Here is a 230,686-nt window from a genome sequence, read left to right on the forward strand (position 1 = left end):
TATACTTTCAATTTTGCTTGTGCTGTGCTTTTCTCCGCATAAATAAAAAAAAGCAGCAGTGCCATGCGTTCGGCACTGCTGCTTTCAGAGGGTTGATGTTGTGAAAGGATGTATAAAAAGAAAAGGGGTATTATGTATCAGTCAGTGGGATTGCTAACTGATGAGCTTATTATAAGGCGAACTGACTGATTAGTCAATGGATAATCTGTGAACTTTGCATCGTTTTGATGAACTCTAAAAAATCATCGTACCGCTGCCATCAGCGCGTAAAAAATCGGCGGTACAATAAGCGCCGGCAGCATATTCAGCGTTTTGCAGTCACGCAGCTGTAAAATTCCCAGGCCGCTGCTCATCAGAAAAATGCCGCCCAAAACAGAAATTTCTCCCATCAGCGCCGGTGTCATATAAGGCGCAATCACGCCGGCGAAAAGATAAATGCTCCCCTGCCACAAAAGCAGCACCAAGGCTGCAGCTGCAATGCCGATGCCATAGGCCGAGCCAAGAATAATCGACGAAACAAAATCAAGCGTCGCGTTGGTATACAGATAAGTATTGTTGCCGTTGAGCCTACTTTCAATCGGTCCTAAAATAGAAAGTGTGCCGATGCAGAACAGCAAAATAGCGGTTGAAAGTCCTTCCGCCAGCTTGCTGCCACCCTTGGCGCTTGCCAAAAGCCTGTGAAAGCGTCCGTCGATATCCAGCCACGTTCCTATAACAGTACCAATGGCGATGCTGGCGATGAATAATACCGGATAAGTTGTTTTCGGCATATTGCTGACAAAGGCGTTCGCTCCCAGGCCCACGGTTGCCAGGCCAAGGCCGTCGAAAAGCGCTGTCTTATAGCGTTCGTTAACACCTCTGCTGAGAAAGCTGCCGATTACAGAGCCGGTTAAAATTGCACTTACATTAACGATTGTTCCTAACATTTTCAATATCCCCTCAAGTTTACAAATACTTCCTGCGCAGGCTACAAAGATTTTACACTTCCCCCGCTCAGGCATCTTTACAGATACCCTTTTATTTTATACTATTATAGTACCAAATACAATTCCTACAAAGGAGGCTAATACGAATGAAAAAAATTCTTCTCACGTTATTTTTAGCAATGGCAGTAGCAGCGGGTGCGTCGGCCGCACAGCAAACAGAAGTCGACAAAGGCGACCGCTTTGACTATAAATATCCTGTTTTCACGCAGGAAAATCCGCAGGCAGCAGAGCGCATGAACCGCGATATCCAAAAAATGGTCAGCAAATCGCGCAAGGATTTGCGCCATCCGGATATGCGTGCTGTCGGCAGCAATTATGAGGTGATTTACGAAAACGACCAGTTTGTCTGCCTCACCTTCAACACCTGGTACTATTATGACAAGGCTGCTCATGGTATGTACTATACACACGGCATTGTTTATGACAAGGCTACCGGCAAGCGTGTTCCCTACACCCGCTTCATTGAAAAGCTGGACGCCGAGCAGCTGAAGCAGGATATCAAGGCCAAGAAGCTGCCTGTTTACGGTGCAGATTTAAAGACTGTCAGCGAAGCGCCGTTTATTGATAACATCGACAACTTCAAAGTAAGTAAGGATTATATCATCACCGAGGACGGTCATCTTTATCTGATGTACCAGCCCTACGAGCTTGACTGCTATGCCGCAGGCGTTACCTATGTCAAAGTAAAATAACAGCAACAAAATTAAAGCACTGCTCTGCATCTCCCGTAAGGAAATGTGAGCAGTGCTTTTTTAATCCGCCTGCTGAAACATAAGCGGCAATTCCAGATTGCATGCTTCCAACAGCTCCTGATTACGCAATACATCCTTCACTGCGCCGTCAGCAGCAATTTGGCCGTCGTGCAGCAAAATTACTCTGTCGCAGGCTGCATAGATAAAATCCAGATCGTGCGAAGCAATAAGCTGTGCGCAGGGCAGGCTGCGCAAAATATTTATCAGATTGCGGCGGTTTTTGGGATCCAAAGCAGCGGAAGGCTCGTCCATAAGCACCAGCTGCGGTGTAAGCGTTAAAATACCGGCAATCGCCGCCAGCTTTTTCTGACCTCCGCTCAGGCGATAAATCTGACGCTTGGCCAAATTCTCCAAATGCACCTGCGCCAAAGCCTGCGTCACACGTTTCTGCACATCCTGCTCGCTATAACCGCAATTACGCGCCGCAAAGGCAACATCACTGTAAATATCTGCCATGAAAAGCTGGCTGTCCGAATCCTGAAAGACATAGCCTATACGCCTGCGCAGCTCGCGCAGGTTCTTTTTGTTTAAATCAAGACCGCAAAGCCTTACTTTGCCGATATCTTCTGCCTCCAAAAGACCGACAAAAATTTTCAGCAGTGTTGATTTGCCTACGCCGTTGGCACCGATTAAGCCTATGCGTTCACCTGCCTTGGCGCTGAAGCTGATGTTCTGCAGCACCACAGCGTCCTTATGCTCATGCTTTTTAGCATAAGCAAAGTGCAGATTTTCTATTTCAATAATATTTTCTTCCATCGTCTGTCCAACGCTCCCTTACAGCAAGCTGCCTAAAATCGCAAACACCGGCAACAAGCGGAACACAAGGCAAAAGCCAAGGCTCAGCAGCACAAATGCCAACGCCCCCTTACCGTCCGCCGCACGCTGCAGATAAAACGTACCGTCAAAGCCACGCAGTGCCATGCTTTCGTACACTGTCTGCGCTCTGTCTATGCTGCGCAAAAGCAGCTGTCCCACCAGCGTACCCCAAGCGTTGAAGGCAATCCCCTTACTGTGCGGCGCACGCAGAGCGTAGGCAGCACTCATACGGCTGCCCTCCTGCAAAAGTAAAATCAGATAGCGATAGGTCAGCAGCAGCACAACACTCATCACCTTAGGCAGATGCAAAAGCTGCAAAGCGTAACAAATTTGCTCCATCCCGGTTGTCGCAATGAGAAAGTACACTGCCAAAAAACTCCACAAGCCCTTGAGCAGCAAAACAAACAGCGACACCCAGCCACCGCTGACAGCAATGCCGCCTATATTGAGCAACACTGCCGTATCAAAATAGACATTGGCCAAGCCTAAACCTATGAGCAGAAAGGCAACTGTCCTAAAGCGCTTAATGCCTTCGCATAAGGATAAATCTGCCAGCTGATATAAAAAGACGGGATAAATGCCCATCGCCACAACACCGCTCAAGGCATACTTATCAAACGAAAGCACTGTGAGAATAAAGCACAGCACAGCGCCAAGCTTCGCCAGAGGATGCAATTTGTTAACGAGCGTATTTCTACCTGCCAGCTCATCTAAAACGTGAATAGCTGAGATGGCACGCTCAAGCCTGTTCATGGTTGCCCCGGAAGCTCTTTAATACTTTGCCGCCGGCCAGAATCAGCAGCATAACGATTACCGCACCCACAACACCGGCAAAGGAAGTGCCTGCGGCACTTTCGCTGCCGGCAAAATTGTAATCCGGCAGCAGCGCCGTCACGCTTTGCACCGCTTCGCTCAAAGCGTAAACGCTGCTGTCAGCGCTTTCCAGCTCCGTACTGCCTGTCATGCGCTCCAAGGACCACTCCAGGCCATCCGGCAGCTCGGAAGCAAGCAGGGAAAGACCACCGGCCAGAACAACTGCCGCTGCTCCCATAATCGTCAGCACATTTTTCAAAGATACACTGCTTGCAGACTCACTTTCCTCCGCACACCACAAAAGTGAGGGACGGGCAGCAAACAAAAATACCAAAACCGCTGCGGTAATTGCACCCTCAACCAAGCCGATTGCCAGATGAATAGGCTGCATAAACAGCAGAAAAGCAGCAAAGGGTAATTGCGTAATTCCCGACAGCAGCGTTTCAACCGAAACAGAAAAAGCACCCAGCTGCAAGGAAAGTACACTGCCAAGAACCGATGCGATGATAATTTTGGTGCGTGTCATACCGCTGCGCATCGCCAACGCCCAAATTACGCCACCGCCGACAAAGCAGCCGTAAAACGCCATATTCCAAATGTTAGCGCCCAGCGCCAGCAGACCGCCGTCCGCAAACAGCAGGCATTGAATCAGCAGCACGCCGATCATCGTCAAAAAAGCAGCGTAAGGACCGACAACAGCCGCCAACAGCATACCGCCGCACAAATGGCCCGATGAGCCTGTTCCCGGTATGGTAAAGTTAAGCATCTGTACCGCAAAAACGAATGCTCCCATCACGCCCATCACAGGTAAAATTTTGTCATTGCGCTCCTGTTGCACCTTGCGCAACGCGTAGCCTGCAGCAACTAAGGAGCAGGCGTACATGCCGCCGGCAACAGCGGACGAAAGCAAAGCATCTGCCATATGCATAAATATCACTCCGTTTTCTGAAATTTATCTTGTTGACTAATTATATCATTGGAGCTTGCTCCAAAGTCAAGCAAAAAAAGAGGACTGCCGAGAGACAGTCCTCCAAAGCTTGTAAAAAATTACTTCTTATCCAGCACGCAGATTTCAATTCCCGACGCAGCCATCATATCCTCCGCCAGCTTATCCGGATAAGGATTAGCATAAACAATGCGCTTAATGCCTGCGTTAATCAAAATCTTGGTGCAGACCACACATGGCTGATGCGTACAGTACAGCGTACCGCCGTTGACAGACACACCATGATAGGCAGCCTGAACAACAGCATTCTGCTCCGCATGAATACCGCGGCAAAGCTCGTGCATCTGCCCCGAAGGCACATGCAGCTGCTCGCGCAGGCAGCCCGTAACCTCACAGTGAGGCAAATCCTTAGGCGTACCGTTATAGCCTGTCGCTACAATCTGTTTATTTTTGACGATTACCGCGCCGACACTGCGGCGCATACAGGTTGAACGGCTGCTGACTACTCTGGCAATCTCCATAAAGTAATCATCCCAGCCGGGTCTTGTTTTGCGTTCCATAATTTTTTATACCGTACCAAAAATTCTGTCGCCTGCATCGCCCAAGCCCGGCACGATGTAGCCATGCTCATTAAGATGATCATCAAGCACAACAGTGTAGATAGGCACATCAGGATGTGCTGCATTCAGTTTTTCTACACCTTCGGGAGCAGCAACGAGGCACATGAAGCGCAGGTTTTTCATACCACGCTTTTTGAGCTGGTCAATAGCAGCAATAGCACTGCCGCCGGTTGCCAGCATCGGGTCAACAACAATAGTATAAGCGTCCATATCCGCAGGCAGCTTGCAGTAATACTCCATCGGCAGCAGAGTTTCTTCGTTACGGCTCATGCCGATATGACCAACATTGGCTTCGGGAATAACACTGAGTACGCCCTCCATAAAGCCCAGGCCTGCACGCAGGATAGGCACAACAGTGACACTGCCTTTAATACGACAGCCGGTGGTTTCGCACAGCGGAGTGGTAACCTTTACTTCTTCCACAGGTAAATCTCTGGTAGTTTCAAAGGTCAGCAGCGCTGCAACCTCACTGATGATGTGGCGGAAGGTTACGCTCTTGGTATCCTTGTCACGCAGGATAGTCATTTTTGCTTGCAGCAAAGGATGGTTTACTACATTGATTTGCATTGGATATATCGCTCCTTTTCTTATTAAGACAAAGCGGATAAAGCTTTATCGGTCGTCTTAATTATAAATTAGTATATAACGGATACTTAGCGCACAGTGCAGCAACACGTTTTGCAGCCTCTGCATGCTTATCAGTATCTTCAGGGTTATTGAGCACCAGGCCCATAATATAAGCAACCTCTTTGAAGTCCTCTTCTTTGAAGCCGCGGGTAGTAGCAGCCGGAGTACCCAAACGGATGCCGCTGGTTACAAACGGGCTGGCAGGATCAAACGGAATAGTGTTTTTATTGCAGGTAATGCCAATATTATCCAGCAGCTTTTCTGCTTCCTTACCGGTCAGGTTTTTGTTGCGTACATCAACCAGAATCAGATGGTTGTCGGTACCGCCGGAAACCAGACGGAAGCCTTCAGCCTTCAGACCTTCGGCAAAAGCCTTGGCATTCTTGACAATGTTTTCTGCGTACTCTCTAAATTCAGGCTTCAGAGCTTCGCCGAAAGCAACAGCCTTAGCAGCAATAACGTGCATCAGCGGGCCACCCTGGATGCCGGGGAAAATAGCCTTGTTGATTTTCTTGGCATATTCCTCATTGTTGGTCAGAATCAGACCGCCGCGAGGACCGCGCAGAGTTTTGTGGGTGGTAGTGGTTACGATATCAGCATACGGAACCGGAGACGGATGCAGACCTGCTGCAACCAAGCCGGCGATGTGTGCCATATCAACCAGCAGCAGAGCGCCGTTAGCATGAGCAATATCAGCGATGCGTTTGAAATCGATAATCCGCGGATAAGCGCTGGCACCGGCAACAATCAGTTTCGGATGATGTTCTTTAGCCAGCTTGTCCATAGCATCATAATCAATCAGCTCGGTTTCCGGATTAACGCCATAATGAACAACGTTAAAATAGGTACCGGAAATATTTACCGGGGATCCATGGCTAAGATGACCGCCTTGGGACAGGTCCATACCCATGATGGTATCGCCGGGTTTCAGGAAAGCAAAGTACACGGTCATATTGGTGCTGGCACCGCAGTGAGCCTGTACGTTAGCATATTCGGCATGGAATAATTTTTTGGCACGTTCAATAGCCAAAGTTTCAACCTTATCAACATATTCACAGCCGCCATAATAACGATGACCGGGATAGCCTTCAGCATACTTATTGGTCAGTACGCTGCCCATAGCCTCCATTACTGCGGGAGTAACGATGTTTTCGGATGCAATCAGTTCGATTTTGTCACGTTGGCGGTTCAGCTCCGCATCAATGTAACCTTTCAGCTCAGGATCAACTACGCTAAGTTTTTCCAGATTCATTTTAAGTCCCTCCTAAAAATAAAACATTAAATATCAACCATTTTTATCCACAGGCTGCGGATAAGCGCTCAGAAAATCTGCTCTACTAAAAGACGCAGATGATGCCTTATACCATAGGAAAAATACAAATCGTTCATAAGATTTCAGATGCTAGGCGTCACTGCCGACGGCATATTTCTATACGTCGAGGCAGGGATAACGACGCAGATAATGCCTTATGGGCGATTTTCCAGATATTGGGCACGCGGCCCCCCCACCAACGGCGGACGAGTTTTAGCGGCAGTCAGCACTGCTTCGCCAATTTTTTTATATTGCAGGCGTACAGGTACAGCAACTCGTTTGAGATGCATGCCGATGAGCGTCTGGCCAATATCAATACCAAGATGAGCAGAAATCTTTTCTACTACTACAGGTTCAGCAAAATTTTCGTAGGCAGCAGTTGCCATAGCGCCGCCGGCATGAGCCACCGGACGCACGGTAACCTCCTCAAGATTGTAGCGTTCGGCTGTAGCTGCCTCCACTACTAAGGAACGGTTGAGATGCTCGCAGCATTGTACGGCAAGATAAAGCTCGTGTGCATCGCACACTGCCTTCAGCGCCTTGAACATAGCAACAGCTGTTTCACTGCTGCCGCCGGTGCCGATTTTGTTGCCGAGTACTTCGCTGGTGCTGCAGCCAAGCACGAAAATCTGTCCCTTTTTAGGCTTTGCTATACTAATGAGCTCTTCAGCAGCTGCTGCCAGCTCCTTAGCTATTTGCATATTTGTTTCCATTGTTGCTTTACTTCTTTTCTGTTTATTTTCAGAAACGCAAGAATCGTTTAGGCTGCAACGCAAAGACGATTATTTTGCTTCCAAATCCATGATTTTATTTACACGGCGTTCATGACGACCACCGGCAAATTCAGTTTCCAGCCAAGCGTCGGTAATCATTTCTGCCAGACCTACGCCCAGAACACGCTCGCCCATGCAGAGAACGTTGGCATTGTTATGCTCGCGGCTCATTTTAGCGGAGAAAACATCACCGCACAAAGCAGCGCGAATACCCTTGCATTTATTAGCAGCGATAGAAATACCGATACCGGTACCGCAAATCAGGATGCCCTTTTGCGCACCGCTGGCACCGCTGGTAATATCCTCGCACAGCTTAGCAGCATAGTCGGGATAATCTACGGAATCTTCGCTGTAGGTACCATGGTCAACAACCTCGATGCCTTTATCCTCTAAATATTTTTTGATATGCTCCTTCAGATGGAAGCCGCCATGATCACAAGCCATTGCAATTTTCATAAATAATCTTCTCCTCTCCTGTTTTTTAATGCCAGGATTATCTTTAACCTTTATTGTAACATAAATGTCGGTAAATTTACATTATTTTTTAAATGCAGGCTGCCGTTTTCCAGCGTTATAATCTGATAGCCCGCAGCCTTACGCAGGCGGTTCATGATTGCCAGTCCCAGGCCGTCCTCCTCCACGCCTTCGGCGAGAATAACGTCCGGACAGGTACGGTCAAAATCACGCAGCAGGTAGAACAAATCAGCAGCCAGCTGTTCACGGCTGTCACCCCAGCAGGAAAGCTGCAGCTGCTGCTTTTCGACAAGCTCTGCCAGCTCGCTTTCCAGCTGATGTCCGCACAGCACGCCGACGGTTTTGCCTTCAGCCAGAGCCTTGGCAATAACCTGCGGCAAACATTTGCAAGCTTCGCCTTCAAACAGGTAAACAGGTGCCTTCGGCGCATAATGACGGTACTTCATTCCCGGAGCCTTGGGCTTAAAGTTTTTATCTCCCTGCAGGGCAGGGTCAATCTCTACCGCACCCATAACCTCCGTCAGCATTTCATAGGTAATGCCGCCCGGTCGCAGGATAGTGGGAACAGCACTCGTTGTATCCACCACGGTGGATTCCAGCCCGATGCCGCAGTTGCCGCCATCAAGCATACCGGCAATTTTTCCCTGCATATCCTCCAGCACGTCCTGAGCATTCGTCGGGCTCGGACGACCGGAAATATTGGCCGACGGCGCCGCAATAGGGCAACCGCAGGCGCGGATAAAATCCTGGGCGAATTTATTGGATGGGAAGCGTACAGCGACAGTTTCCAGTCCTGCGCTTACAGCGTCAGGCACAATAGCAGATTTATTGACAATCAGCGTCAGCGGTCCCGGCCAAAAATGCTCCATAAGCTTTTTTGCATTAGCGTTCAGGCAGGTAGTCAGCTGCGCAATATCTTCCTTTTTAGCGATATGCAGAATCAACGGATTATCGTTAGGTCTGCCCTTGGCAGCAAAAATCTTGGCTACAGCCTCAGGATTCAGTCCATCCGCACCCAGGCCGTAAACTGTTTCCGTCGGGAATGATACAACCTCACCCGCACGGATTAATGCCGCTGCCTCCTGCATAATCTCTTGATTATCAGAGTTCTTTTGTAATTTCCAGTAGGATGTTTTCATATTTATCCTCACCCTCTTTTTCTTTTAAAGCAAAAATCATGCGCGGTATGCCTGCATAGTCCATACGCACAGCAGTTTTGGCAAAGCCATGCTCCAGACACAGCTTTTGCACCGCTTCGCTTTGGTCAATGCCGATTTCAAACGCCAGCAATCCATCCTCAGCCAGATGCTCCGCAGCCTCGGCACAGATGCGGCGGTAAAAATCAAGTCCGTCCGCACCGCCGTCAAGCGCAGTGCGTGGCTCCTGCTGTACATCCTGCGCCAGCGTTGCAATATCGGCAGCAGGAATATACGGCGGATTCGAAACGATGATGTCAAACTTTTTCTCTACAGGCACGTTGCTGAACAAATCGCTTTGGCGGAAGGCCACACGCTTATCCACGCCGATAGCGGCAGCATTTTCCTTCGCCACCGCCAAGGCCTCGTTGCTGATATCCACGCCCACGCCTACGGCAACAGGCAGATAATCAAGCAGCGAAACGATGATAGCACCGCTGCCGGTACCGATATCCAAAGCCTTTACAGCACCGTCTGCACGCAGCATCGGCGCTGCCTTCACCAGGCTTTCCACCAACAGCTCCGTTTCCGGACGCGGCACCAGGGTAGCAGGCGTAACCTTAAAGTTATTGCGCATAAAGGCACGCTCGCCGATAATGTAGGCCAGCGGCTCATGCTTAGCGCGTCGCTCTACATAAGAGCGCATCTTGTCGCGCTCCTCCTCACTGAGAGGCTTGTCAAACTCGGTATACAGCTTAATGCGTTCACATTTCAAGACAGCACAAAGCAGCACTTCGGCATCAAGGCGTGGATTTTCCACGCCCTTAGCCTCGAAGTGCTGCTTAGTCCAGTTTAAGATTTTCATAATCGTCCAAACCGGCTTATCCATTTTATTTCACCTGCCGTAATTGTTCGCTTTGCTTAGCAGTAATCAGCGCACCCAGCAGCTCGTCCAGATCACCGTTGACAATGCTGTCCAGCTTATGCAAGGTCAGACCGATGCGGTGGTCGGTAACGCGTCCCTGCGGATAGTTGTAGGTACGGATACGCTCGCTGCGGTCGCCTGTTCCTACCTGACTCTTGCGGTCCTCGGCAGTAGCGGCACGCTGCTCCTCCTGCGCCTGCTCCAAAATACGCGCACGCAATACACGCATACATTTTTCACGGTTCTTCAGCTGAGATTTTTCATCCTGACACTGTGCCACAATACCTGTCGGAATGTGGGTAATACGCACTGCAGATTCGGTTTTGTTTACGTACTGGCCGCCGGCACCGCCTGCACGGTAGGTATCGACACGCAGGTCTGCAGGATTGATTTCTACATCAACCTCTTCAGCCTCCGGCAGTACAGCCACTGTAACGGTAGAGGTGTGTACGCGTCCCTGGGATTCTGTTTCCGGCACGCGCTGTACACGATGTACGCCGCTTTCGAATTTCATACGGCTGTAAACACTGTCACCGCTTATTTGGAAAACGACCTCCTTAAAGCCGCCCAGCTCAGTCGGGTTGGAATCCATAACCTCAACGCGCCAGCCACGGGTTTCTGCATAGCGCAGATACATACGGAAGAGAACACCGGCAAAAAGTGCAGCCTCATCACCGCCGGCACCGCCGCGGATTTCCACGATAACGTTTTTATCATCGTTCGGGTCGGAAGGCAGCAAAAGAATCGTGAGCTTTTCCTCATATTCTTCAATCTGCGGTTTGAGCTCCTTCAGCTCTTCTTTTGCCATTTCAACCAGCTCTTCGTCATCGCCTGCTGCGAGCAGCTCCTCTGCCTCATCGCGAGCCTTAATCATATCGCGATATTCACGGTAAGCGGTAACAATCGGTTCCAGCTTGGCATGCGCTTTGGTAGCCTTCAGCCAGTTGGTCTGGTCGGCAATAACCTCGGGGTCACTGATTTTTGCCTCTAAGTCTAAATATCTGTCTTCTAGTGCCTGCAATTTGTCGAGCATTAGAAATTCTCCTCTCAAGTGTTATGTTAGTCTTATAAATTTAATTCAAAGTGATTCGTTAAGAAAACATTCTCTCCTACAAGCGAAGTGTTCAATATAACGTTATTTTAAAGGCAGAATAGTGCAGTCCCCTCTCAGTCGCCCTACGGGCGCCAGCTCTCCCCAAGGAGAGCCTCATAGATCAGCCTGCAAATCTATATAATCACTTTTATTCTATAATTTCTTCAGGCGGCAACACTGCCTTCAGCGAAGCAATCGCCACCTCAATCTGGCTGTCATCAGGCTGACGCGTGGTCAGCTTCTGCAGCAAAAGTCCCGGCATAATTGCCATATGCACCAGCTTATTATCGTTATGCGCACCGGCAAAACGAATAATCTCATAGCTGACGCCCGCAATTACCGGCATCAGCACTACGCGGGAAGCAATACGCTCCAGCAGGCTGGGCCAGCCCAGGAAGGTAAAAATAAACATGCTTATCAGCATGACAATCATCAGAAAGTTAGTGCCGCAGCGCGGGTGCAGTGTGCTGAACGGACGCACATTTTCTACACGCAGAGGCAAGCCTGCCTCATAGGTGTAAATAGTTTTATGCTCCGCACCGTGATACTGAAATACGCGCTGAATATCCTCCATCGAGGAAATCGCTGCAATATAGGCCAGGAAAATAACCATACGCAGCACGCCCTCAGCCAGGTTGAGCATCATCGGATTCTCAGTCAGCTCATGCAGAAAACGCATAGACCAGGTCGGGATAACAATAAACAGACCGACAGCCAGCAATACGGAAGTACCAATAGTCATCGCCATCTCCTTGCCTGTCAGCTGCTCGTCCTCTTCGCCGGAAACCTGTGCCGAATAGGCCAAGGCCTTGATACCGTCATATAATGATTCAAATAAAGCAATAACGCCGCGAAGCAGCGGTTTTTTCAAAATAGGATATTTATCACGGATACTGTTGACAGGATTTACATCCACGGCAATTTCTCCGTCAGGTTGGCGTACGGCAACAGCCACCTTATGTGGTCCGCGCATCATAACGCCCTCAATTACGGCTTGTCCGCCTACAGATAATTTTTTCGTGCTCATAGATATACTCCGTAAAACTAAATAAAGCAGAACCCGCATGTGCAAGCTCTGCCTTATTGTATAGATTATTGTTCTTTGTTGTAACGTTTGTTGAACTTCTCGATACGGCCACGAGCAGCTACGTTACGTTGTTGACCAGTGAAGAATGGATGGCATTTAGAGCAAACATCCACGCGTAATTCTTTCTTAGTGCTACCAGTTACGAAGCTTGCACCACATGCGCAGATAGCAGTAACTTCACCGTAATTCGGATGAATCTTTTCTTTCATTCTTTACACCTCTCTTTGCTAAGAACATTATATTCATAATTTAGAAGCTGCCTTGCTTGGCAAAGCGGCTTGCATTAACACTAGATTAGTGTAACATATCCTACAAGTAAACGCAAGCTATTTTTTACTAAAATCGGCAACACCCTGCAGATAATTAATAAACTGCTGCGCTGTACGCCCGGAAATGCCGCCGTGATGCAGCTCCCACTTACGCGCTTCGGCACAAAGGAAGTCGTCATCAAGCTCCAGTCCCTGCTTTTTAGCCAGCTCGCAGACAATTTTGTAGTACTCCTTCTGCGTAGGCTGTCCATAATAAATCGTGCAGCCGAAGCGATTAACCAGAGAAAGTTTTTCCTGCATCGTATCCGACTTATAGATACCGTCCTCCTGCGTTACATCGTTGCGGTCCTTCCACGTTTCGTTAATCAGATGTCTGCGGTTAGATGTAGCGTAAATCAAAATATTATCCGGACGCACCTCCAGACCGCCTTCGATGATAGCCTTCAGATATTTGTATTCGATTTCAAATTCTTCGAACGACAAATCATCCATATAGATAATGAAGCGGTAGTTACGGTTTTTTATTTGGGCAATAACCTGTGATAAGTCACGGAACTGATGCTTGTAGATTTCAATCATCCGCAGTCCCTGATCATAATATTTGTTGATAAGCGCCTTAATACTGCTGGATTTGCCTGTACCACTGTCACCAAAAAGCAGCACGTTATTTGCCGGGCGGCCTGCTACAAAAGCCTCCGTATTTTCCAACAGGCGCTTCTTCTGGTCCTCATAACCGATGAGATCAGCAAAGATAATCTGCTCCGTATTGGATATTGGCACCAGCTCTGGCGCGCCCTGCTGCGCCTGCGCTATGCGGAAGGCCTTGTTCAGACCAAGCTTGCCCACGCCGTAATCATGATAGAATTTGGTAACGCAGGCGAAAAACTCATCAGCATCGGCAGCACCTTCCAAAGCAGTGCTGAGTGCCTGCACCTTATCGCTGATATTTTTGTTATAGCGACGCTCCTGCTTTACCACAGCCTGATAATTGCTGATTAACGAAAAGCAGTTAATCTCCAGCGCACGCTCCAATTCACTGAAATCGTAGGCAAAAAGCTGCTGAAAAATTTTGAAGTCATGCTTGGCAAACTGATTCACGCTGCCATCACAGGCACCAACCTTTTCACAGGTAATAGCAAAGGGATTTTCACAGCTTACCAGTAAAAAAGCCAGATAATTGTGCCAAAGATTTTTGTCAAAGCCATAAACGGTGCCGATATCAAGCAGCTTATGTACCTGCTCATAAATTTCCGCTGTCAGCTCTTCGCGGTTATAATCACCCGCTGCAAATTCAGCGCAGATAGCTGCCAACGGCTCCAGCAAATTATCCGCCGGCAGATTGCGGTAAACAACTAATTGTGATACAAGTTTATGCATATCTTTCCCCTCAAATATCTCTATTTTATAAATTCAAACTTCTCTGTATCGAACATTCCCATATCCGTAATGCGCAGCTTGGGAATAACCGGCAGCGCCATAAAGCTCAGGCTGATGAACGGGTCGATGCCGTCTAAAACTCCTTGCGCATGCGCCTTGGCCGCAATCTCATCAAGACTGCCGATAAGCTCCTCGGCAGGTGCGCTGCTCATCAGACCACAGATATTCAGCGGCAGCGTATCAACAACCTCGGTACCCTTGACCAATGTATAACCACCCTGTACTCGTACCAGCTCCTTAGCGGCAGCATTCATTGCTTCCGGACTTGTGCCGATAACAATTAGGTTATGTGAATCGTGTGCCACAGTTGTCGCTACTGCGCCGTCCTTTAGGCCGTAGCCACGCAAAAGGCCGAGGCCCACATTGCCGGTGCCATGATGTCTTTCCAATACGGCAATCAGGTACACATCGCCGCTTGCCAAGGCAGCGGCAATATCCTTGCCCATAATGGTACTTTTCTCGGTAAAAATTTCACCGGGAAGCATAGTGATAACCGGATATTCCCTGTCATCCGCAAAATGCGACAGGGAGAAGGTTGTGACATCAAACTCTGCAGGCTTCACGCTGCCCTGCAGGCTGGCATTGGGCGTAACAGGCGTAATCTTTTCGCAAGCCTTGAGCGCATCCACACCCTTATGGAAAACAGCCTGCGGAATAAGGCTTTGCAGATTGTCAAAAACTACCAAATCTGCCTCCCAGCCTGGAGCAACTGCACCCATGCGACGCAGGCCGTAAATACGCGCAGCGTTGATAGTTGCCAAGCGCAAAGCACGCACAGGCTCCATGCCTAATGCTATTGCCATTTGTACGCAGTGGCGGATGGTGCCTTCATGGCGGATATCGGCAAGATGCTTATCATCAGTGCAGAAGGCCAGACTGCTTACATCAATGCCCTCATCAATAACGCCACGCAAAATTGCCGTCAGATTACGCGAAGCACTGCCCTCGCGCACCAGCACTGCCAGACCGTTGCGCAGCTTTTCCTTCGCCTCATCCCAGCTGATGCTCTCGTGGTCGGTATCAATGCCGCTGGCAACGTAGGCGGCCAGCTCCTTGCCACGCACGCAGGGTGCGTGGCCGTCGATTACGCGGCCCAAACTTTGGAACAGGTCCAGCTTTTTCTGTACCTCAGCGGAATTATAAATAACTCCCGGCACGTTCATCATCTCGCCCATGCCCAGTACACCCGGCTCATTGACAAGCTTAATCATATTGCGCGCATCCATCACACAGCCGCTGTGCTCAAAGCGTGTGGCAGGCACGCAGCTAGGCAGGTTCACATAATAGTTCAGCGGCATCTGTCCGCCGGCCTCCAGCATATAGTGAATGCCTGTCGCGCCCGCTACGTTGGCAATCTCGTGCGGGTCGGTAATCAGCGTGGTTACGCCCCAACGCAGCTCCTCGGCACAGTAATGCTCAGGCACAGCCATCGAGCTTTCTACATGGCAATGTGCATTAATCAGACCGGGCGCAACATATGCTCCCTGCAGGTCGATGATTTTTTCTGCCTTGTCATAGCTGCCGACACCGGCAATCATGCCCTCGGCGATAGCAACATCAGCTTCATAAATTGTTTCGGTCAGCACGTCAACAACCCTGCCGTTCTTCAAAAGAATATCAGCAGGGCTGTTACCGAGTGCGACCGCTCTTACACGGTCCATCATATTAATTACCTCAATCCTTTTACACGTAAATATATTTCAGGATAAAGATTACTGCCAGCACATAAACAATCCAGCTGGTTTTTTTGTTTTTGTATTCACCGCTGAGCAGGTTAATTGCCACATAGGAGATAACGCCCATGGAAATACCTTCGGAGATAGAATACATAAAAGGCATTGCTACTGCTGCAACAAAAGCAGGAATAGCCTCAGTCATATCATCAAAGTCTACATTCAGCAGGCTGCTTACCATCAAAAAGCCTACAATTACCAGTGCCGGAGCGGTAGCGAAGGCAGGAATTGCCAGGAAAATCGGTGCAAAGAACAAGCTGAGGAAGAACAGAACAGCTGCAGTAACAGCAGTAAGACCGGTACGGCCGCCGACAGCAACGCCGGCGCTGCTTTCTACGAAGGTAGTAACGGTGGAAGTACCCAGCAACGCACCACCGGTAGTAGCGATGGAGTCAGCCAGCAGAGCGCCTTCAATCTTCGGCAGCTTGCCGTCCTTGTCCAGCATTTTGGCCTTGGAAGCAACACCGATCAAGGTGCCGAGAGTATCAAACAAATCTACAAACATAAAGGAAAGCATGATTGTAATAAAGTTAAAGGTGAAGATAGCACTGAAATCCAGCTGCATAAAGGTCGGTGCCAGACTGGGAACAGAAATGCCGTTAGCAAAGCTGGGCATAACGGAGAACATACCAAGCTTCGGATTCGGTACATAAATACCGGTCAGCTCACAAATCATGCCTAAGCCCCAGGTAACCAGAATACCAACGAGGATACCGCCGGGAACCTTTTTCGTCATCATTACCGCAGTCAGCAGAATACCGATAAGTGCCAGCAAAGCACCGATACCGGTGGACCAGAAGGTGCCGTCTGCCAAAGCAGCCTTAAACGGATACAGGCCGACGAGAGTCGGTCCCGCAACAACGAGCTTGGAATTCTGCAAGCCGATAAAGGTGATGAACAGACCGATACCGCTGGTAACGCCGAACTTAAGCGCAGGCGGAATGGAGTTGAACAACGCTTCGCGCACCTTAGTCAGGGACAGAACAATGAACAGAATACCTTCAACAAAAACTGCTGCCAACGCAACCTGCCAGCTGTAACCCATCTGTCCTACAACAGTATAAGCAAAAAAGGCGTTCAGGCCCATACCCGGAGCAAGAGCAAAAGGATAGTTAGAGAACAGCGCCATGAGCAGAGTACCAAGACAAGCACCCAAAGCAGTAGCGGTAAATACAGCGCCCGCATCCATACCGGCAGCACTTAAAATGCCGGGGTTAACAGCTAAAATATAAGCCATTGTCATAAAGGTGGTGATACCGGCAAGAATTTCTGTGCGGACATCCGTCTGATGTTCCTTCAGGCGGAATGTTTTTTCCAAAAAGTCTGTCATTATTATAGCCTCCTATGCTATCTATTTGCCCAAGCTGCAGGACCCGGGCACAATAATAAAGATTAAGACTGCCTGCACAGCCGTCAAGCCATTAATATGTTAAAATCTCCGGACCGTTTTCTGTAATCAGAATCTGGTGCTCCCATTGAGCGGAAAGACTGCCGTCACAGGTATAAACAGTCCAGTTGTTGGCTTCGTCAACAAAGATATCTCTGTGTCCCATGTTAATCATCGGCTCAATAGTAAAAATCATTCCCGGTACAAGCACCATCCCGGTTTTGCGTTTGCCTACATGGCAGACGAACGGATCCTCATGGAATTCTACACCAACGCCGTGGCCGCCGAATTCTTCGACAACGGAATAGCCGTGCTTATGTGCCAGCTTGGAAACGGCAGCGCCGATATCTCCCAGAAAACCCCAAGGCTGAGCTGCTTCAATACCGCGCAGCAGACATTGCTTGGTGATTGCAACCAAATCTGCAGCCGGCTTAGCAACCTTGCCAATCATAAACATACGGGATGCGTCAGCATAATAACCATTGTAGATAGTAGAAACGTCTACATTAACAATGTCACCGCTGCGCAGCACGTCATGCTCGCTGGGAATGCCATGACAAACCTGGTCATTGATAGAGGTACACACGCTCTTCGGGAAGCCCTCATAACCCAACGGTGCAGGGATAGCGTTATGCGCTACTGTATATTCGTAAACGATTCTGTCGATATCAGCAGTAGTCATACCGGCCTTAATATACTTGGCAACCTCGTCCAATACACCGGTATTGATTTTGCAGGCTGCACGGATACCTGCAATCTGCTCCGGGGTTTTAATCATATCACGGTCAGGAACCTCGCAGCCCTGGGCCTGCAGCAACGCAATTTTGGCATCATTCATTTTGTGGCAATCTGCATATGCTTTACCGCTGCCACACCAACATAATTCTTGGTCCAAAGAAAACACTCCTTATCTAAATAATTGTTAAAACTTGTATATTACAACCTTATAACTTCTATTTTACCACATATTTAAGGGAAAAATCACATTTTCGGCTTAAAATTCTCTTACAACGTTCGGTTTTTTGTGTTAAAATTATTTTATATGACTCAATGTTAAGAAAGGAAATTTTTATGGAAGCATATGCAATGTATTTTATCGATTTAATTCTGCACCTGGACAAGCATCTGCCGGAAATTATGATGGCCTACGGTCATCTGATTTACGCAATCCTGTTCATGGTAGTGTTCTGCGAAACTGGTCTGGTAGTCACCCCGTTTTTACCGGGCGATTCGCTGCTTTTCGCCTGCGGCGCTCTTGCTGCTGCCGCACCAGAAGGCATGGATATCAAAATTATCGTGCCCATCTTTTTAGTTTCGGCTGTGCTGGGCGACGCCTGCAATTATATGATAGGCGAGCATCTCGGTATGCACATGATTAAGAAGAACATCATTAAAAAGGAGCATGTCGACAAGGCCAGCGCATTTTATGACAAGCATGGTCATAAAGCGATTTTCCTGGCCCGCTTTGTGCCGATTGTGCGTACCTTTGCACCCTTCGTTGCCGGCATCGGCAAAATGCACTACCTGACCTTTGCTCATTACAATGTCATCGGTGCCGTAGTGTGGGTATTTCTCTTTGTCGGCGGCGGTTACTTCTTTGGCAACATCCCGGCCATCAAGCATAATTTCACGCTGGTAACTTTGGGCATCATCGTCTTTTCCCTGTTACCTGTGTTATATGAATTTGTAGGCAAGAAAATTTTAGGCAAGAAGTAAGAAGGTCTTGGAATTTTTGTAACAGGTTCTCCTCCGATAGAGCCTTTACACAGTTAAACTCCAAAGTACATATATAAATTTTAAAAATTGAAGGTGATTTAAAATGACTTATCGTTTTAACAGTGACTACACCGAAGGCTGCCATCCTGCAGTCCTTGAAAAACTCGTGCAAACCAACATGGAACAGACTGACGGCTACGGCCTTGATCCCTACTGCGACGAAGCACGCAAATTGATTAGGGAAGCCTTCGCCTGCCCGAACGCTGACGTGCATTTTCTCGTTGGCGGCACCCAAACCAACCTGACGGTTATCTGCGCTGCATTACGTCCGCATCAGGCTGTTTACGGCGCTGTTCCCAGCCATATCAATACGCATGAGGCCGGTGCTATTGAGCATGTAGGCCACCGCGTACTGCCGCTTCCGAGCGAGGACGGCAAGCTCACTGCAGGGCAAATCCGCCACGAATGGAAAATGTACGATACCGATCCCAGCCGCGAGCATTGGGCACAGCCGAAAATGGTTTATATCTCCCAACCGACTGAAATCGGCAGCATGTACAGCAAAAAGGAGCTGCAGGATTTATACCAGGCCTGCAAGGACTGCGGTCTTTACCTCTTTGTTGACGGCGCACGCTTAGGCTATGTTCTTGGCGCTCCCGACAACGATATGACTGCTGCGGATTTGGCAGCTAACTGCGACGTGTTCTATATCGGCGGCACCAAATGCGGCCTGCTCTTCGGCGAAGCAGTTGTTATTTTGAACGACGCACTCAAGCCTGACTTCCGCACTATTGCTAAGCAATGCGGTTCTATCATGGCCAAAGGCCGTCTGCTAGGCGTACAGTTCGGCGCAATTATGAAAGATCACCTTTACAGCAAAATCTGCGGCAAGGGCACACTGCAGGCGCTGAAAATCCGTGATGCACTGTTAGCCAAAGGCTTTAAGTTCGTTACCGAGTCCCCCACCAACCAACAATTTGTTATCATGACTCCGGCACAGTTTGAGAAGCTGAGCGAGGAATTTGCTCTCAGCCATATTGCTTACCTGGAGGACGGCAATTACAGCGTGCGCATCTGCACCAGCTGGGCAACCAAGGACGAAGAGGTTGACAGACTCATCGCTATGATTAATGAGCTGTAAGCTTGACAGAAAACGTAAATTTGCTATAATAAAGACAAAGAGAGACTCTGACAGTGGTGTGTCAGCCCTCTCTGTTGATTGTTGTTATTTGACAAAAGGCTGACATTGACCTCTAATGTCGGTCTTTTGTTATATTGTAAGCAAAATTACTTACGTGTAGACATAATGGTCGCAACAAGCAAACCAAATGTTAACATTATCTGCAACGCTTCGGCTACTGTCATGCTCCCACCTCCTTACGGAGGAACCGACCTGTCAGAATCTCTAGTGTTATTATAACAGCTATCCTATTTATCGACAATATGTTTGTGAAAATAAAAAGGCGGTCGTTCGACCGTCTTTTTTATTTTGCTCTTTTTACTTCAGCTTTTCTACAACGCTCTGCAGCTTTTCCTGCCAGTCGGCGCAATAATCCGCACCGCCCTGCGCGCAGTCGCTCTTGCCGCCGCCACGGCCGCCAAAGGCTTCGTTGAGCAGCTTAATAACACTACGGCAATCGCCTGCAGTATCAGCCCCCAAAGCAACTGCGTAGCTGATGCGCTCAGGCTGCACTGCTAGCAAAAGGCTCAGCGTGTTTTTCAAGGCAGTAACCTTCGGCAGAAAGGCTTTGATATCCTTGGCATCGTGACCTTCCATAGGCAAAGCCAAAACCTTTACTCCATCAGCATTCACCGGTGCAGCAGCATATGTTTCCTGTAGCTTTTCTTCCTCAATCTTCAGCAGCTTGCTCTTGGCAATGTCAAGCTGTGCAAGCAAATCATTTTTCTGTTTACTTACAGCAGCAGGCACCTGCTCAGGCTTCACGGAAAGACTTGCAGCAACGCTAAGCAGAATGCTGTTCTTGGCATCCGCATCCAAAAGCGCTCTGCGGCCGCAAACAAACTCTACGCGACAACCGCCCTTGTGCTTTTCATGGCGGATGACCTTAACGCTGCCCAGCATCCCCGTAAACGGCGGGTGTGTACCACAACAAGTGCAGATATCGGCATCCTCAACCGAAACAATACGCAGCGTACCTGTCAGTTTGCTGTTGAACTTACGCATTTTATCCTTCAGTTTGGCAGCCTCTGTGCTGTCCATATAGCTGATATGTACCGGGCGATTCTCCCAAATAATCTCATTCGTATATAATTCTGCCTGCAGCAGCTCCTCGTCCGTCAGCTCCTTGTCAAGGTCAATGAAAACATCATCCTCATTCATATGAAAGCCGATGTTGTTGGCCTCAAACAGCTTCCAGCAGGCGTAGGACAAAAGATGCTCGCCCAAATGCTGCTGCATTCTGTCCAGACGCACAGACCAGTCCAGCACAGCCTCTACCTCGGCACCAACCTCTAGCGGCTTGTCGCACTCATGGTAGATGTGACCGTCCTTTTCGCTTACATGGCTTACGACCGCATCAGCCAGCTTGCCTCTGTCGCTCAGTTGACCGCCGCCCTCCGGGAAGAAAACAGTCTGGTCCAGCTCAACCAGATACTTGCCATCCTTGGGCGTGCAGGCCGTAACCTTCGCCACGCACTGTTTGAGCAAAGAATTATTTTCAAAAAGCTTAATTGTCATTTTTTATTCCCCCTCATGAAATCTATCTGTCTTTGATAACCATTATTGTATCACTAAATTGCTAAAGTGTGTTATAATCAGTTATACAAGTCCAAAAAAATTCTATTGAAGCGAATAAGGAGCAATAAATGTTTCAAAATTTACTTTTTGATTTAGATGGTACCCTGACAAATTCCGCTGAGGGTATCACCAAATGCGTGCAATACGCCCTGCGCGCTCAAAATATTGAAGAACCCGATTTAAAAAAGCTGGAGGTTTTCATCGGCCCGCCCCTGCGCGACAGCTTTATCAAATATTACGGCATGACCAGAGAGCAGGCTGAAATCGGCGTAGAAAAATATCGTGAACGCTACACCGATATCGGTATCTGGGAGAACAAGGTTTATCCCGGTATCATGGAATTATTGGCTGACCTGCAGCAGGATGGCCGCCGCCTCGGCATGGCTACCGCCAAGCCGGAGGTTTTTGCACTGCGAATTGCCGAACGCTTTGGCTTCAACCCCTATCTGGAAGATATAACAGGCTGCAGCCTGGATGGTAAAACCGATAAGAAAGCTTTAGTAGTTGCCGCCGCTCTGGAAAAATGGCAGCTCACTACATCCGAAGCTAAAAAGACTGTAGCACTTATCGGTGACCGCCGCGAGGACGTTCTCGCCGCTCACGCCAATGGCATCGCCTGCATCGGCGCAGGCTTCGGCTTCGGCAGCTACGAGGAATTGTCGGAGGCAGGTGCCGATTACTATGTTTCTGATGTTCCGGCCTTAGCACGCTTTCTGCTGAGCAAAGCGTAAGAACAAATTTAACACTTACAGGTGATAGTATTATGCATATTTACGCAATAGGCGACCTGCATTTATCAGGTGAACCGGCAAGCAAGCCCATGGAGGTTTTCGGCGAGCATTGGCGCAACCATAAAGAAAAGGTTGCCGCTAATTGGCAAAACACTGTAACCGCACAGGACACCGTTATTGTCTGCGGTGATATTTCCTGGGCCATGACTTTGGAAGAAGCAGCACAGGATTTAGACTGGTTAGCGCGGCTTCCTGGACGCAAGCTGCTGCTGCGCGGCAACCATGATTACTGGTGGAGCAGCCTGAGCAAAATGCAGCAGCGTTACGGTGCTCATTTTGAATTTCTGCAGAACGACTGCATTATGGCAGAGGATATTGCTGTCTGCGGCACCCGCGGATGGCTGCTGCCATCGGCCGAAAGCTTCAGTGAGGCCGACAGAAAAATCTATAACCGCGAGGGAATCCGCCTGGAGCTTTCCCTGCAGCAGGCACATAAAATGCAGGCGCAGCAGATAATTACGGCTTTTCACTATCCACCGCTCTTTGCGCGCACGGAGCACACCTGCTTTACTAATCTGATGCTGCAGTACGGTGTGCAGCACTGTGTCTACGGCCACATTCACGGTGAAAACCACATTCCCGTTTTTGAAGGATTGCGCGAAGGAATCAACTACAAGCTTATTTCCTGCGATACGCAAGGCTTTCAGCTTTACAAGGTAATATAACAGCGTTACTTCGCTGAAAAACAGACAGGCTCCCCTGAACGAATCGTTCAGGGGAGCTTTTTGTATACAAAAACAAGCCCTCGAATTTCTTCGAGAGCTTGCCATTTACGTTCATTTAATTATTTAGGATAGTTGCTGTTGGAGTTTTCTTTCAGCATAACGTCATGTGCGCCGCCTTCAACCAAGCTGGTTGCGGAAACCAGAGTCAGCTTAGCCTTCTCCTGTAGCTCGCGGATGTTCAGAGCACCGCAGTTGCACATGGTGGAACGAACCTTAGCCAAGGTCAGGTTTACGTTATCCTTCAGGCTTCCTGCATACGGAACGTAAGAATCAACGCCTTCTTCGAAGGAGAGCTTTGCTGCGCCGCCCATGTCATAACGCTGCCAGTTACGTGCACGGCTGGAGCCTTCGCCCCAGTATTCCTTCATGTAGGTACCGTTAATGTTAACCTTGTTGGTCGGGCTTTCGTCGAAACGAGCGAAGTAACGGCCCAGCATCATGAAGTCAGCACCCATAGCCAAAGCCAGAGTCATGTGGTAGTCATAAACGATACCACCGTCAGAGCATACAGGAATGTATACGCCGGTTTCTTCGAAGTATTCGTCACGAGCCTTGCAAACGTCAATCAAAGCAGTTGCCTGGCCACGGCCGATACCTTTTTGTTCACGGGTAATGCAGATAGAACCACCGCCGATACCAACTTTAATGAAGTCAGCGCCAGCCTCAGCCAGGAAGCGGAAGCCTTCAGCGTCTACTACGTTGCCTGCGCCAACCTTAACGCTGTCACCGTAGTGCTCACGGATCCAATCCAGGGTGATTTTTTGCCATGCGCTGTAGCCTTCGGAGGAGTCAATGCAGAGTACGTCTACGCCTGCATCAATCAATGCGGGAACACGCTCAGCATAGTCGCGGGTGTTGATACCTGCGCCAACGATGTGGCGTTTCTTGCTGTCCAGCAGCTCCAACGGATATTCCTTATGAGTTGCATAGTCTTTACGGAATACCATGTACAGCATACGGCCGTCGTCATCAACGATAGGCAGAGTGTTGAGTTTTTTCTCCCAGATGATATCGTTAGCCTGTTGCAGGGTGGTATCTTTCGGAGCATAAACCATTTTGTCAATCGGAGTCATGAAGTCACGAACCTTAGCATCCATAGACATACGGCTCGGACGATAGTCACGGCTGGTAACAATGCCTTCCAGCTTGCCGTTAGCGGTACCATCGCTGGTAACAGCAACAGTGGAGTGACCGGTGCGTTCCTTCAGTGCCAGGATGTCAGCCAGAGTGCTGTCCGGACGGATATTGGAGTCGCTGCTTACAAAGCCTGCGCGATAGCCTTTAACGCGAGCAACCATAGCAGCTTCGTCCTCTACGGATTGAGAACCATAGATGAAAGAAACGCCGCCCTCTTTGGAAAGAGCTACAGCCAGCTTTTCGCCGGAAACAGCCTGCATGATAGCAGAAACCATCGGGATGTTCATAGTAATTGCCGGCTCTTCACCTTTTTTGTATTTAACCAGCGGCGTACGCAGATCTACATTGGCGGGGATACATTTTTCGGAGGAATAACCGGGAACTAACAGGTACTCACTAAATGTGTGAGCAGGTTCATCATAATAAAAAGCCATTCTTTCATCATCCTTTTCTTAATAATTTTTTGTTTGCCACAGCCAAAGCAATTGTTAATCATGTAACATAATTACTTGAAAAAATTGCTTTTCTGCGGTCCGAGTAGGTATTTTATCTATTTTACCTCTTTAAGGCTCTCCATGCAATATCTTTTCTGCAAAAAGCGCCATTAAAATTAATTTTTTCTACAGCAGTATATGCACGGTCACGTGCAGCCTTGATATTTGCGTCTACGGCAGTTACACCAAGCACACGTCCGCCGTTGGTAAGAACCTTGGCGCCGTCAGCCTTGGTACCTGCGTGGAATACAACAACGTCTTTATCTGCAGCAGCGTCAGCCAGACCGGTAATTTCCATGCCCTTAGCATAACTTTCGGGATAACCGCCGGAAGCCATTACTACGCATACAGCAGCCTTGTCGTACCAGCCGAAGTCTACCTGAGCAAGAGTGCCGGTAGCGCAGGCCAGCATAATTTCAGCCAAATCGCCGTCAAGCAGAGGCAATACTACCTGAGTTTCTGGGTCACCGAAGCGGCAGTTGAATTCTACAACCTTTACGCTGTCGCCCTTGATCATCAGGCCGGCATAGAGGCAACCCTGATACGGCATTTCTTCTGCTGCCATGGCAGCGATAACGGGCTTCAGAATCAGCTCGGTTGCTTTTAAACGCAGCACGTCGGTCATAACCGGAGCGGGAGCATAGGTGCCCATACCGCCGGTATTAGGACCTTCGTCACCGTCAAATACACGCTTGTGGTCCTGGGAAGCAATCATCGGCACAATGGTTTTGCCGTCGGTAAATGCCAGAAGAGAAGCTTCTTCGCCTTCCATGTATTCTTCCAGAACGAGGCGTGCGCCTGCGTTGCCGAATTTATGGTCAGCCATCATTTCGTCGATAGCGTCAAGTGCTTCCTGTTTAGTCATAGCAACAACAACACCCTTGCCTGCTGCAAGACCGTCAGCCTTAACTACGATAGGCGCACCCTTTTCTTCAACATAAGCCTTGGCAGTTTCGATATCCTCGCAAATTTTGAAGAAAGCGGTAGGAATATTGTATTTTGCCATCAGCTCTTTGGAAAATGCCTTGGAGCCTTCCAGCTGCGCTGCAGCCTTAGAAGGACCGAACACCGGCAGACCGCGGCGTTTGCAAACGTCCGCAAGACCTGCAACAAGCGGTGCTTCCGGACCTACAACAGTCAGGTCAATGCTCTTTTCCTCAGCGTAATCTGCTACGCCCTCCAGATTTTCTACATCCAGAGCAATGCATTCGCATTTAGGCAGCAGTGCCATGCCCGGATTGCCGGGAGCAGCATAAATTTTTTCAACCTTAGGGCTTTGCGCCAGCTTCCACGCTAAAGCGTGTTCGCGGCCGCCGCCACCGATTAATAAAATATTCATGGTTATTTCTCCAGTTGCTTCTTCAGATATTCGCTGATCATTGCATCGTATTCAGCAGTATGAGTGAAGGCTTCCAATGCCAGCTCCTTACGGGTGCGTGCATCAACGTCGCCTTCTTTAGCGAGCATTTCCATTAAGCCGGCATAACGGCTAGGATAGGTTACGATAACAACGTCTTTGAAGTTTTTAGCGCTGGCACGTACCATTGCCGGGCCGCCGATATCAATGTTTTCAATTGCCTCAGCCTCGGTTACGCCGGGTTTGGCAACGGTTTCACGGAAAGGATAGAGGTTAACAACAACCAGGTCAATCGGAGTGATGTCATGCTCAGCCAAAGCCTTCATATGCTCAGGATTGCTGCGTACAGCCAGGATTGCGCCATGAATTTTCGGGTTCAGAGTTTTTACACGGCCGTCCATGATTTCCGGGAAGCCGGTTACATCACTTACATAGGTTACAGGAATGCCTGCTTCCTTAATAACCTTCATGGTGCCGCCGGTAGAAATAATTTCTACACCATTGTCACTCAGGAATTTTGCCAGCTCTACAATGCCGGTTTTATCACTAACGCTTAATAATGCTCTTTTAATTTTCATGCTTTAACCTTTACCTTTCTGCCTTCGATTGTCAGCTTTCCTTCCGCCCAGAGCTTTAAAGCCTCCGGCATTGCGATATGCTCCTGCACCAGAATGCGGTCAGCCAGAGTATCCTCGGTGTCGTCATCCATAACAGGAACAACCTTCTGCAGGATAATCGGGCCGCTGTCAGTGCCTGCATCTACAAAATGAACAGTACAGCCGCTGAATTTTACGCCGTAATCCACAGCCTGCTTCTGTCCGTGCAGACCGGGGAAGCTCGGGAGCAGCGCCGGATGAATGTTAATAATCTTGTGCTGCCATTTATTTACGAAATCAGCGCTCAGAATACGCATGAAGCCTGCGAGAACTACCAGCTCGCAGCCCTCTGCTTCTAAAGCAGCGTTGATTTTTGCTTCAAATTCTTCTTTGGAAGCGCAAGCCTTACGCTCTACGGCAACGGTTTTGATATCGGCCTTTTGCGCACGCTCCAAAGCAAAAGCATCAGGCTTATCGCTGATTACAACCGCGATTTCCAGCGGCAGATAGCCATCAGCGATACGGTCCATAATTGCCTGCAGATTGCTGCCGCGACCGCTTACAAGTACGCCGATTTTATGCACCGAAAACGCCGCCTTTCATAATCGTTTCTTTGTGGCCGGGAACAACCTTGCCCAGCTCATAGAAGGTTTCGCCCTCAGCCTTCAGGTGAGCGCGTACAGCGTCAGCCTCAGACGGGTCAACAACCAATACCATGCCTACGCCCATGTTGAAGGTGCGGTACATTTCAGCCCAGGGCACATTGCCCCATTCCTGCAGCTTTTTGAAGACAACAGGAACTTCCCAAGCCTCGGAATTTACCTCAGCATCGCAGTCTTCGGGCAGAATGCGGGGGATATTATCATAGAAGCCGCCGCCGGTGATGTGCACCATACCGTGCAGGTCGAAGTTTTCAATCAGCGGCAGGCAGGTTTTCGGATACAGACGAGTCGGAGTCAGCAGCTTTTCGCCCAAGGTACAGCCAAATTCCGGAACTTCGGTGTCCATGGTGTAGCCCATAGCCTCAAAGCAGATTTTACGTACGAGGGAGAAGCCGTTGGAATGCACACCGCTGGAAGGCAGGCCCAAAAGCACGTCGCCGGCCTTAACCTTGTCACCGGTAATCATTTTGCTCTTATCAACAACGCCAACGCAGAAGCCTGCGATGTCATATTCGCCTTTGGAGTAGAAGCCGGCCATTTCGGCAGTTTCGCCGCCGATAAGAGCACAGCCGCTTTCCTTGCAGGCATTGGCAACACCCTTAACAATGTTGGCAACCTTTTGGGAATCAACCTTATCTACTGCAATGTAATCCAGGAAGAACAAGGGCTCTGCGCCTTGTACCAGGATATCGTTAACGCACATTGCTACAGCATCCTGACCGATAGTATCATGCTTATCAGCCATGAAAGCCAGCTTCAGTTTAGTACCTACGCCGTCAGTACCGCTGACAAGCACAGGCTCCTTGTATTTGCCGCTGTTTAAAGCAAACAGGCCGCCGAAACCGCCCAGGTCACCGATAACCTCAGGTCTGTAGGTAGCACGTACGCTGTCCTTCATTAATTCTACTGCTTTATTACCAGCATCAATATCTACACCGGCATCAGCATAAGTAAGTTGTTTCTTTTCCTCGCTCATGAGCCTTCCTCCTGTTATTCAATAATGCTTTCAGGTTCTGCTTTGATTACACTATCTGCGTTATCGGGATATTTAGCGCTGAAGCAAGCACAGCACAAACCTTCGGGGTCAATTTTATCAATAGCACGTTTCATGCCATCCATAGAAATATAATGCAGACTGTCTGCCCCAATATAGCGGCAGATTTCATTTTCTGTACAACGTGCCGCAATCAGCTCTTTGCGCTCGGAGGTATCAATACCATAGTAGCAGCTGTCTGTTACCGGGGGAGAAGAAATGCATACATGTACCTCACGTGCGCCTGCCTCCTTCAGCAGTTTAACAATCTTGCCGCTGGTAGTGCCGCGAACGATGGAGTCATCGACCATAACAACGGATTTGCCTTCTACAACGCTGCGAACCGGGTTCAGCTTCAGGCGTACTGCATTAGCACGTTGCTTTTGCGTCGGCTGAATAAAAGTACGGCCTACATAACGGTTTTTGGTAAGGCCTTCCAGGAAGGGAACGCCGGCCTCCATAGCATAGCCGATTGCTGCCGGAGTGCCGCTGTCAGGAACGGAAATAACGATGTCCGGATGGATATCGGGAGTTTCCTTAGCCAGCTCGCGACCCATCTGGATACGTGCATCATATACAGACTGGTTGTCGATGATACTGTCATTACGAGCAAAGTAAACATATTCAAAAATGCAATGCGCAGGCTTTGCCGGTTTGTTTTCAGCCCACATCATGCTGCGAGGTTCGGAGTTATCGCTGTCGATAATAATCATTTCGCCGGGCTTAACATCGCGTACCAGCTCTGCACCAACCAAGTCAAAAGCACAGGATTCGGAAGCAACGCACCAGCCGTTTTCCATTTTGCCGAGAACCAGCGGACGGAAGCCGTAGGGGTCGCGTACAGCGATAATTTTGTTATCAGTCATCAGCAGAATAGCGAAAGCACCTTTAATCTGGTTAACAGCCTCTGCTACACGCTCTTCAATAGTAGGACGCGCACTGTAGGCAATCAAGGTCAATACAACCTCACTGTCAACAGTAGTGTTGAACACAGCGCCTTCCTTAGCCAGGTTAGCACGCAGCTGACCGGCATTAGTCAGGTTACCGTTGTGGCTCAGCGCAAGGTTACCGCCGTCAAAATAAACCTTCAGCGGCTGAATGTTATACGGCATGCTGGCACCGGTTGTGGAATAACGTACGTGGCCGATGGCCGCATAGCCCTGCAAATCAGCAACGCCGTCCTTGAAAACATCGGCAACGAGGCCCATGCCCTTTTTAATTTTCATACGCTCGCCATCAGTTACAACAATACCGGTACTTTCCTGGCCACGATGCTGCAGCGCATACAGGCCCCAATAGGTGTTGAGTGCTACATCTTCATTATGGCTGAAGATACCAAAGACACCGCACTCCTCATGCAGCTTGTCCTCGCTAAAATTTTGCTCCTCGAAAATCTGCTCCACAATTTTTCTCCTTAATTTTAGTTTTTAGTTATCAATTGTCATTTATTAGTGGTTAGTTATAAGTGATCAGTGATCAGTGGTCAGTAATTAGTTATTAATGTTTAGCAGTCAGTTTCTATTCACTATCCACTACTCACTATTCACTATTACAGGTGTAAATCCTTAAACTCCTGCGCAGGAACGCCACGCATGGAAGCCAGCTTTTCACCCTTAGCTCTTACTTCTTCACGCATTGTTGCACGATGCTCTGCCAGCTTTTCTACCAGCTCCGGATATTTTACGGAAAGAATCTGAATTGCGAACAATGCAGCATTCTTAGCACCGTTGATAGCCATCGTTGCAACAGGTACACCGGAAGGCATCTGTACAAAGCTCAGCAGTGCATCCATACCGGCCAACGGTGTTGCATTAATAGGAATACCGATGACAGGAACGGTAGTAAAGGCAGCGATGAAACCACCCAGATGAGCAGCTGCGCCGGCTGCGGCAATAATTACCTCTACGCCACGGTCACGGGCACCCTTAGCAAAGTTCTGTACTACGTCCGGAGTACGGTGAGCGGAAGCAACTACTACTTCAGTTTCAACGCCAAACTCCTTCAGAGTTTTTTCTGCAGCCTCAAGTACAGGCCAGTCAGAATTACTACCCATGATAATTGCAACTTTCATTGAAATCTACCTCCCAAAAATTACTTGTAGAAACAATAAAACCCAAGCAGAAAGCTGTTCAGTTTCGAAATCCTGTGCAAAATCTAACCCGGGTTCTCAATCACTTAAATAATTCACTTTAATTATACCAATCCAACGCGTAAACGTCAAATAAACTGTGAACTTTTTAACAGTTTTTTAGAAAATCGTTCGGAAAACTTCGGGGTAAAGAAAAAAAGCACCTGTCAGACACCAGACAGATGCTAAAAACTCATATACCAAAATGCTTATTCCACTGTTCAATGATTCTCTTTTTGTTCTGAGATACGAAGCGAAGTATTTTCAGCAAATCGGCATCAGGAATTTTGCTTTTATTATGCTCTAAAATAACACGTTCCCCAACCCATATTTTAGTTGCATTTTCAGTAGGCCTGCCTTTACAAACGTGTACGTGAACCGGCTCAACGGCATCACCTGACCAAAAATATATTGTATAACCTAAAAGCTTATACAGCATTGGCAAGATGATCTCCTCCTTCGCGTGCCATCTCCCAAATCAAGGCTGCATTATCAGCAGCAAAATCTTTTAAATCTTCTATTTCATCCTCGCTGTATCCATCAAAAGAAGCTGTATCTAAGTCAGGCAAGGAAATCTGCAAATAGTCAAAGCCGGTATCTACAGGACGTTCAAAATAAACATCAATATGCTCACCGTTCTTATCCTTGCGTATATCATTAAAAGTAACAAGTGTTCCATCAGCGAATTCTACATATGTATATTTCATTTTGCTCACCTCGTTTTATAAACATCATACATTGGCAACTCATTAACTGAATATCTCTTTTAATTGTATCATTTCCCAACCTGCTGAGCAATAATAAGCCTAATATATATATTAGAAAAAGCGCCCTCCGCCGCCGCTTTCACGGCAGCAGAGGGCGCTTAAACCCAAAGCTGTTTTATTTTACGACAACGTTAATTGCATCGTTTACCAATACAACCTCAACCTTATCGCCATTTTTTATTTCACCTGCAACAATCTTCTTGCCCAGGATGTTTTCAACAGTGTGGACAATCAGACGTTTCAACGGACGAGCACCGAAGGCAGGATCAAAGCCGGCCTTTGCCAAGAAAGCGACAGCCTCGTCGGTATAAGTAAGCGTCAGTTCCAGCTGCTTATTCAGACGGTCACCCAGCTCACGCAGTACCAGTTTAACGATTTCCTTAATCTGTTCTGCCTGCAGCGGTTTGAACACAACAATGTCATCAACACGGTTCAGGAATTCCGGACGGAAGAAGTTCATCAGCATCTGCTGAATCTTTTCTCTATCCATAGAGCCCTGCGCTTTCATAATCTCGTTGCTGCCAAGGTTACTGGTCATGATAATCAAGGTATTCTTGAAGTCAACGATACGGCCTTTACCATCAGTCAGACGGCCATCGTCCAGAACCTGCAGCAATACGTTAAAGACATCTGCATGTGCCTTTTCGATTTCGTCCAACAGGATTACGCTGTACGGATGACGGCGTACAGCCTCGGTCAGCTGACCGCCTTCATCATAGCCGACGTATCCCGGAGGCGCACCGATCAGACGAGATACGGTATGCTTCTCCATGTATTCGCTCATATCGATACGCACCATGTTGCGTTCATCATCAAAGAGCACCTCGGCCAAGGTCTTAGCCAGCTCGGTTTTGCCGACACCGGTAGGACCAAGGAAGATAAAGGAACCAATCGGACGATTAGGATCCTTGATACCGGCACGCGCACGGATAACAGCCTCGCTGACAGCCTTTACTGCTTCATCCTGACCGATAACATGCTCGTGCAGGATTTCCTCCAGGTGAACCAGTTTAGCACGTTCACCGGTACCTAAGCGGGCAACAGGAATGCCGGTCCAGGTGCTGACAACCTTAGCGATATCCTCTTCGTCTACCTCTTCCTTGAGCATAACATTGTCATTGCCGTTTTCATCCTTCTTGGACAAAGCAGCCAATTCCTTCTGCAGCTCAGGCAGACGACCGTATTTCAATTCAGCCATTTTATTCAGGTCATAGTCGCGCTCAGCCTGCTCCATCTGGTTTTTCACAGCATCAATTTCCTTCTTTACCTCACGTACACGGGCAATGGAAGCCTTTTCTGCATCCCAGCGTTTAACAAGCTCGTCATTTTCCTTACGCAGTTTTGCCAGCTCCTCGTTCAGCTTAGCCAAACGGTCTTTGGACTGAGCATCCTCCTCTTTGCCCAAAGCCTGAGCTTCGATTTCCAGCTGCAGGATACGACGTTTGCTTTCATCCAGCTCGGTCGGCAGCGAATCAATTTCGGTACGCAGACGGGCAGCAGCCTCATCTACCAGGTCAATAGCCTTATCAGGTAAGAAACGGTCATTAATATAACGGTTAGAAAGCACAGCAGCAGCAACCAGGGCAGCGTCTTTAATGCGCACGCCATGATGTACCTCATAACGTTCACGCAGGCCACGCAGGATGGAAATTGTATCTTCAACGCTCGGCTCCTTAACCATTACCGGCTGAAAACGACGCTCCAGCGCACTGTCCTTTTCAATATACTTACGATATTCGTTCAGTGTAGTTGCACCTATGCAGCGCAGCTCGCCGCGCGCCAGCATCGGCTTCAGGATGTTGCCTGCATCCATAGCGCCTTCGGCAGCACCGGCACCGACAACGGTATGCAGTTCATCAATAAACATGATAATCTGACCGGCGCTTTCGCTGACAGCCTTCAATACTTTTTTCAGACGCTCTTCGAATTCACCACGGTATTTGGCACCGGCAACCAAAGCCGCCAGGTCCAGAGCATACAGGGTTTTATTCTTCAGGCTTTCCGGTACATCGCCGGCAATAATACGTCTTGCCAGACCTTCGACGATGGCAGTTTTACCAACGCCAGGTTCACCGATAAGCACCGGATTATTTTTCTTACGACGCGAAAGGATTTCAATCGTACGACGGATTTCCTCATCACGGCCGATTACCGGGTCCAGCTTGCCGTCTTTAGCTTTAGCTGTCAGATCCTGGCCGTATTTTTCCAGCGTCTTTTTAGTTTCATCATTTGCTTCGCTATTTTGATACTGCATAAATGCCGCCTCAACTTTTTTCTTATCTATACCATATTTACGGAAGAGTGATACAACATCGCTGTCACCGTCACTGGCCATAGCTGCAACCAGCTGACCGATGCCGATTTCTTCCTTACTTTGTCCCAGAATAGCCATTACTCTGGCAAAGCCGGTACCCATCATCAGCTGACGGTCCTGACCTTTAACTCCGGGGATTTTTTGTACTAAAGCCTTAGCATCCTTGCTGAAAGCATTTTCATCAATGTGCAGGCTCTGCAGCAAATATTTAAAGAAGCCGTCGCTGCCGCACAATGCTGCCAGAACATGTGCCGTTGTCAGCTCCTGGTGATAGTTCATAACTGCCTGCTGCTGAGCAGCCTCTAAGATAGCCTTTACCTCTTCACTGTAGCGTTCATTCATCACGCTGCACCTCCTTCTATCAGGTTCAATAGCGGTCAATAACCGAATGGCGTTGACTCTTTGCCATTTTCGGACCACTATTCACTTTCTAATTGCTATTATATCAGTAAAAGTCAAAAAGTCAAATGATTTTCTGTGTTAATTCAGTGAAAAATCACCGTCATTTTGTTGACAGATTGTTAGCTTTGTGGCAATATTAATAGCATGTCGTTCTGTCGGCCAAGTACTCTTAACCCCAAAGACCATCGGCTCACCCCAGCCGTTTTGACCTTTATGCGTACTTCCACCAACAGGTCTATAATAATAGTATTTGTCATGTTTTTATGAGGAGGAAACAACATGTCACCCACCAGCTTATTGCGCGGTATCGCCTTTTTACTGCTTTTGCAATGGGTATCCACGCTCATCATCAACGCCCTCGGCGTACCCTTTCCGCCCGCTCTTTTGGGAATGCTGATTTTAACGGCACTTCTCTGCGGCAACGTTATTCCGGCAAGCTCCATCGAGGGAATCTGCGATATCCTGATTTCCAAAATGGGTATGCTGTTTTTACCGGCAGGCGTCAGCGTTATATTATATGCAGATGTTATCAAAGCTGAGCTGTTGCCCATTACTGTTACCATTGTTGTCTGCAGCATTGTCGTTCTGAGCGTTACAGCCTTCTTTATCGAAGCAATGCTTAAAGGAAAGGAGAGTCAATGATGCTTTTTCCTGACGTTTTACTTAACTCACCGCTCTTTGGCATAGGTCTGACGGTCATCCTGTATGTTATCAGCGAAATCATCATCGACCGCTTCAGCCTGAACATCATTCCGCCCTTCGTTATCGCCTGCCCTCTGGTCATCGCTGTCATCGTTCTGGCGCCAGGCGTAGAGTACAAGCAGTACGAAGCAGGTGCGGAATTCATAAACTTTCTTTTAGGACCGGCAACCATCGCTCTGGCCCTGCCCCTGTACAAGAACCGTGAACTTATCATGGCCAAGGCCGGTGCTATCGCCGGCGGCGTTACGTTGGCAACGCTTTCGGCTATCATAGTCGTTTACTTCTGCGGCAAGGCCATGGGTACCAGCGAGCAGGTTCTGCTTTCGCTCATTCCCAAATCCATTACGACGCCAATCGCCATTGATGTTTCCAAAACAATCGGCGGTATTCCGGCGTTGACTACAGCTGCTGTTATCTTCACCGGCATGCTGGGAGCAACCTTCAATCACAAGCTGCTGCGCCTTTTGGGAATCAAAAACCATTTGGCTGCCGGTCTTGCTATCGGCGCCTCCAGCCACGGCCTCGGCACCAGCGTCTGCGCCAATGTCAGCCCCGTTCAGCTGGCCATCGGCGGTGTAGCGATTGCCCTTACCGGCATCAGCACCTCTATCCTGGCACCGATTTTACTGCCGATTTTAAAAAGCATCTGGTAAGCAGATAAAGCAAAAGCCCAAATTCTCACATACATTTCATGTGGGAATTCGGGCTTTTTTGTTTTTAGAGATGCGGAATAATCCCGCGCAGTTCGGAAAAGATTACTGCCGCCTTATCCGCAGGATATACGCTGCACGGCAGCTTCCGCAAATCCTCGGTGCGCCAGCCTTTGTTTTCCTCCGCCAGCTTGGCCAGCGCTTCTTCCAAATCATGTGCCAGCACAACAGCAATCGCATCAAGATAAAATTCGCTGTTGACGCAGGGCTCGTCAATCATACTGTGGCTGTGATATGTTTTGTTGTGTCGCCAAACGTAAATGTTCATGCAGCATCCCTCCGTTCATGGTGATATTTGTTTAATTCTTGGGAGGGAGCAGTTTTTCCTGCTTAATGACCAAAAAGTCGAAACTCCGTAAAAAAGGACTACCACGCTAAGCATGATAGTCCTCAAATCATCTGTATATAAATTATTTGCCTAAGATTTCGTTGACGTAGTTTACCGCACTGACAGCGTTCGGCGCATAATGCTCGGCACCGATGGTGTCAGCGTATTCCTGCGTGAGCACCGCACCGCCGACAACAACCTGACAGTCACATTCATTATGCAACGCAGCAATAGTTTCTTCCATTGCGCCTACTGTAGTAGTCATCAATGCAGACAAGCCGACAACCTTGGCATCTGTTTTCTTGGCTGCCTCTACAACTGCTTCCACAGGCACGTCCTTGCCCAAGTCAAGCACGCGATAGCCGTAATTTTCCAACAGTACCTTAACGATGTTTTTGCCGATATCGTGGATATCGCCATGGACAGTAGCGATAATTACTGTTTCTCCCTGCGTTTCGCCCACGCCGACAGCCTCGCGGATAACCTCAAAGGCTGCCTTCGCCGCATCCGCGCTCATCAGAAGCTGCGGCAGGAAGAGAGTTTTCTTTTCAAAGCCATGACCGACAAAATCAAGCGCAGGAATCATATATTTGTTAATGATATCCAACGGCTTTTCGCTTTCCAGAGCCTTGGCTGCGGCCTGACGCGCAGGTCCCTGCAGTCCTTTGACAATGGCATCGTAAAGACCCATTTCGCTTACTGTTGTTGCTGCAGCCTTCGGTGCATCTGCATAATGCTGTACATATTCCTTGCAGCCCTCGTCATAGCCTGCCAGCGCACGATACCCGTAATAAGCATCCATCATCGGCTTGCTCTGCGGATTGATGATGCCGCAGGAAAGGCCTGCTGCCATTGCCATGCTGAAGAAGGTGCTGTTGACAGCATCACGTCCGGGAAGACCGAACGAAATGTTGGAAACACCCATAACAGTGTTGATGCCGCGTGCCTTCATCGTGCGGATAACCTCACAGGCAATCGCCGCATTTTCGGCACCGGTGGAAATAGTCAGTGCCAGCGGGTCTACAACTATATTGCGGCTTTCAATGCCGTATTCGGCCGCACGGGCGATAATTTTTTCAGCCACGGCAATACGTCCTGCTGCAGTAGCGGGAATACCGCTGTCGTCAAGACACAGTGCAACCAGCACAGCGCCGTATTTTTTAGCCAGCGGCAGAACATGCTGCAGGCTGTCCTCCTTACCATTGACGGAATTAAGCATAGGCTTGCCGTTATAGAGGCGCAGCGCTCTTTCCATTGCTTCGTAATTAGATGTATCAATCTGCAGCGGCGTATCGGTAATCGCCTGCAGCGCCGGCACAGCCTTCGCAGCCATTGCCGCTTCGTCAATACCCGGCGTGCCTACGTTAACGTCCAGAATCTGTGCGCCCACGCCAATCTGCTCCAGACCAAGACGGCACACATAATCAAGGTCACCGTTTACCAGTGCTTCCTTCAAACGTTTTTTGCCGGTAGGATTGATGCGTTCGCCGATAATTACAGGACCTTCACCCAAATGTACTGCTTTGCCGTAGGAGGATACCGCAGTCAGACGGCAATCACGCGTACCACCCGGCTGCAGAGTTTTGCATTTGGCAATCATCTGCGCAATATGCTCCGGCGTTGTACCGCAGCAGCCGCCTACAATGCTTGCGCCCTTGCCTGCGAGCTCGTACATCAGCTCCGCATATTCCTCCGGTCCGACATCAAAGCAGGTTTTGCCGTCACGCTGCACCGGCAGTCCGGCATTAGGATTGATAATCAGCGGCAGGCTGGTTGCTTCCAGCATTTGCGGGAATAGCTTGCCCACCTGCACCGGTCCCAAACCGCAGTTAAAGCCGATGGCATCTACGCCCAGACCTTCGCACATCAAAGCGGCAGCCTCAACCGTAGCACCGGTCAACAGCTTGCCATCCTCGTCAAAGGTCATGGTCACGCAAATCGGCAAATCACAGTTTTCCTTAGATGCCAGAACCGCAGCCTTGATTTCGTAGGTGTCGCTCATTGTTTCGATAAGAATCAGATCCGCACCGGCAGCAGCGCCGTAGCGTACCATTTCGCCGTAGGCTTCTACTGCCTTTTCAAAGGGCAAATCGCCATAAGGAGCCAACAGCTTCCCTGTCGGTCCCAAATTCAGCGCAACAAATTTATTTTCCCTGCCACCGCAGGCCTTCTTGGCAATCGCCACAGCCGCTTCGATGGTTTCCTTGCAATCCAGTCCGGAGCCTGCCAGCTTCAACGGATTAGCGCCGAAGGTATTGGATTTTACGATATTGGAGCCTACATCAAGATAACTGCGATGCACAGCCTCTACAATATCGGGGTGTGTAAAATTCCAGCTTTCGGGCAGCTCACCCGGCTGCAGACCGCGTGCCTGCAGCTGTGTGCCGGTAGCACCATCAAAGAACAGCATTTGCTTGCCTAACAATTCCTTAAAATTCATAAATTAAATCTTCTCCTCAAACTTTCTTAATATCAGTATCTCTGTAAGGACAGTTTATATTACTGCAGGTCATACATTTATTCTGCACGCAGGCAGCATCTTCCGATAAGCCGATGATTGCCGTTACCGACTTCGACGGAGCCATCATCAGTCCGTCCGTCAGCGTCAGGCCGATGCGTTTGGCACAGTTCAGCACTGCAAACAGCTGACGCTGCTCCTCCAGCGGCCAATCACCATAGCCCGGCGAAAAACGCGGACGCTGCAGCAGACCGCCTGTTTCAGCCTGCGCCTGTACCTCATCGCAATAGCGTTCAATCAGCGCCGCTGCCACGGCCTGAGCCGCCGCGCCTTCAGCAACGCTGATAAGCGCCAGGCGACGAATGGCTGCGTCTACCCTGCTGCCGAGCGTTGCCCCCATAAGCAGCACCGTGTTGCAGCCCTTCAAATGGCGCGCCAGTGCACGCGAATGAAAGCGCACGCCGCAGTCCAGCGTTACGCCTGCTTCATCTGCCGTTATCGCATGCTTTTGCAGGATATAACGCGCCTGCACCTCATTGCGCAGCTTCAGATAAACCGTATCCACTAAAATTTCTGCTGCCTTATCTCCCGGCTTGGCCCGCAGATAGCGCAGCGCTTCCTTTTGCTTAAATTCCATAACAACAACCTTAAATTTTGCGCCGTAGCGCAGGACTATTTATCTACAATCTCTCCGAGATTATTCATAATACCGGCAAAAATTTCCGGCTTGTTCATCGTGTAGATATGTACATTGTCAAAACCATTAGCAATCAAATCAATAATTTGACCGGTAGCATAGGCGATACCTGCCTGCTTCAGTGCCTCCGGCTTATCGGCAAACTTTTCTACCATCGCACGGAACTGCGGCGGCAGCTTAGTACCGCTCAGCTGGCAGATGCGGATAATCTGCTTAGCATTCGTCACCGGCATAATGCCCGGCACCACCGGCACATTGATGCCCGCACGCAGAAGGCGGAACATATAGTTATACAAAATCGTATTATCAAAAAACATCTGTGTCACCAAAAAGTCAACACCTGCATCCACCTTGTACTTGGTGTTTTCTATATCCTTTTCCAGCGAACCCGATTCGGGATGGCCTTCGGGATAAGCAGCACCGCCAACACAGAAATCACCCTGCTGCTTTACAAACCGCATCAGCTCACTGGCATGAGCAAAGCTGCCGATTTCCTCGCCCTGCATATCTGCCGGGATATCGCCGCGCAGCGCCAGAATATTTTTTACGCCAAAGCCCTGCAGCTGTCCAAGTACCTCTGCCAGCTTTGCTTCATCAGCCTTTACACAAGTCAGATGAGCCAGAGCCGGCATGCCGTTATCCTCTACTTTTTTGGCCAGTGCTGCCGAATAGCCTACCGTGCTGCCGCCTGCGCCATAGGTGACGCTCATATAGGACGGCGTGCTGGCTGCAATTTTGTTGACAATCTCCAGACTGTTTTGCAGCTCTGCTCCCTGCTTAGGCGGAAACAGCTCGCACGACAGATGAATTTTACCGTTTTTTAAGATATCAATTATTTTTTCCGATGTCATATTTATCCCCCAAAATCAAAAGCATTCGTATGACATTTTAACAGTTAGCGACATCTTTGGCAAACAAAAAGCAGAAGAATTTAACTAATAAGCGATAAAACCTACTAAAATGATAAATATGTTACACACTAAAAATCCCGCAGCCGGATAAGCTGCGGGATTGAATTTCGTTGGCGGAGACGGTGGGATTCGAACCCACGTGCCGCGCAAACGGCAAACTGATTTCGAGTCAGCCGCGTTATGACCACTTCGCTACGTCTCCATTATTCTGTTATGGCGAAATATTCGCATCAGATTAACATTAATATTATATAAGAAAAATCCTGTCTTGGCAACCGCCTGACGAAATTATTCCTGCGGCGCACCGGCTTCACTCTTGCGCTTCGCCTTGTTTTCCTGACGGCGACGGCGGAAAAAGTCGCGCATTACCTGCGCGCATTCCTCCTCACAGATGCCGCTGATAACTTCAGCGCAGTGATTGAGATTAGGATTCGTAATAATATTGAAAATTGATTCCGCACCGCCGGCCTTCACATCATGACAGCCGTAAACAACGCGGTCGACACGGCCGTTGACAATGGCACCGCTGCACATCGGGCAGGGCTCAACGGTAACGTAAAGCGCACAACCGCTCAGACGCCAGCGCCCCAGGCGCTCGCAGGCCTCGCGGATGACAATGACCTCAGCGTGCGCCGTTGCGTCATGCCACGTTTCACGCATATTGTGCGCGGCGGCGATAACCTCACCTGTTGTCATATCCGCCAGTACCGCGCCGATAGGAATTTCACCAAGCTCTGCGGCCTTGCGTGCCTCAGCCAGTGCCAGCTGCATATACTTTTTATCTTCCATCAGGCATCCTCCGCCGCTTCCATCAGCAGCTCCCATTTTTCCATCAGCTCAGCAATGGTTTGCTCGTATTCCTCATGCTCTGCTGCCATCGCTGCGCTATGCTCTGGACTGGTGTGATTTGCCGGGTCCGCCATCTGCTTTTCCAAAAGGCCCATCATGGCCTCCTGCTCACGAATCTGCAGCTCTACCTTGGGCAACAGTCGTGCAGCCTCGTCCGGACTGTAACGACGTTTTTTATCCTCTTGCTTTTTCTCCTTTACCGGCGCTGCTGCAGTCTGTTGCTGCTTTTTAGCCTGTGCCTCCGCATAGGCTGCAGCCTTTTCCGCTTCCTCCTGTGCCTGCGCCAAAGCAGCAGCCTTTTTCTGTTTTTCTTCGAGGTAGAAATCGTAGTTACCCTTATAGTCCTTAACCTCTAAATCTTCAATTTCCCAGATGCGGTCGGCAACCTCGTTGACAAAGTAACGGTCATGGCTGACTACCAGCACTGTGCCGTCAAAGGATTCCAACGCGGCCTCTACTGCTTCGCGTGCCATAATATCCAGATGGTTTGTCGGTTCGTCAAGCACCAGACAGTTAGCACCGTCCAACACCAGCTTCAGCAGCACCAGGCGTGCCTTCTGACCGCCGCTCAGCTCGCCGATTTTTTTGAACACATCATCACCGTGGAACAGCATGCCGCCAAGCATAGAGCGTGTATACTCTTCCGTAAAGCCGTATTCAACAACAAAGTTTTCCAACAGCGTCTGCTCCGGGTTTAAGCGCTCATAGCTCTGCGAAAAATAACCGATCTGCACTCTGCTGCCAATCTTGGCCTTGCCCTTCAGCGGTGCAATTTCGCCCAAGATAGTACGCAGCAGCGTCGTCTTGCCGGTACCGTTGGCACCCAAAAGCGCTGCCTTTTCACCGCGGCGTAGTGTAAGGTTAATACCTTTGGCCAGTATCTTCTCGCCGTAGCCGATGGTCAGGTCCTCCATAATCAGCACTCTGTCCGCACATTCGGCAGCCGGCGGCAAACGCAGCTCAAACTCCTCATGCTGCACCGGCGCATCAATACGCTCCAGACGGTCGAGCTGTGACTGACGACCACGCGCCATTTTACTCTTGATGCCTGCCTTGAAGCGACGGATATATGCCTCGGTGCGCGCAATATAATCCTGCTGCGCATTATAGGCAGCAGTCAGCGTACTGCTCTGAATCGCCTTCTGCTCCAGATAGCGGGTGTAATTGCCCTTAAAGGATTGCAGCTTGCCGCCCTCCATTTCCATAATGCGCATAGCAACATTATCGAGGAAGGCACGGTCATGGCTGACAACGAGCAGACCGCCCTTAAATTCCTGCAAATACTTTTCCAGCCACTGCGTCATTACAATATCTAAATGGTTCGTCGGTTCGTCCAGAATCATAAAGTCGGGATTACGCACCAGTGCCGCCGCCAGCATCAGACGTGTTTTCTGACCGCCGCTCAGCGTTGCCGCATCATGCTGCCACCAATCCTCGGTATAGCCCAACCCGATAAGCACACGCTTAATGCGGTTTTCGTAATTATAGCCGTCAATAAATTCGTAGCGCTTAAGTACGCGTCCGTACTCCTCCAGGCAGCTGTCCAGCTTTTCGCCCTGCAGCTTGCCGGAATCAGCCTCAAGCTGTGCCAGCTTTTGGCGCAGGCTGCCGATTTCCGGGCAGGCTGTCTGCATAAACTGCCAGATAGTACCTCTGATATCGGTAAAGCCCTGCTGTACATAGCCCACGCTGATACCGGGTTCAAATTTTACCGCACCGCTGTCAACCCATTCAGGCTGCAGCAGGCAACGCAGCAGCGTAGTCTTGCCGCTGCCGTTGACGCCGACAAGGCCAACGTGCTCGCCTTGCTCCACCATGAAGCTGACGTCTTTAAATATTTCATGAATGCCAAATGCTTTGGCGATTTTATCTACTACTAATTGCATAACCATTCTCCTTTTAACAACTATTATAACACCTTCCGGCATTATACTCAAAAGGCTCTGCTATATTCTTATATTTTCGTGCATTACATAAAAAGAGGCTGCCGCATCTGCGGCAACCTCCATATACTTTTAAGATTTATGGGCCATTGCTACCTGAGTTTTAGTCTGGAGTAAACTCTTTTGATGCTTACGCCAACGATAGCACAGCATCGGCACCACCAGCATCGGTACGCCAGCGTACAGCGTCTGGCGTAAATCCGGTGTCAAAGCAATTACTGCCAGGCAGAAAACCTGCGACCAGATACCGAAATGCGTAACATACGGGAAGAACGGTGTTTTATACTTCAGAGTATCCTCCTTGCCTTCGGCAATCAGACGGCGGCGGAATTTATATTGGCTCCAGCAAATGGAAATCCAAGCCATCGCTCCGGTAAAGCCGGATACTGCCAGCAAATAAGTATACAGTGTAGAATCGGGATTAAAGGTGTAGAAAACGATAACTGCCCAGCAGGCACATACAGAAACGATAATGGAATTCTGCGGCATACCGTTTTTATTGAGCTTGCCCAAAAACGCCGGAGCCATATCCATACGAGCCAGTGCATGCAGCGCACGAGCACCGCCATACAGTCCGGAGTTAGCGCAGGAAACACCTGCAACCAGCACTACAAAGGCAATCGCAGAAGCTAAGCCTTCAAAGCCGTATTCCGCCAAAGCAGCGGCAAACACGCTCTCCTTCAGGCTGGCCTTATCCCACGGCATAATGGACAGCAATAATGTAATAGGAATGATATATAAAGCAATGACACGCCAGGAAACATTACGAACCGCAATAGGAATGCTTTTAGCAGGATCCTTGCATTCGCCCGCAGCCAGACCGATGATTTCGGTACCTTGGAAGTTAACCAGAATAATAACCATGGTCAGCACAATCGGCCAATATCCCTGAGGAGCAAAGCCGCCTTGGCCCAGCAGCACCTTAGCACCTAAATAGCCCTGGTCACCAACAAGACCGCAGACTATTAAACCGGCAACGCCGCAGAAACCCACAAGGGCAGCAATTTTGATAATGGAAAGCCAAAATTCGCTTTCACCGAAATTATCAACATGAAAAAGGTTAATTACAGTCACTAGCAGGCCAAAAAGAATTGCCCACCACAGTTGACTGACGGCAGGTACAAAATTATTCATAATGATACCCGCAGCAATCATTTCAGACGGCACGTAAGCCATCCAGTTCAGCCAATAGGCCCAGCCAACGCCACAAGCCCAGGTTGAAGATATATTCTCACGTGCGTAGGTAACAAAGGAACCGGAAATAGGCTTAGCTACAGCCAGCTCCGCCAGGCACAGCATAACGCATAAGACGATTGCACCGCCAAAAAGATAAGAAAGAATAATAGCAGGTCCGGCCTGCTCAATCGCATATCCGGCACCTAAAAAATAACAGCTGCCGATAATGCCACCTAAAGAAATCATCTGTAAGTGTCTGTTCTTTAAACTTCTATTCATGGATTGCTCGTTCATTACCTTAATAACACAACCTTTCTTGAGCATATGTGTGGAACCTTCCGTTCCGCCAAAATTCTTGTGATATGATTTTACTACAAAAAACCGTGTTTGTATAGCAAAAAATGCACTAAAATCAGCGATTTTACAAAAAAAATCTATTTTCCTCTTTTTTCCGCTGTTTTGCATCATTTTCAAGCGTACTTCTTCACAATTCTCTACAAAAATACTCCACCGCCATCCCAACAATGACAAGGGAGTAAACAAAGAAGGCTACTCTAAAGATGATTGAAAAGACTCCAGCAATGCATGCAGATACAGCCAAGCGCACTTACGAGCAGCATGCAGATTATTGAAAGCTTGAGGCCGTTTTTCAGTAAATCATCAGGGTTCAAACCGTAGGTTACACCTACGGCACGTGTGCTGACCGGCAGAATAAAAGCACAGTTAACGGCAACAATCGAGGTCAGGATATAAGGAATGGGGTTCAACCCCAGCTGCTGCGAAATGCTTTGTACTACCGGAATTGAGATAGAAGCCGCCGCAGTATTACTGCTTATTTCCGTCAGGAATGTGGCAAACAGCGTCAGGCTGAACATCGTTTCCCAACCTCCGCTTAACGGCAGCAGCGTAATTACCTTAGCAATCTGCGTTGCCGCACCGGTTTTCGTAATCAGCTGTCCCAACGCCAGACCGCCGGAAAAAAGGAAAATCATCCCCCACATGATGCCCTTTTCAGCCTCACGCCAGGTCAGAAGCAGCTGACCTGTTTCGTTGCGCAACATAAAGGTGAGCATACCGAAGGTGAAGAAAACATACGCAGGCTTCATCAGCGGCAAATACTGCACGTAAAGCGGACGGACGAAGGCCAAACCTGTTGCGAGAATAAAAAGCCACAATCCTAACTTTTCACCGCGGCTCATCGGCCCGAGCTTATCATAGGCAGCACGGAAATATTCCTTGCCGCCGTCAAGACGTTTAACAGGCAGCGGCAGATGCAGCAGATAAGCCATAATCAGCAACATGATGATGAACAGCAGCGGCAGAAAGCGGATAAGCCAATCCACATACATGAATTCATGTCCCGTAAGCTTTTCCAGATAGCTGATTGCTACCAGGTTGGAGCTGCTGCCTAAGGGTGAGCCGAAGCCGCCGAAGCCTGCGCCCCAGACGATAGCCAACAGAATTGGTGTTGCTACGGGATTATCGGTAATCTGCTGCTGTCCCAAAAAGCGCAACATGCTTACAGCTACCGGCAAAAGAATCATAACAACGACGACGTTTGGCAGAAAGATAGACAGCAACGTTGAAGCCACCAGCCAGACGCAAATCTGCTCCCGCATCGATGTTCCCAATCCGCAAAGGCTTTTAATCGCCAGACGCTTATCAAGATGTGTTTTTTCCCACACCAGGCTGATAAGATCACTGCCGACCAGCAGCACGACGATTTCCGAAAAGTATTTGCTGATAATCCCCTCCATCGGCACCATGCCGAAGATAGCGTTCAGCGGAATCGGCAGCAGCGAGGTTACGGCGATATTTACCGGACGCAGCACCCACCAAAGGCCCATCCAGAAAATCGTGGCAATAGCGGCCGCCTGCTTAAATTCAATTATAGGCGCCAATACAAGCAGGACGACAAGAAAAAGTAAGGGACCTGAGATAACATTCAACGAACGGTGTTTTTTCATAAATAACAGCTTCCTCTCCGAGTTCAATAGAAGTTTTCCTTCTATTTTTGCGTTTACTTAATTCTACTCCCGTTCTATAATTAAGTAAAAGACTTTATTTTGATTATTATAATCATATTCTTTGATATTTTAAGGAGATACTGCTATGGATTTTGCTTTTTACAGAAACTTTATCACTGTTGCCGAAACAGGTAATCTCAGCGCCGCAGCGAAACGTCTGGGCATCGTACAGCCGGCGCTCAGCGCGCAGATGAAGGCTATCGAAAGAAACTACGGCGTGCAGCTTTTCAAAATGCAGCGCGGTAAGCGCCACATTGAACTGACGGAAGCAGGCGAAACCTTTTTGCAGCAGGCGCGTCAGCTGTGCAATACGGAAGATGATATCAGTCTGCGTATGCAGGCCTTCGGCAGGCGTGCCGCAGGTACGCTGCGCTTCAGCGTGTCACATGTGCGCACCGACTACTTCCTGCGCAGCTATCTTATTCCCTTTGCCAAGGAAAATCCCGGTATCAGTTATCAGTTTCACGATGCTACGGTAGAGCAGCAGCAGCAGCAGCTGGAGGCAGGCAGCATTGATTTTGCCTTTGCCAATGCGCCGCTGCCTGCAGCGCATAATTTTGCTACTATCAAGGTGCAGCGGGAGAATTTTTATGCTTTCTATAATGCCGGATTTGCGGTTCCGTGGGCAAATAAAAGTATGCTTTCGCCGGAGGATTTGGCAGGTGTGCCCTTGTGCTGTAATTATGGCAGCTATGCGCTTTTGCGCAATGTGTTTAAGGATTATGCTGTTAAGCCTAATGTTGCCTTTATTGCCACTACGGCGGAGAGTGCGCTTACCTTTGCGACAAGCGGACTGGGAGTTGCGGTTGTTGCGGCGTTGGAGGGTGATGCTGTGCCGCAGGAGATGGTGCGACAGCAGCTTGTTGATGAGAAGCTGCATTTTGATCAGACGTTGTATTGGAGTAAGGAGCATAAATTATCGCCTGCAGCGGAGGGGTTTTTGGAGTTTTTCCGAAACTTTAACTAAACGCAAAAAAACGCCCACGTTCTTTCGAACGCGAGCGTTATTTTTTTGCTTTTATTCTTTTGGTGCTTCTTCGTCTGCATTCGCAGCGGATTTCGGTACATCTGCTTCGGCAGCAGGCACTTCAGCATTTACGTCAGCGTCGGCAACGGGAGCAGCAGCTATTTCCTCATCCACAACAGATTGTTGTACTAATTGCAGCTTTTCTTCTGCGGTAAGGATATGACCGTATTTTACCAGCTGGTTGATTTCTTCCTCTTCCAGAGTTTCCTTCTCCATCAGAGCTTTAGCAATCACATGCAGCTTGTCAATATTGTCAGACAGCAGCTTTTCAGTAGCAGCATAGGCATCTTCCATAAAGGATCGTACCTCTTTATCAATTTCGGCTGCCACTTCTTCACTGTAATCCTTGTCGCGGGCAATGTCGCGGCCCAGGAATACCTGATCCTGACGATGACCAAAGGTTACAGGTCCGATGTTTTCGCTCATACCGTATTCGCAAATCATCTGGCGTGCCAGTTGAGTTGCACGCTGCAGATCATTGCTGGCACCGCTGGAGATTTCCTTCAGTACCAGAGCTTCAGCAACACGGCCACCCAACAGCACCTTCAGCTCATCGAGCATTTCGCTGCGGGTTGCATAATACTTATCTTCCTTAGGCAGGCTCAGGGTATAACCACCAGCACGGCCACGCGGAATGATAGTAACCTTATGTACAGGATCAGTATGCTCAAGCAGCATACCAACGATGGTATGACCACCTTCATGGTAAGCAGTCAGGCGTTTTTCCTTATCGCTGATGACACGGCTCTTGCGCTCCGGTCCCATGATAACACGCTCGGCAGCCTCTTCCATTTCCGGCATATTGATAGCCTTCTTGTCCTTACGGGCAGTCAGCAGCGCTGCTTCATTAACCAGGTTGGATAAATCGGCACCGGTAAAGCCGGGTGTACGCTGAGCGATTACGTCCAGATTTACATCCGGTCCCATCGGCTTGCCCTTAACATGTACCTTCAGTATTTCGGTACGTCCCTTGATATCAGGACGGTCTACTACAATTTGGCGGTCGAAACGGCCGGGACGCAGCAGCGCCGGGTCCAGAATATCTGGACGGTTGGTTGCGGCAATCATAATAATGCCTTCGTTAGCACTGAAACCGTCCATCTCAACCAATAATTGGTTCAGAGTCTGCTCACGCTCGTCATGCCCACCGCCAAGACCTGCGCCGCGCTGACGGCCTACGGCATCAATCTCATCGATAAATACGATGCAGGGTGCACTTTTCTTTGCCTGGTCGAACAGGTCGCGTACACGCGAAGCGCCGACACCGACAAACATTTCTACAAAGTCAGAACCGGAAATACTGAAGAACGGAACTCCTGCTTCACCGGCAACTGCCTTCGCCAACAAGGTTTTGCCTGTACCCGGAGGGCCATAGAGCAAAACACCTTTAGGAATCTTAGCTCCCAAGTCATTATACTTCTGCGGATGCTTCAGGAATTCAACAACCTCTTCCAGCTCCTGCTTGGCTTCTTCAGCACCGGCAACATCCTTAAAGGTTATCTTCAGTTTTTCCTCATCGTAGCGACGCGCACGGCTCTTGCCAAAGTTCATCACCTTGCCGCCACCGGCACCGCCCTGATTCATCAGCATGAACCACAGGCCTACGATAATCAGCATCGGCAAAATAGAGCTGAGAATGCTCATCCACCAAGGTGGCTGCGGCGGCAGCTCTGCCTTAATGTCTACTTTCTTTGCTTCCAGCTTTTCTACCAGCTTGCTGTCATTAGGCGCAACGGTAGAAAATTCCTTGCCATCCTTTAATTTACCGCTGATAACATTATCAACAATAGTTACCTGTTTAATTTCGTCCTGCTGTACATGCTGCATAAAGCTGGTATAGCTTATATCGGCAGGCTTAGAATTCTTTTCACCGTAAAGGTCAAACATCCAGATAATTACCATGATAATCAGCAGATAAAAAAGTACGTTCTTAAAAAATTTATTCAAGCACGTAGCCTCCTTCCACTTAGCTCATAATATTTTATTATATTATAGATAGGAAAAACTAGCAACTGTTTTATGCAATTTACAGGCTTTTATTTGCGTGCGTATACAGCAGGCTTCAGGATACCGATAAACGGCAGATTGCGGTAATCGCCTGCATAGTCCAGACCGTAACCGACAACGAATTCGTCAGGAATTTTAAAACCTACATAATCAGCCTCCAGACCGTTTACACGACGCTCGGCCTTGTCGCACAGAGCAGCGGTTTTCAGAGTTGCGGGCTTGTAGTGACGCAGCATATCGGTGATAGAGGCAAAGGTAACGCCGCTGTCAATGATATCATCGATTACCAGCACGTCCTTACCCTTGATATCTTCGCTGACATCCAGCTTAACCTTAACACTACCGCTGGTGCTGGTTCCGTTGCCATAGGAAGAAGCAACCATGAAGTCTACGCGCAGCGGCATATCAATAGCGCGAGTCAGGTCGGTAGCGAACCAGGCAGCACCCTTCAGCAGCACAATGACAACAAGCTCCTTGCCTGCATAATCGGCAGCAATCTGCTTGCCCATTTCCTGTACGCGGGCATCAATTTCTTCTTTAGTCAGCAAAACTGTCTTAATATCGTCATGCATTTTTTCATTCTCCTTATACTTTATATTATTTTAACAAAAATAAGCTGTTTATTTTTGTAGACTACGTTTATTCCCTGCGGCAACTGGATAAACTTGCCGCCGCTGCGCCTAATCAGCAAGGAATCAATAGCCTGACTACGCTCGAAGGACAGCTCCTCACCGCCCAGCTCGAAATACGCGCGTCGCAATACTCTCAGCCTTACGGCACTGTGCAGCGCCGTAAGCTGCGTCACCGGCAAACTGACAGCATTCTCCTGCCTGCGCACCAGCTGCCTGTAAGCATCGTCAGCCATTTGCTCCAGACATTCCGCATCCTGCGCCAACAAGGCGGCAGTACGCGCCAAAGTCGGCACCACATTGTGGTTGAAGCTGCGCTCCAGATACGGCACAAGCTCCAGACGTACACGATTGCGCGTATACGCCGTATCAGCGTTGGTGCTGTCATAGCAGACTGCAATGCCTTCGGCGCTGCAGTATTCCTCCAGCAGGCTTTTCGGCAACGTAAGCAGCGGTCTGATGATATCGTCCTGCTGCGCCCGCATTCCGGCAAGTCCTTGAAGCCCTGCGCCGCGCAACAGCCTTAAGAGCAGCGTTTCAGCCTGATCACCCTCGTGATGCGCCGTAACAATCGCCGCAGCGCCCTGCTGCTCCGCTATGCGCCTAAGCGCCGCATAACGCAGGCGGCGCGCAGCATCTTCGGTAGAAAGCCGGTTCTGTGCCGCATAGGATGCAGCCTGCACATGCTCTGTAAAGCAGGGCAGTCCCCAATCCTTGCAGGCACGCTGCACAGCCTGCATGTCGCGCAGAGCCTCTTCGCCACGAAGTCCGTGCTCAACGTGACAGACGCTGTAGCTTCCCCAGCCTTGCGCTGCCAAGGCAGCACAGGCATGTGCCAAAGCCAGAGAATCGGCACCACCGCTAACAGCCAACAGATAATGAGCCTCGGGCTGCAGCAAATTTTTAATTGTTTTGCGCAGCTTATAGACTGCAGGTGCAATCTGCCTCATAGCATATCTCCTTCAGCAGCGGTTTAAACGTGTCATATCGCATTTTTCTATGCTATAAAAGAAAAGGCACTCTCAGGAGTGCCATTTCATTAATTACCAGCTTGCTTATTTATCACGTCTGGCACCACGACCACCGCGTTTGGACTCAGTATTACGTTTTAAATCCAGCATACGGTCATCGCTGTCTTTCAGGAATTTAGATAATTTATCCTCAAAGGAAACGGGAGCCATAGGTCTTGCGCTTTGCGGGCGCATACCGCCACGGCGTTCACGATTGTCGCCTTGCGGACGCATACCATTATTGTTGCGGCGCTCGCAGTTATCATTTTGCGGACGCTGCGGTCTCGGTTGCGGAGCCGGCGGCGGTGTGAGCTGTTTAATAGACAGACCAATTTTGCCGCGATCATCTACAGATAATACCTTAACCTTAACCTTGTCGTGCTCCTTTAAAAAGTCATGCACGTCTTTTACATAAACATTAGAAACCTCAGAAATGTGAATCAGGCCAACCTTGCCCTCAGGCAGTTGGACAAATGCGCCAAAATTGGTGATACCTGTAACTTCACCCTCTACAATTGCACCTACTTCAAGTGACATCGAGAAAAAAATCCCCCTTAAAATTTCTTAATACTCTTGTATTATACTCTTTAATTTTTCATGGTGTCAATAAAAAAAGCAGAACAAAAGCTATCATTTCTTGTTCTGCCTTATTTTTTCTCATCAACTATAAACAGTGGCACCTCGTCTTTACCCACCATGTTGTAATCCTCACGGGCGAGCTTTTCAATATAACGCGGGTCATCCAGACGTTTACGCTCTGCCTCCAGCTCAGTCTTCTGTTTTTTTAAAGCAGCAATACGTTGCTGTGTAGCAGCCTGCTCCTGTTTAGTCTGATAAATAGAATACTCCTGCTTGCCGATAACGAACAGGCAGGCAACAAACAGCAGCATCATAAAGACATTAAAAGCTTTAGATTTATGTCTTACACGACGTCTAACCATATCATAGCCCCCCAGCATTGAGTATTCCGCAGTATATCTTTAGAAAAGCCCGGCAGCAGCTGCCGGGCCTAAAGCACTAAAACAGCTTATTATTTTACGTTAACAGCATCCTTGAAAGCTTTACCGGCTTTGAAAGCAGGGATGGTTGCAGCAGGAATAACTACCTTCTCACCATTTTGCGGATTTTTACCTTCACGTTCTTTACGAGCACGTGCTTCAAAAGTACCAAAGCCTACTACTTGTACTTTGTCACCCTTAGCAACTACCTCTTTAACGGTTTCCAAGGTAGCGGTGATAGTTTTCTCAACGTCTTTTTTGGTTAAGCCGGCTTTTTCAGCAACAGCAGCGATTAACTCAGTCTTGTTCATCAAAAATTCCTCCTTAATTATGACTTTAGTTATTATTGCAAATGCTTGCGGAGCACGTAACTTCGTAACGTAACTCATATTTAACTAGCAATAGTATTCTACACTCTAAACCGTTTTCCTGCAAGCCTTTTCCGAAAATATTTATAAATTACGGGGAAAATAGCATTATTTTAGTAACTTTATTGCAAATTAACCTTATAAATCGCTCTTGCGCTCCAATTCCTTAGCCTGATTCCAAAATTCATCCAGCTCGTTCAAAGTGAAATCCTGCCATGTTTTACCGCTGCCTTCAACCTGTTCTTCCACGTAATTGAAGCGGGAAGCGAAACGGTTATTCGTGCCATCCAAAGCTACCTCCGGCTCAATGCCGTTATGACGCGCATAATTTACCACGGCAAACAGTACATCGCCAAGCTCACTCTCGGCAGCAGCCTTATCGCCTGCCTGCAAAGCCTCCTGCAGCTCGCCCAGCTCCTCCTGTACCTTAGCCCATACGGATGCGCTGTCCTGCCAGTCAAAGCCGACCTTGGCAGCCTTGCTCTGCAGCTTATAGGAACGCAGCAGCGCCGGCAGTCCCTGAGATACGCCGTCCAATACATGCTTGCGCTCCTGTTTTTCCTGCTTTTTGATAGCCTCCCAATTTACCAGCACATCATCGCTGTTGTCGACATGTGTGTCACCGAAAACATGCGGATGCCGGCGGATAAGCTTATCTACAACCTCGTCGATAACGTCCTGCAGATCAAAGCGGCCTGCCTCCTGTGCCATGCGGGCATGGAAAACAACCTGCATGAGCAAGTCGCCAAGCTCCTCACGCATGCCGTCAACATCGTCAGCATCCACAGCCTCCAGATATTCGTAAACCTCTTCAATCATATTGCTGCGGATAGATTTGTGTGTCTGCTCTCTGTCCCATGGGCAGCCGTCAGGCTCACGCAGGGTGCGCATAACATCAGCCAAGGGCTGGATGTCGAAATCATCAAAGCCTGCTTCCGGCAAAAAGTCTTCCGCATAGCCTTCTTCTTCGCCTTCCTCGGCAAATTCGTCCTCATCCTCGCCAAAGGTAATAATACCGGGAACAGCTTCCGCATCGTCAACATTTTCAAATACAGTATCCTCTGCTCCCTCAGGCATCGGCGGAACGTAAGCGCTCGTAAGATGGTCGATATTCGGCTGTCTGTCCAGCTCGAACAGCTTAATCGGACGGCATTCCTCGTCAGGCAGGCCAAGATTGCGCAGGAAATAAATTTCGTATTCGTCAGGCAGTACATCCATCAGCGCAATTTTCAAATCGCCGGCCACCATCTGGCTGTAAACCTGAGTAATCATCAGCGGATGCTGACCAGCACTTGCAATCTCCGCAAAATCCTGCGCGTCAATAATCTGCAGGCCGGCAATCGGGTCGATGCCCAGCTCAACGTAAGCCAAGTCCAAGAAGCTCATAGACGGCTTAATCACCAGCTTAACGCCCTGCGCCTTAGCAGCTGTGCGCATTAAAACAACGGTTTTTTCCGCAACCAGCGGGCTGCCTGGTACTGCGTAAACAACATCGCCGTTCTGCGCTGCTGCCAGCACACGCTCGACAACGCTATCATATACTTCTTCAAAGGAAGCAGCCTTTTCGTATAAATCGTCACATGAGGTAAATTTTACGTTTTGCTTTTCCAACTCGGCAACGGTGGGATGCACCGCCGTGCGCAGGATAACCTGAGCGCAGTTTTGCAGAAGTCCCATAGTTTCCAACGAAAGATGTCCCACAGCACCGGGGCCTAAGCCGACAATTGTAATTGTTCCCATGATAGTACGCCTTCTTTCTTAATTATTTAAAAAATCGTTTCACTACCGGCAGCTGACGCAGTTCCTGTCTGTTCAGCACGCCTAAAAGCGGCAGCAATATGATATAGCTTATCCCGGCAGCCAGCATAGCGGCGATTGTTGCCAAAGCAGGCGATGCACCGCCAAGCAGCGTATGCGCTTCTACGGCAACAGCGCCCATCACCGCTGCTGCGGCGATGATTTTCGCAATACTGAGCCAGGAAAATCTTATACTTAATTTATACAACGCTATAATATTCAACAGCGCCGTCACGCCAAAGTTTATGTTCGTTGCCCACGCTGCGCCGGCAATACCGTATTCCGCATTCGTCAGCTGACAGACGGCAACCAGCTTGGCTGCAATACCGATAAGCATATTCAGCATCGGCAGATTGGTGTGCCCCATTCCCTGCAGCATACCTGTTGTAACCTGCTGCAGGCCTAAAAGGCAGATGGCAGGCGCCAAATGCATAATAGCAACGCCAGCCTTCGCCGTACCGTACAGCAGACGGCTGATAGGCTCCGCCAATACCCACATGCCTACGGAAGCAGGCACAGTTATCAGGCAGCACAGCTTCATCGCGGTTGCTGCCTTTTGCTCGATAATCTGCCATTTATTCAAAGCAAAGGCTTCGGAAACAGCAGGCACAAGGCTTGTTGCCAGCGACATCGTCGGTATCGTGGCCATTAAGAGCAAGGGCTGTGCCATGCCTGCCAGATAACCGAACTGCGCCGTCGCCTGCTCCACACTAAGACCGCTGTCAATCAATCGGCCTGGAACCAGCAATACGTCAATGCTGCTGGTAACAGGCACCAGGATATTAGCGCAGGACACAGGCAGCGCCAGCAGCAGCAGGCGTTTAATCAGCGCGCTGCTGCGCACAAGCTCGTCAGCAGGTGCCTGCTCCGTGCTTGCTGCAGCCTGCCACTGCTTCCGGTAATAGCGATAAAAGCAGCCCATAACCACAAGACCGGTCAGACTTCCCGGCACAGCGCCGAAGGCAGCGCCGGCAGCAGCGTATTCCAGACCGTAGGGCAGCAGCACATACGCCAGCACTACCATCGTCACTACGCGGATAAACTGTTCCACAATCTGCGACACCGCAGGCGGCGTCATCAGCTGATGTCCCTGAAAATACCCGCGGAAGCTGGCCAGAATCGTAGCAAAGAAAATTGCCGGTGTCAGTGCTATAAGCGAATAATAGGCACGCGCATCGGTAATCACGCCGGCATCAACCAACCAGCCCGCCGCCAACACCAGACAAACCGCCAACACCGCACCCACGCAGGCCATCAGGCGCAGCGAAACGCGAAACACCTGACGCACATTAGCATAGTCCTTCTGCGCCAAAAAGCCTGCGACAATAATCGATATTGCCACCGGAATGCCGGCCGCAGAAATCGCAAGCAGCAAAAGGTATACGGGATAAGCCATCTGGTAAAGACCGATACCCTCGCCGCCCAGCAGACGTGAAAGCAGGATGCGGTTCACAGAACCGATAACCTTTACCATCAGTCCTGCCAATGTCAGAATCATCGCGCCGCGCAAAAATTTATCACTGCTCATTTCCTGCTTTCACCTCCTTTAAATCAATCTTCTAATATCAGAGCAGGCAAAGTCTGCTCCAGCCACGCCAGGGGCTCCTGCTTTGACGTACCCATTCTGTACGTCAGCTGCTGCTCCTGACCGTTTTTCAATGTCATCGTCTTAGGATGCTGCATCAGCAGCTTCAGAACTGCCTCCGGGTTTACCTGTGCCTTCTCGCCGAAGGTCAGGCGGATAATTCCCTGATGCACATTTACGCCACGGATTTTCAGCACTCGGCACAAGCCCTTAAGCGCTGCCAAACGCCAGAGCATTTCCACCTCCGGCGGCGGATTGCCGAAGCGGTCGATAATTTCGTCCAGAAAATCCTCCCGCTGTGAATATTCCAGCTCGCTGAAGCGACGATACAGCTCCATTTTATAACGCGGATCCGGAATATAGCTGTCCGGAATATAGGCCTCTGCCTGAATTTCCAGAACCGGCTCCGGCTCAGGCTCGGCCTCCTTGCCGTTTTTCAGGCGTTCAATGGTTTTTTCCAGCATCTCGCAATAAGCGGCAAAGCCTATGCCGGTAATATGTCCGTGCTGCTGCGGTCCCAGCAGATTGCCGGCACCGCGGATTTCCAGATCGCGCATAGCAATCTTAAAGCCTGCGCCCAGCTCCGTAAAATCACGGATGGCCTGCAGACGCTTTTCGGCAATTTCACTCAGCGCCTTATTAGGCTGATAAACAAAGTAAGCATAAGCAAGACGCGAGCTGCGTCCTACACGGCCACGCATCTGGTAAAGCTGCGAAAGGCCGAAGTTGTCGGCACCGTCGATAATAATCGTATTCGCCAGCGGTACATCCAGCCCGTTTTCCACAATCGTCGTACACAAAAGCACGTCGCAGCCGCCCTCATAGAAGGTAATCATGGCATCCTCTAATGCGTCCTCATTCATCTGCCCGTGGGCAATTTTGATGCTGATGCCCGGTACCAGACGGCGCAGCTTGGCAGCCAACGGCTCCAAAGCGCTGACGCGGTTGCTGATATAGTAAATTCTGCCGCCGCGGCGCAGCTCACGCTCGAGTGCTTCCTTAATCATGCCGTCGTTATATTCGCTGACATAGGTTTCAACAGGCAAGCGGTCCTCCGGCGGCGATTCGATAACGCTCATATCACGGCCGTTGACCAGCGCCATATGCAGAGTACGCGGAATAGGTGTTGCCGAAAGCGACAAGACATCTATACCGAGATGCCATTTCTTAATTTTTTCCTTTTGGGCAACACCGAAGCGCTGCTCCTCATCGATAATCAGCAGGCCGAGGCTGGTAAAATTCACATCCGGCTGCAGCAGACGGTGCGTACCGATAAGAATATCAACCTTACCGTCGGCAACCTCCTGCAGAACAGTGCGCTGCTCCTTCGGCGTACAAAAGCGGTTCAGCAGACGAACCTCTACACCGAAATTGCGCACGCGCTCCTTGAAGGTAATATAATGTTGCTGTGCCAGCACTGTTGTAGGTGCCAATACAGCCACCTGCTTACCGTCAAGCACAGCCTTAAAGGCAGCACGCAAGGCCACCTCGGTTTTTCCGTAACCGACATCACCGCAGAGCAGACGCTCCATAGGCTGCGGCTTTTCCATATCAGCTTTGATTTCGGCAATCGCCTTCAGCTGGTCCGGTGTTTCCTCATAGGGAAAGGCTGCTTCAAAGTCCTTTTGCAGCTGACAGTCTGGTGAAAAGGCATGCCCCGGCATAATCTGCCGCTGTGCATATAAACGCAGCAGCTCCTCCGCCAGCTCCGTAATCGCCTTAGCAGCCTTGGCCGTAGTGCGTTTCCAGTCATTGCCGCCCATTTTCGACAGACGCGGCACACTTCCCTCGCTGCCGACATATTTATGCAGCATGCCGACCTGCTCTACCGGAACATACAGCTTATCATCTCCGGCATAGGCCAAAAGCAGATAATCACGGTGGATGCCGTCAACCTCGACGTTTTCTACGCCTATATAACGGCCGATACCATGAACCTTATGAACAACGTAATCTCCGGCCTTGATATCCGAAAAATACTGCAGCTGTTGGCCCTGGTTTTTGGTATGCAAGCGTTTGCGCTTCTGCATGCCGAAAATATCATTTTCTGTCAGCAGCAGCCATTCTTCATCCCAAAAGCGAAAGCCGTGATCCAAATCGCCGTAGGTTACATTGACGACTCCCGGCTCAAAGCTCTTTTGGGAAAAATGTCCCTTTAATCCGTAGTTGCGCAGATTATCCGCAAAACCACGGGCCTTAATGCTGCCGGAAAGCATAATCAGCGGCGTAATCCCCTCCGCCAGCCAGTTCTGCAAATCCTCCACCAGCAAATTGGTATTCTTATTATACGGCGCAACCGCGCGCACCGGTATATTCAACGAAGGCAGCTGCTGCAGATAGCTGTGTCCCAACGCCGATACCAGCACAGCACCGTTGGCTGCAAGCTGCTCTATAAGCTCCTGTTTCCCGAAAAGCTCGGAGGCATGCTCCTTGTTTTCCTTGTCCAGCTTTTCCAGCATACTGAAAACATGCACCGGCTCATCAACAACTACCATAGTATCCGCAGCGCAATATTCAAAGATATCGGCATCATAGCTGAAGCTTTCATCTACCTTCAGCGGAGCAATTTTGATACTGGTGAGAGTCTGCAGACTGCGCTGAGTGTCAACATCAAAGCTGCGCATAGCATCAAGCTCATTGTCGAACCATTCGATACGCACCGCAGTACTGCTGTTGATTGGGTACACGTCCAGAATATCACCGCGCAAGCAGAACTGTCCCAAAGCATCAACCTGCTCCGTACGCTCATAGCCCAAATCAAGCAACGCGGCAGCTATATTACGCTGTTCGTGCTCTTCGCCGACAGCGAGCTGCAGCGCCTTGCCGGACATACCGCTCGGACGCAGTTGCTTTTGCTGCAGCGCCTCTGCCGTAATGAAAACAATGCCCCGCTCCTCACCGCTCAAAAAGCGTAGTGCGGCCGCACGTCCTGCCTGCAGCTCCAGGCTCTGCGTATCTGCCTGCACATGCGGCAGGCTTACAGGATAAAGCTCCTGCATCGGCAAATCCGGGTACAGATAATTAAGCTCGCGGCGATAAGTACGGATTTCCTCACGCGAAGCAGTAATAAAGGCCATGCTGCCCTTGCCGCCAAGCAGCTTATCTGCGGCAGCAAAAAAGACCGGCTTGCTGCTTCCAGCCAACCCGGTTAAAATACAGGCCTGTTTTTTCTTTTGATATTCGGCCGCCTGCCGTACTTCCTTGACAGCGGCAACCTTATTGACTAATAAATTTTCCATAGGCAATACAAATTGATAAATAGGGCTGTTACAGACGTAACAGCCCTATAATCTGTTTTAAAATCAGAGCTTAACAGCAAGTACTTTGCGGTCCAGGCTGTGAATAGCATCAACAAAACGTACGGTGCCGGTTTTGTAACGGGCAGAAATAGTATGGGTACGTACGCCGTCGCCGAAGTAACGCAGGCCGTTCAGCATGTTGCAGTTGGTAATAGCGGTAGCAGTAAACATGCAGTCATCGCCTTTTACCAGGTCATCCAGAGTCAGCACCTTGTTAACATCGGCAATACCCATCTTCAGGCAGCGTTGAACCTGAGCTTCGTCTTCTGGAACCAGACGAGCTTGCATATCGCCGCCCAGGCATTTAACAGCAGCAGCACCCAGAACGCCTTCCGGAGCGCCACCCTTACCAACGTACATATGCACGCCGCTGCCTTCGATGCAGCATTCAACAATCGGGTTAACGTCGCCGTCGGTAATCAGGGAGATACGAGCGCCGGCTTTACGGATTTCGTCCATCAGGCCGTAATGACGTTCGCGGTCCAGCAGAACTACGTTCAGGTCGCTTACTTTACGGTCCATTGCTTTAGCAACGCGTGCCAAGTTTTCGCTCATCGGAGCATTGATATCGATGCAGCCTTTAGCACGGGGGCCGACAGCGATTTTATCCATATACATATCAGGAGCATGCAGCAGGCAGCCACGTGGAGCGATAGCAATAACTGCGATAGCACCGTTTTGTCCTTTAGCAACCAGGTTGGTACCCTCGATCGGGTCAACAGCGATATCAACCTCAGGGCCGCCGGCACCTACTTCTTCGCCGATATACAGCATCGGTGCTTCATCCATTTCGCCTTCGCCGATAACAACGGTACCTTTAATATTTACGGTATCAAAAGCTGCACGCATAGCATCAACAGCCAGACCGTCAGCACCGTTCTTGTCGCCTCTGCCTACAAGATGACCGCAGGCAATAGCTGCCGCCTCGGTTACACGTACAAATTCCAAAGAAAGCTCTCTGTTCATTCTTCACAACACTCCTTAATATAATTTCATATGGTAATAGCACTGCTTGCGCAGCGCAAGAGAATTAACTCTATGTCCAACCTTTATTATGACACGTTTATTCTGATTAATCAATCTAAATTTTATTTACAGCAAAAGCATCAGGCAAACCTGCCACGGCAAAACAAAGACAATATACAGCAAAAACAGGCTGAATACTACGGTTACACCTGCACGGAAGGCATCTACAAGATACACCGCCTCCAGCGACCGCACCAGAAGATACAGCATCCACAGGCAGCCGATGAGAAACAGCACACCTAAGAGCGGCAAGCCGTTAAAACCCATCCTGCCCGCCAGCAAAGCTCCCGGCGTGAGCAGCAGAAAAGGCAACGTCGTATAGCCCAAAAGGCAGATAAGCCCGACCGGGTCGCCCGCCAGCGCACCGAAGGTTTCCATAATGCCGTGCAGCAAAAAACCGTAAAGCGTTAAAGCTGTTCCCGCAATCAGCACCGTAGCAATAATAATGCCGAAGCGCACATCCAACGGCGAATCCAACAGCCAGCAGTTTGTTGCTACGCCAAAAAAGCTGAAGCTGAGAGTGAAATAAAAAGCACTGCGCCAAAGAGAAGGCTGCTTGGCAATCGCAGCCATGCCTGCACCGGGCTCAAAAAGTACCTCAAAGGTTTTGCGCCTCATAGCTCATCACCTCGTCATACCGCCTGCCGGCGCACCGCTCTGCTGCAGGCTGCCTGTCAGCTGATTTACAAGCTCAGTTTTAATCAGCTCCGCAATATGAGCGCTGAGCAAAAACTCCCACGGCTGCTGTTTTTCCTTAGCCTTCACCGGCGGCAGTCCGTCGGCACCCGGCTTAATCTTGCCTAATTCACCCGCTGCGGCAAGCGCATCGTAATAATCGCCGATTTCATCTACCAGGCCCAGATTCTTAGCCTGCAGACCGGTATAAACACGACCGTCAGCCAAGGATTTTACCTTGCTTTCTTCCATCTTGCGTCCTACGGCAACAGTTGTCACGAACTGCTCGTAGATTTCGTTGACGATGTTCTGCAAAATAGCCTGTTCTTCAGGTGTCATCGGTCTGTCGCTGCTCATAATATCCTTATAGGGACCGCTTTTAATCTTATTGCTGGTGATGCCTATTTTCTTGAACAGCTCCTCCGTATTCATGTACGGCATATACACACCGATACTTCCGGTAAGCGTTGTGGCATTGGCATAAACCTTGTCACTGGCGCAGACTGCAATCCAATAGGCAGCGCTGGCACCGGTATTGCCGATAGTTGCAACTATCGGCTTTTTGGTTTTCTCCTTAAAGCGCTTCAGTTCACGTCCGACCTCTTCCGCAGCCGTAGCACTGCCGCCGCCGCTGTCAATACGCAGGACTAATGCTTTGACGCTGTCATCAGCCGCAGCCTCACGAATCTGCTTCATAATGCTGCCGCTTGTTACACCATTGGTCTGGCTGAAAATATTGTCCTTGCTGTCCGCACCGCTGATAATCGTACCGGAAATATTGATTACGGCCACACGGTCAGGTACAGTAACAGTTTTCTCGGCATTGTTATTCCCCTTGAGCAATGAAACAACAAAGCTCAACACAGCCAGAATCAATACCGCACTGATAAAAATTTTCTTAAGCATTCAATCACTCTCCTCCCTAATCATAGTATAACACAAGCAAAAACTCCCCTCAGGCGTATGCCTTACGGCAATTGCGCCTAAGGTGCCTAAGAGGAGTATTCTTATTTTCCGAAAGCAACGTCGGCTTAAGCTCAGCGCTTTCAGGATAACCTTATTGGTGATGTTTTACCGCCGCACCCACAAACTCTCTGAATAACGGATGCGGATTTGTCGGACGGGATTTAAATTCAGGATGGAATTGCGCACCGAGGAACCACGGATGCTCACTCTCAGGCAATTCAACAATCTCTACCAGACGGCCATTAGGCAGTGTGCCGCCAAGAACTAATCCCTTGCCCACAATTTTCTCACGGAAAGCATTGTTGAACTCATAACGATGACGATGACGTTCGTAAATCAGCTCTGCATTGTAAGCCTTGCTTGTCAGCGTATCGGGATAAACCTTACACGGATACAGTCCCAGACGCATCGTACCGCCCAAATCCTCAACATCAATCTGTTCCGGCATCAGGTCGATAACAGGATGTGTGCTGTTCGGATTGAACTCCGAGCTGTTGGCATCAGCCATACCGCAGACGTGACGGGCAAATTCAATTACTGCGCACTGCATGCCCAGGCAGATACCGAAGAACGGAATCTTGTGCTCACGTGCATATTGAATAGCCTTAATCTTGCCTTCAATACCGCGGTTACCGAAGCCTCCCGGCACCAGAATGCCGTCAACACCGGCCATAACCTTAGCCATATCAGTATCATCTGCTTCGATTTCTTCGGCATTTACCCAATGGATATCCAGCTCTGCTTCATTGGCAACTGCCGCATGACGCAAGGATTCCGTAATAGAAATATAAGCATCCTGCAAAGCAACATATTTGCCGACTACAGCAATAGTTACCTTCTTATCATATTTTTTCAGGATGCGGGCCACCATATCATGCCAGCCCTGCATATCCTTCGGCTTATCTTCCATCTCCAGCTTGCGCAGAACAATGGTATCAAGTCCCTGCTCCTCCATGAGCATCGGTACCTCATAAATGCTTCTTGCGGTAAGGTTTTGGATAACTGCTTCCGGATCAACGTCGCAGAACATAGCCATTTTTTCGCGCATTTCCTTGGAAATAGGCTTTTCGCTGCGGCAAACGATAATATCAGGAGAAATACCGATGCTGCGCAGCTCTTTTACGCTATGCTGAGTCGGTTTGGTTTTCAGCTCACCGGCTGCGGAAATATACGGTACCAGTGTAACGTGAATATAAAGCACATCGTTTTTGCCGACATCCTTTTTTACCTGACGGATGGCTTCCAAAAACGGCAGGCTTTCAATATCACCTACAGTGCCGCCGATTTCTGTAATAACAAAATCGGCATTATCCTGTTGGCCTACGCGGAAAACGCGCTCTTTGATTTCATTTGTGATATGAGGAATAACCTGTACGGTACCGCCAAGATAATCGCCACGGCGTTCTTTATTAATTACACTCTGGTAAATCTTACCTGTGGTCGTATTGGAGTTTTTTGACAGGTTGATATCAATAAAGCGTTCGTAATGTCCCAAATCAAGGTCAGTTTCCGCACCATCGTCCGTTACAAAAACCTCGCCATGCTGATACGGGCTCATTGTGCCCGGGTCAATATTGATATACGGGTCGAACTTCTGGATAGTAACCCTGTAGCCGCGGCTTTTCAGCAAACGGCCTAAAGACGCAGCAGTGATGCCCTTGCCCAAAGAAGACACAACGCCGCCTGTCACAAAAATGTACTTGGTATTAGTAGTCATGATTTTTAACCCCCTCAGATTTCATAAAATGCTACAATACAATAAAAATATTAAATTGTATCTAAACTCACTGCAGGCGGCAAAGCCCAAGGACTCTGCCACCTGCAAAAGAATTTCTTAAATTACATTCTTTCCGGAGCAGAAACGCCCAGAATACCCAAAGCATGACGAATGGTGTGACCAACTGCCTTAACCAAAGCAATGCGGGCTTGCTGTAAGTCTGTATCTACGCCCAGAATACGGCATTGGTTATAGAAGGAGTGGAACAGAGTTGCCAGCTCATAGGTATAGGTTGCCACATGATGTACAGCGCGTTCGCGAGCTGCACGGGCAAGCAGTTCTGGATATTCGCCAAGCTTTTTTACCAGCGCCAGCTCTTCAGGAGCCTGCAGAGTATCCAGCTTCAGCTCGTCTAAAGCTACAGCCTCAATGCCTGCTTCGGCAAGCTGACGGGCAATGCTGCAGATACGCGCATGCGCATATTGGATATAATAAACCGGGTTCTCATTGGATTTTTCAGTAGCCAGAGTCATATCAAAATCCAGCTGGCTGTCTAAGGAGCGCATGCAGAAGAAGTAACGCGCCGCATCAACGCCAACCTCATCCATCAGCTCGCGCAGAGTGATGGTTTCGCCGGTACGCTTAGACAGCTTAACAATATCGCCGTTGCGATACAGACGTACCATTTGCAGCAGCAGCACCTCCAGCTTATCAGCATCAAAGCCCAAAGCATTTACAGCAGCCTTCACGCGGGCAATATAACCGTGGTGGTCAGCGCCCCACAGGTTGATGATGCGGTCGAAGCCACGCTCGAATTTGTTGCGGTGATATGCAATATCGGCAGCAAAGTAGGTGGAAACGCCGTTGTCACGGATAACAACGCGGTCCTTGTCATCGCCGTAAGCGGTGGAATTAAACCATTTTGCGCCGTCCTTTTCATAAACACAGCCTTTTTCCTCAAGGAATTTGCAAGCCTCACGGATTTTATCGGCATCATGCAGGGATTGCTCGCTGAACCATACATCGAAGGTTACGCCGAATGCTTCCAGGTCCTCTTTCAGGCCTGCCAGCTTTTCTTTATAAGCAATTTCCAGGAATTTAGCCAGACGCTCTTTTTCCTCTAAAGCAACGAATTCCTTGCCGTAGATGCGGATAATACGCTGAGCGGTTTCAATGATATCATAACCGTGGTAGCCGTTTTCCGGGAAAGGAATGCCGGTCGGCATTTCATCCAGCTGCTTAACGGTCAGGTCAGCAGGAACGCCGCCCATTTCCTCCAGCTTCAGCAGCTGCAGGTAACGTGCATTGACGGAGCTTGCCAGATTGTTCATCTGGTTGCCGGCATCATTGATATAATATTCGCTTTCAACATCATAGCCTGCAGCACGCAGCAGGTTAACCATAGCACTGCCTACAGCAGCACCGCGGGCATGGCCTACATGCAGCGGGCCGGTGGGGTTAGCACTTACATATTCAACCTGCACGCGGCCTAAGCCGTTAGCAGGCAGATTGCCGTAGTTTTCACCGGCAGCCAGAATACCTGCCAGCAAATCAGCGGTCCAGTTTTGTTTCAGATAGAAATTGATGAAGCCGGGGCCGGCAATTTCCATTTTATCTACGGAAGCACAGTCCAGATTATCAACAACAGCCTGTGCAATCTGACGCGGTGCACAATGCAGGCTGCGGGCAGACTGCATAGCAAAGTTGGTTGCAAAATCGCCGAATTCCTTTTGCGGCGGAACCTCCAGCATAACCTCGGGCAAAGTACCCGGTTTCAAAGTACCGTTATCGATAGCTTTTTGCGCTGCATCTTTAATGGCAGCGGCTAATAAATCCTTTATATCCAAAGCAAAATCTCTCCTTCTCTTTATTTATTGCTTATTTTGTTTCGTAAATAGGGTCATTAGTCAGTTCAACGCCCAGCTTTTTGAATACCTTAAAATCGCCCTCTGTCAGCATAACGGTAGAGTGAGCCTGACAGCCCTTCAGCTCCGGCAGCTTTTCCAGCGCCAGCTTAGCCAGACTGTCCGTTGCGGCACACATGGAAAGCGCTATCAGCACCTCATCCATATGCAGACGCGGATTGCTGCTGCCAAGGTAGTGTGTTTTCAAATTCTGAATCGGGTTAATGTAGGTCGGCGAAATCAGGTGCATTTCATCCGCAATACCGCCCAGTTCCTTAATAGCGTTCAACAGCACGGCACTGGCAGGTCCCAGCAAATCCGTAGTTTTGCCGGTAACAATTCTGCCATCGGCAAGCTCCAGCGCAATAACAGCGCACTTGCGCTCTTCCGCAACCTGCTTGGCTACGGTAACAACGCGGCGGTCATTTACGCTGACCTTAGCCTGCTTCATCAGCAGCTCCAGCGTATAAACCTCCTGCTTGCTGGCCTCATCCAGTGCCAGACGGTTCAGGGACTGATAATAGCGGCGGATAATTTCCTGACGCGATGCCTCGCAGCAGACCTCATCATCACAGATGCAGTTGCCTGCCATATTAACGCCCATATCGGTAGGCGATTTATACGGGCAATAGCCGTAAATACCTTCAAAGATTGCTGCCAGTACAGGATAAATCTCAACATCACGATTGTAATTTACCGTAGTTACGCCATAGGCCTCCAAATGGAAGGGGTCAATCATATTAACGTCCTGCAAATCAGCCGTAGCAGCCTCGTAAGCCATATTTACAGGATGCTTCAAAGGCAGATTCCAGATGGGGAAGGTTTCGAATTTAGCATAACTGGCCTTAATGCCGCGCTTATTTTCATGATACAGCTGCGACAGGCAGGTAGCCATCTTGCCGCTGCCGGGACCGGGAGCAGTAACAACTACCAGCGGACGTGTAGTTTCTACATAGTCGTTCTGGCCATAGCCCGCATCACTGACAATATGCTCCACATTATGCGGATAGCCTTCAATCGGATAATGGTAATAAACCTTGATATCCAAAGCCTCCAGCTTATTCTTGAAGCTTTCGATGGATTTCTGGCCCTTATATTGCGTAATAACAACGCTGCTGACATAAAGTCCCTTGGAACGGTAAACCTTTACCAGACGCAGTACATCCAGATCGTAGGTCAGGCCTAAATCGTGGCGCACCTTATTATTTTCAATATCATCGGCATTGATGGAAATAATCATCTCTGCCTGGTCCGCCAGCTGCAGAAGCATCTGCAGCTTACTGTCCGGAGCAAAGCCCGGCAGTACGCGGGAAGCATGGTAATCATCGAACAGCTTGCCGCCGAATTCCAGATAAAGCTTATCGCCGAATTTACTGATGCGCTCTCTGATATGCTCAGATTGCATGGTCAAATATTTTTGATTATCAAAGCCTATTTTCATATTAAATTTCCTCAACCTCAATTAAAATCTTCATCTCGCCGTAAGGCTTATCATCATGATACAAGGTATATTCCATTTCCAGCTGCCACATGCCGTTACGGAAATGGGTATATACATAACTGGTTTCCGTCGTCAGAGGAATTTTCATATAAGGTGTCTGATAAAGGCTTTTATCTACATATCCACGGCGGAATTCCTGTCTGTGATCTACGCTGCCGCTACGCATGACTATAACGTGCTCATCGTCCCATTTCAGCGTTGTCTTGGTATTATCCAGACCGGACTGTTCATCCTCCTTATAGATTACGTAGTATTTGCCGCCTTTTTCCGTCATCATACCCGTATACTTTTGTTCAGAAGCCTGAGCCTCACTACCCTCATCCTTCGTTGTACTCAAAATACGAATTTTTACCGGCTGCATAGTACTTGCCTCCATAAACAAGATAGAGCCTGCACCGTTTCGCCACACCATTATGATCGAAAGGTCGCAAGCCCTACAAGATTTTTGTCAATCTAATGCCATTAAACTTTTCTGCACTAAAAGACCTCTTATATTCTTCAATATTATATAACAGCTATAAAGTACAGTCAAGAAATTGCATAAGCAAGTGCAGGATTTACCATAACAGCAAGCTAAAAAAATCAACCAAAAACGACAGAGTATACTGCCATAGTATAGCTCTGTCGTCAGCTTTTTAATATAAAATTTATTTTTTAGCTTCTTCCTTAGCTGCTTCTTTCTGCTGCGGCAGCATTACACTGAAATCATTCAGCAAAGGCTTCTCGCCGTTCAGCTTGAAAAGATATACGAAGCGGGCAGCAGGTTTTTTCTCTGCAACAACCTGATACAGCAGCACGTCTGCGCCATTATGCTTTTCAACAACAATCAGTTGATTGGTGGTCAGCTTACCGAAATCCTTAGCAAGCTGTGCGTGCATATTAGTGTATGCCTTTTCATCCCAGTTCTTTTGCATATCCTCGGTCATCATGGAGGTAACTGCCTTATAGTTGCCACCGTTGATAAATTTGTCAACAATAGCTTCCTCTGCATCCAAAACCTTGCCGTTGGATGCGCTGCAAACTGCGCTGACAGCCAGCATCATAATCATTGTAACCAGCATTAATATTTTTTTCACGGAAATTCTCCTCCCTATATGCTTAATATGTGTTTAATTATAGTCTTTCGTGCCAACAAGTGCAAGCGTTACCATAAAAACTTTACAAATCTTTTCCGCTAACGATAAAATTAAGCACAGCATTAAAGATTTTTGTTTTTCCATTCCGTCAGCTGGCTGCTAAAGGCTTCCCACTGCTGCGGCAATGCTTCCAGCGCCGCATCGGCCTTGGCCTGCTCCCAGCCGCTGAACAAGGCTGCTTCATAGCGCAGCTCTTTGATTTTGGGATGTGCCGCCACCAGCTTCTCTACCATCATGGTGTTGATATAATCATCGTGCAGCAGCCCCAGCATATCCTGCAGATACTTCAGGCTACGCAAAAGGCGTGCTTCCGGAGCCAGCTCCGGCACGCTCTGCAGTGCATAACGGAAGCGCTTGAGCTTGATGCGGATGCGGTGCAGCTGCTCCATATTATGCAAATCGGGATATTTTTTCGGCAGCTCCATCAGCTTGTCATACCAGTTACCGAAACGACGCGACAAAAACTCTGCCAATGTCAGCTCCCTTTCAGGCGCAGGCACGCTGTACAGCCACAAAAGCAAACGGGCCAGCTCCAGCGTCAAGCGGTTCAGCCTCAGTCCGCGCAGCGCCTTAGCTGCAGCCGTACCGCGCAGCTGCGTCAGCAAAGCCGTAAGCTGCGGCAGCGCAGCTTCCGCCTGCTCCCGGCTGCGCTGCAGACGCGAGCAAATTTGCAGCGCCACATCGTACTCCCGCACATCACCCAAACGATTGGTGCTCGCCTTCAGCACTCCCTGCCAATGCACCGCCTCCTGCTCAGGCAGCAGCGGCTTGCATAGAGTCAGCAGCGAGCGCAGACGTCTGAGCTTTACACGCAGCTGACGCAGCAGACTGCGTTCCGGGCCACGGCTCAAAACCTCCTGCCACAGCTTGCTTACATAATAAACCTGCCAGGGAAGATGACAATACAGCAGGCTCATAGCGCTGTCGGCATCGTAGGCCGCCAGCTGCTTTTGGTCAAAACAGCCGCGCAACTGGTCCAGTCGCTGCGAAAAATCCGGCTCCTCCAGCACAAATTTTGTTTTGGAGGCCAGCAGCTTCTGCAGCAGGCTGTCGACAGCCTCTGCAGCTTCCGCATTGTGATATTCGAATTCGATAATGATATCCGCTATCGCCAGCAGCTTATCGCTCACAAGCAAAGTGCCCCAGGCACAATACAAGCGCACACCGTCAATATTTTCCGGCGTAAAACGTGTCAGGCGATATTTGTACATATCATTATCGTTAAAATATTTTTCTTTGATTTTTACCTTTACGGTACTGCCAGGCAACAGCCTTTTCGCAAGATTAAGCAGCTGCGCCTGGTTTTTTACTTCCAGTCCATGCAGACACAGCTTGTGTTTCATGTCATCTACCTCCCGGACTTTGACGCTTATTTGTTCTTCGGAACAATTTCCAGCCAATAATTATCGGGGTCGGTAATAAAGTAAATTCCCATAGCAGGATTTTCGTAGCAGATGCAGCCCATTTCCTTATGCTTAGCATGCGCTGCTTCGTAATCATCTACCAAAAATGCCAGATGGAATTCATTTTCGCCTAGATTATAAGCTTCCTTGCGGTCACGCAGCCAGGTAAGCTCCAACAGATGCGGAGTTTTGCCGTCCGTCAGATATACCAGAATAAAGCTGCCGTCCTCGGCCACCTTACGGTGATCATCCTTCAGGCCCAAGGCCTCCTCGTAAAACTTCAGGCTTTTTTCCAAATCCAATACGTTAAAGTTGTTATGTGCGAAAGTAAATTCCATATTGTACACCTCTCATTAAATTATATTACATATTTAAAAAAATACTACCTGCTTCAAGAGCAGAGCAGCTAAAGCAATACCTGCTGCCAGCTTGCCGAGCATTGCAAAAAAGCGCATCTTCGCTGCCGTCCACGCCAACTGCATAGCAGCCGCCGAAACACCCGTATGCGCCAGCTCATAGGCAAACGCAGCCGCAAAGGCACCGGCCATACCGCCGAGCAATGAGCCTAATATCGGAAAAATCAATGTACCGAGCAGAGTGCCGGCAAAGCTTCCCAAGGCAATGAAAATAACAGCGAACCAAGAAACTTTACTGCGTTTGATGCCGAAAAGGCCGACGCAGAACTCCCAAAATTCACCCAAAGCATAAATGAGTACCATAGCAGACAGCAATCTGCCGTTAAAATAAAGTACCTCATCAAAAAAAGCAAACATCAACGATGTCAGTAAAAGCAAAGTATTCCCCGGAAGGTCAAATATTGTCAGTATCGGTCCCGATACAGCTATGAAGATTGCAAATATACGCTCAACCAGCAGTTCCATAACATGCCTCCGTCTATTTATATTGTATTAATTATACCACATCCATAAACATACAAGTTTACTAAAGTGTCACGAGAATTAGAAATAAATGTAAAATCGTTGTGCGGTATTGCAGAAAATGCTAAAATTAGTTAAGCTAAAAATTTCTTAACCAAGGAGGTTCCCTCGTGAACGATATATTGCTTACTCTTAAACCATGGTACCCTTCCATAAGTGCCTTTCTTTTCTTTACCGTTGTCCGCTACATTTATAAAAACTTTTTCATCCGCCTTTTACGCCGTCTGAATAACAAGGTATCCTTCGGCTACGGCGAGTATTTTCTTAACGCCTTTGAGACACCTATCAACATTGCACTCTTTATTATCGCGTTCTATGCGGCAATCAACCTGTCGCCGTTGGCATCAGTACACGATTTCAGCTTTACCGACCGCATTCTGCGAACGATCATTGTCACCAACTTTTTCTGGGGCCTGTATAACCTGATTGATACAACGCACGGCGTTTTCTTCGATTTGCTGGAAAGATTCGGTATCCAGACCGATGAAGCCATCGCTAACATTCTAGCGACTGTTTTCCGTATAATTATCATCATGCTGGGCTTTGTAACCGTAGCCCGGGAATGGAATTATGACATCAGCGCCTTCATCGCCTCCCTAAGCATCGGCTCTTTGGCTGTTGCATTTGCAGCCAAGGATGCGTTGGCCAACGTTTTCGGCAGTATGATAATCCTGCTCGATAAGCCCTTTAAAATCGGCGACTGGATTAAAGCCAACGGCATCGAAGGTATCGTAGAAAGCGTTTCCTTCCGCAGCACCTGTATCCGCACCTTTCCACAGGAGCTTGTTTATATTCCGAACTCCCTCCTCAGCAACACGCCGATTACCAACTATACGCTGCGCGAACGTCGCCGCATCGACTTTACGCTTGGCCTGACCTACGGTACAACGGCTGCCCAAATCGAGGAATTTATCTTCAAGCTGAAAAATTATCTGGAGGATCTCACGCTTATTGATGAAAATGATGTACGCGTTCATTTTGTCACCTATAACAGCAGCAGCCTTGATATACGTGTTGTCTGCTACGCCAAAACAGGCAAGCACCTCGAATACCTCAACATTATGCAGGAAATCAACCTGCATACATTGGAGCTGCTTGAAGAGGTGGGCGTAAGCTGTGCCTTCCCCAGCACCAGTCTTTATTTTGAAACTCCGCTGCGGGAAAATGTTACCGAACAGCCTGCCAAAGCACAATCCGAAGCTGATAAACCAAAAGATAACAGCACCTCTGCCAACTGCTAATTCACTATTATTTTGCAGAAAAATTTTGCAAACTGAGTTATAATAAAATAAAGAATAATTTTCCGTTTTATCTCAGTTTATATTTACAGGAGGCTGCCTATGACTAACAACATTAAGCAAGCTATTATTATCGGCGGCGGTCCCGCCGGAGTAAGTGCTGCTCTTTATCTGGCGCGCGCCGGTCAAAAGGTATGCATCATTGAAAACGGCCCCGGCGCACTGGCCAAGGCACATAAAATCGACAACTATTACGGCATTGCCGCTTCCGGCGCCAAGCTTTATGCAGCAGGACTGGAGCAGGCACGTTCTCTGGGCGTAGAAATTTTGCAGGATGAGGTTCTCGGCGTTGAATACACCGACTGCTTCACGCTCAGTTTAAAAAACACAGCCGTGCAGCTGCAGACAGAAGCTCTTATTTTAGCTACCGGCAGCAAGAATATTACGCTCAATCTTCCCGGACTTATCGAGCTGGAGGGCAAGGGCATAAGCTATTGCGCCGTCTGCGACGGCTTCTTCTTCCGCAAAAAGCGGGTGGCGGTTTTAGGCAACGGTGCCTACGCTCTGCATGAGGCAGCTTATCTTAAACAGCTGGCAGGCAGCGTCACCATCCTGACCAACGGGCAAAGCGGCGACGCAGCCAAGGCTGCAGGCTTTGAGGTAAACACCTCTGTGCTGCAGGCAGTAGAAGGCAACGGCAAGCTCAGCAGCATCCGCTTTACCGACGGCAGCACGCTTGCCGTCGACGGCTTGTTCATCGCTCTTGGCACAGCAGACAGCACCGATATGGCGCGCAAGCTCGGCGCAGAGCTGAACGGACGCTTCATCCGTATCGACGGCGACGGAGCGACTAACATCCCCGGACTTTTCGCTGCCGGCGACTGCACGGGAGGCTTGATGCAGGTGGCTAAGGCAGTACACGAGGGCGCACGCGCAGGCCTGACAGCGTTAAAGTTTTTGCGCCAACATAAGACAGAAGAAAAATAACTAAAATTTTTACCAAAACACTTAAGGAGTGATAATTATGGCATTAGAAATTACTACAGCAAACTTTGAGCAGGAGGTTACCAATTCTACCCAAACAGTTCTCGTTGATTTTTGGGCATCCTGGTGCGGCCCCTGCCGTATGCAAGCTCCGATTCTGGAAGCATTTGCTCAGGAGCACAGCGATATCAAGATTACCAAATGCAACGTTGATGATAATCCGGAGCTGGCAGAAAAATTTGCTATTATGAGCATCCCCAGCCTGCTGGTTTTCAAAAGCGGCAAGCTGGTAAAATCCGCAGTCGGCCTGCACGATAAGGAAGCGTTGGCAGCACTGGTAAAATAAGCCGCTGCTTAATTTCTTGACGAAAAAATCCCGGTTATGGTTTTTGAAGGAACCATGCCGGGATTTTCTTTGTTTTGAAGCATAAAAAGAACTCCCTACGAAGCACTGCATGAGCAGAGCACGTAGAGAGTTCTTTATTTTTTCTTTTTGCCGTGCCGCTTACGCAGCACGGCTTATTTTTTATTAAGCAAGAATTTTATTCCTTGCCTGCCAGCTTTTTGTAGCCGTCCAGACGAGTCATAGCGTCTTTCTCGGTCTTTTCGAACAATGCTTCCGCAGTATCCGGGAACATCTTCTGCAGAGAGCTGAAACGAACTTCGCCCATAAGGAAGTCACGGAAGTTTGCGGTAGGCTCTTTGCTGTCCAGAATGAACGGATTCTTGCCTTGCTCCTTCAGTTCCGGATTGAAGCGGTAGGTTGCCCAGTAACCGCAGTCAACAGCACGTTTTTCTTCGAGCTGGCTGCAGCCCATGCCAACCTTCAGGCCATGGTTGATGCAAGGTGCGTAAGCAATAATCAGGGACGGGCCGTCATAAGCCTCTGCTTCGGCAATAGCCTTCAGAGTCTGGTTCTTGTCGGCGCCCATAGCAACCTGTGCAACATATACATAGCCATAGCTCATAGCCATCATGCCAAGGTCTTTCTTCTTGGTCTTTTTGCCGCTGGCAGCAAATTTAGCGATTGCCGCAGTCGGAGTAGATTTGGAGGATTGACCGCCGGTGTTGGAATATACCTCGGTATCGAATACCATAACATTGACATTCTCGCCGGATGCCAGTACATGGTCCAGACCGCCGTAGCCGATATCATAAGCCCAGCCGTCACCGCCGAAGATCCAGTGGCTGCGTTTAACAAAGAATTGCTTCTCATCATACAGAGCAGCGCATTTATCGCAGTTGTCTTTGTATTTTTCCAGTACAGCAGTCAGCGCTTCGGCACGCTCACGGGTGCCTTCGCTGTCGTCGACATGCTCCAGCCAATCGGTCAGCGCAGCCTTGAGATCCTCAGGCAGCTCGCCTTCCAGCATAGCTTTTACCATGTCTTCTACACGCTCACGGGATTGTTTAACGCCCAGGAACATACCTAAGCCATATTCAGCGTTATCCTCGAACAGGGAGTTTGCCCAGCTCGGACCATGACCTTTGCAGTTTTTGGTGTACGGCATGGACGGAGCGGATGCACCCCAGATAGAGGTACAGCCGGTTGCATTGGCAATCATCATACGGTCGCCAACCAGCTGGGTTACGAGCTTAGCATACGGAGTTTCGCCGCAGCCTGCGCACGCACCGCTGAACTCAAGCAGCGGCTGCTCGAACTGAATACCCTTCATGGTCTTCTTGTTGAGCGGATTTGCCTTTGGAGCAACCTCCTTCTGGCTGTATTCCCATGCAGCAGCTTTATCAAGCTGAGTATCGAGCGGCTTCATAACGAGAGCTTTGGCTTTCGGAGCCGGGCATACCTGAGCGCAGTTGCCGCAGCCGGTGCAATCCAGCGGGGAGATGCTCATGCTGAACATCAGGCCTTTAGCGCCGATAGCCGGCTTGCTCGGCAGAGTTGCCGGAGCCTTGGCAGCTTCTTCCTCGGTCATGAGAACCGGACGGATAGCAGCATGCGGGCAAACGAAGGCGCACTGGTTACATTGGATACAGGTGTCCATCTGCCATTCCGGTACGTCAATAGCGATGCCGCGTTTTTCGTAAGCAGCAGTACCGCTTGGGAAGGTGCCGTCTGCATAATCAGCAAAAGCACTTACCGGCAGCTTATCGCCTTCCAGCTTGTTCATCGGAACGAGCAGCTTGTCAATGAACTCGTTGCCGGTTGCAGCTTGGGCAGCAGTATCGCCGGCCTCAGCCCAGCTTGCGGGAACGTCAACGGCAACAATAGCATCAATGCCTTTGTCGATAGCAGCATTGTTCATGTCGACAATGTTCTGGCCTTTCTTGCCGTAGGAATGCTCAACAGCATCCTTCAGGTATTTAACAGCGTCAGCCAGAGGAATAATATCAGCCAGCTTGAAGAAAGCGGACTGCATAATCATGTTGATGCGGCCGCCCAGACCGATTTCCTGAGCAATCTTAACAGCATCAATGATGTAGAATTTGATATCGTTCTTCGCGATGTAGCGTTTGAGCTGACCGGGCAGCTGTGCGTCGAGCTCCTCAGCGCTCCAGTTGCAGTTCAGCAGGAAGGTGCCGCCTTTTTTCAGGCCTGCGGTTACATCATATTTATGAACATAGGACTGATTGTGTACTGCAACAAAATCGGCAGCATCAATCAGGTACGGTGCCATAATCGGGGTATGACCGAAGCGCAGATGGGAAACGGTTACGCCGCCGGATTTTTTACTGTCGTAGGAGAAGTAGCCTTGAGCGTACATATCGGTGTGGTCACCGATGATTTTGATAGCGCTCTTGTTGGCGCCTACGGTACCATCACTGCCCAAGCCCCAGAATTTGCAGCCCTTAGTGCCTGCAGGAGTTACGTCTACGCCTGCTACGCACGGCAGAGAGGTATTGGTTACATCATCAGTGATGCTGATGGTGAAGTTGTTTTTCGGTTCTGCACTTGCCAGATTATCGAATACAGCTACGATATCGCCGGGCAGCAGATCTTTGGAGCCCAAGCCGTAACGGCCGCCGATAATCATAGGCTTGCGGTCGCTTGCATAGAAGGCAGCACGTACATCAAGATACAGCGGTTCGCCGAAAGCGCCCGGTTCTTTGGTGCGGTCCAATACAGCGATGCGTTTTACGCTTTGCGGAATTGCGCCCATGAAGTGCTCGATGCTGAACGGACGATACAGGTGAACTACGAGTACGCCAACCTTTTTGCCTTCTGCGTTGAGCTTTTCAACAACAGTGCGGACGGTTTCGGAAGCAGAGCCCATGATGATGATGATATCTTCTGCATCCTCAGCGCCGTAATAGTTGAACAGATGATATTCACGGCCGGTCAGCTTACTGATTTCGCCCATGTAATTCTCTACGATTTCCGGCAGAGCATTGTAATAGGTGTTAACAGCCTCGCGAGTCTGGAAGTAAATATCCGGGTTTTGTGCGGTGCCGCGGATAACAGGATTATCCGGGTTCAGGCCGCGTTTACGGAATGCATCTACCGCATCCTTATCCAGCAGCTTTTCAAGATTAGCATAATCCATAACCTCAATCTTCTGGATTTCGTGGGAGGTACGGAAGCCGTCGAAGAAGTTCAGGAACGGTACGCGACCTTTGATAGCACTCAAATGTGCTACGCCTGCCAGATCCATAACCTCTTGTACGCTGCCTTCAGCCAGCAATGCAAAGCCGGTCTGACGGGTAGCCATAACGTCCTGATGGTCACCGAAGATAGACAGAGAGCTTGTTGCCAGTGCACGTGCGGAAACGTGGAAAACTGCGGGCAGCAGCTCGCCGGCCATTTTATACATATTAGGAATCATCAAAAGCAAGCCTTGAGATGCGGTGTAGGTAGTAGTCAGCGCACCTGCCTGCAGGGAGCCGTGAACTGCGCCGGAGGCACCTGCCTCGGACTGCATTTCCATCAGCTTAACGGTTTGCCCGAAAATGTTCTTTTTGCCTTGGGCAGCCCATTCATCGACAACCTCAGCCATCGGTGAGGACGGAGTAATAGGATAAATTGCAGCAACATCGGTAAATGCGTAGGAAATATACGCAGCAGCTGTGTTGCCGTCCATTGTTTTCATTTTTACCATTGGATTCCCTTCTTTCTTGAAATCACAAAATTACTTGACCTTAATTTTTACAGGAAAAACTTTCCGGTTCATATAATTAGTATACACTATTCAGCCTTGTTTGTAAAATATCTGCATAAATGTATACAGCATTTTTGCGTAAATAAAATGTGAAAAAAGATGCCGCCGGTTAAGCAGCATCTTGAAAATATTTATGCTTCCAGATAAATCGCACTGTCAAGTTTTTCGGTCACATAGCCGATAATCTGTGTGCTCGGAGCAACAGCCCGCAGCTCTGCCAGACAGCCTTCTGCCTCCGCCGCGGGAACAGCACACAGCAGGCCTCCGCTCGTCTGCGGGTCGTAAAAAATATCCTGCAGCGCACGCGCGACAGCTCCCACAACACGCACACCTGCTTCGGCAAAATCACGGTTACGATAGGCGCCGGCAGGAATAAAGCCCATATCCGCCATCTCGTATGCTTCCTCGTGATAGGGCACAGCCTGCGCCTTCAGGTGCACGGTAACGCCGCTGCCCTGCGCCATCTCCAGACTGTGCCCCAAAAGCGCAAAGCCTGTCACGTCGGTGCAGGCATGCACACTGTATTTCACAAGCACATCATGCGCATATTTATTGAGCGTACTCATCTGCACATACAGCTTATCGAGCAGCTCCTGCTCTACTAAGCCGGCCTTTGCCGCCGTCGTCAGAATGCCTACGCCCAAGGGCTTTGTCAGCAGCAGTACGTCACCGGGTTGTGCGCCGCTGTTCGTCCACACATTTTCAGGCTTCACAAAGCCTGTCACCGCCAAGCCGTAAATCGGCTCCGCGCCGTGAATGGTGTGGCCGCCGGTGATAATTGCACCTGCTTCATAGGCCTTGGCATAACCGCCGCGCAAAATCTCCTGCACGGGTGCCTTGTCCATTTTCTCGGGAATGCACATGATATTCAGCGCCAGCTTCGGTTCACCGCCCATAGCATAAACATCACTCAGAGCGTTCGTCGCCGCAATCTGTCCGTACATAAACGGATTATCGACAATCGGCGGAAAGAAATCTGTTGTCTGCACAATCGCCAGATCGTCACTCACCCGATAAACACTGGCATCATCGCTTTTATCGTAGCCCACTAAAAGATTAGGATCATAATGCGTCTGAAAGCCTGCCAGCAGATTGCACAGCGTACCGGCACCGACCTTGGCCCCGCAGCCGGCACAGCTCGCCAGCTTCGTCAGCTTTACTTCGTTTTCCATAGCTCAAACCTCCGCTTATTCGGCAGCAGTATACAAAACCTCGTAGCCATTCTCCCGCTCACGCACTATCTGCTCCAGCTCCGGTGTCTGCAAAGACGTTGCATCTTCCAGCACCTCTGTTTTAAAAAATACGCAGGTACCGCAGCTGCTGCTCAGGCTGCGCGGCACAGGACGCACCTGCGCCTGCCAGCCGCGCTCCGTGCACAGATGCTGAAAGCGCACCGCACCGAAGTGCGAAAAGAACGTTGCAATATACTGCATCATTTGCTCAGGGACAGAGTAAATTCGCCGTCCTGTTCCGTTACCGCAACCTTATAGCCCTGATGCTGTGCGTAGCGTGTTACATTTTCCTTGGAGGTATTATTATCCACGATTACCTCATAAGCAGCCTCGCCGCTCATCATCGCCTGACGCGTCAGGATAACAGGTTCGGGACAGGAAAGGCCTCTTGCATCAATAGTTTTCATAGCGTTTCCTCACTTTTTATATGTATTCAGATAAGCAATCACAGTAACAACAACAATACCGATAACAACAGCAATCTGACCGTTGGCAGTAGGACCGTTGCCGCTGGATGCCAAACCGAAGTTATGCGCAAAGGCCGCGCCCACGATAAAGCCCAGCAAAGTTACTGCGCTGTCGGAGTTACCTTCGCCGGACAGCACCAGCTGACGCATCGGGCAACCGCCCAAGAGTACGCAGGCAAAACCCGCCAAGAAAAGTCCCAGCACGTTCCACAGCGCATCGGTGTGCGCAATAGGCTGCGCCGCAAAGCCCACCTTGAAAAAGGCACCGCCTGTTACAGAGGTCAGCACAACATTGCAAGCAGCAGCTGCCGCAACAACAGCCACAAAGCCCCACAGCATTTTAGTTTCTCTAAAGAGAATAAAATCGCGGATACCGGCAATCATGCAGAAGCGTGTGCGCTGCGTAAGATAACCGACTGCTACCGCAGCAATCAGGCTCACAGCAACAGCCGCATGCTTGGCACCGGGGCCGCCGCCTGTCTTAGTAAAGTGTATGAAGGCCGGTGCGGCAACGAGCAGCACCAACAGTACAACGGCAATCACCGACATAATGCTGCCTTCCGCCGCCGTCATCTTATAGGTACGCTTCAGGCTGTAGCCTCGGTTCAGGAAGAAAATTCCGGCATAAATTCCTGCCGCAAAGCCAACCAAGCCGACAACAGCGTTCAAGTCACCGCCGGCAATACGCAACAGCATTCTGAACGGGCAGCCCAAAAACATCAGACAGCCGATCATCGCAAAAAAGCCCAGCACAAAACGTGTCAGCGGAGAGCTGCCACCCTTCGGCGAAAACTCGCCGTGCATATAAGCTGCAGCCAAGGCGCCCAGCACCAGACCGCTGATTTCCGGACGGATGTACTGCACAGCCTTTGCGGCATGCAAGCCCAAGCCACCAGCAATATCACGCAAAAAACAGGCAATACACAGGCCCATGTTGGCCGGATTGCCGAAAAACACCAGCATTGCTGCCACCAGGCCGATAACCGCACCTGTTGCAACAATCGTTACTTGTTCATTTTTCATAAAAAGCCTCCCCAAAATATTTCTTCGACAAAAGTATATCATAGCCCGCATGCTTATACCAATATCATTTATAGATAAAGCTGATTGATTTATTAGCTTTTCAGATAATTATATGATAGAATAGGCGTAACATGAGGAGGTACGGAAAATGCAGCAAATTTATCTCGACAACGCCAGCACCACCTTTCCCAAGCCACAGGCAGTTGCTGACGCAGTTTATCAATATATTACACATGCAGGTACCAACATCAGCCGCGGTACCTGCGCGACCACTACCGAGGACCTTGTTTTTGCCACTCGCGAGCAGCTTTGCCGCTTTTTCGGCGGCGAGGACAGCAAAAATGTTGTCTTTACGAAGAACATTACCGAAAGCCTGAATATCATCATCAAGGGACTGCTGCACAGCGGCGACCATGTGCTTGTTACCGCTATGGAGCACAACGCCGTCATGCGTCCGCTCCAGCAAATCGGCACAGAGCTTACTACTGACAACGCTCCCACCGATGCCATCACCTTCAGCCGCATCCCCTGCGACGCAGATGGTGCACTGCGTTTAGACGCTTTGCCGCAGCTTTTGCGCCCCAACACCAAAGCAATCATCATGACGCACGCCAGCAATGTCTGCGGCACGCTGCAGCCCTTGGCGGCAATCGGCAGCTTCTGCCAAAAGCATAACCTGAAATTCATCGTCGACAGTGCGCAAAGTGCCGGCGTCGTTCCCATCAACATGCAGGAAATGCACATCGACGCTCTCGCCTTTACGGGGCACAAGGGACTTTTGGCACCGCAAGGCATCGGCGGCTTTGTGCTGCTTGAAAGCATGATTGACGAAATAACACCGCTCATCGTCGGCGGCACCGGCAGCCTCAGCCATACGGAGCACCCCCCCCGCTTCATGCCAGATAAATTCGAAGCAGGCACGCTCAACCTTCCGGGCATCGCCGGTCTGCACGCTTCCCTCAGCTGGCTGCAGCAGCAGGGCATTGATAAAATCCGCACGCACGAGCTTACGCTTACGCAGCAGTTTTTAGACGGACTGCAACAATCAGAAGCGCAAAACTTATTGCGCATTGTCGGCAAAAGGAACTGCAGCGAGCGCATAGGTGTTGTTTCTATCAGTACAGATATAACAGATATCGCAGAGCTGGCCTTCATCTTAGCGGACAGATACGCCATCGCCACACGCGTAGGCCTGCACTGCGCCCCCAACGCTCACAAAACGCTCGAAACCTATCCCACGGGTACGCTGCGCTTTTCCTTCGGTTGGCACAATACTGCCGAGGAAGTCAATATTGCTCTGCAAGCATTGAAAGAGGTGCTCGCCCATGGACTTTAAACAGCTGCAAAGCTTTGTCACCGTAGTGCAGGAGGAAAGCTTCACGCAGGCTGCAGGCAGGCTTTTCGTGTCGCAGTCCACAGTCAGCACGCACATCCACCAGCTGGAAAGCGAGCTTAACACCAAGCTGATTCTGCGTACTACCAAAAGCCTGCAGATAACACCCAAGGGACGCGAGCTTTACGAATACGCACTGAATATTCTGGAGTTAAAGGAGCGCATGATTCAGGCCTGCTCCATCGAAAGCCGGCGTATCATCCACCTCGGTGCCTCCACCATCCCCTCAGCTTATATCCTGCCGCAGCTTTTAGCCGACTTCGGCAAGCTGCATCAGGATATTTACTTCATCATTCACCAGAGTGACAGTCAAGGCATCATCAACGGCCTGAAGGACGGACTTTTCAACCTTGGCTTTATCGGCATGAGCTGCGAGGACAGCGACTTCTGCTGCCAGCCTTTCTGCAAGGACCGCATGGTAGTCATAACTCCGGTCAACGAGCATTTTCTGCAGTATAAGCAACAAAAGGAAAATGTGCTGCCGGAGCTTTTACGCGAGCCGCTGATTCTGCGCGAAAAGGGCAGCGGCAGCAAAAAAATGGCAGATAACTTTCTGGCGCACAGCGGTATTTCCGAGGACGAGCTGCAGATTATTGCCCGCGTCAACGATCAGGAAACCATCAAAAACCTTGTCGCCGGCGGTATGGGAATTTCCATTATCTCGGAAAAGGCAGCGCACAACTTTCTGCAGGAAAAACGTTTGCTGGTCTTCGAGCTGCCACAGGTCTTTTCCGAACGCAGCCTCTACCTCATCTACCGCAAAAATTATCTGCTGCCAAGCTACGTCAAGGAATTTCTCGGCTTCATCAGCCAAAGCAAATTATAAGCATAACAAAACGAGTACGCACAGGACGAATCCCGGCGTACTCGTTAATTTTTACATATTTACTTGACGATTGTCACAGGCACATCAGCGTTTTCCACTATGACGCTGCTGACACTATTGCGGAACAAGCCTTCCAAAACTCCCATGCCTCTGCTACCCAGCACGATACCGTCACATTCCTGCTCACCTACAGCACGCAGGATACTTTCGGCAATATCGTTGTCGTTTTCCAGCAAATAGGTACAGTCAATGTTCTTGCCGCTGAGAATCGCATGTGCGGCATCAAGCACTTCATCACCCATCTGAACATACAGGCAATCGCTTCCAAATTCCACAATATGCTGTTTCATTCTGCCGGAAAGCACCGTCATAACCACCAGCGAGCCGCGCGTATAGCTTACAAGCTCACAGGCATATTCCAATGCTCTCCAGGAATGCTCCGTACCGTCAATAGGTACAAGAATGCGTTTCAGCATTTTATTTTACAATCAGCACAGGTACATTTGCATATTGAGCAACCTTAGAGCTTACGCTGCCAAGGAAGAATTCAGCAATACCGGAAAGGCCACGGCTGCCGATTACAATTGCATCTGCGCCGGTCTTTTTAGCCATGGCAATGATGCGTTCGGACGGATGGCCAACCTCCAGGCTGAATTTGGTTTCGCCTTCGTAGGTGCTCAGACGCTCCTGCGCCATTTCGAGAACCTTGTCACCGATTTTCTCCAGCTCACTGTTGCCCTGGCTTACAGTTGCGTGATCCAGAGGCACTGCCAGCAAAGCAGCATTGTTATATGGTTGGATTACATTGATTACATGCAGTTCGCCGCCAAACTTTTTGCCAAGCTCTACAGCAGTATCCAGTGCTCTCCAGGAGCCTTCACTGCCATCTACAGGAACAAGAATCTTTTTAAACATAACAACGCACCTCCATAATAATGCACATGTTGTAATTTATTTATTATATTTTTTACAAGAAGAGGCTTTTTTTCTTCTTACGTTATATATTCTGCTTTAGCGCAAAAAATCCTGCCTGAATTACTCGCGGCCGCGATTTTTTCTTTTTTCGTGGATGCGGGCAGATTTCTTGCTGAACTTTTTCGGTTCGTCAGCCAGCTTTGCCAACTCGGAAGGAGATTGCTCCTTAGCCTCGGCAAAGTTTTCGCCCTTCACAAAGCGGAAATAAATCGCAATGCCGGCAATCAGCACCAGAGGAATGCTGCCGATAATATAACGGTAGCTCTGCGGTGCAGCCATTGTGATAAAGTCATAGATAACGATACATGCAGGCACCAGAATAATCTGTCCCACGCGGGCGAGGAATCCGTCCTTACCCATAAAGCGCACTACCATGCCATAAGCAAAAAAGGCTACCGCAAAGGAAACGAAAGACATAAATACCAAAAACGCAAAAAACTCAAAATTCATCTAAAAAAGCACCTTCCTTAATTCTTCTGTCCGCAGGCACGGGCACCAATGACGCGCGCAGCCCAGACACCGCTGGCACTCGCCTGCGATAATCCGCGTGTAATACCGGCACCGTCGCCTACCGCAAACATATTCGCAACCTTGGTTTCCAGATTACTGTCCAGTTCGAGGCGTGCGCTGTAGAATTTCACCTCTACGCCGTAAAGCAGCGTATCCGCATTTGCCATACCTGGAGCAATCTTATCCAACGCATAAATCATTTCAATAATATCATCAAGATGGCGTTTAGGCAAGACCAAACTTAAATCTCCCGGCGTTGCACTGAGCGTCGGTTTGGTAAAGCTCTTAAGCATACGCTTTTCATTCGTGCGTCTGCCCTTGACCAGATCGCCGAAGCGCTGCACCAGCACTCCGCCTCCCAGCATGTTGGAGAACGAAGCGATGCGCTTGCCGTACTGCAGCGGCTCGTGGAAGGGTTCGGTGAACTTGCTGCTCACCAAAAGCGCAAAGTTGGTGTTCTTGCTGTGCATTTTGGGGTCGCGGTAGCTGTGGCCGTTAACCGTAATAATGCCGTCCGTGTTTTCCGCAACCACATAGCCGTAGGGATTCATACAGAAGGTGCGCACAACGTCATTATAAAGCGAGGTACGGTACAAAATTTTTGCCTCATACACCTCGTCGGTGATATGCTTGAACACCTCTGCCGGCACCTCCACGCGCACGCCGATATCCACCTGATTGTTGATAAAATCAAGGCCCATCTTGGCGCACTGCTCAGTGTACCATTCCGCACCGGCGCGACCGGGAGCGGCAATCAGATACTTGCAGGCAACCTTCTCGCCCTTGTTCAGCTCCAGCACGAAGGTTCCGTCCTCCTGACGGCAAATTTCTTCAACCGCGGTATTGCAGCGGATTTCAATCTTATCCTCCAAAAACTTATGGATGTTTTCCATAATCACGAGGTTGTTTTCCGTACCCAGATGGCGTACCTTGGCGTTCAGCAGATGCAAGTCGTATTTCAACGCCTGCACGCCTATTTTGCTGTTCTTGGTAGAAAAATATTCACCGGGAGCACCATGACGGCAGTTCAGCTCATCAACATAATCAATCAGCTCTATAACCTTGTCCTCCGGCAGATATTCGTTCAGCCAGCCGCCGAATTCCGTCGTAAAATTATATTTGCCGTCCGAAAAAGCACCGGCACCGCCAAAACCGCGCATAATGCTGCAGGGGTTGCAGTTAATGCAGTGGTCAACCTTCTTGGCTGCCAGCGGGCAGAAGCGCTTTTCTATCGTATTGCCGGCCTCCAGCATAATAACCTTCAGTTGCGGATACTTCAGCACAAACTCATAGGCGGCAAAAATTGCGGCAGGACCGCCACCGATAATGGCTACATCATACATAAATTCTCCTCCTCGTCATATCCCATAAAAAAACCGCAGCCTCATTTTTTAACTGCGGTTTATCAGCTTATTGCTGTTGTTCCTGCTGCTTGCGCAGGTAGCTTGGCTGCGGCGAGCCGTTTCTGATATCCTTGTATCCCTCTGCCGCCTTACGCATAAAATCTGTTACCAGATAATCAACCTCACCCATCACCACTAAGGCATGGGTTGCATTCTTTTCCAAGAAAGGCAGAATCTTTTCGAGGTTCTCCTTTTTATCTACCAGCTCCACAACAACCGGGAAATTGGCATTGCCGCTGATAAATGTGCTGACAGCACGGCCGACCCCGCGCACCTTGCTGGCATAGCCTTCAATACCCTTGATAACAGTACCGCCGGCAAGGCCCAAAGAGCGTGCTTCACGCAAAATTGCTTTATAAAGCGGAATATCCTCAAAGAGAACATCCTCGCCTGTATAAATCTTTAAATACGAGGTTTTGTTAAATTCTAAAGCCATGGTTCTACACCTCCAGCCATCATTTCATTTTTGCTTATATTATTATAATTCGGCGCTAAGTAAACAATTCCTGCAATATACAGGCAAAAAATTCTTATCATTGCATTTAGGACTTGTCAGCAGAACGATAATACTTTATGATATAAGCGTATGATTTGATTATTGAAAGAGGGTATAAAGCATGACAAAATTACATACCGGACTTACCGGCACCGCTAACGTAACCGTAACCGAGGCTAATATTGCCGCTACTATGAAAAGCGGCTCCCTGGCTGTTTTTGCAACTCCCGCTATGTGCGCACTTATGGAGGAAGCCGCCTGCGCCGCAGTCAACGCTCATCTGGAGAAAGGCAGCGGCACTGTAGGCATCAGCTTGAATATTACGCATGACCGCGCTACCGCTATGGGCGACAGTGTTACCGCTACCGCTAAGCTGACTGCGGTTGACGGACGCAAGCTGACCTTTGAGGTTAGTGCTGCGGACAGCAAGGGGGTTATCGGTAAGGGTACGCATGAGCGTTTTATTATTGATAATGAAAAGTTTATGGCAAAGGTGAATAGATAATTCGGGGATTTTTAAAGGCGTTCTACCGCAGTTCGGTAGGACGCCTTTTGGTGTTTAATGTGGTGTTACGCGCTCAGCTTGGAGGCCAGCTCACGCACCTCTGCTTCCGAAAGCTTGGAAAGGCGAACTGTTCTTTCGATGCTTTCGCCTTCGCTCAAAAGATCTTTGGCAAACTCCAATCTGCTGGCATACATACCCTTCTTTTCAGCTTTTTTCGCAGCTTCTTTTTCTCTTTTTGCTACAAATTTTTCAAATACATCGCCCATGTTCGTCAACCCCTTTTCTGTTTCCTTAAAATATCTTGCCTTTTCTGCTAATTCCGGATAATACATATCATTCGGATTACTACAGTTGAAATCGTGCATCAGGCGTCCGAGTGGTGTGTTGTCCTTAATTTTATTATTTACATAAATGATATGCGAACCATCCGCAAAAGCTACATTGTTTTCTTCGATTCTTCTGTTGATGTGGTATATTGGCAATCCGCCCTTCAGCACATCATACTGCGTGATAAAGATAACGTAATTATCCGGTAATTTTTGGTATACTTCACCCTTTGGCAAGCTGTGAGCGTCCAGCAGGCTCAAATGATAGCGCGCTCTGCGTGCTGCAGCGCCACTGCTGTGGTTCTGTACTTCTACATTGAAGAGCTTACCGTTTTCTTCCTGCGCCAAAATGTCCAGCTGCAAGTCATGTCCTGACATGTTTTTCAGCTTCTGTTGCGTTACGGCTTTTACCACTTTTATCTTATCATTATTCAGGATAATTCGCAATAACAGCGCTGTACGCTCCGTATCATTTTCAAAGACCTTATTCATAAAAATATCATCCATTAAAGTTAATTTGGCAATGGATTCTCTGGTATCCGCTCTCAGGTTTACCATTCGTTCAACTCCCTCCTTCAAAAAACGCCTTATGTACTACTCAATAATACATAAGGCGTTCTCAATGACGCTGAGACGACTATACTTCGGGCAGGCGTGCAAAATCTTATGGGTTTATATTATCAGAAAATTGCATAAATATCAAGAATGATTTGAAAATTCGGTAATTGTGTTTGAGAAGTAAGGCGTTCTACCGCAGTTTGGTAGAACGCCTTTGGTGTTGGTGGGTGTGACTCTTATACGCTCGATAAACTCATGCTAATACAGACTAAAAGACGATTTAAAACAAGCATGTAGCATTCTGAAAATGTAATTTTATTATATATACGGAGTTGATGATTCTGCAACCATAGCTATATCGTTATAGCCAAAACGACTACCACAATCAAAAGAAGCAACATCATTTACAACACCTATACGGGTACTTTGCATAGAAAGCAATGAGTATACAATAGATGGCAAATACTCTTCAACTCCAAAAGCTTTCATCACTGTCTTCTCAAAAACCATTCTATCTATCGAAGATAACTCTTCGCGTACAGGCTTAATATCTCTGTTCAACAAAGGCTTAAAGGCCTCAATAATTTTGTTTCTATAATTAGGGGAAACTAATTTAGGATTAAACATTCTACATTTAGCAATATTCCTACTATTAATATCTAATGCTCCTAATCCTCTTCCAAAACCAGAAGCTTCAATATAAAACATTGTAAACACAGAATTAAGTAAAGCATGTTCAAGTTCAATATCATCATATCCCTCTTTAGCTTTCAATCCTATAAGTCTTTGGTTTATAAAAGAAGGTTTGTCAAATTTTGCAAAAAACAACCTTTTATCAGGATTCATTGCAGTAAAAATATCTACAATTTCATTATCTTTAAGTTCATACCATTGCATTCCTCTTCTAGCTAGCACTAATGGTAATGGCTTGTTTACACCATTAACTTGATTTTCAAATTGCTGAATCCATCTAATAGCCCCTACAGAACCTTCTAATCGAAGCTCTTCAATGGACTTACTACAGCAAAAAGCATCAGAAGCAGCATTTGCTATAAGTCTACTAACATTCCTAGCACTTATCAAAACCTTGCGTAAATATTTACTTTCAATACCATGTCCTTGTGCAGGATAAAACATAGCATCCCAGCCACGCCTACTCCCTCTCTTAACATCAAAAACTTCACTTATTGGAACAGTTTTATTAGATAAATCCAACAACCAAGTTACATTATGAAATAATGCATTATAAGATAATTCCAGCTTTTTCAAAGAATCAATCTGTTCCGGAGTATATCTTGATAATTTTACTATATCCGCATCAAGTTCTTCTTCAAGTAATGCAGAATGTATTAACTTTTCCTCCCATCTTTCATTAGTTTCAAATTCATTCAAAGATTTTTTCCATAAATAGAATAAAGTATCACTACTATTATCATCACACTTCTTTTCTAATATCATTATAGTAGTTACTACATCTGCATTTTCAAACCATCTTCCTTTACCGCTAATATGTATTTGCTTAATATTAAACAAATTCTTTATTACGTCAATAAAACTATCGCCAGCTATAGTAGCTAACCACGAATTAGATGTTATTATTCCAACATAGCCATTACACTTTAATAAATTAGAAATAGCCAATATAATATAGCTATATAAATCAGATCTACTATTTAAATCATTGCTATATGGAACAGACATCATTAAGGCCCTATCATCTTCTGGTATAATTTCAAAAGGCACAAAAGGAAGATTTGAAACGATAGAACCAAACTCCGGCAACATCAAATCCATTTCATTTCCATTAACAGGATCCGTAATTTTAATAATCTCATCAACTTTTAAATTCAAAGCATTATGTTGAAAAATTCTGTTTGGAATATATATACTATCATGTCCAGCCATACTAATATTAGCAACTTGTAACGGAAACTTATTTTTATCAGAAGCCCAAACTGTAGATATTGCATTTTTAATGTTCATTTTTTCTTTTTTTATTCGAAGTACTTCTCTAGCTATTGTTCCCGTACCACAACATGGATCAATAATATTATCTCTCCAATCCCTTACCGTCAGTAAAACCAATAATTTAGCCAATTCAACTGGTGTAGAATATTGTCCATTAATTTCCCGTTTAGTACTATTAACAGTATTCTCCAAAACATTTTGAAGAACACTTTGGTCTATAAAATCTGTTCCATTATTCTTCAGAAACAAGGATAATTCAACAAAATCTCTCCATGCCATATCTGGAATTAACGTATCAAACTTTATAGACGAAAATATATTAAAAAAGTCACATTTACTTGTTATTTTAACGAATATGATATTAGCATCTTCTGGAGTTGTTGTTTCATTTATATTATCAACTGCACGAGCAGGATTCTGCCACTTTTTTATAATATGCGAAAAAATTATTCTATTAGCCCAGTTTAGAATAATATTTTTAGCATATGCTTTATATTTATCTTCTTCATCATACTTATACTCAACTTTTGTTGTAGACCACCAGTTATCAATATAAGCACCCATACGTGCATCTGAAACAACGCAAGCTTTTAACGATTCAGCAACCACATCTTTATTTCTTCTAATAAGCATAGAAATTACATTAGTAGATAAAGCGTCACCTAAACTAGCTTTTCTTATAGTTCCAGAAACAAATAACTGATTTAACTCAAGTAAAACTACCTTTAATAATTGCTCCCATTTATCTCTATATACTTGTACATCAGCTCTGGTTTTTATAAAACTAGTTTCATTCCATGTTTTTAATAGCCTAAACTCATCAGTATGTTCATCCAAAACGTATAAATGCACATAAGTAAAATTCCACAATACACAACTGTTAAGATTTAAAGCTCTAGCTTTTCTTTGAGCATCGGAAATAAAAGTAGCATCATTTATAGGTACATCAGGCATTTTAGCTTCCCAGCCTTCTAAAATTACTGACTGTTCTGTATTGCCGTATAAAATTACATCTGGAAACATAGTTAGGCCTTCCGATCTAATAGTGTTTTCTCCACCAGACTTTTTGATAGCAAGATTATTAGCTGCCACAAATTCATTAATCTTCGATATCAAATCAATAACCCAACTACGCTCATTGCGTCCGATTTTTGTAGACATAATAAAATCCTCCCATCATTCTATATTCTAAATAGACTCATTTCTAGCAGATAACAAATTAACCAAGGTTAAGCTTTTCTTACTATCTTCATCCAACATAGAAAATGCTTTTTTTATTCTTTTTGAAGCTATTTCTATATAATCAACTTCTTTTTCTTTAAACAAAGCAATATTTTCATTTTTTTCAATACCTATGAAGTTTCTGCCTTCTAACAAAGCTGAAACCAAAAAACTACCACTGCCACAAGTATTATCAAGAACAATATCACCTGGGTTAGTATAAGTTCTAACTAAATATCTACCTAATTCCACAGGCTTTTGAGTAGGATGCCAAACCTCTCCTTCTGATTCTGCCGTCTTAAAATATATAATATCAGTAGGATATCTCAATCCATCACTATGAACGTGAGCCGGTTGAAAATCTCCATAACTATGATATGTACCCCCAATACTGGACACCCAGTATGATATGTACCCCCAATACTGGACACCCAGTATTGGGGGTATTTTAATGAAATACAGCTATAAGTTCAAAAGACAGTGTGTAGAATTATATCGACAAGGTAAATGGCCTGAAACGCCTAAAGATATAACAGAAAAAAATTTCCACAATACAATCCGAGTTTGGGTTCGGATAGAAGATAAATGTGGTCCAGAAGCATTAAGACATAAAAATCAGAGAAAAACTTGGTCAGCAGAAGAGAAATATGAACTTGTAGCCAAAGTATTAGCTGGTGCGTCAAATAAGGAAACAGCTATTTCTGCAGGAATTAACGCTGGACTCTTGTATCAGTGGGTTAGATGCTATAAAATTAAAGGGTATCAGGGATTGGTCGCACAACGAAAAGGACGACCACCCAAGGAGCCTGAAATGAAGAAAAAAATAGAGCCGGCAGAACTTACTCCATCAGAACGAGAAGAAATGATTCTGCTCAGAGCAGAAAATGAGCGCTTGAGAGCGGAGATTGCTATTGTAAAAAAAGAGATTGCCTTGAGAGAAGAGAGATGCGCAGCGCAACTCAAGGCGAAAAAGCTGCGCTCGTCCAAAAACTGCGTGAAGAAGGTTACAAACTGAATTATTTGCTGGATGCGATTGGACTGTCGCGTTCAACGTACTATTACGAGCTTAGCAAGACAGATAAAGTTAGCGAACGAAATGCCGACTTATCATCCGAAATTATTGTTATCTTCAACGAGAACAAAAAGCGATATGGTGTAAGGCGCGTACATAAGGAGCTTCTGAATCGAGGTTTTCGAGTAAATCACAAGCGTGTCCAACGAATCATGAATCAGCTTACCTTGTTTGGAAAATGTCCCAAGGAAAAATACCACTCCTATAAAGGCGATGTTGGCAAAGTTGCTGATAATATCATCAATCGAGATTTCAATACCGAAAAACCTTTGCAAAAGTGGACAACCGATGTATCGCAGTTCAATCTGCCTTGGGGCAAATGTTATCTTTCTCCGATTTTGGATATGAACAGCAATGAAATAATCTCTTACAATCTTTCTCTACATCCAGATATGGCGCAAATAAAGGACATGCTGAAAAAGGCATTTAAAGGTTTTCCTTCTGTAAAAGGTCTTATTATGCACTCAGATCAAGGATGGCAATATCAGCATGCATTTTATAGGAATGAATTGCAAAAGCACGGAATCATTCAATCAATGTCTAGGAAAGGTAACTGCTATGACAACTGTATTATGGAAACTTTCTTTGGCAGATTAAAAAACGAGATGTTCTACGGATTTGAAAAAGATTACCCTTCGTTTGAATCTTTTTCAAACGCTATAGCTGAGTACATCGATTATTATAACAACAAAAGAATTCAAGCTAAAACAAAATGGATGCCTCCCTCTAAATTCAGAGAAGCATCCATGATGTAAATATAATTATTCAAATTTTTAGCGGTGTCCAGAAAACTGGGTACATATCAGTGTTATCTATCTAGTGAAATACCAACGTTTCAAACTGTTGCCCGCTCATCTCTTGCATATACAGCCTTTTTCTGGATTATTGGCATTTTATTTGCAACCATATTTTTTACAAAAGAATATAATACGGGTACAATCAAATTATCTGTTGCATACGGCACTAAACGAACTATTCTCTACTACACCAAAGCGATTACAATATTGGTGGTGTCTCTGATAACGTATCTGATTTTTGTAGCTACATTTTTCGTTATTGAAATCATACAATCCGGTTACATTCCAACTGCGAGTGAAGTAATAAACCTTTTGGGATGGGCTCTTGCTTGCGGAACGGTTTTATTAGCATTAGAAAGCATTTCTATTTTTTTATGTGTCGTTATTCAAAATACAGGGATTGTAACAGGGATTTGCTGCTTATATGTATTTAGTGGAGCGTCTGTTTACTTAATGCTATGGAGTGATATGGAGACGGTTTCAATACCCTTAAAATTTTTTGTATATGGAAATCCTATGTACTATTGGATGAATTTCAGCTCTTGTCGCACAATGGGTATTATTGAGCATTTACCATTCTATTTCATAGGGTGCATTTCTCTTTTGATTGTTGGCGGTCTTATTATGATTAGAAAAGAAATCAAGTAAAAGGGAGGTAGAATATGGGTTGGGCGATTATGTTTCTTGTTCTGATAGCATTGGTCATTATCCTTTCAATTTCTTTAATTAACTGGAAAATACAGATATATAAAGTAATCGTCCAACTAAATGCTATTCTGAATAGAAAAACGAAAAAGTTAGTTACAGTGTCTTTATCTGATAGGCGGTTAGAGCATTTGGTTGAAATCATAAATCAGATTGTATCAAAAGATAATATTTATCTGGGCGAAATTCAAAAAAAGGAGAATGAATTAAAAGAGAATATTTCTTGCCTTTCTCATGATTTACGGACACCACTAACTTCCATTCGCGGATATTTGCAACTTCTATCAAGTGCGCCTGATGAAAAAAGAGCGGAATATATTTCAGCATTATCCGGAAAAGCATTGAGATTAGAACGTCTCATAGATGACTTTTATCAAATCTCTCTTTTAGAAGCAGGACAATATCCATTTTACTATGAAAAGGTTGAGCTATGCTCATTGCTTACTGAAATCCTGCTAGACAATTATTCGATTTTCAGCGTTAATGGAATTGAACCCCAAATAGAAATACCTAATATGGACATCTATCTTAATGCTGACAGAAAGGCGTGTATTCGCATTATACAAAATCTTATATTCAATGCGGTAACATCCACTACAAATAATGTTGTAATTCAACTAATTAATATCGCAGATTCTGTACAACTCTGTATTAAAAATCCTGTTGCATCTATTCCTACAGAAGAATATTCAAAACTGTTGGAACGCTTTTATGTAGCAGATGTTTCAAGAAGTAATGGTACGTCTGGACAAGGACTTTACATTGTGAAAAAGCTATTACTTATGATGAATTGTACAAATCCAATAATTGAAATACATGACCATAATTTTATGATTACGATTGATTTTTCGCCCTTACTCATAAAGAAATAATCTGCCGGACGACGGCAAAAGAAAAAAAGCCGTCGCAAAGCAGAGGTATTTTCACGCGCCATTTCTAAATTACGGCGGCTTTGATTTTCAGAGCCGCCGTTTCTTTTTGCGCGACGACCCATAGCCATATAAAACGGCGGCTTTAGGAGGTAGCCGCCATGAGCGATAAACCATATCGACAATATTCTACTTTCTTTGACTTATCAAAAAAAGCCCGACCATCGCCGGGGACACTTCTACCCTTAGATATGAACTGTCAAATCATCTGAATACCGCTTTCAATTCCCTTGCGCTTGTCTGCGTCTTGCAGACAGGCGCATTTTGCATTTTCGGGAGGTTTTTTCAAAAAAGTTTCGCTTTCATTCGGCGTTTGAAAAAATCGCCTGTATTATCCCGCGAAAAGGGGAGGTACTACCTACCTTTCGGCACGAAAGGAGGTGAGAACATGGAACCTAATCGCGTGGAATTTCAGAAGCAATGTATCTTTCAAAGTTTCTGTAAACGGGTGCTGCACAACGAAGCCTGCAACGCCCATGAGGAAATCCGGCGTCGCAGAGCAAAGGAAGTGTCGTTTTCCGACCTTGCCTTGCATGAGGAGCGGCAGCTTTACACGCTTGACAAGTATTTTCAAGACGAAGAAGCCGAGCCGAGCTATCAGCAGGCGGGAAAGAAAATCACGCCGAAGCTGTTGCTTGAAGCAATCCGCACTTTGCCGGAAGAAAAAAGGAAAGCTATCATGCTGTACTATTTCGAGGGCATGACCGACGTGGAGATTGGAAAGTTATTCAATACGTCGCGCAGCACGATACAGTACAGACGGACAAGCTCTTTTGAAATCTTGAAGAAATATTTGGAGGAACACGCTGATGAATGGGACGAATGGTAAACAATCTGACTTCCCGGACGTTGCCCTTGTTCCCTATCCTGTCATTGTGGCAGCGACAAAGGGCGACCCGGACGCTATGAAAATTGTCTTGCAGCACTTTAGCGGTTACATAGCGAGCCTTTCTATGAGAAAGCTCTGCGACGAGCGCGGAAACGTCTATTTTGGCGTTGACGAGGATATTCGCCAACGGCTGCAAGCAAGGCTAATGAGGGCAATCCTCACATTTAGGGCTGAATAGCTGCACCGATACCGAAACGTCTTAACCCCTTTTTCGTTTCGTATCAATCCGCAGCAGCCCCGTATGTTCCTTGACAAAGAAAGCGACGCAAGATAACGGCGACGCAGTATAGGGCAAACCGGGTACGTCCTTTTTGCGCCGAGCCATACAGAGGGTGCGCCATGACGCTATTCCCCTATCGGGAAAAGCCGAGCGAGAAACACCACGATGGAAAGCAAGTTAGCAGCTTGCGGGCGACGACACGCATTGAGGGGAGATAAGCCTTTACAGCCACAGTCCGAGCGTTCAGAGCGTCGCAGGCAATGGGTAAAGCTGCCTTAAATGAGCAGGGGTGCAATTCCCGCGAGGTTGTGCTAACAGCCGCCCGGTTAAAGCCCACTTTTTGTAACTTGACTTTTTAGCCATTTATGAAAGGGGGTATTTTCCTATGGCAAAAAAGGAAACAACAAGCCCCGCTATCCCTGTATTCCCTATGTTAAAGACCGTTGAGCAAATGAGCAAGCTTAGCGGTATCGGGGAAAATAAGCTGCGCGAGCTTATGGATAGCGGCGAGCTTGAATATATACAGAATGGAAACCGCCGTTTGATAGCTGACGCTGCAATCTGGGACTGGTATCACAGGGCAAAGACGACAGCGAAGCCCCCGGCACGACAGGGAGGTTAAGCTATGGCTATATCAACAAGGCAGGTTAAGAATAAACGCGACAGCAACGGCGTACTGACCGGGCGACCGGGAACAGTTTACGACGTGAATATCAAGTACACCGCCCCGAATGGGGAAAAGAAAACCTATTCCAAAAAGGGCTTTCCGACAAAAAAGGAAGCAACGCAGCATGAAGCAGAGATGAAAGCAAAGCTCCATAATCCGGGGCAGATTGCGTCTATCGCTTCACAGCGGAAACAGACCGTTGCAAGCTATCTGAATGAATGGGTGGAAAGCTATGCAAGAGTGAACTTGCGCCCCTCTACTTACGACGGGTACAAAAAGACGATTGCAAACTATATCAATCCCTATATCGGCGGCGTTGCCCTTAATCAGCTTACCCCCGCTATGGTAGACAAAATGTTTCAGCAGATTATTGACAAAGGCTTGAAACCGTCCACCGCAGCCGGGGCAAAGCGTGTTTTGAGCGTGGCGTTGAGCCATGCCCGGAAATACCGCTATATCGAAACAAACGCAGCAAAGGACACGCTTACGAAGTTTGGAAAGAGCGACAAGACCCCCGACCCTTATACGCCGGAACAGGTAAAAGCCCTTATGCAGCGCGTCGAGGGTACCGTTTGGGAAATGCCCGTTATCTTAGGCGGGCTTTACGGTATGCGCCGTTCTGAAATCCTGGGCTTGCGCTGGCGTAATGTGGATTTGGAAAACAACACCTTTGACGTTTCCGAGCAGCTACCCTTTAAGGTGCCGCCGAAAACAAAAGTCATTGAGGAAATGGCACCGCCGAAATCCAACGGGCGAAAGCTGCCTATCACAGAGCTTGCCCGCCCGTTCTTCCTCAAACAGTTTGCTATGCAGGAAGCGCAGCGCGAACAGGCAGAAAAAGACGGAAAACCATACTATGACAATGACCTTGTTGTAGCGAAGCCGGACGGTTCCCCTATCTCCGCGTCGTGGGTATCTTCCCAGTTTGGAAAACTGCTTGAAGATTTGGATATGCCGCATATCCGCTTTCACGATTTACGCCATACGGCGGCTACGAATATGCACCAACTGACAGGCGACTTCTACACCGTAGGCGAAGTGTTAGGACATACGCTTGCGGGTATCGGCGTATCGCTTGGACTGTCTATGAACTTTGAAGCTGTTACCGCCCGTTATGTGGACGTGCGGCTTGAACGCAAGAAAGAAGTCTTAGACGCTTATCATGGGGCGGTCAAACAGTCTGACCCGGCAAAGGCAGAGAAAGCCGAGCCGAAGAAAGCAAAGAGCGCGGCAAAGAAAAAGAGCAGCGATTTAGAGCTTTAACCGCTGTATCTCTTTACCGCTTCTTATATCGTTTTATAGCCCCGCGTGGGATTTGGGCACCATTTGGGCACCATTTACCGAAAAAGCACCACTAATACAGGCGATAAAAGAAACGCCGAGAACCCGCAAAAACATAGAGTTTATGCGGGTTTCCGGCGTTTTCTAATCCCTCAACCGACCTAAAATCATCTTGCGGCAGAGAGAAAAATTCTACTATTTTTTATTATCTCTCCCTCAATCCTCCCCCTTCCTACTCCACTTCCTCTGCGTCACCCTCGCAAGCTCCTGCAGCAAATACTCCGGACGCATCTCCAAAACAGCAGCAATCCGCAAAAATACAACAAACCTCAAACTCTGCCTGCCGTTTTCAATCTTAGTCATCGTCCTCCGAGAAACCCCTATCATCTTGGCAAACTCCTCCTGATTTATCCCCAACGCCGTTCTGTGCGACCCTATAAGCACACCCAGCTCCACTAATTCCTGTAAATATTCCGCATCCGACAACACTGCTGTATACAAGTCCTTAAGTCTTTTTCTCATCCTGTCACCTCAAAATATCACTATTTTGCTAACAGCGTATTACAAAAAGAGCAGCGAAAACGTATATGTAGCATATCTGATGCATATACGAATCTTTTAAATTTTCCGTGATATAATAACTCCATCAAGAGCTTGATGCAGTACAACACAGAATTCTGCTATACGCGGTCAACGAACCGCCACAGAAAGGAACTGGCGAAAATAACCAATCAACCAAACAAAATCCATAATGCGGAGCGTTATACTCCGAAAGAACTGAAGGAGCTGATCCTTGCTGCACAAGCAGCAGACGAAAAGGCTATCGAATCGCTTTGCGAAACCTTTAAGCCGCTTATACTCAAGGAAAGTCATTACCAAAGCATCTTCGATATTTTAGGCGAGGATGCGGTCAACACTGCCTGGGTTATCTTTTTGCAATTTATAAAAAATATAACGGTAATGATTTTGTACATCTGCCGGGACTTATTCAATGTCATTTGCGCTATGAGCTTATGCATACAGCCTGCAGGCAGAACTATTGCAGTAAAGAAACATCCTTGGAAAAAGCCTTGGAATATCTGGGCTATTCTCCCCTAGATGCACCAACCTTTAACATGGCACTCAAACAGGCTATGACAAGACTTACCGACAAGGAGCAAATTGTTTTACGCTATTGCTACGAAGCCAGACTTACGCAGGAGCAGACAGCAATAAAATTAGGCTGCAGCGAACGCAGTATACGTCGTTATCATGCAAAAGCATTACATAAACTAAAGCAAATATTGGATTAACATCAGAGGCGTTCTACCGCAGTATAGGTAGAGCGCCTTTTGCTTACGCTCTGCTTCTACCGCACTTTACGTCTATCCTTTAGGTAGTATTATTTAGAACAAGGTTACTACTAGCTTACGCTAGTAGTTTTTATCACCGCAGAAGAAATAAAGACCGAAAGAAAAATATTAAAAAGAAAGTGAGAAAAAAGAAGATTCACTTATACAATGGGGCATTTTTGCTCAAAGCGGACAAGCGAACGCAATAATTTTTAAAAACTTTCTCAGCCACTTTTATTGGCACGTAAGAAAATCCCAAGGGCGAAGATTTTTAAAATATTATCAAAAAAATTTTTCTCAGGCTGTCCGCTTTTGTCATTTTAAGCCCATTGTATAAGTTAGAGGCAAAAACAACACACTCCCGCCTCTTGCAGAAAGCAGAATCCGGATATGCAAGTAAGCGCATGGGAGAAAAAATACAAAGGAGCTTTTTAATATATGCTTGTAACAAATCCCCGCAGAATTAATCATGAACAGCTGCGAATCTTGGCTAAAAATGCCAAAGGCGGTATCACCAACATCTATCTGCATTGGACGGCAGGAACCTACGACCAGGTTTTTGATGATTACCACATCAACATCGGCGAGCATGGCGAGCTTTACCTCACCTGCAACATGCTGCGCGAATATAAATCGCATACCTGGCGTCGCAACAGTCGCTCCATTGGCGTCACTCTCTGTTGCGCTAAGGATGCAATCCTCGCCTACAAATGCAATCCTGTGTTTGGCGCATATCCACCGACTGAACTTCAAGTGGAACAGATGGCGATAGTAGTCGCTATCCTGTGTCACGAGCTGGAGCTGGAAATCAATAATGATACAGTTCTGACGCATGCCGAAGCAGCCAGTCGCGACCAATATGGTCCCGGTCAAGGTGATCCCGATATGCGCTGGGATTTGTACATGCTCAAAGGCATGCCGGAAACGAGGGCCCTGCGCCCGGGAGGCGTGCTGCTGCGAAAAAAGGCTCTGGCGTATTTGCACGGTATGCTTAGGGACAAGCTGCTGCAGCCGCATGAAGCGGAAGTGGAGCAGCCTGAGCTGCTGGCGGCGTAAGGGCACAACGCCTAGCGCCGACAAAAAAGCCTCTCCTTGGGGAGAGGTGGCAATCGCGAAGCGATGACGGAGAGGGGTTTAATTGCTAAGCATAATGACAGCAGTCCCCTCTCAGTCGCCTACGGCGACAGCCGCCCCAGGGGAGCCTCTCATCTACCCATTATTTTTTCATCATCGAAAGGAGTTTTAATCTATGGCAGAAATCAATCAGGAAATTTTGAAACGTACTCTGGTAATCAACGTTGAGGATGGCACCGGTGCCGACGGCACTACTAAGTATAAGGCGAAAAACTTCAACGGTGTCAAGACTGACGCTGCACTGGACAAGGTGTACGATGCAGGCACTGCCCTCGGCGGTCTGATGGAGAAGCCTTATAAGGATATTGAGCTGACCGAGAAAAGTGAGCTGGCGGAAGCGTAAGCAGAACGCCAAAGTAAATAAGTAGGAGAGCCTCTCCTTGGGGAGAGGTGCCGAGCTTGTCGAGGCGGAGAGGGGTTCTGCCTAAAGCAACATTGCTTTCAGTCCCCTCTCAGTCACCCTATCGGGTGACAGCTCCCCCCTAGGGGAGCCTCTCTGCTACCCTAAATTCTCACAATAAGCATTTAACTTAAACAATCATCATATAATGTACCCATAGTCATGGACAGTTTGGTAGGTAGTATAGAAAGCGATATGGGCATTAAAGCAACATAGTCTACATGAATTATATTTGCATTTATGACTTAAGTGTCCCTTTAACTTATTGTTTAAATCTGGACACTAAGAGAGAACGAAAAGAGAGTTACTTTGGACAGTTTTCAAGAAAAATACTAGAATTGGACAGCTTTCTTTTGGTCAATCCCTAAAAATGGACACTTTTTTCTTTTCCTTGGTCTTAAATCGTTTTTGAGCGACTTTTTCCCAAACTGTATGTTATACTATGGATAAAAGGCGGAGGTGCTCAAAATGGCTGTAAAGCGCTTTACTGAAGAGGAAATGGAGCTGTTACGTAAGAATCCATACACCTACAGAGTAACTTATAACATGTTATTATTGACGGTAGAGTTTAAGGAGAAATTTTGGAAACTTTACCTTCAAGGTTTTTCACCAGTGTCTATTTTTAAGGAGTTAGGATATGACCCTAATATTTTAGGTGCTTACAGAATAAACAACTTCACTTTTAAGCTAAAGAAGGCAATGGAATCTGGAAAACCTCTCACTCAGGGAGTTGGTGGTGAAGTAAAGCCTCCACCTAAGAATAAAAATTATAGCGATTTGCCATTCGAGGCAGCGATAGCATCTATGCAGTACGAACTCTCATATCTTAGACAGGAGGTAGATTTCTTAAAAAAGCTGTGCTCTTTGGACAAATCAGACTAGCACGTGAAATATCTCTTGGGTTGTCGAATAGAAAATTTCAATTGATTCATGATTTAGTATCTAAGCCAGATAATCAATTGAAAGTGTCCCATTTATGTAAACTCGCTCATGTTACTAGATCTGGATACTATAATTGGTTAAGCAATATGGATTCCCGTAATGAACATGAACAGAAGGATAGAGCAGATTTTAGTAAAATTCTTGAGGCATATAAATTTAAGGGCTATGACAAAGGCATTCGCGGCATCCATATGAGGTTGTTACATTTGGAGAAGCCAGTGCTGATGAATCTTAAAAAGATAAGGCGGCTAATGGTAAAGTACAATTTGAGATGCCCAATTAGAAAGCCAAATCCATACAGGCAAATGGTAAGAGCTTTGAGAACCAATAAGGTTGCTCCTAATCTTTTGAACCGGGAATTTAAAGAACATGGACCTAGAAAAGTATTGTTAACAGATATAACTTACATACCATTAAATGATAAATACTGTTATTTATCTACAATTCTAGACTCCTATACAATGCAAGTATTAGGATATTGTCTGAGTGATTCTCTGGCAATAGATTTTGTGTTGGAAACTGTTAATATGGTACTAGCAAAGCATGGTAATGAAATCTCTAGTGAAACTATAATTCATTCCGACCAGGGTTCACACTATACAAGTTATAAATTTATGCAGTTAGTCCATGATGCTAATCTTAGGCAATCCATGTCAAGAAGAGGAAATTGTTGGGATAACGCACCACAAGAGAGCTTTTATGGACACATGAAGGACGAAATACATATATCTAAATGCAAAGACTTTGAGGCCTTAAGAGCTGAAATAGATAGGTGGATGGATTACTACAATAACGATAGGTACCAGTGGAAGTTAGCCAAGCTATCCCCAAACGAGTATTATGAGTATGTAAAAACAGGCCTTTACCCATTGAGGATATTTTAATAAAAACTAAGAAGCAGCGGTTCCGGCAGGAACTGCTGCTTCTCTCTTTCTCTTAAAAATGTCCTTGACAAAGGGTACGGTTTATCATGACACAAAGGAGCAATCAAACATGGAAAAATCTTTACAACTCGTCTTTAAAAACGCTGCAGGCAGCAGCAAAATCATCACCATCTCCAACCCCAAAGAAAACCTCACCAAAGCCGAAACCGACGCAGCCATGCAAAAAATCGTCGCAGCCAACGTTTTCAACACCATCGGCGGTGACCTGGTACAAGCTGTTGAAGCTCGTGTTGTCAATCGTAACGTCCAAGTTCTGGCGTAAAAAAACTAAGGAGTGATCCTCATGGAATTTGACAGACTTCTCTCCGCTGCTGCGGATTACGGTTTCCCCATGCTCGTCAGCTCGTATCTTCTGGTCCGTATGGAAGGCAGAATTGAAAAGCTGAGTGCCAATATCGACACCTTAACCCGCGTGCTGCAGGAAAGACTTGTGATGCAATTTCCATATGCACAGCAGTAAATAGTATATACAAGCAAAAATATACTAAGAACTAATCATATGGCAAAAGAGGCTGTTATACCCAACAAGTACGGCAGCCTCTTCTTCATTAAAATACTAAAACCGCCCCCAAACCTAGTCTGGGAGCGGCTCTTTCATTTGGTGATCCCGGCCAGAATCGAACTGGCGACCTACCGCTTAGGAGGCGGTTGCTCTATCCTACTGAGCTACGGAACCATAACAACAGCTCAGGCAGAACTCAAGCCTTTCCACCCAAGCTGTATTAAATATTATACCGCAAAAACAAAATACTGGCAATGAGGAAACAGCAAGTTATGCGTCAGCAAGCTTCTCCTCTTTTTCCTTTGCCAAAAACTCCGCCACAGCAGGCAGATTAGCAAAAATAAACTGCTGCGCTGCCTGCGGATAAAGGTTAATATAATAAATCTCTCCGGTGGCTTGTCTTACACGCTTTTCGGTAACAATACCCAACGCAGAACCCTTTTCTGTCGGAATTTTATTGCGCCCATCCTCGGGCAACTGCAGATAACCGGTATTTTCCAACCATCTGCCAAGCTCCACCGTAGTAAGATTATGCATTTCCTTATCTGCAAAGGTATCATTAATATATTTTACAAGCTTTGTGATATTAGTAGCTTCAGTCATAGGCTGCAGCCTGCTCAGGTCATCCTGCTCCACAACAAAGCTGCTTTTAACTGCCTTAGGAGTTTTGGGTGCAACCTTAAAGCTCGTGCTCTGCGACACCAGATTCATAATCTTGCCGTAAACAGCAATAACCTCTGCGGCATCGGCAAGCGCCTCCTGTACCTGCGCGCTCTGCACAACCTCCAGCGACAGCTCCTCTTCGGCAAAAGGATGTCTGTTTTGGCTCATACGGTGAATAACATTGTAAGCATTGCGTAATTTGTTGATATCCAGCATCTGCATTTCTCCTATTCTTCACACAATTTTTATAAACAAAAAGGCAGACTCTGCTAAATCAAGAGTCTGCCCTAAAACAATCAGAAGTTAATGTGCTTCTGCCAACACCTCAGCGGCAATATCGTCAGCCATTCCCGGAGGCATGCTCCATTCAACACGCACGCCGGTTTTACCCCAAAGACGGGTGAGCGCTACCTGAAACGCCTCCTTACTGGAAAGCGGCTCCAGCGTTATCGTAGCAAAATCACGAATAGTATCACCCTGCGGTACATCCAGGCTCAACGGAGTTGCCAGATACTTCTCGACAGCAGCCTTGGCTTCGGCAACAGCCTCCGGCAAGGTTACTACGGCAGTCTTATCCGCTTCGTTATATTCTACATAGCCATAATGGCAATTATAATTCAAAGTTACAGCATAATTACTCATTTTAATCCCCCTCTGCTCTTGTTACTAATTATAACAACTTAAGCACATAATATCAATATAAGGATTTAAGTAAGCAATTAAAATATAAGTCTTTTTTAGCTCGTAATCCTTGATAAATATGATGCGGCACTATTATCTGCGGCTGAATACAGGCTGCAGACGTTTTTCCATCGGCAGCTTGTCGGCAGTCACCGCCAGCTGCGCCATCTCGTACAAGGTGCTTTGTGCGCTCACAGGCTCCAGCTTGTTGCGTACACGGCGATAGGTACCGTTGGACTGCATCATATGCGCACCCACGTTATCGCGCAGATACAAGTCGAGCAGCGCCTTGATGCGATGGATATGCTCCTCTGTTTCTACCGGGAAGAACAGCTCAACGCGGTCATTAAGGTTACGCGGCATCCAGTCGGCACTGGAAAGATAGAGCTGCTCCTCGCCGCCGTTGGCAAACCAGAAGATACGGCTGTGCTCCAGCTGACGGCCTACAATACTGCGGACCGTAATATTATCGCTGATGCCTTCGATGCCTGTGCGCAGACCGCAGATACCGCGCACAATCAAATCAATATGCACGCCTGCAGCCGAAGCCTCGTACAGCTTCTGGATTACGGGCTGGTCAATCAGCGAATTCATCTTGGCGATGATATGGCCCTCACGACCGGCACGCACCATGGCAATTTCATTATCAATCAGCGCGTAAATTTTCTCGCGCAGTCCCAATGGCGCCATAACCAGCTTATTCCAAACCGGTGGCTCGCTGTAGCCGCTAAGCAGATTGAAGAACGCCGAAGCATCGCTGCCGAACTCGTCATTGGCCGTCATCAGGCCAAGGTCGGTATACAGCTTTGCGGTGCTGTCGTTATAGTTGCCTGTACCCAGATGCAGATAACGCCTGATGCCGTTATCCTCCTTGCGCACGATAAGAATAATTTTGGCATGCGTCTTTAAGCCGACTAAACCGTAGATAACGTGGCAGCCGGCTTTTTCCAGACGACGCGCCCAGAGGATATTGTTTTCCTCATCAAAACGCGCCTTCAATTCTACCAGTACGGTTACCTGCTTGCCGTTTTCCGCAGCACGCGCCAGCGCAGCAACAATCGGGCTGTTGCCGCTCACACGGTACAGTGTCTGCTTAATTGCCAGCACCTGCGGATCGTCGGCAGCATCACTCACCAGCTTAACTACCGGGTCAAAGCTTTCATAGGGGTGATGCAGCAAAATATCATTTTCACGGATAGCGGCGAACAAATCGCTGTCATCCGGCAGCTCCAGCGGACGCTGTGGCACAAATGGCTCATACAGCCACGGCCACATGCCCTTCATACCGATAAATTTAAAGAAGCAGGTCGGATCCAAAGGTCCGTTGATTTCATAGACCTCCATCTCTGTAACATCCAGATTTTCCTCGAGGAATTTTTTGATACGATTATTATTCGTTTTGAAGATTTCCAGACGTACAGCAGCTCCGCGCTTACGTTTACGCAGTGATTCCTCAACCTCCTTCATCAGGTCAACGCTGTCATCCTCTTCCAAGTCAAGGTCACTGTCACGCGTTACTCTGAAGGACACCATATCCAGAATATGGCAGCCCTTGAACAAATCGTGGCAATGGCTGGCGATAATATCCTCCAAAAATACGAAGGTACGCTTGCCCTCAGGCTCAACCTCAACAATGCGGTCCAGCACGCTCGGCACCTGAATCAGGCCCATGCTGTGCTCGCCGTCGGCCTTAATCAGCTCAACAGCAAGGTTCAGTGTTTTATTGGCCAAAAACGGGAAGGGACGCGAAGCATCTACCGCCATCGGCGTCAATACCGGGAAAACTACCTCGCGGTAATATTCCTCCAGCCAGTCCTTGCCCAGCTCGCTCAAATCCTTAACGCGGCGGAAATGCAGCTTCACCGCATCCATTTCTGCCATCAGCGCAATCAGCGATTTTGTCTGAGTGCGCACCTGCTCATGCGCTGCCTGCGAAATAGCCACCAGCTGCTCATGCACCGACATGCCGGAAGCATCGCGCTTTTCTACGCCGCTGTCAAAATTGCTCCACAGTCCGGCTACACGCACCATAAAAAATTCATCAAGGTTAGAAGCCGAAATGGCGATAAACTTCAAACGCTCCAGAAGCGGCGTTTCTTTACCCATCGCTTCCTTCAGCACGCGCAGATTAAATTTCAGCCAGCTCAGCTCGCGGTTATAAAAATACTCAGGCTTTGTCAAATCTAATTTTCCCATCACTTATTCACCCGTTCCAAAATCGGTTCAATACCAAAAACTTCCTCAAAGAAAGTTGATTTATCATCAAACGTCCAGATTTCCAACGTCAAATCCTCTTTGCTTGCTGCCAGAACCTTCAGCTTATTATCCTTCAGCGTTACACTGCAGCTGTGGATTTTTTGCATATAGCTGCGGTCTAAGGCATCAGCCAGACGCACAATGGCAGCCAGCTTGGCTACAACCGGCACCAGCTCCTTCTCCACCTGCGGAGCAAGCGTATTGGTCTTGTCAAACAGTCTGTTGGCATGATAATACGAGGCCAGCGCTACGATTTTCTTATCCTTCTCGCTCAGGCCGATAATATCCGTAGACATAATCAGCTGATATGTATAGATAGAGTGACTGCGCATACAGATGTATTTGCCTATATCATGCAAAATGCAGGTTGCACGCAAAAGCAGGCGCTCATGCTCACCCATGCCGTAAGCCTTGGCAATCTTATCGAAAATAATCAACGACAGGCGCTCCACCTGCTGGGCATGCTTCTTGTCATACAGATAACGGCTGCCGATGGTATGGAAAAGGCTGATAAGCTCCTGCTCCAGCTCCTTGCGCATTACAGGATTCGTTTTATTGCCGATATGAAGGAGCTGGATGCCGTCGATAAAGCGGTCTGCCGTAATAATAATTTCCTTGGCGGGAATCAGATGCAGCAGCTGTTCATAAAGCAGCACCGTAGGCAGTACAAGCTCCGCAACATTCTCCGGCAGCTTATATACCTGAATCAGCTGCGTCAGGCTCATCTGACGCATGCTGTCGAAAAAGGCATGGAAATCCGCTGCCTTGATGCGATGCACCTTCTGCTGCTCATCCAGCCCCAGCATACGCAGCAAAAGCTCCGTTTCCGTACCCGAAAGCACCAGATAACGCACCTTGCTGTCACCCAGCTCGTTTCTTACCGGGCCGATTGTGCTGCTGAGAAATTCCGTCAGCGCCTTGTTAAAATGCATGCTTTCACGGCGATTGCGCTCAAAGCTTTCCTTAATACGGATAATACCGATGTGGAAATTGCCCTGATAGCAGATTTTTTCGTCGCGCACCAACGTTACGCCCAAGCCGCCGGAGGAAATATCCATCATCAGCATGCCTTCACGCTCGGTAGAAATTTTTTCTGCCTTCAGCGTATTACGGATGGCCACAAATTTGGTATAAATCTCCTTCGGCATATCAACAACATCGACCACAAGGCCGGTTTTGTTATAAATCTGATCCAGCAGAAAAACCTGATTGCTGGCCTCACGCACGGCCGTTGTCGCCTGCATAACATATTCCTCTACACCGTATTCCTTCATCAGGCGCTTGAAGCCTATCAGAATCTCGCAGATTTCGGAAACAAGCGGAAAAGGAATTATTTTATTTTTAAAAGTTGCCTCACCCAAACGGATGCGTCGATTGCAGCATTCGACAACCTTGTACCTTTCGGTATTATGATATTCGGTAATCTGCATACTGAGCATCTCCGAGCCTAGATGAATCGCAGCAAAGGTTGTATAATTTTTACGCTTCATTAGCTAAGCCTCCAAAACAGTATATTATTGATATAATTCGTTTTTCTTAACAAAAATCCTGCGAAGAAATCGAGATTATACATTAATTTAACAAATTAACACGAATTTTACTTTTTTACGCAGGATTTTTTCCGCTTATGGGTAATATAATAAATATATCGTTAAAATAGAATAATCGGAGTTTAGAGGAACACCCCACAAGGAGAAAAGAAAAATGCAACGAATCGCAATTATCGACATCGGCTCCAACTCGGCCCGGCTTGTTATCAGCCATATTTATAAGAATGGTGCTTATAATATGGTCTATAACCAAAAAGAAGCACTGCGCCTGAGTCAGAAGGTCGACGAAAAAAACATGCTTACAGAAGTAGCCTTCAGCAGCACCATCGAAACCATGAAAAGCTTTGCCTATATGTGCAAAATTTATCAGGCTGACAAAACCATTGCCGTTGCTACTGCAGCCATCCGCAACGCTGCCAACGGTGCGGAGCTTGTCGCACGCGTTGCCGAGGAAACAGGCATCCAGCTGCACATCATCTCCGGCAATACCGAAGCCTATATCAGCTATCTTGGCGTTATCAACACCATCAACGTCAAGGACGGCATCATCTTTGACTTGGGCGGCGGCAGTACCGAGCTGATTCTGTTCAAAAACCGTAAAATTTTGGAAAGCGTATCCCTGCCTATCGGCGCAGTCAATACCACCTCCATGTTCAACACACGCAATGTCATGCCAGCCAATGTCTTTAGCGACGTGAGCTTTTTTATCATTAGCCGTCTGGAAAAGTACCCCTGGCTCAAGCAGAACGGACTGCCTCTCATCGGCGTCGGCGGTACCGCGCGTACGGTAGCTAAAATCATCCAGCGTGAAAAGAAATATCCGGCAACCAAAATCCACAATTATTCCTATACCGCGCAAACATATTGCAGCTTCTTCAACAGATTGCGCAACACAAATCTGGAGCAACGCAAAAAAATTTCCGGCCTCAGCAGTGAACGTAGTGATATCATTTTGGCCGGCATTAGCATTATCAGCTGCCTTTTGGAGGCAACGGGTGCCAAAAAGCTCATCACCTCCGGCTGCGGCCTGCGCGAAGGACTGTTCTTCGATTATTATTCCAAGGAAAACCACGTGCCCATTATAGCGAATGATATCCTTAAAATGAGCAGGGAAAATGTGTTAAACCTATATGAACCCGACCAGCAGCATTCCAGACACATCACCCATTTGGTGTTATCAATGTTTGACGGCTGGAGTGAGCTGCACGGCTTACGCAAAAATTATCGCCGTCTGCTGGAAACCGCTGCACTGCTGCATGACATCGGCATTACGATCAACTTCTACAGTCACGCACGTCATAGTGCCTATATGATTTTAAATGCCAAGCTCTTTGGTCTGACGCACAAAGAGCAGGTCATCACGGCAGCTATCGCCGGCTGGCATAACGGCGTTTCCAAAAACTATTTCAAGGGCCGTTTCTACAAGGAACTGCTTAGCGACGCCAACTGGAAAACAATCAACAAGCTGGCACTGCTGCTGGCATTAGCCGAAAGCCTCGATTATACGGAAACCTCCCAGATTCACGTTATTGAACCTGGCATCAACAAAAAGACTGCTACCTTAAAGCTCTATGCTCAAGGTATTCCCAGTATTGAAATGCATCAGATTCAGGAGCATCTGTCATGGTTCAAAAAAACCTTCGGTGTAGAGCTGAAGGTGCAGCTGGCGACAGCAGAAGAAGAATAAAGCAAAGCAGCCTCAGTATACGCATGCGTATGCCAAGGCTGCTGTTTTTATTTCATTAGTAATATTATTTTTGAGGTTTATAAGAATTTTTCGCTTCTTTAAGCATAGCCTTTATTTCTTCTTTATCATTACGTAAAATTTCATCAACTTCATGTTGTAATTTTTCCTCATTATTAAAATCTATTCTTTTTCTAGCCATTAAAGTAATAGCCTTTATATACACATAAGCTGATACTATTGTAATAGCATATGCAATCCCACTTTCAATAGCAGCACCAACAAAAGAGCCAAATACAGGTATAAATTTTAAAAGCTCGCCAGCACCTAGCAAAACTACATATCCTCCCAAGTTGGCTACTACTCCAGACGCAACAGTTTTTAAAATATTTTTAGAAAATGTCTAAATTGCAATAAGAAGTTGCACACTTTTTGAAAATTAAGATGCATAGATCTTATCCAACTCAAAGTCAAACAGTTCATCTGGAGTTTTATATCCCAGAATCTTCCTTGGAAGTGAATTACACCAATCAGCGATAAACATAATATCTTCGTAGCTATAATTGTCCATCCTCTTTCCTTTTCGGATGAATCTTCTGAGCAAACCATTATGGCGCTCATTACTGCCTCTTTCCCAAGAACTGTAAGGATGTGCGAAGTATATTTTTATAGAAGTGTCATTCTCTATTTGCGAGAGTTCTGCAAACTCGCTTCCATTATCGCTAGTAATTGTCTTAAACACCTGACTGAATTTAGTACCATAGTATTCCTTTAGGTAAGCAATGCCTTCGTTAACAGCAAAGGATGTTTTACTAGTTATTTTCAGTGCGATATACTTGCGTGTTATACGTTCCACAAGAGTCAACACCACGTTGTCACTCTTGCTTTTACTTCCTATAACAGTATCTATTTCCCAATGACCGAATTCATTGCGTTCATCCACATTAGAATCCCTCTCGTCTATGCTGCGACCCATATGCTTCAGATTTTTCTTTATGCTGCGGGTTGTTCTACGTCTTCTTACCTTTAATGGAAGGTCAATGTTGCGCAATCTAAGCAGCATGGAATCTACATAGTTATAGAGAGTCTTTACGCACACAATTTCTTTGAGAGGAAATAGATGATTGTCTAGGGCATAGCCATGGCAGGCATCCAAAGACCAGTGTTCTTGCAATACTTTTCGAACAGTCCAAGTAACAAAATTACTTGTAAGAAATCTTTTAGACTTGCAAATACTGTTGCTATGGCTAGCAATATAGGCACGTTGAGCACGAGCAGCTCCATATCTACCGGTATGAGGATGAGCACCACGCTTGAGTTCATTCCTGATAGTATTTGGAGCACAGTTAAAATACTTTGCCAGCTGACGAAGAGAATACTGTTTAGAGCTGTCAGACAGAATTCCTTGTAATTCCCTGCGGTCTCCTAAAGAAAAGTGTTTACCTTTTTGATGATTTGTGATATCTTTGGTGTAGTCCATTGTGATTACTCCTTAGTTAGTTTTTGTGTAGCAACTTAATCTTAACACAAAGGTATCACAATGGACTATTTTTTATTCAATTTTTCAGGTGTGCAATTTCATTATACAATGAGCCTTTTTAGAAAATGTTATTCCTATGTCAGAATTAATTCTCGCATACATTGCCCAAATATTAGCAACATTAGCTGCCGCACTTGCACCAGGGACAGGTATAAAAGAACTTCCTGCAGCAATAAATGCATGAGTCGTAATATCACCCTGTATTTTTTCCGGTAAGCCACCAATAGTATTTTTTTCAAGTGCCTTAAGGCAATCCATGATTACTTTTACCTCATGAGCTTCGTTACTCATAAAGTCCACACCCTTTCATAAACTTTCGCTACGAGCTGAAAATTTTTAGTCCTTGCGCTCATTATACTACGTCGTCCCCCCCCGTCAACCACATGTACATATAAAAAGAATTTTCTCTTCTATCTGCTTCAAAGTTAGGACAAAAAAAGGTCTGCATACGCATAAGTATACAGGCCTCAAGACAGCATTATAAAATTTTCTATGTTTAGTGGTTTATCATTCCTATATATTTAGTTCAGGATATTTTTCCATAAACATTTTTATAGCTTCTTCGGCAGGAATTACCCTTCCTGCTTTAATATCGCTTAAGCCTTCTAGCAAAGCATTATACAATTCCATGCGAGCTTTTTGTTGTTCATCAGTTTCCATATCCATCAGAATAAACCTCCGCCAAAATAATAGCTTTTTATTTTACCGCAGCCTTCAGAATACCATGTACCATCAGCGCGGAATTGTACAAATCCTCTTCCTTAATGTATTCGTCAACAGTATGCACATTAGCCATACCGGTGCCCAAAATTACGCTGGGCAGTCCGTAAGCATTCAGGAAGTTGGCATCACTGCCGCCGCCGGTAACCGTAATATCCGGAGTAAAGCCATGCATTGCGCAGGCAGCCTTTGCCAGTGCTACAACATCGCTGTTCTCGGCAACAGCAAAGGAATCATACTTGTTATCCACAAAAACCTCTGCCTTAGCGCCATATTTTTCAGCACTGGTTGCAATGGTTTCTACGATTTCCTTGCAGATAGCTTCCAGCTTTTCCTTATTACGGCTGCGCGCATCGCCCTCAATGGTTACCAGATCAGGCACAATATTGGTTGCCTTACCGCCGCCGATAATGCCGATATTACAGGTTGTTTCCTCATCAATACGGCCATAGCGTTTAACATCGGCAAGAGCCTTGGCAGCAATCATAATGGAGTTAATGCCCTTTTCCGGCTCCAGTCCGCCATGCGCGGTTCTGCCGATAATGTCGATTTTATATTTCTTCTGGCCGGGAGCGCCGACAACAATCTCGCCCGGTGCGCCTTCGCCGTCCAGTGCATAGCCAACGTCCGCACGCAGCTTGGAGCGGTCGAGGCAACGGGAGCCGTTAACGCCGCCCTCCTCGCAAACAGTGAAGAGAATCTGGATATCGCCATGCGGAGCGCCTTCCTCCAGCAGCATGCGAATACCCTCTAAAATACCCTCAACGCCGGATTTATCGTCACCGCCGAGAATAGTGGTGCCGTCGCTGTATAAAACGCCGTCCTTTTGGATAACGGTAGTGCCGCCGCAGGGCTCAACACCGTCCATATGTGCAGAAAGCAGCACGCGTACCGCACCTTCAACTCCTGCGCTGGCAGGCAAAAATGCCCACAGATTACCACAGTTGCCACCCAGCTTTTCACCGGCGTCATCCTCTTCCACCGTAAAGCCGAGAGCCTCTAATTTGCCTTTGAGCAGTTCGAATACCGGACGCTCCTGCAGACTGTGACAAGGCAGAGCAACAATTTCCTTAAATTCTGCGAGCATACGCTCCTTATTTACTTGCGTCATGTATATCTTCCTTTCTATGATATAAATTAAGCTCAGCGTGCCTAAAGGGGCAGCAAATCCGCTAAACTTTTATTCCTTAAATTATTCCTGTATGTTCCAGCAAAATTTTGACACCGATAAAAATCAGCACCAAGCCGCCGGCAACATCAGCTCTTTTGCCGGCCATAGCTCCAAGCTTAAAGCCTGCCAGACCGCCAAAGGCTGCGATAGCAAAGGTCACCACACCAATCAGTATGGAAGCGGACCAGATATCGGTATTCAAAAAGGCCAGGCTGATACCTACTGCCAGAGCGTCAATACTGGTGGCAATCGCCAGCACCGCCATCTCCTTCACGCTATAATCTTTTTTGACATGGCAGGCCTCGTTTGCTTCACGAATCATGTTGATTCCCAGATAAAGCAATAAGAAAAAGGCAAGCCAATGGTCATATTCCGTAATATAATCACGAAACGATACAGCGCCGAAATAGCCTATCACAGGCATCAAAAACTGAAATGCTCCGAACCAGCTGCCGAAGCGCAAAGCTCCGCGCAGTCTGTTATCCGGTATCAGCACCATACTGCCGCAAACGGAAACGGCAAAGGCATCCATCGCCAGGCCAACCGCCAACAGCAACAGTTCTGCTAAACCCATATTTTCATTCCCTCACTCACTACAAATAACCTTATTCTTTTTCTTCCTTATGCAACAGCTGCAGCAATCGTTTATGATCCTTGCTTATCTTAATTACACGGAATACGCTTGTCATAAGCATCATCCCCAAGGCAATAGCACTGGCATCCATGCCGGTGGTTATAAGGATGTTCATACCCGTGTCGTAATTATTTTCTATAATCGCTGCCATACCGCGATACATGCCAAGTCCCGGCACAATCGGGATAATACCCGGTATAACAAAAATGGTTACCGGCTGCTTAAACATGCGTGCCGCCAGTTCGCTCAAAAGTGAAAGCGCAACCGTGGCAAAAAACATGGCATAAAAAGAATCATACGCCATATCCTTGCGGATGTAGCAATAAACTACCCAGCCTACAGCACCGATAAAGCCGCTGACAGGCAAACTTTTACGCGGTGCCTGAAACAGAATACCGAAGGCAGCAGTAGCAATAAATGCAAAGCCAAAGGCTGTAAAATAATTTATGCCCACAGCTTCCACCCCCAGTGATACCATACAAGCAGGCTAAATGCCAGGCCAATCGCAATGGATGTAGCGAAAAGCATCGCCTCGGCGATACGCGAATTACCGGAAATCAAATCGCCGGCCATATAATCGCGCAGGCCGTTGGTAAAAGCTACGCCCGGCAGGAACGGCATCAGTGCACCTACGATGATGTTGGTACGTGTACATTCGCCGTCCATCTCACAGCAAAAAATAGCCAAAGCACCGATTGCCGCACCGGAAAGCGCATTCTCCCAAAAGGCACTGGGACGATAACCGCCCAGCTGCTTCAACAGCACCATTGAAAGACCGCCGGTAATAAAGGCCGCAATAAAGTCATGGCCGTTGCCTCCCAACATCGCCGAAAAGGCTGCCGAGCTTATTGCCGAAGCCATGCAGACACGCCATTTGCCGTATGGCGGAGCCTTATGACGCAGCTCATCCAGATACTCCAGCGTTTTTTCATAATTCAGCGGCCAGCGTTTCAGATTATAGGAAAAATCGTTCACCGCGCTGATGACGCTCAAATTGGTGCTGCGATAACGAATACGGCTGATAATCGTCGCACCTTCGCTTTCCTCATCGCCTAAAATAATAACCGTCGGCGTAACAAAAACATGAATATCATGATAGCCGTGCGTATGGCAGAAGCGGGAAATAGTGTCCTCTACTCTGGAGGTTTCCGCACCGTTTTTCAAAAGTGCCTTGCCCATGCCAAGAGCAATATGCAAGGTCTGCTCACGGCTTAAAGGAACAGCTTCCAATTCCATTACATCTCACCGCCTAACAGCTGCGCTACTGCCGCACGGAAGCGGTTGGCACCGCCCATAGACGGATGCGGCACAGCCATACATTCAACGCCGTAACGTGACAGCGTTGTCGCCGCCTTCTGACCGATAGCGACAATCTTCATCCCCGGACGCAGCTCCAGCAGCATCCGCGCGTACTCAATGCCTACATCAAGCTCGCTCGGTGAGGGCGTACGGTTAGTCAGCAGATTGCCTGCTTTATACGGATGAAACGGAAAAATATTCCAAAGAATAACATCAAAGGACGCAAGGCCATGACTGTTCAGCGCATTCCAGACAACAGTATCCGTGGGCTCGTTAAAGCCCTTCAGGCGCTGCGTATTGTTCAGCATTGCGCTGCTTGCGTCACTCGTGCGGCGGTAATCCCATTCGCCCAGCACACTTTTCGGCTCTACATCAGGATGATGCCCCAGCAGAATACGCTCCGAAGTAATAGCAATACCGCTGAAATGACCGCCCTGATAGCCCAAGGCCTCGGCAATAAACAAATAATGTGCATCCGCGCGCAGCTCCAGATAACGGCGCAGATTGGCACTGCGGATAACAGGAGCCTGCGGGCCTATATCACAGCTTGTATCAAAATCACGCCAGGGGTTAAAAACCTGCTCGCTGTGATAGCTCTGTAATTTATCAAGAAAAGTATTAATCTCCATAATTCCCTCCATGCATTATTATACCGCATAGAGGCAAGTCGTAGCAATAAAAATGGATGCGAAGCAAAAGTTCCGCATCCATTTTATACTTTTAAAAATATCAGATTTTAGAACAGCAGCAGAATCATGCCTACAACCAGCGCCAGGGTAATACCCAGAGCATTACGCTTGCAAACCTCCATCGGGTCTACACCGGCAATGCCTGCGCAGATAATAGTAGCGCCGGCAATCGGGGAAATAGTACGGCCGAGAGTACCGCCCAAAGCTGCAATAGAGCCCATGTTCATGGTTTCCAGACCAAACTGTGCCGCATGCGGAGTAACTGCTTCGTTAAACGCAACAGTTGCAGCGTCACCGGAACCGGAAATAAGTGCCAGCACAAACGGGCCGAAGGTAGCAGCAATTTTAACAATACCGGTAGAATTCAGCATCCAGTTAATCAGCGCCTTAATCAGTCCCAAAGCATTCAGGCCTGCTACGAAAACACCTACGGAAATAATAATACCGATGATATTAGCATAAGCATCGCCCATGCCGTCAAAGAAGCTCTTGGTCAGCTCAACAGGATTTTTACGGGTTACTGCCAAAGACAGGATTGCACCGATAACCATAGCGTGGGGTACGCCCATTTTCAGTACAGGCACCAGTTTAGTGCTGCCCAACAGCAGAATGATAACCGGAACCAGCGGCATGATAGCGAAAAGCGGATTGATGCCGAAGTTCTCGTCAACACCGGCTTCACCTTCCGGAACAAAGCCTCTGTTTTCCTTCAGCACAACTGCGAGAACAGTCAGTACAGCTGCAGCAATGATTACGCCGACCACAGTTGCCAGCATATGGTTGGCAATTACATCAGTAACCTGTACGCCTGCCAGCTTAGCGATAACGGCGTTATGTACCAGACCGGGGTTCAGCATACTGCCATAGGTACCGGATTTAACGGCAGCAGCAGCCATTGCCGGATGAATGCCTGCGGACATCATAATCGGAATAAAAATTACACCTACCGCAGCACTGCAGCCTGCAGCACTGGGGATAGCAATATTAACAACAAAGGTTGCCAGCGTAGCGCCGGGAATGAGCAAAAAGCCCATTTTTTTCAAAACCTTACCGATAGCGACAACCAAATGCTTGTCGCAGCCGGTATACTTCATGCACCAGGCAAAGCCCATGCAGGAACAAACAGAAGTAATCAGACCGGCATTAGTCATACTCTTGGCAAAAGCATCAAGAGAAGCCATCGGGTTGCCGGCAATGCAGCACATCAGAATACCAGCGGCAATCAATACCATTCTGGATTCATGTCGTTTCAACAAAAGATAAATTACACCGATAACAACGAGTGCACCTATTATCAGAAACATCTTCATTGATGACGTATAATAAGTTGCGCAAATTCAATTCAAAAAGATAGACATAGAGACTACCTTTGCTTACAATTAAGTTACCACACAAAACATGAAAGAAGGTAGAATCTATGTCTGGTAACATTATACAATTAAACGAGCAATTTATCCACAACGAATTGAAAACTATTGTAAAAAATAGTGTAGAAGAAACTCTCAATGCTCTTTTGGATGCAGAAGCTGACAAACTTGTACAAGCTGAACGCTACGCACGTGAGCAAACAAGAAAAGGTTATCGCGCCGGTCATTACGAAAGATCATTCTCTACTCAAGCTGGTGACGTTACTTTAAAAGTGCCTAAATTAAAAGGTCTTACTTTTGAGTCTGCTATTATTCAGCGCTACCAAAGACGTGAATGCTCCGTAGAAGAAGCCTTGGTAGAAATGTATCTTGCCGGCGTTTCTATGCGTCGTGTTGAAAGTATTACAGAGATTCTCTGGGGACAGAAGGTTTCAGCCGGAACCATTAGCAATCTGAATCAAAAATGCTTTGCTCAAATTGAAGAATGGCGCTCCAGGAAGCTTACAGAAAAGTACCCCTATGTCTTTGTAGACGGTATTTTTCTAAAAAGATGTTGGGGAGGCTCCTTTGAAAACGCCTCTGTATTAGTTGCTATTGGCGTCACAGAAGACGGATACAGAGAAGTTATAGGTACAGCCGAGGGCCTCAAAGAAGATACTGAAAGCTGGAAAAATTTCTTTGTATGGCTGAAAAGCCGTGGCTTAGATGGCGTAAAACTTATAATTGGCGATAAAAATTTAGGCATGGTAGAAAGCATAGGTGAAGTGTTTCCAAATGCCAGATACAAACGCTGCACGGTGCATATGTACCGTAATATATTCTCTGTAGTACCACGTAAAACTGTCAAGGAAGTTGCCAAGATGCTCAAAGCAATTCATGCTCAGGAGAATAAAGCAGCAGCTAAAGAAAAGGCAAAATCAGTAATTTCCAGATTACGTGAGATGAAACTTAACAAGGCTGCAGACAAACTAGAAAATGGTTTAGAGGAAACCTTGACCTATATGGATTTTCCGTCAGAGCATTGGCTACGTATACGTACCAATAACGTTATTGAACGTGTAAACAGAGAAATAAAGCGTCGCACAAGAGTGATTGGCACGTTTCCTGATGGTGAATCAGCATTGATGCTTGTATGTGCAAGATTGCGTTATATAGCCAGCAATGATTGGGGCAAAAAACGTTACTTGAACATGAAACATCTAACAGATATGCTTGCCGAAGAACTGTATTGTGAAGCAAAAATATCTTAAAAACAGCTAACTTAATAAGCAAAGGTATCTAAAGCAGAAGCTAGTTGATATTTAACGGTGAAGTGCACTAACCGTTAAACTTATATAACTAAACTTCTGCTAGGATGTCTGAAGAAATTTGCGCAAAACTATTGACAGTACCTCTTCATTCCCTCCATAAAATTATTTTTTTGCATTAATATTATATGTGATAGAACTGCTTTTGAAAAGTGTATTATCAATTGTATACATAATACTTGCTTTTTTCAGCTAAGTTTATATAGCAAAAGTATAAATACCGTCCCACATCTCTGCGGAACGGTATTTTTTAATAACTTTATTGGTGCCACAAGCCATAATAATGAATAATATAGTTTGTTAAAGCATCCTCATATTCTGTATCCGGTACAGGCTTATCCATCTGATCGACCAAATGACGCTCATCCGACCAGTAGAACGCCTTACCGCCAAAGTAGCCTAAGGCATAGGGAATATCCGTAGGCTGCAGAAGATTGCGGCCCATGAATTTTTCCGGCACGTCGATGCCTAGAAGATATAAAAGCGTCGGTGCCAGATCAATCTGCGAAGCATATTCATTGGTGCGCAGATTATTGAGAGGTGCCATGTTCTTCGACACAAAAATCAGCGGAATCGGTGCAATGCTCTGCTTATCATCAGCCTTGGTAACGAGCTTTGTGTACTCGCCGCCGCTGTGCGGATTATGGTCACTCGTAATGATGAACAGCGTTCTGTCATCCATCAGGCCACGCTTCTGTGCTTCCTTAAAGAAATGCTCCAACGTTTTATCAACCCAATAAACGCCGCGCACTGTAATAAACTGATTGCTGCGCACATTGTCCGGCATTTCGTTCCAGCTGAAGCCTGTATAAGGATAAGGCTGATGCATATCCAGGGTTTTAGTAACCATCACCAGACGGTCATTCTTCGCTTTGGCTTTTTCCAGCAGCTTCAGTGTTTCCTCATACATTACGTCATTATGGAAGCCCCAGCCGCTGGCACCGGTATAGCCCTGTTTTTCCAGATATTCCTTGGCATAGTATTCGTTCATTCCGAACTGCGTCGGATATTCGCGCAGCTCGTTTGCATAATACTGGCTGGAAGCATTCATGAAAATGCCGCGCATTCCCTGCGCCTGTACACTGCGGAACAGCGAGGGCGTATTTTTACCGGGAAGATCCTTATCCATAATCAGATGCGAACGGAATGTAGCATTCAGGCCCTGCGTTGTCGGCACGGCAGAGGAATAATACCTGTTCATATGCGGATAACGGATAACAAGACTATTCAAAAACGGAGTAGCTTCTTCGGGAATATCATGGTTATAGTAGTTGATGTAATCACGGTGCATGGATTCCAGAATCAGCAGAACAACTCTGTCATACTGCGGTTTGATTTTGGCAATCTTTGCTTTAGGCTCATCAATGCCCATTTCCGTCAGACGTGTTTTATCCTTGGCAGTCAGCTCGCGCTGCTCCACATGCTTGCCGCCGGCAATTTTATCCGTATCAAAAATTGCCTTGCTGACAAAGTTCACATTAACAGGAACGGAAAGCATATTGCGATAGTTCATGCGCGTCTTTTCGTTCTCTACCTCAGCGTACATACCGATAACATTTTCCACGCCGTACATGCCGGCATAGCCAAGCAATCTGTCGGTAAGGTTCAAGCCCAAGGTGAACATGGCCACACAAAGCAACGACCAGGCAAAGTTCGGCTTACGCTTTTGCGGTTTCGGTACATAAAACAGCAGTAAAATCACCACAATGCTGATAACGATACCGGCAATCATCGTGTTGCTCATCGTCGCAAAAATACCTTTAACAGCATAGATATTCAGGTTCTGGAAGAGAACGCTCTCCACGTGCATGGAGGTCTGCCAAAAGTAAAAACCGTCAAAGACCAGCGCTAAAGCGGAAAATACATAAACAGCAAAATAAAGGATTTTCATCCCGATGTTGGGCCATTTATGGTAGCACATTGCCATCAGCAGCACTGCAAAAATGTTATTGTTAATACCGGCAAGCACGGACAGGCTTGTCTGCAAACCTTTATCAAGACTAAGCTGGTTTACCATAAAAAAGGCTTCGCCCAGATAAAGAATACCGATAACAATAACGGGAAAATAGCGCTGCAATCTGTCCGGCACACGCTTACGCCGGTAATACAGTACATATGCTATCTCTGCCAAAACGCTGTCACGCAATACATGATCAAAAATCTGAAAGCCAAACTCATTCAGCGGAAAGGGGTGCGTTCCGCCGAAGCTTTGCCAGGCAAAAAATCCTTCTACTATGCAGGCCGCGATAATAAAAATCAGCCAGCCCATTTTTCTGCTTATCCTATTCACCTTACACCATTTCCTTGCTTACGCCAAAAACTTAATCGGCTCGGACTCCATCTCAATTAAAAGCGGAGCAGTTGTTACAGCATCTCCGTCAAGCTCTGCTGCAAAATTCTCTTCATTGCAGCGTATTTCCATTTTTTTCGCTGCACGGATAATAATATCATTATCCAGCGTCAGCGCCTCCATAGCAATGCAGGCCGCATAACGTATAAAATCCCCGCGCTTATCACCGGTAAACAGCGCCGCATGTAAAAGAGGTGACGAAAGCGACGCACCGTTAAAGAGGTTGTAACGTCCGGCATAATAGCGGCTCTTGCCTACAATAACAGAAGTTGCATCATACCACTCGGCTTCATCATCAAAACGCACCTGAAAGCGGTAACGCCAGTTGTTAAACAGAAATTCCTTACGCATAATCTCTGTTCCCTGCCAAACATAAGCAAGCTTGTTGAGCAGCTTTTTCTCCTTTTCGGTCACCTTGTCTACTACAAGGGAATCAAAGCCTATACCGGCAACCGTCAAAAAGACGTTGCCGTTGGCGCGTCCCAGATAAACAGGCACCTCTATACCTTTGGATACTCGTTTAAACCACTTATGCGGGTCCGCCTTCAGCAGCAGCTCCTTAGCCACCAGATTTACCGTACCGGCAGGAAAAACGCTGATGTAAGGCACATACTTGCGATTAGCCAGCTGTTCAATCATCGCTCTGATTGTGCCGTCACCGCCGGCAATTATCACCCAGTCAACCTTTTCCTCAACTATTTCCGCAGCAATCTGCGGTATCTGGTCAAAGAAGCGGATATCTCGCATTTCTGCATTTTTAGGTCCTACTAATTCCTTCACCAGCTTATAGGTTTCATTCACCTTAGCCATCATACTGGCAAAAAGCTGCTTACCGGAATTACGGTTATACAAAAGCACAACCTTTTTAAATTTTTTTACGTCTACATATTCTCCAGGCATATCTAACTCCTAAAAATCCATTTTTTACGTGAGAGATAGTTCCATACAACAACAATACAGCTTGTCAGCACCTTAGACAGCATCGGCTGCCAGTCAAGCAGGCTGACAAAAATATACATCAGCAGCAGGTTAAACGCCAAGCCTATACAGCTTACCAAAAACACCAGGCTAAGCTCCTTGCCGCGTTTGTAACGGCTGCCGCTGTCAAAAACCAAAACATTGCCCAAGAAATAATGATACAGTGTTGCCAAACAAAAGGATAAGGCTGTTGCCAGCATAGTCAGCAAGGTCAGGCTCAGCCCGGTTAAAAGATAGTGGAAGAAAATGTAGAACAAGGCCCACTCCACCAAGGCCGCCGTGCCGCCGACAAACAGATACAGCAAGAGCTTAATCAGCTCGCTGTCCGTATAATCAACACCAAATAATATTTTCCTGCGCATAGCGTACTCCAGTCATAGTATAATAGCTTATTATATCATCTTTAAGCGAAGTTTTCAAAGCTTTCCAGTAGAAGATACCGATGGTGACGTATTTATATATTTAGATAATTGTTGAAAAAAGATACACTGCCCGCTCCTTTTGTATAGCAGCATGACGCAGTAAAAAGCGTAACCATCATCGAATTCAAAGATGGCAAGCAGGCTTACCGTACAACAGTAAAGCCCTGATTCCCCTCTCAATATCGGTCTTCCCAGCCGATTTGTGGAAAAAGTTAGGCTATCATACACTCTAGTGATAGCCTCCACTTTTTATTTCAGATATTTCATATAGAAAGCTTCTATTTTATCAAAGGAACTTACATCAATCTTGCAGTACAAATCCGATGCACAACACCAGAAATAATCACCAGCTCCTTATTGTCTCCTTGTAGCTTTTTAATGGCATCTGAATTTAACTCAAAACCAAGAATAAAGATTGTAAAAATAGAGCGATGCTTTCGCACCGCTCTAAAAAATTTATAAAAATTTATTCTTAAAAGCTGTATTTTACTTCTTTATCCAGCACTACACCAGTTTCCGGATTAACATTCATCTCACCACGCAAACCAGATGCACTGAATTTCACTTCATATTCATATAATCCATGTTCTCTGTCCAATTTCAGTTCATAAATCGACACGTCACCAACTTCTTTGGCAACAATTGCTTTTACATCATCTTTGGACAAGATGACATTAGCGCTACCACCCAACGCTTTTCTTTCCATATTGTATTCTTTGATTTTACCATTTACCTGATATACATCAATTTCATATTTTGTCTGAGTAGCAGTATCAAAAAACTTCACTTCATAATATGGTTGCAGTTTTTGCAGTTCTGCTTCAGTATGCAGGTAAGTACTACCTGTTGGAACTTGCTTTTGCGCAATTGCACGAGCTTCTTCCGCACTAATCAGATTAGCAGCAAATGCTGTAGCAGAAATTGCCAAAACAGTCAGCGCGCCAGTAATAATAGCTGTTAATTTTTTCATGAGATAAACCTCCTTCAATGTGAAAAGTTAAACCATATTTAAAGTATACTAACTTTCTAGGATTTGTATTGTGAAGTCTTTGTGACTTCTTTAGAAGTTCCAACGCACGTCAGCGTGAAAATCCCAGTTCTTATTATACTCGCCGCCGACTGCACGCTCGATGTCAAAGTACGCATAGCTATCTTTGCCAGTTTTTACGCTCAAGCCTGCACCATAATTGACGCTTACGTTTTCTCTAAGTAATAAACTAAGGAAAGCTTAATTTCTTGTATTATCCAAAGAAGCTTTTTCTCTTGCTGGATTTACAGTTACCTTAATTAGTGCTCTATACTAAAATTTACTTTAAAATCGCTTTGCTGCGTACTCAAAATATCTAGTCCCTGTTCAACGTGTCCTAAATAAATCAAATCATCCGTATATCTGAAATCCTTATAAAACACACTTATATTACCCCATGGAACATAAACACACTTATATTACCCCATGGAACATAAACACACACATCTCCGGCCTTCGGAGCATGCCCTCGTGGCGCTCCGTCCCCGGTAAGCTTATTTTTAAAGGCTCTGTCACAACAAATGGTTGATTTTTGACGAGAAATAGCGTATAATAATAGTAAGAAACAGTACCACCGAAGGAGGTAATTGGATATGCCTACTATCAAAGACGCATTAGATATTATCGGTAAGTTGACTGTCGCAGAGCAGGAAAGCCTTAAAACAATGCTTTTAAGTCCTGCCTTTGTAAAGTCTTTGAATATTGAAGATTTCGTAGCAAAGGAACGCTTTGCAAATGGTCGTGTATGCCCTCTTTGTGGCTGTATCCATGTGGTTCGCAATGGTCATCGTAAAGATGGCACACAGCGATATGTATGTAAGGATTGTGGCAAGTCCTTCGTGATTGCTACGAACTCCATTGTGTCTGGTACAAGAAAAGACTTGTCCGTGTGGGAGCAGTACATTGATTGTATGATGAATGGCTTATCCATTCGTAAGACTGCTGTTGCTTGTGGGATTCACAGAAACACCGCATTCCTTTGGAGACACAAGATTTTGGATGCACTTCAGAATATGGCAGACGATGTTACCCTTGACGGCATTATTGAGGCTGACGAAACTTTTTTCGCCATCTCGTACAAGGGCAATCATAGCAAGAGTAAGACATTTGCTATGCCACGCAAGGCTCATAAGCGTGGTCATTCTACACATATCAGAGGCTTGTCCCAAGAAAAGGTATGTGTTCCTTGTGCGGTTAATAGGAATGGCTTGTCTATCTCCAAGATTACGAATACTGGTAGAGTTTCTACAAGAGATTTACATCATATTTATGATGGTAGGATTAAGACCAATTCCACTCTTGTTACGGACAAGATGAACTCCTATGTGAGATTTACAAATGCCAATGGCATTGACCTTGTGCAGTTAAAGACTGGCAAAGCCAAGAAAGGCATTTATAATATCCAACATATCAATAGCTACCATAGCCAGCTAAAGAGGTTTATGCGTGGCTTTAACGGTGTTTCTACCAAGTATCTGAACAACTATCTTGTGTGGAATAACCTTGTAAATTACGCCAAAGAAAGCGACATGGAGAAAAGGAACATCTTCTTAACTTTTGTTTTGGCAACATTGAAAACTGCTAAATGCAGAGATTTATCAAACAGACCAGCAGTTCCTCTGGTCGCCTAATTAGAATTTGTGGAGATGATAAGATGGTCAATATAACAGATGTAAAACAGATTCTTCAATTTGCAATAGATGCGGAGATTAAAGTCTTTCTTGATGGTGGATGGGGTGTAGATGCTCTTCTTGGATATCAGTCAAGAGCCCATAATGATATTGACATTTTTGTAGAAAAGAACGATTATCAGAACTTTATAGAAATAATGAAAGCTAATGGCTTTTATGAGATTAAGATGGAATATACAACATTGAACCATACTGTATGGGAAGATTTGAAAAACAGAATTATTGATTTGCATTGTTTTGAATATACGGACGAAGGTGAAATTCTTTATGATGGGGATTGTTTTCCGGTAGAAACTTTTTCGGGTAAAGGAAGAATTGAGGAAATAGAGGTTTCCTGTATTGAACCATATAGTCAAGTAATGTTCCATCTGGGATACGAGTTTGATGAAAATGATGCACATGATGTGAAGTTATTGTGTGAGACACTTCATATCGAAATTCCAAATGAGTATAGATAACTGCAAATAACAGTTTGTAGGGGAGTTCTGATACTCCCCTATAAAAATGGCTATTTATCAACTGTTTGTTGTGACATAGCCTTTTTAAAATAGCCAATCTTTTCGGTATGATTAAAATCATTCAGGTTTATCCCTGCGGGAAGCATATCAATTAAACGCTTCGCTGCCGCATTATCCGCAAGTACAACAATAATATTTTTACCATCAACCTGCAGCTTCAGCTTGGTTCCTTGCGCTGCAGACTGTGACTGCTGCGTTTTATTTTGAGCAGACTGCACTTTCGGTGCAGGATTCTGAGCTGCTTTACTATCAGGTGCATCCGCACCGGCGCAGCCGCTCATAAGCAATGTTACAGCTAAAGCTGTAGAAGCCAATAATTTTTTCATAGTAAACCTCCTTGCAGACATCATTATGTAAAACAGGATTTACCCTTCACCGATAATTATACTAACAGCCTAAATATGCGTCCAATACCTATAATAATTACCGTTACATGCTTTTTTTGCATAATCAGCAAGGCTGCGTTATAATAATGCCAAAAATTACAAGCATATCGATAGAAAGGAGCCGTCGCTATGAACTTTCGTATTCTCAACTATTTTCTGACTGTCGCACACGAAAAAAATATCACCAAAGCAGCTGAAGTTCTGCACATCACTCAGCCCACGCTCAGCCGTCAGCTCATGCAGCTTGAAGAAGATTTAGGAACTAAGCTATTTGACCGCAGCCAACATAAATTCGCGCTCACACCCTCCGGGCAGTTTCTCGTACAGCGCGCACAGGAAATTTTAGACATGGTAGAAAAAACTACGCTCGACATCCAAGACCAGGAGCAAAACCTCAGCGGAAGCATTGCCTTCGGCGCAGGTGAGTACTATGCTACACAAACACTGGCACAGCTTATCGGAGCTTTTCAAAGGCAATATCCGGCTGTAACCTTTGACCTTTTTACAGCTACGGCAGATACTCTGCTGGAAAAAATGGAAAAAGGGCTTATCGATATCGCTATCCTGCAGGCACCTGTCGATACAACAAATTATGACTATATTCATTTACAGAAAAAGGAAATTTGGGGTATTCTCATGCGCAAGGATGCTCCTCTGGCAACAAGAAAAGCCATTAAAGCCTGTGAGCTTTGCGGCCTGCCTGTTATTTTACCTGTACGCCTGCAAGTACGCAGTGAAATCTTCAATTGGCTCAGCGGCGATATTGCCAAAATACACTTTGTTGGCAACTGTAACCTGCTTGCCAATACAGCCGTACTCGTAGAACAGAATAACTATTACGCTATAACCATCAGGCCGCCGCTAATGAATGAAAACCGCTTTGTATTCCGTCCTTTGCAGCCGGCACTAAGCGGCGATATTCTGCTTGTATGGCGACGCGACAGACAGCAGAGCCATACTCTGCAAAAATTCATTGATTTTGCAAAATGCTTTTTAAGCATAGAATAGCTTTACAAGATAAGTATTAGACATGTAAATAAGAATCATTATAATTTTGAGGCTGGGACAAAACCACCCTCTCAAACTAAAGAAGGACTGGAATTTGAGTTTTTTCTCAAATTCCAGTCCTTTTACTTCGCGTAAAATTAAGCTGCAGCTGTATGCTGCATATATTTTCTTAAATTTACTGCCATCAAAGCCAAACCCATTTCTATTTTTGCTTTGAATTTTCCTCTTACCGTAAATCTGTTGAAACGCAAATTAGCCTTCAAGAATCCAAAGACTGGCTCTACATCAATTTTCCTTCTCTTGTAGATTTTGCCAGTCTTATTGTCTGAAAGCTGTGCTCTAATATATTCTTTTTGCTGTTCCCATTTTACGTTTATACTTATTTTCCTGTTATTGCCTTCTTTGGCCTTGCAACACTGACTGCGGTATGGGCAATTACAACAATCTTCGCATTCGTATACTCTAAAGTTTATCGCAAAGCCGTTCTTATCTTTTCTTTGGGAATTATATTTAAATATCAATTTTTTGCCGTTTGGACACGTATAGTAATCATCAGCATTATCATAATCCCAATTAGCGGTCTTGAAAGCATCTTTTTTATATCTTCTTTCCTGCTCTTTCAGATACATGCCATAAGTAATTAACGGTGTCAGTTGTCTGTTTTCAATAATGTCGACATAGTTTTCCTCACTGCCATATCCAGCATCAGCTACAATATATTCCGGCAAAGCAAAATAACTGCTTTCAATAACATCTAGAAATGGTTTAAGTGTGCGAGTATCTGTAGGATTGGGAAATAAGTCATATGCAAGAGCGTATTGGCCTTCTGTTGCTATTTGTACGTTATAACCTGGCTTCAGCTGGCCGTTCTTCATATAATCTTCTTTCATACGCATAAAAGTAGCATCTGGATCTGTTTTGGAATAACTGTTTCTATTCTCCATAATAGCAAGTTGTCTGTCGTATTTTTGTTTTCGGGCAATATTATCTTTTAAGATTTTTCTGAGTTGCTTCGGACGTTTCCTTTTGTGCCTTATTCGTTTACGTTTTTCGACAGAATCAGATTCAGCTATTTCTTTGTCCATAACCTCAATAGCTGAATCAAGCTTTTCGACCACCTCAACCATCTCTTTTTCGTTAATCGTAGCTTCTTGCTCAAGCTCCATGGCAGGAATTATTTCCTGCTCAACCAATTCATCGTATATCCGTCTGGAATTTTCTATCAGACTTATACCATATTTTTCTACAGCCTTTTTCCATACAAAGCTGAATTTGTTGGCATTGGCTTCTATCTTTGTTCCGTCTATGAAAATAGCTTCATTATTTATTATCTTTTCTTTTATAAGTCGGGCTCTGAACTGAATAAAACACTGACAAAGCAGTTCCTGCATGTCTTTGTTGCTTCTGAATCTGTTAATAGTGCGGTAGCTGGGTGAATATCCCTGAGCTAACCACATCATACGAATGCTGTCAGATAACAACGCTTCTATTTTTCTACCGGAAAATACCGACTGAGAGTAGGCACACAATAATATTTTGAGCATCATTCTCGGGTGATATGCTGGGCAGCCCGTTTCTTTGTAATATTTATCAAAGGCCTTTTTGGGAATACTTTCAACCAAATTGTTTACGTGCCTTGCGATATCGTTATCCTGAATTTTTATTTCTAAATTTAGAGGCAAAACCAGCTGATTTATGTTATAATTTTTGTACATGACGAGTTCCTTTCCTTGTTTTTGTTATTTTGTGGTGATTTAATTCTAACAGAAAAGCAACTCGTTGTGTACTTTTAGCACTAAAAAACCAGTGGAAATTTACCTGACGGTAAAACTCCACTGGTTTTTCTGTTTAAGGTTGGGTTTTGTCCCAGCCTCTTTTGATTGTTATTTTTTGATGAGGAAAACTTATGAACAGACATGATTTTATCAGGCTCGCTGTCGCAGGCTTCGGCACCATGCTTGCCAGCGGCGCAGCTATCAACTTTCTGTCTAACAAAAATACGCCTGAAGCGAATGTGCCTGCCGCTGAAGCAGCACAGCAGCCAACACCAAACGGCAAACAGCGCATCGTTGTCATTACAAGCAGTCCGCATAGAAACGGCATGACCAGCGTGCTAGCAGAACAATTTATCAAAGGCACAGAAGCCAAGGGACACAGCGTCTTTCGCTTCGACGCAGCGTTTCATAATATTCATGGCTGCCTGGTCTGCGATGCCTGCGGCATGAACGGGCTCTGCGTGCAGAAGGAGGACATTGAAAATGATTTGATTATGCGCCTCGTTAATGCTGATTTAATCGCGCTCATCACGCCCGTTTATTATTGGCACGTCAGCGCGCAACTCAAGACCTGCATTGATAGATTTTACGCACGCACAGGACGTATCAGCGGCAAGCAGAGCGTTCTGCTCGCAGCAGCAGGCAGCGACGTTCCCTGGGCTATGGACTGCCACACTCTCAGGCTATATGCGCTGGCAGAGCCGTGGCACTTTGCTCGCCACTAACTGCAAAACCCGCAAGGATATTTTGAAAACCACCTATCCGCAGGCTGCCTATGATTTAGGTCACAGCTTATAAAAAACTCTTGACCGATAGCAACAATCGCAAGCTATAATTTACTTGACTTGGAGTTATCTCCAAGTCATAAACTAAAAACGAAGGAAACGCTATGCAAAACCTAACTTACAATCTCAAACGCACTGTCGGTTATATCGTCGGCTTCATACTTTTCTACGAGCCGTTCATGTTCTTCAACCAAATAGCAAGTACTTTCATCACCGACACAAGCTTCAACTCGATTCACGTTCCCTGTGCACGTATTCCGCTTGCGAACATCGTCACAGGCGAATGGCTTGCGACAAGCACGATTTCACTAATCTTTTGCCTGCTACTCGCCGTAACCTCGCTGTGGTTCGGTCCGCTCTTTTGCGGCAAGCTTTGCCCTACCGGTGCCTTCAGTGAACTGCTTGGCAGCCTGCTGCCTGACAAATATAAAATAGACTGGGTAAAGCTCGTGCCCGTGCTGCCGCTACGTTATGGTTTTCTCATCGGTTTTCTTTTTTCCATCTGGCTGGGCTTTGGCATTCCCTGCACCTATTGCAATTATTATTCTTTCGAGATTTTTATCAACTTGTTTCTCACAGAATATTTCTTAAACACGCTCTCCTCGCTCATCGCCACGTTCTTTTTAGCGAATGTCTTCTTAGGGCTTTTCACCAAAGGTGGACGCGGATATTGCCTGTTTACCTGTCCTGTTGGCACATATAATTCCTTGTTTCACATTTTTGGACGTTTTGTTCCCGGTGCTTTCGCCATGCAGGTGCGCAAAAACGCCTGCATCGGCTGCACCAAATGCGCGCAAAACTGCCCCATGCGTGCGATAACCATGCACGAACGCCAAGCAACGATTGACAGACGACTTTGCATCATCTGCGGCAAGTGCGCGCACGTCTGTCCGAAACAAGCTATCTGCTATCAAAGCAATCTGGCGAAGGAGAAAGAGTAAGATGAGCACAACTGATAAAGCACTTCATGACAACAAATTATCTCAGCTCGCTCTCGGCGGCGGTGCTGCTGCCAGCATCCTCCTGCCCCAGGCTGTTACGAAGGCTATGCCACAGCTTTTCGCCGGCATTGCGCCCGTCACGGCACAGACGCTGCCCTATTGCACAGGCGTGTGCGGCAGCTGCGGTGGAAGCTGCGTGGGGAGCGTGGGCGTTATGGCTTTTCTTGCTATCTTAGCTAAATATAAACATCAATCATACAAGGAGGATTCAATATGAACAGACGCGACTTTTTAAAACTCGCAGGCGTTAGCCTTCTGAGCCTTGCAGCATTAACTATGGGCTGCGGTTCGTTCAACGCTGCTAAAGCAGACGCACCTGCGCCTAAAGTAAAACAATCCACTAGTGAAGGAGCATCACAAAACATGAATAATGGTAAAAAAATCTTAGTAGCCTATTTTTCCTGGAGCGGCAACACCAAAGCTGTTGCTGAAGAAATCCATAAACAGATCGGCGGCGACATCGTAGAAATCGTGCCCGCAACTCCGTACTCCGAAACCTATAGCGTCACCGTCGCCAAAGCCAAAGCAGAACAGGCAGCCAACGCCCGTCCTGCCATCAGCACAAAAATTGCTGATTTCGACAAATACGACGTTGTTTTCCTTGGTTATCCCAACTGGTGGGGCAGCTTCCCCATGCCTGTTGCCGCCTTCGTAGAAACCTATAAATTGGACGGCAAAACCGTTGCTCCCTTCTTCACCCACGGCGGCGGTGGCGAACAGCGCTGCCTAAGCGATTTGCAGAAGCTGACACCTAATGCCAAATTCACCCAAGATCTTGTTCTCTCCGGCAGCAGCTCCAAGAACGCCCAAGGTCAAATCAAAAGCTGGCTTGACAGCTTGCAATTCTAATTTTTAAAGGAGCGATAACAATGACAGAAGAAAAATTTTTCACCATATTCCCAACAGGCCCTAAAAACGATGCTTATGCAAAATATTTCGTAGGCCAAAGCTATCTTAACATGCTTTCTCTCGACCAGGTTGTCATCGGCAACGTAACTTTCGAGCCAGGCTGCCGCAACAATTGGCACATCCACCACGCCGATAAAGGCGGCGGGCAGATTCTGCTTGTCACCGGCGGTCGTGGCTACTACCAGGAATGGGGCAAGCCTGCCCGTGAGCTGCATGCCGGTGATGTAGTCAAAATCCCCGCCGGAGTTAAGCATTGGCACGGTGCCGCCCCCACCAGCTGGTTTGCGCACCTCGCCATCGAGGTTCCGGGCGAAAACACCAAAAGCGAATGGTGCGAGCCTGTGGATGCAGAGGAATATAATAAGCTGAAATAAACCCGCTGTCACCTTCAGTGATATCTTCCCTTACAGACAGACAAGTCGCTCAACACTAATTTACTGAAATGAGAATCACCAATGAAAGACATCTCAAAAATTATACTCACTGCATTTCTTTCATGCACTTTACTTTTAGGAGGCACCACCGCTATGGCACAAACACGTGAAACAGCAGCAAATACTGCTGCTCAAAGCTTATTCACCAAAAATGATCCTACTGATATTAAAAACGAACCGGAGCTTTCCGCTATCAGCAAAAAGTTTATCTATCACGATATCAATAAGCAGATTAAGCTCAGTACCGCCAAACAGGAGCTGCTGACGCTCGTTGTTCTCACTGCCAACAACACACCGGAGGATATTCCTGCCCACGTCGAAGGCGCTCTCAGAGCAGGTGCAACGCCGGAGCAGGTACACGAAAGCATTTTCCATTGCACGCCATACGTTGGTCTGCCAAAGGTAAAAACAGCACTGGAACGCTTTGACCAGGTTATGGAAATGCTCAAAATCAAGCCCTGCGCTCCTGCCGGAACAACTACCGATCAAACACGCCACGAAGCAGGCCTCGCCGTACAGCGCGCCATCTTCGGCGCAGAGAACATTGATAAGATGAACGCGAGTGCCCCTGCTGACCAAAAGCATATTAATGATTACCTCAGTGCCAACTGCTTTGGCGACTACTACACACGCAAAGTGCTCGACGTCAAAGAGCGTGAACTGATCACATTTACAGCAATCGTTACTCTCGGCGGATGCGAACCACAGGCCAAGGCACACGCCGCTGCCAATATCTCCGTCGGCAACTCCCGTCAGGATTTGCTGGATGCGCTCACCATTGCCCTGCCCTACATCGGCTATCCGCGCACCTTAAACGGACTTAGCTGTGTAAACGCTATCGCGCCAAGCAAGTAAGCTGCCAAAAATTTATATTACCATTAACACAAACTTCCATTTTCCTCTTGACTTAGAGTATACTTCAGGTATTAAAATATAAGTAACCAAATTATAGGAGGTAGTTGAAATTGACACAAGAATTTGCACAAGCCCCTGTAGTAGGCTGCAAAAGAGTTGCCAAAACCGATAACGCAGGCTCTCATGCCAAAGTATATTTCACCAAGCACATTGATGCCGAGCATCTCATCAAATTATACGATTTAATCAACGAAAGCATTTACGGCAAGATTGCCATCAAACTGCACACCGGCGAAAAGCACGGCCCCAACATTCTGCCGCGCGAGCTGGTGAAAGCGCTGCAGCAGCAAATCCCTGACAGCACCATCGTAGAAACTAACACTCTTTATCAGGGCGACCGCTATACCACCGAAGAACATCTCGACACCTTAAAGGTTAACGGCTGGACCTTCTGCCCTGTCGACATCATGGATGCAGAGGGCACCGTTAATCTGCCTGTACGCCACGGTAAGCATTTCAAAGAGGTTTCCATGGGCAAAAACATCGTCAACTACGATTCCATGCTCGTTTTAACGCACTTCAAGGGCCACGCTATGGGAGGCTTCGGCGGCTCCATGAAAAACCTTGCTATCGGCTGCGCTGACGGACGCATCGGCAAAGCACAGGTTCACGGCGTAGATAAGGATAACCTGCCTGCAGACTGGAACGTATGGCCCGGCAAGGAGCTGCTCATGGAAAACATGGCTGAATCTGCCAAGGCTACCATTGATTTCTTCGGCAAGCACATCGTTTACATCAATGTCCTACGCCGCATGTCCGTTGACTGCGACTGCGCCGGCTTAAGCGCAGAAGAGCCGACTATTCCTGATATCGGCATTCTCGCTTCTACCGACATTCTGGCTATCGACCAGGCTTCCGTCGATCTGGTATATGCCAAGGAAAGCAACCATGACCTCGTTGAGCGCATGGAAAGCCGTCACGGCCTGCACCAGCTCACCGCTATGCACGAGCTGAAAATGGGCAATGACAAATATGAACTGATTGAGCTTGATTAACCGTAATTAAAAAGGCTGTCGCACTACGATGATGCGACAGCCTTTTTGCTTATTTGGTTAATTTAACTTCGTCAAACTGCTTGCCATCCGGCAGGAAGGCTTTAAACTCCAAGGTTTTCTCATCGGCTTTCATTGTCATATAGTTGGCAGTTTCCGGTTTCGGCGCTGTTGCCGCATCCCACTCAAAATCGCCCCACAGCTTAGGATAGCGCACACTGCCGGCCACACCTGTCAGAATATAGGTAATACCGCTTCCCTGCGGTGCAGGCGCAAAGTTCTGCAGCGGCACACGGCGGCGATATGTATGCAAATGCGCCGTCAGTACTGCGTCAACCTTGTATTTTTCAAACACCGGCATCAGCCGATAGCTGAAATCAAGAAACTGCGTCTTGCTCTGCGCTCTGCCAGACTCCGGCCCGAAGCCGTAGAGAAAGATATCGCGGTGCATCAGAACAACCTTCCACTGCGCCTTGCTCGCCGCCAAATCCTTTTCCAGCCAAGACAGCTCGTCTGCCAGCAAATCAGGCTGAAAATTTTCCATCTCCGGAAAGTTGGTATCCAACACTACAAAATGCACCGGACCGTAATCAAAGCTGTAAAACTGATTCGGATATTTTGCCAGACCGTTTTGCGGCACATTGAACAAATGCGTATAGCTTGCAGGCAAGTATTCCTTCCACTCCATGTTGTACGCCTCATGGTTGCCGATTACAGGTGCCAGCGGCACAGCATCACTGAACACGCTCACGCTGTTGAACCAGGCGCGCCATTGGCTTGCATCCTGTCCGTTGTCCACCAAATCTCCCATATTCACGTAAAACGCACTCTGCGGATGGCGCTTGTACGCTTCACGCGCCAGCTGCTGCCAGCCACTGTAATCAGCGCTTTGCGAATCCGGGAAAATTAAAGCAGTAAAGCCTGCGCCCTTTTCCGTCTGCAGCTTGTGCCAACGTCCTTTATTCTGCGCTGTGTTGATGCGATATTCATAAGCACTGCCCGGCACCAGGCCGCTAAGACGTGCAGTATATTGAATAATACTGTTTTTATCCGTAAAGCTGCTGTCTGTTGCCTGCACTGCCTGTATGTCCTTGTCGTCCTGCAAGCGATACTCCAGTGTATAAGGCTGCTTCACCTTCGCTTCCCACATAATTGTGCGCCCTGTTTTGTTATCTGCAGCGACAAGCTGACGCGGATTGGTAATGGCAACGGCGGTATCACTGCCCTGCACTTCGCTGTCAGCATTTTTAGCACAACCGTTTAAGGCCATTACTGCCAGGCACAATATAAAAAGTAAAAGCTTAATTATCTTGCTCATGCTCTGCTTCCTTTCATGTTGCTTTATTTAAGTATAGCATAACACCTGGAGTACGGTCGAAGTCAAGATTTGTTTGTACATTTTGACTTAAAGTTACAATAATACTATCTTTTTCACTTTACAAAACATTATAGAATTTATTCATGATGTAGTAAAAGATAATTTGTAAAAAGCTTTCAAAAACACTTTCATAAAATGCTATTTTTGATATAATATAAGGTGAAGCTATCGCATGCTGTTATTTTAAACAAGGTATCATAAGGAGGAGACCATATGAGCTTAAAAATAATTACTAAGCGTTGCAAAGGCTGTGGTATTTGTGCGGCCTTCTGCCCGAAAAAAGTTCTGGCAGTCAGCGAAGTCGGCAAAGTCGAAGCCGTTGCTGAAGAAAATTGCATCAAATGCGGACAATGCGAAATGCGTTGCCCCGACTATGCTATCTTTGTAGATAAATAAAAAGGAGTGAGGTAACCCATGTCAAGAATCCTGCTGTTACAAGGTAACCAAGCGGTTGTTGAGGGTGCGATTGCCGCCGGTGTAAAATTTTACGGCGGTTATCCGATCACCCCTTCTACCGAAATTGCTGAACAATTAGCTCTGCGTCTGCCGCAGGTTGGCGGTAAATTTATGCAGACTGAAGACGAAATCGCCGGTCTCGGCACTGTTATCGGTGCATCCATGGCCGGTAAAAAGGCTATGACCGCAACTAGCGGCCCGGGCTTCTCCCTGAAACAGGAAATGCTCGGCCTCGCCTGCAGCGCCGAAATCCCCTGCGTTATCGTTAACGTACAACGTGTAGGCCCTGCTACCGGCCAACCGACCTCCCCCGCTCAGGGCGAGGTTATGCAAACCCGCTGGGGCACCCACGGCGACCACTGGTTGATTACCGTTTCTCCGTCCAGTGTTCCCGAATGCTTTGACCTGACTTTGCGTGCAGTAGCATTGAGCGAAAAATATCGTTGCCCGGTTATTCTCCTGATGGACGAGGTTATCGGCCATATGCGCGAGAAAATCGAGCTTCCCGACAACTATGATGAAATTCCGCAGGCAGAACGCAAGCGCCCGACCTGCGCACCCGAAGATTATCTGGCTTACGGCTGCGAGGAAGGCTCCAAGGTTCCTGCTATAGCAGACTTCGGCAGCGGTTACCGCTGGCACGTATCCGGTCTGGTACACGACGAAACCGGTTTCCCGAAGGGCACCGGTGAAGCAACCCGCACCTCTCAGGACCGTCTGCGCACTAAATTAGAAGATAACTTAGACGACATCGTACAAGTAGAAAACTATCGTATGGAAGATGCCGAATTTGCTGTTGTAGCCTTCGGCGGTGCTGCCCGCACTGCTTATGAAGCAGTTGATATGGCACGCAAGGAAGGCCTGAAGGTTGGCTTCGTCCGCCCGATTACTATCTGGCCGTTTGCCGAAAAGCAAATGCAGGAGCTGGCAGGCAAGGTTAAAGGCATCCTCGTACACGAGCTGAACTGCGGCCAGTACGTTCTGGAAGTTGAACGTGCGGTAGCAGGCAAGGTTCCTGTAAGCCTGTACGCTAAATACGATAACGAATCTGCTACTCCGGCCGAACTGTTAGCTGAAATCAAAAAGGCTATGGCCTAACGGATGAGAGGAGAAAAAACGATGAGTGAAATGGAAAATTTAATCAATAAATATTTCCGCCCGGGCCGTCTGCCTCACATCTGGTGCCCCGGCTGCGGCAACGGCGTTATCACCGGCGCCATTGTAAAAGCAATTGATAAGCAAGGTCTGGCAAAAGACGACGTTGCAGTAATCAGCGGCATCGGCTGCTCCAGCCGTTCCTCCGGTTATCTGGACTTCAACACCGCCAATACTCTGCACGGCCGTGCTCTGCCGATTGCTACCGGTGTAAAAATGGCTAACCCTGCACTGAACGTTATCGTTTGCAGCGGTGACGGCGACTGCACCGCTATCGGCGGCAACCACTTGATTCATGCAGCACGCCGCAATATTGATTTGACTCTGGTTGTTTTCAACAACAGCATTTACGGCATGACCGGCGGTCAATATTCTCCGATGACCCCGATTCATTCCAAAGCAACCACCGCTCCGTACTACACTGTTGAACCGAGCTTCAATCTGCTCGATCTGGCAAAAGCTGCCGGTGCAACCTATGTAGCACGCGCAACCACCTACCATGTTCCCGTACTGGTCGATGTTATCGCTAAAGGCATTGCTCACAAAGGCTTCTCTATCATCGAAGCTGTCAGCGCTTGCCCGATTTCCTTCGGCCGTCAGAACAAGATGGGCGGACCTGCTCAGATGATGGCTTGGCAGCGTGACCATGGCGTTATGAAGGCTGTTTGGGACCGCATGGATGAAGATAAAAAGGCAGAAGCAATCGCTGCCGGCAAATTCCCCATCGGCGTTCTCTACGAAAACAACGACGTTATGGAATACACCAAGGCATATGACCAAATTATTCAACGTGCACAGGAGGGTAAATAATTATGAGACATAGCTTTCGTTTCTCCGGTACCGGTGGTCAGGGCCTGATCACTGCTGGTATTATTTTAGCCGAAGCTGCCCTCTTAGACGACAAGCTGGCTGTACAATCCCAATCCTACGGCCCGGAAGCCCGCGGCGGCTCCTCCAAGGCCGAAGCTATCATCAGTGATGAGCCTATTTATTTCAGCCGTGTTATCTGCCCAGATACTCTGCTGGTAATGAGCCAGGAGGCTGCCAACAAATTCATTGCCGACTGCGATGAGCATACCACCGTTATCACCGATACTCTTTTCGTAACTGATGTTCCCGGCAAGTACGGCAAACGCGTTGACCTGCCTATCACCCATACTGCCAACACTGTTTGCGGCAAGACACTGTTTGCGAACATCGTTGCTCTGGGCGCAGTAGTTGCACTCACCAAATGCGTTTCCAAAGAAGCAATTCTCAAGGCTGTACTGAACCGTGTTCCGAAAGGAACCGAAGAAGCTAATACCAAGGCTCTCGAAGCTGGTATGGCACTGATTGAGAAATAAAATCTGACCTATACAATTAAAGCTGTTGCTTTCGGCATTCACGCCGGAGGCAGCAGCTTTTTAATTTTTAGCTAGCTAATTATGCAAAATGTCATGCAAATGCCACAAACTTACGCTATAATATACAAGTACAATAGGCTTTTAACTTCAAGGAAACGAGGAATCTACTATGAAGATATTAAAAATATTATGTTGTATGGCAGCCGTCTGCCTCACAGCCTTCAGCCTGAGCGGTTGCAGTCTGCAAAAGGCTGATAACAGTCTTGGCAGAGGCACAATCAGCATCCCCACCTATGCAGTCAAGGCTCCGACAGCAGGCAAGCTCATAGGTCTTATCAGTGAAAAGGGCGAGCGCATCAGCAAGGGCCAGCCGCTTTTTGCTATCGGTGACGCAAAGCTGGATAAGCAGGTTAAGGACCTGGCAACCCAGGTTGCCAAGGCCGAAGCAGATTTAAAACGTATGCAGCAGGGCACGCCAACGGCAGCACCGGTTGCTGACACCTCTCTGGCGCAGGCCAACGTAGCAGCGGCACAACAAAAAGCCGCTAAGATGAACAGTTTGCTGGCGCAGGGCGCAGTTTCACGCAATCAGGCACAGGCTGCCCAGGACGAGCTGCAGCGCGCTATCGCACAGCTGCAGGCAGCAAGCAGCGTAAGCGTCAGCTTCAAGCCAGCTTCTCCGGCAGAAATCGATGCACAGCAAAAGCTCATTGTACAGCTCAAGGCACAGCAGGCCGCTGCAAAAGCACAGCAGGAAAAAAATGAAGGCAACAGCCCCTGCACCGGCATCATTACCGATTTGCAGGCCGCTAATAATGCTACCGTACAAAAGGATCAGGTAATCCTGCACATCAAAGCTGTCGACAGCTGCAGTATAACGCTGAATGTCAGCGCAGCCCAGACCAAGAAGCTTAAGGCAGGCATGCCGGTAAACATTAAGGCTGCCGAAACACCTGCACCCTTCAGCGGTAAGATAAGCAGCATTGACGGCACTAAAATCACTGTTACTTCAGACCAGAAGCCAGAAGATCTTAAGGACGGTGTAAAGGTAGAAATCAGCTTAGCAGCTTAAGCTTCCGATATCCAAACCAATAAATACCACGCAAGGAGATTCATATGCTTAACCAATTTTCACGTACAGAGCTGCTCTTCGGCAGCGAAGCAATTACGCGTCTGCAGAATGCCCATGTCGCTGTTTTCGGTATCGGCGGTGTAGGCGGTTATACAGTTGAAGCACTCGCCCGCAGCGGTGTCGGCAGCTTTGACCTCATTGATAACGATACCGTTGCTCTCACCAATCTCAACCGTCAGATTATCGCTACCCTTGATACTGTCGGCCAGCCTAAGGTTGAAGTCATGGCCAAACGTATTGCGAGCATCAACCCCGATGCCAACGTAAATTGCCGCCAATGCTTCTTTTTGCCGGCAAATCAGCATGAATTTGATTTCTCACAATATGATTACGTTGTCGATGCCGTAGATACAGTGGCAGCCAAAATTGCTATTGTACTTGCAGCCAAGGCAGCAGGCGTACCGGTTATCAGCAGCATGGGAGCAGGCAACAAGGTTAATCCTGCCATGTTCGAGGTAGCAGATATCTATAAAACCAAGGTTGACCCCTTAGCGCGTGTTATGCGCCAGGCTATGAAGAAAAACAACATTAAAAAACTAAAGGTTGTTTATTCGCAGGAGCTGCCGCTTTTACCTATAAACGAGGAAATAGAAAGCGAATGTCACGCCGAAACATCCAAACGCCGTGCGCTGCCCGGCAGCAATGCCTTCACACCTTCGGTAGCAGGACTGATTATTGCCTCCGAAGTCATCAAGGACCTGGTAGGCTGGGATGACAGCCACCGCAAGGGATTAGCTTAACAAAAACAGAATTACAAGCAAAATAAAAACGCCTCTGCCCACAGCTCAAAGCGTGGTCAGAGGCGTTCCCTCATTACAATTATTCAAAAATGCACATAACAGTCAGGACGCCTAAGAAAACTAAGCTAACACCAGCGGCACTAAACATAGTAACTCACCTCCATGCATTCGCACTTTTTATTTTTTTATTTGCTGCTGTATTTTTACAGCCTGTGGGTTTTTTCCCTCATCTGCTATCTATTATAGCACTTTTTTGTATTTTGTATACAGTATTCTCGAAAAAATTTTAAAGTTTTTCTGACAACTACAATTGCTCGTCGCAAAGCCCTCAGCACTGGCTAGCGTAAAGTTTTTGTAGGAAAAACGGGAAATAAAAATAAAAGAGAACACCAAATTGTGTTATGATTAAGTGACCAAACAAAAACAAATACACAATGGAGGTGTTCTCTTTGCATACTAGTATACAACGTTTTGTCGCATTTGGCACTTATAATTTGCAAAAAGCTATTGAAAAATTTATTTCCCATCCGGAAGACATAGCTAGCTTTGTTAACGATGTTCAACAAGAAGTTCTGAAGTTTGGTCTGGATATTATTTCTGAGACGTTGGAGGATTGCAACCAATTCCTCGTAGAAAGTGAAGCAAGAAAGCAGAAATGGCATGTAGTTCGTACTGACTTGAAGCAGCTACTTACTTCCATGGGACCAATTATATTTCATAAAACTCTATTTAAACATAAGGCAACTGGCAAGAGCGAGTATCTTTTAGATAAATATCTAAAGATAGAGAGCCATGAACGTATTAGTGAGGACGCCAAGGCATGTATCCTTAAAGAAGCTTCTCAGACCTCTTACCGGAAAGCAGGTGAAAACGCCAGCATTCTGGATATGGTGAGCAAACAGGCCGTTATGGACATAGTCCATGAGTTGCATTTCCCCAAAGAGAAATATAGCGGGGAGAAAAAGGTAGTAAAATACCTTTATGTAGATGCTGACGAGGACCATATTGCATTACAGAAGGCAGGAGAATTGCATTCTACAATTACCAAAATGGTATATGTCTACGAAGGCATAGAGTCTGAATATCCTGGAAGCAAACGCAGGAGATTAGTAAATCCACACTACTTCTGTGGCCTATATTCAGGCAAGGAGAATAAAAGGTTATGGGTACAAGTATATAGATATATTGAACAACATTATGATTTAGATAAGATAAAAAGAATTTATATAAATGCGGATGGAGGTATGTGGATAAAAACAGCCTTGTCACACCTAGATAAGTCTAAATATGTTTTGGATGGTTTTCATCTTAACCAAACCCTGTTTAGGATGACAGCATGCCTTAAAGGAGCAGCAGGAGACGCAAGAAGTAGAATTTGTTCTCTGATTGCAGCAGGAAAACCAAAAGAATTGCAGAAATTAGTAAAGAAAATAGCAGAAGGAACGGATACCAAAGCGGATGAGAAGAGGCTATTGGATGGTCTAGATTATCTTCTGAATAATTTCAAAGCTGCCCAAGCTAGATTAAGTAGGGCCAAAGGACTGGTGGCATGCAGCGCAGAAGGGCATGTGAGCCATGTATTGAGCGCTAGAATGAGTAGTAGGCCAATGGCGTGGAGTTTGGTAGGTGCTGATGCAATGGCAAGGCTCAGAGCATACAGCTTGAACGGCGGAAAGATGATAGATCTTGTTAGATTCCAAAAGAAGCCTATTGAAATCGAAGAAGATGAGATTTGCTTTACACCACAACAAATGATTGCTTTTGAAAACAAAGCTCGCAGACCCTATGGTAAATATTTTGATGGAATTCAGTGTGGAGTAAGCTCCCAGACCATTAAAAAGATGTGGTTCCAACACCAAGTTAGACTTTGAGAATGCTTGGCGGCCCTTGAATGGTATGCCAAGCTCGAATAACTTAATTAGTAAGACAAAATTGGTGGAGTCTGTCCTTTTGATTCCTACAGTAAACTGACGCGGCCTCAGCACTGCCTCATACTTGCAACTTTACCTGTTATAGTATATAATAGAGTTATAGTATTTTTATCTGCGGGTATAGTTCAGCGGTAGAACATCAGCTTCCCAAGCTGAGTGTCGCGAGTTCGATTCTCGTTACCCGCTCCATTTATGCTTATCAGCTTCAAGCCTTTGGCTTGGAGCTTTTTTATTTACCGAAAAAATTATTACAAATTATTTTTTCTGCCAGCATACTTATAAATTGTACTTTATTGACAGTTTTTAGAATTCTTTTTTATAATAAGTTAAAGAAATATCTGTTTAACTGTATATATATTATAAATGATAATTGATTGGACTATCATTTATGTGTATCAGATGTTCTCTTATCAATCTTCATAAACCGGTAACCACTACCAAAACATATAGTTTTCTCTTAACTAACTTATGAGGAGGCATGACCATGGAAAGTAAAGATTTCAGTATTTTTCTCACGCAGCTCGTACCACAGATACTAGAACGGCTTATGCAGGACGAAACGATGTCAGCACATCAACTGATTCATAAATTTTACCAATCATGCTTCTATGCACAGCTTGCTGACCAATCATCCGGACTTTGGCAATATAGTCCTCTGATTTTGGCACAAATGTACCGAGAAGCTGAAAAAAACAGATGAGTTTACCTATCCGGAGGAGATGACTTAAATGAATAAAGAAGCTATTTTAATTATCGGATGCATGGAACGCTACCGCTTTTACAAACAGCTTTCCGGACATGAGGTTGCAGAACTTTTTGCACATTACAAGTTGTACGAATATATAACCTATTTTTACGAAACTATCAGCAGCATGGGGACACACTGCATTATCCGTGACCTTGACAATTACATTAACATTCACACCGGATAAAATTACCTTGCAAAGCCACCCTGCACCAGTGCTGCCGCTTAGAAGTACACAAAAAGAGGCTGCCGGCTGACCGGCAGCCTCTTTTTCTTACCAGGCACATTTCAGCAGATAGAAAATTGCTCCCAAAAAGGCACCCATAACCGTACCGTTAAGGCGAATACGTTGCATATCGGTATTAACCTTACTGCGCACCATCTCCGTCAAACGTTCATCAACCATTGCCTGCAAAATGCGCTCCACGATATCTCCCAGCATCGTCTGAGCCTGCAGCAGTCCCAAGCCAAGTATATGCTGCAGATACGCCTCTGCCTTGGCCTTAAACTGTGCGTCGGAACGTAAATCCGTTTCAATAGTTTCCAAAGCCTCTTGCACAGCCTGCAGCAGAATCGTCGGCTGCATTACCGCACCGCCTTCCTGCGCCAGCGGACGGCACAAAGCTTTAATCATATTATCCAAAAGCTGCTTCAAGGCAAACTGCAGAGAAATATCATGCAAAGCACGATTCTGCAGTGACTGCACCAGCTCATGCCACGCTTGCGTACCGTAAACACTGCCTGCAACACGCTGCAGCTGCGCATACAGCCAGGAGCGCCACTGCTCATCATCCTGCAGACGGTGAGCAGTTCCCACTAAGGCACGGCAAATGGCATCTGTTGCATCATCAACATTAACAACATCCAGCTTTTTGGCAGCCCACAGCTTCAGGCTGCTCCACAAGCCTTCGCTGCCACACTTTTCCACCTGCTTTTGCAGCTCTCGGCGAACACGCTCTCTGATAGCAGAAGATTCCGCCAGGGTAACCAGCTGCTGCTGCAGCCATTCGTAGCATTGCTCATCCCTACGCTGTGCAGCTAAGGCTTTAAACAGCTTATCAAGCTGTTCGTTGGCTTCTACGTCAGCCAAGGCTGTTTTTATTTTACCCTCAAGCTGCCTGCTTAAAGCCTGCGTATCGAGCTTATGCAGAACGCCTTCGGCAAAATTGGTCAGCAACCCCTGCAAACGCGCCTTGTTCTCCGGCTTTTCCAGATAAGCTATAAATTTATCCAGAATTACCAGCTGCTTTTTTTGCAGCAGCAAGGCCTTTTTCGTCAAAAACTCCTGCTGTACCATTTGACCGCAGCCACGCACAAAACCCTCTCTGCTACGCGGCAAAATCGCCGTATGCTTGGCAATAAACGGCAGCAGACGGCATATCCAGGGCACCTTAAACACAGCAGTCACGGCAAACCAATCCGCAAAGCTGCCAATCAGCGCCGCTTCCGCCATATAGTAACCCAAAATCAGCCAATCCCACTTAAGCTCGCCGAAGTGCCCCATGTACAGCCCAGCATAATGCAGCCTGAGATATAAGAAAAGCAGATAGATTGCACCGGAAGCAATAAAAGCACTGTCTGCATATGTCCAATGTTTTTTCAGGCTATTCATCCTACCCCACCAGCCTTTCTCCCATCGTCGCAATAATAAACAGCACCGCTCCCATCAAGCCGCCGATGCAGGTGCCGCTCTTGCGGATATTTTGCAAATCATCGCCCACGCGCTGCTCCATTTTCGCAATCAATACATCCCTGTCATAGCTATGCAGCTTAGCCAAAACCAAATCATATACCGTATCATGCTGCATTGACAAGGCCTGCAGCAGCAGCTCCTTCAACGCACCGTCCAGCCTGCTCTGCTCCGTATCGCTGTCAGCCAGCAGCTGCAGCCTCTTTTGCAGCAAAGTCAATAAAATATCTACGTCCTGCGTTTGCAGCAGCTCTTTAAAAGCCAGTGCCTTCGCTGTTACCAACTGTGACAGCTTGCTGTTGAGCCAGTCCGCAAAAGCAATATCATGACGATAATCCTCCATGCGCGCCAACAGCCAATTATCAAGCTGTCGCCGCAGCTCACTTGCAGGATCTGCCAATGCGTCCAAAGCTTTTTCCAGCTCCTGCACAAAAAGCGGCACCAGCTTTGCTGCCTGCCCGCTCACAAACAAATTACGCAACAGACTGTCCTTGTTATATTCTTCCTCCGCCATCTGCGCCAAGCCTTCCAGCAAAGCGGTAAATTCCGGCTTATGCAGAATCTGCTTGGCCTCCTGCGTCAGCAGCTGCCAAATACCGTTAAAGCTGCCGTTGGCCACAGCCTTCTGCAGTGCGTCCACCAAAATCTCCGGAATACGCAGGCTGGCAATATACTTAGGCAGCTCCGAAAGCAAAAGCTGTTCTACCTGCCTTGTATTGAGCGAGCGCAGCGCATGCTGCGCCAACGGACGTACCGTCTGCCACAGGCGCTCCACATTCTGCTGCTGCGCAAAATGTACCAACAGCAGCTTGGCAAAATTTTCCCTGCCGACAGCCTGCATAACATTTTCCGCCGTCAGCAGGTCATTGCTCACGAAATCCGCCAAACCTGTTGTCAGGCGCTCATAATTATTGCGCAGTACATCGGTGCCGGGCGCATTGATACCGAGCGGACGCTTAAACAGTGCCGTCACACTCCACCAATCTGCCAAGCCGCCAATCGTCGCAGCCAATGCCGTATGATGTATAAAATCAGCCGCCAAACTGCCCTGCGCCCAAGGCCAGGCGCAGACAGCGGCAGCTGCTGCACCGGCCAGCAGGCAGTGCGCCTGTGTTTTTACTGTAGCCATAATTATTCTCCTATCAACAAACGCTTTATATATAAATTTTTTTCCTGCTATTTTTAATTATAGCACAAAGCAGATTACAGAGTAAGTAAAGCTATCCAACACCTTTAAACCACATAAAAAATAGCCGGTGCAAGGAACTCTCACTCACCTTGCACCGGCTATTTAAAATTCTCTCTCTCCTCGTAAAGCAGAAGTGCTTAACCTTTTTGTTTTAACAACTTTACAATTTGCAGAACTTCTTCCAAGCTGATATCTTTATCTTTGGCATCAGCCTGTTCATCTAAATCAACAAAGAAACTGCTCATGTTGCACTCTAATAAGCTATGCAGCTTAAGCAGATTGGGCAGAGTTACAGGAACACGGCCACACTCTATATTACACAGGTGTGTCTGGGAAATCCCCATCTCCTTTGCCAACCCTGTTTGTGTCAGATTTTTTGCGGTACGCAGCAAACGGATTCTGCGACCAATAAGTTTAATTTCCTCTTGCAATTTCCTAGCACCGCCTTTCGGTTTACTTGCAACAAATTTTTTTAAACTAATAAAGCACTTATTTAAAGTTTACCACGTTTTTCAGATTTCGCAAGAGTTTTTTCATATATTTTATTTACTTTCCTCTATATTTTAGTTATGAAGCTATTAAATTTCTAGTGAAATGCTAAAATTATTTTTTATGGTACTCTAGTTTACCTATCGTAAACTTATGTCTACCCCCCCAAGAATTTTAGGCTATCAGCCAAGCAGCAACCGGTCACTTGCCATCTCGGAGCCGCTTGCCTTTTCAAACATATCCAACAAATCGGCTATCTGCAAATGCTGCTTTTCTTCTCCCTTAACGTCGATAATTACTCTGCCGTTATGTAGCATAATCAGTCGGTTGCCGTAACGCAAAGCATCGCGCATATTATGGGTAATCATCAGCGTTGTCAGCTGATCACGGGTTACAATTTTTTCCGTAAGCGTCAACACCTTCGCCGCAGTTTTGGGGTCCAGCGCTGCCGTATGCTCGTCCAAAAGCAGCAGCTTCGGTTTTTTCAGCGTTGCCATCAGCAAGGTAAGTGCCTGACGCTGACCACCGCTCAAAAGACCGACCTTAGCAGTCATTCTGTCCTCCAGACCTAAATCAAGCTCCTTCAGCAGCTCATAAAAACGGTCATGCTGATCGCTGGAAAGACTCCAGCCCAAGCCGGGAGTTTCTCCGCGGCGGGCCGCCAGAGAAAGATTTTCTTCTATCATCATACCGGCAGCAGTACCAAGCATCGGATCCTGGAATACACGGCCGATATATTTGGCACGCTTATGCTCCGGCTCTTTGGTAATATCCTCACCGTCAATAATAATCTTGCCCTTATCTATCGGGAATACACCGGCAATCGCATTCAGCGTAGTAGATTTGCCGGCACCGTTACCACCGATAACTGTAGCAAAATCACCGGGCTCCAGATGCAGAGATAAATCCTGCAGAGCCTTCTTTTCATTGATAGTTCCCGGGAAAAATGTTTTGGAAACGTGTTCTACATGCAGCATTTAACGCACCGCCTTTCTGGCACCGAATTTACTTTTAATCAGCGGCATGGACAAAGCAATTGCCACCAGCACTGAGGTAAAGAGCTTCAGATCGTTTGGCGGCATACCCATAGCCAGTACAACTGCAATTACAATACGATAAACAATGGAGCCTAAAACTACGGAAATCAAGCAGTTTTTAAAGCTGCGTGTACCGAAAAGCACCTCGCCGATAATAACGGATGCCAGACCGATAACGATTGTACCGGTACCCATACCGACATCGGAAAAGCCGTTGGACTGTGCAACCAGAGCACCGGAAACAGCAACCAGAGCGTTACTGATGAGCAAGCCAAGGATAATCGTTACATCGGTATCTACGCCCTGAGCACGGATCATCTGCTGGTTGAAGCCGGTAGCACGAATAGCAGCGCCAATCTGCGTACCAAAGAACCAGTACATGAAGCAGCCCACCAGAACAGTTACAGCCAGACCAACAACAAGCGTCGTCTGCGCCATTGACAGGTCCATCATAGACTTGGCAATTTTAAAGGTAGTATCCACACCAAGCAGGGATAAGTTAGCCTTACCCATAATGCGCAGGTTAACGGAATACAAAGCAATCATTGTCAAAATGCCGGCCAACAGAGCAGGTATTTTCATTTTAGTATGCAAAATGCCGGTTATAATACCTGCCAGCATACCGGCAACGCAGGCACCCAAAAGTGCGGCCAGAGGACCGAAGCCTGCAACCATCATGGAAGCAGCTGTTGCCGCGCCCAGCGGAAAGCTGCCTTCTACCGTCAAATCAGCAATATCCAGCACTCGGAATGTTACATATACACCAAGAGCCATCAACGCCCACAGCAAGCCCTGTGCCACTGTAGGTATCAACAAACTAATCATTTCCCAATTCCTCCCAATCTTCTTAGCGAAAAAAGAGCCTGCTTTTTTAACGGCAGGCTCCAAATTTTAATTATTTAATAACATCTGCACCCTTAAGCAAATCTTCAGGAACCTTCAAACCAATCTTAGCTGCTTCCTTAAGATTGATGGTAGGCTTAAATTCTTTTTGTGCCTGAATAGCCATATCAGCCGGTTTTGCTTTACCGCTCAGAATATCAGCAGCCATCACACCGGTTTGGAAGCCGAGCTGGTAATAATCAACACCCAATGTTGCCAGACCACCGGCTCTTACCATGCCGCCTTCACCGCAAATAACCGGCAGTTTTGCTTCCTCGGTTACACTAATCAGAGTAGGAATAGCGGAAGCCAATACATTGTCGGTAGGCACATATACTGCCTGTACATCACCTGCCAGGCTACGGGCAGCCTGTTGGATATCATTAACAGTAGAAACAGTAGCTTCCTTTACGGTAATTCCCTTAGCAGCTGCAGCCTTCTTCAGCAACTCAACCTGCAGTTGGGAGTTAACCTCACTGGAGCAATAAATTGTGCCGATGGTTTTAGCATTCGGAACCAGCTTCAGCAGCAAATCCAGCTGCTCGGAAACAGGGTTCATATCAGTTGTACCGGTTACATTAGTGCCCGGTTTAGCATTATCCTTAACCAGCTTAGCGGTTTTGTAGTCAGTTACCGCAGTAGCAACGATAGGAATATTACTGGTAACATTTGCTACCGTCTGTGCCGCAGGAGTTGCAATAGCACAAATCAAATCAACCTTATTGTTTACAAAGCGATGAGCAATGTTCTGCAGATTAGACTGGTCAGCCTGAGCATTTTGTTTGTCAAAAGTAATGTTCTGACCTTCCTTATAACCCTTAGATGCCAGACCGTCAATAAAACCCTTGTTAGCTGCATCAAGCGCCTCATGCTCAACCAGCTGTACAATGCCTACATTAACTTTTTCAGCCTTTGCACCTGCTTCCTTTTTGTCACCGCCGCAGCCTAATGCCCCCAAGGCGAGGGTCAGCATCAGACCGGCTGCCAATGCTTTAATTTTGTTGCTTTTGAGAGAAATCATTTTCTACCATCCTTCCATGCTACAAATTTCGTATAAATGTAGTTAAGGTTATTTTATGCTTTTATACTTTATTTGTAAAGTTTTTTGAAAAAATTTCCTCATTTCTGTTTTCAATGTATATTTACTGTATAAAAAGTTACATGTTCTGCTGTGAAAAGTAAAACTGCCCCACACCTATAGTGTGAGGCAGTCAATCCTCAATGAAATTATTTCAGCAAAGCCTTAGCCTGCTCTTCGCTGACAATAAGATGCGTAAAAAGACCTGTTGCCAAAGCACCCAGCAACGCCTTATTACCGGCATTCAAGCCAATGCCTATCAGCTTCTTGCAACGGCGCAGCTGCGCCAGCGGAATATGCAAACAGTAATCATTATTACCGCTGATGAATTCACCGCGCTGATTATAATAATATGACAAAAAGCTTCCTACGGCCTTTTGCTGTTCCAACGCATTACCGAAACGGGTTGCCGTTGCTTCATCGGGCACGGCAGGATAATCGCAAACTGAAACAACAGCAGCATCCAGACTTTGCCATTGCTGTAGAAGCTGCTGATAGACAGAACGGCTTTCCAACTCGGCGCGTTCCTCCTCGGAATCAGGAAAAGCACTGCAGCCAAGCATATAACAGCTTCTGCCACAGGCGCTTGCCCATATTTTCACCAGCTCATCCGGATGATAACCCTTATTAGGAAAATTCGCCGTACCGATCAGCGGATATACCATACCGTCCTGCGTATAACTGCTGCAGTCCGCAGCCTTCAGCACAACCTCGCCCAAGGCATAACCCCAGCCCAGAGCCAAGCTCTTGTCAGCCGTTGTTTCAGCCATAAGATAATGCATAGCCTGCGTCAATGCGTCCTGTTCATCTGTAAGCACACAGCCACCGGCCAAGGCATATTTAGATTGCAGACGCTGCAGCAAATCCGCCTTTCCCTCATCTCCGGCACGGATTTCGATATGCACAATTCCCAGCTCACGCGCTCTTGCCAGCATCTTGCTGACAGATGGACGTGACACATTAAGGCGTTGCGCAATTTGCGCCTGCGTCAGATTGCTTTCATAATATAAACGGGCAGCAGCTACAAGCTGTGCCCGTTCATGAACCGATAGCATTTATTTAACTTCTTCCATTAATTCGAACAGGATACCATCCTTCATGATGAAAGCAATGCGGGTATGCTCATCAGCCATCCAGGGCTCAACAATAACCTTATTTTCTGCCAGCTGCTTATCAAGGTCATCAACCTTATAAGCTACATGCACTAAGGTCTGCAGCTCTTCCGGCAACGGAGTATCTTTTTCGAAACGCAGGTATTCAATATGAAATTCATTGGTATCAGGAGTAATGAGATGCGTTTTTATGCCTTCTGCATAAATCTCGCCTTCTCTTGCAACAGTCGTCGGTACGCCGACATGCATAAATTCTTTCATTTAATCCACATCCTTCTGCCATAACTCATAAGCATGGTAAGCTGCTTCCGGCGTTGCGTTTTCGTGTACAACCATACGGATTGCACGCAGCATAGCCTTCGGTGCGGCAGCCTGCAAAACGTTGCGTCCCATATCAACACCGGCTGCGCCTTCGTTTACGGCACGATAAGCCATTTCCAGTGCGTCGCGCTCAGGAATCTTCTTGCCGCCGGCAATTACGATAGGTACGGGGCATGCAGCAGTAACCTGTTCGAAGTTATCACAATAATATGTTTTGATGATATGTGCGCCGGTTTCGGCCAGCAGACGTGTAGCCAGGGAGAAATAACGCGTAGTACGCTCCATCTCCTTGCCAACTGCTACAACACCGAGAACAGGAATTGCAAAACGTTCGCCCATATTTACATAATAAGACAAATTGCGCAGGGAGTCAAGCTCACCTGCAGAGCCTACAAAGCATTGAACTGCCATGCAGGAAGCATTCATGCGGATAACATCTTCTATTTCAACGCCGACATTACCAAAGCTCATATCGTCCTTGAGTACGCTAGTGTCAGCAGTACAGCGCAGAGCAACAGCCTTGTGATGGTTAGCGGGAATGCAGGTACGCAAAGCACCTCTTGTTGCCATCAGGCAATCCGCATATTGCATCAGCGGCGGAATTGTCAGATCAAGACGTTCCAAACCTGCGGTAGAGCCCATGATATAGCCATGGTCAAAGGCCAGCATAATAGTGCGGCCGTCATCAGCAAAAATCTGTCCCAGACGAGATTGCATGCCCCAGCCTGCGGATGCGTGCCCCTTTACCGGGAACGGACGCTCCGGCGGAGCAATGCCGATGCCATAATCTTTTGCCAGTACATTACCTTCTTTATCTGCCATATTCAGTCACCTGCTTAATTTCTATAGTACGGAGTGCGGCACGGAGCATTCCAGTAGCCAAGCAGCTCGTCATCCATACGCGCAATGAACATCTGGAAGCCTGCGGTTTCCTGTACGGTAAGGATTTCGCCTACAGCACTTGCCACAACCTCAATACCTTTTTCTGCCAACAGCTTATGGCAGGCACGGAAAACAATCAGCTGTTCCATCAGAGTAGTAGCACCGCTGCCGTTGATAACGACCATCAGCTTTTCGCCTGCTTTTACGTCCAGATCCTTTAGCAGAGCGTCCATCATAATTGCAGCTGTTTCGTCAGCAGATTTCATCGGCTGAGTACCGCCACCGCCTTCACCATGCTGGCCCATGCCGATTTCCATAGTGCCTTCGGCAATATGAGCGATTTCCATACCGGTTGCGGGATGAGTAGCACCTTTAGTAGCAACAGCAATAGTTGCCATGTTATCAGCAAATTTCTGTGCAATAGCAGCAACCTCTTCCAAGGATTTGCCTGCAGCAGCTGCAGCACCGGCAATCTTGTACAGAGGAACGCAGCCAACCAGACCACGGCGGTCGTCAGCGTTTTCGCGCGGAGCATTGGCAACGTCTTCCTGAGTTACAACCTTAACAACATTAATGCCCAGTTTTTTCACCTGTTTCATGGTCAGGTTGCCGGTCAGCATATCACCTGCATGGTTGAGTACAACGAAAAGTACGCCACGACCTTTATCAGCCATCTTAATTGCTTCTACGCAAGCCTGAGGACCGGGTGCAGCAAAAATATTACCTGCAACAGAAATATCAATCATACCTTCGCCGACAAAGCCGCTGATAGCAGGCTCATGGCCGGTTCCGCCCAAGGTTACGATAGTTACACGGTCTGCCTCTGCCAACTTCTTGTTTACAATGAGGTTTCCCTGCTCCAGAGTGATGATATCAGGATTAGATAACACAAGACCTTCCAATAATTCACTTGTCAGATTTTCCGGATTGTTAATGAATTTTTGCATAATGACGCCTCCGTTTTTATTTATTTTATTGTTTTTTAAGCCTGCGCTTTATCAGCAAATCAAATTGCCGCAGCCATTGCTGTCAGCAGAATAGAAATAGACGTTGCACCTGGGTCCTTAGTACCCAGGCTGCGTTCACCGACGTTTTTAGCACGGCCGAAGCGTGCTACCATGTCAGCAGTTTTTTCTGCGCCCTCGGCTGCTGCCTTGCCCATAGCAGCAAAGACAGCCTTCGCATCACCTTCGGCAGTCATACCTGCTTCAAGTGCAGGATACAGAGCATCAACCATCGTCTTATCACCGATTTTAGCTTTGGAAATATCCTCAAAATCCTCTTTAGCCTGAGCCAGCATAGCTTGAAGCTCTTCCAAAGAAACTTCCTTAGCATCCTCAGGTGCAGCATCGGCAAGTCCGCCAAAAACAGTGCCCCATAAAGGTCCTGCACTGCCGCCGTTGCTGTTCATAAAAGCCATGCTCAAATCATCAAGCAAATCTTTAATATTAGCACTATCATGCGCTTCTACCTTGTTTTTCATGGATTCTGCCATACGCGCAATAGTAACGCCATGGTCACCGTCACCGGCTACGCTGTCCAGCTCGCACAGCATTTTGCTTTTTTCTTCAAGCTCAACTGCTGCTGCCAAAAGCATTTTTTCCAGCATTTCTAAAGTAAGCATAGTTCATCCGCTCCTTTCGTTATCCTCATTGTAGCATTTGTCAGAACATATGTAAACAATATTTCTGAAATTTATTTCTTTTTTACTTAAAAAAATTCGTCGCACAAAGCACGACGAACTTAAAATTTTCAATATCTGGTTATCAGTCACAATTACATCAGGCTGGAAGGATCAACCTGCTCGCCATAATGAATAACTTCAAAATGCAGATGCGGACCGGTGCTGTAGCCAGTGCTGCCGACATAACCGATAATCTCGCCTTTTTTCACATATTGTCCTGCACGGCAGACAACACGGCTCATATGACCATATGCTGTCTGATAGCCATAATCATGGTTTATACGTGCATAAATTCCATAACCGCCATACCAGCCTGCCTGCTGTACATAGCCTGCTGCACTGGCATAAACCGGCTCGCCATAATCAGTGGCAATATCAATACCAGGATGCCAGTCACGGCCATAACCGCCAAAGGGATTAGCGCGACCGCCGAAAGAAGATGAAATATAACCGCCACTGGTAGGCCATTGGCTCGGAGTAACCTCACGACGATAGTTCTCAGCTTCAATAGCGCTCAGCAAATTTTCCAAATCAACTTTTTTCGCATCGGCCTCAAGACCGATGTTCTTTTCCTGCTCCAGTACAATGTTTGCCGGATTAGCAGAGCCCAATACAGGACCGCCCTGACCTGCGTAATCGGAAGCATTGCTCTTAGGAGGAAGCTGTGCACCGCTTTTTTCCATCTGGCTGCGAACCTGGTCTTCCAGCTTAGACAAAGCTGCCAGCTTTTTCTGGTTGGTTTCTGCCATCAGGCGTAATTGTCTGATAGTCTGCTCCTGCTCGGATTTAGTCTGCTTATAAGCAGCCAGCTCCTGCTTCTGCTGCTCGTTTTGCACAGCAAAATGAGCCAGTACACCGATAGTACAGGACACAAAAACAAGGAAGGAAGCAACTGCTGTCATAGCATATTTCAAATGAGTCTTTTTCACATGGGTTTTAGCTATATTCTGACCGTCTGCCGGAATAAACCAGAAGGTGAAATGCTGGTTACGGCGCCAGGTACTGCGTAGCGCATGATAGCGTGCTTTCATACGTCCGACAATCTCCTGCTGCTTAGCCTGCAGCTTATTCACAATGCTCATAACATGCAGACGCACGCGACGCTCAAGCATAGTCAGTTGAATTTTTGCAACAGCTGCGGCAACAGCTATTACGGCCTTCACCTGAGCAATAATCGCAACTATTTTTTCTAAACAGCCATTGTATAATAACTGCACTTTTTCTAACAGCTTGGCAACCAGTTCGCTTGCCTGTGCTTTACAGTGATTATATAATGATTGCACTTCTTCTGCCAGCTTAGCATAAAATTCGTTTACTTTTTTTCCGCAACAATCATATAATGACTGCATTTTTTCATTACAGCGCTCCAAGAAATTTTGACTCATTCTGATACTCCTTTTATTTTTAATATCTATTAAATCACTATGTTTTATTCTTTTCAACGAAGCTAATACAACGTTTATATTTTAATACTTTTCACGCATTTAGTCAAATTTTTGACTAAAATTCCACCCGGACTATCATTAAGCTTGCGAAATAAATTATGCACAATATATTTTTCTGAGCAGCTGCTGCCTCCCCGCAGATTCTCGGCTTTAACTTTACATAATGGCATCAAGCAGGAAATTAAATTATATAGCAATTTTTAAAGTATATCTGCTTTATACTGTATGAAACATTTCTGCTCATACGTTACTTTGCGGATTAATAATGCTTTTGCTTACTTGACAAACACCGCTCTCTTTTGTAAGATAGATATATAATATGGGGGTATAGCTCAGCTGGGAGAGCGCTTGAATGGCATTCAAGAGGTCAGCGGTTCGATCCCGCTTATCTCCACCAGAATTTACTAAGCCGTTGGTTTGACCAACGGCTTTTTTATTGCAGACTGACTGCTACTATGAGAATATAGCTTCACATAGATAATTACAAAAGCAAGTCGCTCTTTTGGTATTACCTTATCATATTTTCTCATTTTATAGTTGACATATTTTCTCGAGCGTAGTATTATAATTATAGAAATTTCAAATTCATTATTACCGTTTGTAAGACAAGGAGGTATTTGTTATGGAAAATGTTAAAAATTCTATCAAAGCCGGCGGTGCCAGAGAGGGTGCAGGCCGTAAAAGAGAGCTCCCCGCTGGAGCAAGGGTAACATCCTTTAAGCTGACTGATACCGAGCGTATCGCGGTAAAGAATTTCATTGCCGAATTGCGCGGAGGCGAAAAATCCAAGGCTAAAATGCTTGAGGCTGAAAGAGAACAACAGACCGATGCTATCATCGAGGCTACCGTAAAACCTTTTGCCGAGGAGTTGTACAAAGTTATCAATCTTTACGGCGGACGTGGCAAAGGCTTCAGAAAAGGCGAAAGTGTAGCCAAAATCATCAGCGTAATGGCGTTCAAGGATGCTGTCCATAAATGGGAGAACGAAAACCCCAGAAATTAACTCGCACGACACAAAAACCCCACAGCTTTCGCCGTGGGGTTTTAAGGTGGTAGCTGAAAAAACGTTAAACAAAAAAACATTAAGGTGGAATGTTCACGGAAAATGTTATGACATCTACCAAAATCATTATATCATATTCAGCATATTTTTGCTAATATTTTTATTTTGTTTTTGATTATTCCATAAGAAGAAACTTCGGCACACAGTCCGGAGCAAGCGGATAACTTAGAATTGCTTTTCGGCAATTCATGTGTTATACTTTTCTCAAGATTAAGGCTCTGCTTGAGCAGTTCTAGCGGCAATCGTAGCCGTGTTGACTCTGCCCAAGCAGGGCCTTTTTTGCTGCTTGCGGTACTAGCTTTACACAAAAACAGCACCCATGCGAAACCCGCATGGGTGATTGATTTTTTAATGGAGCTACTGACGGGATTTGAACCTGCGACCTACTGATTACGAATCAGTTGCTCTACCAGCTGAGCTACAGTAGCACATAAGCTATATTAAATTTCCATCTGCATTGCAGCTTCTTCAGCTGCCTTAGCTGCTGCCATCTCTGCCTTGGTACGGCGCTTTCTGACCTTCTTGGCACTGTTAATACCGGCCTTCTTGATGACCTTTGCTAATTCAGAAATAATATGCAGTTCATCTACGGAACAATCCTTAACCAAGTCAGCCAGCTCATTGCAGTAAATCTGCTCACTGTGATGAATGTTGTCACACAGCAGCTCGTCCACAGAAACATCCAGTACATTAGCCAGATGAATAATTGTAGGCAGGCCAAGCTTAGTATTACCGGTTTCTATATTGCTGATATGCGGAGTTGACAGACCAGTTAGATTAGCTATATTTCCCTGAGTTAATCCTTTTCTGGCACGAGCGGCCTTTATCCTCAGTCCTATAGCCTTATAATCAATATCTAACTTCACAAACGTTCTCCCCTTCTACTTAATCACATACTAATAACATTACAATTATATATGATATCATCATAAAAGGCAAGAGTCATTTGTTTTTTTATAAAATTTTATTTTTTCAATACAGGCACTGTCAGACTGCCCTGCGGCATCAGTAAAACCTTATAATCTTTGCCGACATATTTTTCTGCCAGCTTCATAGCCGCATCTACATCATCCACTGATTCAAACAGCAATTTTTTGGCAAGCTCTTTATCCAAAGCGGATACAAGGATAAAATGTGCCTTCTTCATCAGACGGGTGATCGCAAAAGCCTTATGCGCACCGATGACAAAATTCTTTTCCAGCTCCGCCTTAATAGCATCCGGAGAAGGATTTTCTTCCAATGCCTTTTCCAGAGCGGCACTTCCGCTGCCTTCTTCGCATTCACCGAGAATAATGATTACGCCGCCATCCTTAACAGCACACCAGGCATTATCCATCGTCTTTTGCAGTTGATAAATATTGATATCCTTAGGATAACCGCCGCAGCTGGCAATAACTACATCCGCAGGCTCGCTGATAGGTACGCCATAAACCTGCTCGACAAATTTGCAGGCCTCAAGATGTGCTTCATACCAGTCACCGGCAAAAACCTTCAAGAATTGCTTTTGTGCATCCAAAATAGAATGGAACAGGAACATCTTATGCTCTTTAGCAAAAAGACGCACGCCCTCAACCTGATCATCGTATACAGGATTGCCATGCAGCTTGCCTAATTTTGCCTCCGGGCTCATCATCAGGCTATGGTTTTTGCGTACCGTTTCCATAGCGGCAACACCGGGCAGCACGGCCTTGCGTCCGCCGCCAAAGCCGCTGAAGAAGTGATAAACAACGGTACCGGTCAAAATAACCAGCTCAGCATCACAAACATGCTTATTGAGCCATACAGGAGTGCCATGCTCTGTTTCGCCGAAATACTCGAAGTTATCCTGCACATGGCAGTCGCTGTTATACATTTTCAGGCGTTTGGCAACATCCTCGCCGACCTGCTCCACCATTTCCTCGTGGCTCATGCAGCGATGTGTACCCAAAGCAAAGACAATATGCATATCCTCATCCTTAACACCCAGTTTATTCATTTCGTTAACAAAAATGGGCATAAAGGAATGCGTTTTGGCAACACGAGTTGAATCGTTACAGATAAAGGCAATTTTCATTCCGGGCTGCACCAGCTCATTAATCGGTGCGCTGGCGATAGGATGATATAAAGCATCCAGAACAGCTGCTTTTAAATTCTCCAGAGGCGGCATCTGCTTCATTTTCAGTTCGCCCAGAACATGCTCCTCCGGCAGAGAAAACTCCTTGTAGCCATGACCATATTTGTACTTATAATCAGTCATCTCCGTACCTCCTCTTGGTTAGCCTAAGCAATTTTACTTAATTCTATTCTATCATATCTGCTATGAAAAATGTTTATTTTTTAGGCAGTGAAAGTAATAAAACTGTGAAAATAATGCACGCCATACCGATATAGTCAGCACCAGCCAATTCAGTATTCAGCAGCAATACTACGGAGATAATAGAAGCCAAAGGCTCGGCGCAGGAAATCAGGCTCGCCTTAGTCGGTCCGACAATTTTCAGGCCTGCCAGATAAAATGCATAGCTCGCAATAGTCGCACCCAAAAGCAGATACGCAAAAGCAAGATAACCGCTCATATCCCAATGACCTGCTGGCGTAAAGGGATTACGCCAGATAATCAATGCCACACCGCTGATAAGCTGGCCCCAGCCGATAAGCGTTGCCGCAGTATATTTTTTGAGCATTTGGCCCGGCTTAATGCTGTAATATGCATAGGAAAGCGCAGACAATACACCGATTGTCAAGGCTATTGGCGAAATCGCCAGACTGTCAAGGCTGCCGTGCGTTGCAATAAGAAATACACCTACCAGCGCACCGACAATGCCTATCAGTTCACGTCCGTCAGGAATTTTTCTTGACTTATAGCTCATCCACAGCATTACATAAATCGGTGCCATGTACTGCAAAACCGTCGCCGTCGCCGCATTGCACAAACCGATGGTGTAATAAAAGCCCAGCTGCGCGCCCAAGATACCTAAAAATGAAAACTCAATAATATTCCAGGTATCTGCCTTAAGAATAGCAAAGATATCCTGCTTCTGCACAAAGGCCGCAAAAAGCAGGAACATACAGCCTGCCAGAATCTGACGCGCCATGCAAAGCCAGATCATATCTGCCTGATGATATTGATACAAATACTGTCCTGCTACACCGCCCATGCCCCAGCAGGTTGCGGCACCTATAATTAAAAATATACCCTTAAGCATACCGATAACCTCTTTCATATATGATGATTATCAATAATATAACACCTAATAATAATATTTACAAGATAAATAAATTATACTTTGAAAAGACTACGTAAAAGAGCTGCCGCACCTGCGTGCGACAGCTCTTAAAAGCATTTTATAACGTTGCAATGAAGTAAGCAATGCTGCTTACCAGCACCGTTAAGGTAATCATCATCGGGTCAGCGATAGATGTACGGTAGTTTTCCGGGTTATAATGCGTGCGTTTACGGAACGGTTTGGCATCGAGGAAATCCATCGGATTGCTCGTAAGATCCATAAACTTTTCGTACAGTACGCCCCAGGCACTGCCCAGGCCGCCGCTGATTGCACACAGCAGCATGCTGACGCGGACGATGACAAAATCAATCGGCTTACGGTAGAACCAGTCTGTATCGAGGCTAAGCGCTGTATGAGGCTCCATGCGCGGCAGGAACATCATAAACGGCACCATGGTTACGACAAGAATTTCTACGTAGCTCAGCATATGTGCTGCAGTAAACGGCTGGTAATCTGGATAACCGAACGGCAGATAGCGATACAGCAGATCCGGATATACGCCGTACAGGAAGCAGAGCGCTGCGCCGAAGCCCATGCCAATATACATATTCTTCGGCAAAGGATTTTTAATTTCTACATTCTTATCGTCATCACGCAGGAAGATAAAGTAACCCATCTTCAAGGTAATGGATAAGAAAGTACCTATGCTGGCAAGCTCCAGCAGAGTATATACCCAATCATAACCGGCAGCGGATGCAGCGGCAATCGTAATCGTTTTGCTGATGAAGCCGTTGAAGAACGGTACACCGGAAATGGAGAACGCCGCTACAAAGAAGCATACAGCCACGAACGGCATCTTTTTCGCCATACCGCTTAGCTGATTAATCTTGCGGATACCGGTTGCATAGATAATAGCACCGGCACACATGAAGAGCAGGGATTTATACAGGATGTGCGAGAAGGCATGGGCAGCAGCACCATTCAGTGCCATCGCCGTGCCAACGCCTACACCGGCAACCATGAAGCCTACCTGGCTGATAATATGGTAACCGAGCAGACGGCGCATATCGTTTTCCATAATCGCATAGGCTGCACCGTAAAGCGCCATAAAGCAGCCAAAGCCCATCAGGAAATCTGTTCCGGCAAAGATACGGATTAAAGCATAAACAGCAACCTTTGTCGTAAAGGAGCTTAAGAATACGCTGCCTGTAATCGTGCCTTCGGGATAAGCATCAACCAACCAGGCATTAACCGGCGGAATTGCCGCATTAACAGCTACACCGATTAAAATTGCCCAGAAAGCAAGGTCATGCGGAGCCTTGGACAGATTTGCAATCAGAGAATCACCACTGCCAACCTTCAGGAAAATACCGAGCAGCAGCAGGTTGCCGCCAAGCATGTGCACCAAAAGATAACGCAGGCCTGCGCGACGGGACTGAGGAGTATTGCGGCACCAGATCAAGAACAGAGAGGTTACGGCAAGTGCTTCCCAGAAGAAAATCAGCGTCAGCCAATCCTTAGCCAGTGTTACACCAAGAGCACAGCCGGCATAGGACATGGAGCACAATGCTTCCATACGGTTCTCGTTATGACAGGAATAAATGCCGCCGATGCAAGCCATCAGCGCAAAAATCATGCAGAACACGTAGCTGAGCTTATCTACAAACATGTAGCCCAAGTGATAGCCTGTACCCAGAAACTCAATGCTCAAATCTGTGCCAACCGGCATAGAAAGTGTAGCAAAGAGGGCAAAGAACGGGCCTACAGCCAAAACGAACTTGCGCAGCATTTTCGGCACGAGCATTGCAATCACACCCACGGCAATGAGGATCAGACCGGGATGAAGCAGATTACTCATCGTTCTCACCTCCCTTAGGATCATCATAGTAGGTTTCATCACGCTGCAGCAGCGGCGTCATGATAATTTTTGCCAGAATAATCAGCAGCCAGCAACCGAAGAAGCCGAAGAAAATATCATAGCCAAACGGCAGCGGCCACCACGCAGGACTGTGCAGATGTACACCGCAAAGCTCTCCGATTGCGGAAAGCACGAGTACGGCAGCAGCTATCATGTAAACAGTTTTCTTGCTCATTACATCCAACCTCCGTTCCAGCCTGCGCAAATAGCGTTGGAGGCCATTGTTGCCAGCTCATAGAAGTGCGGATAAATATCCGGCACGATACCGAGGACAACAGCGATAATAGTTGTAACGCAAATAGGTATCAGCATCGAGTAGCTGATATCGCCATATTCACGGAACTCCTCCTGCGGATCCTTGCGGAAGTATGCCATCTGTACAACAGGCATCAGATAGCCGGCAGCCAGAAGCGCACTGGCAACCCAGACGAGAATGTACAAAGGCTTGCCTGCCTGCAAAGCGCCGAGTGCCAGATTCCATTTGCTGACAAAGCCAACGAGGAACGGCGTACCGGCGATACCAAGAGAAGCAATCGTGAAGCAGGCCATAGTTACCGGCAGCTTCTTGCCGATGCCATACAGCTCACTGATATTGTTTCTGTGTGTACGCGCGATAATCAGACCGGCGCACATAAAGAGGGTAATCTTCATAACAGCATGAGCTACCAGATGCAGGTAAGCACCCTTGATGCTCAGCGGAGAAATAAGCGCAGCACCTAACACGATGTAGGAAAGCTGGCCGATAGTGGAGAACGCCAGACGACGTTTCAGATGATCCTGACGCAGAGCAATAAGGGAAGAAATGATAATGCTTGCCGCAGCAGCCCACGCCAATACATCAACGACACCTATTTCCGCCAGCAGCTTCGGGCCAAAGACGAAGCCGATGATACGCAGTACGGCGAAAACACCTGTTTTAACAACGGCAACGGCATGCAGTAATGCAGATACCGGAGTCGGCGCAATCATTGCTGCCGGCAGCCAGCCATGCAGCGGCATAACCGCAGCCTTTACGGAGCCTGCCAAAATCATCAGTACGAAGATAGCCTGCAGCACCCATCTCGGAGCCATGTCCGTAGTCAGGAAACCGCCGGGAGTAAAGTCCATCGTACCACTGATGCAGTAAACGGCGATAACGCCGGCCAGGAAAAGCTGACCGGAAATCAAGGTATAAATCAAATACTTACGGCTGGCCATCAAAGCTTCCTGGTTACGCTTATGCAGTACCAGCGGATAGCTTGCCAGAGTCAGCAGCTCGTAAAAGATGAAGAAGGTCAACAGGTTTTCGGCCATCGCAATGCCCATTACGGCACTCATGCAGATAGCAAAAGCGGCAAAATAACCGGTCTGCTCGCTTTCGTTATTGCAGCGCATATAGCCGATGGAATAGAAGTTCATCGGTACCCACAGCATCGAAGCGAGCACCGCAAAAATCATGCCGGCCGGATCGGTACGCAGCGTCAGTCCCACGGTATCGGTAATTTGGCACAGCGTCCACTGATACTGATTGCCATCGAGAACAGCGGGCAACATCGACAGGATGATGCCGAATTTAAGTACGGAAGCGATAACGCTCCAGGTTTCACGCAGGTTAGGCCAGCGTCTGCTGAACGCGATAAGTACAGCAGCTATAAAAGATACACCAACCGCCAGAAATGGTCTGCAATCTAAAATAGTCATCTCAGAAACACCTCCGGCAATCCTAACTTAACGACATCGGTAACGATGTCAACACTGTAGAAGCCAAGTACCAGAATCATGATACCGCCGACGAGAATCGGGATAACCATGGAAAGCGGTAAGCCCAGCTTGCCCTTATGCGGATGTACCTCAGTCAGCGAAGCTTCACGCTGTATAAACATCTGCTCAATAATACGGAAGAAATAAATTGCATTCAGCAGGGAGCTGATAACAAGTACAGCGATGTAGAAGTACTGCGCGCCGGTGTAGGCACCAAGCATAAGATACCATTTACTGAAGAAGCCGCAGGTCGGAGGCAGGCCGATCATAGACAAAGAAGCCAGCAGCACGGTAATCGTACTGATAGTCATCTTTTTGTTCATGCCGCCTAAGCGGTACAGATTAACCTCACCGAAGCGATACTCAATACCGCCGATAACCAGGAACAGACTGCTCTTCATAAAAGCATGGTTGATAGCGTGCAGTACAGCACCGATAAAGCCGTACATATTACCCATTGCCAGACCAATAGCAATGTAACCGATCTGTGCCACAGAGGAATATGCCAGCATACGGCGGAAGTCATACTGAGCCATCGCCATAATAGAACCGATAAGAATACCTGCTACACCGAGAATGCCCAAAACATTGAGCGCACTCTGAACTACAGGGTTATCAACCTTAAAGATATAATATACAAAACGAATTAAAGCATATGCCGGAGCCTTACTCATGCAGCCTGCGATAAAAGCAGCAGCGCCCGGATGAGCGAAGGTGTAGGCATCAGGCTGCCAGCCATGCAGCGGGAACAGCGCCATCTTGATACCGAAGCCGATGATAAAGCAGGCTACAGCAATCGCAAACAGCGGCGAATTCAGATGCGGAACTACGCGTGCAGCAAGGTCAGCCATGTTCAGAGTACCGGTCATAGCGTACAGATAACCGACACCAAGCAGATACAGAGAAGCACCGATGGTACCGATTAACAGGTAACGGAAGGCTGCCAGCATTGACTTTCTGCCGCCAAGGGCAATCAGGCCGTAACCGGAAAGTGACATAATCTCCAGATATACATAGAGGTTAAAAACATCACCGGTGATAATCATACCGGAAAGACCTACCGTCAGTAGACCAAACAGTGTATAATAGCCGCCTACATGCAGCCAGTCCTCATCCTTGACGAATGGACGGCTGTAAAGCGAAACCATCAGGGAAATAAACGTTACCACTACTGCCAGAATACTGTTCAACGGGTCAAGAGCAAATTCAATACCGATTGGCGGTTCCCAGCCACCCATCCAGTAATGCCAGGTTTTGCCGCCGGACTCCAACACTCTTTGCAGTACGATGCAGGCATTGGCAAAGGCACCTGCGATAGAAGCCATAACTATCCAGGAGCCTAAAAACTTGCTGATACGGGAAAATAACATACACAGCAATGATGCTGTCAAAGGTAAAAGTACAATTAGGACGGGAGCATGCTGTGTCATTTACTAGCCCTCCTCAATACCTCTACTTCTTCAACAGAACCGTAGATTTCTTTAATACGCATGAGGAGTGCAATTGCTACGCCCGTGGTACCAAGGCTTACAACGATTGCTGTCAGCATCAGGCCGTGCGGCAGAGGGTTAATGTAAGCATTAGGATCTGTTGTCAGGCCGTTCTGGATAGGAATCATTGCGCCATCCTTCTGTGCAAAACACAGATAAAAATAGATTACGGCAACCTGCATAACATTCATCGCCATCAGCTTCTTCATGTAGTTTTTGCTGAGGACCATGCCATACACACCCAGAAAGAAAAGAATCATGACCAGGGAATAAATGCCTTTTGTTTTCAAAAACTCATTGAGCACTTCCATCTTCGTCACCCCTTTTCACGATTGCATCAAGCAAATTAATAATTGTCATCATTACGCAGATGGCAACACCGATTTCAATAAGGAAAATGCCCATAGCATGCATTTCATGCTGCGGCTCCATATGAATCGGCATATAATTGTAGTTCAGGAAAAAGTCTGCACCGCCGAACAATGTCAGCCAGCCGGTAAAAGCATACAGGAAGGTGCCCACGCCGGCAAGAACAACAGAGGTTTTGCCTAAGACATTGAACTTTGTATCAAAGCCCAGGATAAGACGTGCAAGCAGCACGCCTACAGAAAGCAATGCGCCTGCCTGGAAGCCGCCGCCCGGAGAAAATTCACCCAGGCAAAGAATGTAGACACCGTAGGTAAGCGTAAACGGCACCAGCATTCTGAAGGCCACATTCAGGATAAGACCGCCAAATGGTTCTTTCATTTGATAATCTCTCCTTCCTCCGGATCCTCCGGCTCTTCCTCAGGTCTGCGTCCTACCGGATTGCTGGTCAGCACCAGCACCGTTGTCAGACCGGCGAGGAACATTACCGAGGTTTCCCACATAGTATCGAAGCCACGATAGTCTATGATGACGCCCGTTACGATATTGGGCGAGCCTGTATCCTCCGCACTACGGGAGATATAGGTCGGAGTAACATGCTGGTTAGGCGCAGTGTTCGCGTCACCAATTTCGGGCAGGTAGGTTACGACAGAGCAAAACATGCCTGTCATAATCGCTAGGATAACAGCAACTAATCCACGCATTATTTACACCACCTATCAATTTTTTTCAACGAAGCTACGAAGAAGATGGTAGAAATCGTACCGATAACAGCCTCCGTAAAGGCCACGTCAGGGGAACCCATCATCAGATACAGCAGCACAGCACAGAAGCTGAACGCACTGTAGATAATCGCAGCACTAAGAATATCCTTGCAGAAAATAACTGCACAGGTAATGAGAATCAGGAAGACAAGTAAAAGAGCTTCAATAGTATAAATCTCCATTTTATTTATCTCCTTTCTTCTTAAGATATTTATGTACCTGATTACGATTTGTTTTTGCAGGCTTCTTGCGGATATGACCGACAGGCTCGTCAGCACTGTGGTCAGCTTTTTCCAGACCGACAAGCTTTTTAGCTCCCTTGCTTTGCAGTGTCCAGACAGGGTGCCCGGATTTATAGGCTGCCTTGCTCAGAATATGCGAGCCGATCGGATTCGCCATAAAAACAAGTAAAAATACAAAAGCCATCTTTGCCGCTGTCAGTGTAGGTCCTTCATAAATCATCAGACCGATAAAGGAAAGCGTACAGCCAAGAGTTTCACTGTTACCGGAGGCATGGATTCTGGAATAGAAGTCCGGCAGGCGCAGCATACCGATAGCTGAGCCGACGAAGAATACCAGACCGCTTAACAGGAACAGTGCAGCGATAACTTCACGCGGGGAGGTAAAACCGAATTGTTCAATCATATCCTTTTACCTCCTATAAATTTAGCTACAATCAGCGAGCCGATAAAGCCTAAAATTGCATAAGAAATCGCTATATCAACATACATATCCGGACGTTTGTCAATATAGCCGAAAAGCACCAATAATAGAATTGTATCGGCACCGATAACGCCCAAGGCGTTCATTCTGTCAAAAATTGTCGGTCCGTTAAACAAGCGTTGCAGCATCGTACCGATGATCAGAAGAATGGCTACCATCATAATATAAAATATAATCTGCATAATCATTCCTCACTCTCTACTACTGCAAAATCAAATTTTTCGCCATATAAATCGGCAACCTTTTTCTGCATGCCGCCGTCGAGCACGCCTGCGGCCGCACCAACGGTCAGTGCATGAATCTCATACACACCGTCGTCGGTAACATTCATTGTTACTGTACCCGGTGTCAGCGTAATTGAGTTCGCCAAAATAACAGATGCCATAGGATTATCGACTTTGAAGCGGAAGCGGACAACCTTAGGATCAATGTTCAGCTCCTGACCTGTAGTTGCCAGCAGCACATCAATATTGGCGAGCACCAGCTGCCACATCAGCCAGAAAAAGTACATAATCATTTTCGGAATCGAAAAACCGAAAACATAATACTTTTTACTGCCGTCCTTATTTGGGACCAGCAAAAGCGGGTATGTAACCCAAGTTGTCACCACAGCTGTGAGGATACCGTATACGACAAATTTTGTTTCTGTTCTGCCTGACAAAACCATCCAGAATGCAAACAGCACCAGAGCAAGACATGTCATATGCACCATAGGCGAGCCTACAATTTTTTTATCGTTCAATACTCCCTGCTTTTCCACAGCTACCACCTTTCTTTATATTATTTTTGAATATAATAGCATTTGCGTAACCAGTCATCAGTCAATACAGATGACATAGCTGCGAAAATATAAATACCGCTTTCACAGTATCATGAAACCGGCATTTAGTAACATAAATACCTATTAGGCAGCTCGCATAGCAAGCCACAAAAAAGCAATCCCTTTCTCGCTCTTAATTATTATAAATTAGACATTAACAAGAAAATTCCTGCTTCTTTTTCGAAAAGAATAAAAGTTATGCGATTAATTCTCTTTTAAATCGATTAAAGAAAAGTCGCAATCGTCGACAGGCAGCATTCTGCCTGCCAAGCGCTCAACTCTTGCCAGATCAGCTGTGCAGCAAACCTGCAGACGTCCCTTGCCTTCTGTACGCAGCAGACCTTCCTCCTTAAGTGCTGCGATAGCGTCGGCACTGGTGGCAGCCGCCGGGTCAAGCACCTTTACATTCGGTCCTAAATCTGCTTCTATTTGTTCTTTGATAAAAGGATAATGCGTACAGGACAAAATCACTGCTTCAACGCCAGCTTTTTTAAAAGGCTCGGTATACTCGGCAATAGCCTGCTGCAGCTCCGGGCTGTCAAAGCGCTCACCTTCAATTAACGGTACAAACTTGGGGCAGGCCACAGGATAAACCTGCGCTTGCGCATCAGCGGCAAGAATAGCCTTTTTGTGCAGTCCGCTGGCAATAGTAAACTGCGTTGCCAACACGCCGATTTTCTTATTCGGACTGGCCGCCAACAGCTGCTGCGCCCCCTTGGACATCCCGACAACCCCGAACGGATGCGTCCCCCGCAAACTGTCTACACCGAGCATCGTCAACGTATTGCAGGCTATAACTACCTGCTTAACGTTTTTGGCTGCCAGCCAATCGATTATTTCGCCTACAAAACCACGGATTTCTTGTTCACTGCGTGTGCCGTAAGGCGTACGTGCAGTATCACCCACATAAATAAAATCCTCGTACGGCAGCATCTGATGCAGGCATTTCAAAACCGACAGACCGCCGACTCCCGAATCAAGTACGCCAATGGGCTGCATTTTATCCATAAAAATACCCTCCCGTATTTTTTATACTTTAATACATTAATTATATCACTTATATTCGTTTGCGTATATAAAAAACAGGCAAAGAAAATTTCTTTACCTGTTTTTTGCCTGTTTTACCACAATTCAATATTTACAATATTTATCCGGCTGTCAGGCCGCCGTCAACAGTTACAATGCTGCCGGTCATAAAGCTGTTGGCAGGGGACGCCAGACTGCAGATTACGTGAGCAATCTCACCGGCTGCAGCAATCCGCTGCAACGGATAGGCTGCAGCCACATCTGCCAGTGTATAACCGCCGTTCGCATCAGCAAGCTGCTGCGCCAGCAGCGGCGTATCCACGTCTGCCGGGCAGACGCAATTCACGCGCACGCTCGGCGCCAAATCCAGCGCCAGTGCTCTAGTAAACGCCACCACTGCGCCTTTAGTAGCACAATAAAGCGCACAGCCGTAATTGCCGCTGACAGCAGCATCCGACGCAATATTCACCACGCTGCTTTTGCTGCGCAGATAAGGCAGGGCTGCCTGCATCAAAAACATCATGCCTTTAACGTTGACGTTCATCATCGCATCAAAATCTGCTTCCGTAAGCTGCTCCAGACGCTGCTCGCGATAAAAGCCGGCGCTGTTTACCAAAATATCCAGCTGCCAGTCAGGCTTGCCTTCCTGCTCGGCAATCTTTGCCACTGCAGCCTTGCATTCAGCCTGCTTCGTCACGTCACAGGAAATATACACTGCCTGCTTTCCTGTCTGCTCCTCCAGATAACGCAAAGCCTGCGCACCGCGTTCCACGGAGCGTCCCAAAATATATACCCGCGCACCATCCGTCAAAAAGCGCAGCGCCGCCGCCAGGCCAATGCCCGACGTACCGCCGCTGATAGCGACACAAAGTCCTTCACAGCCGTAATTCATCTTATTCATCCGTATACTCCTTTTCCTTCAGCTCGGGCGGCAAACCGATAATAATCGTTGTCCCCTCGCCCAGCTTGCTCTGCAGCTCCAGCTGCATATCATGGCGCTGGGCAATCTGCTTGGCGATTGCCAGTCCCAGACCGCTGCCGCTCTTATTATGCTCATTGCGCGCCTTATAAAAGCGGTCGAAGGCATGCGGAATATCCTCTTCCTTAATACCGCAGCCATGGTCAATAAGCTTCAGCCTGTTGCCTGCCAGCTCCAGCTTAATTTCACTGCCTTCGGGCGAAAACTTGATGCTGTTATGCAAAAAAATCATCAGCATCTGCCGCAAGCGTCCGTAATCACCGTTCAGCATGTAAATGTCCTTATCCGCACTGCCTGTAATCTGCAGCTTTTTATCAGCACCGAGCTGCCTGCCGCTGCGCACTGCATCATGTATAACATCGACAAGGTTCAACGGTGATTTTTCAATCGGGAAATCCGTATTCTGCAAACGCGACAAATCCAGCAGATCATTTATCAGTCGCTGCAAAAACAGGCTTTCCTTATACATCTGCTCATGGAATTCCTCAACGTCCGCCTTTTCCGTAACTACACCGTCACGCAAGGCCTCCAGACTGCCGCGGATAACCGTTACAGGCGTGCGCAGCTCATGCGAAATGTTGGCAATAAACTCGCGGCGCAGCTTTTCCAGCTTCTGGCTTTCGGCATCTGCCAGCTCCAGACGCTCCGCTAGAATATCCAGCGTACGCGCCAGCTCGCCAATTTCGTCATTTTGCTTAATGTTGGTGCGGGCGCTATAATCACGTTCCGCCAGACGCTCGGCAATTTTTTTCATTTTTTCTATCGTGCCGGTAAAGCGCCAGCTGAGCACTACCGAAAGCAACATGCCCAAAGCCATTGCCACCAGCAGACTGATAAGCAGAATACGCAGACCAGACCAGATAGCATCTTGCAATCCTGCTACCGGAGAATGCAGCAAAAGCACAGCCTTTACCTGTCCCTTGCTGTCATAAATCGGTCTGCCTACAGTCAGCATAATGCCATCCAGAACAGGATTATATTCTTCTATAATAAACTCTTTTCCGCTAAAGCCCTCTTCAACCTTTTCTCTGACCTGTGCAGGCAGTCTTTCATAGGCTTCCTTAGAAGTCTTAGGCGGTTCCTTCCAGGCAATCGGCGGCAGGGGACGCTTAAAAAGGCCAAAGCCGCTATGCTCATGATGCTTTTGTACCTCACGACGCTGACGCTGTACACTGTCCTTATTGATGCTCAGCTGACGATTGCTGTCCACCACCCAGACGATTTCCTGCGTCACATTATCCAGATAGCTGATAAATTTGCTGTTGGCAATACCATCACCGTGGCGGCTTTCCATGCGCTCCATATTATCGCTCAGCACTTCGGCAATTTTCTCCGCCCGCAGACGCATTTCCTTTTCCTTGATTTCAATTGTCTGCTGTTTGAAGAACTGGTAAAAAACGCCGCCGATAATCAGCGCAAAAACAAGCAAGACCGCTGAAAAGTACAACGTCAGATTTAAAGCAATTTTATTATTCATCCTTGTGTCCCTCAAAGCGGTAGCCTACGCCCCAGATAGTTTTGATTTCCCACAGAGGGTGCTCGTACTTATCCAGCTTAGCGCGCAGGCGCTTGATATGCGAATCGACAGTACGGCTGTCACCGAAATAGTCATAACCCCAGATACTGTCCAACAGATTATCACGGCTGAAAACCTTCGTAGAATTTTTCGCCAGCGTCCATAAAAGCTCGATTTCTTTTTTTGTAAGTGCCACATCTTCACCGTTAATCTGCACTGCATACTTTTCCAAATTAATGTACAGATTTGCGTAAGACAGAGTCTGAGCGTTCGCCGGCTCCTGCGCCCCCAGACGACGCAGTACCGCACGCACGCGGGCCATCACCTCCGGTGCGCTGAACGGCTTAATCACATAATCGTCCGCACCGATATCCAAACCCATAATCTTGTCGTAATCCTCACCACGCGCCGTAATCATAATAATAGGCACCATGGATTCCTTGCGCAGACGGCGGCAAACCTCAAAGCCATCTATCTCCGGCATCATAACATCCAGCAGCACGACAGCAATTTCATGCTCATACTGCAGATATTTATCCAGTGCCTCTGCTCCGTCCAGCGCAACAACCGGCTCAAAGCCTTCCTTTTTGGCATAACCGGATAAAATTGTCGTAATCTGTTTATTATCATCAGCGATAAGCATTTTCTTCATCGCCAAACCTCCTTAAGCTGCTTTTCTTTCATTATATTATATTTTAACGTCTATGTGTGTTAAAAGTATGACGCAAAAAAAGATATTTTTCAGCTCAAATTAAGACTAAAAACATAAAAAAGTCATAAAATGCCTGTACAATATAAGCAAAGTTAAGGAACAGCTAAAAGCCAAGCCTTAATCAAAGCAAAATTCCACTAAACGATTTAAAGATATAAGGAGTGATTCTGATGTTGAACATGAAAAAGATTCTCGTTACCGGTACAGTTTTAACAGCCTTCTGCACCAGCGCTTTTGCTGCCTCTGCAGATTGTCCGCCGCAGCCTTCTATGAGCGAGCGTGTAAATGCTATTCTGCACGAAAATGACGCATACCGTCCCTGCCCGCCGCCGGCTCACAGAATGCATCGCCAAGGTCCTAAGCTTACACCCGAACAGCGTGCCGAGCACCAGAAGCTGCGTGCGGAATGGAGAAGCATGACACCCGAACAGCGTGAAAAAGCTATAGAAAAAATGCGTAAAGATCGCAAGGAAGCTCACGAAAAATACGCCAAAGAAACCATGGCTAAGCTCACACCGGCTCAAAAGGCCGAAGTGCAGCAGTTCATTAAGGACGATATGGCGCAGCGCCAGGTACGCCACGAGCGTCTGCAGCATATGACTCCCGAGCAGCGCGAGGCTATAAGAGCCAACAGACCGCTGCCGCCGAAGCCTCCCAAACATCATAAAGGTGAATACCGTGGCTACAAACACCATAAGGAAGAATTCCATGGCTACAGACATCACAACGGCGAATTTCCCCAACCGCCTCAGCATTAACGCAAGACAAAAATAGTAAAAATTAATTACTCCTCTTTCCCTTCAATATAACTGTAAAAAGCTTCATCCCCTGGGAGCTTTTACAACATACTCTGTAGCTTGTGCGGAAACACAAGGTATACAGCTCAACCCTTTTTTCTACTCAATACTCATCAAAAGCAAAACCCCGCGGGCCATAAGACCGCGGGATTTTGTATTTTGCGCACAACGCAAAAAGCGTCCGTTTGCCGCCGGACGCCTTTTACGTTTTTTGATGAGTATGAGTATATTATGAAGCGAAGTCAAGTTCTTGACTAAACTCTATGTATATGATAATCTAATTTGGGTGAAAAATCTATCTACAAAAATCGAGATTCGTACTTTAATGAACACTTTTCATAAAATGTACATTATCGGGAGAGGAGCATTGCATACCATGTACAGAAGACAAAAAAAGACCAGACAGGCAATTATCGATGCCTTTGTCAAATTGCTTACCAAAACAAGCTATGAAAAAGTCAGCGTTAAGGATATCATCGATGCAGCCGATGTCGGCCGCAGCACCTTTTACAGCCACTTCGAAACCAAAGATGATCTGGCACGCCAAATCTGCTTTGAGCTTTTCGACCATATCTTCAGTCCGGTTATCCCTCCCTGCTCCACACATAATTTTTCCGAAATGCCGCAAAACACGGAAACTCGTATCACACACATCCTTTATCACCTGCGCGACAAACGCGAATACTACCTGGGCATCATCAATTACGATGACGGTACGCTGTTCTTAGGCTTCTTCCGCGATTACATGCTGCAGAACGTCAGCATCAAGATGAGCGGGTCCTACGACGAATACTCACAAAGAGTGCCGGAGGACTTCTTAATCAACAGCCTCACTAGCAGCTTTGTCGGCATGATTCGCTGGTGGCTCAAAAACAAAATGAATCCCGGTCCCGAGGTTGTCGCCGGTTATTATATGGCATTGATTAATCCTGCCATTGCCGAATTCCAGACCAAGGGAGAATAAAAATTGTTTACGCAACAAAAAAGAACTGCTAAAGCTTTGTACAGCAATACACTGCACAGAGCTTTCGCAGTTCTTTGTTTTTTATTAGAGATATTTAATCCACAGCGGATAAGTACTCAGCACTACTACCAAAAGAAGTACGAAAATATCGCCGAAGCGCAGCGGTGCCGGCGGCATATTCTTGTAGGTGTTACCGCCAAAGCCCTTCAGCTCCATGGAAAGTGCCAGTGTTTCCGATTTTGCTACCGCACGCATAACCAGCGGACGGATAACAACCAGATAAGCGAAGAAGCGCTTGAACATATTGCCACGGTTAGAATAGCCGCGACAGCTTTGTGCATCCAGCGTAATACCGCTATCGGTCAGAAAGTTAGGCACAAAGCGCAGCGCCGTAGTCAGCATGAAGGCATATTCGCAGGGCATATGAAAACGGTCTACCAAAGCCTTGGCAATGTCCTGAATTCGGCTCGCTGCCAACAGGCACAAAAACGCCATCGTCATAACCAGCATACGCAGGCCGCCGGTAAGCGATACATCAAGCGGAGAGCCGAAAAGCAGCTGCAGTAAAATCATCATACCGGTGAAAACTGCCAGACCGCCGATAGCAGCCATCGTCATTCTGTCATGCTTAATGTATAACAGCAGCGCCAGCTCCAAAACAAGAATCGTGGCTACCGCTTCTACCGGCAGAATGAACACCCAGGCAGTAACCGCCAGAGTAACTATAATCTGTGTAAAGGCTGTCAGCTTCATCTGCTTCCCTCCTTACAAATAATTTGCTTGCAAAATTCTTCGGCAGTTGCGGCCTCAATTCCCAAGGATGCAGCCAGAGCTGCTACCGTAGGACGGCACAGACCCCAGCGCTCTACCGGTTGGCTGCCGTCAAACAGCTTCACCGGCGTACCGTCGTAAACCAGCTTGCCGTAATGCAATACAATTGCACGCTTAGCGTAACGACGTACAATATCCATATCATGCGAAATCAGTACAATCGTAATACCGCGCTTTTCATTGATTGCCTGCAGGTAGCTCATCATAGCTTCCTTTTCCAACGCATCCTGGCCATTGGTAATTTCGTCCAGAATCAGCGTGCGCGGATTAAGTGCCAGTGCCGCCGCAACGCCAAGGCGTCGCTTCTGACCGAAGGACAGAAGGCGTGGATATTCACCCTTCAGCTCTGTCAGGCCCATAGCCTCCAACGCTTCGTTTACCTGACGCTCTATAGTTGCTTCCGTCAGCTTTTTGGCACGCGGGCCATAAGCAACCTCGTCAAATACAGTATCCTCTAAAATCTGCAGGTCCGGGTTTTGGAATACGTAACCGATTTTATCGGCCAAATCTGCCGGCTCACGCTTAACGATATCCTCGCCGTCAACAAAAACCTGACCGCTGCGCGGATGGCACAGTGCCATAAACAGACGGCTCAAGGTTGTTTTACCGCTGCCGTTATGTCCCAACAACGCCACAAATTCTCCGTCCTCTATCTTGCAATCCATATCCTTGATTACAGGCTGTCCACGCATATAAGCGAAATTGACATCCTTTGCTTCTAACATCAGTCAGCTCTCCCTTCTGCCGCAACAATCCCATAGGTGCGAAAATCAGCCAGCGCATCCTCTTCGCTGCGCCAATCGCCCAAATCCACGCCGAGCTTTTCTTCCAGGCCCAGCTTAATCTGCCACAGTGACGGCAGCAGCGGACGTAATGCAGGATTTTCGTACATTTTAGGAGCAGCAGCCTCAAAGGCATCAGCCGCCACCAGCTCGCCCTCGTTCAGTACAATCATATCCGTTACGTAAGGCAGCACATAATCCACGCGATGTTCAACGGCAATAATCGTTGTACCGTACTGCTTATGGATTTTGTCTACCAGCTTATACAGGGAACGTGCACCGTCCGGATCCATTGCAGATACAGGCTCATCCAGCACAATAATCTCCGGATGCACGGCAAGCGTTGCTGCCAAAAGCAGACGCTGACGCTGACCACCGCTGAGCTCGTCCAGCTGATAGCTTTCGCGCCCCGGCAGGCCTACATCCTCGAGCGCCTGTCTGGTGCGTTCTTTAACCTCATGCGGCGCAAATCCGTGGTTAAGCAGGCTGAAGGCAATTTCCTCGCCGGCAGTCAATGAAACCAGCTGGCTTTCGTAGTCTTCCATAATAAAGCCCACACGCATGGCAATATCGCTGACGCGCTTGCCCTTAGTGCTTTCGCCGTTAATTTTAACATCGCCGCTGTAGCGTCCGCCCATGTAATAGGGGACGATACCGGTCATAGCCTTGCACAGCGTTGTCTTACCGGCACCGCTAGGTCCGGTGATAACGGTGAAGCTGCCTTTTTTTATTTCAAAGTTGATATCCCGCAGCACCAGATCCGATTTTTTATAGGCAAAGTAAAAATTCTCTACGTTGATTACGCTTTCCATTATTTTTCATCCTCCTGAAAGTAAAACAGCTTCCGCACGGGAGCGTACAGGAAGAAGGTTATCAAACCGTTAAGCAGGCCTACAATCGCAACAACCGGCAGCATAGCGTAAATCCATACGTGCAGCGGCAAGCCTAAAATAAGCTTCAGGATAAAAGTAAACAGACCGCCGCTGGTCATCGTAGCAACAAAGCCGGTGATAAACGGACGCAGCTTCCATTCGCTGATACCGATTTTAACCATAGCCTCAACCAAAAGGCAGCAGACAGTCGCACCGGCCAGCTCGCTGGCAACATTGCCCAGCGGGAAAGCCGATTTAGAGGACGGTACCAGTGTCAGGCCAGCGATAAAACCGATACCGATAGCCTGAGACAGCTTGGGACGCGTCAGATTGATAACAATAGAGTACATAGCAATTGTCCAGTTAGGCGTTACACCGCCGACGTTAGGACTTACAGTGTGCAGAATAATACCGATTGCCAGCAGCATCGCCGTAATTGCGACCCAGCGGTAGCCATCCTGCATTGGCTCAACCTCTATCAGCTGCGGCACAGGTTTATTATTTCTTTCATCCATGAGTAATTACACCTCTCCCTAAAATAGTGCCAGAAAATAATATGTTATCATTATACTATATTTAAATGCTTTTGTAATGCTTTAGCGAAAAAAAGTATCTCAGGTTATAGCAGGAAAAGAAAATTGTTACAAAAGTAATAAAAAATCTGCCACGCTTTCGCACAGCAGATTTCTATTTTTGATGAGTTACGCTCAATCTTATCTATTTGGCATTAAGAGCATCATTACGAGTAAGCAGATACACACAATACTGATTCATACTGATACCTTCCTGCTTAGCATGCTGACTCAAAAGCTTATGCAAAGCCTTGGGCACACGAAGTTTAAACTGACCGGAATATTTATCCTTTTTCTCAGGCAGAGGAATTCCCATTTCATTTTCCAAGGCAGCTTCCAGCCATGTACGCTTAGCATCAACTGCATTTGCCGCTGCCTCTTCAATAGTATCCCCCATAGTAATACAGCCGGGAAGCTCAGGAAAATAAGCAACATAACCGCCTTCATCTTCATCAGGTTCAAACTCAAGGCGATAATTCAACTTCATGTAATCTTCTAAAGTTTTCATTTTTCTTCCTCGCTTTCCACAATATTTTTAACTAACTTAATATACACCTTTTTGATCGGTTTATGCTTAGGAATAGTAATAACAGCTCTGCCCTTTTTACGAAACGAAAAATGGCTGCTGCCACTTTGCGGAGATTGCATTTCATAGCCATAGCTTTCCAATATTTTCTGCAATTCCTCAAACCGCATATCATGTGATAATTTTTTCAGCTTGTACAGTAGCTTTTCCCATTGTGACATAGCTTCTTTCTATCTCCATTATACTTGGTGTCATATGTGGTGTCAATAAAAAAGGCATCTGCCGAAAGCTCGACAGATGCCACTGACTCACACAGTCAGGCACGATCTTTTCTCTAAGTGAAAATAATCATGCAACTGTTTATAGTCTACCATACATATTTGGTTTTGTAAAATTTTCCTTACGCTCTCTTGCCCCCAAGCTCACGCAGCAGCTCCTCCGGCGTAATGTTGTGATAAGCCAAAAGCACCAGGCAGTGATACCACAAATCTGCCATTTCGTGCAGCACCTTATCCTTCTCGCCGTTCTTGGACGCGATAATCGTTTCCGTAATCTCGTTGCCCAGCTTTTGCAGCAGCTTATCCTGACTGCCGCTCATAAGGAACTTCATCTCTGCATCATCAGCCTGAGGCTTGTACAAAATCATACGGTACAACTCGCTGATAACCTTCGGCAGCCCTTCTACCTCAGGCACCGGCAGATTGGACGTATGCCACAGCGCATTATGGAAGCAGGAATATTCGCCTGTATGGCAAGCTACTCCCTGCTGCTCTACCTTTACGAGCAATGCATCACCGTCACAGTCATAGAACAGCTCTACAACCTTCTGCAGATTACCGCTTGTTGCGCCCTTGTTCCACAGCTCCTGACGGCTGCGGCTCCAGAACCAGGTATAACCTGTTTCCAATGTTTTGAGCAATGACTCCTCATTCATATACGCCAGCATAACAACATCGTTCGTGCGTACATCTACAACAACAGCAGGCACAAGACCTCTGCTGTCAAATTTGATTTTAGAAATATCGATCTGCATTATAACCTCACCTCTATACCTCGAGAACGCAGATACTCCTTCACCTGCTTAATGGTGAAGGTTTTATAGTGAAAAACAGAGGCCGCCAGCACAGCGTCAGCGCCACCTTCTGTCAGCACATCATAGAAATCCTCCAGCTTGCCTGCACCGCCGCTGGCGATAACAGGCACATTTACGGCACTGCTTACGGCCTTCGTCAGAGCAATGTCATAGCCGTTTTTCGTGCCGTCGGCATCCATGCTTGTCAGCAGGATTTCTCCGGCACCGAGCGCTACGCCTTTTTTTGCCCATTCCACGGCATCAAGTCCCGTCGGCTTACGCCCGCCCTGCACATAAACCTCCCACTTGTTCTCACCGCATTTACGTGCATCAATTGCGAGAACAATGCACTGGTTACCAAACAGTTTGGCACCGTCGGCAATCAGCTGCGGATTTTTTACCGCTGCGGAATTGAGCGAGGTTTTATCAGCACCGGCACGCAGAGCATTTTTGATATCCTCCACGCTGCTGATGCCGCCGCCGACTGTCAGCGGCATAAAAACCTTGGCCGCAGTTCTGCTGATAACATCCAGCATCGCCTTGCGCTCCTCAAAGGTCGCAGTAATATCAAGGAAAACAAGCTCATCAGCACCCTCGGCATCATAAGCCGCCGCACGTTCCACCGGGTCACCGGCATCACGCAGACCGACAAAGTTCGTGCCCTTAACAACACGTCCTTCCTTAACATCAAGACAAGGAATAATTCTCTTCGTAAGCATCTTATTCCTCCTTTGCCGCAGCAATTTTTAAAGCGTCCGGCAGATTAACGGCACCGGTATAAATTGCCTTACCGATAATGCAGCCTGCTACGCCATCCTTTTCGTATTTTTTTACGTTGCGGATATCATCGAGCGAAGCTACACCGCCGCTGGCAATAATCGGTACGCCACAGGCACGCGCCAACGCCGCCGTCGCTTCGGCATTTACGCCGCTGAGCATACCGTCACGGCTGATATCGGTAAAGATAATCGTTGCCACACCATATTCTGCCATGCGCTTGGCCAGCTCGGTTGCGACAACGCCGCTTCCTTCGCCCCAGCCTTCGATAGCTACATCGCCGTTCTTCGCATCAATGCCGACAGCGATATGTCCGGGATATTTGGCGCAGGCCTCTTTGACAAGCTCAGGATTCTTTACGGCAGCGCTGCCCAAAATCAGGCGCTCCACACCCAGCTCCAAAAGCTTTTCTACTGCCTGCAGATTGCGAATACCGCCGCCAAGCTCGACAGGAATTTTTACAGTTTTAAGAATGCGTTCAATCACAGGCAGGTTTTTGCCCTCGCCCGCCAGCGCACCGTCAAGATCAACAAGATGCAGCCATTCGGCACCGCAGGCCGCCCACTTGGCAGCCATCTCCGCCGGGTCATCGGCAAAAACAGTTTCTGCATCAAAGTGTCCCTCCGTCAGACGCACGCAGCGTCCGCCACGGATATCTATTGCAGGATATATAATCATAATTTTCCCCTCATAATTCAACAAAATTTTTCAGCAGGCGCATGCCGACTCTGCTCGACTTTTCCGGATGGAACTGAAAGGCCTGAACATTACCGCGTCCCACGGAAGCAGTAACCTCCATGCCATAGTCGCAGACCGAGGTAATAATGCTTCTGTCCTCTGGCTCTGCATGGAAGCTGTGCACAAAGTAAACGTATTCACCCTCCGCACCCTCTAAAAGCGGTGAAGGACTGCGCAGCTCCAGCTTATTCCAGCCCATATGCGGAATCTTCAGCTCGGTATCAAGCAGGCGCACCTTGCCTTTGAAGAAGCCCAGGCCCTTAACGCCCGGCGCTTCGTCGCTGCCCTCAAACAAAAGCTGCATGCCCAGGCAAATTCCCAGAAAAGGCTTGCCGCTGTGCAGGCTTTCCGTAATCACGGGAATCAGGCCCGACTTTTCCAGGTTAGCCATACAATCGCCAAAAGCACCCACGCCCGGGAGCAGAATCTTTTCAGCCTGCGCAATCACAGACGCATCGCTTGTCACCACAGGCTCCGCACCGATAGAACGCAGTGCGTTCTGCACGCTGTAAAGATTGCCCATGCCATAATCTATAATCGTTATTTTTTTACTCATATATTTTCCCTCATGCTAACTCAAAACATGTGTGAAGCAACGGTGCTTTATAACACGCATTAAAGTGTCCCCTTGCTGCTCATAACACCATGCACACGGCTGTCAAAGGCTACTGCCTCGGCCAACGCTCTGGCAAAACCTTTGAAAATCGCTTCGATGATGTGATGCGTATTCTTGCCGTAAAGCACGCGGATATGCAGCGCGAGGCCTGCCTGCATTGCCAAAGCGCGGAAAAATTCCTCCGTCATCTCGGCATCGTAAATGCCAAGCTGTACCTTAGGAATATCCGCGTCAAAAACAAGATACGGACGGCCGCTGAAATCCAGACACACCTGTACCAGCGCTTCATCCATCGGCAAAAAGCAGTTGCCGTAACGGTGAATGCCTGCCTTATCGCCCACAGCCTCCTTCAGCGCCTGGCCTAAAACAATACCGCAGTCCTCTACCGTATGATGGCTGTCAACATCTAAGTCGCCCACAGCATGCACCACCAGATCACTGAAGCTGTGCTTCGCCAAAAGCGTCAGCATATGGTCAAAAAAGCCGATGCCTGTATTTATTTCGCAGCTGCCGCTGCCATCAAGGCACCATTCGGCGCTGATGCCTGTTTCCAGTGTTTTTCTTTCTACATTACCGCTTCTCATGCTTTTACCTCCGCACACAGCTCGGTGATTTTAGCAATAATCTGCTTGTTTTCTTCAGGCAAGCCGATAGTGATACGCAAGCATCCCTGCAGCACCGGATGCGTGCTGAAATCACGCACCAGAATACTGTTGGCCAAAAGATATTTAAAGATCAGCTTGCCTCCTGCCGCCTGCTCCGGCAATCTTTCGCTAAATTTCGCCGCATAAGCCTTGGCAAGCTGCTGCATCAGTTCCCCCTCCGCACGGAAGGTAACAAAATTAGTTGCCGTCGGCCATACCTTAAAGCCTAAGGTTTTCAGACAATCTGCAAATTTATCGCGTTCCTCGCGGATGGTTTTGATGCGTTCTTTATACAATTCCTTGTTTTCGTAAACTGTTTTAGCGGCCATCAGCGTAAAGGCATTTACATGATACGGCAGCAGCGCCTTGCCCAGCTGACGCACCAGCCCCAGCGCACCCACTGCATAACCGCAGCGCAGACCTGCCAGCCCATAGGCCTTGGAAAAGGTGCGGAAAACCATCAGATTGCTGTAGCGTCCGACTAAGCTCAAAGTAGAGCCTGCTACCAGCCACAGCTTGTGCATCGGACGCAAATCATTCGGTGCCAGCTCCTTGCCATCGGCAAATTCCATGTAAGCCTCATCCATAATAACAGGGCAATCTACATTAGCAATAATTTTTTCCATAGCTGCCAGGCTGTTATAGTTGCCTGTAGGATTGTTCGGATTGCAGACAATCAACAGTGAAGGCTGCTGCTCCTTACAAAAGCTGATAACGCTGTCAGCATCAACAAAGCCTTCGGCTGTCAGCGGATAGCGCACCTCCTCGCTGTCGGAAAGGGCAGCGTATTCGCCGTACATAGAAAATGACGGCCAGGGTACGGCAATCTTTTTGCCGGGCCCGCCAAAAACATAACAGGCCTTTTCCAACAACTCGCTGGAACCGTTGCCGATTTTTACACAGTCAATATCTACATCCAGCTCTTTGGCAATCACTTCGCACAGGTTTTCCGATTTAATTGGCGGATAACGGTTAAACGGGAAGCGTGCGGTGCGCTGGGTAATCTTTTCCGCAATCTCCTGCGGCAGCTTGTAATTACTTTCGTTGGCGTTAACAATAATATCCGCCGCCACGCTTTCTACGGCATATTCTTCCATCGCCTCAATACTTTGGCGAACAGTAAAGCTACTCATCTTCTGCCTCCTTATTTACCCACACGTTTACGGATAGCGTTTGCATGAGCCTGCAGTCCCTCTGCTTCAGCCAAGGTAATAATATCGTCGGCAGCGGCCATAAGTGCCGGAGCAGTGTAGGCAATAATGCTAGTTTTCTTCATAAAGGTTTCTACGTTCAGTACGGAATAGAATTTCGCCGTACCGCCTGTCGGCAGAACGTGGTTCGGTCCTGCATAGTAATCGCCCAGCGGTTCCGGTGAATAAGCACCCAGGAACATTGCGCCGGCATTACGGATATACGGCATAATTTCGAACGGTGCCTTAGTCATGATTTCCAAGTGCTCCGGTGCGGAAAGGTTAGCCATTTCGATAACGGTAGGCATATCCTTGGCAAGGATGATCTTACCTGCCTGCTGCAGAGAGGTACCGGCGATTTCCTTACGCGGCAGCTGTGCCAGCTGCACTTCGATTTCCTCGCCCACAGCGTTGGCCACACGCTCGCTGTCGGTAATCAGAATGGCGCAGGCCAGCGGATCATGCTCTGCCTGGCTCAGAAGGTCTGCTGCCAGATAAGTCGGGTTAGCGCTGTCATCTGCTACAATCAAAATTTCGCTCGGACCGGCAAGCATATCAATATCAACGTGACCGATAACGGCTTTTTTCGCCAAGGTTACAAAGATATTGCCGGGGCCGGTGATTTTTTCTACCTTCGGTACGGTTGCGGTGCCAAAGGCCAGTGCAGCAATTGCCTGTGCGCCGCCCATTTTATAAATTTCGGTAACACCGATTAATTTTGCCGTTACCAGCACATTCGGATTAACCTTGCCGTCCTTTCCGGGCGGTACGGCCATCACAATGCGGGGAACGCCGGCCACCTTTGCCGGGCAGGCATTCATCATTACAGACGAAGGATAAGCAGCAGTGCCGCCGGGAACATAAATACCGACGGAATCAACCGGGGTAACCTTTTGCCCCAGCAGTGAACCGTAAGGACGGTTCGTAAGCCAGGTTTTCGGCATCTGCTCTTCATGGAACTTCATAACATTGGCAATGGCACGCTCCAAAGCAGCCTTTACTTCCGGTTTGACAATAGCTTCCGCTTCCGCAAATTCTTCCTCGGTTACGCGGATATTTTCCGGTGTCAGCTCTACGCGGTCAATCAGCTTAGTATAGTAAAAAAGGCTTTCGTCACCGTTTTTACGCACATCAGCAACAATCTGATCAACAACCTGTGCTGCCGTCATGTGTCTGCCGAACATAGCGTCCGTGCCTGCCTGAATGCGCGGCGATAATTCCACCTCGTCAAAAGCTTTCTTCTTCATTAAAGCAGCAATCTCTGCTGCGCTCATCTTTCTTGCGTCTGTAACCTGCATTTTATTTATCCTCCTCATTTAAAACAATACGTAAATCCTCAACCAGCTTGTGCAAGCGCGCAAATTTCAGCTTAAAGCTGGCGCGGTTGGCAATCAGTCTGGCAGTAGCGGTAAAAATAGAATCAACCTCCGCCAGTTTATTTTCTTTCAGGGTGCGCCCTGTTTCTACTATATCTACAATCATTTCACTCAGGCCTACGATAGGTCCAAGCTCAGTCGAGCCGTTGAGCTTCACAATTTCTGTCTGAATTCCCAGCTTATTGAAATAAGCCTTGGCGCAGTTCGGATACTTCGTTGCTACCCTCAGGTGAGCATAATCCGTCAGCTTGGCGCGTCGCTTGGCCTCCGGCACCGCCATCATCAGACGGCAGCGGCCAAAGCCCAAATCCAGAAGCTCCACCACGTCTTTATCCTGCTCCAGCAGTACATCCTTGCCGATGATACCGATATCTGCCGCACCGTATTCAACATACGTCGGTACATCAACGGTTTTGGCAATAATAAAGCGTACCTTGGTTTCCTCGTTGCTGATTACCAGCTTGCGTGAATCCTCGGTAACGTTTTCGGCGCTGTAGCCTACCTTCGCCAGCAGGCGTACAGACTTATCGAACAGCTTGCCCTTCGGCAATGCTATAGTAATGTATTCGTCCATAAAAATACCCCTCTATATTTCCCAGCTATAAGCTTAATGTGTATACTATCTTTTCTTTAAGCTTATTCTACATATACTAACGATTTACAGCCATATTCCTTTACAGCAAGCGCTGCTCCCTGCAGGTCCGCAGCCTCGGTCAGCAGCTTCACGCTGCGACCTTCGCGGCGCAATGCTGTCGCTTTGGCAATCGCCTCCGGCAGCTTGCCTTCGCTCCAGGTTACCAGCACGTCCCAGGTGCGGTTATTGGTAGCAACACCGTTGCGCTCCAAAGCCAGCAGTACGCGGTCCACGCCAACGGCAAAGCCTGTTGCCGGGCACTCCAGACCGAAGCGCTGCATCATCTTATCGTAGCGTCCGCCGCCTGCCACCGGATAACCCATTTCCGGCAGATACACTTCAAAAAGCATGCCCGTGTAATAGTCAAGCGAACGATATAAGCCAAGATCAAAGCTCAAATAGCCTGCTGCACCGTAAGCATCCACCAGCTTGTAGATTTTGCGCAAATCATTCAGCGCGCCTTGGCACTTAGCGTTAGTTACTATTGCAGCAACCTTGTCCAAAAGCTCTATGCCGCCCTGCAGGAAGAGGAAATCGGCAAAAAGCTGCTTGATTTCCGGACGGATATTTTCCATCGCATCTGCCATCTGCTGCATGCCCACAGCATCATGACGGCGCAGGTAATCCTTCAGCTGCTGCAGCTGAGCAGCATCAAAGCCCGCTTCCTCCGCCAGGCCGTTGATAAAATCAACGTGGCCCAGGCTGATAGCGAACTTCTGCAAGCCTGCAGCCTGCAATGCTTCGGCTGCCAGCACGATAACCTCGGCATCGGCAGCGGCACCGCTGGCACCCAGCATTTCTACACCGGCCTGCTCGAATTCGCATTGGCGTCCCGCCTGAATTTCTTCATAACGGTAAAGATTTGCCAGATAGCAAAGACGTTTAATCTTTTCGCCGCCCTGCAGGCGTGTCGCTGTCAGACGGGCAATCGGTGCCGTCATATCATTGCGCAGCGCCAGCAGATTATTGCTGCGGTCAAAAAAACGGAAGTCCCCTTTGCTACCTGCGGCGCCAAAAGTATCAACATATTCGAAATCAGGTGTTTTTACCTCATCATAGCCCCATTTGTCAAAAACGTTGATAATCGCATTTTCAATTCCGCGGCGTGTCTTCATCTCTCCCGGCAGAATATCCTTGGTTCCGTAGGGAACCTGATACACCTTATTAGTCATCTTTTTTCTTCCCCTCTTTTATAACTTGCATGACAGAATTATAACCGTCAGCGCCGTAAACAAGACAACGTTTAACGCGTGAAATCGTCGCGGTGCTGGCACCGGTTTTCTCTACGATAGTTTCGTAAATACAGCCTTCATCCAGCATGCGCGCTACCTCCAGGCGCTGTGCCATTGCCTTCAGCTCGCTGATAGTACAGATATCCTCAAAAAATTTATAGCATTGCTCCTCATCCTTTAAGCTGAGAATCGCTTTGAATAACTGGTCTGTTAAATGATCATGAATATTTGCTGCCATTTTTTAGTTTCCTCCTGTGCGTTACGTGCATATAACGATAGTACTTTAACTCACTAACTTGTAAAAATACTTTAATACTTTATCTTGTGAAAGTCAAGAAAAATTTACAAAAAATCTTTTTTCCGCAGGTTTTGTAAAAAATTTCGCATTTCGCTTTACAATTACCTAGTATTTTGATATAATTTGAGCAATTCCTGAAATCCATTGGACGCAGCTTTACAGCTTTACAGTTTTTTCGTAAATTTTACGCAAAACTGTTGACAATATCCTAAAATAGATGTATGATTATTTCATTCAAACTTAACAGAGATTTCATCAAGAGTAGCTGAGGGACTGGCCCGATGAAGCTACGGCAACCACACATCAGTGAACGGTGCCAATTCCAACGGATAATTCCGGCAGATGAAGATTACAGATGCAACGTATCCTTCGCCGTGCCGGTGAAGGATTTTTTTACGCCGGCCGTCAATTCCGACAGCAGACGTACACCGGAGAATGCGACTCTCAAGCAGCATCCGCTGACTTCTATTGGAAAATAATCTCTCACACTCAAATAAGGACTGCTGAAACTTGCAGTCACATTAGAAAGGAACACAAGAATGATAGAACTAGTTAATGTAGAAAAAACCTACTACAGCAAGGCCGGCGACATCCATGCTCTGCACAAAACAAGCCTGAGCATCAAGGCCGGCGAAATTTTCGGTATCATCGGTCTTTCCGGTGCCGGCAAATCCACCTTGGTGCGCTGCATCAACATGCTGGAAAAACCTACCGCAGGCCAGGTATTCGTTGACGGCCAGGAGCTGACCGCCATGAGCGAAGCACAGCTGCGTAAAGCACGTCAAAGCATCGGCATGATCTTCCAGCACTTCAACCTGCTGGCAAGCCGTACTGTTTATGATAACATCGCTTTTCCGCTGGAGATCCAAGGTCTGAGCAAGAGCGAAATCGACAAGCGCGTACGTCCGCTGCTGGAGCTGGTACAGCTGGAAAGCCGTGCCAACTATTATCCCAGCCAATTATCCGGCGGCCAGAAGCAGCGTGTAGGCATTGCCCGCGCTCTGGCAAGCAATCCTAAGGTACTGCTGTGCGACGAAGCAACCAGCGCCCTCGACCCGCAGACCACCAAATCTATTCTGCATCTGCTGCAGGACATCAACAAAAAGATGAACCTGACCATCGTGCTGATTACGCACCAGATGGAGGTTGTAAAAACCATCTGTGACCGCGTTGCTGTTATCGAAAGCGGCGACATCATTGAAGAAGGCCCGATGATTGACGTTTTCACCAATCCGCAGCATCCCACTACCAAGGAATTTACCAAGAGCGTTATCAACGCCGAGCTGCCTGATATCGTTAAACAGATGAAATTAAGCGATACCTATACAGAAGGCAGCAAGCTGCTGGTGCGTATCTCCTTCATCGGCGACAGTGCCAGCGAGCCTATTATTTCCGGCATGGTAAAACATTTTGATGTTGACGTAAGCATTATTTCCGGTAATACCGACCAGCTGAAGGATGTCCTCTTCGGCACCCTGCTGATTGAGATTTCCGGTAACCGCGAGCGCATTAAAAATGCATTGGAATATCTGCATCAGCAGCATCTGAAAACGGAGGTAATTGGCTATGAGTCCTGATATGATTGACCTTTTAATAAAATCCTTTTGGGAAACCTGCTACATGGTTTTCGCTTCTACCGCACTTTCCACTTTAATCGGCATTCCGCTGGGCGTAATTCTTACCGTAACCCGCAAGGACCACATTCTGCCGAACCAACCGCTTAACACTATTCTGGGCGCGATTGTCAACGCAACGCGTTCCACTCCTTTCATTATATTAATGGTAGCAATTATTCCGCTGACACGTATGATTGTCGGCTCTTCCATCGGTACTACCGCAGCAATCGTGCCGCTGACTATTTCCGCAGCACCGTTCATTGCACGTATCATTGAATCTTCTCTGCTGGAAATTAACCCCGGCATTATCGAAGCAGCACAGGCTATGGGTGCAAGCCCGATGCAGATTATCACTAAGGTACTGCTTCCCGAAGCAATGCATTCTATCGTACTGGGTGTAACGCTTGCCATCATCAGCTTAATTGGCTATTCCGCAATGGCCGGCACCTTAGGCGGCGGCGGTCTTGGTGACCTGGCAATTCGCTACGGCTACCAGCGCTTCCAGATGGATGTTATGATTGCCACCGTTGTCGTGCTCATCGTCATGGTACAGGCAATGCAGTCCTTAGGCGACTACGCATCTAAAAAATTAAACAAAAACAAACTGTAATCTACAAGCCAAATGAGGGTTTACAACGATGAAGCGAGTTTCATCGACGTAATAAAGAAAAAGCCGCTTCTGCCTGGCAGCAGACCACCATTATTTTAGGGAGGAACAACTTATGAAGGAGATTACCAAACTTTTACTCACCGTTGCGCTTTGCGCACTGACCATCATAGCCGCAGGCTGCGGTGGTGACAACAAGGCAGCCGATAAAAAGGCTGACCCGAACGCACCTGTTAAAATCGGTGTAACCGCCGGTCCGCACGCTGAAATCATGGACAACGTTAAAAAGCTGGCTGAAAAGCAAGGCTTGAAAATTGAGGTTGTCGAATTCTCCGACTATGTAACCCCGAACGTATCCCTGGCACAGGGCGAGCTGTTTGCCAACTCCATGCAGCATGCTCCGTATCTGGCAGCAACCCTGAAAAAAGAACCTAAATTCGAACTGGTTGAAGCTTTCAAAACCGTAAACTTCCCGATGGCTATCTACTCCACCAAATATAAAAAGGTTGAGGATATCCCGGCAGGCGCAACCATCGGCATTCCTAACGATCCGTCCAACGGTGCTCGCGCACTTCTGGTTCTGGCTGACAAAGGCTTCATCGAAGTTAAGGATAAAAACGATGTTTCTACATCTATAGCAAGCATTACCAAAAATCCGAAAAACTACAAGATTCAAGAGCTGGACGCTGCTTCTATTCCTAAAGCAATGGGCGACCTTGATATTGCCGTAATCAATGCCAACTATGCACTGGTTGCCAAACTGAACCCATCTAAGGACAGCCTGTTGGTCGAACGCGCTGATAACCCGTTTGTTAACATCTTCGTAACCACCAAGGCTAACGAAAAGGATCCGCGCATTGAACAGCTGAAGAAGATTTACACCTCCGCTGAAAACAAAAAATTCATCGAGGATCACTTCAAAGGATCCATTACTCCGGCATTCTGATTTACCGAAGCATAGTACAAAAGCTCCCGCAGACTTCTGTGGGAGCTTATTTCTTAGCTTACCGCAATTTCTAAAAAAAATTTGCGTTTAGCACTTTACAAATTTAGCGTACTAAAGTATAATGGGTACATAGTTAAATGCTAATTAACAAATGAGGTGTGGAAAATGAAAAAATTAGTAGCTTTAGTAATGGGTCTGATGATGATGCTCATGATGGTTGCCGGCTGCGGCAGCGACGGCCCGAAAAAAATGGTAATCGGCCTGGACGATAACTTCGCTCCTATGGGTTACCGCAATGAAAAGAACGAAATCGTCGGCATGGATATCGACCTTGCACGCGAAGCCTGCAAGCGTGCCGGCATGGAAGTAGAATTCAAGCCTATCGATTGGGGTGCAAAAGAAGCAGAGCTCAAATCCAAACGCATTGACGCTATCTGGAACTGCTTCACCGTTAACCCGGAGCGTGAAAAGGTATATGGCATGTCCAAACCTTACATCAACAACTCCCAGCTGGTTGTTGTTCCTAAGGATTCTCCGATTAAAACCCTCGAAGATTTAAAGGGTAAAATCGTAGCGGTACAGGATGACAGCACAGGCTCCTACCTGCTCGAACAGCCTGCACACAAAGAGCTGGCAGCTTCCATGAAGGAAGTTCGCAAATATCCCGACTTCGCAGCTATTTACATGGAAATAGACAACAAACGTGTTGATGCTGCTATCGTAGACGCAGTTCTTGCTCGCGGCTATTATGACAAAAAGAAACCCGGTGCCTACAGAATTCTTGAGCAGAACATGGGTGATGAGGTTGTAGCAATTGCCTTCCGTAAGGACGACAAAGACTTCAAAGACCGCATCGACAAAGCTATGGATGAAATGAAAAAAGACGGTACCTGCAAAAAGATTTCCGAAAAATGGATGGGCGCAGATATCACAAAATATTAATTTGTTATCACTTGAGGGCTGTCGCATTTAGCGGCAGCCCATATTATAATTATATGGAGAGAAATAATTTATGGATTACGTTTTAAATATCATCCCTCAGATGATGGATGGCTGCCTGGTATCATTTCAAGTTTTTATTATCACCATCGTACTGAGCATTCCGTTGGGCATTTTGCTCAGCCTCGGCCGTGTTTCCGGCATTAAACCCCTGCAGGCCCTCATCGGCGGCTATGTTTGGATTCTGCGCGGCTCCCCGCTTATGCTGCAGATTTTCTTCGTTTACTTCGTACTGCCGTCCGTCGGCATCCGCCTGCCGGACTTTGAATCTGCTATCGTAGCCTTTGTATTAAACTACGCTGCCTACTTCTGCGAAATCTTTCGCGCCGGCATTCAGGCAATTCCTGCAGGCCAATATGAAGCAGCGCACACTCTGGGTATGAACTACGTGCAGACCATGCGCCGCATTATCCTGCCGCAGGTTATCCGCATCATCCTGCCGCCTATCAGCAACGAAACCATTACCCTGGTAAAGGATACATCTCTGGTATACGTGCTGGCGATGAACGATCTGATGCGTACCGCACGCAATTTGGTACAGCGTGACTTTTCTATTACCCCCTTCATCGTTGCTGCAGTCTTCTACCTGCTGGCAACTCTGATTTTAACCCTTGTTTTTGAACGTCTGGAAAAACGCTTCTCCAGATATGACCAATAGGAGGAGTAACAGCTATGACAACAAAAATCAAAGCAACCAATATCTGGAAAAAATTCAACAATCTGGAAGTACTCAAAGGCATCGACCTGGAAGTAAACGAAGGCGAAGTTGTTGCCGTAATCGGTCCTTCCGGCGGCGGCAAAAGCACCCTGCTGCGCTGCCTCAACAAGCTGGAAACAATCGATAAAGGCAGCATCACCATCGACGGTGAAGAGCTGTGCCGTGAAACCTCCGGTGGCACGGAATACGTCAAGAACAATGATGTCCGCCGCATTGCCTGCAAAATGGGCATGGTATTCCAGCAGTTCAACCTTTTTCCGCACATGACTGTTCTGGAAAACCTGATTGAAGCACCCGTCAACGTACAAAAGCGCGATAAAGCCGAAGTAATCAAGGAAGCAGAGGTTCTGCTGGCAAAGGTTGGTCTTTCCGACAAGCGCGATGTTTATCCGCGTAAGCTCAGCGGCGGCCAACAGCAGCGTGTAGCTATCGCCCGTGCTTTAGCCATGAAGCCTGCTATTATGCTTTTTGACGAGCCTACCTCTTCTCTGGATCCGGAGCTGACCGGTGAGGTTTTGCGTGCTATGCGCGAGCTGGCAGACGAAAAAATGACCATGGTAGTCGTAACTCACGAAATGGGCTTTGCCCGTGAGGTTGCCACCAAGGTTGTTTTCATGGCTGACGGTCATGTGCAGGAGCAGGGCAGTCCGGAAGAAATTTTTATTAACCCTAAAAACGAACGTCTGAAATCCTTCTTAAAAGTAATTTTAAAGTAATCAGATAAAGGTTTCTAAATTAATTCACAGATTACACCTACCTTTGTCATATATGTTTGTTACAATAATACTCGAGGATGAAAGGAACCTATTGAACAAGGCAAGCAAAGAAAGGTGATTTCAATGCACGTTAAAATTCTTGGCCCCATGACTAAGCAGGCAGAGCTGCTGCTGCAGAATACCGCTATTGCTTTAAAGAAGCTCAAGGTTAAGGCTGAGTTTGAAAAAGTTTCCGAATTCCAAAAGGTAGTGGCCTATGGAGTGATGGCCTTCCCCGCTTTAGTCATCGACGAAAAGTTAGTTGCTGTCGGCAGCACGCTTTCGGTAGATGAAGCCATGACTCTTATAAAGCAACTCTCCTAAACATATCTTTTCATCATACACCTCTCCTTAAAATACACCGCACCGTGCGAAATGTGCGGTGTATTTTTTTGTTTCGGAAGCATTTTGATTAATGTAAAATTTATGTAAAGTTCCTTACGCACTTTTAACATCATAAAATTTCTAGTATAATAGGTATAGGTATACGCTGTTTTACAGCAATCATGGATGCATACAAATTAAAAAAGGGGACTTATTTTTTATGCTTGCTTATTTCTTGGCATTTTTAGGCGGTATCGCCTTGTTTATGTATGGTATGCAGCTGATGGGTGACGGTCTGCAAAAGGCTGCCGGCGCTAAGCTGCAAAAGATTTTGGAGGCCATGACAGGCGTGCTCGCTATGGGCATTCTGTTGGGCGCAGTTGTTACTGCTGTGCTGCAGGCCAGCGGTGCTACCACCGTTATGACCGTAGGCCTGGTAAATGCAGGTCTGCTCACGCTGAAGCAGGGCTTCGGCATTATCATGGGTGCCAACATCGGTACTACTATGACGGCACAGCTCATCGCCTTCAAGCTTTCCAACTATATCACGATTTTAATCTTCATCGGCTTTTTGATGCAGCTGCTGGCGAAAAAAAGCCGCACAAAATATCTTGGCCAGGTTATGCTGGGCTTCGGTATTCTGATGCTGGGCATGGATATGATGGGCAAAGCTGTTATGCCTCTGCGTAACTATTCCGGCTTTGTGCATTTCATCGAGGTTTTCTCCAGCAATCCGTTGCTGGGCATCGGCATCGGTATGATTATGACTGTACTGATTCAGTCCAGCAGTGCTACCATCGGTATTCTTATCGCTATGGCCGGTCAGGGACTTATTCCGTTGGAGGGTGCGATTCCTGTACTGCTCGGCGACAATATCGGTACCTGTATTACTGCCGTACTCGCTTCGCTTCGTGCTAACCTTACGGCTAAGCGTGTAGCTGCAGCTCACGTAATGTTCAACGTTATCGGCAGTATAATTTTCGTAATCTTGATGCCGTTCTTCATTAAATTCGTGCTGCTCGTATCGCCTGACGGCGACATTGCGCGTCAGATTGCGAATGCGCACTCGGCGTTCAACATTTTGAACACGCTGCTCTTTATGCCCTTTGTCAACCCTTTCATCAAGCTGGTAGAAAAGATTGTGCCGGGCAAGGCAGAAATCATTTCCATGCGCCCTGTTTATCTTGACAAAAACATGCTGAACACTCCCTCTATCGCTATCAGCCTTGCTGTCAAAGAGGTTGTGCGTATGGGCGAGCTGGCACGCAAGGACGTGCGCCTGGGCATGGAGGCTATTCAAAGCTTTGATGCCGACAAGGTAAAATATGTTCTGGAGCACGAGCCTGTTGTCGATGCGTTGGAGCGAGATATTACCGACTATCTGACGCAGATGAGCTCCTCTGAAATGAGCGAAAGCCTGACGACACGCCACACCGGTCTTTTGCACGCCTGCACGGATATCGAACGTATCGGTGACCATGGTGAAACATTGGCTAAACGCGCACGCAAGCTTGTTGAGGATGACGTGGTTTTCTCTGACGAGGCTAAGGCCGAGCTGCTGCAGCTCAGCGAAATGGTACTGCGTGCCTCCGGACGTTCATTGGAAGCACTGGAGAAAAATGATAAGGTTATTGCGGAGGATGCTGTGCGTCTGTGCCGTGAGGTTAAGCAATATCAGAAGGAAATCCGCAAGAATCACATCACGCGCCTTAACGAACATATCTGCAATCCTACTGCAGGCTTCGTTATGATGGAGCTGCTGATTAATATGAAGCGTGTATCCGATCATTCCAAAAACATTGCCCAGCTGGTGCAGGGAACATTCTAAAACTTATAAAGCAACAGCAAGCATACAGACTACCGCTCAACATAGTCTGTATGCTTTTCTTTTGCGTAAAAGCATTGCTAAGCTAACAGAGTACGTACATAATTAATCCGCACTTTCTCATATGCGCTTATGAATTTACTCAAGTATACTTTAGTAAATCGTACTTGAGTAAATTTACTCGAAATACTGCAAACCCTGCTTACCTAAAACGACCATATAATCACCATAGTCTTATTCTTACATACCTATTTTGCTGTACTTATAAAATCACAGCTTTTTCACAAAATCTTTGCTATAATTTAAGTAAGCAAGGACTGCGTTTCCGACTGCTACAGTCTTAGCGCAGTCCTTTTTGGTTACGCGTAGAGCCATAATCGGCTTTACGGTTTTTTATTATACCTATTGCAGCAGAGATTTTTATAATATATAAGTTTGTAAACTATATTATATATATTGAGCACAACATTTCTCCGCTGCAAAACGACGAAACGCTGCAGCGTTTCGCACTTTTTTTACTTTAATTATTGATGACACCTTTTACTAATTACAGGTAAAGTATTACAATATAAGATGAGTATTTATCAGCTTAGATTCAGATTATAAAAAAAGAATGTGAACATGCTTCAGACATGGCTCTGAACGTCATATTCGCAGGAGGTTACTATGCAGATAGGATTGGATATTGGCAGTACAACAATTAAAATCGCCGTACTGGACGATGCAGGCAATCTGCTATTCCATAAATACGAAAGACATTACAGCCAGATTGCAGAGAAAATTCTGGCCCTACATAAAGAATTGATGACTAAATTCCCTACACTGCATAGCGCACGTCTGGCCATCAGCGGCAGCGGCGGTATCGGTGTAGCAGACAGCTGCGGACTGCAATTCGTGCAGGAGGTTTTTGCGGAAAAAATCTGCGCTGAAAAGCTCAATCCCGGAACCGACGCCGTTATCGAATTAGGTGGCGAGGATGCCAAAATCCTCTTCTTAGGCCGCCATTTTGACGCACGTATGAACGACAGCTGCGCCGGAGGCACCGGTGCTTTTATCGACCAGATGGCTTCCCTGCTGAATGTAGAAACACCCCAAATGAACGAGCTGGCACAGCAGGCACATAACACCTACACCATCGCCAGCCGCTGCGGCGTTTTCGCCAAGAGCGATATCCAGCCGCTGCTCAACCAGGGTGCGGAAAAAAGCGATCTGGCAGCCAGCATCTTCCATGCTGTAGCAAGCCAGGCCATCACCGGTCTTGCCAAAGGCCGTCCCATCAGCGGTAATGTGCTGTATCTTGGCGGACCGCTCACCTTTATGAGCTGTCTGCGTGATGCCTTTGACAGTGTTCTGAATATCAAAGGCGTCTGCCCGGAAAACAGCCTGCTTTATGTAGCAATGGGTGCAGCCTTCTGCGCCGAGCATGATGTGGATCTTACCACGCTGCCAGAAAAACTGCAGACAGCAGCACAGCACAGCTTTGAGCATCTGCCGCCGCTTTTTAAAAACGAAGGTGAATATACCGTTTTCAAGATGCGTCACTCTAAAGAAAGTGTCGCTATAGGTACCCCTGCGGAGGCTGGGGAAGCCTTTATCGGTATCGATTCCGGCAGTACGACTATTAAAATCGCTGTTATGAGTCCTGACGGCAAATTGCTTGATTCCTTCTATCAAAGCAATAAGGGTAATCCTGTTGTTGCCGTCCGCAATTATCTTACTGATTTCTATACAAAATATCCCAACTGCCGCCTGCTGGCAGGTGCAGTCACCGGCTACGGCGAGGAGCTGATTCGCCACGGCTTTGGTGTTGACTATGGTATCGTAGAAACCATGGCGCACTTTTATGCTGCCCAATATCTGGAGCCGGAGGTAGATTTCATTCTTGATATCGGCGGTCAGGATATGAAGTGCCTGAAAATCCATAACGGTGCCATCGACAATATCTTTCTGAACGAAGCCTGCTCCAGCGGCTGCGGCAGCTTTTTGCAGACCTTCGCCGAAATTCTGGGCTACACAGCCGAGCAGTTCGCACAAATCGGCCTTAAAGCAGATATGCCTGTAGATTTAGGCAGCCGCTGCACCGTGTTTATGAACAGCAGCGTTAAGCAGGCACAGAAGGACGGTGCCTCTGTTGCCAACATCAGCGCCGGCCTGTCCATCAGTATTGTCAAAAACGCTTTGTATAAGGTTATCCGCCCGGCCAGCAAGGAGACCATCGGCAAACACATCGTCGTTCAGGGAGGCACCTTCCTCAATGACTGCATACTGCGCGCCTTTGAGCAGGAAATGGATTTGAACGTTATCCGCCCCAACATTGCAGGCCTTATGGGAGCCTACGGCGCCGCCCTATACGCACAGCGCCGCTACAAGGACGCACCGCATCAGACAACGCTGCTCAACCTGCAGCAGCTGGGTGAATTCGTTCACACCGTAAAGGGCATGACCTGCGGCCTGTGCAATAACCATTGCCACCTCACCGTCAACACCTTTGCCGGCGGCAAACGCTTTATCAGCGGCAACCGCTGCGAGCGCCCCATCACCCACATGGCCCCCAAGGATGAGCTGAACCTGTACCGTCAGAAGCTGCAGCTGCTCAAGGAATTGCCGGTTAATGAAACGCCTAAACGCGGCATTATGGGTATACCTATGGGCCTGAATATGTATGAGCTGCTCCCTTTCTGGAATGCCTTACTCTCCAGCCTGGGCTTCAAGGTTGTACACAGTCCGATTGAAGACAAAACTATTTACCGTCTTGGTCAGGGAACCATCCCCAGCGACACCGTCTGCTATCCGGCCAAGCTGATGCACGGCCATATCAAATGGCTCCTGCAGCAGGGAATCACCAATATCTTCTATCCCTGCATGACCTACAATATAGATGAACAGGGCACGGAAAACTGCTATAATTGCCCTGTTGTAGCCTATTATCCCGAAGTGCTGCACGCCAATATCCGTGATTTGAATAAGCCTGAGATACATTTCTTCTATGATTATCTTGGCCTGCTCCATAAAAAGAAGCTGGTCAAAAAACTGCAGGAAATGTTTTCCAAGGCCTACCCGGATATCACCAAGGAGGAAATCCGCAAGGCTGTTGATGCTGCCTTCACTGCCTTTTATGACTATGAAGCACAAGTAAAGGCTAAAGGACAGGAAATCATCACCAAGGCACGCGAAGAGCATAAGCCTATCGTTGTACTGGCAGGCCGTCCCTATCACATCGACCCCAAGGTCAACCACAGTATCGACCGCCTGATTACCAACATGGGCGCTGCCCTCGTCAGTGAGGATGCCGTAAGCAGTCATATTAAGACCAAGGAACTCAACCGCGATTTGCAGGTGCTCAACCAATGGACCTATCACGGCCGCCTGTATGCGGCAGCCGAATATGTTGCCCAAAATCCTGATATGCATCTGATTCAGCTTGTAAGCTTCGGCTGCGGCTGCGATGCGATTACGGCCGATGAATGCCGCCGCCTCCTCGAAGAACGCGGACGCATCTATACACAAATAAAAATAGACGATATCGACAACCTTGGTGCTGCCAAAATCCGCATCCGCAGTCTGTTCTCCGCAGCCCAGCTTTTCGATATAGATAATAATTAAAGGAGATTTGCATATGCTACCAGCAGCTAACGTTAAGTTTACCCCCTTCACGGAGGATATGAAAAAAACGCATACTATACTTATACCCGGCATGCTGCCTATGCATTTTTCACTGCTGCAGGCAGCACTCGTAAGCTGCGGCTACAAAGCCGAGGTTCTGCACAACACAGGACGCGAAGTAATCGAAACCGGTCTGAAATACGTCAATAATGATATCTGCTATCCGGCACTGCTAGTTATCGGCCAGCTGATAAACGCTCTGGAAAGCGGTAAATACGACTTGGAGCACACTGCGCTGATTATCACCCAAACAGGTGGCGGCTGCCGTGCATCCAACTATATCTATCTGCTGCGCAAGGCTTTGGAAAAAGCAGGACTTACCCATATTCCTGTTATCAGCCTCAATGTCAATGGTTTGGAGCAGCAGCCAGGCTTCCATCTGGATGCATCCATGGTGCATAAGTTCTTGGCTGCCGTTGTTTACGGCGATACCCTGATGTACCTGACGAATAAAACACGTCCCTATGAGGTTGTACACGGCGCTGCCGACAGACTGGCGCAAAAATGGCTGGCACGCTTGAGTGAAGCCTTCAAGAGCGGCAAGGCGCAGGCCTTGGGCACTATCAAGCAGCTTACTAAGGCTATTGCGCACGAATTTGCGGATTTGCCTATCACCAACAAGGAAAAAATCAAGGTCGGTATTGTCGGTGAAATCTACATCAAATATGCCGCATTGGGCAACAACAATCTGGAAGCTTTCCTGCAACGTCAGAACTGCGAATATATGCTGCCCGGTCTGATGAATTTCATCATGTACTGTGTTGATACTTATCTTACGGATTACAAGCTTTACGGCGGCAGCTTTATCAAATACAGTGTCAACAAAAGCGCTATGTGGTATTTGAAATATATGGAAGGCATTCTGCATCAGGCTCTCAGTATCGCTCCCTTCAGCGCCCCCGCCACCTATGAGGAAACTAAGGCTATGGCCAAGGGTGTTATCGGCTACGGCAACAATATGGGCGAAGGCTGGCTACTGACTGCCGAAATGCTGGAGCTGGTGCATAGCGGCTACACCAATATTATCTGTGCTCAGCCCTTCGGCTGCCTGCCTAATCACATCGCCGGCCGCGGCATGATTAACAAAATCAAGGAGATTGCCGAAGAAGCCAATATTTTGGCACTGGACTACGATGCCAGCGCTGCCCGCGTCAATCAGGAAAACCGTATTAAGCTGATGCTGGCGACAGCGAAGTAAAAGAAGCATAAAAAGATTTAAAGGAGTTCTGCCTCACGTTGGCAGAACTCCTTTTGTTTCAGAAAAATTTAGCATATTATCTGTTGCTATGCTCTAGACAAAAAAAGCTAACGTTCTTATATATTCTGCAAAAAAAAGGCCTACTCCTTACCGCAAGCAGTAAAGCATAGGCTTTTAAAAAACAACAAACAAAATAAATATAATGAACAAAATGAACAAAGTATTAAGTCATTTTGCAAACCAGCAGATTAGAACGTAAAGTTCAGGCCGCCTTCAAAGCTCCAGGTGTGTTCAACATCAGAGCCAAAGCCTTTAGTAAATTGAACGAAACCATTAGTGTTTTTATTCAATTTACCGGAAATGCCAACGCCTGCTTCATACCAGATGCCATCGTTATGGGTAGTAGCATTCATAATGCCGGTCCTATCGCTGGCAAGAATATCCTGATTACCCAGAAATTCATGGTAAGCATTAGCGTCAACATAGAAGGCAGTCTTATCATCAAGCTCTCTGCCGATGCGGAAGCCTACACGGCCGATTAAGCTGTCAGTACCGGAAAGCTGTACATCAGTACTTTGGCTGGTGCGATAATCGGTAGAAGCAAGATAAGTGTACTGCAGCTGAGCCTGAGGTTCAACATACCAGTTGTTTTCCAACGGGTTTTTGCGACCATATTCAAAGCTCAAAGCATAATAATTGTTATGGTAATCAGCGTTTACATTATTTTCGTCTTCCTGTTCAAGAGTGAATTTGTTAGAAACGCGACCGAATTTAGCAACGGTATCAAGATAATGACCTGTTTCTCTCAGTTGGGTATCATAGAAGGAAAGACCATAACGCTTAGTACTGCTTTCGCCGGTGACGCCTTTATAATCAGCACTGCCGGTTGTGTAGTTCACAGCTGCACCCTGCATATGCTTGCCATAGCTTGTGTCGCAACGCTTCCAGTCGTAGCCAAGCTCGGTCATGGTGTTTTTACCTTCGTAGCGGTTTGTTTTGCCGAAACGATCATGGCGTACACGTGCCCACATGCCGTCACCTTCATTAGAATAACGTGCTTCACCAAGACGCTTGTTCAGAGTATCTGTAGTTACAGCATTGGCGTAATCAAGAGCAGCTGCATTTTTGATAATATTGCCGCTGTTGCTGGTATTATTAACAGCAGTGTCGAGATACCAATTGGTGCCTTCCTTAATAGGATTTTCGATGATTTCTGTCTTCATGTATTCAGGACGAACATTATTATCATCATCATATGGATTATCACCCTTTAATTGAGCAAGCATGCTTTTTTCATAATCTGGTACTTGACGAGTATATTCTTTACCGGAGAAGATAGCGGTAATATAGTCATTGCCCGGCTTATAAGTGCCAGTACCATCCTTACCGCCATTGAATTTTTCGTTGGTTTCAGTTGCTTCAGGATCAAATTTTTCGTTTTTAACGTTAAATGCTTCGTTGCTGACTTTATAGGTTACGTCATTAACACCTTGATTTTTATAGAGCACAACCTTGAATTTTTCGTTAGGATTACGTTTATAATCGTCACCGCCGGTTGTTGCAAAACGCATACCCTTTAAGTCTTCAGCTTTTAACCCATCCTTAAGGTTAGCCTGAATAGTCTGCACACCAGCCTCACTGAAGTCCTTAACATAAAGCATATCAGACTTATCTGCATTATTGCTGAGATTCATGATAAAGGTACCGTTACCAGTTACTTTACCTGCAGTAATAGAAGAACCATCCTCTGCGTGCATATCAACAAGACCACCGTCTTTAAAATTCAGCGTATCAACAAAGCTCTTGCCATGCGCTTTCCAAATGGAATCATCTTTCATAGAAATATCGATTTTACCGGCACCAACTATAGGCAGTCCCTGCATCTCGAGTTGTTCCTGCATCGAATCAAAGCCAAATAATTTATAAAGGTCAGATTTATTAAGACCATCAAGGTCAGCCTTACGCCATACTATAGAACAAAATGTATCACAATCAGCATAGTTATCAGCCTGTCCCTCAAAAATGCTGTCCTTAGTCAGATTGATGTTTACATTGCCACCGCATTTTGCATATACATCGCCGTAAAGAGCAAGCTTGCCACCTAAATTGATGTGTCCGGAATTTTTCAACGTATTAACTAAATCTGCAACTTGGTTATTAATGAAATCGTCAACCTGCTCATCCGTCCAATCAGGATGACCTTCTTTAAGTTGTTCTTTGAGTTGTTCCAGTGTTTTAGGGTCCTCAAGCTGCTTAATAGCTACTTCAACCTGTTTATCAAGATTAAATCTGTCTGCCAGAATATCACCTTGAATATTGTAGCTACCTTCAGCATTATCCAATTTAATATTACCCACCAGTGAGCCACTGATGGCAAAGCTATTAACCGCTGCATTTTCCGCATCGGCCACCGGCTCAGCATAAAGACCATTATAACCATCTTTGCCGGTCATATTAATATCCGCATTATCAACAATAATATCACCGACATGTCCGCATATACCAACAGATAAATCCTTACCATGGATATCGGAGATTTTCAAGTTATTTAAATGCATGTAAGCAGCTTCAGAGCCAGTAGAAGAACCCTTAGCCATAATACCATAAGCCGAGCCCTGAGTGGAATTAATGTTGCTGATTACAGTATCACCTGTAATATCATAAGAGCAATCCGACATGGTACTATTTGCAAACTGTACTTCAATACCACCGACTATAGCATTATCTGCACCACCGGTAATATTTTCTATTGTGAGATTATTATCCTGCCCTTCATGAAAGCTTTGCCATAAAGCACCTTGAAGCAAACTACCGTATACATATTTACTTGTATCAGATTTGACATTGCCTACATAGATAGAGTCTGCTTTTAAAGTTTCCTTATTCATGCCATAACCCACATCTGTACCTGCCACCAAACCTGCTAAAGCCTCGGTAGAATCAGTGGTCAAATTATCTACACGAATAGTCGGAGCTTCTACTGTAGCGCCAAATACATACAGTCCATGTTTTTCACCAGTACTTGTAGTGTCATGGGAATTAATATTTGAAATATTTACACCTTCATTGGCAACTAATTTATCATACGCTCCTACATATACTGCTTTATTGTTGCTAGTAACAGAATCAGTAACATTGACAACTTTGGTCTGAACATCAGCCCCGATATGAACTAAATTATCCGTGGTATCAGCATTGCTTACAAAAATGCCATCTTTATATGCTCCGGCATTGTATGAGCCAACCCATACAGGCTTATCATTAGTTTCCGCAAAGGTCGGATTGGTGCCAAAGGTGAAACCACCCAAGGTCATCAAAACAGCCATTGCTAAAGCAGCATTGTATTTTTGTTTTTTTGCTTTGGATATTTTTATTCATTTTATTATATTTTTCCTTAATATACATGTTATAATGATTGCCTCTCGATTTTTATTAGTGGAATAATTTTATAAATTATAATATTTCATGTCTTTTATGTCAAGTTAATAGAATTAAATCGTTAATCTAGATATAATATTCACAATATTTTTTATCGTCAGAGTACTATTATTTTTTGTTTTTGCACTGCTTATGTATTTTTTATTGCATCTGTGTTAAAATAAAACGAGAAAATTAGGTATCATTTTTATCTGCGTTTTTGACTTCTTTGAACAGGGTAATGCAAATTGACGATGAAATCAGCTATCTCAAATTAGATACAAAAGTAAGGCGAGAATTTATGCTTATGGAAGCACGTTTATTAGATGAAAGGCGTGAAGGCATTGCTGAGGGCGAAGCAAATGCCAACATTGCTGCTAAGCGTCTTTTCAGCATGGACATTTCTGTATAGGATATCGCCAAGGCTACTTCTCTCCCGTTTGAACAAGTTGAAGCGTTGCAAGCTGAGCAATAACTATAAACTAAAATTAATATTATAATTAAAGGCGTTCTACCGTACTTAAGTAGAACGCCTTTACTGTTTTTGCTCCTTAACGACAGCCCTTTTCAAAGAAAACCTCCGCACCATCCCGCAACAAATAATTTACAATTTTTTTACTTGTAGCACACAAATATGCTGTGCTATAATATTCAGCGCAATTTTATAGAATGAAAGTCAGGTGCTTTATATATATGGAAAACAAAATCACTACCCGCGAATGGCTGCCGTTAATCGGCATGACAGTTTCCGCCTTTATTTTTAACACATCGGAATTTATGCCCATAGGCCTTTTGTCCGATATCGCCGCAGACTTCCGCATGACGGAAGCGCAGGCCGGTATGCTGATTACCATTTATGCCTACGTCGTAATGCTCATGAGCCTGCCGCTGATGATTGCCGCTTCCCGCTATCCGCTGCGCAAGCTTTTGCTGGCCACTATCAGCCTGTTCGCCGTATCGCATGTAGCCTCTGCCTTTGCCACCGGCTTTTGGACGCTGCTGCTTTCGCGTATCGGCGTAGCCTTCGCCCACTCCATTTTCTGGTCGGTCGCCTCACCTATCGCCGTGCGTCTGGTTAAAGGTCCCTTCAAAGCACTGGCTATGAGTATGATTGTAACCGGTACCGCTATCGCCATCATCGTCGGCCTGCCCTTAGGACGCATCATCGGCCTTTACGTAGGCTGGCGCATGGCCTTTATGTGCATTGCCGTTTTGGCCTTCATCGTATTGGCCTACATGTTCTTCGTCTTCCCCAAGCTGGAAAAAAGCGAACCGTTTACGCTTTCGCAGCTGCCGGTAATGCTGAAAAATCCTGTGCTCATCGGCCTCTATATGATGTCCTTTTTACTCCCCACAGGCTATTACACCGCCTACAGCTATATTGAGCCTTATCTGAAGCAGATTGCGCTGATGGATGAAGCCTGGATAACCATCACCCTGGTTATTTTCGGTGCAGCCGGACTTTTGGGCAGCGCAGCCTTTTCCAAATGGTATGATAAATGCCGCTATCACTTCTTCCGCATCACCGTCCTTGGCGTAGCAGTTGTTTTGCTGCTGCTCTACCCCGTAAGCATCAATCATTATCTTCTGGTGCTGCTCTGCGCAGTCTGGGGCATTTTCGTTACAGCCTTCAACGTTGTAGGCCAGGCAGAGCTTTTGCGCACAACTACTATGAGCACCTCCGCTGTGGCTATGTCGATTTATTCCGGCATTTATAATCTGGGTATCGGCAGCGGCAGCTATCTGGGCGGACTTATCTGTACGCATGCTTCCATCGCTTATATCGGTCTCGGTGGCGGCGCAATCGTGCTGCTTTCCTTTATTTACTGTGCCTTTTTCCTGATTCCTGCTATGCGCCGTCAGCAAGCAGAGCCTGAAAAATAAATTTAACCGCCGAAAAGCGTATAATAAACTGCATATTAAATTTCCTCACTTGCTATATTTCCTGTTTTTATTTATAATTAAGAGATACGTAAGATTACAAAGAAGGAGATTTTCTATCAATATGTCTGCAAGTACAACCAAAACCAAGAATCAATCATCCCGTAAACCTGTATTGTTGGATTACTTAAAAGCCTTCACTAAGGATAAATTAATTTTTGCAGCGCGTCAGCTCTGCATCACCTACAGCAAGCTCAAAAAGGACGAGCTGGCAGAAAAAATCTGCACAGAAATGCAAAAGCCGGAAATTGCAGCAAAACGTTTTGCTATTATGCCGGACGAAAATATTCAGGCCTTCGAAGCAGCCTTGGAGAAAAAATGCTTCCATCCTACCTACAGTGAATATGCACTGCTGCTGCCCTTTATTTCTATGGGCTACATTGTTTCCTATCCAGATTACTGCTTTGAAGCAGTAAAGGAAGCACGCACCGTCTACAAAAAAATCAACACCGCAGATTTCCAGGCTCGCCGCCAACAGCTGGCATGGCTTTTGGACTGCATCACCGCAATGTCCAGCCTGCACCTGATCCTGCCGGTAGAATTTTTCTGCGAAATGTATAATCAAAAAGCAGGCTTTGAGCTTACTCCGGAAACTCTGCCGCAATTACTTGCCGAGGTTCCGAGCAACTTTAACCCCTGCGCAATTAAAGACGGCCGCATCCTGCTCAAGAAAAATGACAGCGATGATTTCTACACCAGACTGGAACAGGGCAGAAAGCCCTTCGGCCTGTATAAGCCTACCGTAAAGGAAATCACCATGCTTTCCCACTACGGTTATATGCAATCTACCACCGCATATCAGGATCTGCATGACTTCTTTACTCAGGAGCTGAATGTTGCTGCACTGGATGCACATTACTGGTGCCAGTACATTTATGAATTCGAAAACTCCAACACCGACGGTAATACCTCTGAGCTGATTCAGAAGCTGCAGGCTAACATCCCTGCCTGGAACAATTACAGTCACCTCGGCAGACTTTCCGTACTGCTGCAGAACGCCCGCAACAATGCTACCCGCATGTTCTGCCTCGGCGGCCACACTCCCAACGAAACCATCAAGCTGCTGCGCGACGCACAGCAGGCGGCTCAGCAAAATACCCGTGTAGGTGCCAAAGCGAAAAAGGTTTATCCTAACGACCCCTGTCCCTGCGGCAGCGGCAAGAAGTATAAAAAATGCTGCGGTAAAAAGCACTGAGCAGCAGGCTATGCTTTAGCGTAAGAAGGGATTGCTATGAAGAAATTTTTAGTCGTTGATTTTGAATTTACTACCTACGAGCGCCCTGTCGGCCGTCCGCGCGGCTTCTTTTCCGAGATTATCGAAATCGGCGCAGTGAAGCTGGACGGCGAACCGCTCACCGACTGCGGACGCATCCAGAGCTTTGTCAAACCACATTTTTATCCTAAGCAGGCTAAGGATTCTATGGATTTTTGCATGATAACCGCCAAGGATATGCAGCAGGCCATTGAATTTCCTGCCATGGTGCAGGAGCTGGCAGCGCTGTATGAAAGCGGCGAAACCTACTTTGTAGCCTGGGGAACCGAGGATTACAAGGTACTGCAGACAGGCTGCGAGCGTCATAAAATCGAAAACCCCGTAAAATACGAGGACTATCTTGATCTGGCGCTGGCCTACCGCCTCTGGAAGGGTGATGACTACACCACCGGTCTGAAAAAGGCTACCGAGGAGCAGGAGGTCAACACCGCCGGCCTTTGGCACACCGCCTTTGACGATGCCAACAACACCGGTAAGCTGCTGATTGAAATGTTTAACCGCGGCTGGAAGCTGGAGGATTTCTTCGCTGCCCGCGAGGCTTACGAAGCAGAGCGCGCTGCCCGTCAGGCAGAGCGTGCCAAGCACCATAACGGTTACAGAAGATGGTAAAATTTTAAAGCGCATAAAAAAGCTATCACCGGGCTTTGCCCGCTGATAGCTTTTTTGCTTTACATGCTGTTTATCTTTTAATAACGGCTGAAAACACCCTGCACCTCGCTGCGCTCCTGCGTCCGCAAAAGTGCTAATTGCAGCAAAAGGCGTGCCTTTTGCGGATTAAGGTTATCCGCATACAGGAAGCCCTGCTCCTGCCAACGCTCCAGACCTGCGGTAACAATACCGCTGCCTGTGCGGCTGGAACGCACAACCACAACGCCGCGGCTGACAGCCTCCGCCAGCGCCGCCTCCACCGCCTCATGAATGCTGCCCATGCCGCTGCCGGCGTAAATAAGGCCACGTGCGCCTGCCGCCAGTGCCGCATCCACAAACACGCGGTCCTCACCGATATGCGTGTAGATGATATCCACGCGCGGCAAAGCAGTAACACCGGTTACATCAAACTCGCTCTGCAGTGTGTGCAGACGCATGCTGCGGTAGTAGTAATGCACCTCACCGCCGACGATGAAACCTAAGGGACCGCCGTTCAGTGCCTTAAACGTCGCCACATTTGCTGTGTTGGTCTTAGTAACATCACGACCACTGTAGATTTCATCGTTCATCATCACCAGCACGCCCTGCCCGGCGCTTGCAGCGTCTACAGCAACCTTAACAGCGTTGATGATATTCAAAGGTCCGTCGGCACTGACTGCGGTGGCAGGACGCATTGCGCCTACGAGAACCACCGGCTTAGCGCTCTTCACCGTCAGGTTCAGGAAGAAGGCTGTTTCCTCCATAGTATCGGTACCATGGGTAATAACAACGCCGTCTACATCCTCCTGCGCCAGCAGCTCATTGCAGCGCTGCGCCAGGCGCAGCAGTAAAGCATCGGTAAGACTGCTGCTGTCGATGTTGCACAGCTGCTCGCCGCTGATATGCGCCAGCTCGCCCAGTTCAGGCACACCTGCCAGCAAATCGGCAACGCTGTAGGCACCGGCAGTATAGCCTGTCATCTGGGTGCCGGAGGAAGCCTTGCCGGCAATAGTGCCGCCGGTTGCTAAAATTACAATGTTCTTCAACTCAGTTTTTTCCATCAGCCTGACCTCCATCAGTCCTTCTGTCAGCTTCGCAGCCAATGCTTATTTTACCAGGCCCTTTTCCTGCAGATAATCGGATACCATATCTGCCGCTTCGGCAGTAATCTTAATGCATTTAGTTCTGTATTCCGGCGTACCGAAGCTCAGGCGGTTCAGTGCTCTGCAGCAAGAAGCACCGAAATGTTTGGTAAAGCGCTCATGAAACTCATGTGTATATTTATAGACCTCTGTCTGATGCTTTTCGGACGGATCCAATCTGCCAACGCTAGAGCTGATAACCAGGCAGGAGCTGCTCAGCGCACCGCACACGCAGCCGCTGCGGCCGATACCGCCGCCCATGCCGGACACCATGCGGATTGCTACATCCGGCAGGCCCAGCTCTAATCCGTCGTTACACGCCTTAACAACGGATTCTACGCAGTTATTGCCATCGTTATGGTACTGCTCTGCTAAATCATAAATTTCCTTCATATCTTATCCCTCCAAAAAATAACCTAATCTTGTTTATTTTAGCAAGCATGAGGCAAAATAGCAAGAAAAATGCTGTGACCGGCAAGCCACAGCATTTTATATCAAAGTCCGAACATAGTCTTAACCAACTTCGTTCCGCTCTCAGTTTTAAAAATACGCTCCACAGCCTTGGCAATATTCTCCTTCGGCGTACCGTCCTCATAAAAATTTACTATAAAATCAGCTTCCACAAGCAACTGATAATCAAGACCGTCAATGATATTATACGTATGGTGATGACCGACAAGATAGCAGATGCGTTCAATTTTTTCAGGGGCATAGCCAACCTTTTGCAAAAGCTCGCGTGCTACCGCAGGTCCTTCCTGCTCCTGAATTTTGCCTGTGCAGTGACCGGCACCGTACTTGGCCTCGCCGGGTTTAATACCGCAGTCATGCACAAGACCGGCCGCCTCCACAAGCTCTGTCAGCTCTGCATCCGCAGCCTCGCTCTCAGCCAGCTGCTTGGCTAGGCTGGCAACCTTGATAAAATGCTGGCAGCGGCGTGCATCTCCGGCAAAAAAAGCTATCATCTCGTTATATAAAGCAACGTTTTTATTCATAGCATTCACTCCAATCCGACTAAAATACGATTCAATCTTATTTTGGCCTAAACAATGCAGCTTTGCAAGTTTTTCGCCATAATAATATTATAAAAGCATTCTCCCCACAACACACAGAAAAGCGCTCTTAGCCTGCATTACGCAAGACACCGAGCGCCTTCCTGTTTTATTAGGGAGTTTGATTAGGGAGAAGCAAATTATTTTTCCTCAATAGGATAATCCTGCAGAGCATCATAGCCTGTTTCACCGGTACGAATCTTAACAACATCCTCAACATCATAGATGAAGATTTTGCCATCGCCGTATTTGCCGGTATACAAAACCTGCTTAGCAACATTGACTACTGCTGCAACAGGAATTGCGGAAACAATCATTTCAACCTTTACCTTCGGCAGCAGGTGAGCAGCAACCTCAGCACCACGATACATTTCTGTGGACCCCTTCTGGATGCCGTAGCCCAGAACCTTAGTAACAGTCATGCCGGTAATTCCCAGCTTATCTAAAGCACTCTTCAATGCTTCGAAACGATTTTGCGAGGTGATAATAACAACCTTGCTCATCTTTACTGCGCCTGCAGGCTTAGCTGCAGTTTCTTTGACCGGAGTAACATAGGTAGTAGTAACAGAAGTCTGTGCCTCCAGCGAAGTTTGCATAAAGTCGGCATAGCTGCTGAGCAGACCGTGCTCTTCCATATCCAGACCTTTGATTTCTTCGGATTCCTTAACACGCAGGCCGAAGAGCTTATCAAGAATTTTAAAGATAATCGTCATGGTAACCGCAACATAGATTGCTACAGTAACAACACCGATAATTTGTTTTACCAGAAAATCAGTACCGCCGCCATAGAAGAGGCCGCCGTCAAGAGCGAAGAGACCGGTTGCGATAGTACCGAAGGCACCACAGATACCGTGAACAGAAATTGCACCAACAGGATCATCAATCTTCAGCTTCTGGTCGAAGAATTCAACAGCAGCGACTACCAGCACACCGGCAATCAGGCCGATGATTAAAGCGCCGGCCGGGCTTACCATATCGCAGCCTGCGGTAATTGCTACCAGACCAGCAAGCACGCCGTTCAGAGTCATAGAAACATCAGGCTTGCCGTAACGAATCCAGGTGTAAATCATAGTTGCGGTAGCAGCAGCTGCTGCAGCCATGTTAGTGGTAATGAAGATAGCACCCATGGAAACCAGAACATCATCACCGGTTGCACAAACGGTAGAAGCACCGTTGAAACCGAACCAGCCGAACCAGAGAAGGAAAACACCCAAGGCACCAAGCGGAATGCTGTGACCGGGAATAGCGTTTACCGTACCGTCGGTATTGTATTTGCCGATACGCGCGCCAATCATCTTTGCACCGACGAGAGAAGCAACGCCGCCTACCATATGAACGGCAGTAGAACCGGCGAAATCATGGAAGCCCATCTGTGCGAGCCAGCCGCCACCCCAAATCCAGTGACCGCTGATCGGATAAATAACAGCACTGATTAATACGCTGTAAATGCAATATACCAAGAAGTTGGTACGTTCTGCCATAGCACCGGAAACAATGGTTGCTGCAGTAGCACAGAACATCGTCTGGAAGATAAAGTAGGCTGTGCTCGGATAGCTGGCACCATAATCGCCTTTAACGAAGAAGTCCGGCGCTCCGATAAAGCCGCCGATATCGGTACCAAACATCAGGCCAAAGCCCAGAACCCAGAAAACGATGGAACCGAGGCACATATCCATGACGTTCTTCATGACGATGTTGCCGGCATTTTTAGCTCTGGTAAAGCCTGTTTCAACCATTGCAAAGCCCGGCTGCATAGAGAATACCAGGAAGGCACCTATCAGCACCCATATAGTATCGACAGATACATATTTGTCCATTTGTAAACACCCCTCAAATTATAATATTTTTTAACGCGTCATTGAGCAGCGCTCACATGGCATTAGCTAAAGAAAGAGGGGCGTACCCGATTTTTCGGATACACCCCATTGTGTATGAGTTTTATTTATATATTATTTTATTTTTTATTATTACACCTTACTCAAGGCTGTCGAGAAGGTAGCCTCCGCTTACTCGTTTACGCCGAACAGCAACTCTCCATAAGTCGGATAGTCGAGATACTTACCACCGGTCAAAGCTTCGGCAGCATCAACAGCACTTCTCAGCTTGCCCATTTCTTCAAGAACGGTATCGTGATAGTACAGAGCCTGTTTCTCGCTGTCGCCGATTTCTGCTGCTTCCTTCAAGCCATCTTCCAGCTTCAGGGAGGATGCATACATTTCGCCGCCCAGCTTGCTCAGCTTATCAGCAAGTGCGCCTTCAAAGCCTGCGCTGACGCCGGCAGCCTTTTTATCCAGTACTGCTTTGGTCAGATCTTCGGTGTAAGCGGTAACTGCCGGGAGGATGTCCTTATGGAACATATCCAGCATGGTTGCTGCTTCGATAGAAATCGTGGTGCTGTAGTTCTCCAGCAGGATTTCTACACGAGATTCAACTTCGGCTTTAGTGAAGATATTATGTTTTTCGAACAGCTCGATGTTCTTTGCATGCCCCAGATACGGCAGAGCCTCCGGAGTAGATTTAAGGTTCAGCAGGCCACGTTTGGCAGCTTCCTCAACCCATTCGTCAGTATAACCGTTACCGTTGAAGACAATGCGTTTATGAGCCTTGTAGGTTTCTTTAACCAAATCATATACTGCTGCTTCCAGGTCAGGAGCATCTGCCAGCTTATCGGCAAATTCATCCAGCTCTTCGGCAACGATGGTGTTCAATACGATGTTGGGGCCGGCGATGGAGAACATGCTGCCCAGCATACGGAATTCAAATTTATTGCCGGTGAAGGCGAACGGAGAGGTTCTGTTTCTGTCGGTGTTATCCTTAACCAAAGCAGGAATGGTATCGTCGCTTACCTTGATGTAGCTTTCCGGGTTGCCGTTGTAAACCTTGTCTGCTGCAATAGCTTCGAGAACTGCAGTCAGCTCAGTGCCAAGGAACATGGAAACGATAGCCGGAGGAGCTTCGTTAGCGCCCAGACGATGGTCATTGCCGGCACTGGCAACAGATACACGCAGCAGATCCTGATATTCATCAACAGCTTTGATGATTGCTGCCAGGAAAGTCAAGAAGCGCAGGTTTTTGTACGGCTCCTTGCCGGGATCCAGCAGGTTCAAGCCTTCTTCCGTAGATAAGGACCAGTTGTTATGCTTACCGCTGCCGTTTACACCGTCGAAGGGTTTTTCATGCAGCAGGCAAACAAGGCCATGACGCAGAGCAACACGTTTCATGAACTCCATCATCAGTTGGTTATGGTCAGAGGCTACGTTGGTAGTTGTGAAGATAGGTGCCAGCTCGTGCTGTGCCGGAGCAACTTCGTTATGCTCGGTCTTGGCGAGTACGCCAAGCTTCCACAGCTCATCGTCCAAATCCTTCATGAAGGAAAGAACTCTTTGTTTGATAATGCCGAAGTAGTGGTCGTCCAGCTCCTGCCCACGCGGAGATTTCGCACCGAAAAGGGTTCGGCCGGTGTAAACCAGGTCTTTACGTTTTTCCCACATTTTTTTATCTACGAGGAAATATTCCTGTTCCGGACCAACAGTACTGTTGACGCGGATGGTATCAATGCCGAACAGCTTCAGCAGCTTGCAGGCTGCTTTGCTGGCTGCATTCATGGAACGCAGCAGCGGAGTCTTTTTATCCAGCACTTCGCCGGTGTAGGAGCAGAAGGCTGTAGGAATGCACAGGCAGTTATCTTTGATAAATGCATAGGAGGTCGGGTCCCATGCTGTATAGCCGCGAGCTTCAAAGGTTGCACGCAGGCCGCCGGACGGGAAGCTGGAAGCATCAGGTTCGCCCTGAATCAGCTCTTTGCCGGAGAAGTCCATAATAACACGGCCTTCAGCAGTAGGAGAAATGAAGCTTTCATGCTTTTCAGCAGTAATACCGGTCATTGGTTGGAACCAATGGGTGAAATGAGTGCAACCATGCTCCAGAGCCCAGTCCTTCATAGCATTGGCGATGATATTAGCAATTTCCAAATTCAGCGGAGTGCCTGCCAGCACTGCTGCCTTATATGCCTTATAGGTTGCAGTCGGCAGACGGTCCTTCATAACGCTTTCGTTAAAAACTAAGCTGCCAAACAGTTTCGGTACATCATTCATTGTAAAACCTCCCTAATTTCTCTCTGAGAATTTCCTTGGGTTTACGAAGAGTAAACCCCTCATTTGAAATACAGTTTTTTGTGCTTTACAGATTTTCTTCTCTCTGGCTCTGTAAATAAGAAAGCACCGTCAGCTGCGCCTTGCGCTGCTACGGTGCTTCGTTGCACTTATCATGGGTAAGAAGATAATTCTCACCGCTGATATAAAAGAAAAAGCAACCACGAAGTTTAGACCTTTCGATCCAACAACCACGTTGTTGCTTTATGCGCTTATTATAATACTAGGATTTGAATTTGTAAAGGGGGTAAGAGGAAATTTTTTTATTTTTTTCTGCGTATACTAAAAAAGTATGCTTATTTTCGACTACAACAGCAAGAATTTTTATCAGATATAACTGATAAAAATCTAAAATCATGAAAAATTTCAGTTATATCTGATAGAAATTTGATTTTCGTCTTGAATTTAAGATATAACTGATATATTATATAGATAGTGAGGTGATTTACATGATTAAAAGAGAATCTTACATGAAAAAAATCCGCCCATTCATTAACAGTGATTTAGTAAAAGTACTTACAGGTATCCGACGTTGCGGTAAATCTGTTATGTTAGATCTTATAAAACAAGAGCTGTTACAACAAGGAGTTACTCCCCAACAGCTTATTTCCTATAATTTTGAAAATATGAGCTTTGCCAGGCTTTGCAATGCCCAGGCTCTTCATGATGAAATAATAAGCCAAACCCAAGCTTTAACAGGAAAAATTTATCTTTTCTTTGATGAAATCCAAGAGGTAAAAGATTGGGAAAAATGTATTAATTCCTTACGTATAGAGCTTAATTGTGATATTTATATCACCGGTTCCAATGCCAAGCTCCTATCCGGTGAATTAGCCACTTATTTAGCAGGACGCTATGTAGAATTTGTTATTTATCCTTTTTCATTTTCTGAATTTATTGAGCTATATAATACTATACAGCCTAATACAAGTGAAGCAGACTGCTTCAAGAAATACCTGCACTTCGGAGGAATGCCATATTTGGCAGCCCTGCAATATAACGAAGCTGCCTGCAAACAATATTTACAGGATGTATATACATCAGTAGAACTGAAAGATATTGTACGCCGCAACAATATACGTGATGTTGACATGCTTGAACGCATACTTACCTACATAACTGCAAATATCGGTACCATTTTTTCTGCAAATGTGCTTTCTAAATATTTGAAAAGCGAAGGACGCAGTATGGCAACAGAAACCATTATCAACTACGTTAAAGCCTGCACCGATGCTTTTCTGTTTTATCAGGTAAAACGTCAGGATATACAAGGTAAAAAGCTGCTTGCTATCAACGAAAAATATTATGTCGCTGACCATGGCATCCGCGAAGCAGTCTTCGGCGGCAACATGAAGGATATCAATCTCATTTTGGAAAATATTGTTTATCTGGAGCTTTTACGCCGTGGTTATAAGGTGAGCATCGGCAAGTTAGATACCAAAGAAATTGATTTTATCTGTGAAAAACAGGATAAAAAAATTTATATTCAAGTTACGTACTTATTGGCTGCAGAAGAAACTATTCAACGTGAGTTCGGTTTTTACAATGAAATTACCGATAATTATCCGAAATATGTGCTTTCACTCGACGAATTCGATATGAGCCGTAATGGTATTATCCATAAAAATATCAGAGATTTTTTGACAGATGCATCTATATAACTGTTTAGAAAAATACCAAATTTAACATTATTAAAACCGTTACGTATACTCTTCAGCAGGATTTTTGCGTTCTGTAAAGAATTGTACAGTATAGAGTATGCAATGCAAAACGCAATATAACTAATTGCCAAGGAGGAACCGCTATGGAATTAACCGCTGTTGCGCAGCTGCGCCGCATGGTGCTGGAGCATTTATCCCGCTACACCTGGAATAACGAGTTGCCTGACCACGTCTACGATATTCTGCAGGAGGTACGCGAGGATACTCCGCGCTACCGCTGCTGTGTTTATAAAGAAAGAGCCGTACTGAAAAACCGTATTGATATGGCGTTGGGGCAGGAGTGCTCCAGCAATATCATCGAGGCTGCCAAGCTGACGCTGAACGAGCCTGAGCGCACCGATTTGCCGATTATCGACGTGCTCCCCGCAGCCTGCGACCAATGCCCGATTGATGCTTATTACGTTACCGATATGTGCCGTCACTGCATCACCCACAAATGCATGAATAACTGCCCGAAAAAGGCTATCAGCATTATTCAGGACCGTGCCTTTATCGATAAAACGAAATGTATCGAATGCGGACGCTGCAAGCAGATGTGCCCCTACGGTGCGATTATCGAAATCCATCGTCCCTGCGTGCGTGCCTGCGCCATCGGTGCCATCAGCATCGGTGAAAACCGTAAGGCTGTAATTGACTACGAAAAATGTGTTTCCTGCGGTGCCTGCCGCAACGCCTGCCCCTTCGGTGCTATCGACGAGCGCAGCAATATCATCCGCGTTATCCGTGAAATCCAGCAGGGCAAGCAGGTTATCGCCCTTGTGGCACCTTCTATCGTAGGCCAATACGGTTTGAAGATTACTATGGCGCAAATTTACGAGGCACTTCAAAAAGCAGGCTTCGCTGAAGTCGTAGAGGTTGGAATCGGCGCCGATATCACCAGCGTTAAAGAAGCAGAGGAATATCTGGATAAGGTTCCTGCCAAGCAGGGCTTTATGACCAGCTCCTGCTGCCCTGCCTTCGTTAAGCTGATTAAAACGCAGGTGCCGGAGGCTGCGGATAAAATTTCCGACACTCCCTCCCCCATGCTCACCTGCGCTGAGCTGATAAAGGAAAAATATCCTTATGCCGTTACCGTGTTCATCGGTCCCTGCATTGCCAAAAAGGTGGAAGCACGCGAGCACCGCGAAACCATCAACTACGTGCTTTCCTTTGAAGAGATTATGTGCATGCTGGAGGGCAAGGATATCAAATTTGCGGAAATGAGCGGCGATGCTGCGTATGAGCGTGATGCCTCCAAGCTCGGTCTGAGCTTCCCGCTGACTGCCGGAGTAAGTGCTGCCGTGCAGGATACGGTTGCCGCTATGGGCGGTGAGGTGCATAACGCACAATACTGCTCCGGACTGGACAAATGCCGTGATACGGTTAAGGCTGCTGCCGCAGGCAAGCTCGACTGCAGCTATATCGAAGGCATGGCCTGCCCCAACGGCTGCATCGACGGCCCTGATACCGTAGGCGACTTCCACATCACGAAGGTTGCCCTGACGAAATATGCTGCGGCAGCCCCCAACAAGCAGGCTGCCCAAGACAAGCACACAAAATAATAATTTAAAGCCTATCCCTTCTGTCATGCCGGCAGAGGGGATAGTTTGTTAATAGCAGGATTTTAGTCTGCTAAAATCATAGAGTGCGTTCTACTGCGCACCAAAAAGAACGGAGATTCCCAAGCAAATGCAAAACACCCGCTACATCGGGCACATTGCTGCCCTCATTACAATTGCTACCTGGGGCACAACCTTTATTTCTACAAAGGTTTTACTTACCGGCTTTCAGCCGTTGGAAATCCTTTTTTTCCGCTTTATTATGGCCTTTTTCGCCCTTTGGCTGGCCTATCCCCAAATGCTGAAAACAGATAAAAAGCAGGAGCCTGTTTTTATGGCCGCAGGCCTTTGCGGCATCTGCCTCTACTACCTTTTGGAAAACATCGCCTTGACCTATACACAAGCCTCCAACGTTGGCGTAATCGGCAGCACAGCGCCTTTCTTTACCGCGCTGCTGGCGCATTATTTTATGCGTTCTGCCGGCAGTTTAAGCAAGCAGTTCATCATCGGCTTTTTTATCGTGATGAGCGGTATTGCCTGCATCAGCTTCAATGGTGCAGCCATGCAGCTCAATCCGCTGGGTGATTTGCTGGCGATTTCCGCCGCTGTCGTGTGGGCGTTTTATGCTCTGCTGACGAAAAAAATCAGCAGCTACGGTTATCCTGTTATCCTCGCCACACGCAGAACATTTTTCTACGGCATTCTCTTTATGGTGCCGGCGCTCGGTTTTCTGGATTTTGAACTGAACCTGGCACGCTTCGCCAATACTACCTATCTTTTCAATATCGTCTTTCTGGGACTGGGCGCTTCTGCTCTCTGCTTTGTCACCTGGAATTTGGCAGTTAGGGAGTTGGGCGCAGTAAAGGCCAGCGTTTATATTTATATGGTGCCCGTCATCACCGTCATTACCTCGGCGATTGTCCTGCAGGAAAAAATCACTCTGCTGGTAGCACTCGGTACCATCCTGACAATGACCGGCCTGTTTATTTCAGAATACCGCCCGAAGAAAAAAATAAAGTAAGAAGGCAAACAAATACGCCCTAGGCATCAACAGCCTAAGGCGTATTTTTATTTATTCTGCATATAATAATTAATAAAGGTCTGCGCAACCTGCGACAGCTCTCTGCCCTTAACTATAGACAGTGTCATCTCCAGAAACAAGCGCTCATCCTTGATTTCCTTGCGGACCAGATTCGCTGGAAACAATTCTACAGCCGGTGCCGGTACAATTGCCACACCGGTATTTTTTTCTGCCCAAGCTATGGCCGAAAGCTTAGTAGTATTAATACTCATAACCTGCGGGAAAATGTGTGAATCCGAGCACACAGAAAAAAACAGCTCAGAACAGCCACGCGAAAGACATAACGGAATGTCCTCCAAATCATCCAGCAGGATATTAGGCTTATCATTTTTCAGATACGGGCTATCCTTATGAAAAAGCGCAACCAGACGCTCTTTACGGCTGAACAGCGTTTCAAAGCGTTTAGACTGCTTTAGGGGTGCATTGGCAATGCCTATTTCTGTTTTCCCCTCCAAAAGCTGCTGGGTTTGTTCGTCAATCGGCACCTCATACAGCTCATAATTAATATGCGGAAACTCTCTGTAAAAATCACTCAAAAAGTTTTTAATAAAGTTTATTGACATCGAAGGTGACAGACTGATGCGCAGCGTACCGCTAAAGCCTGCCTGACAGTCAACTATCTCCTTCAGAGCGCTGTTTTCTGCCGAGCAGATATACTTAGCCTTGTTATATAAAATACAGCCTGCATCCGTAAGCTCAATGCTGTGACCGCCACGGCGCACATGCAGCAGCTGCGTACCAAAACGCTTCTGCAGCACCTTAAGCTGATTACTCAGCGCCGGCTGGGCAATCGCTATCTGCTTAGCTGCGGCAGAAATACTGCCGGCTTCAACTATGGCAATAAAATTGCGGTAATATTCTATGTCCATATAGGGTTCTCCTTTACTTCTCTCTGCCTTTATTATACTATACAGCAATATTTCTGAGTACTTTTTTAGTTTTTAAAATTAAATTTTTCATAAAACCAATGACAGCATATGCAAAACACATATAACTCCAATAGATTATTTTTATAAGTGATTAGGAATAAAAGTATAAGTTCTTTCGTTTTTTTCTAAAAACAGACAACTATATATCATGAATTATCCCGTTCCCGCATCAAAGAACGAGTTAACGTATATGCATTTCTTATATGTAAAATGTATTTTCTGTATTTTACTTTATATGTTGATAGATTTAAACTGTAAGCAGATAAGGAAATTTCCAAAAAAGAAAAGAGGTTTTTGAAATGCTGGATGCAACACGTTTGCGCACCCCCTGCCTATTTGACAAAATAGTCAGCGCGGACGAAGCAGCCACACTTATTACCGACGGTATGAATGTCGGTGTCAGCGGCTTCACCCCCTCTGGCTATCCTAAGAAAACCACACTTGCTCTCGCTAAAGCCATCAAGGCCGGCAAAAAATGCCGTATCAATATTTGGAGCGGTGCTTCCGTCGGACCGGAAATCGAAGAAACACTTGCCGAAGTCGGCGGTATCAGCGGGCGCATGCCTTATTATGCAGCCTCCAACAAAACACTCAGCCGCCAGATCAACACCGGCAGCGTAACCTATATTGATCAGCATTTAAGCCACTTTGCCCAACAAATCGACTACGGCTTTTACGGCGATGTTGATGTTGCAATCGTTGAAGCCGCTGCTATTAATGCAGACGGCAGCATTGTTCTCGGTTCTGGTGTCGGCAACACGCCTATGCTTGTAAAGCATGCAAAAAAAATTATCGTTGAGGTCAACACATCTATCCCGCTGACGCTGGAGGGAATGCACGATATTTACATCTGCAGCAAACCACCTGAGCGCACCGAAATCCCTATTTATCATGTCGGCGACCGCATCGGTTCTCCTTATGTAAGCTGCGGACTTGACAGAATTACCTGCATCGTCGAATCAGACATTGTCGACCATGTACGCAATTTAAGCGCTCCTGATGACACAAGCAAAAAAATTGCCGCTAACCTGGTTGATTTTCTGGAGCACGAGCAGCGCCACGGCCGTCTGCCGCAGCAAATGCTGCCGTTGCAGTCCGGCGTAGGAAGCATAGCCAATGCTGTATTAATGGGTTTGGCAGAATCTAAATTTGAAAATCTTACTATGTACTCAGAGATTTTGCAAGATTCTGTTTTCAAAAGGCTGTCAAAACAAATGACGTTATTACGGCAGATTTAAGCGTTGCGGAACGTCAGATTGCCCGTGTAAATGAAATGAAGGCTCACCGTGACCAGCACGCAGTAGATGCTTCCCTGAAAGCTCTGAAGGAAGCTGCCAATGGTGAAGCTAACCTTATGCCTTATCTGATTGATGCTGTTAAAACCTATGCAACCTTAGGCGAAATCTGCGGCGTACTGCGCGAGGTTTTCGGAGAATACCAGCAGGGAGGTAATTTGTTTTAAGGCTAAGGCAGGTGTTTACGTTGCATTTGGCGAATACCATGGCAATAGTTAAAATTAAAGCAAAGGCAGGTATTTACAATGACAACTAAAGCATTAGCAAAATTTACCGCAGAATTGTGCTACGAAAAGCTTTCTGCTCACAGTATCGAAATGGCTAAAAAATGTCTGCTGGACTGGCTGGGAATTGCTATCCGCGGTTCGCAGGAAAAACCGGTACGCATCATCCATGATGTTATTCTTCAGGGCGATGCACCGAAGGCGAATATCTTCGGCAGTATCCCTGCAAAAAAGGCTAGCGCCCTGAACGCTGCCTTTATCAACAGCGCTGCTTCCCACAGTCTGGACTTCGATGATTTGCATAACCCTTCGATTATCCACCCGGCCTGCGTCGTTGTTTCACCCGCGCTGGCTGTCTGCGAAGCGGAGCACAAAAGCGGCAAGCAGCTTATTGCCGCTATATGCGCAGGCTACGAGGCCAGCGGCCGCGTAGGCGAAGCTGTAATCCCAGAATCCTACTTCTTCTGGCATACCACCGGTACTGCAGGCACCATCGCCGCCGGTGCTGCTGCCGCCAACGCCCTCGGTCTTGACGCACAGCAGACACTGATGTGCTACGGCAGCGCCGGTACACAGGCAGCAGGCCTGTGGGAGTTTTTAAAAGAGGGTGCCATGAGCAAGCCGCTGCACACAGGCAAGGCTTCCTACAGCGGTGTTCTCAGCGCTTATCTGTCGCAAAAGGGCTTTACTGCCGCCAGCGAAATTTTAGAAGGCGAAAAGGGCTTCTGCCGTGCCATGGTCAAAGAACCGCATCTGGAAAAGCTTACCGAAAGCATGAGCACCGACAAGCTGAAAATCGACATCAACTCCTTCAAGCCCTACGCCTGCTGCAAGCATGCTCACGCCGCTCTTTACGCCATTCAGGAGCTGCGCAAGGCTCATTCTCTGCAGCCTGAGGACATCGCTAAAATTAAGCTTTACGTCAACGATATTACGAACTATCTGATCAATAATCCGCAGCCGCAAACTCCCTACGGCGGCAAATTCAGTATTCAATATTGCTCCGCTGCCATGCTGAAGTTCGGCGAAGTAGGCATTGCGCAGTTCAGTGAGGAATGTATCCATAACAAAGAGCTTACGGATTTAATGCAGCGCATCGAGGTTATCCGCGATGAGGCTATGGAACAGCTTCATGCGGCAGATGCTTCCAAATTGGCTTCCAGAGTAGAAATCCAGCTGCAAAACGGACAAACACTGACAATGCAGGTTGATTATCCTAAGGGAGATCCGGAAAATCCTCTGACCTGGGAGGAGCTATGTGCTAAATTTATGAGCCTTGCCGTACCTGTCTACGGTGAAGCTAAAGCATTACGTTTACAAAATTGGGTAGCAAGCCTTGAGCAATGCAGTGACGTTGCCCAAGCTTTGGACGCCTGTCTAAAGGAGGAATGATTTATGCAACCGGAAGAAATTATCCGAAGCGTAAAAGATATCTACACGCATAACGCTTTTATGCAGCATTGCGGCATAAAGGTTCACAGCATCAGCTGCGGCAAAGCTGCAGTAGGCCTGCGCATCGACCCTGCCATACACACAAACCTCAACGGCAAGCTGCACGGAGGCTTGCTTACAACACTGGTGGATAATGCCACCGGCATCGCCTGCGCCGCTATGGGCAAGCGCGTGGTTACGGTATCGATGACCGTAGATTTCATCAAGGGCGCTCCTTCCGGTGCAATGGTAGAGGCACAGGCTGAGGTTGTTTCGCATAATGACCGTTTGATTACTATGCAGATTCATGTATATGATACTGATGCAGATACACTGCTGGCCACCGGCAGCTGCTGTATGCTGACGATTGCCGACTTCCCCGGAATTCCGGAAAAGTGGTAGATGTCAGCTCCGCAGGTAGTCTGTAAAGCGTATACCATAACAGCTTAACTGCTTTCGTTACAATGTAAAAAGGCGTTCTCCCCTGCGGGAGAACGCCTTTACTGTAAGAAAAAATCTTTGTCAAATTCATTCCGCCTTAATTGCTTCAACCTGCTCAATGGAAAGTGAAGTAGCCTTAGCAATATCCTCTACAGATAATCCCATGCTTAAAAGACGCTTTGCAGTTGCAGTCTTTTCTTTTGCCTTGCCTTCGGCGAGACCTTCAGCCTTAGCTTCTCGTCTTTCGTCTAACAAACGTGCTTCCAAAAGCATAAATTCTCGCCTCACTTTCGAATCAAGCTTGTTCAGCCTTAATCGCTTCAACCTGCTCAACGGAAAGTGAAGTAGCCTTAGCAATATCCTCTACAGATAATCCCATACTTAAAAGACGCTTTGCAGTTGCAGTCTTTTCTTTTGCCTTGCCTTCGGCGAGACCTTCAGCTTTGCCTTCAGCCTTAGCTTCTCGTCTTTCGTCTAACAAACGTGCTTCCAAAAGCATAAATTCTCGCCTCACTTTCGAATCAAGCTTAAGATAGCTGATTTCATCATCAATTTGTCTTGTGAAATCGCTATTTATAACGTGGTTATTAACATAATCATAAAAACTTTTGATGTCCTTGGAAATACTGCCATGCGTACCCTTGGTATTCAAAATCATAGTAGTTGCTTCATCGGGAAGCTCCAGCTCCAAATCCTCCAGACAACGCTTTTTAAAGGTGTAAACATAATTTCCCTTGGCAAAAAAATCAAAAACACAGATAAAAATGATATAGGTTGGCGGCAACAGATCATATTCCTGGTTCTTCTGCAGCAAGTCAATATCCATCAATGCCTGATAGTAGCGTGTGCGCTTGGGCAGCACGTAGTTTTTGGTATCAGGATTTTTGGTGTTCTTGACCTGCATTTCCAGATTGTAATGCGTATTCTTGTCATCTGCCACAATGATGTCTAGACGGATACCACGGCTGACGAATTCAGGCTCAAGGGATTTTTCTGCCTCCAAGTAGTTGATATCAGCAATTTTGATCTGCAGTAATTCCTCTAACAGGTGAATACAGATACGCTTGCGCGACATAACCTTTTTGAATATGAAATCACTTTGAATCGTCAGGTTTTCGAATTTTGTTGCTAAGTTTTGCATATCTTTCCTCCTTTGATTATAGCATAAAGTCAGGCAAAAATATATAAGCCGGCGATTGCAACTGACGTAAAAGAAAAGGCGCCTGCCGAAAGCTCGACAAGCGCCACTGATCCGCATGACCAGGCATAAGCTCCGCCAAAATGCGGCTACCTATGCAACTAAGGTAATTATATCACAGATGTATTATAAAAAACAATAGTTCATAAAAAGAAAAATGCCGTTGCAATTATTGATATATTCCCTGCGACAAAAGGCGTTCTCCCCTGCGGGAGAACGCCTTTACTGTTTATTGAGCTTTATTCACTTGTCACTGCCGACAATTTATTTTGCCAGCTTGTTGCCGTAATGGTCGCGCTCGCCTTTAGTATCGTTTACGCGTACACGTTCGATCTTATCGCGATCGCCGTCTTCACCGCTGATGCGGTCTACACGGATGCGGCCCAATTCAGGCTCAAATTCTTTGATGATCTTTTCTTCCAGAGCTGCGCCTTTTTCGATTGCACGATAGAGCATTGCAGCAAATTCATAACGAGTCATCAGACGGTCACCGCCGAAGTTACCGTCAGGATAGCCTTCAATGTAGCCATTGCCTGCCAGCTTAGCGATGTATTCATATGCCCAGTGGTTAGCCGGGATATCCGGGAAGAGCTTGGTCTTGGTTTCATCCAGCATACCTAATGCTTTTTCCATCTTAGCCATCTTAGCGCCCATTACTGCCAGCTGACCGCGCAGGTCGATAACCTCACGAGCCAGAGCGGTGCGGCTGTTGCTTACATGGTTAGTGCGGTCCAGAGCGAAGGATACGCCTGCGTTAACCATGTTTTCACCATTGCCTACGGTACCTGCAACACTGAACATTACCTTTTCGTCAGGACGATAGTATGCGCCGATTGCTGCAGCGTTTTCGCCTGCATAGTTGCCATAGCCTGCGGAGAAGGTCAGTTTGTCGTCCGGATCGAAGTCCATCGGATGCAGTGCTGCCAGAGCTGCTGCGCCTGCGCCAACCTTGTTCACACGGCTGCCCAGTTGGTTGATGCGGTTGCTGTTGCTGATGACTTGGTTTTCAACGCCATTAATGCGGTTGTTGGTATCCTTCAACTGAGCTACGTTTACAGCATCGGTATCTTCGGTACCAGCTGCTACGTTGGTAATCTGACGGGTAATTTCTTCACCATCTGCAGAACTGCCTATAGATACAGCACCGGCATTTGCTTTCCAAACAGAAGATTCATCAGCAGATTTATCTCCTGTTACTGGATCATAGCCTGCCATACCGGCTTCTCTATCAGCAACGGATAATGAACTAAGCGCAACAGAGTACGCAGCACTTGCGTTAGCATAACTGCCAATTGCATTGGCATAATCAGCACTCGCTGCACTGTAAATACCCATTGCATTGGCATAATCAGCACTTGCTGCACTATAAAGACCCATTGCATCAGTCATTTTATATTTATAAAGCAAAGTCAGGCATCACAGCTCACGCACAGCAAAACCCCCGCCCTGGTCGCAAAGCCGACAGAGCGGGGGTTGTTAAGCACAAGTTCTATTCAGTTATACGTTAGAAGGCATAGCGTAAACCAACATTAGCCTGCCAGGTGCGGTCATAGTTACCGCCAAGAGTACGTTCAAAATCACAATAGAGGTAGGTATCTTTGCCAAGGCTAAAGTCCGCGCCTAAGCCCAAATCCCACCAGCTGTCCTGACCATTAAAGCTGCTTTGTTCACTGCCGTCTGCAGCGCTTACTCTAATATTCTGGTCGCCACAGAATTCATGCAGCCAGTCTGCCTTCATATAGAAGTTACCTTTATCGCTAAAGTCGCGTCCAAGACGGAAGCCTGCACGGGCAATAACGCTTGTTGCGGCATCCTGTTCAACCTTTACGCCATAATTAGTTCTGTAGTCAGCACTGCCTACTCTTGCAATCTGCAGCTGTGCCTGAGGTTCAACATACCAACCATTATCGTTGGCAAGCTTTCTGCCCCATTCACCACTGATGCTGCCAAAGTTTTGATGATACTTGCCCTTGATAATTTCCTGATTACGGGTAGTTACATCAAGATCATTACTGGTGCGACCGCCACGCAAAACTAAATCAAGGTAATGGCCTTTGTCGCCAATCCAGGTATCATACAAGCTCAAAGCGTAACGCTCATGCTCACCGTTGCCCTTCAGGCCAAGCAGGCTGGTGTTGGCATCAGTGTAATCAACTGCACCGCCGCGATAGTGCTTGCCATCCTTTTCCAGCTTCAGCTTATCAAAGCCAACCTGGAATATGTTGCTGTTAGTCTTAAAGCTGTTTTCCCAACCGGTGCGTGCATGACGATAACGAACCCAAAGGCCGCTGTCGCCTTCCAGATAACGGCTTTCGCCCATGCGTTTGTTGAATCTGTCCATCTCTGTGCCAAGAGCATAGCCGGCCTGCATTGCTTTGAAGGCTGCCGGAATATTTTCGTTGGCATCACCCTGATCTAAAGCAATGAACCAATCCTTAGCATTTCCGTTTGCTTCATTTTTTACAGCGTATTTGTAGTCATACAGGTTAGCTGCCGAAGTCTTAGGAGCCAGCGCTTCCACTGTACTGCTGGTGAAGGTTACGCCGCCGCTCTTGTCGTTTGCAAAATACAGCTTGCTATCCTTTCCCATAGCGTCCAGATTTGCTTTATCTGCTTCAAACTGTACGTCATGCTTGCCTTCTCCGGATTGCGTAATGTAAATATAGTCGCTGTCTTTTTTTACCTCGCTGGTACTGGTAATTGCCTGATCATCACCGGCAGTATATTTCAAATCAACCTTGAAGATACCATCTGTACCCTTTAAGGTACCGATTTGCACATAACGGTGATCACCGTTATCGTACATATGAAGAGCTCCGAATTTATCGCTTCTGAGTGCTTTGTCGTTGTTTACCTCGGTAAATTTTTTCTTCACATCAGCATTACGCAGATTGATGATGCCACCATCCTTTAAGGTAACATTGCCAATATAGGTGCCGGTTGTATATGCTTTCTCTTCAAAGCTTTTTGTGATTGCACCTGTAGTATAAATCCATTCAGCTCCGTTACGAATCGTCAACTGTAGATTGCCCTCATTTTCTGATACCGATCCATCTTTTTCATAGTAAATCTTATGATTTCCATACCAATACGAATTTTCATTATTTAAATCAACACTAATAGTTCCACCATTGCGATGAGCCATATCAATATCGCCGATAATTTTTGTATAACCGGTTTCTTGCGTTGCTATAGCAATACAACCGCCATTTTTTGCTGATAAAGCCTGACTGCCATAGCCATCTTTCAGCGCGTTAGCAATAATAACTACTTTTTCTGCTCCACGGAAGTCTATATTAGGTTTATCTGCACTTCCCAATCTTGTATAAACAGCGTTTGTACTTTGTGTAGATATGCAGCTATCTTTAATATATACATTACCATCAGCTTTAAAAATAGCATATCGAACGCTTGAATTATCGTTGTTGACTGCATCAAATGGTTTGTCGTAGTTATCTTCTGCATTCTGTTCTTTACCATTCATAAAAATTGTTACATCATGGAAATTATTATCGGTATAAAAAAATGGTGTATATGCACGATAAGTGTAATCCCAATCTTGATAATCCCATTGATCGCGCGTTGTAACTTCCAAATCTTTTGCCCAGGCTCCCATTACAGGAACACTGCTCATAATCAATCCCATCGCTACAATTTTTGCTAAAGATTTCATTAAACATTCCCCCTATAATTATGTTTTGTAATAAACATTGATACGCAGCCCCTGCCGCGTGTGGAAACAAGTTAAACAACTATTGTATTAATTATCCTGCGCCGATATTACTGTTTTTCAGTCCCGCTGTCTTGCAGCAACACTGGCAACAAGCCTTCGTAAAACAGCTTCAAGTACACTCGAAGCTATTTAATCTTCGGCTAAATAATTTTATACATTATTTATTATAGCACTTCGAATTCCTTTTAGCAATGTGCTAACATGTACAAATAGTTTAAGTATGCTATTTTTAAAAAAACTGTAACCCGCATCCATGCTGAGTTTTACGAATTATTGCAGACTTTTTCTGAAAAATTTTCTAAAAAAATATTTTATTCTAAAATTATCTTCAACAAACTATCAACCGCCAATGGCTCTATTTAAAAAAAAGATTATGTAACATATTGAACAAATTTCTTCTAACCTCACCTTTTACTGCCTTTCATTCACCCTCAATACTATTTCTACAAGAGATTTTTGCAACATGTTACACTTTTCTCTTCTAAGCTTGCCTCGCAACGCGAAACTATCCGCCAAAACGCAAAAGCCCCCGAAGCAGGCAAGCCTGCTTCAGGGGCAATCAAACTGAAATGCCAAAACGAACTGCTTTATTTTTCCAAGCTATCACAATCCAGTAAAAAATCATATATGTTCACGGTAAAAATTCCGTATTCATCATAATAGGCCGGGACAATATCCTTGGTAATGATAATTTTTTTGAAGGTATCATCAATATTTTTCAAGGGGCGTACCTCCTGCGCACGTTTCATTTCATCCGGCAAGGAATATGCAGACTGTATATAGTACCTTACTGAGCCCATATTGCAGACAAAATCAACCTCCAGCTGTTTTCTTACTACATTACCGCTGTCATCTCTCACGGCAATAGGCACTACACCCACATCAACGCTGTACCCACGCATGCAAAGCTCATTGTAGATTATATTTTCCATAGAATGAGTTTGTTCAAACTGCCGGAAGTTAATGCGCGCATTACGCAACCCAAGATCAGAAAAATAATATTTTTTCGGAGTATCAATATAGGCCTTGCCCTTTACATCATAGCGCGAAGCTGCTTCAATTAAAAAAGAATCTTCCAGGCAATCCAGATACTTTTTAATAGTCGTAGAAGTAATTTTGGATTTTTTTACACTTTTAAAGGTATTTTTCAGCTTTTCATAATTAGTTAAAGAGCCAATAGCCGAAGCCAGTATATTAAGTAAATCCTCCATTTCTCCCTTATTACGGATACGGTTGCGCTTATAAATATCACTCAAATAAATTTCGCTCAACAAATTCTGCAAAGCGGCAGCCTTTTCGGCAGTCCCTTCACGCAGCACAACTACAGGAATTCCTCCGTAAAGCATATATTCCGCCAAGCCCATATACTTATCACCGGGATAAACACTCATAAATTCAGCAAAGCTAAGCGGATACATATGCATCTCATCGCCACGTCCGGCAAATTCCGTAATAATATCCTTGGAAAGAAATTTAGCATTGCTGCCGGTAACATATACATCCATATTCGCCTTGCGCAAATACCCGTTAAGCACAGCTTCGAAGCAATCCATTTCCTGTACCTCATCGAGCAGCAGATAATACATACCCTCATCAGCAATCCTGCTGTTAACATAAGCCATAAACTTTTCCGGATTTACGCCACGCTTTTCCTTTCCCATGGCAATAAGACTTTCACCTATCTTTTGCAAATCATCGGCGGAGTCGAAAGCAAAACGGATAATATGCGCATCATCTATACCGCATGATATAAGATGCTGATAAAATATGTTGTTCAGCAGGTAGGATTTACCGCATCTGCGAATACCGGTAATAATTTTAATCAACCCGTTATGCTTGCGTTTTATCAGCTTGTCCAAATAAAAATCTCTGCGGATTTCCATTAGTTCACCTTCTTTAGAAGAGATTTTTGCAACATGTTGCACTTTTCTCTTCTATTATAGCCTTTTTTCTCCCTATATTCAATCTCAATGCCATTTCTACAAGAGATTTTTGCAACATGTTGCATTTTTCTCTTCTAAATTTGCCTTTTTCTTCCTAATATTCACCCTCAACACCATTCCTGCAAGAGATTTTTGCAACATGTTGCATTTTTCTCTTCTAAAATTGCCTTTTTCATCCCAACATTCACCATCAATACTATTTCTACAAGAGATTTTTGCAACATGTTGCACTTTTCTCTTCTAATCTTGCCTCGCAACGTGAAACTATCCGCCAAAACGCAAAAGCCCCCGAAGCAGGACAAGCCTGCTTCGAGGGCATTCATGGTAAATTTTATTTTGCTTTCGGTCCCAAACCGTATTTCTTCAGATAACGGTACAAGGTTACACGGCTGACATCAAGCATTGTTGCCAGCTTGCTGATATTGCCGCCGGCAGATTTCCAGGCTGCAATAAAGGCTTCCTTGTCATACTTCCAGGAGCGCTCCAAGGTTTTGTCACCGGGCAGCTTAATATTTTCTGCTTCGATGATGCTGCCGGGAGTGTGGAAGAAGGCCTGCTCGATAACACCCTGCAGCTGCTTAATGTTACCCGGCCAGCTGCAGGACAGCAGCAGGGAAACAGCCTCGGGAGAAAGGCGTTTTTGCGGCAGGTTGTGCTGTGCGGACATTTCCACCAGAATATGCGAAGCGATAACCTCGATATCCTTCACGCGCTCGCGCAGAGGCGGCACGCGCATGGTTGTATCCAGCACCAGCTCATACAGATTACGGGAGAAAAGTCCCTTGTCTGCCAAACGCTTAAGGTTGGAATCGCAGGCAGCGATTACGCGCACATCAAACATACGCGGCTTGCCGCCCTTTTCCGTTGCGGGCAGACCGTGCGTCAGCGCATCAGCCAGCTTGTCGCCCATTTCCAGCGGCAGCTTTTCTACCTCATCAAGGAACAGAGTACCGCCGATAGCAAGCTCCAGCTTGCCTGCGGACTGCTGTCCGTCCTCATTCGTACCGAAGAATTCGGCCTCCAGCTCTGCCATAGATGCGTTGTGGCATTTTACAGCAATCAACGGAGCGGCAGCGCGGGGGCTGGCCTGATGAATGCCGTGTGCCAAACGCTGCTTGCCGGTACCGGGCTCACCCTGCAGCAGGATGTTGTGGTCGGTGCGGGCAACGCGGCTCGCTTTATGCTGCAGCGCCAAAAATTCGCTGGTTTCGCCGACCATGCTGTACAGGCTGTAACGGCTGCTGTAACCGGTTGCATGGGCGATGGTTGTTTTCAAATCCTCGATGGACATAGACAGCACCAAAGCACTTTCTACCTCGCTGCCAACCTTAATCGGCATAACAGTGGTAATATCCTCAAAGGTTCTGTCCTGAGTAATCCAGGTAATTTCACGACGCTGTGTTGCTACGCCATGCAGCGCTTTTTTGATAGGAATATGCTCGTAGTTCAGGAACACGTCCTCCAGGCGCTCATGTCCGTCCAGACGCTTGCGGCCGTTTTCGTTGCAGTATTTCACACTGCCGTCCTTGCCCAGCCAGTAAACGGTTACCGGCAGCTGTTCCATCATAATGCGGTTAATGCTCCAGGCCTCCAGCATGTTCAGATGCTGCTCGATGGAATATTTCATCGTCATCAGCAGGCTCAAAAGCAAATCATAGGGCAAATCGTTCTGATCCAAGGAAAAGAAGGAAATAATATAGCGGATTTTGCCGTTGACGCAGATAGGCGCACTGCAGGCATCGCCGGAATGGCTGTCCTTAATCCACATTTCCGGACCGAACATCAAAAAGGGCACATTATGCTCGCGCGCAATGCTGATGCTGGAGGTACCAACATCCTCCTCCAGAACGCGCATACCCTGAATATCCTCGATAATGCGTTGGAAGAACGGCATAGCATAGTTTTTGATTACATAGCCGTTTTCATCAATCAGCAGCATGCTCAGGTTGTGGATATTGAAATGCTGCTTGCTTTGCTCATAAAGACCGTCAACGTATTTGACAATGAACTCATGCGTCTTTTGGTGCGCGATAATCTCCTCGCGGCTCAGCTTGTTGATTTTGGGCATGGTTTCGTGCGGCAGATGCATAGCACGGCAACGCTGCCAGCTGTCGGCAACCCACGGATGCACGTTAGGGTCAACAATGCCCTCTTCCATAAACTTTCTGTAATAAGAAGCAAGCTTATCCTTATTTCTTCTCTCGCGAATCATATTTTATACCCTCCCCCGCTGTCCGGCAGTCGGCTGCCGTCAGCAGAACTTTTATTTATAAACCTCGCCGTTCGTAATCAACACCCGGCGTGCTCCATAATAGCGTTGTTTCCAGTAATCGTCCTTCAGCGACGAAAGCATTACACCCTTGGACGAGGATGCGCTCCAAAATTGTCCGTCACCGGCATAAATACCCACATGCGATGCGCCTGCGGCGTAGGTGGTAAAGAATACCAAATCGCCGGGCCGCAGCTGCTTCTGCGTTACAAAAATCCCCTGTAACGCCTGCTCGTCTGCCAAGCGTGGCAGCTTGGCCTTGCAGTCCTTAAATACATGCTGCACATAGCCGGAGCAGTCAAAGCCCTTGGTCGTAGTTCCGCCGAACACATAAGGAACACCCTTGTATTTGGCGGCACGGCTGACGATTTCCCTGCCCTTAACCTTGGGGATGCCCTCCTTAGTAAAGGCCTCCCAGGTCAGCTTCTGATAAGTTGCATCATTCAACTCGCCGTCTGCCTTCAGCTTGTGCTGCTTCTGGAAGCTCTTCAGCGCGCTGCTGGTAGCCTCCGTCATGCGTCCGCTGGGGCGTTCGTCACTGAAGCCCAGCACCTGCAGCTTTTGCTGTGCCACCTTCAGACGCCAGTTGCTTTGCTGCACCTTGGGCTGCTGCTTTTCCTTCGTTTTTTTAGACTTTTTCTTTGCGGTTTTCTTCGCCTTTTTCTCAGGCTTTGCCTGCTTGGGCGCCTTCACCTCGGCAGCAGGCTTGGCTGCGGTATCGGCCTTGACGGCAGCAGGCTCCGGCACCGCCTTCACAGGCTGCGCCTCGCTTACGGCCGGCGGCGTTGCCACCGGTGCCTTATGCGGTTTGTTGCTGACAATAGGCGCTGCAGCCTGTGCCTGCCATGGCAGGCTGCAGGCCAGCATGATTACGGTCAGCATGGAAGCCAGCTTCTTTTTCATCTTCATCAGCCCCGCTCAAATGCAAAATCAAAAATTAATTGTAGTTATATACGTCCCAGCTTTTCAGCTTGCTGAGCTGAGCAATACTGTAATCAATATCGCGCAGCAGCCTTTGCTTGTCATGCGGCAGCGTTGCTGCCAGCTGAACGTAGTTCGATACATGGTTGCTGCGGAAGAGGCAGTGCCTGTCCGCAGGCAAATCTATATTTTCTATTATCAGCTTCAGCTCACGCATCAAGCCCGCCGGTGAAAGAGGATTGAACTTGCCTGCCTCGTACTGGTCCAGCAGCTCGCTGCCGCGGTACAGCATCAGGCAAAGCGCGCTTAAGTGTGTCGGCTTGATAATATTAATCGCCTTGGCAGTTGCCAGTGCGTGGCGTTCGCTGCCCTCTGCGCCTGCCAGGCCCAGAATAATCATCATGGAAAGCTTCATGCCGCTGGCGGTAACTCTGCGTCCCGCTTCTACCGCCTGTTCGCCGTCAACACCCTTGTTGACAGCCTTCAGCGTAGCGTCGTCGCCTGTTTCCATGCCGTAATACAAAAGCTTCAGGCCTGCTTCCTTCAGCTGGCGCAGCTCCTCCTCGCTCTTGCGCAGGATATCCTTGGGCGCAGCATAGCTGGCAACTCGCTGCAGATGCGGAAACTGCTCGCGCAGCACCTGCAGAATCTTCAGCAGCTTGGCCGTGGGCAGCACCAAAGCATCGCCGTCCGCCAAAAAGACGCGGCGCACCTTGTTCTTGCCGTAATGGGCCGCCAGCGCTATCTGACGGGAAATTTCTTCATCCTTTAAAATCTGAAAGGGAACACCTCTGTACATGTTGCAGTAGGTGCATTTATTATGTGCGCAGCCGCGCGTAACGCGCAAAATAAAGCTGCGTGCCTCACTGGGAGGTCTGAATACTGGTGTGTCATAAGAATCAAAAAACATTTCTACTATTCTACCTCATTTTACTTTGATTGATTTGGCGCCAGTTTGAGATCTCAGAGATTTTGTAAAGTATAGTACACTTTAATAATATTATACTAGATTTTTCACCATTTGTAACGTCTAACTGAAAACTTTTTGTTACTTTTTTTACAGAGATTTTGTGAAACATTATCAGAGTGTAAAATAACTGTGATTTCCCGCGCCTGCAGGCAACGGCAAGGGTGCTTTGGCAGGCAAATTTACGCATAAAAAAGCACGCCGGCGGCAAATGCCGGCGCGCTAAAAGGCAGACGCCTATCATACCATATTACTTTTTTCGGTAAGCATAACGCTTTACAGCATCAGCTTATCATTTGCGTTTTCTGCGCAGGAAGAAGAAGGCAGCGCCACCGATGATAATTACGCCGCCGATAATCGTCAGCAGGCCAAAGCCGTCATCGTCATCCTCATTTTCTTCCTCATCCTCGGCAGCAGGCAGCTCTGCAGTGCCCACAGCCACCGGCCATTGGCTCTTCAGCTCGCCGTGGACTGCCGTAACGGTAACCACGCCGTCAGCCTTGCCGATCAGCTTACCATCTTCTATAACGGCAATTTTTTCATCACTCACGCTCCACTCCGGTGTCACACCGTCAGCCTCGCCCACAACGTAGGCCTCCAGCTTCAGCGCCTCGTCTATTCCCAAGTGCGCCGGCAAATTCGGAGCCTCCAGCTTCGGCTCATAGGCGGTAATCTGCGTCATAAAGGCCTTTTCGCCCTTTTCCAGCAACAGCTTGCCGGTAATTGTCGCAGTTCCCGGCTTCACAGCCAAAAGCTGCACATCGCCGTCCACCTTTACTATATCACTGTTAGAAGAACGCAGATCCGTTACATTATAACCTACGCAGCCCGGCAGCGAAGCAACTATGCGTGTACGCTCGCCCACCTTCAGGCTGGCCTCCTCCGGAGCCACCGTCACCAGCGGGCTAAGCTCGGAAGCTGCAGTTGCAGGCAGGTCGGGCGCATCCTCGTCACCTTCAAGCTCGCCGCTTTCGATTGCAGGGCCTTCCAGCTCATCTTCCTCTACGAGCGGTGCTCTTTTGGCCGCCAGCATATTAATCGGGTCACCGTAAATAAGGCTTACCTCATCCTCCTTATCGTTGCGGTACACAGCACTCAAATCGGCAGCTACCAAAAATTTGGCAATAACCTTGCCCTCATCATCCAGCGCCGTCAGCTGGTAGAACCAGCCGTCCACAGGCTCCTCCGCATAGAGCAGCTTATAATCATCAGCATCCTCCGGCAAGCCTGTCTGCTTTTCCGGCAGGCCGGCAAGCAGCGCGGCGGCCGCAGCCTCGGATACATCAAAGCTGTCCTCGTTGAATCTGTATTCACCCTGAACATCAAGCGGCAGCGGTCCGTCCTGATAGGCGGTAATGCTCTTATCCTTCAGCACAAAGCGCAGCTCTACCGTATCATTATTTTGGTAATCTACCTCGGCAATACCGTCGCCGTCCTCATCAATTTCAAAAACACCGGCAGTAACGAAATCCTCCGCACTGTCCTCTTCCTCGCTGCCACGCATAACCTTCAGCTCGTAAAGGTATTTATCGTCGCCCAAGGGCTTGATATTCAGCACGCCGTTATTATACTGGCTGCTTTCGGTCCACACATAGCAGCCTGCCGTATTCTTCCAGTCATTTTTAGAGGCGGCGCCTGCCAGCAGCGTCAGGCTGCACAGCAGCAGGGTAAGCATAACAGTTACGATAATACGCATCATTTTTTCTTTCATTATGCTCCCCTCCTCAAATGCTCAGACGGAATTTGGCAGTTTTGGGATTAACGCCGTCCATCCAATACTTCACGGTATATACGCCCTTAGCACATTTTTTGCCGCTGTTGCCGCTCGCCCAGCCGTTCCAGCTGAAAGCAAAATCCTGATTGGCGTTTTTCGCCTTATATTTCGTGCTGTAGACCAGCTTGTTGTTTTTATTGAAAATCTGGGCATAGCAGGTCTTGCCCGTGGAATTATTCTTTTTGAAATACAGGCGCTGGTAAACATCGCCGTTGCCCTTGCGGATAATCTTGGACGCACGGAACTGCATCTTGCTCTGCGGCTTGTAGCTGATGTTGACTGTCTTTTTAACCGCACCGCCCTTGCCGAAGCTGCTGGTCGTTACCAAGCGATATCTGCCGGGCTTCAGGTTTTTCATATCATAGCTGTATGGTACAAAGCG

230 protein-coding genes, 5 tRNA genes, 2 pseudogenes and 1 riboswitch (1 of these 238 cut by a window edge) are annotated in these 230,686 nt (G+C 47.1%); of the genes and pseudogenes, 76 read left to right on the forward strand and 161 right to left on the reverse strand.

Annotated elements, in window-relative coordinates; translation table 11 throughout:
- Window positions 1-242: 242 nt before the first annotated feature.
- The gene (locus tag M5E81_RS09455; protein ID WP_040565321.1) at window positions 243-926 is read right to left on the reverse strand and encodes a DUF554 domain-containing protein; all 684 of its coding nucleotides are present in this window, start codon (window positions 924-926) and stop codon (window positions 243-245) included.
- A gap of 146 nt (window positions 927-1,072) precedes the next feature.
- Between M5E81_RS09455 and M5E81_RS09460 the strand changes: the two genes are divergently transcribed.
- Entirely contained in the window at window positions 1,073-1,678 is a 606-nt protein-coding gene (locus M5E81_RS09460; protein ID WP_249747371.1) for a DUF3298 and DUF4163 domain-containing protein, read from the forward strand.
- A gap of 60 nt (window positions 1,679-1,738) precedes the next feature.
- On the opposite strand, the gene M5E81_RS09465 is transcribed toward M5E81_RS09460, so the two are convergent.
- The 17 genes from M5E81_RS09465 to M5E81_RS09545 form a co-directional block, all read right to left on the reverse strand.
- The gene (locus M5E81_RS09465) at window positions 1,739-2,494 is read right to left on the reverse strand and encodes an energy-coupling factor ABC transporter ATP-binding protein (protein ID WP_249747372.1); all 756 of its coding nucleotides are present in this window, start codon (window positions 2,492-2,494) and stop codon (window positions 1,739-1,741) included.
- 18 nt (window positions 2,495-2,512) lie between these two features.
- Window positions 2,513-3,307, reverse strand: a complete 795-nt coding sequence (locus M5E81_RS09470) for an energy-coupling factor transporter transmembrane component T family protein (protein ID WP_249747373.1) — start codon at window positions 3,305-3,307, stop codon at window positions 2,513-2,515.
- Window positions 3,294-4,295, reverse strand: coding sequence for an energy-coupling factor ABC transporter permease (locus M5E81_RS09475; protein ID WP_249747374.1), 1,002 nt, complete (start codon window positions 4,293-4,295; stop codon window positions 3,294-3,296). The genes M5E81_RS09470 and M5E81_RS09475 overlap by 14 nt, the downstream gene beginning before the upstream one ends.
- A gap of 119 nt (window positions 4,296-4,414) precedes the next feature.
- On the reverse strand, window positions 4,415-4,873 hold the full coding sequence (locus M5E81_RS09480; protein WP_009146086.1) for a deoxycytidylate deaminase: 459 nt from the start codon (window positions 4,871-4,873) through the stop codon (window positions 4,415-4,417).
- Window positions 4,874-4,879: 6 nt separating this feature from the next.
- On the reverse strand, window positions 4,880-5,500 hold the full coding sequence (gene upp, locus M5E81_RS09485; RefSeq protein ID WP_009146085.1) for a uracil phosphoribosyltransferase: 621 nt from the start codon (window positions 5,498-5,500) through the stop codon (window positions 4,880-4,882).
- A gap of 61 nt (window positions 5,501-5,561) precedes the next feature.
- Entirely contained in the window at window positions 5,562-6,812 is a 1,251-nt protein-coding gene (gene glyA / locus M5E81_RS09490; protein ID WP_009146084.1) for a serine hydroxymethyltransferase, read from the reverse strand.
- Between the two features lie 215 nt (window positions 6,813-7,027).
- The gene (locus tag M5E81_RS09495) at window positions 7,028-7,585 is read right to left on the reverse strand and encodes a TIGR01440 family protein (RefSeq protein ID WP_009146083.1); all 558 of its coding nucleotides are present in this window, start codon (window positions 7,583-7,585) and stop codon (window positions 7,028-7,030) included.
- A 69-nt stretch (window positions 7,586-7,654) separates the two neighbouring features.
- The gene (rpiB, locus tag M5E81_RS09500) at window positions 7,655-8,101 is read right to left on the reverse strand and encodes a ribose 5-phosphate isomerase B (protein ID WP_009146082.1); all 447 of its coding nucleotides are present in this window, start codon (window positions 8,099-8,101) and stop codon (window positions 7,655-7,657) included.
- Between the two features lie 50 nt (window positions 8,102-8,151).
- A complete protein-coding gene (locus M5E81_RS09505) occupies window positions 8,152-9,258 on the reverse strand; it encodes an L-threonylcarbamoyladenylate synthase (protein ID WP_249747375.1) in 1,107 nt (368 codons plus the stop codon).
- Complete coding sequence (prmC, locus tag M5E81_RS09510; protein ID WP_249747376.1) at window positions 9,221-10,144, reverse strand: peptide chain release factor N(5)-glutamine methyltransferase; 924 nt, start codon at window positions 10,142-10,144, stop codon at window positions 9,221-9,223. The genes M5E81_RS09505 and prmC overlap by 38 nt, the downstream gene beginning before the upstream one ends.
- Window position 10,145: 1 nt before the next feature.
- Window positions 10,146-11,213, reverse strand: coding sequence for a peptide chain release factor 1 (gene prfA, locus M5E81_RS09515; RefSeq protein WP_009146079.1), 1,068 nt, complete (start codon window positions 11,211-11,213; stop codon window positions 10,146-10,148).
- Window positions 11,214-11,421: 208 nt separating this feature from the next.
- The gene (locus M5E81_RS09520; protein ID WP_249747377.1) at window positions 11,422-12,300 is read right to left on the reverse strand and encodes a DUF1385 domain-containing protein; all 879 of its coding nucleotides are present in this window, start codon (window positions 12,298-12,300) and stop codon (window positions 11,422-11,424) included.
- A 65-nt stretch (window positions 12,301-12,365) separates the two neighbouring features.
- A complete protein-coding gene (rpmE, locus tag M5E81_RS09525) occupies window positions 12,366-12,569 on the reverse strand; it encodes a 50S ribosomal protein L31 (RefSeq protein ID WP_040565319.1) in 204 nt (67 codons plus the stop codon).
- Between the two features lie 117 nt (window positions 12,570-12,686).
- Entirely contained in the window at window positions 12,687-14,006 is a 1,320-nt protein-coding gene (locus M5E81_RS09530; protein ID WP_249747378.1) for an ATP-binding protein, read from the reverse strand.
- A gap of 20 nt (window positions 14,007-14,026) precedes the next feature.
- Window positions 14,027-15,730, reverse strand: a complete 1,704-nt coding sequence (gene ade / locus M5E81_RS09535) for an adenine deaminase (protein WP_009146076.1) — start codon at window positions 15,728-15,730, stop codon at window positions 14,027-14,029.
- A 19-nt stretch (window positions 15,731-15,749) separates the two neighbouring features.
- Window positions 15,750-17,129, reverse strand: coding sequence for an NCS2 family permease (locus M5E81_RS09540; RefSeq protein ID WP_249747379.1), 1,380 nt, complete (start codon window positions 17,127-17,129; stop codon window positions 15,750-15,752).
- Window positions 17,130-17,220: 91 nt separating this feature from the next.
- On the reverse strand, window positions 17,221-18,090 hold the full coding sequence (locus M5E81_RS09545) for a methionyl aminopeptidase (protein WP_276765064.1): 870 nt from the start codon (window positions 18,088-18,090) through the stop codon (window positions 17,221-17,223).
- 167 nt (window positions 18,091-18,257) lie between these two features.
- Between M5E81_RS09545 and M5E81_RS09550 the strand changes: the two genes are divergently transcribed.
- Window positions 18,258-18,902: a DedA family protein gene (locus tag M5E81_RS09550; RefSeq protein ID WP_148495354.1), complete on the forward strand. Its 645-nt coding sequence runs from the start codon at window positions 18,258-18,260 to the stop codon at window positions 18,900-18,902.
- 103 nt (window positions 18,903-19,005) lie between these two features.
- Complete coding sequence (locus M5E81_RS09555) at window positions 19,006-20,043, forward strand: threonine aldolase family protein (RefSeq protein WP_249747381.1); 1,038 nt, start codon at window positions 19,006-19,008, stop codon at window positions 20,041-20,043.
- A 146-nt stretch (window positions 20,044-20,189) separates the two neighbouring features.
- On the opposite strand, the gene M5E81_RS11445 is transcribed toward M5E81_RS09555, so the two are convergent.
- Together M5E81_RS11445 and M5E81_RS09560 are read right to left on the reverse strand one after the other, a co-directional pair.
- Window positions 20,190-20,267: a putative holin-like toxin gene (locus M5E81_RS11445; protein ID WP_367401137.1), complete on the reverse strand. Its 78-nt coding sequence runs from the start codon at window positions 20,265-20,267 to the stop codon at window positions 20,190-20,192.
- Between the two features lie 133 nt (window positions 20,268-20,400).
- Window positions 20,401-21,600 carry an alanyl-tRNA editing protein gene (locus M5E81_RS09560; protein ID WP_249747382.1) on the reverse strand — a complete coding sequence of 400 codons (1,200 nt, stop codon included), beginning with the start codon at window positions 21,598-21,600 and terminating at the stop codon, window positions 20,401-20,403.
- Between the two features lie 128 nt (window positions 21,601-21,728).
- Here M5E81_RS09560 and M5E81_RS09565 point away from each other — a divergent pair, with 128 nt between their 5' ends.
- A complete protein-coding gene (locus M5E81_RS09565) occupies window positions 21,729-22,391 on the forward strand; it encodes an HAD hydrolase-like protein (protein ID WP_009146070.1) in 663 nt (220 codons plus the stop codon).
- Window positions 22,392-22,423: 32 nt separating this feature from the next.
- Window positions 22,424-23,116 (forward strand): metallophosphoesterase, encoded by a 693-nt coding sequence (locus tag M5E81_RS09570; protein ID WP_249747383.1) that lies wholly within the window; start codon window positions 22,424-22,426, stop codon window positions 23,114-23,116.
- Between the two features lie 119 nt (window positions 23,117-23,235).
- On the opposite strand, the gene M5E81_RS09575 is transcribed toward M5E81_RS09570, so the two are convergent.
- The 10 genes from M5E81_RS09575 to clpB form a co-directional block, all read right to left on the reverse strand.
- Window positions 23,236-24,747, reverse strand: coding sequence for an IMP dehydrogenase (locus tag M5E81_RS09575; protein ID WP_009146068.1), 1,512 nt, complete (start codon window positions 24,745-24,747; stop codon window positions 23,236-23,238).
- A gap of 121 nt (window positions 24,748-24,868) precedes the next feature.
- Window positions 24,869-26,146, reverse strand: coding sequence for a phosphoribosylamine--glycine ligase (purD, locus tag M5E81_RS09580; protein ID WP_249747384.1), 1,278 nt, complete (start codon window positions 26,144-26,146; stop codon window positions 24,869-24,871).
- 2 nt (window positions 26,147-26,148) lie between these two features.
- Window positions 26,149-26,742 carry an IMP cyclohydrolase gene (locus tag M5E81_RS09585; protein ID WP_249747385.1) on the reverse strand — a complete coding sequence of 198 codons (594 nt, stop codon included), beginning with the start codon at window positions 26,740-26,742 and terminating at the stop codon, window positions 26,149-26,151.
- Complete coding sequence (purN, locus tag M5E81_RS09590) at window positions 26,739-27,344, reverse strand: phosphoribosylglycinamide formyltransferase (RefSeq protein ID WP_009146065.1); 606 nt, start codon at window positions 27,342-27,344, stop codon at window positions 26,739-26,741. Before purN ends, M5E81_RS09585 begins: the two co-directional genes overlap by 4 nt.
- Complete coding sequence (gene purM, locus M5E81_RS09595) at window positions 27,337-28,398, reverse strand: phosphoribosylformylglycinamidine cyclo-ligase (RefSeq protein WP_249747386.1); 1,062 nt, start codon at window positions 28,396-28,398, stop codon at window positions 27,337-27,339. Before purM ends, purN begins: the two co-directional genes overlap by 8 nt.
- Window positions 28,399-28,412: 14 nt before the next feature.
- Complete coding sequence (gene purF, locus M5E81_RS09600) at window positions 28,413-29,858, reverse strand: amidophosphoribosyltransferase (RefSeq protein ID WP_009146063.1); 1,446 nt, start codon at window positions 29,856-29,858, stop codon at window positions 28,413-28,415.
- 146 nt (window positions 29,859-30,004) lie between these two features.
- On the reverse strand, window positions 30,005-30,526 hold the full coding sequence (gene purE / locus M5E81_RS09605; protein WP_009146062.1) for a 5-(carboxyamino)imidazole ribonucleotide mutase: 522 nt from the start codon (window positions 30,524-30,526) through the stop codon (window positions 30,005-30,007).
- A 250-nt stretch (window positions 30,527-30,776) separates the two neighbouring features.
- The gene (locus M5E81_RS09610) at window positions 30,777-31,022 is read right to left on the reverse strand and encodes a DUF4160 domain-containing protein (protein WP_249748102.1); all 246 of its coding nucleotides are present in this window, start codon (window positions 31,020-31,022) and stop codon (window positions 30,777-30,779) included.
- Window positions 31,012-31,290 carry a hypothetical protein gene (locus tag M5E81_RS09615; protein WP_249747387.1) on the reverse strand — a complete coding sequence of 93 codons (279 nt, stop codon included), beginning with the start codon at window positions 31,288-31,290 and terminating at the stop codon, window positions 31,012-31,014. Before M5E81_RS09615 ends, M5E81_RS09610 begins: the two co-directional genes overlap by 11 nt.
- A 175-nt stretch (window positions 31,291-31,465) precedes the next feature.
- The gene (clpB, locus tag M5E81_RS09620) at window positions 31,466-34,006 is read right to left on the reverse strand and encodes an ATP-dependent chaperone ClpB (RefSeq protein ID WP_009146059.1); all 2,541 of its coding nucleotides are present in this window, start codon (window positions 34,004-34,006) and stop codon (window positions 31,466-31,468) included.
- Between the two features lie 339 nt (window positions 34,007-34,345).
- On the opposite strand from clpB, the gene M5E81_RS09625 reads away from it, so the two are divergent.
- Both M5E81_RS09625 and M5E81_RS09630 read left to right on the forward strand, forming a co-directional pair.
- Window positions 34,346-34,708 carry a CidA/LrgA family protein gene (locus M5E81_RS09625; RefSeq protein WP_249747388.1) on the forward strand — a complete coding sequence of 121 codons (363 nt, stop codon included), beginning with the start codon at window positions 34,346-34,348 and terminating at the stop codon, window positions 34,706-34,708.
- Complete coding sequence (locus tag M5E81_RS09630) at window positions 34,705-35,421, forward strand: LrgB family protein (RefSeq protein WP_009146056.1); 717 nt, start codon at window positions 34,705-34,707, stop codon at window positions 35,419-35,421. The genes M5E81_RS09625 and M5E81_RS09630 overlap by 4 nt, the downstream gene beginning before the upstream one ends.
- A 64-nt stretch (window positions 35,422-35,485) precedes the next feature.
- On the opposite strand, the gene M5E81_RS09635 is transcribed toward M5E81_RS09630, so the two are convergent.
- From M5E81_RS09635 to M5E81_RS09675, 9 genes are all read right to left on the reverse strand, one after another.
- Window positions 35,486-35,746, reverse strand: a complete 261-nt coding sequence (locus M5E81_RS09635) for a hypothetical protein (protein WP_040565313.1) — start codon at window positions 35,744-35,746, stop codon at window positions 35,486-35,488.
- 142 nt (window positions 35,747-35,888) lie between these two features.
- Complete coding sequence (locus M5E81_RS09640) at window positions 35,889-38,246, reverse strand: homocysteine S-methyltransferase family protein (protein ID WP_009146054.1); 2,358 nt, start codon at window positions 38,244-38,246, stop codon at window positions 35,889-35,891.
- A gap of 16 nt (window positions 38,247-38,262) precedes the next feature.
- Complete coding sequence (locus M5E81_RS09645; protein WP_249747389.1) at window positions 38,263-38,901, reverse strand: vitamin B12 dependent-methionine synthase activation domain-containing protein; 639 nt, start codon at window positions 38,899-38,901, stop codon at window positions 38,263-38,265.
- Window positions 38,902-38,936: 35 nt separating this feature from the next.
- Window positions 38,937-39,812: a methylenetetrahydrofolate reductase gene (locus tag M5E81_RS09650; RefSeq protein WP_009146052.1), complete on the reverse strand. Its 876-nt coding sequence runs from the start codon at window positions 39,810-39,812 to the stop codon at window positions 38,937-38,939.
- Between the two features lie 171 nt (window positions 39,813-39,983).
- Window positions 39,984-40,074: transfer RNA gene (locus M5E81_RS09655), tRNA-Ser, on the reverse strand.
- A gap of 86 nt (window positions 40,075-40,160) precedes the next feature.
- Window positions 40,161-40,661: a tRNA adenosine(34) deaminase TadA gene (tadA, locus tag M5E81_RS09660; protein ID WP_009146051.1), complete on the reverse strand. Its 501-nt coding sequence runs from the start codon at window positions 40,659-40,661 to the stop codon at window positions 40,161-40,163.
- The gene (locus M5E81_RS09665) at window positions 40,661-42,607 is read right to left on the reverse strand and encodes an ABC-F family ATP-binding cassette domain-containing protein (protein WP_230197169.1); all 1,947 of its coding nucleotides are present in this window, start codon (window positions 42,605-42,607) and stop codon (window positions 40,661-40,663) included. The genes tadA and M5E81_RS09665 overlap by 1 nt, the downstream gene beginning before the upstream one ends.
- 129 nt (window positions 42,608-42,736) lie before the next feature.
- The gene (locus M5E81_RS09670; protein WP_187363714.1) at window positions 42,737-44,134 is read right to left on the reverse strand and encodes an amino acid permease; all 1,398 of its coding nucleotides are present in this window, start codon (window positions 44,132-44,134) and stop codon (window positions 42,737-42,739) included.
- Window positions 44,135-44,394: 260 nt separating this feature from the next.
- Entirely contained in the window at window positions 44,395-45,807 is a 1,413-nt protein-coding gene (locus M5E81_RS09675) for an SLC13 family permease (protein ID WP_009146048.1), read from the reverse strand.
- Between the two features lie 145 nt (window positions 45,808-45,952).
- On the opposite strand from M5E81_RS09675, the gene M5E81_RS09680 reads away from it, so the two are divergent.
- The gene (locus M5E81_RS09680; RefSeq protein WP_249747391.1) at window positions 45,953-46,834 is read left to right on the forward strand and encodes a LysR family transcriptional regulator; all 882 of its coding nucleotides are present in this window, start codon (window positions 45,953-45,955) and stop codon (window positions 46,832-46,834) included.
- Window positions 46,835-46,885: 51 nt separating this feature from the next.
- Here M5E81_RS09680 and ftsH read toward each other — a convergent pair whose 3' ends face one another.
- The 20 genes from ftsH to M5E81_RS09780 form a co-directional block, all read right to left on the reverse strand.
- A complete protein-coding gene (ftsH, locus tag M5E81_RS09685; RefSeq protein WP_272881128.1) occupies window positions 46,886-48,841 on the reverse strand; it encodes an ATP-dependent zinc metalloprotease FtsH in 1,956 nt (651 codons plus the stop codon).
- A gap of 89 nt (window positions 48,842-48,930) precedes the next feature.
- Entirely contained in the window at window positions 48,931-49,473 is a 543-nt protein-coding gene (gene hpt, locus M5E81_RS09690) for a hypoxanthine phosphoribosyltransferase (RefSeq protein WP_009146038.1), read from the reverse strand.
- A gap of 20 nt (window positions 49,474-49,493) precedes the next feature.
- Complete coding sequence (gene tilS, locus M5E81_RS09695; RefSeq protein ID WP_009146037.1) at window positions 49,494-50,480, reverse strand: tRNA lysidine(34) synthetase TilS; 987 nt, start codon at window positions 50,478-50,480, stop codon at window positions 49,494-49,496.
- A 105-nt stretch (window positions 50,481-50,585) separates the two neighbouring features.
- Window positions 50,586-51,077, reverse strand: a complete 492-nt coding sequence (locus M5E81_RS09700; RefSeq protein ID WP_009146036.1) for a S1 domain-containing RNA-binding protein — start codon at window positions 51,075-51,077, stop codon at window positions 50,586-50,588.
- Between the two features lie 110 nt (window positions 51,078-51,187).
- Window positions 51,188-51,481 (reverse strand): FtsB family cell division protein, encoded by a 294-nt coding sequence (locus M5E81_RS09705; RefSeq protein ID WP_249747392.1) that lies wholly within the window; start codon window positions 51,479-51,481, stop codon window positions 51,188-51,190.
- A gap of 89 nt (window positions 51,482-51,570) precedes the next feature.
- Window positions 51,571-51,849 carry an HU family DNA-binding protein gene (locus tag M5E81_RS09710; protein WP_040565310.1) on the reverse strand — a complete coding sequence of 93 codons (279 nt, stop codon included), beginning with the start codon at window positions 51,847-51,849 and terminating at the stop codon, window positions 51,571-51,573.
- A gap of 195 nt (window positions 51,850-52,044) precedes the next feature.
- Entirely contained in the window at window positions 52,045-53,646 is a 1,602-nt protein-coding gene (mazG, locus tag M5E81_RS09715) for a nucleoside triphosphate pyrophosphohydrolase (RefSeq protein ID WP_249747393.1), read from the reverse strand.
- A 22-nt stretch (window positions 53,647-53,668) separates the two neighbouring features.
- Window positions 53,669-55,231: a putative polysaccharide biosynthesis protein gene (locus M5E81_RS09720; protein WP_249747394.1), complete on the reverse strand. Its 1,563-nt coding sequence runs from the start codon at window positions 55,229-55,231 to the stop codon at window positions 53,669-53,671.
- Between the two features lie 23 nt (window positions 55,232-55,254).
- The gene (gene mfd / locus M5E81_RS09725) at window positions 55,255-58,527 is read right to left on the reverse strand and encodes a transcription-repair coupling factor (RefSeq protein ID WP_249747395.1); all 3,273 of its coding nucleotides are present in this window, start codon (window positions 58,525-58,527) and stop codon (window positions 55,255-55,257) included.
- Window positions 58,528-58,590: 63 nt separating this feature from the next.
- On the reverse strand, window positions 58,591-59,553 hold the full coding sequence (glpX, locus tag M5E81_RS09730; protein ID WP_009146030.1) for a class II fructose-bisphosphatase: 963 nt from the start codon (window positions 59,551-59,553) through the stop codon (window positions 58,591-58,593).
- A gap of 126 nt (window positions 59,554-59,679) precedes the next feature.
- Complete coding sequence (locus M5E81_RS09735) at window positions 59,680-60,231, reverse strand: YIP1 family protein (protein WP_009146029.1); 552 nt, start codon at window positions 60,229-60,231, stop codon at window positions 59,680-59,682.
- A gap of 6 nt (window positions 60,232-60,237) precedes the next feature.
- Window positions 60,238-61,194, reverse strand: coding sequence for a signal peptide peptidase SppA (sppA, locus tag M5E81_RS09740; protein WP_249747396.1), 957 nt, complete (start codon window positions 61,192-61,194; stop codon window positions 60,238-60,240).
- A 151-nt stretch (window positions 61,195-61,345) separates the two neighbouring features.
- Window positions 61,346-62,971: a CTP synthase gene (locus tag M5E81_RS09745; protein ID WP_249747397.1), complete on the reverse strand. Its 1,626-nt coding sequence runs from the start codon at window positions 62,969-62,971 to the stop codon at window positions 61,346-61,348.
- Between the two features lie 122 nt (window positions 62,972-63,093).
- Window positions 63,094-64,818, reverse strand: a complete 1,725-nt coding sequence (gene argS / locus M5E81_RS09750) for an arginine--tRNA ligase (protein ID WP_249747398.1) — start codon at window positions 64,816-64,818, stop codon at window positions 63,094-63,096.
- Between the two features lie 31 nt (window positions 64,819-64,849).
- The gene (locus M5E81_RS09755; protein ID WP_249747399.1) at window positions 64,850-66,316 is read right to left on the reverse strand and encodes a DUF1846 domain-containing protein; all 1,467 of its coding nucleotides are present in this window, start codon (window positions 66,314-66,316) and stop codon (window positions 64,850-64,852) included.
- Between the two features lies 1 nt (window position 66,317).
- Window positions 66,318-66,737: a YwiB family protein gene (locus M5E81_RS09760; protein ID WP_040565309.1), complete on the reverse strand. Its 420-nt coding sequence runs from the start codon at window positions 66,735-66,737 to the stop codon at window positions 66,318-66,320.
- 286 nt (window positions 66,738-67,023) lie between these two features.
- Window positions 67,024-67,452 carry a hypothetical protein gene (locus M5E81_RS09765; protein WP_040565308.1) on the reverse strand — a complete coding sequence of 143 codons (429 nt, stop codon included), beginning with the start codon at window positions 67,450-67,452 and terminating at the stop codon, window positions 67,024-67,026.
- Between the two features lie 122 nt (window positions 67,453-67,574).
- Window positions 67,575-68,855, reverse strand: a complete 1,281-nt coding sequence (locus tag M5E81_RS09770) for a CHAD domain-containing protein (protein ID WP_249747400.1) — start codon at window positions 68,853-68,855, stop codon at window positions 67,575-67,577.
- 26 nt (window positions 68,856-68,881) lie between these two features.
- Entirely contained in the window at window positions 68,882-69,253 is a 372-nt protein-coding gene (locus M5E81_RS09775; RefSeq protein ID WP_009146021.1) for a VOC family protein, read from the reverse strand.
- Between the two features lie 33 nt (window positions 69,254-69,286).
- The gene (locus M5E81_RS09780) at window positions 69,287-69,796 is read right to left on the reverse strand and encodes a DUF456 family protein (protein ID WP_009146020.1); all 510 of its coding nucleotides are present in this window, start codon (window positions 69,794-69,796) and stop codon (window positions 69,287-69,289) included.
- Between the two features lie 167 nt (window positions 69,797-69,963).
- Between M5E81_RS09780 and M5E81_RS09785 the strand changes: the two genes are divergently transcribed.
- The 3 genes from M5E81_RS09785 to trxA all read left to right on the forward strand — a co-directional run bounded on the left by M5E81_RS09785 (window position 69,964) and on the right by trxA (window position 72,421).
- A complete protein-coding gene (locus tag M5E81_RS09785) occupies window positions 69,964-71,094 on the forward strand; it encodes a mechanosensitive ion channel family protein (RefSeq protein WP_249747401.1) in 1,131 nt (376 codons plus the stop codon).
- Window positions 71,095-71,193: 99 nt separating this feature from the next.
- On the forward strand, window positions 71,194-72,078 hold the full coding sequence (locus tag M5E81_RS09790) for an NAD(P)/FAD-dependent oxidoreductase (protein ID WP_009146018.1): 885 nt from the start codon (window positions 71,194-71,196) through the stop codon (window positions 72,076-72,078).
- Window positions 72,079-72,115: 37 nt separating this feature from the next.
- A complete protein-coding gene (gene trxA, locus M5E81_RS09795; RefSeq protein ID WP_009146017.1) occupies window positions 72,116-72,421 on the forward strand; it encodes a thioredoxin in 306 nt (101 codons plus the stop codon).
- Between the two features lie 196 nt (window positions 72,422-72,617).
- Here the strand turns inward: trxA and nifJ are convergent, their stop codons facing one another.
- The 5 genes from nifJ to yedE form a co-directional block, all read right to left on the reverse strand.
- Window positions 72,618-76,130: a pyruvate:ferredoxin (flavodoxin) oxidoreductase gene (gene nifJ, locus M5E81_RS09800; RefSeq protein ID WP_249747402.1), complete on the reverse strand. Its 3,513-nt coding sequence runs from the start codon at window positions 76,128-76,130 to the stop codon at window positions 72,618-72,620.
- Window positions 76,131-76,321: 191 nt separating this feature from the next.
- Window positions 76,322-77,362, reverse strand: a complete 1,041-nt coding sequence (gene selD, locus M5E81_RS09805; protein ID WP_009146015.1) for a selenide, water dikinase SelD — start codon at window positions 77,360-77,362, stop codon at window positions 76,322-76,324.
- Between the two features lie 15 nt (window positions 77,363-77,377).
- Window positions 77,378-77,626 carry a putative Se/S carrier protein gene (locus M5E81_RS09810; protein WP_249747403.1) on the reverse strand — a complete coding sequence of 83 codons (249 nt, stop codon included), beginning with the start codon at window positions 77,624-77,626 and terminating at the stop codon, window positions 77,378-77,380.
- On the reverse strand, window positions 77,623-77,829 hold the full coding sequence (locus M5E81_RS09815; protein ID WP_009146013.1) for a sulfurtransferase TusA family protein: 207 nt from the start codon (window positions 77,827-77,829) through the stop codon (window positions 77,623-77,625). The genes M5E81_RS09810 and M5E81_RS09815 overlap by 4 nt, the downstream gene beginning before the upstream one ends.
- 9 nt (window positions 77,830-77,838) lie before the next feature.
- Window positions 77,839-78,912: a YedE family putative selenium transporter gene (gene yedE, locus M5E81_RS09820; protein ID WP_249747404.1), complete on the reverse strand. Its 1,074-nt coding sequence runs from the start codon at window positions 78,910-78,912 to the stop codon at window positions 77,839-77,841.
- A 148-nt stretch (window positions 78,913-79,060) separates the two neighbouring features.
- Here yedE and M5E81_RS09825 point away from each other — a divergent pair, with 148 nt between their 5' ends.
- Together M5E81_RS09825 and M5E81_RS09830 are read left to right on the forward strand one after the other, a co-directional pair.
- Window positions 79,061-80,248 carry an aminotransferase class V-fold PLP-dependent enzyme gene (locus M5E81_RS09825; RefSeq protein ID WP_249747405.1) on the forward strand — a complete coding sequence of 396 codons (1,188 nt, stop codon included), beginning with the start codon at window positions 79,061-79,063 and terminating at the stop codon, window positions 80,246-80,248.
- The gene (locus M5E81_RS09830; RefSeq protein ID WP_249747406.1) at window positions 80,238-81,131 is read left to right on the forward strand and encodes a selenium metabolism-associated LysR family transcriptional regulator; all 894 of its coding nucleotides are present in this window, start codon (window positions 80,238-80,240) and stop codon (window positions 81,129-81,131) included. The genes M5E81_RS09825 and M5E81_RS09830 overlap by 11 nt, the downstream gene beginning before the upstream one ends.
- 59 nt (window positions 81,132-81,190) lie before the next feature.
- Here the strand turns inward: M5E81_RS09830 and M5E81_RS09835 are convergent, their stop codons facing one another.
- From M5E81_RS09835 to M5E81_RS09855, 5 genes are all read right to left on the reverse strand, one after another.
- Complete coding sequence (locus M5E81_RS09835) at window positions 81,191-81,607, reverse strand: universal stress protein (protein WP_009146009.1); 417 nt, start codon at window positions 81,605-81,607, stop codon at window positions 81,191-81,193.
- 1 nt (window position 81,608) lies between these two features.
- Window positions 81,609-82,046 (reverse strand): universal stress protein, encoded by a 438-nt coding sequence (locus M5E81_RS09840; RefSeq protein WP_009146008.1) that lies wholly within the window; start codon window positions 82,044-82,046, stop codon window positions 81,609-81,611.
- A gap of 120 nt (window positions 82,047-82,166) precedes the next feature.
- Window positions 82,167-82,556, reverse strand: coding sequence for a hypothetical protein (locus tag M5E81_RS09845; protein WP_249747407.1), 390 nt, complete (start codon window positions 82,554-82,556; stop codon window positions 82,167-82,169).
- Window positions 82,557-82,573: 17 nt separating this feature from the next.
- Window positions 82,574-83,959 carry an NAD(P)/FAD-dependent oxidoreductase gene (locus M5E81_RS09850; protein ID WP_009146006.1) on the reverse strand — a complete coding sequence of 462 codons (1,386 nt, stop codon included), beginning with the start codon at window positions 83,957-83,959 and terminating at the stop codon, window positions 82,574-82,576.
- A gap of 67 nt (window positions 83,960-84,026) precedes the next feature.
- Window positions 84,027-84,455: a DUF190 domain-containing protein gene (locus M5E81_RS09855; RefSeq protein WP_249747408.1), complete on the reverse strand. Its 429-nt coding sequence runs from the start codon at window positions 84,453-84,455 to the stop codon at window positions 84,027-84,029.
- A 181-nt stretch (window positions 84,456-84,636) separates the two neighbouring features.
- Here M5E81_RS09855 and M5E81_RS09860 point away from each other — a divergent pair, with 181 nt between their 5' ends.
- On the forward strand, window positions 84,637-85,020 hold the full coding sequence (locus tag M5E81_RS09860) for a thioesterase family protein (protein WP_249747409.1): 384 nt from the start codon (window positions 84,637-84,639) through the stop codon (window positions 85,018-85,020).
- Between the two features lie 65 nt (window positions 85,021-85,085).
- On the opposite strand, the gene M5E81_RS09865 is transcribed toward M5E81_RS09860, so the two are convergent.
- The 3 genes and pseudogenes from M5E81_RS09865 to M5E81_RS09875 form a co-directional block, all read right to left on the reverse strand.
- A complete protein-coding gene (locus tag M5E81_RS09865; protein ID WP_249747410.1) occupies window positions 85,086-85,904 on the reverse strand; it encodes a PD-(D/E)XK nuclease family transposase in 819 nt (272 codons plus the stop codon).
- A 318-nt stretch (window positions 85,905-86,222) separates the two neighbouring features.
- The gene (locus M5E81_RS09870; RefSeq protein WP_249747411.1) at window positions 86,223-89,033 is read right to left on the reverse strand and encodes an N-6 DNA methylase; all 2,811 of its coding nucleotides are present in this window, start codon (window positions 89,031-89,033) and stop codon (window positions 86,223-86,225) included.
- A 27-nt stretch (window positions 89,034-89,060) separates the two neighbouring features.
- Window positions 89,061-89,465, reverse strand: a pseudogene (locus M5E81_RS09875) (DNA methyltransferase); the annotation flags it as partial.
- 79 nt (window positions 89,466-89,544) lie between these two features.
- Here M5E81_RS09875 and M5E81_RS09880 point away from each other — a divergent pair.
- The 8 genes from M5E81_RS09880 to M5E81_RS09915 all read left to right on the forward strand — a co-directional run bounded on the left by M5E81_RS09880 (window position 89,545) and on the right by M5E81_RS09915 (window position 95,635).
- The gene (locus tag M5E81_RS09880) at window positions 89,545-90,108 is read left to right on the forward strand and encodes a transposase (protein WP_249747006.1); all 564 of its coding nucleotides are present in this window, start codon (window positions 89,545-89,547) and stop codon (window positions 90,106-90,108) included.
- On the forward strand, window positions 90,039-90,920 hold the full coding sequence (locus M5E81_RS09885) for an IS3 family transposase (protein ID WP_249747005.1): 882 nt from the start codon (window positions 90,039-90,041) through the stop codon (window positions 90,918-90,920). The genes M5E81_RS09880 and M5E81_RS09885 overlap by 70 nt, the downstream gene beginning before the upstream one ends.
- A gap of 24 nt (window positions 90,921-90,944) precedes the next feature.
- Complete coding sequence (locus M5E81_RS09890; protein WP_249747413.1) at window positions 90,945-91,610, forward strand: ABC transporter permease; 666 nt, start codon at window positions 90,945-90,947, stop codon at window positions 91,608-91,610.
- A 14-nt stretch (window positions 91,611-91,624) separates the two neighbouring features.
- On the forward strand, window positions 91,625-92,539 hold the full coding sequence (locus M5E81_RS09895) for a sensor histidine kinase (RefSeq protein WP_014081148.1): 915 nt from the start codon (window positions 91,625-91,627) through the stop codon (window positions 92,537-92,539).
- Between the two features lie 445 nt (window positions 92,540-92,984).
- Window positions 92,985-93,425 (forward strand): RNA polymerase sigma factor, encoded by a 441-nt coding sequence (locus M5E81_RS09900; protein WP_033120017.1) that lies wholly within the window; start codon window positions 92,985-92,987, stop codon window positions 93,423-93,425.
- Window positions 93,406-93,663 carry a helix-turn-helix domain-containing protein gene (locus M5E81_RS09905; protein WP_087361314.1) on the forward strand — a complete coding sequence of 86 codons (258 nt, stop codon included), beginning with the start codon at window positions 93,406-93,408 and terminating at the stop codon, window positions 93,661-93,663. Before M5E81_RS09900 ends, M5E81_RS09905 begins: the two co-directional genes overlap by 20 nt.
- A gap of 427 nt (window positions 93,664-94,090) precedes the next feature.
- Window positions 94,091-94,327 (forward strand): MerR family transcriptional regulator, encoded by a 237-nt coding sequence (locus M5E81_RS09910; protein WP_117524131.1) that lies wholly within the window; start codon window positions 94,091-94,093, stop codon window positions 94,325-94,327.
- A gap of 3 nt (window positions 94,328-94,330) precedes the next feature.
- Window positions 94,331-95,635, forward strand: coding sequence for a tyrosine-type recombinase/integrase (locus M5E81_RS09915; RefSeq protein ID WP_118670314.1), 1,305 nt, complete (start codon window positions 94,331-94,333; stop codon window positions 95,633-95,635).
- Between the two features lie 234 nt (window positions 95,636-95,869).
- Here M5E81_RS09915 and M5E81_RS09920 read toward each other — a convergent pair whose 3' ends face one another.
- Window positions 95,870-96,175 (reverse strand): helix-turn-helix transcriptional regulator, encoded by a 306-nt coding sequence (locus M5E81_RS09920; RefSeq protein ID WP_249747414.1) that lies wholly within the window; start codon window positions 96,173-96,175, stop codon window positions 95,870-95,872.
- Between the two features lie 132 nt (window positions 96,176-96,307).
- On the opposite strand from M5E81_RS09920, the gene M5E81_RS09925 reads away from it, so the two are divergent.
- The 8 genes from M5E81_RS09925 (at window position 96,308) to M5E81_RS09955 (ending at window position 100,864) form a co-directional block, all read left to right on the forward strand.
- The gene (locus tag M5E81_RS09925) at window positions 96,308-96,751 is read left to right on the forward strand and encodes a hypothetical protein (protein WP_249747415.1); all 444 of its coding nucleotides are present in this window, start codon (window positions 96,308-96,310) and stop codon (window positions 96,749-96,751) included.
- Window positions 96,667-96,945, forward strand: coding sequence for a sigma-70 family RNA polymerase sigma factor (locus M5E81_RS11450; RefSeq protein ID WP_419720838.1), 279 nt, complete (start codon window positions 96,667-96,669; stop codon window positions 96,943-96,945). The genes M5E81_RS09925 and M5E81_RS11450 overlap by 85 nt, the downstream gene beginning before the upstream one ends.
- A gap of 477 nt (window positions 96,946-97,422) precedes the next feature.
- Complete coding sequence (locus M5E81_RS09930) at window positions 97,423-98,040, forward strand: peptidoglycan recognition protein family protein (RefSeq protein WP_249747416.1); 618 nt, start codon at window positions 97,423-97,425, stop codon at window positions 98,038-98,040.
- Window positions 98,041-98,233: 193 nt separating this feature from the next.
- The gene (locus tag M5E81_RS09935; RefSeq protein WP_249747417.1) at window positions 98,234-98,461 is read left to right on the forward strand and encodes a DUF1659 domain-containing protein; all 228 of its coding nucleotides are present in this window, start codon (window positions 98,234-98,236) and stop codon (window positions 98,459-98,461) included.
- A 525-nt stretch (window positions 98,462-98,986) separates the two neighbouring features.
- On the forward strand, window positions 98,987-99,400 hold the full coding sequence (locus tag M5E81_RS09940) for an HTH domain-containing protein (protein WP_009144403.1): 414 nt from the start codon (window positions 98,987-98,989) through the stop codon (window positions 99,398-99,400).
- Window positions 99,376-100,344, forward strand: a complete 969-nt coding sequence (locus tag M5E81_RS09945; protein ID WP_050787068.1) for an IS3 family transposase — start codon at window positions 99,376-99,378, stop codon at window positions 100,342-100,344. Before M5E81_RS09940 ends, M5E81_RS09945 begins: the two co-directional genes overlap by 25 nt.
- Before the next feature lie 109 nt (window positions 100,345-100,453).
- Complete coding sequence (locus M5E81_RS09950; RefSeq protein ID WP_249747418.1) at window positions 100,454-100,666, forward strand: DUF2922 domain-containing protein; 213 nt, start codon at window positions 100,454-100,456, stop codon at window positions 100,664-100,666.
- A 21-nt stretch (window positions 100,667-100,687) separates the two neighbouring features.
- Window positions 100,688-100,864: a YvrJ family protein gene (locus M5E81_RS09955; RefSeq protein WP_210684100.1), complete on the forward strand. Its 177-nt coding sequence runs from the start codon at window positions 100,688-100,690 to the stop codon at window positions 100,862-100,864.
- A gap of 139 nt (window positions 100,865-101,003) precedes the next feature.
- On the opposite strand, the gene M5E81_RS09960 is transcribed toward M5E81_RS09955, so the two are convergent.
- The 5 genes from M5E81_RS09960 to M5E81_RS09980 all read right to left on the reverse strand — a co-directional run bounded on the left by M5E81_RS09960 (window position 101,004) and on the right by M5E81_RS09980 (window position 105,996).
- A tRNA-Arg gene (locus M5E81_RS09960) sits at window positions 101,004-101,080 on the reverse strand.
- A 96-nt stretch (window positions 101,081-101,176) separates the two neighbouring features.
- The gene (locus M5E81_RS09965; protein ID WP_249747419.1) at window positions 101,177-101,785 is read right to left on the reverse strand and encodes a hypothetical protein; all 609 of its coding nucleotides are present in this window, start codon (window positions 101,783-101,785) and stop codon (window positions 101,177-101,179) included.
- Window positions 101,786-101,872: 87 nt separating this feature from the next.
- Window positions 101,873-102,211 carry a hypothetical protein gene (locus M5E81_RS09970; RefSeq protein ID WP_009146478.1) on the reverse strand — a complete coding sequence of 113 codons (339 nt, stop codon included), beginning with the start codon at window positions 102,209-102,211 and terminating at the stop codon, window positions 101,873-101,875.
- Between the two features lie 132 nt (window positions 102,212-102,343).
- Window positions 102,344-104,446 (reverse strand): RNA degradosome polyphosphate kinase, encoded by a 2,103-nt coding sequence (locus tag M5E81_RS09975; RefSeq protein ID WP_009146477.1) that lies wholly within the window; start codon window positions 104,444-104,446, stop codon window positions 102,344-102,346.
- The gene (locus tag M5E81_RS09980; protein WP_249747420.1) at window positions 104,446-105,996 is read right to left on the reverse strand and encodes a Ppx/GppA phosphatase family protein; all 1,551 of its coding nucleotides are present in this window, start codon (window positions 105,994-105,996) and stop codon (window positions 104,446-104,448) included. Before M5E81_RS09980 ends, M5E81_RS09975 begins: the two co-directional genes overlap by 1 nt.
- Before the next feature lie 214 nt (window positions 105,997-106,210).
- Between M5E81_RS09980 and M5E81_RS09985 the strand changes: the two genes are divergently transcribed.
- The gene (locus M5E81_RS09985) at window positions 106,211-107,743 is read left to right on the forward strand and encodes a Ppx/GppA phosphatase family protein (protein ID WP_249747421.1); all 1,533 of its coding nucleotides are present in this window, start codon (window positions 106,211-106,213) and stop codon (window positions 107,741-107,743) included.
- A gap of 64 nt (window positions 107,744-107,807) precedes the next feature.
- Here the strand turns inward: M5E81_RS09985 and M5E81_RS09990 are convergent, their stop codons facing one another.
- The 10 genes from M5E81_RS09990 to dcuC all read right to left on the reverse strand — a co-directional run bounded on the left by M5E81_RS09990 (window position 107,808) and on the right by dcuC (window position 115,097).
- Window positions 107,808-108,092, reverse strand: coding sequence for a hypothetical protein (locus M5E81_RS09990; protein WP_249747422.1), 285 nt, complete (start codon window positions 108,090-108,092; stop codon window positions 107,808-107,810).
- Between the two features lie 87 nt (window positions 108,093-108,179).
- Window positions 108,180-109,220 (reverse strand): IS30 family transposase, encoded by a 1,041-nt coding sequence (locus M5E81_RS09995; protein ID WP_249746999.1) that lies wholly within the window; start codon window positions 109,218-109,220, stop codon window positions 108,180-108,182.
- A gap of 84 nt (window positions 109,221-109,304) precedes the next feature.
- The gene (locus M5E81_RS10000) at window positions 109,305-109,571 is read right to left on the reverse strand and encodes a hypothetical protein (RefSeq protein WP_249747423.1); all 267 of its coding nucleotides are present in this window, start codon (window positions 109,569-109,571) and stop codon (window positions 109,305-109,307) included.
- A 222-nt stretch (window positions 109,572-109,793) separates the two neighbouring features.
- On the reverse strand, window positions 109,794-109,946 hold the full coding sequence (locus M5E81_RS10005) for a hypothetical protein (RefSeq protein ID WP_249747424.1): 153 nt from the start codon (window positions 109,944-109,946) through the stop codon (window positions 109,794-109,796).
- 31 nt (window positions 109,947-109,977) lie between these two features.
- Entirely contained in the window at window positions 109,978-111,111 is a 1,134-nt protein-coding gene (locus M5E81_RS10010) for a M20/M25/M40 family metallo-hydrolase (protein WP_249747425.1), read from the reverse strand.
- Window positions 111,112-111,187: 76 nt separating this feature from the next.
- Complete coding sequence (locus M5E81_RS10015; protein ID WP_009146470.1) at window positions 111,188-111,745, reverse strand: manganese efflux pump MntP; 558 nt, start codon at window positions 111,743-111,745, stop codon at window positions 111,188-111,190.
- A gap of 31 nt (window positions 111,746-111,776) precedes the next feature.
- Window positions 111,777-112,259, reverse strand: a complete 483-nt coding sequence (locus tag M5E81_RS10020) for a threonine/serine exporter family protein (RefSeq protein WP_050787138.1) — start codon at window positions 112,257-112,259, stop codon at window positions 111,777-111,779.
- Complete coding sequence (locus M5E81_RS10025) at window positions 112,250-113,041, reverse strand: threonine/serine exporter family protein (protein ID WP_249747426.1); 792 nt, start codon at window positions 113,039-113,041, stop codon at window positions 112,250-112,252. Before M5E81_RS10025 ends, M5E81_RS10020 begins: the two co-directional genes overlap by 10 nt.
- Entirely contained in the window at window positions 113,041-113,733 is a 693-nt protein-coding gene (locus M5E81_RS10030; RefSeq protein ID WP_249747427.1) for a uracil-DNA glycosylase, read from the reverse strand. Before M5E81_RS10030 ends, M5E81_RS10025 begins: the two co-directional genes overlap by 1 nt.
- A 107-nt stretch (window positions 113,734-113,840) precedes the next feature.
- Window positions 113,841-115,097 carry a C4-dicarboxylate transporter DcuC gene (dcuC, locus tag M5E81_RS10035; RefSeq protein WP_249747428.1) on the reverse strand — a complete coding sequence of 419 codons (1,257 nt, stop codon included), beginning with the start codon at window positions 115,095-115,097 and terminating at the stop codon, window positions 113,841-113,843.
- Between the two features lie 113 nt (window positions 115,098-115,210).
- Here dcuC and M5E81_RS10040 point away from each other — a divergent pair, with 113 nt between their 5' ends.
- Entirely contained in the window at window positions 115,211-116,410 is a 1,200-nt protein-coding gene (locus tag M5E81_RS10040; RefSeq protein WP_249747429.1) for an IS256 family transposase, read from the forward strand.
- Between the two features lie 316 nt (window positions 116,411-116,726).
- On the opposite strand, the gene M5E81_RS10045 is transcribed toward M5E81_RS10040, so the two are convergent.
- The 5 genes and pseudogenes from M5E81_RS10045 to M5E81_RS11455 all read right to left on the reverse strand — a co-directional run.
- Window positions 116,727-118,736: an LTA synthase family protein gene (locus M5E81_RS10045; protein ID WP_009146465.1), complete on the reverse strand. Its 2,010-nt coding sequence runs from the start codon at window positions 118,734-118,736 to the stop codon at window positions 116,727-116,729.
- A 39-nt stretch (window positions 118,737-118,775) separates the two neighbouring features.
- Window positions 118,776-119,717, reverse strand: coding sequence for a diacylglycerol/lipid kinase family protein (locus M5E81_RS10050; RefSeq protein ID WP_009146464.1), 942 nt, complete (start codon window positions 119,715-119,717; stop codon window positions 118,776-118,778).
- 2 nt (window positions 119,718-119,719) lie between these two features.
- Window positions 119,720-120,157, reverse strand: coding sequence for a GtrA family protein (locus M5E81_RS10055; protein ID WP_009146463.1), 438 nt, complete (start codon window positions 120,155-120,157; stop codon window positions 119,720-119,722).
- A 532-nt stretch (window positions 120,158-120,689) separates the two neighbouring features.
- Window positions 120,690-121,187, reverse strand: a complete 498-nt coding sequence (locus M5E81_RS10060) for a PepSY domain-containing protein (RefSeq protein WP_009146462.1) — start codon at window positions 121,185-121,187, stop codon at window positions 120,690-120,692.
- 317 nt (window positions 121,188-121,504) lie between these two features.
- Window positions 121,505-121,645 (reverse strand): annotated as a pseudogene (locus M5E81_RS11455) (cyclophilin-like fold protein); the annotation flags it as partial.
- Between the two features lie 192 nt (window positions 121,646-121,837).
- Here M5E81_RS11455 and M5E81_RS10065 point away from each other — a divergent pair.
- Window positions 121,838-122,875, forward strand: a complete 1,038-nt coding sequence (locus M5E81_RS10065) for an IS1595-like element ISSag10 family transposase (RefSeq protein WP_002837184.1) — start codon at window positions 121,838-121,840, stop codon at window positions 122,873-122,875.
- A gap of 23 nt (window positions 122,876-122,898) precedes the next feature.
- Window positions 122,899-123,393 carry a lincosamide nucleotidyltransferase Lnu(C) gene (lnu(C), locus tag M5E81_RS10070; RefSeq protein ID WP_019543803.1) on the forward strand — a complete coding sequence of 165 codons (495 nt, stop codon included), beginning with the start codon at window positions 122,899-122,901 and terminating at the stop codon, window positions 123,391-123,393.
- A 50-nt stretch (window positions 123,394-123,443) separates the two neighbouring features.
- Here the strand turns inward: lnu(C) and M5E81_RS10075 are convergent, their stop codons facing one another.
- Entirely contained in the window at window positions 123,444-123,779 is a 336-nt protein-coding gene (locus tag M5E81_RS10075; RefSeq protein ID WP_249747430.1) for a cyclophilin-like fold protein, read from the reverse strand.
- Between the two features lie 189 nt (window positions 123,780-123,968).
- On the opposite strand from M5E81_RS10075, the gene M5E81_RS10080 reads away from it, so the two are divergent.
- Window positions 123,969-124,847, forward strand: coding sequence for a LysR family transcriptional regulator (locus M5E81_RS10080; RefSeq protein WP_009146460.1), 879 nt, complete (start codon window positions 123,969-123,971; stop codon window positions 124,845-124,847).
- Window positions 124,848-124,984: 137 nt separating this feature from the next.
- Here M5E81_RS10080 and M5E81_RS10085 read toward each other — a convergent pair whose 3' ends face one another.
- Window positions 124,985-126,562 (reverse strand): IS1182 family transposase, encoded by a 1,578-nt coding sequence (locus tag M5E81_RS10085; protein ID WP_249747109.1) that lies wholly within the window; start codon window positions 126,560-126,562, stop codon window positions 124,985-124,987.
- 191 nt (window positions 126,563-126,753) lie between these two features.
- On the opposite strand from M5E81_RS10085, the gene M5E81_RS10090 reads away from it, so the two are divergent.
- The 7 genes from M5E81_RS10090 (at window position 126,754) to M5E81_RS10120 (ending at window position 131,661) form a co-directional block, all read left to right on the forward strand.
- A complete protein-coding gene (locus M5E81_RS10090; protein WP_009146459.1) occupies window positions 126,754-127,347 on the forward strand; it encodes a flavodoxin family protein in 594 nt (197 codons plus the stop codon).
- 164 nt (window positions 127,348-127,511) lie between these two features.
- A complete protein-coding gene (locus M5E81_RS10095) occupies window positions 127,512-128,348 on the forward strand; it encodes a 4Fe-4S binding protein (protein ID WP_249747431.1) in 837 nt (278 codons plus the stop codon).
- Window position 128,349: 1 nt separating this feature from the next.
- Window positions 128,350-128,625, forward strand: coding sequence for a hypothetical protein (locus M5E81_RS10100; protein ID WP_249747432.1), 276 nt, complete (start codon window positions 128,350-128,352; stop codon window positions 128,623-128,625).
- Window positions 128,622-129,257 carry a flavodoxin gene (locus M5E81_RS10105; RefSeq protein ID WP_249747433.1) on the forward strand — a complete coding sequence of 212 codons (636 nt, stop codon included), beginning with the start codon at window positions 128,622-128,624 and terminating at the stop codon, window positions 129,255-129,257. The genes M5E81_RS10100 and M5E81_RS10105 overlap by 4 nt, the downstream gene beginning before the upstream one ends.
- A gap of 20 nt (window positions 129,258-129,277) precedes the next feature.
- Window positions 129,278-129,691 carry a cupin domain-containing protein gene (locus tag M5E81_RS10110; protein ID WP_249747434.1) on the forward strand — a complete coding sequence of 138 codons (414 nt, stop codon included), beginning with the start codon at window positions 129,278-129,280 and terminating at the stop codon, window positions 129,689-129,691.
- 153 nt (window positions 129,692-129,844) lie between these two features.
- Window positions 129,845-130,606 (forward strand): carboxymuconolactone decarboxylase family protein, encoded by a 762-nt coding sequence (locus M5E81_RS10115; RefSeq protein WP_249747435.1) that lies wholly within the window; start codon window positions 129,845-129,847, stop codon window positions 130,604-130,606.
- A 104-nt stretch (window positions 130,607-130,710) separates the two neighbouring features.
- Window positions 130,711-131,661 carry a DUF362 domain-containing protein gene (locus tag M5E81_RS10120; protein ID WP_345740521.1) on the forward strand — a complete coding sequence of 317 codons (951 nt, stop codon included), beginning with the start codon at window positions 130,711-130,713 and terminating at the stop codon, window positions 131,659-131,661.
- Window positions 131,662-131,710: 49 nt separating this feature from the next.
- On the opposite strand, the gene M5E81_RS10125 is transcribed toward M5E81_RS10120, so the two are convergent.
- Window positions 131,711-132,976, reverse strand: a complete 1,266-nt coding sequence (locus M5E81_RS10125) for a purple acid phosphatase family protein (protein ID WP_249747437.1) — start codon at window positions 132,974-132,976, stop codon at window positions 131,711-131,713.
- Window positions 132,977-133,249: 273 nt separating this feature from the next.
- Here M5E81_RS10125 and M5E81_RS10130 point away from each other — a divergent pair, with 273 nt between their 5' ends.
- The 10 genes from M5E81_RS10130 (at window position 133,250) to M5E81_RS10175 (ending at window position 140,725) form a co-directional block, all read left to right on the forward strand.
- Entirely contained in the window at window positions 133,250-133,432 is a 183-nt protein-coding gene (locus M5E81_RS10130) for a 4Fe-4S binding protein (protein ID WP_009146451.1), read from the forward strand.
- 18 nt (window positions 133,433-133,450) lie between these two features.
- Complete coding sequence (locus M5E81_RS10135; protein ID WP_009146450.1) at window positions 133,451-134,590, forward strand: 2-oxoacid:acceptor oxidoreductase subunit alpha; 1,140 nt, start codon at window positions 133,451-133,453, stop codon at window positions 134,588-134,590.
- A 30-nt stretch (window positions 134,591-134,620) separates the two neighbouring features.
- Window positions 134,621-135,457, forward strand: coding sequence for a thiamine pyrophosphate-dependent enzyme (locus tag M5E81_RS10140; protein ID WP_366939758.1), 837 nt, complete (start codon window positions 134,621-134,623; stop codon window positions 135,455-135,457).
- Window positions 135,458-135,459: 2 nt separating this feature from the next.
- Window positions 135,460-135,990 carry a 2-oxoacid:acceptor oxidoreductase family protein gene (locus M5E81_RS10145; RefSeq protein WP_021720380.1) on the forward strand — a complete coding sequence of 177 codons (531 nt, stop codon included), beginning with the start codon at window positions 135,460-135,462 and terminating at the stop codon, window positions 135,988-135,990.
- Window positions 135,991-136,159: 169 nt separating this feature from the next.
- Entirely contained in the window at window positions 136,160-137,062 is a 903-nt protein-coding gene (locus M5E81_RS10150; protein WP_249747439.1) for an HlyD family secretion protein, read from the forward strand.
- A gap of 44 nt (window positions 137,063-137,106) precedes the next feature.
- Window positions 137,107-137,862, forward strand: a complete 756-nt coding sequence (locus M5E81_RS10155) for a tRNA threonylcarbamoyladenosine dehydratase (RefSeq protein WP_249747440.1) — start codon at window positions 137,107-137,109, stop codon at window positions 137,860-137,862.
- A gap of 449 nt (window positions 137,863-138,311) precedes the next feature.
- A complete protein-coding gene (locus tag M5E81_RS10160; RefSeq protein WP_050787089.1) occupies window positions 138,312-139,733 on the forward strand; it encodes an ISLre2 family transposase in 1,422 nt (473 codons plus the stop codon).
- Window positions 139,734-139,907: 174 nt separating this feature from the next.
- A tRNA-Gly gene (locus M5E81_RS10165) sits at window positions 139,908-139,982 on the forward strand.
- 295 nt (window positions 139,983-140,277) lie between these two features.
- A complete protein-coding gene (locus M5E81_RS10170; RefSeq protein WP_249747441.1) occupies window positions 140,278-140,493 on the forward strand; it encodes a hypothetical protein in 216 nt (71 codons plus the stop codon).
- 28 nt (window positions 140,494-140,521) lie between these two features.
- A complete protein-coding gene (locus M5E81_RS10175) occupies window positions 140,522-140,725 on the forward strand; it encodes a DUF3791 domain-containing protein (protein WP_009146443.1) in 204 nt (67 codons plus the stop codon).
- Between the two features lie 87 nt (window positions 140,726-140,812).
- Here M5E81_RS10175 and M5E81_RS10180 read toward each other — a convergent pair whose 3' ends face one another.
- The 12 genes from M5E81_RS10180 to M5E81_RS10235 form a co-directional block, all read right to left on the reverse strand.
- Window positions 140,813-142,150 (reverse strand): DUF445 domain-containing protein, encoded by a 1,338-nt coding sequence (locus M5E81_RS10180; RefSeq protein ID WP_249747442.1) that lies wholly within the window; start codon window positions 142,148-142,150, stop codon window positions 140,813-140,815.
- 1 nt (window position 142,151) lies between these two features.
- The gene (locus M5E81_RS10185) at window positions 142,152-143,357 is read right to left on the reverse strand and encodes a DUF445 domain-containing protein (RefSeq protein WP_249747443.1); all 1,206 of its coding nucleotides are present in this window, start codon (window positions 143,355-143,357) and stop codon (window positions 142,152-142,154) included.
- Between the two features lie 197 nt (window positions 143,358-143,554).
- On the reverse strand, window positions 143,555-143,848 hold the full coding sequence (locus M5E81_RS10190) for a helix-turn-helix domain-containing protein (RefSeq protein WP_009146440.1): 294 nt from the start codon (window positions 143,846-143,848) through the stop codon (window positions 143,555-143,557).
- 240 nt (window positions 143,849-144,088) lie between these two features.
- On the reverse strand, window positions 144,089-144,883 hold the full coding sequence (locus tag M5E81_RS10195) for an ABC transporter ATP-binding protein (protein WP_009146439.1): 795 nt from the start codon (window positions 144,881-144,883) through the stop codon (window positions 144,089-144,091).
- The gene (locus tag M5E81_RS10200) at window positions 144,884-145,765 is read right to left on the reverse strand and encodes an ABC transporter permease subunit (protein WP_040565482.1); all 882 of its coding nucleotides are present in this window, start codon (window positions 145,763-145,765) and stop codon (window positions 144,884-144,886) included.
- Between the two features lie 73 nt (window positions 145,766-145,838).
- Window positions 145,839-146,846, reverse strand: a complete 1,008-nt coding sequence (locus M5E81_RS10205; protein WP_249747444.1) for an ABC transporter substrate-binding protein — start codon at window positions 146,844-146,846, stop codon at window positions 145,839-145,841.
- A 206-nt stretch (window positions 146,847-147,052) separates the two neighbouring features.
- Window positions 147,053-147,958 (reverse strand): sugar-binding domain-containing protein, encoded by a 906-nt coding sequence (locus M5E81_RS10210; RefSeq protein ID WP_249747445.1) that lies wholly within the window; start codon window positions 147,956-147,958, stop codon window positions 147,053-147,055.
- Window positions 147,959-148,276 (reverse strand): hypothetical protein, encoded by a 318-nt coding sequence (locus M5E81_RS10215; protein WP_009146435.1) that lies wholly within the window; start codon window positions 148,274-148,276, stop codon window positions 147,959-147,961.
- Window positions 148,277-149,158 (reverse strand): 3-hydroxy-5-phosphonooxypentane-2,4-dione thiolase, encoded by an 882-nt coding sequence (gene lsrF / locus M5E81_RS10220; protein ID WP_009146434.1) that lies wholly within the window; start codon window positions 149,156-149,158, stop codon window positions 148,277-148,279. It lies immediately after the preceding gene.
- 14 nt (window positions 149,159-149,172) lie between these two features.
- Window positions 149,173-150,165 (reverse strand): dihydroxyacetone kinase subunit DhaK, encoded by a 993-nt coding sequence (locus M5E81_RS10225; RefSeq protein WP_009146433.1) that lies wholly within the window; start codon window positions 150,163-150,165, stop codon window positions 149,173-149,175.
- 59 nt (window positions 150,166-150,224) lie between these two features.
- Window positions 150,225-150,842 carry a dihydroxyacetone kinase subunit DhaL gene (dhaL, locus tag M5E81_RS10230; protein WP_009146432.1) on the reverse strand — a complete coding sequence of 206 codons (618 nt, stop codon included), beginning with the start codon at window positions 150,840-150,842 and terminating at the stop codon, window positions 150,225-150,227.
- A 152-nt stretch (window positions 150,843-150,994) separates the two neighbouring features.
- Window positions 150,995-152,287, reverse strand: a complete 1,293-nt coding sequence (locus tag M5E81_RS10235) for a M23 family metallopeptidase (protein ID WP_249747446.1) — start codon at window positions 152,285-152,287, stop codon at window positions 150,995-150,997.
- A gap of 381 nt (window positions 152,288-152,668) precedes the next feature.
- On the opposite strand from M5E81_RS10235, the gene M5E81_RS10240 reads away from it, so the two are divergent.
- Together M5E81_RS10240 and M5E81_RS10245 are read left to right on the forward strand one after the other, a co-directional pair.
- Window positions 152,669-152,744 (forward strand) — tRNA-Ala (locus M5E81_RS10240).
- A 225-nt stretch (window positions 152,745-152,969) separates the two neighbouring features.
- Window positions 152,970-153,350, forward strand: a complete 381-nt coding sequence (locus M5E81_RS10245) for a hypothetical protein (protein WP_249747447.1) — start codon at window positions 152,970-152,972, stop codon at window positions 153,348-153,350.
- A gap of 412 nt (window positions 153,351-153,762) precedes the next feature.
- On the opposite strand, the gene M5E81_RS10250 is transcribed toward M5E81_RS10245, so the two are convergent.
- The 19 genes from M5E81_RS10250 to M5E81_RS10340 form a co-directional block, all read right to left on the reverse strand.
- Window positions 153,763-153,838 (reverse strand) — tRNA-Thr (locus M5E81_RS10250).
- A gap of 12 nt (window positions 153,839-153,850) precedes the next feature.
- Entirely contained in the window at window positions 153,851-154,276 is a 426-nt protein-coding gene (locus tag M5E81_RS10255; protein ID WP_009146428.1) for a helix-turn-helix domain-containing protein, read from the reverse strand.
- A 98-nt stretch (window positions 154,277-154,374) separates the two neighbouring features.
- Entirely contained in the window at window positions 154,375-155,646 is a 1,272-nt protein-coding gene (locus tag M5E81_RS10260) for a nickel-dependent lactate racemase family protein (protein ID WP_249747448.1), read from the reverse strand.
- 73 nt (window positions 155,647-155,719) lie between these two features.
- Window positions 155,720-156,592 carry a DMT family transporter gene (locus M5E81_RS10265; RefSeq protein WP_040565475.1) on the reverse strand — a complete coding sequence of 291 codons (873 nt, stop codon included), beginning with the start codon at window positions 156,590-156,592 and terminating at the stop codon, window positions 155,720-155,722.
- 139 nt (window positions 156,593-156,731) lie between these two features.
- On the reverse strand, window positions 156,732-158,471 hold the full coding sequence (locus M5E81_RS10270) for a Na(+)/H(+) antiporter subunit D (RefSeq protein WP_249747449.1): 1,740 nt from the start codon (window positions 158,469-158,471) through the stop codon (window positions 156,732-156,734).
- Window positions 158,464-158,706, reverse strand: a complete 243-nt coding sequence (locus M5E81_RS10275; RefSeq protein WP_009146424.1) for a hypothetical protein — start codon at window positions 158,704-158,706, stop codon at window positions 158,464-158,466. Before M5E81_RS10275 ends, M5E81_RS10270 begins: the two co-directional genes overlap by 8 nt.
- Window positions 158,706-160,211 (reverse strand): monovalent cation/H+ antiporter subunit D family protein, encoded by a 1,506-nt coding sequence (locus M5E81_RS10280; protein ID WP_009146423.1) that lies wholly within the window; start codon window positions 160,209-160,211, stop codon window positions 158,706-158,708. Before M5E81_RS10280 ends, M5E81_RS10275 begins: the two co-directional genes overlap by 1 nt.
- A complete protein-coding gene (locus M5E81_RS10285; RefSeq protein WP_009146422.1) occupies window positions 160,208-161,701 on the reverse strand; it encodes a monovalent cation/H+ antiporter subunit D family protein in 1,494 nt (497 codons plus the stop codon). The genes M5E81_RS10280 and M5E81_RS10285 overlap by 4 nt, the downstream gene beginning before the upstream one ends.
- Window positions 161,698-162,072, reverse strand: a complete 375-nt coding sequence (locus tag M5E81_RS10290) for a sodium:proton antiporter (protein WP_009146421.1) — start codon at window positions 162,070-162,072, stop codon at window positions 161,698-161,700. The genes M5E81_RS10285 and M5E81_RS10290 overlap by 4 nt, the downstream gene beginning before the upstream one ends.
- Window positions 162,056-162,508 (reverse strand): MnhB domain-containing protein, encoded by a 453-nt coding sequence (locus tag M5E81_RS10295; RefSeq protein ID WP_009146420.1) that lies wholly within the window; start codon window positions 162,506-162,508, stop codon window positions 162,056-162,058. Before M5E81_RS10295 ends, M5E81_RS10290 begins: the two co-directional genes overlap by 17 nt.
- Window positions 162,505-162,831, reverse strand: coding sequence for a hydrogen gas-evolving membrane-bound hydrogenase subunit E (mbhE, locus tag M5E81_RS10300; protein ID WP_009146419.1), 327 nt, complete (start codon window positions 162,829-162,831; stop codon window positions 162,505-162,507). The genes M5E81_RS10295 and mbhE overlap by 4 nt, the downstream gene beginning before the upstream one ends.
- The gene (locus M5E81_RS10305) at window positions 162,831-163,073 is read right to left on the reverse strand and encodes a Na(+)/H(+) antiporter subunit B (RefSeq protein WP_009146418.1); all 243 of its coding nucleotides are present in this window, start codon (window positions 163,071-163,073) and stop codon (window positions 162,831-162,833) included. The genes mbhE and M5E81_RS10305 overlap by 1 nt, the downstream gene beginning before the upstream one ends.
- A 1-nt stretch (window position 163,074) precedes the next feature.
- Window positions 163,075-163,536: a monovalent cation/H(+) antiporter subunit G gene (mnhG, locus tag M5E81_RS10310; RefSeq protein ID WP_009146417.1), complete on the reverse strand. Its 462-nt coding sequence runs from the start codon at window positions 163,534-163,536 to the stop codon at window positions 163,075-163,077.
- Window positions 163,533-163,796 carry an MrpF/PhaF family protein gene (locus M5E81_RS10315; protein ID WP_021720122.1) on the reverse strand — a complete coding sequence of 88 codons (264 nt, stop codon included), beginning with the start codon at window positions 163,794-163,796 and terminating at the stop codon, window positions 163,533-163,535. Before M5E81_RS10315 ends, mnhG begins: the two co-directional genes overlap by 4 nt.
- A 2-nt stretch (window positions 163,797-163,798) precedes the next feature.
- Window positions 163,799-164,374, reverse strand: coding sequence for a Na+/H+ antiporter subunit E (locus M5E81_RS10320; protein ID WP_249747450.1), 576 nt, complete (start codon window positions 164,372-164,374; stop codon window positions 163,799-163,801).
- A gap of 264 nt (window positions 164,375-164,638) precedes the next feature.
- On the reverse strand, window positions 164,639-165,442 hold the full coding sequence (murI, locus tag M5E81_RS10325; protein WP_009146414.1) for a glutamate racemase: 804 nt from the start codon (window positions 165,440-165,442) through the stop codon (window positions 164,639-164,641).
- 139 nt (window positions 165,443-165,581) lie between these two features.
- A complete protein-coding gene (locus M5E81_RS10330; RefSeq protein ID WP_009146413.1) occupies window positions 165,582-166,361 on the reverse strand; it encodes an SDR family NAD(P)-dependent oxidoreductase in 780 nt (259 codons plus the stop codon).
- Window positions 166,354-167,916: a sensor histidine kinase gene (locus M5E81_RS10335; RefSeq protein WP_249747451.1), complete on the reverse strand. Its 1,563-nt coding sequence runs from the start codon at window positions 167,914-167,916 to the stop codon at window positions 166,354-166,356. Before M5E81_RS10335 ends, M5E81_RS10330 begins: the two co-directional genes overlap by 8 nt.
- Complete coding sequence (locus M5E81_RS10340; protein ID WP_009146411.1) at window positions 167,909-168,607, reverse strand: response regulator transcription factor; 699 nt, start codon at window positions 168,605-168,607, stop codon at window positions 167,909-167,911. Before M5E81_RS10340 ends, M5E81_RS10335 begins: the two co-directional genes overlap by 8 nt.
- Before the next feature lie 230 nt (window positions 168,608-168,837).
- Here M5E81_RS10340 and M5E81_RS10345 point away from each other — a divergent pair, with 230 nt between their 5' ends.
- On the forward strand, window positions 168,838-169,425 hold the full coding sequence (locus M5E81_RS10345) for a DUF3106 domain-containing protein (protein WP_249747452.1): 588 nt from the start codon (window positions 168,838-168,840) through the stop codon (window positions 169,423-169,425).
- Window positions 169,426-169,840: 415 nt separating this feature from the next.
- Window positions 169,841-170,428: a TetR/AcrR family transcriptional regulator gene (locus tag M5E81_RS10350; RefSeq protein WP_249747453.1), complete on the forward strand. Its 588-nt coding sequence runs from the start codon at window positions 169,841-169,843 to the stop codon at window positions 170,426-170,428.
- A gap of 84 nt (window positions 170,429-170,512) precedes the next feature.
- Here the strand turns inward: M5E81_RS10350 and M5E81_RS10355 are convergent, their stop codons facing one another.
- From M5E81_RS10355 to M5E81_RS10430, 16 genes are all read right to left on the reverse strand, one after another.
- The gene (locus tag M5E81_RS10355; RefSeq protein WP_009146408.1) at window positions 170,513-171,181 is read right to left on the reverse strand and encodes an energy-coupling factor transporter transmembrane component T; all 669 of its coding nucleotides are present in this window, start codon (window positions 171,179-171,181) and stop codon (window positions 170,513-170,515) included.
- Window positions 171,178-171,984: an energy-coupling factor ABC transporter ATP-binding protein gene (locus M5E81_RS10360; RefSeq protein ID WP_249747454.1), complete on the reverse strand. Its 807-nt coding sequence runs from the start codon at window positions 171,982-171,984 to the stop codon at window positions 171,178-171,180. Before M5E81_RS10360 ends, M5E81_RS10355 begins: the two co-directional genes overlap by 4 nt.
- On the reverse strand, window positions 171,984-172,853 hold the full coding sequence (locus M5E81_RS10365; protein ID WP_009146406.1) for an energy-coupling factor ABC transporter ATP-binding protein: 870 nt from the start codon (window positions 172,851-172,853) through the stop codon (window positions 171,984-171,986). Before M5E81_RS10365 ends, M5E81_RS10360 begins: the two co-directional genes overlap by 1 nt.
- On the reverse strand, window positions 172,853-173,428 hold the full coding sequence (locus M5E81_RS10370; RefSeq protein ID WP_009146405.1) for a tryptophan transporter: 576 nt from the start codon (window positions 173,426-173,428) through the stop codon (window positions 172,853-172,855). The genes M5E81_RS10365 and M5E81_RS10370 overlap by 1 nt, the downstream gene beginning before the upstream one ends.
- Window positions 173,429-173,630: 202 nt before the next feature.
- On the reverse strand, window positions 173,631-173,993 hold the full coding sequence (locus M5E81_RS10375; protein WP_009146404.1) for a type II toxin-antitoxin system HicB family antitoxin: 363 nt from the start codon (window positions 173,991-173,993) through the stop codon (window positions 173,631-173,633).
- Window positions 173,990-174,232: a type II toxin-antitoxin system HicA family toxin gene (locus tag M5E81_RS10380; protein ID WP_009146403.1), complete on the reverse strand. Its 243-nt coding sequence runs from the start codon at window positions 174,230-174,232 to the stop codon at window positions 173,990-173,992. The genes M5E81_RS10375 and M5E81_RS10380 overlap by 4 nt, the downstream gene beginning before the upstream one ends.
- Window positions 174,233-174,411: 179 nt before the next feature.
- On the reverse strand, window positions 174,412-175,044 hold the full coding sequence (hisIE, locus tag M5E81_RS10385) for a bifunctional phosphoribosyl-AMP cyclohydrolase/phosphoribosyl-ATP diphosphatase HisIE (protein WP_249747455.1): 633 nt from the start codon (window positions 175,042-175,044) through the stop codon (window positions 174,412-174,414).
- A complete protein-coding gene (gene hisF, locus M5E81_RS10390; RefSeq protein ID WP_021719142.1) occupies window positions 175,044-175,802 on the reverse strand; it encodes an imidazole glycerol phosphate synthase subunit HisF in 759 nt (252 codons plus the stop codon). The genes hisIE and hisF overlap by 1 nt, the downstream gene beginning before the upstream one ends.
- A gap of 1 nt (window position 175,803) precedes the next feature.
- On the reverse strand, window positions 175,804-176,538 hold the full coding sequence (hisA, locus tag M5E81_RS10395) for a 1-(5-phosphoribosyl)-5-[(5-phosphoribosylamino)methylideneamino]imidazole-4-carboxamide isomerase (protein WP_249747456.1): 735 nt from the start codon (window positions 176,536-176,538) through the stop codon (window positions 175,804-175,806).
- 10 nt (window positions 176,539-176,548) lie between these two features.
- A complete protein-coding gene (hisH, locus tag M5E81_RS10400; RefSeq protein ID WP_009146399.1) occupies window positions 176,549-177,154 on the reverse strand; it encodes an imidazole glycerol phosphate synthase subunit HisH in 606 nt (201 codons plus the stop codon).
- Between the two features lie 59 nt (window positions 177,155-177,213).
- A complete protein-coding gene (gene hisB, locus M5E81_RS10405) occupies window positions 177,214-177,798 on the reverse strand; it encodes an imidazoleglycerol-phosphate dehydratase HisB (protein WP_249747457.1) in 585 nt (194 codons plus the stop codon).
- A complete protein-coding gene (locus tag M5E81_RS10410; protein WP_249747458.1) occupies window positions 177,795-178,991 on the reverse strand; it encodes a pyridoxal phosphate-dependent aminotransferase in 1,197 nt (398 codons plus the stop codon). The genes hisB and M5E81_RS10410 overlap by 4 nt, the downstream gene beginning before the upstream one ends.
- An 11-nt stretch (window positions 178,992-179,002) precedes the next feature.
- Window positions 179,003-180,346, reverse strand: a complete 1,344-nt coding sequence (gene hisD, locus M5E81_RS10415) for a histidinol dehydrogenase (RefSeq protein WP_249747459.1) — start codon at window positions 180,344-180,346, stop codon at window positions 179,003-179,005.
- Window position 180,347: 1 nt separating this feature from the next.
- Window positions 180,348-180,998 carry an ATP phosphoribosyltransferase gene (gene hisG / locus M5E81_RS10420; RefSeq protein ID WP_249747460.1) on the reverse strand — a complete coding sequence of 217 codons (651 nt, stop codon included), beginning with the start codon at window positions 180,996-180,998 and terminating at the stop codon, window positions 180,348-180,350.
- Window positions 180,999-181,060: 62 nt separating this feature from the next.
- Window positions 181,061-182,230 (reverse strand): ATP phosphoribosyltransferase regulatory subunit, encoded by a 1,170-nt coding sequence (gene hisZ / locus M5E81_RS10425; RefSeq protein WP_009146394.1) that lies wholly within the window; start codon window positions 182,228-182,230, stop codon window positions 181,061-181,063.
- A complete protein-coding gene (locus M5E81_RS10430) occupies window positions 182,223-182,528 on the reverse strand; it encodes a YerC/YecD family TrpR-related protein (RefSeq protein ID WP_009146393.1) in 306 nt (101 codons plus the stop codon). The genes hisZ and M5E81_RS10430 overlap by 8 nt, the downstream gene beginning before the upstream one ends.
- 309 nt (window positions 182,529-182,837) lie before the next feature.
- A riboswitch (SAM riboswitch) is annotated at window positions 182,838-182,937 on the forward strand.
- Window positions 182,938-183,127: 190 nt separating this feature from the next.
- Here M5E81_RS10430 and M5E81_RS10435 point away from each other — a divergent pair.
- From M5E81_RS10435 to M5E81_RS10480, 10 genes are all read left to right on the forward strand, one after another.
- Window positions 183,128-184,165: a methionine ABC transporter ATP-binding protein gene (locus M5E81_RS10435; protein WP_009146392.1), complete on the forward strand. Its 1,038-nt coding sequence runs from the start codon at window positions 183,128-183,130 to the stop codon at window positions 184,163-184,165.
- Window positions 184,155-184,814 carry a methionine ABC transporter permease gene (locus M5E81_RS10440; RefSeq protein WP_009146391.1) on the forward strand — a complete coding sequence of 220 codons (660 nt, stop codon included), beginning with the start codon at window positions 184,155-184,157 and terminating at the stop codon, window positions 184,812-184,814. The genes M5E81_RS10435 and M5E81_RS10440 overlap by 11 nt, the downstream gene beginning before the upstream one ends.
- A gap of 112 nt (window positions 184,815-184,926) precedes the next feature.
- Window positions 184,927-185,757, forward strand: a complete 831-nt coding sequence (locus tag M5E81_RS10445; protein WP_249747461.1) for a MetQ/NlpA family ABC transporter substrate-binding protein — start codon at window positions 184,927-184,929, stop codon at window positions 185,755-185,757.
- A gap of 165 nt (window positions 185,758-185,922) precedes the next feature.
- Window positions 185,923-186,699 (forward strand): amino acid ABC transporter substrate-binding protein, encoded by a 777-nt coding sequence (locus M5E81_RS10450; protein WP_009146389.1) that lies wholly within the window; start codon window positions 185,923-185,925, stop codon window positions 186,697-186,699.
- A 70-nt stretch (window positions 186,700-186,769) separates the two neighbouring features.
- On the forward strand, window positions 186,770-187,414 hold the full coding sequence (locus tag M5E81_RS10455; RefSeq protein WP_009146388.1) for an amino acid ABC transporter permease: 645 nt from the start codon (window positions 186,770-186,772) through the stop codon (window positions 187,412-187,414).
- Window positions 187,415-187,428: 14 nt separating this feature from the next.
- Entirely contained in the window at window positions 187,429-188,190 is a 762-nt protein-coding gene (locus M5E81_RS10460) for an amino acid ABC transporter ATP-binding protein (RefSeq protein ID WP_009146387.1), read from the forward strand.
- Window positions 188,191-188,313: 123 nt separating this feature from the next.
- Complete coding sequence (locus tag M5E81_RS10465) at window positions 188,314-188,553, forward strand: thioredoxin family protein (protein WP_009146386.1); 240 nt, start codon at window positions 188,314-188,316, stop codon at window positions 188,551-188,553.
- A 220-nt stretch (window positions 188,554-188,773) separates the two neighbouring features.
- Window positions 188,774-190,381 carry a Na/Pi cotransporter family protein gene (locus M5E81_RS10470; RefSeq protein WP_249747462.1) on the forward strand — a complete coding sequence of 536 codons (1,608 nt, stop codon included), beginning with the start codon at window positions 188,774-188,776 and terminating at the stop codon, window positions 190,379-190,381.
- A 663-nt stretch (window positions 190,382-191,044) separates the two neighbouring features.
- Entirely contained in the window at window positions 191,045-193,981 is a 2,937-nt protein-coding gene (locus tag M5E81_RS10475; RefSeq protein WP_249747463.1) for an acyl-CoA dehydratase activase-related protein, read from the forward strand.
- 13 nt (window positions 193,982-193,994) lie between these two features.
- Window positions 193,995-195,239 carry a 2-hydroxyacyl-CoA dehydratase gene (locus M5E81_RS10480; protein WP_249747464.1) on the forward strand — a complete coding sequence of 415 codons (1,245 nt, stop codon included), beginning with the start codon at window positions 193,995-193,997 and terminating at the stop codon, window positions 195,237-195,239.
- A gap of 248 nt (window positions 195,240-195,487) precedes the next feature.
- Here the strand turns inward: M5E81_RS10480 and M5E81_RS10485 are convergent, their stop codons facing one another.
- A complete protein-coding gene (locus M5E81_RS10485; RefSeq protein WP_249747465.1) occupies window positions 195,488-198,565 on the reverse strand; it encodes an autotransporter outer membrane beta-barrel domain-containing protein in 3,078 nt (1,025 codons plus the stop codon).
- Window positions 198,566-199,349: 784 nt separating this feature from the next.
- On the opposite strand from M5E81_RS10485, the gene M5E81_RS10490 reads away from it, so the two are divergent.
- From M5E81_RS10490 to M5E81_RS10500, 3 genes are all read left to right on the forward strand, one after another.
- On the forward strand, window positions 199,350-200,540 hold the full coding sequence (locus M5E81_RS10490; protein ID WP_249747466.1) for an MFS transporter: 1,191 nt from the start codon (window positions 199,350-199,352) through the stop codon (window positions 200,538-200,540).
- Window positions 200,541-200,661: 121 nt separating this feature from the next.
- Complete coding sequence (locus M5E81_RS10495; RefSeq protein ID WP_249747467.1) at window positions 200,662-201,792, forward strand: SEC-C metal-binding domain-containing protein; 1,131 nt, start codon at window positions 200,662-200,664, stop codon at window positions 201,790-201,792.
- Window positions 201,793-201,828: 36 nt separating this feature from the next.
- Complete coding sequence (locus tag M5E81_RS10500; protein WP_021720410.1) at window positions 201,829-202,479, forward strand: 3'-5' exonuclease; 651 nt, start codon at window positions 201,829-201,831, stop codon at window positions 202,477-202,479.
- 77 nt (window positions 202,480-202,556) lie between these two features.
- Here the strand turns inward: M5E81_RS10500 and M5E81_RS10505 are convergent, their stop codons facing one another.
- The 5 genes from M5E81_RS10505 to M5E81_RS10530 all read right to left on the reverse strand — a co-directional run bounded on the left by M5E81_RS10505 (window position 202,557) and on the right by M5E81_RS10530 (window position 208,782).
- Window positions 202,557-203,600: a type II asparaginase gene (locus tag M5E81_RS10505; protein WP_272881130.1), complete on the reverse strand. Its 1,044-nt coding sequence runs from the start codon at window positions 203,598-203,600 to the stop codon at window positions 202,557-202,559.
- Window positions 203,601-203,603: 3 nt separating this feature from the next.
- A complete protein-coding gene (locus M5E81_RS10510; RefSeq protein ID WP_249747469.1) occupies window positions 203,604-204,032 on the reverse strand; it encodes a C-GCAxxG-C-C family (seleno)protein in 429 nt (142 codons plus the stop codon).
- A gap of 101 nt (window positions 204,033-204,133) precedes the next feature.
- A complete protein-coding gene (locus M5E81_RS10515; protein ID WP_249747470.1) occupies window positions 204,134-204,631 on the reverse strand; it encodes an HD domain-containing protein in 498 nt (165 codons plus the stop codon).
- Between the two features lie 197 nt (window positions 204,632-204,828).
- Window positions 204,829-206,505: an ammonium transporter gene (locus M5E81_RS11330; protein ID WP_009145669.1), complete on the reverse strand. Its 1,677-nt coding sequence runs from the start codon at window positions 206,503-206,505 to the stop codon at window positions 204,829-204,831.
- Between the two features lie 189 nt (window positions 206,506-206,694).
- Window positions 206,695-208,782: a glutamine synthetase III family protein gene (locus M5E81_RS10530; protein ID WP_009145670.1), complete on the reverse strand. Its 2,088-nt coding sequence runs from the start codon at window positions 208,780-208,782 to the stop codon at window positions 206,695-206,697.
- 506 nt (window positions 208,783-209,288) lie between these two features.
- On the opposite strand from M5E81_RS10530, the gene M5E81_RS10535 reads away from it, so the two are divergent.
- The 3 genes from M5E81_RS10535 (at window position 209,289) to M5E81_RS10545 (ending at window position 213,119) form a co-directional block, all read left to right on the forward strand.
- On the forward strand, window positions 209,289-210,500 hold the full coding sequence (locus M5E81_RS10535; protein WP_249747471.1) for an ATP-binding protein: 1,212 nt from the start codon (window positions 209,289-209,291) through the stop codon (window positions 210,498-210,500).
- 143 nt (window positions 210,501-210,643) lie between these two features.
- Window positions 210,644-212,101: a monomeric [FeFe] hydrogenase gene (locus tag M5E81_RS10540; protein ID WP_249747472.1), complete on the forward strand. Its 1,458-nt coding sequence runs from the start codon at window positions 210,644-210,646 to the stop codon at window positions 212,099-212,101.
- Between the two features lie 127 nt (window positions 212,102-212,228).
- A complete protein-coding gene (locus tag M5E81_RS10545; RefSeq protein ID WP_009145675.1) occupies window positions 212,229-213,119 on the forward strand; it encodes a DMT family transporter in 891 nt (296 codons plus the stop codon).
- Between the two features lie 47 nt (window positions 213,120-213,166).
- On the opposite strand, the gene M5E81_RS10550 is transcribed toward M5E81_RS10545, so the two are convergent.
- Window positions 213,167-214,048, reverse strand: a complete 882-nt coding sequence (locus tag M5E81_RS10550) for a LysR family transcriptional regulator (RefSeq protein ID WP_249747473.1) — start codon at window positions 214,046-214,048, stop codon at window positions 213,167-213,169.
- Between the two features lie 359 nt (window positions 214,049-214,407).
- Between M5E81_RS10550 and M5E81_RS10555 the strand changes: the two genes are divergently transcribed.
- The 4 genes from M5E81_RS10555 to M5E81_RS10570 all read left to right on the forward strand — a co-directional run bounded on the left by M5E81_RS10555 (window position 214,408) and on the right by M5E81_RS10570 (window position 217,460).
- On the forward strand, window positions 214,408-215,346 hold the full coding sequence (locus M5E81_RS10555; protein ID WP_249747474.1) for a hypothetical protein: 939 nt from the start codon (window positions 214,408-214,410) through the stop codon (window positions 215,344-215,346).
- 17 nt (window positions 215,347-215,363) lie between these two features.
- The gene (locus M5E81_RS10560; RefSeq protein WP_249748104.1) at window positions 215,364-215,570 is read left to right on the forward strand and encodes a methylmalonyl-CoA mutase family protein; all 207 of its coding nucleotides are present in this window, start codon (window positions 215,364-215,366) and stop codon (window positions 215,568-215,570) included.
- A gap of 78 nt (window positions 215,571-215,648) precedes the next feature.
- Window positions 215,649-217,019: an MmgE/PrpD family protein gene (locus tag M5E81_RS10565; protein ID WP_249747475.1), complete on the forward strand. Its 1,371-nt coding sequence runs from the start codon at window positions 215,649-215,651 to the stop codon at window positions 217,017-217,019.
- 3 nt (window positions 217,020-217,022) lie between these two features.
- Window positions 217,023-217,460: a PaaI family thioesterase gene (locus tag M5E81_RS10570; RefSeq protein ID WP_009145679.1), complete on the forward strand. Its 438-nt coding sequence runs from the start codon at window positions 217,023-217,025 to the stop codon at window positions 217,458-217,460.
- A gap of 126 nt (window positions 217,461-217,586) precedes the next feature.
- On the opposite strand, the gene M5E81_RS10575 is transcribed toward M5E81_RS10570, so the two are convergent.
- The 11 genes from M5E81_RS10575 to M5E81_RS10625 all read right to left on the reverse strand — a co-directional run.
- A complete protein-coding gene (locus tag M5E81_RS10575) occupies window positions 217,587-217,772 on the reverse strand; it encodes a hypothetical protein (RefSeq protein WP_249747476.1) in 186 nt (61 codons plus the stop codon).
- A gap of 22 nt (window positions 217,773-217,794) precedes the next feature.
- Window positions 217,795-218,640: an Rpn family recombination-promoting nuclease/putative transposase gene (locus M5E81_RS10580; protein ID WP_009145681.1), complete on the reverse strand. Its 846-nt coding sequence runs from the start codon at window positions 218,638-218,640 to the stop codon at window positions 217,795-217,797.
- A gap of 321 nt (window positions 218,641-218,961) precedes the next feature.
- Window positions 218,962-220,086, reverse strand: coding sequence for a YadA-like family protein (locus M5E81_RS10585; protein ID WP_249747477.1), 1,125 nt, complete (start codon window positions 220,084-220,086; stop codon window positions 218,962-218,964).
- 115 nt (window positions 220,087-220,201) lie between these two features.
- Window positions 220,202-222,370, reverse strand: a complete 2,169-nt coding sequence (locus M5E81_RS10590; RefSeq protein ID WP_249747478.1) for an autotransporter outer membrane beta-barrel domain-containing protein — start codon at window positions 222,368-222,370, stop codon at window positions 220,202-220,204.
- 647 nt (window positions 222,371-223,017) lie between these two features.
- Entirely contained in the window at window positions 223,018-224,313 is a 1,296-nt protein-coding gene (locus M5E81_RS10595) for an ATP-binding protein (RefSeq protein WP_249747479.1), read from the reverse strand.
- A gap of 96 nt (window positions 224,314-224,409) precedes the next feature.
- Complete coding sequence (locus tag M5E81_RS10600) at window positions 224,410-224,604, reverse strand: hypothetical protein (RefSeq protein WP_249747480.1); 195 nt, start codon at window positions 224,602-224,604, stop codon at window positions 224,410-224,412.
- Window positions 224,605-224,704: 100 nt separating this feature from the next.
- Window positions 224,705-226,585 (reverse strand): sigma-54-dependent Fis family transcriptional regulator, encoded by a 1,881-nt coding sequence (locus M5E81_RS10605; RefSeq protein WP_009145952.1) that lies wholly within the window; start codon window positions 226,583-226,585, stop codon window positions 224,705-224,707.
- Window positions 226,586-226,636: 51 nt separating this feature from the next.
- On the reverse strand, window positions 226,637-227,551 hold the full coding sequence (locus M5E81_RS10610; RefSeq protein WP_249747481.1) for an NlpC/P60 family protein: 915 nt from the start codon (window positions 227,549-227,551) through the stop codon (window positions 226,637-226,639).
- A 28-nt stretch (window positions 227,552-227,579) separates the two neighbouring features.
- Window positions 227,580-228,473: a radical SAM protein gene (locus tag M5E81_RS10615; protein ID WP_040565256.1), complete on the reverse strand. Its 894-nt coding sequence runs from the start codon at window positions 228,471-228,473 to the stop codon at window positions 227,580-227,582.
- Between the two features lie 349 nt (window positions 228,474-228,822).
- Window positions 228,823-230,241: an Ig-like domain-containing protein gene (locus M5E81_RS10620; RefSeq protein WP_249747482.1), complete on the reverse strand. Its 1,419-nt coding sequence runs from the start codon at window positions 230,239-230,241 to the stop codon at window positions 228,823-228,825.
- Between the two features lie 13 nt (window positions 230,242-230,254).
- Window positions 230,255-230,686 carry the 3' portion of a flagellar hook assembly protein FlgD gene (locus M5E81_RS10625; protein WP_249747483.1) on the reverse strand. 252 nt of this gene lie beyond the right edge of the window, so the window shows 432 of its 684 coding nt (coding positions 253-684); its start codon lies off the right edge, out of view; it ends in the stop codon at window positions 230,255-230,257.

Source organism: Phascolarctobacterium succinatutens (assembly GCF_023497905.1).
Taxonomy (GTDB): domain Bacteria; phylum Bacillota; class Negativicutes; order Acidaminococcales; family Acidaminococcaceae; genus Phascolarctobacterium_A; species Phascolarctobacterium_A succinatutens.

Coding starts and splice junctions, on each gene's coding strand:
- M5E81_RS10440 (WP_009146391.1), top strand. CDS start 184,155: ATGAGTCCTGATATGATTGACCTTTTAATAAAATCCTTTTGGGAAACC.
- M5E81_RS10590 (WP_249747478.1), bottom strand. CDS start 222,370: ATGAAATCTTTAGCAAAAATTGTAGCGATGGGATTGATTATGAGCAGT.
- M5E81_RS10045 (WP_009146465.1), bottom strand. CDS start 118,736: ATGGGCTGGCTGATTTTTATTATCGCGGCCTGCATAGTAGAAGGATTT.
- tilS (WP_009146037.1), bottom strand. CDS start 50,480: ATGAGGCAGATTGCACCTGCAGTCTATAAGCTGCGCAAAACAATTAAA.
- hisA (WP_249747456.1), bottom strand. CDS start 176,538: ATGATTATATATCCTGCAATAGATATCCGTGGCGGACGCTGCGTGCGT.
- M5E81_RS09780 (WP_009146020.1), bottom strand. CDS start 69,796: ATGGAACTGCTGGTTGAGCGTATATTTGCAATCTTCATAGCTGTATCG.
- M5E81_RS09630 (WP_009146056.1), top strand. CDS start 34,705: ATGATGCTTTTTCCTGACGTTTTACTTAACTCACCGCTCTTTGGCATA.
- M5E81_RS09650 (WP_009146052.1), bottom strand. CDS start 39,812: ATGACATCGGAAAAAATAATTGATATCTTAAAAAACGGTAAAATTCAT.
- M5E81_RS09815 (WP_009146013.1), bottom strand. CDS start 77,829: ATGAAAACTATTGATGCAAGAGGCCTTTCCTGTCCCGAACCTGTTATC.
- M5E81_RS10490 (WP_249747466.1), top strand. CDS start 199,350: ATGGAAAACAAAATCACTACCCGCGAATGGCTGCCGTTAATCGGCATG.
- selD (WP_009146015.1), bottom strand. CDS start 77,362: ATGGAAAACGAAGTAAAGCTGACGAAGCTGGCGAGCTGTGCCGGCTGC.
- M5E81_RS09645 (WP_249747389.1), bottom strand. CDS start 38,901: ATGGAATTTAAGCAAAAGGAAGCGCTGCGCTATCTGCGGGCCAAGCCG.
- M5E81_RS10370 (WP_009146405.1), bottom strand. CDS start 173,428: ATGGATGAAAGAAATAATAAACCTGTGCCGCAGCTGATAGAGGTTGAG.
- M5E81_RS09480 (WP_009146086.1), bottom strand. CDS start 4,873: ATGGAACGCAAAACAAGACCCGGCTGGGATGATTACTTTATGGAGATT.
- tadA (WP_009146051.1), bottom strand. CDS start 40,661: ATGGAAGATAAAAAGTATATGCAGCTGGCACTGGCTGAGGCACGCAAG.
- M5E81_RS09775 (WP_009146021.1), bottom strand. CDS start 69,253: ATGGAATTTACTTTCGCACATAACAACTTTAACGTATTGGATTTGGAA.
- glyA (WP_009146084.1), bottom strand. CDS start 6,812: ATGAATCTGGAAAAACTTAGCGTAGTTGATCCTGAGCTGAAAGGTTAC.
- M5E81_RS10530 (WP_009145670.1), bottom strand. CDS start 208,782: ATGAATGATGTACCGAAACTGTTTGGCAGCTTAGTTTTTAACGAAAGC.
- M5E81_RS10480 (WP_249747464.1), top strand. CDS start 193,995: ATGCTACCAGCAGCTAACGTTAAGTTTACCCCCTTCACGGAGGATATG.
- M5E81_RS09455 (WP_040565321.1), bottom strand. CDS start 926: ATGTTAGGAACAATCGTTAATGTAAGTGCAATTTTAACCGGCTCTGTA.
- M5E81_RS10540 (WP_249747472.1), top strand. CDS start 210,644: ATGGAATTAACCGCTGTTGCGCAGCTGCGCCGCATGGTGCTGGAGCAT.
- M5E81_RS09680 (WP_249747391.1), top strand. CDS start 45,953: ATGGATTTTGCTTTTTACAGAAACTTTATCACTGTTGCCGAAACAGGT.
- M5E81_RS10290 (WP_009146421.1), bottom strand. CDS start 162,072: ATGGAAGTGCTCAATGAGTTTTTGAAAACAAAAGGCATTTATTCCCTG.
- nifJ (WP_249747402.1), bottom strand. CDS start 76,130: ATGGTAAAAATGAAAACAATGGACGGCAACACAGCTGCTGCGTATATT.
- M5E81_RS09665 (WP_230197169.1), bottom strand. CDS start 42,607: ATGCAATTAGTAGTAGATAAAATCGCCAAAGCATTTGGCATTCATGAA.
- M5E81_RS09850 (WP_009146006.1), bottom strand. CDS start 83,959: ATGTATGATGTAGCCATTATCGGTGGCGGTCCTGCCGCAATTTTTGCC.
- M5E81_RS11330 (WP_009145669.1), bottom strand. CDS start 206,505: ATGGACAAATATGTATCTGTCGATACTATATGGGTGCTGATAGGTGCC.
- M5E81_RS10430 (WP_009146393.1), bottom strand. CDS start 182,528: ATGGCAGCAAATATTCATGATCATTTAACAGACCAGTTATTCAAAGCG.
- M5E81_RS10575 (WP_249747476.1), bottom strand. CDS start 217,772: ATGCTTTTGGAAGCACGTTTGTTAGACGAAAGACGAGAAGCTAAGGCT.
- M5E81_RS10145 (WP_021720380.1), top strand. CDS start 135,460: ATGAGACATAGCTTTCGTTTCTCCGGTACCGGTGGTCAGGGCCTGATC.
- M5E81_RS09625 (WP_249747388.1), top strand. CDS start 34,346: ATGTCACCCACCAGCTTATTGCGCGGTATCGCCTTTTTACTGCTTTTG.
- M5E81_RS10495 (WP_249747467.1), top strand. CDS start 200,662: ATGTCTGCAAGTACAACCAAAACCAAGAATCAATCATCCCGTAAACCT.
- M5E81_RS09790 (WP_009146018.1), top strand. CDS start 71,194: ATGACTAACAACATTAAGCAAGCTATTATTATCGGCGGCGGTCCCGCC.
- M5E81_RS10270 (WP_249747449.1), bottom strand. CDS start 158,471: ATGAGTAATCTGCTTCATCCCGGTCTGATCCTCATTGCCGTGGGTGTG.
- M5E81_RS09880 (WP_249747006.1), top strand. CDS start 89,545: ATGAAATACAGCTATAAGTTCAAAAGACAGTGTGTAGAATTATATCGA.
- M5E81_RS10010 (WP_249747425.1), bottom strand. CDS start 111,111: ATGACGCAAGTAAATAAGGAGCGTATGCTCGCAGAATTTAAGGAAATT.
- murI (WP_009146414.1), bottom strand. CDS start 165,442: ATGGATAAAATGCAGCCCATTGGCGTACTTGATTCGGGAGTCGGCGGT.
- M5E81_RS10180 (WP_249747442.1), bottom strand. CDS start 142,150: ATGAATAGCCTGAAAAAACATTGGACATATGCAGACAGTGCTTTTATT.
- M5E81_RS09970 (WP_009146478.1), bottom strand. CDS start 102,211: ATGAGTAATTATGCTGTAACTTTGAATTATAATTGCCATTATGGCTAT.
- M5E81_RS09770 (WP_249747400.1), bottom strand. CDS start 68,855: ATGAAACACAAGCTGTGTCTGCATGGACTGGAAGTAAAAAACCAGGCG.
- M5E81_RS09885 (WP_249747005.1), top strand. CDS start 90,039: ATGCGCAGCGCAACTCAAGGCGAAAAAGCTGCGCTCGTCCAAAAACTG.
- hpt (WP_009146038.1), bottom strand. CDS start 49,473: ATGCATGACGATATTAAGACAGTTTTGCTGACTAAAGAAGAAATTGAT.
- M5E81_RS10110 (WP_249747434.1), top strand. CDS start 129,278: ATGACAGAAGAAAAATTTTTCACCATATTCCCAACAGGCCCTAAAAAC.
- hisD (WP_249747459.1), bottom strand. CDS start 180,346: ATGCAGGTTACAGACGCAAGAAAGATGAGCGCAGCAGAGATTGCTGCT.
- M5E81_RS09950 (WP_249747418.1), top strand. CDS start 100,454: ATGGAAAAATCTTTACAACTCGTCTTTAAAAACGCTGCAGGCAGCAGC.
- M5E81_RS09840 (WP_009146008.1), bottom strand. CDS start 82,046: ATGTTTAAAAAGATTCTTGTTCCTGTAGATGGCAGTGAAGGCTCCTGG.
- M5E81_RS10115 (WP_249747435.1), top strand. CDS start 129,845: ATGGCACAAACACGTGAAACAGCAGCAAATACTGCTGCTCAAAGCTTA.
- M5E81_RS09615 (WP_249747387.1), bottom strand. CDS start 31,290: ATGAAATATACATATGTAGAATTCGCTGATGGAACACTTGTTACTTTT.
- M5E81_RS09830 (WP_249747406.1), top strand. CDS start 80,238: ATGGACTTTAAACAGCTGCAAAGCTTTGTCACCGTAGTGCAGGAGGAA.
- M5E81_RS10340 (WP_009146411.1), bottom strand. CDS start 168,607: ATGAAGAAAATGCTTATCGCTGATGATAATAAACAGATTACGACAATT.
- hisG (WP_249747460.1), bottom strand. CDS start 180,998: ATGGACGAATACATTACTATAGCATTGCCGAAGGGCAAGCTGTTCGAT.
- M5E81_RS09860 (WP_249747409.1), top strand. CDS start 84,637: ATGACAAAATTACATACCGGACTTACCGGCACCGCTAACGTAACCGTA.
- M5E81_RS09755 (WP_249747399.1), bottom strand. CDS start 66,316: ATGAAAATAGGCTTTGATAATCAAAAATATTTGACCATGCAATCTGAG.
- M5E81_RS10565 (WP_249747475.1), top strand. CDS start 215,649: ATGACAACTAAAGCATTAGCAAAATTTACCGCAGAATTGTGCTACGAA.
- M5E81_RS10135 (WP_009146450.1), top strand. CDS start 133,451: ATGTCAAGAATCCTGCTGTTACAAGGTAACCAAGCGGTTGTTGAGGGT.
- M5E81_RS09985 (WP_249747421.1), top strand. CDS start 106,211: ATGCAACGAATCGCAATTATCGACATCGGCTCCAACTCGGCCCGGCTT.
- M5E81_RS10410 (WP_249747458.1), bottom strand. CDS start 178,991: ATGAGTAGCTTTACTGTTCGCCAAAGTATTGAGGCGATGGAAGAATAT.
- glpX (WP_009146030.1), bottom strand. CDS start 59,553: ATGAACAGAGAGCTTTCTTTGGAATTTGTACGTGTAACCGAGGCGGCA.
- M5E81_RS10280 (WP_009146423.1), bottom strand. CDS start 160,211: ATGACTATTTTAGATTGCAGACCATTTCTGGCGGTTGGTGTATCTTTT.
- M5E81_RS09460 (WP_249747371.1), top strand. CDS start 1,073: ATGAAAAAAATTCTTCTCACGTTATTTTTAGCAATGGCAGTAGCAGCG.
- M5E81_RS09870 (WP_249747411.1), bottom strand. CDS start 89,033: ATGTCTACAAAAATCGGACGCAATGAGCGTAGTTGGGTTATTGATTTG.
- M5E81_RS10025 (WP_249747426.1), bottom strand. CDS start 113,041: ATGGAATTGGAAGCTGTTCCTTTAAGCCGTGAGCAGACCTTGCATATT.
- M5E81_RS09835 (WP_009146009.1), bottom strand. CDS start 81,607: ATGCTGAAACGCATTCTTGTACCTATTGACGGTACGGAGCATTCCTGG.
- M5E81_RS09915 (WP_118670314.1), top strand. CDS start 94,331: ATGGCTATATCAACAAGGCAGGTTAAGAATAAACGCGACAGCAACGGC.
- M5E81_RS09585 (WP_249747385.1), bottom strand. CDS start 26,742: ATGAAAATTAAAAGAGCATTATTAAGCGTTAGTGATAAAACCGGCATT.
- M5E81_RS09560 (WP_249747382.1), bottom strand. CDS start 21,600: ATGACAATTAAGCTTTTTGAAAATAATTCTTTGCTCAAACAGTGCGTG.
- upp (WP_009146085.1), bottom strand. CDS start 5,500: ATGCAAATCAATGTAGTAAACCATCCTTTGCTGCAAGCAAAAATGACT.
- M5E81_RS10450 (WP_009146389.1), top strand. CDS start 185,923: ATGAAAAAATTAGTAGCTTTAGTAATGGGTCTGATGATGATGCTCATG.
- M5E81_RS10005 (WP_249747424.1), bottom strand. CDS start 109,946: ATGGATATGGAAACTGATGAACAACAAAAAGCTCGCATGGAATTGTAT.
- M5E81_RS09965 (WP_249747419.1), bottom strand. CDS start 101,785: ATGCTGGATATCAACAAATTACGCAATGCTTACAATGTTATTCACCGT.
- M5E81_RS09935 (WP_249747417.1), top strand. CDS start 98,234: ATGGCAGAAATCAATCAGGAAATTTTGAAACGTACTCTGGTAATCAAC.
- M5E81_RS10105 (WP_249747433.1), top strand. CDS start 128,622: ATGAACAGACGCGACTTTTTAAAACTCGCAGGCGTTAGCCTTCTGAGC.
- M5E81_RS10605 (WP_009145952.1), bottom strand. CDS start 226,585: ATGATTCGCGAGAGAAGAAATAAGGATAAGCTTGCTTCTTATTACAGA.
- M5E81_RS10375 (WP_009146404.1), bottom strand. CDS start 173,993: ATGAAAACTTTAGAAGATTACATGAAGTTGAATTATCGCCTTGAGTTT.
- M5E81_RS10615 (WP_040565256.1), bottom strand. CDS start 228,473: ATGTTTTTTGATTCTTATGACACACCAGTATTCAGACCTCCCAGTGAG.
- M5E81_RS09520 (WP_249747377.1), bottom strand. CDS start 12,300: ATGAGCACGAAAAAATTATCTGTAGGCGGACAAGCCGTAATTGAGGGC.
- M5E81_RS09895 (WP_014081148.1), top strand. CDS start 91,625: ATGGGTTGGGCGATTATGTTTCTTGTTCTGATAGCATTGGTCATTATC.
- M5E81_RS10555 (WP_249747474.1), top strand. CDS start 214,408: ATGCTGGATGCAACACGTTTGCGCACCCCCTGCCTATTTGACAAAATA.
- M5E81_RS10465 (WP_009146386.1), top strand. CDS start 188,314: ATGCACGTTAAAATTCTTGGCCCCATGACTAAGCAGGCAGAGCTGCTG.
- M5E81_RS09825 (WP_249747405.1), top strand. CDS start 79,061: ATGCAGCAAATTTATCTCGACAACGCCAGCACCACCTTTCCCAAGCCA.
- mfd (WP_249747395.1), bottom strand. CDS start 58,527: ATGGAAAATTTATTAGTCAATAAGGTTGCCGCTGTCAAGGAAGTACGG.
- M5E81_RS10515 (WP_249747470.1), bottom strand. CDS start 204,631: ATGAATAAAAACGTTGCTTTATATAACGAGATGATAGCTTTTTTTGCC.
- M5E81_RS10330 (WP_009146413.1), bottom strand. CDS start 166,361: ATGAATAAGATGAATTACGGCTGTGAAGGACTTTGTGTCGCTATCAGC.
- M5E81_RS10445 (WP_249747461.1), top strand. CDS start 184,927: ATGAAGGAGATTACCAAACTTTTACTCACCGTTGCGCTTTGCGCACTG.
- M5E81_RS09905 (WP_087361314.1), top strand. CDS start 93,406: ATGAATGGGACGAATGGTAAACAATCTGACTTCCCGGACGTTGCCCTT.
- M5E81_RS10545 (WP_009145675.1), top strand. CDS start 212,229: ATGCAAAACACCCGCTACATCGGGCACATTGCTGCCCTCATTACAATT.
- M5E81_RS10235 (WP_249747446.1), bottom strand. CDS start 152,287: ATGAGTCAAAATTTCTTGGAGCGCTGTAATGAAAAAATGCAGTCATTA.
- lsrF (WP_009146434.1), bottom strand. CDS start 149,158: ATGGCAGATAAAGAAGGTAATGTACTGGCAAAAGATTATGGCATCGGC.
- M5E81_RS10345 (WP_249747452.1), top strand. CDS start 168,838: ATGTTGAACATGAAAAAGATTCTCGTTACCGGTACAGTTTTAACAGCC.
- mnhG (WP_009146417.1), bottom strand. CDS start 163,536: ATGATTGAACAATTCGGTTTTACCTCCCCGCGTGAAGTTATCGCTGCA.
- M5E81_RS10500 (WP_021720410.1), top strand. CDS start 201,829: ATGAAGAAATTTTTAGTCGTTGATTTTGAATTTACTACCTACGAGCGC.
- M5E81_RS10585 (WP_249747477.1), bottom strand. CDS start 220,086: ATGACTGATGCAATGGGTCTTTATAGTGCAGCAAGTGCTGATTATGCC.
- M5E81_RS10100 (WP_249747432.1), top strand. CDS start 128,350: ATGAGCACAACTGATAAAGCACTTCATGACAACAAATTATCTCAGCTC.
- M5E81_RS10090 (WP_009146459.1), top strand. CDS start 126,754: ATGAACAGACATGATTTTATCAGGCTCGCTGTCGCAGGCTTCGGCACC.
- M5E81_RS10305 (WP_009146418.1), bottom strand. CDS start 163,073: ATGGAGATTTATACTATTGAAGCTCTTTTACTTGTCTTCCTGATTCTC.
- M5E81_RS10140 (WP_366939758.1), top strand. CDS start 134,621: ATGGAAAATTTAATCAATAAATATTTCCGCCCGGGCCGTCTGCCTCAC.
- M5E81_RS10570 (WP_009145679.1), top strand. CDS start 217,023: ATGCAACCGGAAGAAATTATCCGAAGCGTAAAAGATATCTACACGCAT.
- M5E81_RS10350 (WP_249747453.1), top strand. CDS start 169,841: ATGTACAGAAGACAAAAAAAGACCAGACAGGCAATTATCGATGCCTTT.
- M5E81_RS10620 (WP_249747482.1), bottom strand. CDS start 230,241: ATGAAAGAAAAAATGATGCGTATTATCGTAACTGTTATGCTTACCCTG.
- M5E81_RS10335 (WP_249747451.1), bottom strand. CDS start 167,916: ATGAATAATAAAATTGCTTTAAATCTGACGTTGTACTTTTCAGCGGTC.
- rpmE (WP_040565319.1), bottom strand. CDS start 12,569: ATGAAAGAAAAGATTCATCCGAATTACGGTGAAGTTACTGCTATCTGC.
- M5E81_RS09735 (WP_009146029.1), bottom strand. CDS start 60,231: ATGAGGCGCAAAACCTTTGAGGTACTTTTTGAGCCCGGTGCAGGCATG.
- M5E81_RS10225 (WP_009146433.1), bottom strand. CDS start 150,165: ATGCAAAAATTCATTAACAATCCGGAAAATCTGACAAGTGAATTATTG.
- M5E81_RS10125 (WP_249747437.1), bottom strand. CDS start 132,976: ATGAGCAAGATAATTAAGCTTTTACTTTTTATATTGTGCCTGGCAGTA.
- M5E81_RS10475 (WP_249747463.1), top strand. CDS start 191,045: ATGCAGATAGGATTGGATATTGGCAGTACAACAATTAAAATCGCCGTA.
- M5E81_RS11445 (WP_367401137.1), bottom strand. CDS start 20,267: ATGACAGTAGCCGAAGCGTTGCAGATAATGTTAACATTTGGTTTGCTT.
- M5E81_RS10550 (WP_249747473.1), bottom strand. CDS start 214,048: ATGGACATAGAATATTACCGCAATTTTATTGCCATAGTTGAAGCCGGC.
- M5E81_RS10060 (WP_009146462.1), bottom strand. CDS start 121,187: ATGAAAAAATTAACAGCTATTATTACTGGCGCGCTGACTGTTTTGGCA.
- M5E81_RS09855 (WP_249747408.1), bottom strand. CDS start 84,455: ATGGCTTTAGAATTTAACAAAACCTCGTATTTAAAGATTTATACAGGC.
- M5E81_RS09980 (WP_249747420.1), bottom strand. CDS start 105,996: ATGAAGCGTAAAAATTATACAACCTTTGCTGCGATTCATCTAGGCTCG.
- M5E81_RS10510 (WP_249747469.1), bottom strand. CDS start 204,032: ATGAAGGAAATTTATGATTTAGCAGAGCAGTACCATAACGATGGCAAT.
- purE (WP_009146062.1), bottom strand. CDS start 30,526: ATGAAAGTTGCAATTATCATGGGTAGTAATTCTGACTGGCCTGTACTT.
- M5E81_RS10285 (WP_009146422.1), bottom strand. CDS start 161,701: ATGACACAGCATGCTCCCGTCCTAATTGTACTTTTACCTTTGACAGCA.
- M5E81_RS09540 (WP_249747379.1), bottom strand. CDS start 17,129: ATGACAGACTTTTTGGAAAAAACATTCCGCCTGAAGGAACATCAGACG.
- M5E81_RS10360 (WP_249747454.1), bottom strand. CDS start 171,984: ATGTTAGAAGCAAAGGATGTCAATTTCGCTTATATGCGTGGACAGCCT.
- M5E81_RS10265 (WP_040565475.1), bottom strand. CDS start 156,592: ATGCTTAAGGGTATATTTTTAATTATAGGTGCCGCAACCTGCTGGGGC.
- mazG (WP_249747393.1), bottom strand. CDS start 53,646: ATGGGAACAATTACAATTGTCGGCTTAGGCCCCGGTGCTGTGGGACAT.
- M5E81_RS09760 (WP_040565309.1), bottom strand. CDS start 66,737: ATGCAGCCGGTAAAAATTCGTATTTTGAGTACAACGAAGGATGAGGGT.
- M5E81_RS10170 (WP_249747441.1), top strand. CDS start 140,278: ATGGAAAGTAAAGATTTCAGTATTTTTCTCACGCAGCTCGTACCACAG.
- dcuC (WP_249747428.1), bottom strand. CDS start 115,097: ATGTTTCTGATAATAGGTGCACTCGTTGTTATCGGTGTAATTTATCTT.
- M5E81_RS09995 (WP_249746999.1), bottom strand. CDS start 109,220: ATGGACTACACCAAAGATATCACAAATCATCAAAAAGGTAAACACTTT.
- M5E81_RS10355 (WP_009146408.1), bottom strand. CDS start 171,181: ATGAAGCTGACAGCCTTTACACAGATTATAGTTACTCTGGCGGTTACT.
- M5E81_RS09570 (WP_249747383.1), top strand. CDS start 22,424: ATGCATATTTACGCAATAGGCGACCTGCATTTATCAGGTGAACCGGCA.
- M5E81_RS09555 (WP_249747381.1), top strand. CDS start 19,006: ATGACTTATCGTTTTAACAGTGACTACACCGAAGGCTGCCATCCTGCA.
- M5E81_RS10295 (WP_009146420.1), bottom strand. CDS start 162,508: ATGAAAGAACCATTTGGCGGTCTTATCCTGAATGTGGCCTTCAGAATG.
- M5E81_RS10065 (WP_002837184.1), top strand. CDS start 121,838: ATGCCTACTATCAAAGACGCATTAGATATTATCGGTAAGTTGACTGTC.
- M5E81_RS09920 (WP_249747414.1), bottom strand. CDS start 96,175: ATGAGAAAAAGACTTAAGGACTTGTATACAGCAGTGTTGTCGGATGCG.
- M5E81_RS09640 (WP_009146054.1), bottom strand. CDS start 38,246: ATGAATTTTAAGGAATTGTTAGGCAAGCAAATGCTGTTCTTTGATGGT.
- M5E81_RS09910 (WP_117524131.1), top strand. CDS start 94,091: ATGGCAAAAAAGGAAACAACAAGCCCCGCTATCCCTGTATTCCCTATG.
- M5E81_RS09575 (WP_009146068.1), bottom strand. CDS start 24,747: ATGGCTTTTTATTATGATGAACCTGCTCACACATTTAGTGAGTACCTG.
- M5E81_RS10535 (WP_249747471.1), top strand. CDS start 209,289: ATGATTAAAAGAGAATCTTACATGAAAAAAATCCGCCCATTCATTAAC.
- M5E81_RS10485 (WP_249747465.1), bottom strand. CDS start 198,565: ATGGCTGTTTTGATGACCTTGGGTGGTTTCACCTTTGGCACCAATCCG.
- M5E81_RS10040 (WP_249747429.1), top strand. CDS start 115,211: ATGTCTGGTAACATTATACAATTAAACGAGCAATTTATCCACAACGAA.
- M5E81_RS10195 (WP_009146439.1), bottom strand. CDS start 144,883: ATGCTGCATGTAGAACACGTTTCCAAAACATTTTTCCCGGGAACTATC.
- M5E81_RS10365 (WP_009146406.1), bottom strand. CDS start 172,853: ATGGAAAGCGTAATCAACGTAGAGAATTTTTACTTTGCCTATAAAAAA.
- rpiB (WP_009146082.1), bottom strand. CDS start 8,101: ATGAAAATTGCAATGGCTTGTGATCATGGCGGCTTCCATCTGAAGGAG.
- M5E81_RS10050 (WP_009146464.1), bottom strand. CDS start 119,717: ATGCCTGGAGAATATGTAGACGTAAAAAAATTTAAAAAGGTTGTGCTT.
- M5E81_RS10470 (WP_249747462.1), top strand. CDS start 188,774: ATGCTTGCTTATTTCTTGGCATTTTTAGGCGGTATCGCCTTGTTTATG.
- M5E81_RS10030 (WP_249747427.1), bottom strand. CDS start 113,733: ATGGAGATTAATACTTTTCTTGATAAATTACAGAGCTATCACAGCGAG.
- purD (WP_249747384.1), bottom strand. CDS start 26,146: ATGAATATTTTATTAATCGGTGGCGGCGGCCGCGAACACGCTTTAGCG.
- M5E81_RS10075 (WP_249747430.1), bottom strand. CDS start 123,779: ATGAAAAAATTATTGGCTTCTACAGCTTTAGCTGTAACATTGCTTATG.
- M5E81_RS10015 (WP_009146470.1), bottom strand. CDS start 111,745: ATGGGTTTAGCAGAACTGTTGCTGTTGGCGGTTGGCCTGGCGATGGAT.
- M5E81_RS10435 (WP_009146392.1), top strand. CDS start 183,128: ATGATAGAACTAGTTAATGTAGAAAAAACCTACTACAGCAAGGCCGGC.
- hisF (WP_021719142.1), bottom strand. CDS start 175,802: ATGCTTACGAAGAGAATTATTCCTTGTCTTGATGTTAAGGAAGGACGT.
- ade (WP_009146076.1), bottom strand. CDS start 15,730: ATGATGGACCGTGTAAGAGCGGTCGCACTCGGTAACAGCCCTGCTGAT.
- M5E81_RS09705 (WP_249747392.1), bottom strand. CDS start 51,481: ATGGTTAGACGTCGTGTAAGACATAAATCTAAAGCTTTTAATGTCTTT.
- M5E81_RS09700 (WP_009146036.1), bottom strand. CDS start 51,077: ATGTCACTTGAAGTAGGTGCAATTGTAGAGGGTGAAGTTACAGGTATC.
- M5E81_RS10245 (WP_249747447.1), top strand. CDS start 152,970: ATGGAAAATGTTAAAAATTCTATCAAAGCCGGCGGTGCCAGAGAGGGT.
- M5E81_RS10260 (WP_249747448.1), bottom strand. CDS start 155,646: ATGACTGATTATAAGTACAAATATGGTCATGGCTACAAGGAGTTTTCT.
- M5E81_RS09865 (WP_249747410.1), bottom strand. CDS start 85,904: ATGGTAAACCTGAGAGCGGATACCAGAGAATCCATTGCCAAATTAACT.
- M5E81_RS10380 (WP_009146403.1), bottom strand. CDS start 174,232: ATGTCACAATGGGAAAAGCTACTGTACAAGCTGAAAAAATTATCACAT.
- dhaL (WP_009146432.1), bottom strand. CDS start 150,842: ATGCTTACTTTAGAAATGCTGGAAAAAATGCTTTTGGCAGCAGCAGTT.
- trxA (WP_009146017.1), top strand. CDS start 72,116: ATGGCATTAGAAATTACTACAGCAAACTTTGAGCAGGAGGTTACCAAT.
- M5E81_RS10130 (WP_009146451.1), top strand. CDS start 133,250: ATGAGCTTAAAAATAATTACTAAGCGTTGCAAAGGCTGTGGTATTTGT.
- M5E81_RS10080 (WP_009146460.1), top strand. CDS start 123,969: ATGAACTTTCGTATTCTCAACTATTTTCTGACTGTCGCACACGAAAAA.
- hisIE (WP_249747455.1), bottom strand. CDS start 175,044: ATGCAGATCGATATTTCTAAAATCAAATTTGACAGCAGAGGTCTTGTG.
- M5E81_RS09720 (WP_249747394.1), bottom strand. CDS start 55,231: ATGAGCAGTGATAAATTTTTGCGCGGCGCGATGATTCTGACATTGGCA.
- M5E81_RS10150 (WP_249747439.1), top strand. CDS start 136,160: ATGAAGATATTAAAAATATTATGTTGTATGGCAGCCGTCTGCCTCACA.
- hisZ (WP_009146394.1), bottom strand. CDS start 182,230: ATGACTAATAAGGTGTATCAGGTTCCCTACGGAACCAAGGATATTCTG.
- hisH (WP_009146399.1), bottom strand. CDS start 177,154: ATGAGTAAAAAAATAACGATTATAGATTATGGCATGGGCAATCTTTAC.
- M5E81_RS09465 (WP_249747372.1), bottom strand. CDS start 2,494: ATGGAAGAAAATATTATTGAAATAGAAAATCTGCACTTTGCTTATGCT.
- M5E81_RS09745 (WP_249747397.1), bottom strand. CDS start 62,971: ATGACTACTAATACCAAGTACATTTTTGTGACAGGCGGCGTTGTGTCT.
- M5E81_RS09975 (WP_009146477.1), bottom strand. CDS start 104,446: ATGGGAAAATTAGATTTGACAAAGCCTGAGTATTTTTATAACCGCGAG.
- M5E81_RS09475 (WP_249747374.1), bottom strand. CDS start 4,295: ATGCATATGGCAGATGCTTTGCTTTCGTCCGCTGTTGCCGGCGGCATG.
- clpB (WP_009146059.1), bottom strand. CDS start 34,006: ATGAATGAACGCTACAGTGAAGAGGTAAAGGCTATCTTAGAGGCTGCT.
- M5E81_RS10000 (WP_249747423.1), bottom strand. CDS start 109,571: ATGAGTAACGAAGCTCATGAGGTAAAAGTAATCATGGATTGCCTTAAG.
- M5E81_RS10215 (WP_009146435.1), bottom strand. CDS start 148,276: ATGAAAGAATTTATGCATGTCGGCGTACCGACGACTGTTGCAAGAGAA.
- M5E81_RS09565 (WP_009146070.1), top strand. CDS start 21,729: ATGTTTCAAAATTTACTTTTTGATTTAGATGGTACCCTGACAAATTCC.
- hisB (WP_249747457.1), bottom strand. CDS start 177,798: ATGAGAAGCGGTAATGTAGAAAGAAAAACACTGGAAACAGGCATCAGC.
- yedE (WP_249747404.1), bottom strand. CDS start 78,912: ATGAAAAATGAACAAGTAACGATTGTTGCAACAGGTGCGGTTATCGGC.
- mbhE (WP_009146419.1), bottom strand. CDS start 162,831: ATGCGTGGATTAGTTGCTGTTATCCTAGCGATTATGACAGGCATGTTT.
- M5E81_RS10210 (WP_249747445.1), bottom strand. CDS start 147,958: ATGCTATCGGTTCATGAACGGGCACAGCTTGTAGCTGCTGCCCGTTTA.
- M5E81_RS09845 (WP_249747407.1), bottom strand. CDS start 82,556: ATGAATTTTGAGTTTTTTGCGTTTTTGGTATTTATGTCTTTCGTTTCC.
- M5E81_RS09635 (WP_040565313.1), bottom strand. CDS start 35,746: ATGAACATTTACGTTTGGCGACACAACAAAACATATCACAGCCACAGT.
- M5E81_RS10455 (WP_009146388.1), top strand. CDS start 186,770: ATGGATTACGTTTTAAATATCATCCCTCAGATGATGGATGGCTGCCTG.
- M5E81_RS09710 (WP_040565310.1), bottom strand. CDS start 51,849: ATGAACAAGACTGAGTTAATCGCTGCTGTTGCTGAAAAAGCCGGCTTA.
- M5E81_RS09940 (WP_009144403.1), top strand. CDS start 98,987: ATGGCTGTAAAGCGCTTTACTGAAGAGGAAATGGAGCTGTTACGTAAG.
- purM (WP_249747386.1), bottom strand. CDS start 28,398: ATGAGCGAGGAAAAGAAACAACTTACTTATGCTGATGCCGGTGTAGAT.
- M5E81_RS10185 (WP_249747443.1), bottom strand. CDS start 143,357: ATGGCTACAGTAAAAACACAGGCGCACTGCCTGCTGGCCGGTGCAGCA.
- sppA (WP_249747396.1), bottom strand. CDS start 61,194: ATGCTTAAGAAAATTTTTATCAGTGCGGTATTGATTCTGGCTGTGTTG.
- M5E81_RS09550 (WP_148495354.1), top strand. CDS start 18,258: ATGGAAGCATATGCAATGTATTTTATCGATTTAATTCTGCACCTGGAC.
- prmC (WP_249747376.1), bottom strand. CDS start 10,144: ATGGATAAGCCGGTTTGGACGATTATGAAAATCTTAAACTGGACTAAG.
- M5E81_RS10205 (WP_249747444.1), bottom strand. CDS start 146,846: ATGATTTCTCTCAAAAGCAACAAAATTAAAGCATTGGCAGCCGGTCTG.
- M5E81_RS09470 (WP_249747373.1), bottom strand. CDS start 3,307: ATGAACAGGCTTGAGCGTGCCATCTCAGCTATTCACGTTTTAGATGAG.
- M5E81_RS10095 (WP_249747431.1), top strand. CDS start 127,512: ATGCAAAACCTAACTTACAATCTCAAACGCACTGTCGGTTATATCGTC.
- M5E81_RS09810 (WP_249747403.1), bottom strand. CDS start 77,626: ATGATGCAGTATATTGCAACGTTCTTTTCGCACTTCGGTGCGGTGCGC.
- M5E81_RS10610 (WP_249747481.1), bottom strand. CDS start 227,551: ATGAAGATGAAAAAGAAGCTGGCTTCCATGCTGACCGTAATCATGCTG.
- M5E81_RS09900 (WP_033120017.1), top strand. CDS start 92,985: ATGGAACCTAATCGCGTGGAATTTCAGAAGCAATGTATCTTTCAAAGT.
- M5E81_RS10595 (WP_249747479.1), bottom strand. CDS start 224,313: ATGGAAATCCGCAGAGATTTTTATTTGGACAAGCTGATAAAACGCAAG.
- M5E81_RS09610 (WP_249748102.1), bottom strand. CDS start 31,022: ATGCTGTATAAGCTTTTAGGTTATACAATATATTTTTGGTCAGGTGAT.
- M5E81_RS09930 (WP_249747416.1), top strand. CDS start 97,423: ATGCTTGTAACAAATCCCCGCAGAATTAATCATGAACAGCTGCGAATC.
- M5E81_RS10275 (WP_009146424.1), bottom strand. CDS start 158,706: ATGAGCAAGAAAACTGTTTACATGATAGCTGCTGCCGTACTCGTGCTT.
- M5E81_RS10460 (WP_009146387.1), top strand. CDS start 187,429: ATGACAACAAAAATCAAAGCAACCAATATCTGGAAAAAATTCAACAAT.
- M5E81_RS09670 (WP_187363714.1), bottom strand. CDS start 44,134: ATGAACGAGCAATCCATGAATAGAAGTTTAAAGAACAGACACTTACAG.
- M5E81_RS10580 (WP_009145681.1), bottom strand. CDS start 218,640: ATGCAAAACTTAGCAACAAAATTCGAAAACCTGACGATTCAAAGTGAT.
- M5E81_RS09505 (WP_249747375.1), bottom strand. CDS start 9,258: ATGAAAACATCCTACTGGAAATTACAAAAGAACTCTGATAATCAAGAG.
- M5E81_RS10055 (WP_009146463.1), bottom strand. CDS start 120,157: ATGCGCAGGAAAATATTATTTGGTGTTGATTATACGGACAGCGAGCTG.
- M5E81_RS10315 (WP_021720122.1), bottom strand. CDS start 163,796: ATGCAGATTATATTTTATATTATGATGGTAGCCATTCTTCTGATCATC.
- M5E81_RS09530 (WP_249747378.1), bottom strand. CDS start 14,006: ATGCATAAACTTGTATCACAATTAGTTGTTTACCGCAATCTGCCGGCG.
- M5E81_RS10175 (WP_009146443.1), top strand. CDS start 140,522: ATGAATAAAGAAGCTATTTTAATTATCGGATGCATGGAACGCTACCGC.
- M5E81_RS09955 (WP_210684100.1), top strand. CDS start 100,688: ATGGAATTTGACAGACTTCTCTCCGCTGCTGCGGATTACGGTTTCCCC.
- M5E81_RS09675 (WP_009146048.1), bottom strand. CDS start 45,807: ATGAAAAAACACCGTTCGTTGAATGTTATCTCAGGTCCCTTACTTTTT.
- M5E81_RS09495 (WP_009146083.1), bottom strand. CDS start 7,585: ATGGAAACAAATATGCAAATAGCTAAGGAGCTGGCAGCAGCTGCTGAA.
- prfA (WP_009146079.1), bottom strand. CDS start 11,213: ATGCTCGACAAATTGCAGGCACTAGAAGACAGATATTTAGACTTAGAG.
- M5E81_RS10155 (WP_249747440.1), top strand. CDS start 137,107: ATGCTTAACCAATTTTCACGTACAGAGCTGCTCTTCGGCAGCGAAGCA.
- M5E81_RS11450 (WP_419720838.1), top strand. CDS start 96,667: ATGCATACAGCCTGCAGGCAGAACTATTGCAGTAAAGAAACATCCTTG.
- M5E81_RS10085 (WP_249747109.1), bottom strand. CDS start 126,562: ATGTACAAAAATTATAACATAAATCAGCTGGTTTTGCCTCTAAATTTA.